General features: G+C 71.8%; 216 protein-coding genes, 2 tRNA genes and 2 pseudogenes (2 of these 220 only partly in view). 161 read left to right on the forward strand and 59 right to left on the reverse strand.

Annotated features, from left to right (window positions below; genetic code table 11):
- The 40 genes from OHA72_RS13225 to truA form a co-directional block, all read left to right on the forward strand.
- A protein-coding gene (locus OHA72_RS13225; protein WP_327008134.1) for a DNA-directed RNA polymerase subunit beta' crosses the window boundary here: on the forward strand, positions 1–1,010 show its end. Its footprint begins 2,878 nt before the window's first position; the window shows 1,010 of its 3,888 coding nt (coding positions 2,879–3,888); its start codon lies off the left edge, out of view; its stop codon occupies positions 1,008–1,010.
- Between the two features lie 114 nt (positions 1,011–1,124).
- Positions 1,125–1,460, forward strand: coding sequence for a hypothetical protein (locus OHA72_RS13230; RefSeq protein WP_327008135.1), 336 nt, complete (start codon positions 1,125–1,127; stop codon positions 1,458–1,460).
- 1 nt (position 1,461) lies between these two features.
- Complete coding sequence (locus OHA72_RS13235; protein ID WP_327008136.1) at positions 1,462–1,902, forward strand: DUF4190 domain-containing protein; 441 nt, start codon at positions 1,462–1,464, stop codon at positions 1,900–1,902.
- 384 nt (positions 1,903–2,286) lie between these two features.
- Positions 2,287–2,661, forward strand: coding sequence for a 30S ribosomal protein S12 (gene rpsL, locus OHA72_RS13240; RefSeq protein WP_033357671.1), 375 nt, complete (start codon positions 2,287–2,289; stop codon positions 2,659–2,661).
- A 1-nt stretch (position 2,662) separates the two neighbouring features.
- Entirely contained in the window at positions 2,663–3,133 is a 471-nt protein-coding gene (gene rpsG, locus OHA72_RS13245) for a 30S ribosomal protein S7 (RefSeq protein ID WP_033357670.1), read from the forward strand.
- A 48-nt stretch (positions 3,134–3,181) separates the two neighbouring features.
- Positions 3,182–5,281, forward strand: a complete 2,100-nt coding sequence (fusA, locus tag OHA72_RS13250; RefSeq protein WP_327008137.1) for an elongation factor G — start codon at positions 3,182–3,184, stop codon at positions 5,279–5,281.
- Between the two features lie 129 nt (positions 5,282–5,410).
- Positions 5,411–6,604 (forward strand): elongation factor Tu, encoded by a 1,194-nt coding sequence (gene tuf, locus OHA72_RS13255; protein WP_327008138.1) that lies wholly within the window; start codon positions 5,411–5,413, stop codon positions 6,602–6,604.
- Positions 6,605–6,976: 372 nt separating this feature from the next.
- Positions 6,977–7,285, forward strand: a complete 309-nt coding sequence (gene rpsJ, locus OHA72_RS13260; RefSeq protein ID WP_018347762.1) for a 30S ribosomal protein S10 — start codon at positions 6,977–6,979, stop codon at positions 7,283–7,285.
- 11 nt (positions 7,286–7,296) lie between these two features.
- Positions 7,297–7,968 (forward strand): 50S ribosomal protein L3, encoded by a 672-nt coding sequence (gene rplC, locus OHA72_RS13265; protein WP_327008139.1) that lies wholly within the window; start codon positions 7,297–7,299, stop codon positions 7,966–7,968.
- Entirely contained in the window at positions 7,965–8,645 is a 681-nt protein-coding gene (rplD, locus tag OHA72_RS13270) for a 50S ribosomal protein L4 (RefSeq protein ID WP_327008140.1), read from the forward strand. The genes rplC and rplD overlap by 4 nt, the downstream gene beginning before the upstream one ends.
- Positions 8,646–8,647: 2 nt before the next feature.
- Positions 8,648–8,950, forward strand: coding sequence for a 50S ribosomal protein L23 (gene rplW / locus OHA72_RS13275; protein ID WP_203845079.1), 303 nt, complete (start codon positions 8,648–8,650; stop codon positions 8,948–8,950).
- A 12-nt stretch (positions 8,951–8,962) separates the two neighbouring features.
- A complete protein-coding gene (rplB, locus tag OHA72_RS13280) occupies positions 8,963–9,802 on the forward strand; it encodes a 50S ribosomal protein L2 (RefSeq protein WP_327008141.1) in 840 nt (279 codons plus the stop codon).
- A 12-nt stretch (positions 9,803–9,814) separates the two neighbouring features.
- Positions 9,815–10,096, forward strand: a complete 282-nt coding sequence (rpsS, locus tag OHA72_RS13285; RefSeq protein ID WP_203845081.1) for a 30S ribosomal protein S19 — start codon at positions 9,815–9,817, stop codon at positions 10,094–10,096.
- A gap of 27 nt (positions 10,097–10,123) precedes the next feature.
- Complete coding sequence (gene rplV, locus OHA72_RS13290; RefSeq protein ID WP_327008142.1) at positions 10,124–10,660, forward strand: 50S ribosomal protein L22; 537 nt, start codon at positions 10,124–10,126, stop codon at positions 10,658–10,660.
- Positions 10,660–11,517: a 30S ribosomal protein S3 gene (gene rpsC / locus OHA72_RS13295; RefSeq protein ID WP_327008143.1), complete on the forward strand. Its 858-nt coding sequence runs from the start codon at positions 10,660–10,662 to the stop codon at positions 11,515–11,517. The genes rplV and rpsC overlap by 1 nt, the downstream gene beginning before the upstream one ends.
- 3 nt (positions 11,518–11,520) lie before the next feature.
- Positions 11,521–11,946, forward strand: a complete 426-nt coding sequence (gene rplP, locus OHA72_RS13300; RefSeq protein WP_190249381.1) for a 50S ribosomal protein L16 — start codon at positions 11,521–11,523, stop codon at positions 11,944–11,946.
- The gene (rpmC, locus tag OHA72_RS13305; protein ID WP_203845085.1) at positions 11,946–12,185 is read left to right on the forward strand and encodes a 50S ribosomal protein L29; all 240 of its coding nucleotides are present in this window, start codon (positions 11,946–11,948) and stop codon (positions 12,183–12,185) included. Before rplP ends, rpmC begins: the two co-directional genes overlap by 1 nt.
- Before the next feature lie 2 nt (positions 12,186–12,187).
- On the forward strand, positions 12,188–12,469 hold the full coding sequence (gene rpsQ, locus OHA72_RS13310; protein ID WP_033357658.1) for a 30S ribosomal protein S17: 282 nt from the start codon (positions 12,188–12,190) through the stop codon (positions 12,467–12,469).
- A 74-nt stretch (positions 12,470–12,543) separates the two neighbouring features.
- Positions 12,544–12,912 carry a 50S ribosomal protein L14 gene (gene rplN, locus OHA72_RS13315; protein ID WP_203845087.1) on the forward strand — a complete coding sequence of 123 codons (369 nt, stop codon included), beginning with the start codon at positions 12,544–12,546 and terminating at the stop codon, positions 12,910–12,912.
- Between the two features lie 2 nt (positions 12,913–12,914).
- Positions 12,915–13,229 carry a 50S ribosomal protein L24 gene (rplX, locus tag OHA72_RS13320; RefSeq protein WP_033357656.1) on the forward strand — a complete coding sequence of 105 codons (315 nt, stop codon included), beginning with the start codon at positions 12,915–12,917 and terminating at the stop codon, positions 13,227–13,229.
- Complete coding sequence (rplE, locus tag OHA72_RS13325) at positions 13,229–13,792, forward strand: 50S ribosomal protein L5 (RefSeq protein ID WP_327008144.1); 564 nt, start codon at positions 13,229–13,231, stop codon at positions 13,790–13,792. Before rplX ends, rplE begins: the two co-directional genes overlap by 1 nt.
- Before the next feature lie 12 nt (positions 13,793–13,804).
- Positions 13,805–13,990 carry a type Z 30S ribosomal protein S14 gene (locus OHA72_RS13330; protein ID WP_190249376.1) on the forward strand — a complete coding sequence of 62 codons (186 nt, stop codon included), beginning with the start codon at positions 13,805–13,807 and terminating at the stop codon, positions 13,988–13,990.
- A gap of 64 nt (positions 13,991–14,054) precedes the next feature.
- Complete coding sequence (gene rpsH, locus OHA72_RS13335; RefSeq protein WP_203845089.1) at positions 14,055–14,462, forward strand: 30S ribosomal protein S8; 408 nt, start codon at positions 14,055–14,057, stop codon at positions 14,460–14,462.
- 13 nt (positions 14,463–14,475) lie between these two features.
- Complete coding sequence (gene rplF, locus OHA72_RS13340; protein WP_327008145.1) at positions 14,476–15,018, forward strand: 50S ribosomal protein L6; 543 nt, start codon at positions 14,476–14,478, stop codon at positions 15,016–15,018.
- Positions 15,015–15,410 (forward strand): 50S ribosomal protein L18, encoded by a 396-nt coding sequence (rplR, locus tag OHA72_RS13345; RefSeq protein WP_442788574.1) that lies wholly within the window; start codon positions 15,015–15,017, stop codon positions 15,408–15,410. Before rplF ends, rplR begins: the two co-directional genes overlap by 4 nt.
- A gap of 14 nt (positions 15,411–15,424) precedes the next feature.
- Positions 15,425–16,048: a 30S ribosomal protein S5 gene (gene rpsE, locus OHA72_RS13350; RefSeq protein WP_327008146.1), complete on the forward strand. Its 624-nt coding sequence runs from the start codon at positions 15,425–15,427 to the stop codon at positions 16,046–16,048.
- A gap of 2 nt (positions 16,049–16,050) precedes the next feature.
- On the forward strand, positions 16,051–16,233 hold the full coding sequence (rpmD, locus tag OHA72_RS13355; protein ID WP_327008147.1) for a 50S ribosomal protein L30: 183 nt from the start codon (positions 16,051–16,053) through the stop codon (positions 16,231–16,233).
- Positions 16,234–16,237: 4 nt separating this feature from the next.
- The gene (rplO, locus tag OHA72_RS13360; RefSeq protein WP_327008148.1) at positions 16,238–16,699 is read left to right on the forward strand and encodes a 50S ribosomal protein L15; all 462 of its coding nucleotides are present in this window, start codon (positions 16,238–16,240) and stop codon (positions 16,697–16,699) included.
- A gap of 233 nt (positions 16,700–16,932) precedes the next feature.
- Positions 16,933–18,270: a preprotein translocase subunit SecY gene (secY, locus tag OHA72_RS13365; RefSeq protein WP_327008149.1), complete on the forward strand. Its 1,338-nt coding sequence runs from the start codon at positions 16,933–16,935 to the stop codon at positions 18,268–18,270.
- The gene (locus tag OHA72_RS13370; RefSeq protein ID WP_327008150.1) at positions 18,270–18,923 is read left to right on the forward strand and encodes an adenylate kinase; all 654 of its coding nucleotides are present in this window, start codon (positions 18,270–18,272) and stop codon (positions 18,921–18,923) included. The genes secY and OHA72_RS13370 overlap by 1 nt, the downstream gene beginning before the upstream one ends.
- 55 nt (positions 18,924–18,978) lie before the next feature.
- Positions 18,979–19,767, forward strand: a complete 789-nt coding sequence (gene map / locus OHA72_RS13375) for a type I methionyl aminopeptidase (protein ID WP_327011549.1) — start codon at positions 18,979–18,981, stop codon at positions 19,765–19,767.
- A 616-nt stretch (positions 19,768–20,383) separates the two neighbouring features.
- Positions 20,384–20,917, forward strand: coding sequence for a DUF1707 SHOCT-like domain-containing protein (locus OHA72_RS13380; protein ID WP_327008151.1), 534 nt, complete (start codon positions 20,384–20,386; stop codon positions 20,915–20,917).
- Between the two features lie 185 nt (positions 20,918–21,102).
- Positions 21,103–21,324, forward strand: a complete 222-nt coding sequence (gene infA / locus OHA72_RS13385) for a translation initiation factor IF-1 (RefSeq protein WP_007073013.1) — start codon at positions 21,103–21,105, stop codon at positions 21,322–21,324.
- 75 nt (positions 21,325–21,399) lie between these two features.
- Positions 21,400–21,516 carry a 50S ribosomal protein L36 gene (gene rpmJ, locus OHA72_RS13390; RefSeq protein ID WP_014687778.1) on the forward strand — a complete coding sequence of 39 codons (117 nt, stop codon included), beginning with the start codon at positions 21,400–21,402 and terminating at the stop codon, positions 21,514–21,516.
- A gap of 183 nt (positions 21,517–21,699) precedes the next feature.
- Positions 21,700–22,080, forward strand: a complete 381-nt coding sequence (gene rpsM, locus OHA72_RS13395; RefSeq protein ID WP_203845098.1) for a 30S ribosomal protein S13 — start codon at positions 21,700–21,702, stop codon at positions 22,078–22,080.
- A 42-nt stretch (positions 22,081–22,122) separates the two neighbouring features.
- Entirely contained in the window at positions 22,123–22,533 is a 411-nt protein-coding gene (gene rpsK, locus OHA72_RS13400) for a 30S ribosomal protein S11 (RefSeq protein ID WP_203845099.1), read from the forward strand.
- Positions 22,534–22,535: 2 nt separating this feature from the next.
- Positions 22,536–23,162 (forward strand): 30S ribosomal protein S4, encoded by a 627-nt coding sequence (rpsD, locus tag OHA72_RS13405; RefSeq protein ID WP_033357645.1) that lies wholly within the window; start codon positions 22,536–22,538, stop codon positions 23,160–23,162.
- A gap of 87 nt (positions 23,163–23,249) precedes the next feature.
- Positions 23,250–24,275 carry a DNA-directed RNA polymerase subunit alpha gene (locus OHA72_RS13410; RefSeq protein WP_327008152.1) on the forward strand — a complete coding sequence of 342 codons (1,026 nt, stop codon included), beginning with the start codon at positions 23,250–23,252 and terminating at the stop codon, positions 24,273–24,275.
- A gap of 30 nt (positions 24,276–24,305) precedes the next feature.
- Positions 24,306–24,851, forward strand: coding sequence for a 50S ribosomal protein L17 (gene rplQ, locus OHA72_RS13415; protein ID WP_327008153.1), 546 nt, complete (start codon positions 24,306–24,308; stop codon positions 24,849–24,851).
- 74 nt (positions 24,852–24,925) lie between these two features.
- Entirely contained in the window at positions 24,926–25,741 is an 816-nt protein-coding gene (gene truA / locus OHA72_RS13420; protein WP_327008154.1) for a tRNA pseudouridine(38-40) synthase TruA, read from the forward strand.
- A 793-nt stretch (positions 25,742–26,534) separates the two neighbouring features.
- On the opposite strand, the gene OHA72_RS13425 is transcribed toward truA, so the two are convergent.
- On the reverse strand, positions 26,535–28,646 hold the full coding sequence (locus tag OHA72_RS13425) for a hypothetical protein (protein ID WP_327008155.1): 2,112 nt from the start codon (positions 28,644–28,646) through the stop codon (positions 26,535–26,537).
- A 668-nt stretch (positions 28,647–29,314) separates the two neighbouring features.
- On the opposite strand from OHA72_RS13425, the gene OHA72_RS13430 reads away from it, so the two are divergent.
- The 4 genes from OHA72_RS13430 to OHA72_RS13445 are packed head-to-tail and all read left to right on the forward strand — an operon-like array spanning position 29,315 to position 32,721.
- Entirely contained in the window at positions 29,315–29,941 is a 627-nt protein-coding gene (locus OHA72_RS13430; protein ID WP_327008156.1) for a class I SAM-dependent methyltransferase, read from the forward strand.
- 3 nt (positions 29,942–29,944) lie between these two features.
- Positions 29,945–31,597, forward strand: a complete 1,653-nt coding sequence (locus OHA72_RS13435) for an ABC-F family ATP-binding cassette domain-containing protein (protein ID WP_327008157.1) — start codon at positions 29,945–29,947, stop codon at positions 31,595–31,597.
- Positions 31,598–31,646: 49 nt separating this feature from the next.
- Positions 31,647–32,447, forward strand: coding sequence for a bifunctional hydroxymethylpyrimidine kinase/phosphomethylpyrimidine kinase (gene thiD, locus OHA72_RS13440; protein ID WP_327008158.1), 801 nt, complete (start codon positions 31,647–31,649; stop codon positions 32,445–32,447).
- Between the two features lie 28 nt (positions 32,448–32,475).
- A complete protein-coding gene (locus OHA72_RS13445; protein ID WP_327008159.1) occupies positions 32,476–32,721 on the forward strand; it encodes a DUF2630 family protein in 246 nt (81 codons plus the stop codon).
- A gap of 27 nt (positions 32,722–32,748) precedes the next feature.
- On the opposite strand, the gene OHA72_RS13450 is transcribed toward OHA72_RS13445, so the two are convergent.
- From OHA72_RS13450 to nirB, 3 genes are all read right to left on the reverse strand, one after another.
- Entirely contained in the window at positions 32,749–33,891 is a 1,143-nt protein-coding gene (locus OHA72_RS13450; RefSeq protein WP_239135727.1) for a uroporphyrinogen-III synthase, read from the reverse strand.
- Between the two features lie 85 nt (positions 33,892–33,976).
- Positions 33,977–34,315 carry a nitrite reductase small subunit NirD gene (gene nirD, locus OHA72_RS13455; protein ID WP_327008160.1) on the reverse strand — a complete coding sequence of 113 codons (339 nt, stop codon included), beginning with the start codon at positions 34,313–34,315 and terminating at the stop codon, positions 33,977–33,979.
- Positions 34,312–36,735 (reverse strand): nitrite reductase large subunit NirB, encoded by a 2,424-nt coding sequence (gene nirB, locus OHA72_RS13460; RefSeq protein WP_327011550.1) that lies wholly within the window; start codon positions 36,733–36,735, stop codon positions 34,312–34,314. Before nirB ends, nirD begins: the two co-directional genes overlap by 4 nt.
- 407 nt (positions 36,736–37,142) lie before the next feature.
- Between nirB and OHA72_RS13465 the strand changes: the two genes are divergently transcribed.
- The 11 genes from OHA72_RS13465 (at position 37,143) to tsaE (ending at position 48,733) form a co-directional block, all read left to right on the forward strand.
- Complete coding sequence (locus tag OHA72_RS13465; RefSeq protein WP_327008161.1) at positions 37,143–37,838, forward strand: hypothetical protein; 696 nt, start codon at positions 37,143–37,145, stop codon at positions 37,836–37,838.
- A 205-nt stretch (positions 37,839–38,043) separates the two neighbouring features.
- Entirely contained in the window at positions 38,044–39,393 is a 1,350-nt protein-coding gene (locus OHA72_RS13470) for a nitrate/nitrite transporter (protein WP_327008162.1), read from the forward strand.
- Positions 39,394–39,552: 159 nt separating this feature from the next.
- Complete coding sequence (rplM, locus tag OHA72_RS13475; RefSeq protein ID WP_327008163.1) at positions 39,553–39,996, forward strand: 50S ribosomal protein L13; 444 nt, start codon at positions 39,553–39,555, stop codon at positions 39,994–39,996.
- Between the two features lie 20 nt (positions 39,997–40,016).
- A complete protein-coding gene (gene rpsI, locus OHA72_RS13480; protein ID WP_327008164.1) occupies positions 40,017–40,538 on the forward strand; it encodes a 30S ribosomal protein S9 in 522 nt (173 codons plus the stop codon).
- Positions 40,539–40,621: 83 nt separating this feature from the next.
- Positions 40,622–41,968, forward strand: coding sequence for a phosphoglucosamine mutase (gene glmM / locus OHA72_RS13485; RefSeq protein WP_327008165.1), 1,347 nt, complete (start codon positions 40,622–40,624; stop codon positions 41,966–41,968).
- A gap of 13 nt (positions 41,969–41,981) precedes the next feature.
- Positions 41,982–42,740, forward strand: coding sequence for an SDR family oxidoreductase (locus OHA72_RS13490; protein WP_327008166.1), 759 nt, complete (start codon positions 41,982–41,984; stop codon positions 42,738–42,740).
- Positions 42,741–44,099: 1,359 nt separating this feature from the next.
- Positions 44,100–44,495 (forward strand): holo-ACP synthase, encoded by a 396-nt coding sequence (locus tag OHA72_RS13495; RefSeq protein ID WP_327008167.1) that lies wholly within the window; start codon positions 44,100–44,102, stop codon positions 44,493–44,495.
- Between the two features lie 10 nt (positions 44,496–44,505).
- On the forward strand, positions 44,506–45,939 hold the full coding sequence (locus OHA72_RS13500; protein WP_327008168.1) for an NAD(P)H-hydrate dehydratase: 1,434 nt from the start codon (positions 44,506–44,508) through the stop codon (positions 45,937–45,939).
- Positions 45,940–46,035: 96 nt separating this feature from the next.
- On the forward strand, positions 46,036–47,160 hold the full coding sequence (alr, locus tag OHA72_RS13505) for an alanine racemase (protein ID WP_327008169.1): 1,125 nt from the start codon (positions 46,036–46,038) through the stop codon (positions 47,158–47,160).
- Entirely contained in the window at positions 47,157–48,248 is a 1,092-nt protein-coding gene (locus tag OHA72_RS13510) for an alpha/beta fold hydrolase (protein ID WP_327008170.1), read from the forward strand. Before alr ends, OHA72_RS13510 begins: the two co-directional genes overlap by 4 nt.
- Positions 48,249–48,250: 2 nt before the next feature.
- Positions 48,251–48,733, forward strand: a complete 483-nt coding sequence (gene tsaE / locus OHA72_RS13515) for a tRNA (adenosine(37)-N6)-threonylcarbamoyltransferase complex ATPase subunit type 1 TsaE (protein ID WP_327011551.1) — start codon at positions 48,251–48,253, stop codon at positions 48,731–48,733.
- On the opposite strand, the gene OHA72_RS13520 is transcribed toward tsaE, so the two are convergent.
- A complete protein-coding gene (locus tag OHA72_RS13520) occupies positions 48,698–50,767 on the reverse strand; it encodes an Hsp70 family protein (protein ID WP_327008171.1) in 2,070 nt (689 codons plus the stop codon). The genes tsaE and OHA72_RS13520 overlap by 36 nt on opposite strands.
- A gap of 125 nt (positions 50,768–50,892) precedes the next feature.
- On the opposite strand from OHA72_RS13520, the pseudogene tsaB reads away from it, so the two are divergent.
- From tsaB to OHA72_RS13550, 6 genes and pseudogenes are all read left to right on the forward strand, one after another.
- A pseudogene (tsaB, locus tag OHA72_RS13525) lies at positions 50,893–51,614 on the forward strand (tRNA (adenosine(37)-N6)-threonylcarbamoyltransferase complex dimerization subunit type 1 TsaB).
- Entirely contained in the window at positions 51,611–52,066 is a 456-nt protein-coding gene (gene rimI / locus OHA72_RS13530) for a ribosomal protein S18-alanine N-acetyltransferase (RefSeq protein WP_327008172.1), read from the forward strand. Before tsaB ends, rimI begins: the two are co-directional and overlap by 4 nt.
- Positions 52,056–53,111: a tRNA (adenosine(37)-N6)-threonylcarbamoyltransferase complex transferase subunit TsaD gene (gene tsaD, locus OHA72_RS13535; RefSeq protein WP_442788575.1), complete on the forward strand. Its 1,056-nt coding sequence runs from the start codon at positions 52,056–52,058 to the stop codon at positions 53,109–53,111. Before rimI ends, tsaD begins: the two co-directional genes overlap by 11 nt.
- Positions 53,112–53,193: 82 nt before the next feature.
- Positions 53,194–53,451, forward strand: coding sequence for a hypothetical protein (locus OHA72_RS13540; protein WP_327011553.1), 258 nt, complete (start codon positions 53,194–53,196; stop codon positions 53,449–53,451).
- 67 nt (positions 53,452–53,518) lie between these two features.
- Positions 53,519–55,210 (forward strand): ABC transporter transmembrane domain-containing protein, encoded by a 1,692-nt coding sequence (locus OHA72_RS13545; RefSeq protein ID WP_327008173.1) that lies wholly within the window; start codon positions 53,519–53,521, stop codon positions 55,208–55,210.
- The gene (locus OHA72_RS13550; RefSeq protein ID WP_327008174.1) at positions 55,210–56,970 is read left to right on the forward strand and encodes an ABC transporter ATP-binding protein; all 1,761 of its coding nucleotides are present in this window, start codon (positions 55,210–55,212) and stop codon (positions 56,968–56,970) included. The genes OHA72_RS13545 and OHA72_RS13550 overlap by 1 nt, the downstream gene beginning before the upstream one ends.
- A gap of 1,182 nt (positions 56,971–58,152) precedes the next feature.
- On the opposite strand, the gene OHA72_RS13555 is transcribed toward OHA72_RS13550, so the two are convergent.
- Entirely contained in the window at positions 58,153–58,272 is a 120-nt protein-coding gene (locus OHA72_RS13555) for a DUF1707 domain-containing protein (RefSeq protein WP_327008175.1), read from the reverse strand.
- A 63-nt stretch (positions 58,273–58,335) separates the two neighbouring features.
- Positions 58,336–58,815 carry a Cys-tRNA(Pro) deacylase gene (gene ybaK, locus OHA72_RS13560; protein WP_327008176.1) on the reverse strand — a complete coding sequence of 160 codons (480 nt, stop codon included), beginning with the start codon at positions 58,813–58,815 and terminating at the stop codon, positions 58,336–58,338.
- Positions 58,816–58,832: 17 nt separating this feature from the next.
- Between ybaK and OHA72_RS13565 the strand changes: the two genes are divergently transcribed.
- Positions 58,833–59,579 carry a hypothetical protein gene (locus OHA72_RS13565; RefSeq protein WP_327008177.1) on the forward strand — a complete coding sequence of 249 codons (747 nt, stop codon included), beginning with the start codon at positions 58,833–58,835 and terminating at the stop codon, positions 59,577–59,579.
- Here OHA72_RS13565 and OHA72_RS13570 read toward each other — a convergent pair.
- Both OHA72_RS13570 and OHA72_RS13575 read right to left on the reverse strand, forming a co-directional pair.
- Entirely contained in the window at positions 59,573–60,733 is a 1,161-nt protein-coding gene (locus OHA72_RS13570; protein ID WP_327008178.1) for a class I SAM-dependent methyltransferase, read from the reverse strand. The two genes, OHA72_RS13565 and OHA72_RS13570, sit on opposite strands and share 7 nt — an antisense overlap.
- 3 nt (positions 60,734–60,736) lie before the next feature.
- Positions 60,737–61,504: a hypothetical protein gene (locus OHA72_RS13575; RefSeq protein ID WP_327008179.1), complete on the reverse strand. Its 768-nt coding sequence runs from the start codon at positions 61,502–61,504 to the stop codon at positions 60,737–60,739.
- A gap of 230 nt (positions 61,505–61,734) precedes the next feature.
- On the opposite strand from OHA72_RS13575, the gene groES reads away from it, so the two are divergent.
- The 3 genes from groES (at position 61,735) to OHA72_RS13590 (ending at position 65,383) form a co-directional block, all read left to right on the forward strand.
- The gene (groES, locus tag OHA72_RS13580; protein WP_203845131.1) at positions 61,735–62,049 is read left to right on the forward strand and encodes a co-chaperone GroES; all 315 of its coding nucleotides are present in this window, start codon (positions 61,735–61,737) and stop codon (positions 62,047–62,049) included.
- 92 nt (positions 62,050–62,141) lie between these two features.
- A complete protein-coding gene (gene groL, locus OHA72_RS13585) occupies positions 62,142–63,782 on the forward strand; it encodes a chaperonin GroEL (RefSeq protein ID WP_327008180.1) in 1,641 nt (546 codons plus the stop codon).
- Between the two features lie 179 nt (positions 63,783–63,961).
- The gene (locus OHA72_RS13590) at positions 63,962–65,383 is read left to right on the forward strand and encodes a molybdopterin-dependent oxidoreductase (RefSeq protein WP_442788717.1); all 1,422 of its coding nucleotides are present in this window, start codon (positions 63,962–63,964) and stop codon (positions 65,381–65,383) included.
- A 242-nt stretch (positions 65,384–65,625) separates the two neighbouring features.
- On the opposite strand, the pseudogene OHA72_RS13595 reads toward OHA72_RS13590, so the two are convergent.
- Positions 65,626–65,991: pseudogene (locus OHA72_RS13595) on the reverse strand (WhiB family transcriptional regulator); the annotation flags it as partial.
- A 180-nt stretch (positions 65,992–66,171) separates the two neighbouring features.
- On the opposite strand from OHA72_RS13595, the gene OHA72_RS13600 reads away from it, so the two are divergent.
- A complete protein-coding gene (locus OHA72_RS13600) occupies positions 66,172–66,930 on the forward strand; it encodes a helix-turn-helix transcriptional regulator (protein ID WP_327008182.1) in 759 nt (252 codons plus the stop codon).
- A 63-nt stretch (positions 66,931–66,993) separates the two neighbouring features.
- On the opposite strand, the gene OHA72_RS13605 is transcribed toward OHA72_RS13600, so the two are convergent.
- The gene (locus OHA72_RS13605) at positions 66,994–67,386 is read right to left on the reverse strand and encodes a DUF5319 domain-containing protein (protein ID WP_327008183.1); all 393 of its coding nucleotides are present in this window, start codon (positions 67,384–67,386) and stop codon (positions 66,994–66,996) included.
- Positions 67,387–67,552: 166 nt separating this feature from the next.
- On the opposite strand from OHA72_RS13605, the gene guaB reads away from it, so the two are divergent.
- From guaB to OHA72_RS13620, 3 genes are all read left to right on the forward strand, one after another.
- Entirely contained in the window at positions 67,553–69,073 is a 1,521-nt protein-coding gene (gene guaB, locus OHA72_RS13610) for an IMP dehydrogenase (RefSeq protein ID WP_327008184.1), read from the forward strand.
- Between the two features lie 43 nt (positions 69,074–69,116).
- Positions 69,117–70,235, forward strand: a complete 1,119-nt coding sequence (locus OHA72_RS13615) for a GuaB3 family IMP dehydrogenase-related protein (RefSeq protein ID WP_327008185.1) — start codon at positions 69,117–69,119, stop codon at positions 70,233–70,235.
- A 629-nt stretch (positions 70,236–70,864) separates the two neighbouring features.
- Positions 70,865–71,251: a hypothetical protein gene (locus tag OHA72_RS13620; RefSeq protein ID WP_327008186.1), complete on the forward strand. Its 387-nt coding sequence runs from the start codon at positions 70,865–70,867 to the stop codon at positions 71,249–71,251.
- A gap of 235 nt (positions 71,252–71,486) precedes the next feature.
- On the opposite strand, the gene OHA72_RS13625 is transcribed toward OHA72_RS13620, so the two are convergent.
- Together OHA72_RS13625 and OHA72_RS13630 are read right to left on the reverse strand one after the other, a co-directional pair.
- Positions 71,487–71,906 carry a roadblock/LC7 domain-containing protein gene (locus OHA72_RS13625; protein ID WP_033357615.1) on the reverse strand — a complete coding sequence of 140 codons (420 nt, stop codon included), beginning with the start codon at positions 71,904–71,906 and terminating at the stop codon, positions 71,487–71,489.
- Positions 71,903–75,007 carry a sensor histidine kinase gene (locus OHA72_RS13630; protein WP_327008187.1) on the reverse strand — a complete coding sequence of 1,035 codons (3,105 nt, stop codon included), beginning with the start codon at positions 75,005–75,007 and terminating at the stop codon, positions 71,903–71,905. Before OHA72_RS13630 ends, OHA72_RS13625 begins: the two co-directional genes overlap by 4 nt.
- Positions 75,008–75,339: 332 nt before the next feature.
- Between OHA72_RS13630 and OHA72_RS13635 the strand changes: the two genes are divergently transcribed.
- Positions 75,340–76,605: an ABC transporter substrate-binding protein gene (locus OHA72_RS13635; protein WP_327008188.1), complete on the forward strand. Its 1,266-nt coding sequence runs from the start codon at positions 75,340–75,342 to the stop codon at positions 76,603–76,605.
- On the opposite strand, the gene OHA72_RS13640 is transcribed toward OHA72_RS13635, so the two are convergent.
- Positions 76,595–77,857: a M48 family metalloprotease gene (locus tag OHA72_RS13640; RefSeq protein WP_327008189.1), complete on the reverse strand. Its 1,263-nt coding sequence runs from the start codon at positions 77,855–77,857 to the stop codon at positions 76,595–76,597. The two genes, OHA72_RS13635 and OHA72_RS13640, sit on opposite strands and share 11 nt — an antisense overlap.
- A 113-nt stretch (positions 77,858–77,970) precedes the next feature.
- On the opposite strand from OHA72_RS13640, the gene OHA72_RS13645 reads away from it, so the two are divergent.
- From OHA72_RS13645 to OHA72_RS13665, 5 genes are all read left to right on the forward strand, one after another.
- Complete coding sequence (locus OHA72_RS13645) at positions 77,971–79,653, forward strand: FAD-dependent oxidoreductase (RefSeq protein ID WP_327008190.1); 1,683 nt, start codon at positions 77,971–77,973, stop codon at positions 79,651–79,653.
- A 39-nt stretch (positions 79,654–79,692) separates the two neighbouring features.
- Positions 79,693–81,246, forward strand: coding sequence for a glutamine-hydrolyzing GMP synthase (gene guaA, locus OHA72_RS13650; RefSeq protein ID WP_327008191.1), 1,554 nt, complete (start codon positions 79,693–79,695; stop codon positions 81,244–81,246).
- A 61-nt stretch (positions 81,247–81,307) separates the two neighbouring features.
- On the forward strand, positions 81,308–82,243 hold the full coding sequence (locus OHA72_RS13655; RefSeq protein ID WP_327008192.1) for an NUDIX domain-containing protein: 936 nt from the start codon (positions 81,308–81,310) through the stop codon (positions 82,241–82,243).
- A gap of 22 nt (positions 82,244–82,265) precedes the next feature.
- Positions 82,266–82,994, forward strand: coding sequence for an NUDIX hydrolase (locus tag OHA72_RS64640; protein WP_442788576.1), 729 nt, complete (start codon positions 82,266–82,268; stop codon positions 82,992–82,994).
- Positions 82,995–83,284: 290 nt separating this feature from the next.
- Positions 83,285–84,244 carry a CDP-alcohol phosphatidyltransferase family protein gene (locus OHA72_RS13665; protein WP_327011554.1) on the forward strand — a complete coding sequence of 320 codons (960 nt, stop codon included), beginning with the start codon at positions 83,285–83,287 and terminating at the stop codon, positions 84,242–84,244.
- A gap of 1,565 nt (positions 84,245–85,809) precedes the next feature.
- On the opposite strand, the gene OHA72_RS13670 is transcribed toward OHA72_RS13665, so the two are convergent.
- The 3 genes from OHA72_RS13670 to OHA72_RS13680 form a co-directional block, all read right to left on the reverse strand.
- Complete coding sequence (locus tag OHA72_RS13670) at positions 85,810–87,075, reverse strand: phosphatidylserine decarboxylase (RefSeq protein ID WP_327008193.1); 1,266 nt, start codon at positions 87,073–87,075, stop codon at positions 85,810–85,812.
- 83 nt (positions 87,076–87,158) lie between these two features.
- Positions 87,159–87,410, reverse strand: coding sequence for a hypothetical protein (locus OHA72_RS13675; RefSeq protein ID WP_327008194.1), 252 nt, complete (start codon positions 87,408–87,410; stop codon positions 87,159–87,161).
- Positions 87,407–89,542: a PspC domain-containing protein gene (locus OHA72_RS13680; protein WP_327008195.1), complete on the reverse strand. Its 2,136-nt coding sequence runs from the start codon at positions 89,540–89,542 to the stop codon at positions 87,407–87,409. The genes OHA72_RS13675 and OHA72_RS13680 overlap by 4 nt, the downstream gene beginning before the upstream one ends.
- A 238-nt stretch (positions 89,543–89,780) precedes the next feature.
- Here OHA72_RS13680 and OHA72_RS13685 point away from each other — a divergent pair, with 238 nt between their 5' ends.
- The 3 genes from OHA72_RS13685 (at position 89,781) to OHA72_RS13695 (ending at position 92,911) form a co-directional block, all read left to right on the forward strand.
- Positions 89,781–91,007, forward strand: a complete 1,227-nt coding sequence (locus OHA72_RS13685) for an ATP-binding protein (protein ID WP_327008196.1) — start codon at positions 89,781–89,783, stop codon at positions 91,005–91,007.
- On the forward strand, positions 91,007–91,660 hold the full coding sequence (locus OHA72_RS13690) for a response regulator (protein ID WP_327008197.1): 654 nt from the start codon (positions 91,007–91,009) through the stop codon (positions 91,658–91,660). The genes OHA72_RS13685 and OHA72_RS13690 overlap by 1 nt, the downstream gene beginning before the upstream one ends.
- 132 nt (positions 91,661–91,792) lie before the next feature.
- Entirely contained in the window at positions 91,793–92,911 is a 1,119-nt protein-coding gene (locus tag OHA72_RS13695; protein ID WP_327008198.1) for a thioester domain-containing protein, read from the forward strand.
- Between the two features lie 73 nt (positions 92,912–92,984).
- On the opposite strand, the gene OHA72_RS13700 is transcribed toward OHA72_RS13695, so the two are convergent.
- Positions 92,985–93,713, reverse strand: coding sequence for a PIG-L deacetylase family protein (locus tag OHA72_RS13700; RefSeq protein WP_327008199.1), 729 nt, complete (start codon positions 93,711–93,713; stop codon positions 92,985–92,987).
- 208 nt (positions 93,714–93,921) lie between these two features.
- A complete protein-coding gene (locus OHA72_RS13705; RefSeq protein ID WP_327008200.1) occupies positions 93,922–94,197 on the reverse strand; it encodes a chorismate mutase in 276 nt (91 codons plus the stop codon).
- Positions 94,198–94,445: 248 nt separating this feature from the next.
- On the opposite strand from OHA72_RS13705, the gene pcrA reads away from it, so the two are divergent.
- Positions 94,446–96,857, forward strand: coding sequence for a DNA helicase PcrA (gene pcrA / locus OHA72_RS13710; protein WP_327008201.1), 2,412 nt, complete (start codon positions 94,446–94,448; stop codon positions 96,855–96,857).
- An 844-nt stretch (positions 96,858–97,701) separates the two neighbouring features.
- Here the strand turns inward: pcrA and OHA72_RS13715 are convergent.
- A complete protein-coding gene (locus tag OHA72_RS13715; protein ID WP_327008202.1) occupies positions 97,702–98,385 on the reverse strand; it encodes a M23 family metallopeptidase in 684 nt (227 codons plus the stop codon).
- 313 nt (positions 98,386–98,698) lie between these two features.
- On the opposite strand from OHA72_RS13715, the gene OHA72_RS13720 reads away from it, so the two are divergent.
- The 4 genes from OHA72_RS13720 to OHA72_RS13735 all read left to right on the forward strand — a co-directional run bounded on the left by OHA72_RS13720 (position 98,699) and on the right by OHA72_RS13735 (position 103,006).
- Positions 98,699–99,103, forward strand: coding sequence for a coenzyme B12-dependent isobutyryl CoA mutase small subunit (locus OHA72_RS13720; protein WP_327008203.1), 405 nt, complete (start codon positions 98,699–98,701; stop codon positions 99,101–99,103).
- Between the two features lie 457 nt (positions 99,104–99,560).
- Positions 99,561–100,736, forward strand: a complete 1,176-nt coding sequence (sucC, locus tag OHA72_RS13725; protein WP_327008204.1) for an ADP-forming succinate--CoA ligase subunit beta — start codon at positions 99,561–99,563, stop codon at positions 100,734–100,736.
- A gap of 5 nt (positions 100,737–100,741) precedes the next feature.
- Positions 100,742–101,629, forward strand: a complete 888-nt coding sequence (gene sucD, locus OHA72_RS13730) for a succinate--CoA ligase subunit alpha (protein ID WP_327008205.1) — start codon at positions 100,742–100,744, stop codon at positions 101,627–101,629.
- A gap of 75 nt (positions 101,630–101,704) precedes the next feature.
- Entirely contained in the window at positions 101,705–103,006 is a 1,302-nt protein-coding gene (locus OHA72_RS13735; protein ID WP_327008206.1) for a cell division protein PerM, read from the forward strand.
- Between the two features lie 163 nt (positions 103,007–103,169).
- Here OHA72_RS13735 and OHA72_RS13740 read toward each other — a convergent pair whose 3' ends face one another.
- Positions 103,170–103,724, reverse strand: coding sequence for a DUF4190 domain-containing protein (locus OHA72_RS13740; RefSeq protein ID WP_327008207.1), 555 nt, complete (start codon positions 103,722–103,724; stop codon positions 103,170–103,172).
- 209 nt (positions 103,725–103,933) lie between these two features.
- Here OHA72_RS13740 and purN point away from each other — a divergent pair, with 209 nt between their 5' ends.
- Together purN and purH are read left to right on the forward strand one after the other, a co-directional pair.
- Complete coding sequence (gene purN / locus OHA72_RS13745; protein ID WP_327008208.1) at positions 103,934–104,545, forward strand: phosphoribosylglycinamide formyltransferase; 612 nt, start codon at positions 103,934–103,936, stop codon at positions 104,543–104,545.
- Entirely contained in the window at positions 104,538–106,070 is a 1,533-nt protein-coding gene (gene purH, locus OHA72_RS13750) for a bifunctional phosphoribosylaminoimidazolecarboxamide formyltransferase/IMP cyclohydrolase (protein WP_327008209.1), read from the forward strand. Before purN ends, purH begins: the two co-directional genes overlap by 8 nt.
- Positions 106,071–106,107: 37 nt before the next feature.
- Here the strand turns inward: purH and OHA72_RS13755 are convergent, their stop codons facing one another.
- Positions 106,108–106,884, reverse strand: a complete 777-nt coding sequence (locus OHA72_RS13755) for a serine hydrolase (protein WP_327008210.1) — start codon at positions 106,882–106,884, stop codon at positions 106,108–106,110.
- Between the two features lie 173 nt (positions 106,885–107,057).
- Between OHA72_RS13755 and OHA72_RS13760 the strand changes: the two genes are divergently transcribed.
- Positions 107,058–107,951, forward strand: a complete 894-nt coding sequence (locus OHA72_RS13760; protein ID WP_327008211.1) for a bifunctional methylenetetrahydrofolate dehydrogenase/methenyltetrahydrofolate cyclohydrolase — start codon at positions 107,058–107,060, stop codon at positions 107,949–107,951.
- Between the two features lie 1,495 nt (positions 107,952–109,446).
- Here OHA72_RS13760 and OHA72_RS13765 read toward each other — a convergent pair.
- A complete protein-coding gene (locus OHA72_RS13765) occupies positions 109,447–111,033 on the reverse strand; it encodes a PQQ-binding-like beta-propeller repeat protein (RefSeq protein WP_327008212.1) in 1,587 nt (528 codons plus the stop codon).
- 21 nt (positions 111,034–111,054) lie between these two features.
- Positions 111,055–111,612 (reverse strand): CGNR zinc finger domain-containing protein, encoded by a 558-nt coding sequence (locus OHA72_RS13770; protein WP_327008213.1) that lies wholly within the window; start codon positions 111,610–111,612, stop codon positions 111,055–111,057.
- An 88-nt stretch (positions 111,613–111,700) separates the two neighbouring features.
- Here OHA72_RS13770 and OHA72_RS13775 point away from each other — a divergent pair, with 88 nt between their 5' ends.
- Positions 111,701–112,114, forward strand: a complete 414-nt coding sequence (locus OHA72_RS13775) for a hypothetical protein (protein WP_327008214.1) — start codon at positions 111,701–111,703, stop codon at positions 112,112–112,114.
- Between the two features lie 64 nt (positions 112,115–112,178).
- Positions 112,179–113,396 (forward strand): NADP-dependent isocitrate dehydrogenase, encoded by a 1,218-nt coding sequence (locus OHA72_RS13780; protein ID WP_327008215.1) that lies wholly within the window; start codon positions 112,179–112,181, stop codon positions 113,394–113,396.
- Here OHA72_RS13780 and OHA72_RS64645 read toward each other — a convergent pair whose 3' ends face one another.
- The 3 genes from OHA72_RS64645 to OHA72_RS13795 all read right to left on the reverse strand — a co-directional run bounded on the left by OHA72_RS64645 (position 113,397) and on the right by OHA72_RS13795 (position 116,474).
- Positions 113,397–113,705: a CysS/YqeB C-terminal domain-containing protein gene (locus OHA72_RS64645; RefSeq protein ID WP_442788577.1), complete on the reverse strand. Its 309-nt coding sequence runs from the start codon at positions 113,703–113,705 to the stop codon at positions 113,397–113,399.
- A 922-nt stretch (positions 113,706–114,627) separates the two neighbouring features.
- Complete coding sequence (locus OHA72_RS13790; protein WP_327008217.1) at positions 114,628–115,554, reverse strand: glycosyltransferase family 2 protein; 927 nt, start codon at positions 115,552–115,554, stop codon at positions 114,628–114,630.
- The gene (locus tag OHA72_RS13795; RefSeq protein ID WP_327008218.1) at positions 115,551–116,474 is read right to left on the reverse strand and encodes a sulfotransferase; all 924 of its coding nucleotides are present in this window, start codon (positions 116,472–116,474) and stop codon (positions 115,551–115,553) included. The genes OHA72_RS13790 and OHA72_RS13795 overlap by 4 nt, the downstream gene beginning before the upstream one ends.
- A gap of 79 nt (positions 116,475–116,553) precedes the next feature.
- Here OHA72_RS13795 and OHA72_RS13800 point away from each other — a divergent pair, with 79 nt between their 5' ends.
- Entirely contained in the window at positions 116,554–117,366 is an 813-nt protein-coding gene (locus tag OHA72_RS13800; RefSeq protein ID WP_327008219.1) for a WecB/TagA/CpsF family glycosyltransferase, read from the forward strand.
- Between the two features lie 648 nt (positions 117,367–118,014).
- Here the strand turns inward: OHA72_RS13800 and mfd are convergent.
- Entirely contained in the window at positions 118,015–121,614 is a 3,600-nt protein-coding gene (mfd, locus tag OHA72_RS13805; RefSeq protein WP_327008220.1) for a transcription-repair coupling factor, read from the reverse strand.
- A gap of 292 nt (positions 121,615–121,906) precedes the next feature.
- On the opposite strand from mfd, the gene ppc reads away from it, so the two are divergent.
- The 11 genes from ppc to OHA72_RS13860 all read left to right on the forward strand — a co-directional run bounded on the left by ppc (position 121,907) and on the right by OHA72_RS13860 (position 136,738).
- Positions 121,907–124,732 (forward strand): phosphoenolpyruvate carboxylase, encoded by a 2,826-nt coding sequence (gene ppc / locus OHA72_RS13810; RefSeq protein WP_327008221.1) that lies wholly within the window; start codon positions 121,907–121,909, stop codon positions 124,730–124,732.
- 50 nt (positions 124,733–124,782) lie between these two features.
- A complete protein-coding gene (gene cysC, locus OHA72_RS13815) occupies positions 124,783–126,333 on the forward strand; it encodes an adenylyl-sulfate kinase (protein ID WP_327008222.1) in 1,551 nt (516 codons plus the stop codon).
- 90 nt (positions 126,334–126,423) lie between these two features.
- Positions 126,424–128,244, forward strand: a complete 1,821-nt coding sequence (locus OHA72_RS13820; RefSeq protein ID WP_327008223.1) for a GNVR domain-containing protein — start codon at positions 126,424–126,426, stop codon at positions 128,242–128,244.
- Between the two features lie 70 nt (positions 128,245–128,314).
- Positions 128,315–129,679, forward strand: coding sequence for an O-antigen ligase family protein (locus OHA72_RS13825; RefSeq protein WP_327008224.1), 1,365 nt, complete (start codon positions 128,315–128,317; stop codon positions 129,677–129,679).
- Positions 129,676–130,884, forward strand: a complete 1,209-nt coding sequence (locus OHA72_RS13830) for a hypothetical protein (RefSeq protein WP_327008225.1) — start codon at positions 129,676–129,678, stop codon at positions 130,882–130,884. Before OHA72_RS13825 ends, OHA72_RS13830 begins: the two co-directional genes overlap by 4 nt.
- A 2-nt stretch (positions 130,885–130,886) precedes the next feature.
- Positions 130,887–131,774, forward strand: coding sequence for a sulfotransferase domain-containing protein (locus tag OHA72_RS13835; protein ID WP_327008226.1), 888 nt, complete (start codon positions 130,887–130,889; stop codon positions 131,772–131,774).
- A complete protein-coding gene (locus tag OHA72_RS13840) occupies positions 131,771–133,255 on the forward strand; it encodes a lipopolysaccharide biosynthesis protein (RefSeq protein ID WP_327008227.1) in 1,485 nt (494 codons plus the stop codon). The genes OHA72_RS13835 and OHA72_RS13840 overlap by 4 nt, the downstream gene beginning before the upstream one ends.
- Positions 133,252–133,998 carry a class I SAM-dependent methyltransferase gene (locus tag OHA72_RS13845; protein ID WP_327008228.1) on the forward strand — a complete coding sequence of 249 codons (747 nt, stop codon included), beginning with the start codon at positions 133,252–133,254 and terminating at the stop codon, positions 133,996–133,998. The genes OHA72_RS13840 and OHA72_RS13845 overlap by 4 nt, the downstream gene beginning before the upstream one ends.
- A gap of 149 nt (positions 133,999–134,147) precedes the next feature.
- Positions 134,148–135,095 (forward strand): glycoside hydrolase family 26 protein, encoded by a 948-nt coding sequence (locus OHA72_RS13850; RefSeq protein WP_327008229.1) that lies wholly within the window; start codon positions 134,148–134,150, stop codon positions 135,093–135,095.
- 2 nt (positions 135,096–135,097) lie between these two features.
- Entirely contained in the window at positions 135,098–135,784 is a 687-nt protein-coding gene (locus OHA72_RS13855) for a hypothetical protein (RefSeq protein ID WP_327008230.1), read from the forward strand.
- Positions 135,785–135,790: 6 nt separating this feature from the next.
- Entirely contained in the window at positions 135,791–136,738 is a 948-nt protein-coding gene (locus tag OHA72_RS13860) for a nucleoside triphosphate pyrophosphohydrolase (protein WP_327008231.1), read from the forward strand.
- Positions 136,739–136,755: 17 nt separating this feature from the next.
- On the opposite strand, the gene OHA72_RS13865 is transcribed toward OHA72_RS13860, so the two are convergent.
- Both OHA72_RS13865 and OHA72_RS13870 read right to left on the reverse strand, forming a co-directional pair.
- The gene (locus OHA72_RS13865) at positions 136,756–137,544 is read right to left on the reverse strand and encodes a patatin-like phospholipase family protein (RefSeq protein ID WP_327008232.1); all 789 of its coding nucleotides are present in this window, start codon (positions 137,542–137,544) and stop codon (positions 136,756–136,758) included.
- Complete coding sequence (locus tag OHA72_RS13870) at positions 137,430–138,386, reverse strand: DMT family transporter (RefSeq protein ID WP_327008233.1); 957 nt, start codon at positions 138,384–138,386, stop codon at positions 137,430–137,432. The genes OHA72_RS13865 and OHA72_RS13870 overlap by 115 nt, the downstream gene beginning before the upstream one ends.
- Before the next feature lie 69 nt (positions 138,387–138,455).
- On the opposite strand from OHA72_RS13870, the gene pdxR reads away from it, so the two are divergent.
- The 5 genes from pdxR to OHA72_RS13895 all read left to right on the forward strand — a co-directional run bounded on the left by pdxR (position 138,456) and on the right by OHA72_RS13895 (position 143,942).
- Positions 138,456–139,823: a MocR-like pyridoxine biosynthesis transcription factor PdxR gene (gene pdxR, locus OHA72_RS13875; RefSeq protein ID WP_327008234.1), complete on the forward strand. Its 1,368-nt coding sequence runs from the start codon at positions 138,456–138,458 to the stop codon at positions 139,821–139,823.
- A 10-nt stretch (positions 139,824–139,833) separates the two neighbouring features.
- A complete protein-coding gene (locus OHA72_RS13880; protein ID WP_327008235.1) occupies positions 139,834–141,447 on the forward strand; it encodes a DUF885 domain-containing protein in 1,614 nt (537 codons plus the stop codon).
- 86 nt (positions 141,448–141,533) lie between these two features.
- Positions 141,534–142,811 carry a phosphopyruvate hydratase gene (gene eno, locus OHA72_RS13885; RefSeq protein WP_327008236.1) on the forward strand — a complete coding sequence of 426 codons (1,278 nt, stop codon included), beginning with the start codon at positions 141,534–141,536 and terminating at the stop codon, positions 142,809–142,811.
- Between the two features lie 64 nt (positions 142,812–142,875).
- Positions 142,876–143,415 (forward strand): FtsB family cell division protein, encoded by a 540-nt coding sequence (locus OHA72_RS13890; RefSeq protein ID WP_327008237.1) that lies wholly within the window; start codon positions 142,876–142,878, stop codon positions 143,413–143,415.
- Positions 143,416–143,417: 2 nt separating this feature from the next.
- Complete coding sequence (locus tag OHA72_RS13895; RefSeq protein WP_327008238.1) at positions 143,418–143,942, forward strand: DUF501 domain-containing protein; 525 nt, start codon at positions 143,418–143,420, stop codon at positions 143,940–143,942.
- 988 nt (positions 143,943–144,930) lie between these two features.
- On the opposite strand, the gene OHA72_RS13900 is transcribed toward OHA72_RS13895, so the two are convergent.
- The 3 genes from OHA72_RS13900 to OHA72_RS13910 all read right to left on the reverse strand — a co-directional run bounded on the left by OHA72_RS13900 (position 144,931) and on the right by OHA72_RS13910 (position 147,136).
- Positions 144,931–145,872 (reverse strand): phosphotransferase, encoded by a 942-nt coding sequence (locus OHA72_RS13900; RefSeq protein WP_327008239.1) that lies wholly within the window; start codon positions 145,870–145,872, stop codon positions 144,931–144,933.
- Positions 145,873–145,938: 66 nt separating this feature from the next.
- Positions 145,939–146,682: a hypothetical protein gene (locus OHA72_RS13905; RefSeq protein ID WP_327008240.1), complete on the reverse strand. Its 744-nt coding sequence runs from the start codon at positions 146,680–146,682 to the stop codon at positions 145,939–145,941.
- Between the two features lie 43 nt (positions 146,683–146,725).
- Positions 146,726–147,136: a cellulose binding domain-containing protein gene (locus tag OHA72_RS13910; RefSeq protein WP_327008241.1), complete on the reverse strand. Its 411-nt coding sequence runs from the start codon at positions 147,134–147,136 to the stop codon at positions 146,726–146,728.
- A gap of 93 nt (positions 147,137–147,229) precedes the next feature.
- On the opposite strand from OHA72_RS13910, the gene OHA72_RS13915 reads away from it, so the two are divergent.
- Both OHA72_RS13915 and OHA72_RS13920 read left to right on the forward strand, forming a co-directional pair.
- Positions 147,230–147,727 carry an amino-acid N-acetyltransferase gene (locus tag OHA72_RS13915; protein WP_327008242.1) on the forward strand — a complete coding sequence of 166 codons (498 nt, stop codon included), beginning with the start codon at positions 147,230–147,232 and terminating at the stop codon, positions 147,725–147,727.
- 90 nt (positions 147,728–147,817) lie between these two features.
- Positions 147,818–148,741, forward strand: coding sequence for a Ppx/GppA phosphatase family protein (locus OHA72_RS13920; protein WP_327008243.1), 924 nt, complete (start codon positions 147,818–147,820; stop codon positions 148,739–148,741).
- Here OHA72_RS13920 and OHA72_RS13925 read toward each other — a convergent pair whose 3' ends face one another.
- Positions 148,742–149,164, reverse strand: a complete 423-nt coding sequence (locus tag OHA72_RS13925) for a hypothetical protein (RefSeq protein ID WP_327008244.1) — start codon at positions 149,162–149,164, stop codon at positions 148,742–148,744.
- Positions 149,165–149,319: 155 nt separating this feature from the next.
- On the opposite strand from OHA72_RS13925, the gene OHA72_RS13930 reads away from it, so the two are divergent.
- The 10 genes from OHA72_RS13930 (at position 149,320) to OHA72_RS13975 (ending at position 158,467) form a co-directional block, all read left to right on the forward strand.
- Complete coding sequence (locus tag OHA72_RS13930) at positions 149,320–149,916, forward strand: LppU/SCO3897 family protein (RefSeq protein WP_327008245.1); 597 nt, start codon at positions 149,320–149,322, stop codon at positions 149,914–149,916.
- Positions 149,917–150,033: 117 nt separating this feature from the next.
- Positions 150,034–150,357, forward strand: a complete 324-nt coding sequence (locus tag OHA72_RS13935) for a PadR family transcriptional regulator (protein WP_203845204.1) — start codon at positions 150,034–150,036, stop codon at positions 150,355–150,357.
- Positions 150,354–151,349: an HAAS signaling domain-containing protein gene (locus OHA72_RS13940; RefSeq protein ID WP_327008246.1), complete on the forward strand. Its 996-nt coding sequence runs from the start codon at positions 150,354–150,356 to the stop codon at positions 151,347–151,349. Before OHA72_RS13935 ends, OHA72_RS13940 begins: the two co-directional genes overlap by 4 nt.
- Before the next feature lie 10 nt (positions 151,350–151,359).
- A complete protein-coding gene (locus OHA72_RS13945; protein WP_327008247.1) occupies positions 151,360–152,109 on the forward strand; it encodes a uracil-DNA glycosylase in 750 nt (249 codons plus the stop codon).
- Positions 152,110–152,128: 19 nt separating this feature from the next.
- Entirely contained in the window at positions 152,129–152,851 is a 723-nt protein-coding gene (locus tag OHA72_RS13950) for a DUF4129 domain-containing protein (protein WP_327008248.1), read from the forward strand.
- Complete coding sequence (locus OHA72_RS13955) at positions 152,841–153,509, forward strand: hypothetical protein (RefSeq protein WP_327008249.1); 669 nt, start codon at positions 152,841–152,843, stop codon at positions 153,507–153,509. The genes OHA72_RS13950 and OHA72_RS13955 overlap by 11 nt, the downstream gene beginning before the upstream one ends.
- Positions 153,506–154,495 carry an AAA family ATPase gene (locus OHA72_RS13960; protein ID WP_327008250.1) on the forward strand — a complete coding sequence of 330 codons (990 nt, stop codon included), beginning with the start codon at positions 153,506–153,508 and terminating at the stop codon, positions 154,493–154,495. The genes OHA72_RS13955 and OHA72_RS13960 overlap by 4 nt, the downstream gene beginning before the upstream one ends.
- Positions 154,488–155,807 carry a DUF58 domain-containing protein gene (locus tag OHA72_RS13965; RefSeq protein WP_327008251.1) on the forward strand — a complete coding sequence of 440 codons (1,320 nt, stop codon included), beginning with the start codon at positions 154,488–154,490 and terminating at the stop codon, positions 155,805–155,807. Before OHA72_RS13960 ends, OHA72_RS13965 begins: the two co-directional genes overlap by 8 nt.
- Positions 155,804–156,376 carry a hypothetical protein gene (locus OHA72_RS13970; protein WP_327008252.1) on the forward strand — a complete coding sequence of 191 codons (573 nt, stop codon included), beginning with the start codon at positions 155,804–155,806 and terminating at the stop codon, positions 156,374–156,376. The genes OHA72_RS13965 and OHA72_RS13970 overlap by 4 nt, the downstream gene beginning before the upstream one ends.
- A gap of 723 nt (positions 156,377–157,099) precedes the next feature.
- A complete protein-coding gene (locus OHA72_RS13975) occupies positions 157,100–158,467 on the forward strand; it encodes an NAD(P)/FAD-dependent oxidoreductase (protein ID WP_327008253.1) in 1,368 nt (455 codons plus the stop codon).
- Here the strand turns inward: OHA72_RS13975 and OHA72_RS13980 are convergent.
- The gene (locus OHA72_RS13980) at positions 158,464–160,248 is read right to left on the reverse strand and encodes a hypothetical protein (RefSeq protein ID WP_327008254.1); all 1,785 of its coding nucleotides are present in this window, start codon (positions 160,246–160,248) and stop codon (positions 158,464–158,466) included. The genes OHA72_RS13975 and OHA72_RS13980 overlap by 4 nt on opposite strands.
- 76 nt (positions 160,249–160,324) lie before the next feature.
- Here OHA72_RS13980 and OHA72_RS13985 point away from each other — a divergent pair.
- The 4 genes from OHA72_RS13985 to OHA72_RS14000 all read left to right on the forward strand — a co-directional run bounded on the left by OHA72_RS13985 (position 160,325) and on the right by OHA72_RS14000 (position 164,148).
- A tRNA-Leu gene (locus OHA72_RS13985) sits at positions 160,325–160,405 on the forward strand.
- Positions 160,406–160,581: 176 nt separating this feature from the next.
- On the forward strand, positions 160,582–162,906 hold the full coding sequence (locus tag OHA72_RS13990) for a lamin tail domain-containing protein (protein ID WP_327008255.1): 2,325 nt from the start codon (positions 160,582–160,584) through the stop codon (positions 162,904–162,906).
- A gap of 97 nt (positions 162,907–163,003) precedes the next feature.
- Entirely contained in the window at positions 163,004–163,831 is an 828-nt protein-coding gene (locus OHA72_RS13995) for a Bax inhibitor-1/YccA family protein (RefSeq protein WP_327008256.1), read from the forward strand.
- Entirely contained in the window at positions 163,828–164,148 is a 321-nt protein-coding gene (locus OHA72_RS14000; protein WP_442788718.1) for a hypothetical protein, read from the forward strand. Before OHA72_RS13995 ends, OHA72_RS14000 begins: the two co-directional genes overlap by 4 nt.
- Positions 164,149–164,198: 50 nt before the next feature.
- Here OHA72_RS14000 and OHA72_RS14005 read toward each other — a convergent pair whose 3' ends face one another.
- The 3 genes from OHA72_RS14005 to OHA72_RS14015 form a co-directional block, all read right to left on the reverse strand.
- Positions 164,199–165,446, reverse strand: coding sequence for an acetyl-CoA C-acetyltransferase (locus OHA72_RS14005; protein WP_327008258.1), 1,248 nt, complete (start codon positions 165,444–165,446; stop codon positions 164,199–164,201).
- A 71-nt stretch (positions 165,447–165,517) separates the two neighbouring features.
- The gene (locus tag OHA72_RS14010) at positions 165,518–166,303 is read right to left on the reverse strand and encodes an SGNH/GDSL hydrolase family protein (protein WP_327008259.1); all 786 of its coding nucleotides are present in this window, start codon (positions 166,301–166,303) and stop codon (positions 165,518–165,520) included.
- Positions 166,300–167,346, reverse strand: coding sequence for an SGNH/GDSL hydrolase family protein (locus tag OHA72_RS14015; RefSeq protein WP_327008260.1), 1,047 nt, complete (start codon positions 167,344–167,346; stop codon positions 166,300–166,302). The genes OHA72_RS14010 and OHA72_RS14015 overlap by 4 nt, the downstream gene beginning before the upstream one ends.
- A gap of 283 nt (positions 167,347–167,629) precedes the next feature.
- Here OHA72_RS14015 and OHA72_RS14020 point away from each other — a divergent pair, with 283 nt between their 5' ends.
- Together OHA72_RS14020 and OHA72_RS14025 are read left to right on the forward strand one after the other, a co-directional pair.
- Entirely contained in the window at positions 167,630–167,980 is a 351-nt protein-coding gene (locus OHA72_RS14020) for a YkvA family protein (RefSeq protein WP_327008261.1), read from the forward strand.
- Between the two features lie 27 nt (positions 167,981–168,007).
- Positions 168,008–169,372 carry a cystathionine beta-synthase gene (locus tag OHA72_RS14025; protein ID WP_327008262.1) on the forward strand — a complete coding sequence of 455 codons (1,365 nt, stop codon included), beginning with the start codon at positions 168,008–168,010 and terminating at the stop codon, positions 169,370–169,372.
- A gap of 21 nt (positions 169,373–169,393) precedes the next feature.
- Here the strand turns inward: OHA72_RS14025 and OHA72_RS14030 are convergent, their stop codons facing one another.
- Both OHA72_RS14030 and OHA72_RS14035 read right to left on the reverse strand, forming a co-directional pair.
- Entirely contained in the window at positions 169,394–170,323 is a 930-nt protein-coding gene (locus OHA72_RS14030; protein WP_327008263.1) for a S1C family serine protease, read from the reverse strand.
- Between the two features lie 38 nt (positions 170,324–170,361).
- Positions 170,362–172,035, reverse strand: coding sequence for an aminotransferase class V-fold PLP-dependent enzyme (locus OHA72_RS14035; protein WP_327008264.1), 1,674 nt, complete (start codon positions 172,033–172,035; stop codon positions 170,362–170,364).
- A gap of 151 nt (positions 172,036–172,186) precedes the next feature.
- Here OHA72_RS14035 and OHA72_RS14040 point away from each other — a divergent pair, with 151 nt between their 5' ends.
- Both OHA72_RS14040 and OHA72_RS14045 read left to right on the forward strand, forming a co-directional pair.
- Positions 172,187–172,510, forward strand: a complete 324-nt coding sequence (locus OHA72_RS14040; protein ID WP_203845230.1) for a hypothetical protein — start codon at positions 172,187–172,189, stop codon at positions 172,508–172,510.
- 420 nt (positions 172,511–172,930) lie between these two features.
- Complete coding sequence (locus OHA72_RS14045) at positions 172,931–173,809, forward strand: hypothetical protein (protein WP_327008265.1); 879 nt, start codon at positions 172,931–172,933, stop codon at positions 173,807–173,809.
- Here the strand turns inward: OHA72_RS14045 and msrA are convergent.
- Together msrA and OHA72_RS14055 are read right to left on the reverse strand one after the other, a co-directional pair.
- On the reverse strand, positions 173,746–174,339 hold the full coding sequence (gene msrA, locus OHA72_RS14050; RefSeq protein WP_327011555.1) for a peptide-methionine (S)-S-oxide reductase MsrA: 594 nt from the start codon (positions 174,337–174,339) through the stop codon (positions 173,746–173,748). The two genes, OHA72_RS14045 and msrA, sit on opposite strands and share 64 nt — an antisense overlap.
- Positions 174,340–174,478: 139 nt before the next feature.
- Positions 174,479–174,892, reverse strand: a complete 414-nt coding sequence (locus OHA72_RS14055) for an HIT family protein (protein WP_327008266.1) — start codon at positions 174,890–174,892, stop codon at positions 174,479–174,481.
- A 33-nt stretch (positions 174,893–174,925) separates the two neighbouring features.
- Between OHA72_RS14055 and OHA72_RS14060 the strand changes: the two genes are divergently transcribed.
- Genes OHA72_RS14060 through OHA72_RS14080 form a run of 5 tightly spaced genes read left to right on the forward strand, consistent with a single transcriptional unit; the run spans position 174,926 to position 180,557 of the window.
- A complete protein-coding gene (locus tag OHA72_RS14060; RefSeq protein ID WP_327008267.1) occupies positions 174,926–176,068 on the forward strand; it encodes a cystathionine gamma-synthase in 1,143 nt (380 codons plus the stop codon).
- 36 nt (positions 176,069–176,104) lie between these two features.
- On the forward strand, positions 176,105–177,490 hold the full coding sequence (locus tag OHA72_RS14065; RefSeq protein ID WP_327008268.1) for an amidase: 1,386 nt from the start codon (positions 176,105–176,107) through the stop codon (positions 177,488–177,490).
- A gap of 2 nt (positions 177,491–177,492) precedes the next feature.
- Positions 177,493–178,206, forward strand: a complete 714-nt coding sequence (locus tag OHA72_RS14070; RefSeq protein WP_327008269.1) for a hypothetical protein — start codon at positions 177,493–177,495, stop codon at positions 178,204–178,206.
- The gene (gene ilvA, locus OHA72_RS14075) at positions 178,203–179,429 is read left to right on the forward strand and encodes a threonine ammonia-lyase (RefSeq protein ID WP_327008270.1); all 1,227 of its coding nucleotides are present in this window, start codon (positions 178,203–178,205) and stop codon (positions 179,427–179,429) included. The genes OHA72_RS14070 and ilvA overlap by 4 nt, the downstream gene beginning before the upstream one ends.
- Positions 179,430–179,438: 9 nt before the next feature.
- Positions 179,439–180,557: a M48 family metalloprotease gene (locus OHA72_RS14080; protein WP_327008271.1), complete on the forward strand. Its 1,119-nt coding sequence runs from the start codon at positions 179,439–179,441 to the stop codon at positions 180,555–180,557.
- Between the two features lie 3 nt (positions 180,558–180,560).
- On the opposite strand, the gene greA is transcribed toward OHA72_RS14080, so the two are convergent.
- Both greA and OHA72_RS14090 read right to left on the reverse strand, forming a co-directional pair.
- Complete coding sequence (gene greA / locus OHA72_RS14085) at positions 180,561–181,061, reverse strand: transcription elongation factor GreA (protein ID WP_327008272.1); 501 nt, start codon at positions 181,059–181,061, stop codon at positions 180,561–180,563.
- A gap of 86 nt (positions 181,062–181,147) precedes the next feature.
- Positions 181,148–181,564 (reverse strand): DUF4307 domain-containing protein, encoded by a 417-nt coding sequence (locus OHA72_RS14090; protein ID WP_327008273.1) that lies wholly within the window; start codon positions 181,562–181,564, stop codon positions 181,148–181,150.
- Between the two features lie 102 nt (positions 181,565–181,666).
- Between OHA72_RS14090 and mca the strand changes: the two genes are divergently transcribed.
- From mca to OHA72_RS14130, 8 genes are all read left to right on the forward strand, one after another.
- Positions 181,667–182,533 (forward strand): mycothiol conjugate amidase Mca, encoded by an 867-nt coding sequence (mca, locus tag OHA72_RS14095; RefSeq protein ID WP_327008274.1) that lies wholly within the window; start codon positions 181,667–181,669, stop codon positions 182,531–182,533.
- 4 nt (positions 182,534–182,537) lie between these two features.
- The gene (locus OHA72_RS14100) at positions 182,538–182,777 is read left to right on the forward strand and encodes a hypothetical protein (RefSeq protein WP_327008275.1); all 240 of its coding nucleotides are present in this window, start codon (positions 182,538–182,540) and stop codon (positions 182,775–182,777) included.
- A 186-nt stretch (positions 182,778–182,963) separates the two neighbouring features.
- Positions 182,964–185,396 (forward strand): putative bifunctional diguanylate cyclase/phosphodiesterase, encoded by a 2,433-nt coding sequence (locus OHA72_RS14105; protein ID WP_327008276.1) that lies wholly within the window; start codon positions 182,964–182,966, stop codon positions 185,394–185,396.
- Positions 185,397–185,469: 73 nt separating this feature from the next.
- Positions 185,470–186,435: an ABC transporter ATP-binding protein gene (locus tag OHA72_RS14110; protein ID WP_327008277.1), complete on the forward strand. Its 966-nt coding sequence runs from the start codon at positions 185,470–185,472 to the stop codon at positions 186,433–186,435.
- Positions 186,432–187,205: an ABC transporter permease gene (locus tag OHA72_RS14115; RefSeq protein ID WP_327008278.1), complete on the forward strand. Its 774-nt coding sequence runs from the start codon at positions 186,432–186,434 to the stop codon at positions 187,203–187,205. Before OHA72_RS14110 ends, OHA72_RS14115 begins: the two co-directional genes overlap by 4 nt.
- Positions 187,206–187,266: 61 nt before the next feature.
- On the forward strand, positions 187,267–188,052 hold the full coding sequence (locus OHA72_RS14120; RefSeq protein ID WP_327008279.1) for an ABC transporter permease: 786 nt from the start codon (positions 187,267–187,269) through the stop codon (positions 188,050–188,052).
- 104 nt (positions 188,053–188,156) lie between these two features.
- Complete coding sequence (locus OHA72_RS14125) at positions 188,157–188,741, forward strand: TIGR03086 family metal-binding protein (protein ID WP_327008280.1); 585 nt, start codon at positions 188,157–188,159, stop codon at positions 188,739–188,741.
- 56 nt (positions 188,742–188,797) lie between these two features.
- Positions 188,798–189,460, forward strand: coding sequence for a hypothetical protein (locus OHA72_RS14130; protein ID WP_327008281.1), 663 nt, complete (start codon positions 188,798–188,800; stop codon positions 189,458–189,460).
- Positions 189,461–190,320: 860 nt separating this feature from the next.
- Here OHA72_RS14130 and OHA72_RS14135 read toward each other — a convergent pair.
- Genes OHA72_RS14135 through trpB form a run of 3 tightly spaced genes read right to left on the reverse strand, consistent with a single transcriptional unit; the run spans position 190,321 to position 192,996 of the window.
- A complete protein-coding gene (locus OHA72_RS14135) occupies positions 190,321–191,055 on the reverse strand; it encodes a GntR family transcriptional regulator (RefSeq protein WP_327011556.1) in 735 nt (244 codons plus the stop codon).
- A gap of 4 nt (positions 191,056–191,059) precedes the next feature.
- Positions 191,060–191,791: a tryptophan synthase subunit alpha gene (gene trpA / locus OHA72_RS14140; RefSeq protein WP_327008282.1), complete on the reverse strand. Its 732-nt coding sequence runs from the start codon at positions 191,789–191,791 to the stop codon at positions 191,060–191,062.
- Positions 191,788–192,996, reverse strand: a complete 1,209-nt coding sequence (trpB, locus tag OHA72_RS14145; RefSeq protein ID WP_442788579.1) for a tryptophan synthase subunit beta — start codon at positions 192,994–192,996, stop codon at positions 191,788–191,790. Before trpB ends, trpA begins: the two co-directional genes overlap by 4 nt.
- A gap of 158 nt (positions 192,997–193,154) precedes the next feature.
- On the opposite strand from trpB, the gene OHA72_RS14150 reads away from it, so the two are divergent.
- The 5 genes from OHA72_RS14150 to purE all read left to right on the forward strand — a co-directional run bounded on the left by OHA72_RS14150 (position 193,155) and on the right by purE (position 198,872).
- The gene (locus OHA72_RS14150; RefSeq protein WP_327008283.1) at positions 193,155–194,570 is read left to right on the forward strand and encodes a hypothetical protein; all 1,416 of its coding nucleotides are present in this window, start codon (positions 193,155–193,157) and stop codon (positions 194,568–194,570) included.
- Between the two features lie 12 nt (positions 194,571–194,582).
- The gene (locus OHA72_RS14155) at positions 194,583–196,550 is read left to right on the forward strand and encodes a thioredoxin domain-containing protein (RefSeq protein WP_327008284.1); all 1,968 of its coding nucleotides are present in this window, start codon (positions 194,583–194,585) and stop codon (positions 196,548–196,550) included.
- 86 nt (positions 196,551–196,636) lie between these two features.
- Positions 196,637–197,185 (forward strand): ATP-binding transcription factor AbmR, encoded by a 549-nt coding sequence (locus OHA72_RS14160; RefSeq protein WP_327008285.1) that lies wholly within the window; start codon positions 196,637–196,639, stop codon positions 197,183–197,185.
- Between the two features lie 65 nt (positions 197,186–197,250).
- Positions 197,251–198,381 (forward strand): 5-(carboxyamino)imidazole ribonucleotide synthase, encoded by a 1,131-nt coding sequence (locus OHA72_RS14165; protein ID WP_327008286.1) that lies wholly within the window; start codon positions 197,251–197,253, stop codon positions 198,379–198,381.
- A complete protein-coding gene (purE, locus tag OHA72_RS14170) occupies positions 198,378–198,872 on the forward strand; it encodes a 5-(carboxyamino)imidazole ribonucleotide mutase (RefSeq protein WP_327008287.1) in 495 nt (164 codons plus the stop codon). Before OHA72_RS14165 ends, purE begins: the two co-directional genes overlap by 4 nt.
- A gap of 1 nt (position 198,873) precedes the next feature.
- On the opposite strand, the gene OHA72_RS14175 is transcribed toward purE, so the two are convergent.
- Positions 198,874–201,696: an AbfB domain-containing protein gene (locus OHA72_RS14175; protein ID WP_327008288.1), complete on the reverse strand. Its 2,823-nt coding sequence runs from the start codon at positions 201,694–201,696 to the stop codon at positions 198,874–198,876.
- A gap of 488 nt (positions 201,697–202,184) precedes the next feature.
- Here OHA72_RS14175 and OHA72_RS14180 point away from each other — a divergent pair, with 488 nt between their 5' ends.
- From OHA72_RS14180 to OHA72_RS14190, 3 genes are all read left to right on the forward strand, one after another.
- A complete protein-coding gene (locus OHA72_RS14180; protein ID WP_327008289.1) occupies positions 202,185–203,327 on the forward strand; it encodes a glycosyltransferase in 1,143 nt (380 codons plus the stop codon).
- Positions 203,328–203,425: 98 nt separating this feature from the next.
- Positions 203,426–204,232: a sigma-70 family RNA polymerase sigma factor gene (locus tag OHA72_RS14185; protein ID WP_327008290.1), complete on the forward strand. Its 807-nt coding sequence runs from the start codon at positions 203,426–203,428 to the stop codon at positions 204,230–204,232.
- A gap of 31 nt (positions 204,233–204,263) precedes the next feature.
- Positions 204,264–204,653 carry an SRPBCC family protein gene (locus OHA72_RS14190; protein WP_327008291.1) on the forward strand — a complete coding sequence of 130 codons (390 nt, stop codon included), beginning with the start codon at positions 204,264–204,266 and terminating at the stop codon, positions 204,651–204,653.
- Here the strand turns inward: OHA72_RS14190 and OHA72_RS14195 are convergent.
- Genes OHA72_RS14195 through OHA72_RS14210 form a run of 4 tightly spaced genes read right to left on the reverse strand, consistent with a single transcriptional unit; the run spans position 204,650 to position 208,760 of the window.
- Positions 204,650–205,666, reverse strand: coding sequence for a LacI family DNA-binding transcriptional regulator (locus OHA72_RS14195; protein ID WP_327008292.1), 1,017 nt, complete (start codon positions 205,664–205,666; stop codon positions 204,650–204,652). The genes OHA72_RS14190 and OHA72_RS14195 overlap by 4 nt on opposite strands.
- A gap of 30 nt (positions 205,667–205,696) precedes the next feature.
- The gene (locus OHA72_RS14200; protein ID WP_327008293.1) at positions 205,697–206,536 is read right to left on the reverse strand and encodes a carbohydrate ABC transporter permease; all 840 of its coding nucleotides are present in this window, start codon (positions 206,534–206,536) and stop codon (positions 205,697–205,699) included.
- Positions 206,533–207,450 carry a carbohydrate ABC transporter permease gene (locus OHA72_RS14205; protein ID WP_327008294.1) on the reverse strand — a complete coding sequence of 306 codons (918 nt, stop codon included), beginning with the start codon at positions 207,448–207,450 and terminating at the stop codon, positions 206,533–206,535. The genes OHA72_RS14200 and OHA72_RS14205 overlap by 4 nt, the downstream gene beginning before the upstream one ends.
- Positions 207,447–208,760 carry an ABC transporter substrate-binding protein gene (locus tag OHA72_RS14210; protein ID WP_327008295.1) on the reverse strand — a complete coding sequence of 438 codons (1,314 nt, stop codon included), beginning with the start codon at positions 208,758–208,760 and terminating at the stop codon, positions 207,447–207,449. The genes OHA72_RS14205 and OHA72_RS14210 overlap by 4 nt, the downstream gene beginning before the upstream one ends.
- 175 nt (positions 208,761–208,935) lie before the next feature.
- On the opposite strand from OHA72_RS14210, the gene OHA72_RS14215 reads away from it, so the two are divergent.
- The 3 genes from OHA72_RS14215 to OHA72_RS14225 are packed head-to-tail and all read left to right on the forward strand — an operon-like array spanning position 208,936 to position 211,635.
- The gene (locus OHA72_RS14215) at positions 208,936–210,903 is read left to right on the forward strand and encodes a beta-galactosidase (RefSeq protein ID WP_327008296.1); all 1,968 of its coding nucleotides are present in this window, start codon (positions 208,936–208,938) and stop codon (positions 210,901–210,903) included.
- 1 nt (position 210,904) lies between these two features.
- Positions 210,905–211,195: a DeoR family transcriptional regulator gene (locus OHA72_RS14220; RefSeq protein WP_327008297.1), complete on the forward strand. Its 291-nt coding sequence runs from the start codon at positions 210,905–210,907 to the stop codon at positions 211,193–211,195.
- Positions 211,196–211,227: 32 nt separating this feature from the next.
- Positions 211,228–211,635, forward strand: a complete 408-nt coding sequence (locus OHA72_RS14225) for a hypothetical protein (RefSeq protein WP_327008298.1) — start codon at positions 211,228–211,230, stop codon at positions 211,633–211,635.
- Here the strand turns inward: OHA72_RS14225 and OHA72_RS14230 are convergent.
- Together OHA72_RS14230 and OHA72_RS14235 are read right to left on the reverse strand one after the other, a co-directional pair.
- Entirely contained in the window at positions 211,607–212,689 is a 1,083-nt protein-coding gene (locus tag OHA72_RS14230; protein ID WP_327011558.1) for a glycoside hydrolase family 53 protein, read from the reverse strand. The genes OHA72_RS14225 and OHA72_RS14230 overlap by 29 nt on opposite strands.
- Positions 212,690–212,891: 202 nt before the next feature.
- On the reverse strand, positions 212,892–214,019 hold the full coding sequence (locus tag OHA72_RS14235; RefSeq protein ID WP_327008299.1) for a glycosyltransferase: 1,128 nt from the start codon (positions 214,017–214,019) through the stop codon (positions 212,892–212,894).
- 309 nt (positions 214,020–214,328) lie between these two features.
- Between OHA72_RS14235 and OHA72_RS14240 the strand changes: the two genes are divergently transcribed.
- On the forward strand, positions 214,329–214,532 hold the full coding sequence (locus OHA72_RS14240; RefSeq protein WP_327008300.1) for a cold-shock protein: 204 nt from the start codon (positions 214,329–214,331) through the stop codon (positions 214,530–214,532).
- Between the two features lie 411 nt (positions 214,533–214,943).
- Here OHA72_RS14240 and OHA72_RS14245 read toward each other — a convergent pair.
- Positions 214,944–215,017: transfer RNA gene (locus OHA72_RS14245), tRNA-Met, on the reverse strand.
- A gap of 100 nt (positions 215,018–215,117) precedes the next feature.
- Between OHA72_RS14245 and OHA72_RS14250 the strand changes: the two genes are divergently transcribed.
- The 3 genes from OHA72_RS14250 to OHA72_RS14260 all read left to right on the forward strand — a co-directional run bounded on the left by OHA72_RS14250 (position 215,118) and on the right by OHA72_RS14260 (position 217,189).
- Positions 215,118–215,642: a SigE family RNA polymerase sigma factor gene (locus OHA72_RS14250; RefSeq protein WP_327008301.1), complete on the forward strand. Its 525-nt coding sequence runs from the start codon at positions 215,118–215,120 to the stop codon at positions 215,640–215,642.
- The gene (locus OHA72_RS14255; RefSeq protein WP_327008302.1) at positions 215,639–216,517 is read left to right on the forward strand and encodes a hypothetical protein; all 879 of its coding nucleotides are present in this window, start codon (positions 215,639–215,641) and stop codon (positions 216,515–216,517) included. The genes OHA72_RS14250 and OHA72_RS14255 overlap by 4 nt, the downstream gene beginning before the upstream one ends.
- 114 nt (positions 216,518–216,631) lie before the next feature.
- Entirely contained in the window at positions 216,632–217,189 is a 558-nt protein-coding gene (locus OHA72_RS14260) for a kinase (RefSeq protein WP_327008303.1), read from the forward strand.
- A gap of 5 nt (positions 217,190–217,194) precedes the next feature.
- Here the strand turns inward: OHA72_RS14260 and OHA72_RS14265 are convergent, their stop codons facing one another.
- Entirely contained in the window at positions 217,195–217,599 is a 405-nt protein-coding gene (locus tag OHA72_RS14265) for a winged helix-turn-helix transcriptional regulator (RefSeq protein ID WP_327008304.1), read from the reverse strand.
- A gap of 81 nt (positions 217,600–217,680) precedes the next feature.
- Between OHA72_RS14265 and OHA72_RS14270 the strand changes: the two genes are divergently transcribed.
- Entirely contained in the window at positions 217,681–218,481 is an 801-nt protein-coding gene (locus OHA72_RS14270; protein ID WP_327008305.1) for an SDR family NAD(P)-dependent oxidoreductase, read from the forward strand.
- Positions 218,482–218,508: 27 nt separating this feature from the next.
- Positions 218,509–219,282, forward strand: coding sequence for a hypothetical protein (locus OHA72_RS14275; protein ID WP_327008306.1), 774 nt, complete (start codon positions 218,509–218,511; stop codon positions 219,280–219,282).
- 151 nt (positions 219,283–219,433) lie between these two features.
- Here the strand turns inward: OHA72_RS14275 and OHA72_RS14280 are convergent, their stop codons facing one another.
- Positions 219,434–219,931, reverse strand: a complete 498-nt coding sequence (locus OHA72_RS14280; protein ID WP_327008307.1) for a glycosyltransferase — start codon at positions 219,929–219,931, stop codon at positions 219,434–219,436.
- A gap of 290 nt (positions 219,932–220,221) precedes the next feature.
- Here OHA72_RS14280 and OHA72_RS14285 point away from each other — a divergent pair, with 290 nt between their 5' ends.
- On the forward strand, positions 220,222–220,533 hold the full coding sequence (locus OHA72_RS14285) for a hypothetical protein (protein ID WP_327008308.1): 312 nt from the start codon (positions 220,222–220,224) through the stop codon (positions 220,531–220,533).
- A gap of 188 nt (positions 220,534–220,721) precedes the next feature.
- Here the strand turns inward: OHA72_RS14285 and OHA72_RS14290 are convergent, their stop codons facing one another.
- Positions 220,722–221,870: an acyl-CoA dehydrogenase family protein gene (locus OHA72_RS14290; RefSeq protein WP_327008309.1), complete on the reverse strand. Its 1,149-nt coding sequence runs from the start codon at positions 221,868–221,870 to the stop codon at positions 220,722–220,724.
- A 207-nt stretch (positions 221,871–222,077) separates the two neighbouring features.
- On the opposite strand from OHA72_RS14290, the gene OHA72_RS14295 reads away from it, so the two are divergent.
- From OHA72_RS14295 to OHA72_RS14315, 5 genes are all read left to right on the forward strand, one after another.
- Positions 222,078–223,499: a UDP-glucose dehydrogenase family protein gene (locus OHA72_RS14295; protein WP_327008310.1), complete on the forward strand. Its 1,422-nt coding sequence runs from the start codon at positions 222,078–222,080 to the stop codon at positions 223,497–223,499.
- Between the two features lie 135 nt (positions 223,500–223,634).
- Entirely contained in the window at positions 223,635–225,701 is a 2,067-nt protein-coding gene (locus OHA72_RS14300) for a hypothetical protein (RefSeq protein WP_327008311.1), read from the forward strand.
- Entirely contained in the window at positions 225,614–227,605 is a 1,992-nt protein-coding gene (locus OHA72_RS14305; RefSeq protein WP_327008312.1) for a hypothetical protein, read from the forward strand. Before OHA72_RS14300 ends, OHA72_RS14305 begins: the two co-directional genes overlap by 88 nt.
- Positions 227,502–228,887, forward strand: a complete 1,386-nt coding sequence (locus OHA72_RS14310) for an SCO7613 C-terminal domain-containing membrane protein (protein ID WP_327008313.1) — start codon at positions 227,502–227,504, stop codon at positions 228,885–228,887. Before OHA72_RS14305 ends, OHA72_RS14310 begins: the two co-directional genes overlap by 104 nt.
- A gap of 35 nt (positions 228,888–228,922) precedes the next feature.
- A complete protein-coding gene (locus OHA72_RS14315) occupies positions 228,923–229,306 on the forward strand; it encodes a hypothetical protein (RefSeq protein ID WP_327008314.1) in 384 nt (127 codons plus the stop codon).
- A 6-nt stretch (positions 229,307–229,312) separates the two neighbouring features.
- Here OHA72_RS14315 and OHA72_RS64650 read toward each other — a convergent pair whose 3' ends face one another.
- Positions 229,313–229,726, reverse strand: the final stretch of a protein-coding gene (locus OHA72_RS64650) for a GDSL-type esterase/lipase family protein (RefSeq protein WP_442788580.1). It continues 1,254 nt past the right edge of the window; 414 of the gene's 1,668 nt are visible here — the last part of the coding sequence; its start codon lies beyond the right edge, outside the window — the gene reads right to left on this strand; the stop codon is at positions 229,313–229,315.

The raw sequence follows: 229,726 nt of genomic DNA on the forward strand, positions 1-229,726 counted from the left end.
AGTCGAAGCTGGGCGTCTGTGGCGCCTGCTACGGCCGGTCGCTGCCCACGGGCAAGACCGTCGACGTCGGCGAGGCGGTCGGCATCATCGCCGCCCAGTCGATCGGCGAGCCGGGCACGCAGCTGACGATGCGTACCTTCCACACCGGTGGCGTCGCGGGTGAGGACATCACCCAGGGTCTGCCCCGTGTGCAGGAGATCTTCGAGGCCCGCGTGCCGAAGGGTAAGGCGCCCATCGCCGACACCCCCGGTCGCGTGCGCATCGAGGACGGCGAGCGGATGCGGAAGATCATCATCGTGCCGGACGACGGCAGCGAGGAGATCGTCCACGACAAGCTCAGCCGGCGCGTCAAGCTGCGCTACCAGGACGGCGAGCACGTCGAGGTCGGCGAGAAGCTGACCGAGGGCACGATCGACCCGCACGAGCTGCTGCGCATCATGGGTCCCCGGGCGGTCCAGGTCCACCTGACCTCCGAGGTCCAGGAGGTGTACCGCTCGCAGGGCGTGCTCATCCACGACAAGCACATCGAGATCATCATCCGGCAGATGCTCAAGCGGGTCACGGTCATCGACTCCGGCTCGACCGAGTTCCTGCCTGGCGTGCTGGTCGACCGTGCACTGTTCGAGGCGGAGAACCGTCGTGTCGTCGCCGAGGGCGGCGAGCCGGCGGCCGGCCGTCCCGTGCTGATGGGCATCACCAAGGCGTCGCTGGCGACGGAGTCGTGGCTGTCCGCGGCCTCGTTCCAGGAGACGACCCGGGTGCTGACCGACGCGGCGATCCACGCGCGCAGCGACTCGCTGATCGGTCTGAAGGAGAACGTCATCATCGGCAAGCTCATCCCGGCGGGTACTGGCATCAGCAAGTACCGCAGCATCCGGGTCGAGCCGACCGAGGAGGCGAAGGCGAAGGTCTACTCGATGACCGGCTACCCGGAGGCCGACTACGGCTTCGGTCCGGCCAGCGGGCAGGCGGTCCCCCTGGACGACTTCGACCTGGGCTCCTTCCGCTAAAGCTGGACGCTGGACAGCACTTCCGCTCAGAGGGCGGGGACCCGACGGGTTCCCGCCCTCTGGCGTGCCCGGCCGACGGCGCGGTGAGCGGGCCGCACCGGATATGGTCGTCAGGTGACGTCCTCGACCCGCCACCCGCTCGACCCCGACCCGGTCCGCGCCAGCAAGGCGTCGGCGGTGTTCGGGCTCGGCCTGCTGTCGGTGGTGACCGGGCCTTTCCTCGGCGGTGCGATCCCGGCGACCCTGGCGCTGCTGATGGCCAGGGAGTCACACAGGGAGCTCGTTGCCGCGGAAGGCTTCCTCCTGGGCGCCAGGAGGCTCCGCAACGGCGTGCGGCTCGCGTGGACGGGCATCGTGCTGTCCATCGCCGCGCTCGTCGTCCTGGCGATCCTGGGCCTGCTGGCCTATGCCCGTGGTCGCGGCACGGACTTCGACCCGTTGGTGAACTGACGTGACCTATCCGTATCAGCATCAGCCGGTGCCCCCGCACGGCCCGCAGCCGGGCATGCGGATCGACCTCGTCCAGGGGACCCCGTTCGGGGTCGCCTATCCGTTGGTCCAGCCGACCCCCAGCGGCCCGGCGATCGGCAGTCTGGTCGCCGGCATCACGTCCGTGTTCGTGGGGCTGACGGTGAGCTGCCTCGGGCTGGCCGGCGCCCCGCAGGGCTGGGGACCCGTCGCCGGCGGCGCCTTCACGATCCTGGCCGTGTTTCTCGGCCTGGGCGCGGTCGGCCTCGGCGTCTTCGCGACGCGGCAGGTCCGCAGGTCGGGGCGGCTCGTCACCGGGCGGGGGATGGCCATCACCGGCATCGTGCTCGGCTCGGTCGGCGCCGGCATCGGCGTGCTGTCGCTGCTGGCCGCGTTCCTCATCGCGGCCGTCGACGCCTCGTGACCCGTCCCGCCGCGTCTCACCCCGCGGCGGTGGATCTGACCTGCGGGAACACCGATGATGCGACCCCGGCGATGCAGCGATCGGACACCAGGTACTCTTGGTGTGAAGAGTGTTCCGTCATGGGGCCGAGCCGGCGATTTTGACCAGCGTCCTTACGGTGGGTACTCTTTCCCCTCGTGCCCGGCTTTGCCGGGCAACTCGTGCGTGCGTCCACAACGGCCCGCCTCCGCGGGTTGAGGGTGGATGCAAACCGCGAAACCCGGTTGGCACTTCTTGGACCGGGTTCGCGCGGCGGGCGACACGCCCGACCGCGGGTGCCGGTCACGCCGTGGAGACAGCGAAGAAGAAGACGTGCGGCCGCGAGGCCGAAGGGAGACAGGCCCAGTGCCTACGATCCAGCAGCTGGTCCGCAAGGGCCGCCAGGCGAAGCTGAGCAAGACCAAGACGCCGGCGCTCAAGGGCAGCCCGCAGCGGCGTGGCGTCTGCACGCGTGTGTACACCACCACGCCGAAGAAGCCGAACTCGGCGCTGCGCAAGGTGGCCCGTGTGCGACTGAGCAACGGTATCGAGGTGACGGCCTACATCCCCGGTGTCGGTCACAACCTTCAGGAGCACTCGATCGTGCTGGTCCGTGGTGGCCGAGTGAAGGACCTCCCCGGCGTCCGGTACAAGATCATTCGTGGTTCGCTGGACACCCAGGGTGTCCGCAACCGCAAGCAGGCTCGCAGCCGGTACGGCGCGAAGAAGGAGAAGAGCTGACATGCCGCGTAAAGGCCCCGCGCCGCGCCGGCCCCTGGTGGCGGACCCGGTCTACAACTCCCTGCTCGTCACCCAGCTGATCAACAAGATCCTGGTTGAGGGCAAGCGCCAGCTCGCCGAGCGCGTTGTCTACAGCGCCCTCGAAGGCTGCCGGGAGAAGTCAGGCACCGACCCCGTCGTCACGCTGAAGCGCGCGATGGACAACGTCAAGCCGACCCTCGAGGTCCGCAGCCGCCGCGTCGGTGGCGCGACCTACCAGGTGCCGGTCGAGGTGCGCCCTCCCCGGGCGACGACGCTGGGCCTGCGCTGGCTGGTCACCTACTCACGCGCCCGTCGTGAGAAGACCATGGTGGAGCGGCTCATGAACGAGCTGCTCGACGCCAGCAACGGGCTCGGTGCTTCGGTGAAGCGCCGCGAGGACACCCACAAGATGGCGGAGTCCAACAAGGCCTTCGCGCACTACCGCTGGTAAGCGACGCTTCACTCAGCAATCCGACGAGAGACGAAGTAGGGATTCGAAGTGGCTGCCTCAGACGCTGCCCTCGCCAAGGTCCGGAACATCGGCATCATGGCGCACATCGACGCCGGTAAGACGACGACGACTGAGCGCATCCTGTTCTACACCGGCATCACGTACAAGATCGGTGAGGTCCACGAGGGCGCTGCCGTCATGGACTGGATGGAGCAGGAGCAGGAGCGGGGCATCACCATCACCTCCGCCGCCACGAAGTGCGAGTGGAAGGGCCACGTCATCCAGATCATCGACACGCCCGGCCACGTCGACTTCACGGTCGAGGTCGAGCGGTCGCTGCGGGTCCTGGACGGCGCAGTGGCGGTCTACGACGGCGTCGCCGGCGTGGAGCCGCAGACCGAGAACGTCTGGCGGCAGGCCGACAAGTACAACGTCCCGCGTATGTGCTTCGTCAACAAGCTGGACCGCACCGGTGCCGACTTCTTCCGCTGCGTGCAGATGATGATCGACCGGCTCAACGCGACCCCGCTGGTCCTGCAGATCCCGATCGGGCTCGAGGGCGACCACATCGGCGTCGTCGACCTTCTGGAGATGCGCGCGCTCACCTGGCGTGGCGAGACCCAGAAGGGTGACGACTACACGATCGAGGAGATCCCCGCGGATCTCGTCGACCAGGCGGCCGAGTGGCGCGACAAGCTCCTCGAGACGCTGTCGGAGACCGACGACGACATCATGGTCCGCTACCTCGACGGCGACACGTTCGACGTCAAGGAGCTCAAGGCCGCGATCCGCCGGGCGACCATCGCCGGCAAGCTCAACCCCGTCGTCTGCGGCTCGGCGTTCAAGAACAAGGGCGTCCAGCCCATGCTCGACGCCGTCGTGGAGTTCCTCCCGTCGCCGCTGGACATCCCCGCCGTCGAGGGCATCGCCATCGACGGGGAGACCCCGCTGCTGCGCAAGCCCGACAACAGCGAGCCGTTCTCGTCCCTGGCCTTCAAGATCCAGACGGACAAGCACCTCGGCAAGCTCACGTATGTGCGCATCTACTCCGGCACGCTCGAGTCCGGCGCCCAGGTGGTCAACTCCACCAAGGAGCGCAAGGAGCGGATCGGCAAGATCTACCAGATGCACGCCAACAAGCGTGAAGAGCGGCCGAGTGCCCAGGCGGGTGACATCATCGCCGTGCAGGGTCTCAAGCAGACCACGACCGGTGACACCCTCTGTGACCCGGCCAACCAGGTCATCCTCGAGTCGATGACGTTCCCGGAGCCGGTCATCCAGGTCGCGATCGAGCCCAAGAGCAAGGCCGACCAGGAGAAGCTGGGCACCGCCATCCAGCGCCTGGCCGAGGAGGACCCGACCTTCCGCGTCAAGAACGACGAGGAGACCGGCCAGACCATCATCGCCGGCATGGGCGAGTTGCACCTCGACATCCTGGTCGACCGGATGCGGCGCGAGTTCAGCGTCGAGGCCAACATCGGCAAGCCGCAGGTGGCCTACCGCGAGACCATCAAGGGCACCGTCGACAAGATCGACTACGTGCACAAGAAGCAGACCGGTGGCTCGGGTCAGTACGCGAAGGTCATCGTCAAGCTCGAGCCCCTCGAGATGACGGCGGACGGGCCGACCTACGAGTTCGTCAACGCGGTCTCGGGCGGTCGCATCCCGAAGGAGTTCATCCCTTCGGTCGACGCCGGCGCCCAGGACGCGATGCAGTACGGCGTGCTCGCGGGCTACCCGATGGTGGGCGTCAAGCTGACGCTGCTCGACGGGCAGTACCACGAGGTCGACTCGTCGGAAATGGCATTCAAGATCGCTGGTTCGATGGTGATGAAGGAGGCGGCCCGCAGGGCCACTCCCACCCTCCTCGAGCCGTTGATGGCCGTCGAGGTCACCACCCCGGAAGAGAACATGGGTGACGTCATCGGCGACCTCAACTCCCGGCGTGGCACCATCCAGGCGATGGAAGAGCGCGGCGGTGCCCGTGTCGTCCGCGCCACGGTGCCGCTGTCGGAGATGTTCGGCTACGTCGGCGACCTGCGGTCGAAGACCCAGGGCCGGGCGAGCTACTCGATGCAGTTCGACTCCTACGCCGAGGTTCCCGCGAACGTCGCCAAGGAGATCATCGCGAAGGCGACCGGGGAGTAATTCCCGGTCCGCGGCCGCGAGGCTGCATCAGCGGGCCTGAGGCTTCAGCCGCCAGACCCAAGTCGACAGGGTGCGTTGACGCTTCAGGCGTCAACGCACCGCGAACCAGAAGTCCACAGGAGGACACCAGTGGCGAAGGCGAAGTTCGAGCGGACTAAGCCGCACGTCAACATCGGCACCATCGGTCACATCGACCACGGGAAGACGACGCTGACGGCGGCCATTACCAAGGTGCTCCACGACCGCATGCCGGACGTGAACCCCTACACCCCGTTCGACGAGATCGACAAGGCGCCGGAGGAGAAGGCCCGCGGCATCACGATCTCGATCGCGCACGTCGAGTACCAGACCGAAGCCCGGCACTACGCCCACGTTGACTGCCCGGGCCACGCCGACTACATCAAGAACATGATCACCGGTGCCGCGCAGATGGACGGCGCGATCCTGGTGGTCGCGGCGACCGACGGCCCGATGCCGCAGACCCGCGAGCACGTGCTGCTGGCCCGCCAGGTCGGCGTCCCCTACATCGTGGTGGCGCTGAACAAGAGCGACATGGTCGAGGACGAGGAGCTCCTGGAGCTCGTCGAGCTCGAGGTCCGTGAGCTGCTGTCGAGCCAGGAGTTCCCGGGCGACGACGCTCCGGTCGTGCGCGTGTCGGCCCTGAAGGCCCTCGAGGGCGACCCGAAGTGGGCGGACGCCCTCATGGAGCTCATGGGTGCCGTGGACAGCGCGATCCCGCAGCCCGAGCGCGAGACCGAGAAGCCGTTCCTCATGCCCGTCGAGGACGTCTTCACGATCACCGGTCGTGGCACGGTCGTCACCGGTCGTGTCGAGCGTGGCATCCTCAAGCCGAACGAGGAGGTCGAAATCGTTGGCATCAAGGCCAAGTCGATGAAGACCACCTGCACGGCGATCGAGATGTTCCGCAAGATCCTCGACGAGGCGCGCGCCGGTGAGAACGTCGGCCTGCTGCTTCGTGGCATCAAGCGCGAGGACGTCGAGCGCGGCATGGTCGTGGTGAAGCCGGGTAGCAACACCCCGCACACCGAGTTCGAGGCGACCGTCTACATCCTCTCCAAGGAGGAGGGTGGACGGCACACCCCGTTCTTCCAGAACTACCGCCCGCAGTTCTACTTCCGCACCACGGACGTCACCGGCGTCGTCACGCTGCCGGAAGGCACCGAGATGGTCATGCCCGGCGACAACACCGGCATGACTGTGTCGCTCATCCAGCCCATCGCGATGGAGGAAAACCTCCGCTTCGCGATCCGCGAGGGTGGTCGCACCGTCGGCGCCGGCCGTGTGACGAAGATCCTCAAGTAACGACCTGAGGCACCCCGATTTCACTTTGTCGCACCTCGTGCGGCATAATGGTCGGGTTGCGTCGCGGGGCGGTCGAGACTGCTCAATGCAAGAGCTGTCACGCCATTTCGGCAGTTCTTGGAAGTCTCGACCGCTTCCGCGCGGCGTCAGTCTTGCGATTGGCGCTCACCTCCGCGAATTGGGCGTGGCACGCCCTGGGGTAGGTCTCCGAAGCCACCAGCGGTCCTGAGAAGGACGTCGGTGGCGGAGCCTGGCCCTTGGCCGCGACACGCCCGACCGCGGGGGTCGGACAGACCAAATAGGCGGCACCGGACCCCTTCGGGGTTCCGCGAGGTCGAGAGACCTCGCATGAGAGAGGGAACTGAAGCCACCATGGCGGGACAGAAGATCCGCATCCGGCTCAAGGCCTACGACCACGAGGTCGTCGACTCCTCGGCGCGGAAGATCGTCGAGACGGTCACGCGCACCGGGGCTCAGGTCGCTGGGCCGGTGCCGCTGCCCACTGAGATCAACCGCTACTGCGTGATCCGCTCGCCGCACAAGTACAAGGACTCGCGCGAGCACTTCGAGATGCGCACGCACAAGCGTCTGATCGACATCATCGACCCGACCCCGAAGACGGTTGACTCGCTCATGCGGCTCGACCTGCCGGCTGGTGTCGACATCGAGATCAAGCTGTAGGGACCGGACTTATGGACAGGCAAGTCAAGGGCATCCTGGGTGAGAAGCTCGGCATGACCCAGATCTGGGACAACGGCAAGGTCGTCCCGGTGACTGTGGTGCAGGCCGGCCCGTGCGTCGTGACCCAGGTGCGCACGGCTGACAACGACGGTTACTCCGCGGTCCAGCTCGCGTGGGGCCAGATCGACCCGCGCAAGGTGAACAAGCCGCGGTCGGGCCACTTCGCCAAGGCGGACGTCGCCCCCCGTCGCCACATCGTGGAGCTGCGGACCACCGACGCCGGCGAGTACTCGCTCGGCCAGGAGATCACCGCCGAGACCTTCACCGCGGGCCAGCGCATCGACGTGACCGGCCGCACCAAGGGCAAGGGCTACGCCGGTGTCATGAAGCGGCACGGCTTCCACGGCCTGCGCGCCAGCCACGGTGTCGAGCGCAAGCACCGCTCGCCCGGCTCCATCGGCGCCTGCGCGACCCCCGGTCGTGTCTTCAAGGGCGTCAAGATGGCCGGCCGCATGGGTGGGGTGCGCTTCACCGTGCAGAACCTCACCGTCCAGGCGGTCGAGCAGGAGCAGGGTCTGATCCTGATCAAAGGCGCGGTCCCGGGCCCGAAGGGCAGCCTCGTGCTGCTGCGCAGCGCGGCCAAGACCGACCTGAAGTCGCAGAAGGGTGGGATCACCAAGTGACCACCGTTGACATCAAGACGGTCGACGGCGCCACGAACGGCACCGTCGAGCTGCCGGACGACATCTTCGACGCCCAGGCCAGCATCCCGCTGCTGCACCAGGTCGTCGTTGCGCAGCTGGCCGCGGCCCGTCAGGGCACGCACAAGGTCAAGACGCGCGGCGAGGTGTCCGGCGGTGGGCGCAAGCCCTACAAGCAGAAGGGCACCGGTCGCGCCCGTCAGGGCTCGATCCGCGCGCCGCAGTTCACCGGCGGTGGCATCACGCACGGCCCCGTGCCGCGTGACTACACCCAGCGGGTGAACAAGAAGATGAAGGCCGCCGCCCTGCGTGGCGCCCTCTCCGACCGGGCCCGCGAGGGTCGCATCCACGTCGTGGAGAGCTTCATCGACGGCGACGCCCCGAAGACCAAGGACGCCCTGAAGGTGCTGCGCGGCATCACCGACGCGCGCCGGGTCCTCGTGGTCCTCCCGCGCGACGACGAGGCCAACTGGCTGAGCCTGCGCAACGAGCAGTCGGTGCACCTCCTGGTCGCCGACCAGCTCAACACGCATGACGTGCTCGTTGCCGACCAGGTCATCTTCACGACCGCGGCGCTCAACGAGTTCCTCGGCGGTTCAGCCGAAACGTCCGTCGAGACGGCCGGCGACAGCGCCGACGAGACCACAGAGGAGGCCTGATCATGGCGACGATCGCCGATCCACGCGACGTGATCATCCAGCCGGTGGTCTCTGAGAAGAGCTACAGCGAGCTCAACCGCAACTGGTACACGTTCCTGGTGCACCCGGACGCGAACAAGACCGAGATCAAGATCGCTATCCAGCAGATCTTCAACGTCCGCGTCCTGTCGGTCAACACCATCAACCGCGAAGGCAAGCGCAAGCGGACCCGCACGGGTTGGGGCAAGCGCAAGGACACGAAGCGGGCGATGGTCAAGCTCGCCGACGGTGACCGGATCGAAGCCTTCGGCGGACCGGTCAGCTGAGGGGTATAGACGATGGCTATCCGTAAATACAAGCCGACGACCCCGGGTCGTCGCGGTTCGAGCGTTGCCGACTTCGCCGAGATCACCCGATCGACGCCGGAGAAGTCGCTGCTCGTCCCGCTGCCCAACAAGGGCGGACGCAACGTCCACGGCCGCGTCACCGCGCGCCACCAGGGCGGCGGCCACAAGCGCCAGTACCGGTTGATCGACTTCCGTCGCGCGGACAAGGACGGCATCCCCGCCAAGGTCGCGCACATCGAGTACGACCCCAACCGGACCGCGCGGATCGCGCTGCTGCACTACGCCGACGGCGAGAAGCGCTACATCATCGCGCCGAAGGACCTCAAGCAGGGCGACCGTGTCGAGGCCGGAGTCGGCGCCGACATCAAGCCGGGCAACAACCTGCCGCTGCGCAACATCCCGGTCGGCACCACCGTTCACGCGGTGGAGCTGCGCCCGGGCGGCGGCGCGAAGCTGGCCCGTTCGGCCGGCGTCGGCGTCCAGCTGCTGGGCCGTGAGGGCCAGTACGCGACGCTGCGCATGCCGTCCGGCGAGATCCGGCGCGTCGAGGTTCTCTGCCGCGCCACCATCGGCGAGATCGGCAATGCCGACCAGTCGAACATCAACTGGGGCAAGGCCGGCCGCATGCGCTGGAAGGGCAAGCGCCCGACCGTCCGTGGTGTCGCGATGAACCCCATCGACCACCCGCACGGTGGTGGTGAGGGTAAGACCTCGGGTGGTCGTCACCCGGTCAACCCGAAGGGCAAGCCGGAGGGCCGCACGCGGCGCAAGGGCCAGCCGAGCGACCGACTCATCGTCCGTAGGCGTTACGCCACCCGGAAGCGCGGCTAAGGAGCCTGAGCAATGCCTCGCAGCCTCAAGAAGGGCCCGTTCGTCGACGACCACCTCATCAAGAAGGTGGAAGTCCAGAACGCCAAGAACTCCAAGAACGTCATCAAGACCTGGTCGCGCCGGTCGACGATCATCCCCGACATGCTCGGGCACACGATCGCCGTCCACGACGGGCGTAAGCACGTGCCCGTGTTCGTGACCGAGGCGATGGTCGGGCACAAGCTCGGCGAGTTCGCGCTGACCCGCACTTTCAAGGGTCACGAGAAGGACGACCGGAAGAGCCGCCGCCGCTAAGGCAGCCAACTAAAGGGGATTTACCCGATGTCTACAAAAGCAGCGGCGGCGCTGCCCGGTGCCCGGGCGATCGCGCGCCATGTGCGCGTGTCGCCCATGAAGGCGCGCCGTGTGGTGAACCTCGTTCGCGGCCTGCCCGCGCGTGAGGCACTCACGGTGCTGCAGTTCGCCCCGCAGTCGGCGAGCGAGCCGGTCTACAAGGTGCTCGCGAGCGCCATCGCCAACGCAGAGAACAACGAACGGCTCGACCCGGACTCGCTCCTGGTCGCCGAGGCATACGTCGACGAGGGCCCGACGCTCAAGCGGTTCCGGCCGCGGGCGCAGGGTCGCGCGTACCGGATCCGCAAGCGCACGAGCCACATCACCATCGTGGTCGAGAGCGTCCCGGTGGCCCAGGCCCGCGCGGCCAAGGCCGGCGTGGCGAAGGCGACCAAGGCGGCGAAGGCCGTGACGCCGGAGACCGACGAGGTCGACTCGGCGCCGGCCAAGAAGGCCGCGCCGGCGAAGAAGGCACCGGCCAAGAAGGCGACGCCGAAGGCTGACGCCGAGGAAGGGACCGAGTAATGGGTCAGAAGGTTCACCCGCACGGGTTCCGGCTCGGCATCAGCACCGACTGGAAGTCCCGCTGGTACGCCGACAAGCTCTACAAGGACTACATCGCCGAGGACGTCAAGATCCGTCGGATGATGTCCAAGGGCCTCGAGCGGGCCGGCATCGCCAAGGTCGACATCGAGCGCACCCGCGACCGGGTCCGCGTGGACATCCACACGGCCCGCCCGGGCATCGTCATCGGCCGCAAGGGCGCCGAGGCCGACCGCATCCGCGCCGAGCTGGAGAAGCTCACCGGCAAGCAGGTGCAGCTCAACATCCTCGAGGTGAAGAGCCCCGAGTCGGACGCGCAGCTCGTCGCGCAGGGCGTGGCCGAGCAGCTGTCCAGCCGGGTCAGCTTCCGCCGTGCCATGCGCAAGGCGATGCAGTCGGCGATGAAGAACCCGCTGGTCAAGGGCATCCGGGTGCAGGTCTCCGGCCGCCTCGGCGGCGCCGAGATGAGCCGCACGGAGTTCTACCGTGAGGGTCGCGTGCCGCTGCACTCGCTGCGGGCCAACATCGAGTACGGCTTCTTCGAGGCCCGTACCACCTTCGGCCGCATCGGTGTGAAGGTCTGGATCTACAAGGGCGACGCCGTCCCGGGTCGCGAGGCGCCGGCCGAGGCCGCCGCACCGCGTGGTGGCCGTCGCGAGCGCACCGACCGGCCCGAGCGGCCGCGTCGCGGGCGTTCCGGCTCCTCCGGCACGACGGCCGGTGGCACCGAGGCCGGCCGGGCCGCAGCAGCGGCGCACGCCGCCGAGGCGACCCCCGAGCCTGCCGCCCCCGCGGAGCAGGCCCCGGCCGCACCGGCAGAGACGCCTCAGGAGGGCTGACGAATGCTGATCCCTCGTAAGCCCCCGAAGGGCTTCCGCAAGCCGCACCACCCGGACCGTCACGGCCCGGCCAAGGGCGGCACCCGCGTGGTCTTCGGCGAGTTCGGTATCCAGGCTCTGGAGCCCGCGTACATCACGAACCGCCAGATCGAGGCAGCCCGTATCGCCATGACCCGGCACATCCGGCGTGGCGGCAAGGTCTGGATCACGATCTTCCCGGACCGCTCCATCACCAAGAAGCCGGCCGAGACCCGCATGGGCTCCGGCAAGGGCTCCCCCGAGTGGTGGGTGGCCAACATCAAGCCGGGCCGGATCCTGTTCGAGATGTCGTTCCCGAACGAGCAGATCGCCCGCGAGGCAATGCGCCGCGCGATCCACAAGCTTCCGTTGAAGTGCCGGATCGTCACGCGTGAAGGGGCTGATGTCTGATGGCCGCCGGAATCAAGGCGACCGACCTGCGCGAGCTGTCCGACGAGAGCCTGGTCGAGAAGCTTCGGGAAGCGAAGGCGGAGCTGTTCAACCTCCGCGTCCAGTCGGCCACCGGCCAGCTGGACAACCACGGGCGGTTGCAGGTCATCCGCAAGGACATCGCCCGGATCTACACGATCATGCGCGAGCGCGAGCTGGGTCTCTCAGCGGCGCCCGACGCTGTGGCTGAGGTGGCATGAGCATGAGCGAGCAGACGACCGAGAGCACCGAGGTGCGCGGCCGCCGCAAGGTCCGCGAGGGCCTGGTGGTCAGCGACAAGATGAACAAGACCGTCGTCGTGGCGGTCGAGGACCAGGTCAAGCACCCGTTGTACGGCAAGGTCATGCGCCGCACCAACAAGCTCAAGGCGCACGACGAGCAGAACGCGTGCGGCATCGGCGACCGGGTGCTGCTCATGGAGACCCGGCCGCTGTCCGCCACCAAGCGTTGGCGGGTCGTGGAGATCCTCGAAAAGGCCAAGTAAGGCCGTCGTTCCGCCAAGCTCGGCACCGGGCCACGTGTCCGGTGCCGAGAACTGGCAGACATTAGGAGACAAGCGTGATTCAGCAGGAGTCGCGGCTGCGCGTCGCCGACAACACGGGTGCCCGGGAGATCCTGTGCATCCGTGTGCTCGGTGGCTCGGGTCGCCGCTATGCAGGCATCGGCGACATCATCGTGGCCACCGTGAAGGACGCCATCCCGGGCGCCGGGGTGAAGAAGGGCGACGTGGTCAAGGCCGTCATCGTCCGGACCACCAAGGAACGGCGCCGGCCGGACGGGTCCTACATCCGGTTCGACGAGAACGCCGCCGTGATCATCAAGGATGGCGGTGACCCCCGTGGTACCCGCATCTTCGGCCCGGTCGGGCGTGAGCTCCGGGACAAGCGTTTCATGAAGATCATTTCGCTCGCGCCGGAGGTGTTGTAACCATGAAGGTCAAAAAGGGCGACACCGTCCTGGTCATCGCGGGCAAGGACAAGGGCACCCGGGGCAAGGTCCTCACCGCCCTCCCGCGCGAGGACAAGGTCATCGTCGAGGGCGTCAACCGCGTCAAGAAGCACACCCGCATCCGCACCACCCAGCGTGGTTCGAAGACCGGTGGCATCGTGACCCAGGAAGCCGCCATCCACGTCTCGAACGTGATGGTGATCGACTCGGACAACAAGCCGACCCGCGTCGGCGCCCGCATCGACGAGGACGGCGTCAAGACCCGCACGTCGCGTCGCTCCGGTAAGGATCTGTGATGACGACGGTCGACAAGGTGAACCCGCGCCTCAAGCAGCGCTACCGCGACGAGATCGCGGGCCAGCTGCAGGAGCAGTTCAAGTACACCAACGTGATGCAGATCCCCGGCGTCGTCAAGGTCGTCGTCAACATGGGCGTCGGCGAGGCGGCCCGCGACTCGAAGCTGATCGACGGCGCGATCCGTGACCTCGCCACGATCACCGGCCAGAAGCCGCAGATCCGCAAGGCGACGAAGTCCATCGCGCAGTTCAAGCTGCGTGAGGGCATGCCGATCGGCGCGAAGGTCACCCTCCGCAACGACCGCATGTGGGAGTTCCTCGACCGGCTGCTGTCGATCGCACTGCCGCGTATCCGCGACTTCCGCGGTCTGGACGGGCGCAAGCTCGACGGCAACGGCAACTACACCTTCGGTCTCACCGAGCAGTCGGTGTTCCACGAGATCGACCAGGACCGCATCGACCGGCCGCGAGGGATGGACATCACCGTGGTCACCACCGCTTCCACGGACGAGGAAGGTCGCGCGCTGCTCAAGCTGCTCGGCTTCCCGTTCCGTGAGAACTAGGAGAACTGACCAATGGCGAAGAAGGCCCTAGTCCTCAAGGCCGCCGCGAAGCCCAAGTTCGCGGTCCGTGCATACACCCGCTGCCAGCGCTGCGGCCGGCCCAAGGCCGTGTACCGGAAGTTCGGGCTGTGCCGCGTGTGCATCCGTGAGATGGCGCACCGCGGCGAGCTGCCCGGCGTTTCCAAGGCCTCCTGGTAAACCTCCTTCGCCGTAGGCCCGCCCACAGCGGCGAGGAACCGCGGCGAGAAAGGCTGACAAAGCAATGACCATGACCGACCCGATCGCAGACATGCTGACGCGTCTGCGTAACGCCAACCAGGCGTACCACGACCGCGTGACGATGCCCTATTCGAAGATCAAGGCGAACATCGCCGAGGTGCTCAAGTCCGAGGGCTACGTGTCCTCGTGGCAGGTTCAGGAGCCGGAAGAGGGCAAGGTCGGCAAGACGCTGATCGTTGAACTCAAGTACGGCCAGAGCCGCGAGCGCAGCCTCGCCGGCATCCGCCGGGTCTCGAAGCCCGGTCTGCGGGTGTACGCGAAGTCGGTGGAGATGCCGCGCGTGCTCGGTGGCCTCGGTGTGGCCATCATCTCGACGTCCCAAGGGCTGCTCACCGACCGGCAGGCCCGCAAGCGAGGGGTGGGCGGGGAAGTCCTCGCCTACGTCTGGTAAGGGAGAGCCTTCAATGTCTCGAATCGGACGTAAGCCCATCGCGGTGCCCTCCGGCGTCGACCTCAAGGTCGACGGCCAGGTCGTCACCGTCAAGGGACCCAAGGGCGAGCTCAGCCACACTCTCGCCGAGCCCATCACGCTGGAGAAGGCCGAAGACGGCACCTTCAACGTCGTGCGCCCCAACGACGAGCGCAAGGCCAAGGAGCTGCACGGCCTTTCCCGCACGCTCATCGCGAACATGGTCATCGGCGTCACCGAGGGCTACCGCAAGAGCCTCGAGATCGCCGGCACCGGTTACCGCGTCACGGCCAAGGGCAGCGACCTGGAGTTCGCGCTCGGGTTCTCCCACCCCGTGCTCGTGACGCCCCCTCCGGGCATCACGTTCACCGTCGAGCGGCCGACGCTGTTCCACATCGCCGGCATCGACAAGCAGCAGGTGGGCGAGGTCGCCGCGAACATCCGTAAGATCCGCCCGCCGGAGCCGTACAAGGGCAAGGGCGTGAAGTACCAGGGCGAGGTCATCCGCCGCAAGGCTGGAAAGGCAGGCAAGAAGTGAGCGCCACGCTGCTCAAGCGCCGCAACTCCGGCGGCACCGCCGCGGCGCGCCGCACCGGGCGCGCACGCCGGCACTTCCGCATCCGCAAGCACGTCAGTGGCACCGCCGAGCGTCCCCGCCTGGTCGTCACCCGCTCGCTGCGGAACATCACCGCGCAGATCGTCGACGACCTCAAGGGCCACACGCTGGCCTCGGCCTCGACGCTCGACACGACCATCCGTGGCACCGACGGCGACAAGAAGGCACTGGCCGGCAAGGTCGGCACCCTTCTCGCCGAGCGGGCGAAGGCCGCGGGTGTCGGCAAGGTCGTCTTCGACCGTGGCGGAAACCGTTACGCCGGCCGCATCGCGGCCCTGGCTGACGCCGCCCGCGAAGCCGGACTCGAATTCTAGGAAAGGGAACGTTCATGCCTGGTCCTCAGCGCAGGGGCGGCGGGTCCGGTGGGAACACCGAAGGTGGCGGCCGTCGCGAGAATCGTCGCGACGGAGGCGGCCGCGGTAACGCGCCCGCCGAGAAGACCCCCCACCTCGAGCGGGTCGTCGCGATCAACCGTGTCGCCAAGGTCGTCAAGGGTGGTCGGCGCTTCAGCTTCACCGCCCTCGTCATCGTCGGTGACGGCGACGGCACCGTCGGCGTCGGTTACGGAAAGGCCAAGGAGGTGCCCGCGGCCATCGCCAAGGGCGTCGAGGAGGCCAAGAAGCACTTCTTCAAGGTGCCGCGGATCGCAGCGTCGATCCCGCACCCGGTGATCGGCGAGGACGCCGCCGGCGTCGTGCTGCTCAAGCCGGCCTCCGCCGGTACCGGTGTCATCGCCGGTGGCCCGGTCCGTGCCGTCCTGGAGTGCGCGGGCATCCACGATGTCCTCTCCAAGAGCCTCGGGTCCTCCAACGCGATCAACATCGTCCACGCGACGGTGGCGGCGCTGAAGAAGCTCGAGTCGCCGGAAGCCGTGGCCGCGCGCCGTGGCCTGCCGGTCGAAGACGTCGCGCCGGCCGCCATGCTGGCCCAGCGTGCCGGGGCGGGTGCATAGCCATGGCCCGCCTGAAGGTCACCCAGATCCGGTCCCAGATCGGCACCAAGCAGAACCAGCGCGAGACGCTGCGTTCGCTCGGCCTGAAGCGGATCCGCGACGTCGTCGTCAAGGAAGACCGTCCGGAGATCCGCGGCATGATCCACACCGTGACGCACCTGGTCACCGTGGAAGAGGTGGAGTAATCCGATGACGATCAAGCTGCACCACCTGCGGCCCGCCCCGGGTGCCAAGACCGCGAAGACCCGTGTGGGTCGCGGTGAGGGCTCCAAGGGCAAGACCGCCGGTCGTGGCACCAAGGGCTCCAAGGCCCGCAAGAACATCTCACCGGCGTTCGAGGGCGGGCAGATGCCCCTCCACATGCGCCTGCCGAAGCTCAAGGGCTTCAAGAACCGCAACCGCATCGAGTTCCAGGTCGTCAACCTGGCACGCCTCGCGGAGCTCTTCCCCAAGGGCGGCACCATCGGCGTCGACGAGCTCGTCGACGCCGGCGCCGTGCGCAAGGGCGAGCTGGTGAAGGTCCTCGGTGACGGGGAGCTCGGCGGAGTGAAGCTGCAGGTCAGCGCGCACAAGTTCAGCGCGTCGGCCCGTGAGAAGCTCGAAGCGGCGGGCGGCTCCGCCACGCTGCTCGGCGGCTCCGCAGCGCAGTAGGCAACGCGCTACCGTGGCGTCCACCGGAGCACATCGGGTGGGCGCCACGTGGCGCCTCAGTACCACCTGAAAAGCTGAGGGATCGCCAGGGCGTGATGTGCTGCGGGCATGCTGTTAGAGTCCGTTGCGCAGTAACACGTTCGTCATCCGCTCATCGGTAACACCAGCACCACCAGCACCACCAGGACCCCACCTCGTCGGCCATCAGGCCGCCTTGCGCAGGAGGAAGAACGTTGCTCTCCGCCTTTGCCAGCGCGTTTCGCACGCCTGACCTGCGCAACAAAATTCTGTTTACATTGCTCATGATCGCGCTGTACCGGGTCGGGGCCACGCTCCCCAGCCCTGGCGTGTCATTCGGCAACGTGCAGAAGTGCCTCGACATCGTCGAGAGCGGCGCTGACAACCAGGTCTTCACTCTGCTGAACCTGTTCTCCGGTGGGGCGCTGCTGCAACTTTCAGTCTTCGCCCTCGGCATCATGCCGTACATCACCGCGAGCATCATCCTGCAGCTGCTGACGGTCGTGATCCCGCGCCTCGAGCAGCTCCGCAAGGAGGGCCAGTCCGGCCAGGCGAAGATCACCCAGTACACGCGCTACCTCACCCTCGGGCTCGGTGTCCTGCAGGCCTCGGCGTTCGTCGCCCTGGCGCGGTCCGGCCAGCTGTTCGGTGGCGCCTGCGACCAGAGCCAGTTCCCGGTCATCCCCGACACCGGCAAGATCCCGCTGTGGCTCACCCTCGCCGCCCTGGTCGTCACGATGACCGCCGGCACCGGCATGGTCATGTGGTTCGGTGAGCTCGTCACCGACCGCGGCGTCGGCAACGGCATGTCCGTCCTCATCTTCACCTCGATCGCCGCCCGCCTCCCCAACGAGGGCATCACGATCTGGCAGGACGACAAGACCACCTTCTTCGTGGTCGTCGGTCTGGCCGTTGTCGTCATCGCCTTCGTGGTCTTCCTGGAGCAGGCCCAGCGTCGCATCCCGGTGCAATACGCGAAGCGCATGATCGGCCGCCGCATGTACGGCGGGACCTCGACCTACATCCCACTGAAGGTCAACCAGGCGGGTGTCATCCCGGTCATCTTCGCCTCATCGCTGCTCTACCTGCCGCAGCTGGCGACCTCGTTCGCCGGTCAGGACACGACCAACCGGACCATCCTCTGGATCAACCGGAACATCGTCGCCCAGGACAAGCCGGCGCACATCATCCTCTACTTCATGTTGATCATCTTCTTCACGTACTTCTACGTGTCGATCACGTTCAACCCCACTGAGGTCGCGGACAACATGCGCAAGTACGGCGGCTTCGTCCCCGGCATCCGCCCCGGCAAGCCGACCGCCGAGTATCTTGACTTCATCCTCAGCCGCATCACCCTTCCCGGCGCGCTCTACCTGGGCATCATCTCGATCCTGCCCAACCTGCTCATCGGGATCGTCGGCGGCGGACAGGCTCTGCAGAACTTCCCGTTCGGCGGCACGGCGGTGCTCATTATTGTTGGTGTGGGCCTCGAAACCGTGAAGCAGATCGAGAGCCAGCTCATGCAGCGCAACTACGAAGGGTTCCTCCGGTAGTGAGGCTGGTGCTGGTAGGTCCCCCCGGGGCGGGCAAGGGGACCCAGGCCGAGTTCATCGCCGCGCACCTCGCCGTGCCCAAAATCTCCACCGGCGACATCTTCCGCGCCAACGTGGGGCAGGGCACCCCGCTCGGCGTCGAGGCCAAGCGCTACATGGACGCCGGTCAGCTCGTCCCCGACGAGGTCACCATCAACATGGTGTCCGACCGCCTCGCCGAGGGGGACGCCGCCGACGGCTTCCTCCTTGACGGCTTCCCCCGCACGGTCCCGCAGGCCAACGCCCTCGACAAGCTCCTCGCCGACCTCGGCACCGGGCTCGACATCGTTCTCGAGCTGGTCGTGGAGAACGAAGAGGTCATCCGGCGGCTCTCGGGCCGCCGGACCTGCCGTGGCTGCGGCAAGATCTGGCACGTCGAGTTCGACGCCCCCGTCCACGAGGGCGTGTGCGACCGCTGTGGCGGCGAGCTCTTCCAGCGCGACGACGACAAGGCCGAGACGATCGCTGAGCGCCTGAAGGTCTACGCCCGCGACACGTCCCCCCTCGTCGACTACTACGGCGCGCAGGGCAAGCTGGTGGGCATCGACGCCACCGGGCCGGTCGAGGACATCACGGTCCGCGCGATCGACGCCCTGCGCTCATACGGCGGCTGACCCAGTGGCGCACCAGGTCGAGATCGAGCTCAAGACCCCCGAACAGATCGGCCAGATGCGCCGCGCCGGCCTCGTCGTCGCCGACGCCCTGGCCCGCATGCGCGCCGCCGTCGCGCCCGGCGTGTCCACCGCCGACCTCGACGAGATCGCCGAGGACACCATCCGGGCCGCCGGCGCCATCCCCTCCTTCAAGGGCTACCACGGCTTCCCGGCCTCGATCTGCTCCTCCGTCAACGACCAGGTCGTGCACGCCATCCCCAGCAGCCGCCAGGTCCTGCGCGCCGGCGACCTCATCTCCATCGACTGCGGCGCCGAGCTCGACGGCTGGCACGGCGACGCCGCCATCACCGTCGGCGTCGGCGACATCAGCAACGACCTGCGCCGCCTCGTGACCGTCGCCGAGGACGCCATGTGGGCCGGCATCGCCGCCGCCGCCCGCGGCGTCCGCTCCGGCAAGGGCCGCCTCACCGACATCTCCTTCGCGATCCAGTCCGCCGTGCGCAAGGCCGGCCGCTACGGCATCGTCGACGGCTACGGCGGCCACGGCATCGGCAGCGCCATGCACCAGGACCCCTTCGTCGAAAACTCCGGCCGCCCCGGCAAGGGCCCCGCCCTGCGCCCCGGCATGGCCCTCGCCATCGAGCCGATGATCACGAAGGGCAAGCCGAAGGTCGCAGAGCTCGACGACGGCTGGACCGTGGTCACCGTCGACGGCTCAATCGCCGCCCACGTCGAGCACACCATGGCCATCTGCGACGACGGCGTCTGGGTCCTCACCGCCCCCGACGGCGGCAGGGCGCGGCTGGGTGAGCTCGTCACCGCGCGGCAGCAGGTCAACGCGTAGCCCATCCATGCGGGCTCCGGTCCGTTGTGGGCACGCTCCGTCGCTCCCGTCAGCCACCGGTCAGGCCTTGACGGCCTTCCCTGCCACCTCCGCGTCCAGTTGCGCGGCCGCGACCTGCGGTCGCGACAAGCACGCGGCCGTGAACGGCCGCGACGCGACCTGCGGCCGCGACAAGCACGCGGCCGTGAACGGCCGCGACAAGCGCCTCCCGGCCGCGCGCCACGCACCACCGGTCGTGATCGAAGTCGCGCGAGGGTCGCCGGGGGAGCCGCGGGGCGACTTCGATCACGGGTCCAAGATCGAATCTGACCCGGTATCCGGCGGGCCGCATGATCGAAGTCGTGGCCTGGTCGTGGGCGTGACCGGCCGCAAGGTCGCGCCCTTGGCTCCGCGTGGCGCAAGGCGGAAATGTCCGTTCTTGCGCTCCGGCTGGTCGGCGGTGATCCAAGGCGGGTGGCGGTCGGCGGATGACGTGTTCGAGGCCGGGCGCCGGGTGCGTGGGCGGGCCGGGTGAGGCGGTGGGCGTACCGTGGCGGCTTTGCAATGGTGGGGGTGGAACAGCGGCGGGCGCGGATGGGATGCTTCACTCGGGGAACGAAACTCGGGGAGGGTGGCAATGGCGGTGGCGGACCGGCGGGAGAACTTGCGCGCAGCCGACGTCGACCGGCAGTTCGTGGCCGAGCGGCTCAAGGCCGCGGTCGACGAGGGGCGCCTGTCGCTCAGTGAATACGACGATCGGCTCAAGGACACCTACGCCGCCCGGACGTATGGCGATCTCGACGTGATCCTCGGCGACCTGCCCGGTTTCCGCCCGGTCGACAGCGCCGCCGTGGCCCCGGCCAGTGGCTATGCGGCCGCGCCGACGAGCCCGGCGCCCGCGTTCGGGGGTTCGAAGGGCCAGTTCGGCCGTCAGCCGCACTGGCTGCTGGGCATATGGAGCGGCTGGCTGATCGCCGTCACCGTCAACGTGGTGATCTGGGCCCTGGTGAGCATCTCCAACGGTGAGGCCGTCTACTTCTGGCCCATGTGGGTCGCGGGGCCGCTCGGCGCGGTCCTCCTCGCCACTTCAGTGAGCACCTATCTGGCGGGTGGGCCGGACGCCGCGCGGGAGCTGAAGCGGGAGCGCCGGCGGCAGCGCCGCGAGCGTTGAGACCCCGATTTGGTGCATCGCGTTCACCGCGCGTAGACTTCCCCATTGGCGCAAAGCGTCCACTCAGGCATGCCCCCACGCGCTTCTAGTGGCAGGCCTGAGCCGCGGCTGGCGCGGTCCCCCCATGGGGACCGTGAAAAGGATGCGCGCGTCACACCCAACCCGATCGTCAGGTAGCGGAGGACATGCCGAAGAAAGACGGGGCCATCGAGATCGAGGGCCGAGTGATCGAGCCACTCCCGAACGCAATGTTCCGGGTGGAGCTCGCCAATGGCCACAAGGTCTTGGCGCACATCAGCGGGAAGATGCGGCAGCACTACATCCGCATCCTGCCCGAGGACCGAGTGGTCGTCGAGCTGTCGCCTTATGACCTGACTCGCGGGCGCATCGTCTACCGCTACAAGTAAATCGGTGTCGGTTCCCAGGAAACGGTCGGGACTGTCGCTCCCATGTAGGGGTGCGCAGCGAGAGTTAGGCACACCGTGAAGGTCAAGCCGAGCGTCAAGCGGATCTGCAACAACTGCCGGATCATCCGGCGGCACGGCCGGGTCATGGTCATCTGCAGCACTGACCCGCGCCACAAGCAGCGCCAGGGCTGAGAAGCCCCGGCGGCGGATCCACCCAGCACCACCTAGTTTTAGCCCGTTCCAGCCCCGGGCCACCGCGCGTGTTGCGTGCGGAGCGCGTGGGCTGCACCCCCGGTCGGAGGCCGGGGCCCGTCTGTGGGCAGACGGGAGTGGAGCGGGCTCAGACCTCCGCACACGCAAGGAGCACGCCCACCTATGGCACGTCTCGTTGGTGTCGATCTCCCGCGCGAGAAGCGCACGGAGATCGCACTCACCTACATCTATGGAATCGGTCGCACCCGATCCATCGAGCTTCTGGCCGCTACCGGCATCGACCCCAACAAGCGGGCTCGTGACCTGACCGATGAAGAGATCGTGCAGCTGCGCGACTACATCGAGGCCAACTTCAAGGTTGAAGGCGACCTGCGCCGCGAGGTCGCCGCGGACATCCGCCGCAAGGTTGAGATCGGCTGCTACCAGGGCATCCGGCACCGCAAGGGCCTGCCCGTGCGCGGACAGCGCACCCGGACCAACGCCCGCACCCGCAAGGGTCCGAAGCGCACGGTCGCCGGCAAGAAGAAGCCGGGCAAGAAGTAGTAGTCGGTCAGGTAGAGAAAACAATCTAGGAGCGCATAGAGAATGCCGCCGAAGGCTCGCGCCGGAGGGACCGCTGTCAAGAAGGTCCGGCGCAAGGAACGCAAGAACGTCGCCCACGGGCAGGCGCACATCAAGAGCACCTTCAACAACACCATCGTGTCGATCACCGACCCGACCGGTGCTGTCATCTCCTGGGCCTCCGCCGGCCAGGTGGGCTTCAAGGGCTCGCGCAAGTCGACCCCGTTCGCCGCGCAGCTGGCCGCCGAGGCCGCCGCTCGCCGCGCGATGGAGCACGGCATGCGCAAGGTCGACGTGTTCGTCAAGGGTCCCGGCTCCGGCCGTGAGACCGCGATCCGCTCGCTGCAGGCCGTCGGCCTGGAGGTCGGGCAGATCAGTGACGTCACGCCGCAGCCGCACAACGGTTGCCGTCCGCCGAAGCGCAGGAGGGTCTGACGATGGCTCGTTACACCGGGGCCGACTGCCGTCGCTGCCGTCGCGAGAAGATGAAGCTGTTCCTCAAGGGCAGCAAGTGCGACGGGCCGAAATGCCCGTTCGAGTCGCGTCCCTTCCCGCCCGGCCAGCACGGTCGCGGCCGGCCGAAGGAGACCGAGTACCTCCTGCAGCTGCGCGAGAAGCAGAAGGCCCGTCGTATCTACGGCGTCCTCGAGCGTCAGTTCGCCGGCTACTTCGACGAGGCTGTGGCCAAGCCCGGCAAGACCGGTGAGGAGCTGCTCAAGATCCTTGAGTCGCGCCTCGACAACGTGGTCTACCGTGCCGGCCTCGCCACGTCGCGTGACGCGGCCCGCCAGCTGGTGAGCCACGGCCACATCCAGGTCAACGGCAAGAAGGTCGACATCCCGTCGTACCGGCTGCGCGAGCACGACATCGTGCAGGTTCGGCAGAAGTCGCGGGAGCTCACCCCGTTCCAGATCGCTCAGGGCCTCGCGGGCAGCAAGACCGTCCCGGCGTGGCTCGAGTTCATCCCGAGCGAGCTCAAGGTCCTGGTGCACAGCCTGCCGGCACGGCAGGTCATCGACACCCAGGTCCAGGAGCAGCTGATCGTCGAGCTCTACAGCAAGTAGCTCGTGTTTTGGGGGGTGGGGCGTTTGCGCTCTGCCCCCTCGGAGCGCGTCAAATAGCGGGCGCGCAACGAATCGGAGGAACCGAAAGTGCTCATCTCACAGCGTCCGAGTCTCGCCGAAGAGATCGTCAGCGACACCCGGTCCAAGTTCACCATCGAGCCGCTCGAGCCTGGCTTCGGCTACACCCTCGGCAACTCGCTGCGTCGCACCCTGCTCAGCTCCATCCCGGGCGCGGCGGTGACCAGCATCAAGATCGACGGTGTCCTGCACGAGTTCACCACGATCCCCGGTGTCAAAGAGGACGTCGTCGAGCTCGTCATGAACGTCAAGGAACTGTGCGTCAGCTCCGAGCACGACGAGCCGGTCTCGATGTACCTGCGCAAGCAGGGCCCCGGCGACGTCACCGCGGGCGACATCCAGCCCCCGGCCGGCGTCTCCGTGCACAACCCCGACCTGAAGCTGGCCACGCTCAACGGCAAGGGCCGGCTCGACATGGAGCTGACCGTCGAGCGCGGGCGCGGCTACGTGACCGCGAACCAGAACAAGCAGCAGGGCCAGGAGATCGGTCGGATCCCGATCGACTCGATCTACTCCCCGGTGCTCAAGGTCACCTACCGCGTCGAGGCCACCCGCGTCGAGCAGCGCACCGACTTCGACCGGCTCATCATCGACGTCGAGACCAAGGCGTCGCTGACCCCCCGGACCGCGCTGGCCTCCGCCGGCTCGACCCTCGTCGAGCTGTTCGGCCTGGCCCGCGAGCTCGACGAGACCGCAGAAGGCATCGACATCGGCCCGTCGCCGCAGGACGCGCAGCTCGCTGCCGACCTGGCGCTGCCGATCGAGGAGCTCGACCTCACCGTCCGCTCGTACAACTGCCTCAAGCGCGAGGGCATCAACTCCGTCGGGGAGCTGATCAGCCGCACGGAAGCAGACCTCCTCGATATAAGGAATTTCGGTCAGAAGTCGATCGACGAGGTCAAGATGAAGCTCGCCGGGATGGGTCTGGGTCTCAAGGACTCCGCCCCGACGTTCGACCCGGCACACGTCGTGGACTCGTTCGCCGATGTTTCCTACGACGACACCGACGACTACCGCGAGACCGAGCAGCTCTAAACCGGCTGCTGTTCGATTTGAGGAGCCCCAATGCCCACGCCCACCAAGGGTCCCCGCCTCGGCGGCAGCCCCGCGCATGAAAAGCTGATGCTGGCGAACCTCGCCACCTCGCTGTTCAAGCACGGACGCATCAAGACCACCGAGACCAAGGCCAAGCGGCTGCGCCCGCTCGCCGAGCAGCTCATCACCAAGGCCAAGCGCGGAGACCTGCACGCGCGCCGTCAGGCGCTCGCTGTGGTGCGCGACAAGGACGTGGTGTTCCAGCTGTTCGACCAGATCGCGCCGCGGTTCAGCAACCGGCCGGGTGGCTACACCCGCATCGTGAAGACCGGCCCGCGCAAGGGTGACGCCGCTCCCATGGCGATCATCGAGCTGGTCGAGGAGCTCGAGGTCGCCGTCGCGCCGGCGCCGCGCAAGGCCGCCGCTCGCAAGGCCGCCAAGGCCGACTCGATCGCGGTCCTCGCCGGTGAGGACACCGACGAGGTCCCGGCCACCGCCGCCGCGTCCTCCTCGGATGACGCTCCGGAGTCGGCCGACGACGCCGCTGCGGACAAGGACGACGAGACCAAGGCCTGATCACAGGCCTGAAGTCGATGGCCCGGCACCCTGCGTAATGGGGTGCCGGGTCAATTTTTTCGGAGGGTGTAGCGTTGAGGAGAATCCGCGTCCGCCTCGACGTGGCATACGACGGGACCGACTTTTCAGGGTGGGCGATCCAGCCGACCCGCCGCACCGTCGCCGGTGAGCTGACCGCCGTCCTGACCCGCCTGTTCGGCGCCGTCGAAGGCCTGACCGTCGCCGGCCGCACCGACGCCGGCGTTCACGCCACCGGCCAGGTCTGCCACGTGGACGTCCCCGCCGACCGCTGGGAGACCCTCGAGCCCGCGCTGCTGCGCAAACTCGCCGGCCTGCTCCCTCTGGACGTCCGCGTGCACGCCGCGACCGAGGTACCCCCGGAGTTCGACGCCCGCTTCTCCGCACTGTCCCGGCGCTACGAGTACCGCGTCACCGACGCCGTCTCCGGCGCCTCGCCGCTGCGCCGCCACGACACGGTCGCCTGGCCCCGCCCGCTGGACCTGGCCGCCCTCAACGCCGCCGCTTCGGGCCTCGTCGGCGAGCACGACTACGCCGCCTTCTGCCGCCGCAAGGAACACGCCACGACCATCCGCGCCGTCAACCGCCTCGACTGGCGCCGCGACCCGGACGGCATCCTCGTGGCAACCGTGCAGGCCGACGCGTTCTGCCAGCAGATGGTCCGCAGCCTCGTCGGCGCCCAGCTCTTCGTCGGCGACGGCCGGCGCGCCGCTTCGTGGCCGGCGGGGCTGCTCACCCGCCGGGTTCGAGCTGACGAGGTGACGGTCGCGCCGGCGCATGGGCTGTCGCTGGTGGAGGTGCGGTACCCGGACGACCCCGCGGAGCTGCGCATCCGGTCGGAACTGACCCGCCGCCGCCGCGACGCGGATTGACCGGCCGGAACCGACCCGCCACAGCGTCGCGGACTGGCTGACCGGAATCGCCCCGCCGCCGTGGACTGCCGCCCCCGCGACGCGGACTGGTCGAGCCAGGTTTCTGCTGCTGCTTTGGGGTTTTCGCTGGCTGTGCTTCGGATCGTCGCTTGACCTGCCGGTGCGGCGCGAGCTGCTGGTCTGCTGGGGCTACTGCTTCGGGCGTGGGCTGTTTGGTGTGGACCGGGCAACCGGGGTGCGGGTGCGACGTTCGCGGTGTTCCCCCGCGATGCGGGCCGGTCGCGGTTCCCCCGCGATGCGGGCCGGTCGCGGCGATCCCTGCGGCGGCGGGGATGCCAGCTGCGGCGGCGGGATGCCAGCGCGGTGGCGGGAATGGCGCGGATGTCAGAGCGGTAGCGGGGATGCCAGCGCGCGAATGGCTCGGCAGCGGACCCGGGCGTGCGGCAGGCGGGCGGCCGTAGCAGGCCTGCGAGGGTTGAGTGCGTCGAGCGGTATGACCGCCGTGGGCGTTCATGAGTGGCGTCCAGCGCCGTGAGTGCGCCGTCAGCGTCCGTGTGGCGTCCAGCGCCGTGAGGTGCCTGTGCGCGCCAAGCGGTGGCGGCGCCGGGCCGCCCGTGGGGTGAGCCAGCGGCGTGAGGGGCGGGGCGCCTGCAAGGTGCGTCGGGCACGCCCTCTTGTGCGAGAGCTGGCGGGCGCGAAAGGGTCCGGCTCGTCGGCTTCCAGGGAATGGGGGCCAGGCGCGAGGCCGCGACAACGCGAAGAAAATCGGGGTCTCTTCGCGTTGTCGGCGGCGTCAGCTGGGTGGAACAGCGGGCAGGGAGGCTGCTGGGGTGGCGTCCGGCTGGATGATGGCGCGGTTGCCGATGATGCCGTTCTCCAGGTAGGTCTCGACGATGTCGTACGTGATCTGGTTCGGGTACGGGTCGTCCGGCGCGAACTCCTTGCCGTCGACCCTGGCAATGACGACGAAGGCGATGAAGTGCCCGCGGTAGTTCCAGCCGAGCTGGGTCGGGGCGCGGACGATCGCGTCGGTGCCGGTGCCCGCGCCGACGCTCATGCCGGCGAAGCGGCCCTTCTGGCCGTCGACGATGGGCTTGACGCCGTCGAAGGCGGTTGCCGCGGCCTTCTCGGTGTCGAGGTTGAAGATGCCGGCGGTGATCAGGTAGTCCTCGTTGGGTGACTTCATCGTCGCCCGGACGACTTCGGAGCAGCCGGCGCCGGCGAGCAGGGTGGCGAGTTCGTCGGTGGCGGCGGTCTTGCAGTCGGGCGAGGCCTGGGTCTTGAGGATCAGGTACGGAGGCTCGTCCGCCACCGCGACGATGTTGTTCTGCGGGAAGACCTCGGCCTCGGTGAGCGGGGCGGGGTCGACCTGGCGGCTGCTGATGTCGCGCTTCTTCGGGCCGGCGGTGGCGCTGGAGCGGGCCGAGTCGGGGCCGTTCTTCTCGTCCTTGAAGATGAACCAGGAGCCCAGGCCGCACGCGGCGAGCAGGACGATGACGCCGATGGCACTGAGCGCGGCGACCCAGCGGTGCGGCCGGTGCTCGCTAGGGAGGGGTTCGGCGACGGCGGCGCGGGGCTTCCCGGGGCGGCGGTCGGCGGGCCGGGCGCCCGGTGGCTCTCGCAGTGCCCGTTGGGCACCGGTCCCGGTGTACTCGCCCGTGCCCCGCCCCCGGCCGCGGCGACCGGTGCCGGACGGCTCGTCGAACGGCAGCCCGTCGTCGAGGGGGCGTCGCTGGTGGGGGGCCTCGTCCGACACGGGGCGCCGCCGGGTGGCGGTGCCGCTCGCCTCGAACGCGGCGCTCGGCGGGTCGTAGCCGGCGGGCTCGAACCCGTCCCGCCGGCGCCGCGCCGTGCCCGTGTCGTCACGGCGCGCAGGGACCTCGTCGAAGTCGAAGCCGCCCCGCCCGCGCCGCCCAGGGCCCGTGTCGTCCCGCCGGAACCCGGCGATCTCGTCCCGCCGCAACCCGGTGGTGTCGTCGCGGCGCAGGCCGGCGGTGTCGTCGGGCGCGCCCGTGTAGAAACCGCCGCGCCGACCGGTGTCGGGACCAGGCCCGAAACCAGAGCCGGTGGCAGGTCCAAGACCGGAGCCCGCAGCGGGACCGGGGCCGAAGCCGGAACCCGTGGCAGGTCCCCCGGCGAGTCCAGGGCCGGAGCGTTGCCGGTCGGCGCCGGTGTCAGGCCCGACCGGTTCGAAGCCGCCGCGACCACGCCGCGACGTGCCGGTGTCGTCGCGCCGGAACGCGGCCGGGTCCTCGGCCCCACGGGATCGCCGACCGGTGCCTGTCTCCATGGCGGCGGCAGGTGTACCGGTGGGATCGAACCCACGCCGGCCCGCCGCGGTGTCCGGGGCGCCGCCGTCGCGGGCCCGCCGCCCAGAGGTCGGGGTCTCGGTGAAGCCGTCGGGTGCGGCCCGGCGGCCGGGTGGCGGGGCGGGCTCGTCGAACCTGCGGCGGGCGCTCGTCGACGTCGTGTCCGACTCCTCCGCCGCGCGGCGGGCCCGGCGGCCGGTGGCGCCGCCGCTGGTCGGGCTGCTCTCGGGGCGCATCGTCGGGAAGATCGGCACCAGCGGCGGCGGCTCGGTCGCGGGCCGGGGCGGCGTGGAGGCGTCGAGGGGCTTGATGATCGGGACGAGGGCGGGGCCGTGATCGTACGACTCCGAAGGGCGACCTTCCGGGGCACGCCTGCCACCGCTGGACGGCTCGTCGTCGGCGCGGGCGCGGCGGCGGCCGCCGCCGCGCGGCTCGGTGGTCTCGACGGGCAGTGGCGGCTCGATCGCGGCGCGTGCCGGCGGCGGTGGACCGGGGCGGGTGAACACGCCGCTCGGTGAGTCGCCGCGTCCGGCCCGGGGACCGGCAGGCTCGTCGCGGACCGGCCGGAACGCGCCACCGGCGCTGTCGTCCCGCAACGGCCGGAAACTTCCACCGGGCGGGTCCTCACGAGGAGGCCGCGGCGCCCGGAACACGCCACTCGGCGAGTCCCCCGGCGGTACCCGGAACGACCCGCTCGGCGACTCGTCCCGAGGTGCCCGGAAGGACCCGCTCGGCGAGTCCTCACCACGTGCCCGCCGCCGCCCGCCACCAGGCGGACCTTCCGGCGCACGGGGATCAACGCGGGGATCAACGCGGGGATCGACACGGGGATCGACACGGGGACCAAGACGAGGATCGACCGGCGGCGTCGCCCGGAACACCCCGCTCGGCGAGTCGTCCCGCGGCGCCCGGAACGACCCGCTCGGTGAGTCGTCAGGACGCGAACGACCAGGGCGGCCACGGGGACCGTCGTCGAAGCCTGGCTCGTCGAACGACGGCGGTGGCGCCGAGAACGGGTCCGGTCCGCTGCCGCGGAGCCCGGCCAACCAGTTGTCGGCCTCGTCCGCCTCGTCCCGGCGGAACGAGTCGGAGCGCCGCTTCCGGCGCTGCTCGTTCCCAGAAGTCATGTCGCACAGGGTAGCCGACCGTCCTGGGAGGTGGCGTGTCGGCGATGTTTCGCGCAATCCGAACGAGTGGGGCGGAAGCAGGGCCGTTCACCTGCTTGGGGACAATGCGTTGCGTCATCGGTCGAGGGAGGGGCATCGTGTCCGGCGAGCACTATTTCACGGCCGAGCCGGCAGCGGCCACAACGCGGCACGAGGTCGTGTTCACCGTGCACGACCAGGAGTTCCGCCTGGTGGCGACGGGTGGCGTGTTCTCGGCGAGCCGGCTGGACCCGGGCACCGCGGTGCTGTTGCAGCGGGCGCCGCTGCCCGACGCGGCGACGACGGGGCACCTGCTGGACCTCGGCTGCGGATACGGGCCGATCGCGAAGGTCCTCGCGGCCAACGCCCCCAGGGCGACGGTCTACGCGGTCGACGTCAACCAGCGGGCGCTCGAACTGGCACAGCAGAACACGGGGCCGAACGTGATCACGGCGCTGCCGGACGAGGTACCGGAGACTGTCGGGTTCGCGCAGATCTGGTCGAACCCGCCGATCCGGATCGGCAAGCCGGAGCTGCACGCGCTGCTGCTGCGGTGGCTGCCGCGGCTGACCCCGGACGGCACCGCGTGGCTGGTCGTGGCCAAGAACCTGGGTGCGGACTCGCTGCAGCGGTGGCTGGTCGAGCAGGGGTACAGCGCCGAACGGCACGCCAACCACAAGGGCTTCCGGATCTTCCAGGTCCGAAAAGCGGGCGACGGAACCGCCGCAACGGCGCAGAATTCCTGACTCGTGGGATACGTGGACGTGGCAGGGGTCGGGCACACCCTCGCAGATGGTCGGGAACTGTTCGCCGAGGTGTCGTTCCGGGTCGGTGAGGGTGCCAAGGTCGCGCTCGTCGGACCCAACGGCGCCGGGAAGACGACGCTGCTGAAGATGGTCGCCGGGGACCTGCCGGTGAAGGCGGGGGTGATCGCGCGCTCCGGTGGGCTGGGCGTGATGCGCCAGTTCATCGGCATGATCGGCGACGACCGGACCCTGTACGACCTGGCGCTGCAGCTCGCACCCGCCGGCCTGCAGAAGGCCGGGGAGCGGCTGCACGCCGCCGAGCTGGCGATGCACGCCGAGGGCACCGAGAAGGCGCAGCTGCGCTACGCGAACGCCCTGGCGGCGTGGGGTGAGGCCGGCGGGTACGACGCCGAGGTCCTCTTCGACACGGTGAGTGTCGCCGCGCTCAACAAGCCGTGGGACGAGACCCGGGACCGGCCGGTGCGGACCCTGTCCGGCGGGCAGCAGAAACGCTTCGCGCTGGAGCTGCTGCTGCGCGGCGACGACGAGGTGCTGCTGCTCGACGAGCCCGACAACTTCCTGGACGTACCGGGGAAACGCTGGCTGGAGGAGCGGCTGCGCGAATCGTCGAAGTCGGTGCTCTACGTGTCGCACGACCGCGAGCTGCTCGCACGGTCCGCGGACCGGGTCGTGGCCGTGGAGGGCGGCTCGGCGTGGGTGCATCCGGGCGGGTTCGCGTCCTGGCACGAGGCGCGCGTCGCCCGGCACGAGCGCCTCGACGAGCTGCGCCGTCGCTGGGACGAGGAGCATCAGAAGCTCAAGGATCTCGTCCTGATGTACAAGACGAAGGCCGCCTACAACGACGGGCTGGCGTCGCGGTACCAGGCGGCGCAGACGCGGCTGAGGAAGTTCGAGGAGGCCGGCCCGCCGCCGACGCCCCCGAAGGACCAGGACATCCGGATGCGGCTGTCCGGCGGGCGGACCGGCAAGCGCGCGGTCATGTGTGAGCAGCTGGAGCTGGACGGGCTGACGTACCCGTTCGACCTGGAGATCTGGTACGGCGACCGGCTCGCCGTCCTCGGCGGCAACGGCACCGGCAAGTCGCACTTCCTGCGGCTGCTGGCCCGCGGCGGCACCGACCCGGACCCGACGCAGACACCGATCGGGGTGCAGATCGCGCCGGTCGCGCACGGCGGGTCGGTCCGGCTCGGCGCGCGGGTGCGGCCGGGGCACTTCTCGCAGACCCACGACCGGCCGGAGCTGCTGGACAAGACCCTGGTGGAGATCCTCTGGCGGGGCGATGACTGGCGCACCGGGCTGCCCAGGCCGCAGGCGATGCCGGCGCTGTCGCGGTACGAGCTGGCGGGGCAGGCGGATCAGCGCTTCGGCACCCTGTCCGGCGGGCAGCAGGCCAGGTTCCTGGTGCTGCTGCTGGAGCTGTCCGGGGCGACGCTGCTGCTGCTCGACGAGCCGACGGACAACCTGGACCTGGCCAGCGCCGAGGCCCTGGAGGAGGGGCTGCGCAGCTTCGACGGCACCGTGATCGCGGTGACGCACGACCGCTGGTTCAGCCGCTCGTTCGACCGTTTCGTGCTGTTCCGCGCGGACGGCGAGGTGGTGGAGGTACCGGAGCCGGTGTGGGAGGGACGCGGCTGACGGACGCCCTGTCCGTGGCGGTGCGTCACCACGTGCTCACATTGGCCCGGTGGATCCCTCTGTTGTGCTCACCGTCGGCGCGTCCGACTCGTCCGGTGGTTCCGGAATACAGGCTGACCTGCGCACCCTCGCCGCGATGCGGATGCACGGGGCGTCGGTGGTGACGGCGGTGGTGTCGCGGAACACACGCGGCACCACCGACGTGTACCCGCAGCCGACGACCGTCGTGTCCGCGCAGCTCGGCAGCGTCCTGGAGGACCTGCCGGTGGCCGCGGTGAAGACCGGCATGTTCCCCAACGCGGAGACGGCGATCGCGGTCGCCGCCCGGGCCCGGTCCGGTGCCCTGCCGAACCTCGTCGTCGACCCGGTCCTGGAGGGCGTCGGCGGCTCCCGGAAGGGGCTCGCCGCGGCCCTGGAGCGGCTCCTGCCGCACGCGCTGGTCGCGACGCCCAACCGGGAGGAGGCGTCGATGCTGGTCGGCTGGGAGGTCGTCACGCCCGACGACATGGCGAAGGCGGCCGCGCAGTTGTCGGCCGGCGGGCCGCGGTACGTGGTGATCACGGGTGGCGACTTCGTGGTCGGCGACAACGCGCTCGACGTGCTCTGGGCCGACGGCGCCGCCAGGCTGCTGCACAGCCCCCGGGTCACCAGCCGCAACACCGACGGCAGCGGCGCCACGTTCGCGACCGCGGTCGCGGCCCGGCTCACCCTCGGCGACGATCCGGCGGAGGCGATCGCCTGGTCGAAGGGGTTCGTCGGCCGCGCGATCAGCGACGCCGCGGACTGGCGCATCGGCGCCGGCACCGGCCCCATCGACCAGTTCGGCTGGTCGGCGCTCACCCTGCGGTAGCGGTACGTCCAGCGGGCATGATGCACGTATGGACGAGAAGACCCTGATCCACCAGATCTCTGCGCTCGTGGACGACGAGCACAAACTCCGCACCCAGCTGCAGACGGGCAAGATCACCGAGCAGGAGGAGCACGACCGGCTCGGCGACATCGAGGCACAGCTGGACCAGCTGTGGGACCTGCTGCGCCGCCGGCGCGCGGCGAAGCTGCAGGGCGTCGCGCCCGACGAGGTCCAGGCGCACACCCTCGACGAGGTCGAGCACTACCTGCAGTAGGTACGGCTGGTCCTGCAGCAGGTGTGACTAGTCGACCCGCAGGCGGTAGCCGCGCTTCACCACCGTCTGCACGAAGGCGGGACCGCCGAGGGCGGCCCGGAGCCGGGCCACGGCCATCTCGACCGCGTGCTCGTCGGCGCCGCGGGGCAGCTCACGCAGCAGCGCCGCCCGGGACAGGACCCGTCCGGGCGACGCTGCGAGTGCCCGCAGCACCGCCATCGGGCCGGGCGCCAGGGGCTTGAGCGTGCCGTCGATGATCGCGGCGTGGCCGCGCAGCGTGACCGCGGCGCCCGCCACGTGCAGGGTGGGTGCCCGTTTCGGCAGCTCGTCGACGAGGATGCGCACCAGCGCGCCGAGGCGGGCCCGCTGCGGCGCCGCCACGGGCACGCCCAGGCGCTTCAGCGGCGCGGCGGTCACCGGACCCACACACGCGGCAAGAACGTCGGTCCGCAGCGCCTCCAGGACGTCCGGCGCCTCCGACCCGGCGACGCGCAGCAGCGAGCTGACCGCCGGCGCCGACGTGAACGTGACGGAGTCGACCAGCCGGGAGCAGATCAGGTCGACCAGCCGTCGCAGCGGCGCCGGGTCGACGGGCGGGGCCCACCGGTACACCGGGATCTCCACGACGATCGCGCCGGCGTCCCGCAACGCGGTGGTGAACTCCGGGTGCGGCTCGCCGTGCAGCTGCAGCGCGATCCTCCGCCCGGCGATCCCGCCCGGGAACCCGCCGCCGAGGAGGAAGTCGAGGACCTCGTCGCAGCTCTCCGTGTCCGGGGACCAGGCCTCGATCATGCCGGCGGCGCGGACCGCACCCTTGGCCTTGGGGCCGCGGGCGATCAGGTACGCGTCGCTGAGCCGGGACCGCAGCGCCTCGCCCAGGCCCCACCCTTCGGCGGCCTCGATCCAGCCGCGCAGGCCGATGCCGGTCGTCGCGATCACGATCTCCGGCGGCACGTCGACGCAGGACACGGTCGCGGCCTTGAGCTCGGTGTCGTCGGCGACGGGCACGATGCGCAGCGCCGGCGCGAGGACGACCCGGGCGCCGCGGCGCTCCAGGAGCGCGCTGAGCTCGTCGCGGCGCCGGTCGGCGGTGACCGCCACGGTGAACCCTGCCAGGGGCAGGTCCTCACCGGACGTCGGACGCGCCTCCAAGGTGCTGCTCGCGCTCATGCCGTCCCCTCCGCTGCGCTCCGGCGCCGGCCTGAACCACAACCGCGCCCATGGTGAGCGGACCATCCGCTGCGCTGCGGGCCGCTCACGTCATGACCTCGACAGGGAGCGCGACCTCGACGAGCCCTTCGCGGATCCGCACCGGGTACACCGGCACCCGCACCCCGGGCTGGTCCAGGCACTCGCCGCTGCGCAGGTCGAACACCTGCTTGTGCATCGGCGACGCGACCGTGGGCACGTCGCCGCGGCTGCCGACGATGCCGCGGGACAGCACCGCGGCGCCGCTGATCGGGTCGAGGTTGCCGAGGGCGTACACGTCGCCGTCGTACACCCGGAACAGTGCCACCTGTGCCCCGTCGACCAGGGCGGCGACGCCGCGCTCCGGCTCCAGGCGGGGGTACGGGCAGACCACGGTCCACTTCATGAGCGCACTCCAAGGACGACGGGAACGGGCTGTCCGCGTTCGGAAGCGAACGAGATCGTCGGGTCCGGGGTGTCCGGCGCGTTGACGAACGACACGAACCGGGCGAGGCGCTCCGGGTCGTTGATCGTCGCCTGCCACTCGTCGACGTACGAGCCGACGTGGTGGGCCATCATGGCGTCGAGCTCCTCGGCGATGCCGAGGGAGTCCTCGACGATGACGGCCCGCAGGTAGTCCAGGCCGCCCTCGAGGGCCTCGATCCACGCCGAGGTGCGCTGCAGGCGGTCGGCGGTGCGGATGTAGAACATCAGGAACCGGTCGACGATCCTGATCAGCTCCTCGGTGGTGAGGTCGCTGGCGAGCAGGTCGGCGTGGCGGGGCCGGAAGCCGCCGTTGCCGCCGACGTAGAGGTTCCAGCCGTTGTCGGTGGCGATGATGCCGAAGTCCTTGCCCTTGGCCTCGGCGCACTCCCGCGCGCAGCCCGACACGGCCGACTTGAGCTTGTGCGGCGCGCGCAGCCCCCGGTACCGCAGCTCCAGCTCGACGGCGAGCCCGACGGAGTCCTGCACGCCGTAGCGGCACCAGGTCGACCCGACGCAGGACTTCACGGTGCGCAGGGCCTTGCCGTAGGCGTGCCCGGACTCGAACCCGGCCTCGACCAGCCGGTGCCAGATCGCCGGCAGCTGCTCGACGCGCGCGCCGAGCAGGTCGATGCGCTGCCCACCGGTGATCTTCGTGTACAGGTTGAAGTCGCGGGCGACCTCACCGATGACGATCAGCTTGTCGGGCGTGATCTCGCCGCCGGGGATCCGGGGGATCACCGAGTAGGTGCCGTTGCGCTGGATGTTGGCCAGGAAGTGGTCGTTGGTGTCCTGCAGCGCCGCCTGCTCGCCGTCCAGGACGTAGTCGTTGTGCAGCGAGGCGAGGATCGAGGCGACCGTCGGCTTGCAGATGTCGCAGCCCCGCCCGGTGCCGTGCTCGGCGACCAGCTGCGAGAACGTGCGGATGTCGCGGACCCGGATGATGTCGAACAGCTCCGCCCGCGACTGGGTGAAGTGCTCGCACAGCGCCTTGCTGGCGGTGACGCCGCCCTCGGCGAGCAGCTGCTTGAGCAGCGGCACGCACGAGCCGCAGCTGGTGCCGGCCCGGGTGCAGGCCTTCAGCGCGGGCACGTCGGTGCAGCCCTGCTCGTGGATCGCCGCGGTGATCTGGCCCTTCGTGACGGCGTTGCAGGAGCAGATCTGGGCGTCCTCGGACAGCGCCGCGCGGGGCGCGTCACCGGCGAGCAGCGCGAGGGGCGAGGCCGGCAGCGGGCCGCCGACGCTGGCGCGCAGCGCCGGGTAGGAGCTCGCGTCGCCGACGAGGATGCCGCCGAGCAGGGTCTGCGCGTCGTCGGACAGGACCAGCTTCGCGTACGTGCCGCTGGCCGGGTCGAGGTAGACGACGTCGAGCAGGTCGGTGCGCAGCGCGTCGCCGAAGCTGGCGACGTCGACGCCGAGCAGCTTCAGCTTCGTGGACGTGTCCGCGCCGGGGAACGACGCGTCGCCGCCGAGGAGCCGGTCCGCGACGACCTCCGCCATCGCGTAACCGGGTGCCACCAGGCCGTAGCAGCGGCCGTCGATCTCGGCGCACTCGCCGATCGCGTACACCGCCTCGTCGCCGGTGCGGCAGCCGGCGTCGACGATCACCCCACCGCGCGCCCCCGTAGCGAGTCCCATCGTGCGGGCCAGCTCGTCGCGCGGTCGGATGCCGGCGGCCACCACGACGATGTCGGCCGGGATGTGCGCGCCGTCGGACAGGGTCAGCGCGAGCGTGGCGTTGACGGACTGGCTCGGGCGGATCGCGGTGGTCGCGGCGCCCAGGTGCACCCGGACGCCGAGGTCCTCGACGTACTTGCGCAGGACCGCGCCGCCGGCCTCGTCGACCTGCACCGGCATCAGCCGCGGCGCGAACTCGATCACGTGCGTGCGCAGGCCCAGCAGGCGCAGCGCGTTGGCGGCCTCCAGGCCGAGCAGGCCGCCGCCGATGACCGCGCCGACCTCCCTGCCCTGCGCGTGCGCCCGGATCGCCTCCAGGTCGTCCAGGGTGCGGTAGACGAACACGCCCGGCTGGTCGACGCCGCTGATCGGCGGCACGAACGCGGACGAGCCCGTCGCCAGGACCAGGGCGTCGTACTCGTACATGCCGTGCGCGGTGGTGACCTTGCGGGCGGCCCGGTCGATCGCCAGCGCCGGCTCGCCGAGGTGCAGGTCGACCCCGTCGGGAACGTCGTAGGTGAGGTCCTGCGCGGACGCGCCGTCGAAGAACGCCGACAGCCGCACCCGGTCGTACGCCGAGCGGCTCTCCTCGGCCAGGACCGTGATCTCCCACTGCCCGGTGGTGTCGCGGGCGCGCAGCGCCTCCACGAACCGGTGCCCGACCATGCCGTGGCCGACGACGACGACCTTCACCGGCCACCACCCAGATCGATGCTGATCGTTGCGACGCGGGGTGCCCTCAGGTGACGCGGGCATGGCGGCACGGTTTCGGCGTTGTTACCGGCGGCAGCAGGCGTGACACCTGGCTGCGAGCTGGGGATGGCGACCGCTTCGGACATGGCCAAAAGGCTGCCGCCGGGCGGTTTCGCTCCAGCGTCCCGAATGTTTCGCGCCTGCTAAGAGCGCCTCACACGACCTCTGAGCAGGAAGTTACCCGCGGCGCGCGCCGGGGGGTCGACGGCGGTCGATGCAGCACGGTCCGGTGAAGGGCGTGCCAGATCCTCCCACGGTAGGGTTCGGCGATCTGCTCGTGGGGGTAGACAGAAACGGACCCCGATATGAGGAGGAACCAGATGCGCTCGACCGCCAAGGTCACCATCGTGGCCATAACGGTGCTGGGCATCGGACTCGCCGGCTGCAGCGACGGCTCCGGTACCCCCGGTGCCGGAGCCAGCGGCAAGACGTCGGCCGGCGCCTCGGGTGCGACGACGACCACGTCCGGCGGCCCGACCGGCACGACCGAGACCGGCGCGGCGGCGCCGTGCCTCATCGGCACCTGGAAGGCCACCGGCCTCACCGGCAAGCTCAGCGGCCCGGTCACGGGCACCTTCACCGGTGGCGGCGGCACGCAGCTGACCATCGACGCCGCCGGCAAGGCCCAGGTCGACTTCACCCCGATGCAGCCGGTCACCTTCGCGTTCACCGTCGCCGGCGGCGACGTCAAGGGCAGCTTCGGCTACGGCGGCAAGGTCAACGGCACCGTCAAGACGCCCACGGCCGCCACCGGCACCTGGGAGCCGACCGGCAGCGTCGACTTCAGCACCCTCACCGTCACCGTCGACCTGACCAGCCCCGCCGCGGTCCGGGTCGCGGACAAGACCTCGATCGCCGACTACGCCGGCACCGGCACCGCCGACACCGGCGGCGCCGTGGACGCCCAGCCCGTCCTGAAGAAGGCCAGCTACGACTGCTCCGGCGGCAGCACCCTCAAGCTCGGCCCGCCCCAGGGCGGCCCCGACACCGGCACCTGGACCTTCACCAAGGCGTGACCGTTACTGGCTCCGTCGGCTTCGCCGGCGGTTCCGTGGGGGGCTGCGCCTCCCCACACCCCCCCATGCTCGCTTCGCTCCCACTCGAGCCGATCCCCACGGCGGCGGTTCTCACAACCGCGGAACCGCCGCCGTGGGGGAAACGTTTCGGCGAGGACAAGAAGGGTGCGCTCGACGGAAACCCGGCCTCCATACGGTCCCCACCATGACTCTCGCCGTGGAAACCGTCGATCCGGGCGCGCAGCCTCCGCGCCCCCGACGTGGTCGCTGGATCAACGACTGGCGACCCGAGGACCGCACCTTCTGGGATGAGGCCGGAGCGAAGATCGCCCGGCGCAACCTCATCGTGTCCATCCTGTCGGAGCACATCGGCTTCTCGATCTGGAGCCTCTGGTCGGTCTTCGTCCTGTTCCTCGGCCCGAAGTACGGCTTCGACCCGGCCCAGAAATTCCTGCTCACCAGCGCGCCCACCCTCGTCGGCGCGGTGCTGCGCCTGCCGTACACCTTCGCCGTGGCGACCTTCGGCGGCCGCAACTGGACCATCTTCAGCGCCCTGATGCTGCTGGTCCCGAGCATCCTCGCCGGCATCATCCTGGAGCCCGGCGTCTCCTTCACCACCCTGCTGCTGGTGGCCTCGGTCGCCGGCGTCGGCGGCGGCAACTTCGCCTCCTCGATGGCCAACATCAACGCGTTCTACCCGCAGCGGCTCAAGGGCTGGGCGCTGGGCATCAACGCCGGCGGCGGCAACATCGGCGTCCCCGCGGTGCAGCTCGTCGGCCTGCTCGTCCTCGCGACCGCCGGCGCCTCGCACCCGCGCCTGATCATCCTGATCTACCTGCCGCTGATCGTGATCGCGGCCGCCCTCGCGGCCATCTACATGGACAACCTCACACACGCCGCGAACGACCGGCACGCCATGCGCGACGTCATCAAGGACCGGCACGCCTGGATCATGTCGCTGCTGTACATCGGCACCTTCGGCTCGTTCATCGGCTTCGGCTTCGCGTTCGGCCAGGTGCTGCTGGTGCAGTTCAAGTCCGACTTCGACACCCCGGTCAAGGCGGCCTACCTGACGTTCCTCGGCCCGCTGCTCGGCTCGCTCATCCGGCCCATCGGCGGCGCGCTCGCCGACAGGTTCGGCGGGGCGAAGATCACCTTCTGGAACTTCGTCGGCATGGCGCTGGGCGCGACCCTGGTGCTCGTCGCGTCGCGGCAGCACTCCCTGCCGCTGTTCCTGACCGGCTTCATCGCCCTGTTCATCTTCAGCGGCATCGGCAACGGCTCGACCTACAAGATGATCCCGGCGATCTTCCGAGCCAAGTACCCGGCCGACGAGAACCAGTCCCGGCGGCTCGCCACGGCCCTCATCGGCGTCGCCGGGGCGATCGGCGCGGCCGGCGGCGTCCTGGTCAACCTCGCCTTCCGGCAGTCGTTCCTGGCGTACAAGACCGGCGACGGCGCCTACATCGCCTTCCTCGCCTTCTACGCCGTCTGCTTCGCCGTCACCTGGTTCGTCTACCTGCGCAAATCACCCGCCAAACTCGAAGGAGTCTGAGGCCGTTTTGACCGCACAACAGCGGCCCGGTATCGTGGACCGCTGTTGTGCGATGACAAGGCGTCCCCACCGTTCGGGTACGCTAGGTGGTCGTGCGCCCCTTAGCGCCGCCATGAGAGCGCACCCCAGAACCGACGACGTGGAAGACAAGGTAGACCTGTGGGTACGTACAGCCCGAAGCCGGGTGAAATCGAGCGCGTGTGGCACGTCATCGACGCGTCGGACGTCGTGCTCGGCCGTCTGGCCACGCACGCCGCCACGTTGCTGCGCGGTAAGCACAAGCCGACGTTCGCCCCGCACGTGGACACCGGCGACTTCGTCATCGTGATCAACGCCGGCAAGGTGGCGCTGACGGGCAACAAGCGGCAGACCAAGGTCGCCTACCGCCACTCGGGTTACCCGGGCGGCCTCAAGGCGGTCGGCTACGAGGAGCTGCTGACGAAGAACCCCGAGCGGGCGATCGAGCTGGCCGTCAAGGGCATGCTCCCGCACAACCGCCTCGGTGCCCGGCAGATCCGGAAGCTGAAGGTCTACGCGGGCGCCGAGCACCCGCACGCCGCCCAGCTGCCCCAGCCGTTCGAGATCAAGCAGATCGCGCAGTGAGCGCGGACGAAGGACTGAGCGTGACCGACGAGACCGTCGAGACCATCGACACCGAGCCCGCCGCTGAGCCGGCCGCCGCTGCTGTCGCCACCGTCGAGACCCCCGCGCCCGCCGTCGAGGCGACCGCCAAGGTCCCGACCCGTTCCCGCCGTGCCGGCCAGCCGATCCAGACCGTTGGCCGCCGCAAGGAAGCCATCGTCCGGGTCCGCCTGGTCCCCGGCACCGGCAAGTTCCTGCTCAACGGCCGCGAGCTGGAGAACTACTTCCCCAGCAAGGTGCACCAGCAGTCCGTCAAGGAGCCGCTGGTCATCGTCGAGAAGGTCGACCAGTTCGACGTCTTCGCCAACCTGCGTGGCGGCGGCACCACCGGCCAGGCCGGCGGCCTGCGTCTCGCGATCGCCCGTGCCCTCATCGAGAACGACCCCGATGACCGCCCGGCGCTCAAGAAGGCCGGCTTCCTCACCCGTGACGCCCGCGCCACCGAGCGCAAGAAGTACGGTCTGAAGAAGGCCCGCAAGGCCCCGCAGTACTCGAAGCGCTAACCAAGCTTCTCGGCCGGGTGCACCCTGGAGGTGTGCCCGGCCGATTTGCGTTCGCGGCCTTACAGCTCAACGGAGGTATCGCAGTGGGGCGACTCTTCGGCACCGACGGCGTCCGCGGACGCGCCAACGCCGACCTGACTCCCGAGCTGGCCATGGCAGTCGCCATCGCCGCCGCGCAGGCGCTCTTCGAGCGCGACCACTCCCACGCGCCCCTGGCAGTGGTCGGCCGCGACCCCCGCGCCAGCGGCGAGATGCTGGAGGCGGCCGTCGTCGCCGGGCTCACCAGCGCCGGCGCCAACGTCGTGCGGGTCGGGGTCCTGCCCACCCCCGCCGTCGCGTACCTCACCGGCGTGCTCGAAGCCGACATCGGCGTGATGCTGTCCGCCTCGCACAACCCGATGCCCGACAACGGCGTCAAGCTCTTCGCCGCCGGCGGTCACAAGATCCCCGACGACGTCGAGGACGAGATCGAGCGGCTCATCACCGAGGGCACCAAGGTCCGCCCCACCGGCGCCGGCGTCGGCCGCGTCACCGACCTCGCCGACGGCGAGGACCGCTACGTGCGGCACCTGCTGACCTCCCTGCCCGGCCCGCTCGTCGAGCTCAAGGTCGTCGTCGACTGCGCCAACGGCGCCGCCTCCTCCGCCGCCCCCGAGGCGTACCGCCGCGCCGGCGCGCACGTCATCGCGATCAACGCCGACCCCGACGGCCTCAACATCAACGAGGACTGCGGCTCCAACCACCTCGGCCAGCTGCGCGCCGCCGTCGTCGAGCACGGCGCCGACCTCGGCATCGCCCACGACGGCGACGCCGACCGGGTCGCCGCCGTCACCGCCGACGGCGCCGAGGTCGACGGCGACCAGATCATGGCCGTCCTCGCCCTCGCCATGCGCGACGGCGGCCTGCTCAAGGACGACACCCTCGTCGCCACCGTCATGAGCAACCTCGGCCTGAAGATCGCCATGGCCGACGCCGGCATCCGCCTGCTCGAGACCCGCGTCGGCGACCGCTACGTCCTGGAGGAGCTGCGCGCCAAGGGCCTCGCCCTCGGCGGCGAGCAGAGCGGCCACATCATCATGCCCGCCTTCGCCACCACCGGCGACGGCGTCCTCACCGCGCTGCACCTCATGGGCCGCATGACCGGCACCGGCCGTACCCTCGCCGACCTCGCCTCCGTCGTCCAGCGCCTCCCGCAGGTGCTGATCAACGTCCCCGTCGGCGACCGCGCCGCCGCCGCCAAGGCCGCCCAGGTCCTCGACGCCGCCAAGCAGGTCGAGGCCGAACTCGGCGGCACCGGCCGGGTCCTGCTGCGCCCCTCCGGCACCGAGCAGCTCGTCCGGGTCATGGTCGAGGCCGCCACCCTCGAAACCGCCCGCGAGGCCGCCGAACGCATCGCCGCCATCGTCCGCGCGGTCTCCCCTACCCGGTAGTAACGTGCGGCGCATGACTGACGCCCGCACCGTGCTCATCACCGGCGCCTCCCGCGGCATCGGCAAGGCGACCGCCGTCGCCTTCGCCGCGCAGGGCTGCAACGTCGTGCTCACCTCCCGCGACCAGGAGGCCCTCGACGCCGTCGCGGAGGAGATCCGCGCCGCCCACCCGGCCGCCGGGGTGCTCGCCCACGCCGCCCACGCCGCCGAACCCGACCAGGCCGGCGCCGCCGTCGACGCCACCATGTCCCGCTTCGGCGCGATCGACGTCCTGGTCAACAACGCCGGCACCAACCCGTACTTCGGCCCGCTCATGGACATCGACCCGGTCCGCGCCGAGAAGACCGCCCGCCTCAACCAGTTCGGCCCCGTCCTGTGGAGCCAGCTGGCCTGGAAGGCGTCGATGTCCACCCGCGGCGGCGCCATCGTCAACGTCGCCTCCGTCGGCGGCCTGCTCACCGAGCCCGGCATCGGCTACTACAACGCCACCAAGGCCGCCGTCATCCACCTCACCCGCCAGCTCGCCGCCGAACTCGCCCCCGCCGTCCGCGTCAACGGCGTCGCCCCCGGCATCGTGCGCACCAAGCTGGCCCGCGGCCTGTGGGAGAACAACGAGCAGTACCTCAGCGACCACCTCCCCCTCGGCCGCATCGGCGAACCCGACGACATCGCCGACGTCATCACCTTCCTCGGCGGCCCCGCCTCCCGCTGGATGACCGGCCAGACCCTCGTCATCGACGGCGGCGCCCAGATCCGCTCCTCCCTGGCCTGACCTCCTCCAGGTCCTGACCCTGGCTCGCCGTCCTCTCTCCTGCCGTCCTTGATCGAACAGCGGACCTGGCCTTCCTCCCACCTCGGATCCGCTGTTCGATCCTCGACCAGATACCCGCCCCACGATCAAAGGCGTGCCCTGGTCGCCCGAACGACCACGCTGCGACTTCGATCACTCCCGGCTTTCGCCTTCACGTTGGCGCCGCCCCGGGCGATCGTCCGCGTTGCGGGTTCGTGCCTGCGTCGCTGGTCTATTCCGCGTCGGGCTTTGGCGCCTGCGTCGGGCGTTCGTGTCGTGATCGAAGGTGGGTTCTGGTCGTCGGGACGGCCATGCCGCGACTTCGATCAACCCCCGGCTTTTGCTCTCACGTCGGTGCCGCCTCGGGCGTCGTCCGCGCTGCGGGTTCTTGCGTGCGTCGCCTGTTCTCACCTGCGTCGGGCGTTCGTGTCGTGATCGAAGGTGGGTTCTGGTCGTCGGGACGGCCATGCCGCGACTTCGATCAACCCCCGGCTTTTGCTCTCACGTCGGTGCCGCCTCGGGCGTCGTCCGCGCTGCGGGTTCTTGCGTGCGTCGCCTGTTCTCACCTGCGTCGGGCGTTCGTGTCGTGATCGAAGGTGGGTTCTGGTCGTCGGGACGGCCATGCCGCGACTTCGATCAACCCCCGGCTTTTGCTCTCACGTCGGTGCCGCCCCGGGCATCGTCTGCGCTGCGGGTTCTTGCGTGCGTCGCCTGTTCTCACCTGCGTCGGGCGTTCGTGTCGTGATCGAAGGTGGGTTCTGGTCGTCGGGACGACCATGCCGCGACTTCGATCAACCCCCGGCTTTTGCTCTCACGCCGGTGCCGCCCCGGGCATCGTCCGCGCTATCGGTTCGTGCCTGCGTCGCCTGCTCCTACCCGCGTCGGGGCTTTGGCGCCGTGATCGAAGGTGGGTCCTGGTCGCCCGGACGACCGCGCCGCGACTTCGATCACGGTGATATCCAGCGCCACGGGTCGGTGCCCCCGAATCTCGTTCTCGCCCCCATCCCCACTCTCGCCCCCCGGCCCCCGCCCCGGCCTCGCCCCCAGCTCTTGCCGGCCGCCCGGCTCTCGCCTGCGGCCCGGTTCTCGCTTGCGGCGGCTGGCTGTCATCCGGATCGGCATCGTGTCGTGATCGAAGGGTGGCCATGGTTGCTTGGACGGCCAGGTCGGGACTTCGATCATGTGCGGTGCCCGCGGTCTGGGCGGCGGGCGGGTTGTGGCGGCGATTCGGCGGGTGCTTTGCGGCATTTGTGGGGTGTGGTGTGACGATCACCCGCGGCCGGCGGGTTGCCTGTGGCGCCGAGCCGACAGGTGGCTCGCCGGTGTGACAGGGTTATGCCTGTGATCGTGTCAGTCGGCATCGACGTCGTGCTGGTCGAGCGGTTCGGCAAGGCCCTCGACCGGACGCCGCTGCTCGCCGAACGCCTGTTCACGCCAGGAGAGCGGGTCACGCCCGCCGGCAATCCGCGTTCCGCGGAGTCCCTTGCCGCCAGGTTTGCCGCGAAGGAGGCGGTGGCCAAGGCGCTCGGCGCGCCGAGCGGGCTGCACTGGCACGACTGCGAGATCGTCACGGACTCCGACGGGCGGCCCTGGCTGACCGTGTCGGGGACCGTTGCGCAGGTCGCGGCGGAGCGCGGCATCACCCGCTGGCACCTGTCACTGTCGCACGACGGCGGGATCGCCTCCGCGATGATCGTCGCCGAACGTACCGCCGACATCCCCGGGATCGCAGCATGAGGAGCCGAGCATGAGAGCCGCGTGGCGGGTAGCCCAGGTCCGTGCGGCCGAAGAGGCCCTGATGAAGCAGCTGCCCGGCGGGGCGCTCATGCAGCGCGCCTCCGCCGGCCTCGCGAGGCGCTGTGCGCAGACGTTGCCCAAGGTGTACGGCAGCCGCATCCTCCTGCTCGTCGGCCCCGGCAACAACGGCGGTGACGCGCTGTACGCCGGTGCGCTGCTCGCCCGCCGTGGCGCGCGGGTCGAGGCGCTGGTGCTGGACCCCGAGCGGATCCACCGTGGCGGCGTGGCCGCACTGCACGCCGCCGGTGGGGTGCTGACCAGGACCGTGCCGGCGCGGGTCGACCTCGTCGTCGACGGCATTCTCGGCATCGGCGGGCGGGGCGGGCTGCGGGAGCCCGCGGCGAGCCGGGTCGCGGAGGTGTCCGGTGCCGTGCGGGGCGCGCCGGTGATCGCGGTCGACGTGCCCTCGGGTGTCGACGCCGACACGGGCGCGGTCACCGGCATGGCGGTGCGCGCCGACATCACCGTCACGTTCGGCGCGTTGAAGCCCGGCCTGCTCGTCGGCGCCGGCGCCGTCCACAGTGGTCTCGTCGAGCTGGTGGACATCGGCCTGGAGCCGCACCTGGACGGCGACCCCGCCTGCTACGTGCCCGAGATCGAGGACGTCGCCGCCTGGTGGCCGCGGCCCGGCGCCAACGACAACAAGTACTCCCGCGGTGTCGTCGGTGTCGCGACCGGCTCCGAGCAGTACCCGGGCGCCGCCGTGCTGTCCGTCTCCGGCGCGCTCGCCGGCCCGGCGGGACTCGTGCGGTACGCGGGCAGCGCCGCCGACGCCGTCCGCGCCCACCACCCGCCGGTCATCGCCTACGACCGGGTCGGCGACGCCGGCCGGGTCCAGGCCTGGACGTGCGGCAGCGGGCTCGGCACCGACGAGCGCGCATACACCGAGGTGCGCACGGTTCTCGGCGCGCCCGTCCCCGTCTGCCTCGACGCCGGCGCCCTGACGCTCCTTGTCGACGCCCGGATGGCCGACTGGCTCCGCGACCGCGACGCCCCGACGGTCGTCACCCCGCACGACGGGGAGTTCCAGCGGCTCGCGGGCGGTGCGCCCGGCGAGGACCGGGTCGCCGCCGCCGTGCACCTCGCCGAGCGGATGGACTCGGTCGTCCTGCTCAAGGGGGACCGGACGATCATCGCCACCCCCGACGGCCGCGTGTACGTCAACCCGACCGGCACCGCGTCCCTCGCGACTGGCGGCACCGGCGACGTCCTGGCCGGTCTGCTCGGCTCGCTCCTGGCCGCTGGCCTGCAGGCCGAGTACGCCGCGGCGGCGGCCGCGTTCGTCCACGGCCTCGCCGGCCGGCTCGCCGCCGCCCGGGGCCCGGTCACCGCCGCCGACGTCGCCGACCACCTCGGCGAGGCGGTGGCGACCCTGCGCCGCTGACGCGATCACCGCGGCAAGAGCCGCCGGTGAGGGCATGCTCGCACCTGGCGGGCCGGGACGAGCCCGGCGGTGTGGGCACCGCTTAGGCTTAGGCGCATGTGGCAGGCTCAGGTCCGGATCGACCTCGACGCGATCCGGCACAACGTGGCGACCCTCCTGGGCCTGCTGCGACCCGGGACCGCCCTGATGAGCGTGGTCAAGGCCGACGCATACGGGCACGGCCTGCTCCCCGTCGCCACCGCCGCGGTGCAGGCCGGCGCGACCTGGCTCGGCGCCGCCACCCTCGACGAGGCGCTGACGCTGCGCGAGCACGGCGTCACCGCCAGGATCCTGTCGTGGCTGCACAGCCCCGGGCGGCCGCTGCACGAGGCGGTCGCCGCCGGCATCGACCTGTCCGCGTCGTCGCCGGAGGCCCTGGACGAGATCGCGCGCGCCGCCCGGCAGGCGCACGGCACGGCGGCGGTCCACCTGAAGATCGACACCGGCATGTCCCGCAACGGTGCCGCCCGCGCCGACTGGCCGGCGCTGCTGACCGCCGCGGCGAAGGCGCAGGCCGACGGCGACATCGAGATCGCCGCCATCTGGAGCCACTTCGCCTGCGCCGACGAGCCCGGGCACCCGTCGATCCTGCGGCAGCAGCTCGCGTTCGACGACGCCCTCGACGTCGCCGCCGGGCTCGGGGTCGAGCCGCCGCTGCGGCACCTGGCCAACTCCGCCGCCACGCTGACCCTCCCCGAGAGCCACTTCGACCTGGTGCGGGTCGGCCTGTCCACCTACGGTCTGTCGCCGATCCCGGGCGCCGCCCCCGACCTGCGCCCCGCGATGAGCGTCCACGCCAGGGTCGCCCTGGTGAAGGCCGTCCCGGCCGGTGAGGGCGTCTCCTACGGCCACACGTACAAGATCCTCAAGGACACCAATCTCGCTCTGGTGCCGGTCGGGTACGCCGACGGTGTCCCGCGCTCCGCGAGCAGCCGTGGTCTCGTCGAGATCGCCGGCAAGGTCCGCCGGGTCGTCGGCCGGGTGTGCATGGATCAGATCGTGGTGGACTGCGGCGACGACGACGTCCGCGCCGGCGACGAGGCCGTGCTGTTCGGCGACGGCGCGCACGGCGGGCCGACCGCCGACGACTGGGCCGCGGCCGCCGACACGATCAACTACGAGATCGTCGCTCGGATGGGCAGTGAGCGCACACCGCGCGTGTACGTGGGGGAGCAGGCATGACGGGAAGCGACGTCGAGATCAAGAACAACAGCCGACGCCGCACGGTCGGGATCATCGGGGCGATCCTCGGCGTGGCCGCCGCGGGCGTCGCCGCCGGTGTCGCCACCGAGCGGTATCTCATCCACCGGTCGAAGAACGCCGACGACGTCTACGCCGAGGAGGAGTTCGGCGTCTGGGACTTCGACGAGGAGCTGACCGTCACCACCGACGACGGCATCGACCTGCACGTCGAGATCGTCAACGGCCCGGACGACGACACCGAGGGCCGGCCGACGCTGGTGTTCGTGCACGGGTTCTGCCTCGACATGGGCACGTTCCACTTCCAGCGCAAGGCGCTGCAGGGCAAGCACCGCATGGTCTTCTACGACCAGCCCGGCCACGGCCGCTCCGGCAGGCTGCGCAAGGGCGAGTACTCCCTGGACTCGCTCGGCGCCGGGCTGCGCGCGGTCCTGCAGGCCACCGCCCCGACCGGCCCCGTCGTCCTGGTCGGCCACTCGATGGGCGGCATGACGATCATGGCGCTGGCCGAGCAGGTCCCCGAGCTGTTCGAGTCCCGCGTCGAGGCGGTCGTGCTCATCTCCACGTCCGCCGGCAAGCTCGACCAGGTCAACTTCGGCCTGCCGGAGGTCGTCGCGAAGTTCCGCCGGCCGCTGCTGCCGGTCGTCGGCATCGCCGGCCCGATCAGCTCCGGCGTCGTCGACCGGGCCCGCCGCGCCTCCACCGACCTCGCGTGGCTGCTCACCCGGCGATACGGGTTCGGCACCGCCCGCCCCAGCCCGGCCCTGGTGTCGTACGTCGAGAAGATGAACACCACCACCTCGACCGACGTCATCGCCCGGTACCTGCGGACCCTCTACACGCACGCCCGGCTGCTGGTCCTCGGCCCGCTGCGCCGGGTCCCGGTCCTGCTGGTCTGCGGCGACCGTGACGTGCTGACGCCGCTCACCCACACCCGGGAGATCGCCGCGGTCCTGCCCGAGGCGGAGCTCGTCGTCGTCGCCGACGGCGGCCACGTCGTCATGCTCGAGCACGCCGACGAGGTCAACGAGGCGATCGAGGCGTTCCTGAAGCGGGTCCTGTCCCGGTGACCCTGACGCTGCCGACCGTCGCCGACACGCACGCCTTCGGCCGCCGGCTCGCCGCGGTCCTGCGCGCCGGCGACCTGGTCCTGCTCACCGGCCCCCTCGGCGCCGGCAAGACCGCCCTCGCCCAGGGCATCGGCGCCGGGCTGCGGGTCCAGGGTCAGGTGACGTCACCGACGTTCGTGATCGCGCGGGTCCACCGGCCCGCCACCGCAGGCGGCGTCGCCATGGTGCACGTCGACGCGTACCGGCTCGGCGACGTCAAGGATCCCGTCGGCGAGATCGACGCCCTCGACCTCGACGCCACCCTCGAGGACTCGGTGACCCTGGTCGAATGGGGCGAGGGCCTCGTCGAGCGGCTCACCGACGACCACCTGGAGCTGCGCCTGACCCGCCACGACGACGACTCGCGCACCGTCACCGTCGTCGCGCACGGCCAGGGCTGGCCGGGCAGGCTACGCGGGCTGCAGGACCTCCCAGACGTCGACTGAGGTGCCCTCGTCGTCGGTGCAGCGGGCCAGCAGGTGCCGGCCCTCATGGCAGAACGCCGTGCGGACCTGCCGGGCGGGGGCCAGGTCGGCGCGGAACACCTCCGAGGAGGTCTCCACGTCCCGGACGCGGATCGAGCCGTCGAGGACCGCGGCCGTCAGCCGGCCGTCCGGGGTGGACATCTCGGTGGCGAACGCGTCGGCGCGGCTGGATCCGGTGTACCCGGTGAACCGCCGCGTCAGATCCTCACCGACGACCCTGTCGAGGCGCTCACCGGTCGCGAGGTCCCAGACGGTCGCCACGTCACGGCGGTACCGCCCGACGCTCGCCGCGCCCTCACCGGTGGCGACGAGCCGCCACTCGCCCTCGTTGACCAGGACCGCGTCGGGCCGCTGCGCGTCGGAGAAGCTGCTGGTCATGCGCCCCGACAGCACGTCCCACACGCAGAAGTGGCCCGCGGCGTCCCAGGTGACCAGCGACAGCTGATGGTTGGGCCCCAGCAGGACCTGCCCGTGCTCGGGGCGGCCCGCGCCGCGGCCGGGCCGCAGCTCGGTGACCAGAGCGCCGCTGTCGATCGACCGGACCTTGACGTATTCGCCGGTGCGGGAACACTCCACGAGCGTGCGGCGGTCCGGCATGAGCAGCCAGTCGCCGGTGACCCGCAGGTGGTGGCGCTTCGCCAGCTGGAACCGCTCCACCGTCGGGGAGATCCGCACGTGCGCGGCCGCCGCACCCGACACGACCATGCCACCGATCGGCACGCGGTGCTCCAGCAGGACCCCGTCGGTGCGGCCCGCGGTCAGGTCGAACACCCGGTCGTCGGCGGTGCGGACCTGCGCGAGCGGCGCACCCTGCGGGTACCCCTCGCCCTCCTTCACCAGCCAGCGGACCAGCCGGCCACGCCCACCGGGCACCGTCCACGCGAGGGGCTCCACCCGCCACGGCGCCGGGTCCGCCGGCAACGCGCGCCCGGCGCGGCCACCGGACAGCCGGGCCGCTCCCCGCAGCACCGCCAGCTCCGGCTCCGCCGGCCGGGTCACCGGACGGTTCAGGCCGTGCCGCAGCGCCGGGGCGACGCTCGGCAGGTGCGCGCTGCCGCCCACCAGCAGGACCGCGGCGACGTCCGCCGGCACGATCCCCGCCCGCGCGATGACCGCCCGGCAGCTGGCGATCAGCCACCGGTTCGCCGGCTCCGTCAGCTGGTCGAGGACGTCCCTGCTCATGGTGTACGGCGGTGCGCCCGGCTCGATGCGGTCCGTCGCCTCCAGCGCCTCACTCAGCTGATGCTTGACCCGGCGCACGATGTCCAGCGCGTGGAAGCCGGCCCGCACACTGACGTCCCCACCGGCTGTGAACGCGGGCTCCACCCACTGCGCCAGCTTCGCCCGCAGGTCCGCGGCGAGCACCACATCGAGGTCGCGGCCGCTGCCGGAGCTCTCCTGGCTCAACGGCACCGGGACCCCGTGCTGCAGCTGCGTCAGCGTCGCGCTCCACGTCGCCCCGAGGTCACAGACCAGCAGGTAGCCACCCTCGACGACCTCCAGCGCGGCCACGGGGTCCGCGACGGCCGCCGCAGGGTCATGGACCAGCTCGACGTCGGGGAACCCGGCGACCGCGGCGGCCGACACCAGCAGCTCCCGCCGCGGGTCATGGGTCCGGTACGCCGCCGGCACCGTCACCACCAGCCGCGCGATCCTGCCGTGCCGCCGCCCGGCCTCCTCGATGATCGCGCCGAGCGCGGCCGTGACCAGCTCCGTGCCGTTGATGAGCTGGTCACCGAGCCACATCGGCGCGTTGGCGTCGACGGCCCGGCGGACCCCGTCGACGTAGTGCCGCGGATGCTCGTCGCGCAGCCGCTCGGCGGCGGCCCCGGCGGTCAGCCTCGGGCGCCCCGGCGCAGGGTCGAGGCTCGCACCGGCGGGCCAGCGCACCGCACCGGTCAGCGGCTCCCGCAGCAGGTGCAGCTGGTCACGCACGAGGACAGCAGCGGACATGGCCCAGGAACCCATGTCCACGACCAGGACCGGCTCAGTCATCGGCTCTCCTGACGCGCCCCGCGTAGATGTCGGCCGATGCTAGGCCCGGCTCGTTGCGAATCGGTTAACTGATCGCAGTCACGACCCCGGACATGCGTCACAGGCCGGTCGGTAGAGTTGGCGCCGTGCTGGTGATGGTGGTGGACTCCTCGACGCCCGCGGTGACGGCCGCGCTGGTCCGCGTCGCCGATGAGGACGTCACCGTGCTCGCCGAGCGGGTCACCGTCGACGGCCGGGCCCACGGCGAGCTGCTCGCCCCGCAGATCCACGCGGTCCTCGCCGAAGGCGGCGCGGCACCCGGCGACCTGGCCGCCGTCGTCGCCGGCACCGGCCCCGGCCCGTTCACCGGCCTGCGCGCCGGCATGGTGACCGCCGCGGCGCTCGGCCACGCCCTCGACATCCCCGTCTACGGGGTCTGCTCCCTCGACGGCATCGGCCACGGCCTGCCCGGCCGGCTGCTCGTCGCGACCGACGCCCGCCGCAAAGAGGTCTACTGGGCCACGTATCTCGACGGTGTCCGCGTCGACGGGCCCGCGGTCGACAAGCCCGCAGCCGTTCTTACCGCAGCCGTTCTACCGCCGCCGCCGCCGCCGCCGCCGCCGTCGGCACCGGCACCGGCACCGGCACCGGCACCGCCGTCGACGCGGCCGCGGGTGACGGCGCCGACAAGTACGCCGATGTGCTCGGCCTGCCCGTGCTGCCGCCGCGGTACCCATCCGCCCGCGCCCTCGCCGAACTCGCCGCCGACCGCATCCGGGCGAAGGCACCCGGCGAGACGCTGACGCCGCTGTACCTGCGCCGCCCCGACGCGGTCGCCCCCGGCGAGCGCAAGCCGGCCCTGCCGTGACGGTCGAGCTCGCCGACCTGCGCTGGTTCCACATCGACGCGCTGCTGCCGATCGAGGACGAACTGTTCGGCGAGGAACGCTGGTCCGCCGGCATGTTCTGGAACGAGCTCGCCAGCGGCCACCACTACCTCGTCGCCCTGGAACCGGGCCCGGACGGCGACCGGGTCGTCGGGTACGCCGGGCTCGCCCTCGCCCCACCCGACGAGGCCTGGATCCAGAACGTCGGCGTCCGCAAGGACGCACAGCGGCGCGGCATCGGCCGGCGGCTCCTGGAGGCCCTGCTCGCCGAGGCGGCCCGGCACGGCGCCCGGAAGGTGCTGCTCGAGGTCGCCGTCGACAACCTGCCCGCACAGAAGCTGTACGCCGACTACGGGTTCGAGGGCGTCGGCGTCCGCAAGGGCTACTACCAGCCGAGCAACACGGATGCACTGGTGATGATGCGTGAAGACTGACCCCCTGGCCGGGCCGCTGGTGCTCGGGATCGAGACCTCCTGCGACGAGACCGGCGTCGGCATCGTCCGCGGGCACACCCTGCTCGCCGACGAGGTCGCCTCCAGCGTCGCCGAGCACGCCCGCTTCGGCGGGGTCGTGCCGGAGGTCGCCAGCCGCGCCCACTTCGAGGCCATGGTGCCGACCGTCCAGCGGGCCCTCGACACCGCCGGGATCGCCCTCGCCGACGTCGACGCGATCGCGGTCACCGCCGGCCCCGGCCTCGCCGGGGCGCTGCTCGTCGGGGTCGCCGCCGCCAAGGCGTACGCCCTCGCCGCCGGCAAACCCATCTACGGCGTCAACCACCTCGCCGCGCACGTCGCCGTCGACACCCTCGAACACGGACCGCTGCCCGAGCCGGCGATCGCCCTGCTCGTCTCCGGCGGCCACTCCTCGCTGCTCAAGGTCGACGACCTCGCCGGGCGGGTCGAGCCGCTCGGCGCCACCATCGACGACGCCGCCGGCGAGGCGTTCGACAAGGTCGCCCGGCTGCTCGGGCTGCCGTTCCCCGGCGGGCCGCCGATCGACCGCGCCGCCCGCGACGGCCAGATCGTCATCCCGTTCCCTCGCGGCCTGACCGCCGCCCGGGACCTCGTCGAGCACCGCTTCGACTTCTCGTTCTCGGGGCTGAAGACCGCCGTCGCCCGCTGGGTCGAGGCCCGGCAACGCGCCGGCGAGCCCGTCCCCGTCAACGACGTCGCCGCCAGCTTCCAGGAGGCGGTCTGCGACGTGCTGACCAACAAGGCCGTCGACGCGTGCCTCGACAGCGGCGTCCGGACCCTCGTCATCGGCGGCGGTGTCGCCGCCAACTCCCGCATCCGCGCCCTCGCCCAGGAGCGCTGCGACCGGCACGGCATCACGCTGCGCGTCCCGCGACCCGGCCTGTGCACCGACAACGGCGCCATGGTCGCCGCCCTCGGCGCGCACCTCGTCGCCGCCGGCGCCGCACCCGGACACCTCGGCCTGCCGACCGATTCGGCGATGCCGATCACGCTTGTCACGGCGTGACCGGAGCGGAGCGGGGGCACGCCATGACGGGCTCCGAAGCGAGGAAGGCAACTCTGAACGCATGGGAGTAGAGTCCAGCGCCGTGATCGTGCGCATGTGGGAGGTCCGGGCACACCCCGAGGCGTTCGGCGAACTGCTGTCCTGGGTGTGCGAGGCGATGCTGCCCAAGGTGGAGGTCCACCCGATGCACATCTCCAGCGAGGTGTACTCCTCCACGGATCACCGGCTCGTCGTCATCTCCAAGTGGCGCGGCAGCACCCCCGAGGAGTTCACCGACCCGCCGTCGCACCTCGTCTCCCGCCGCCCCCAGGCCTGGGACTTCACCGAGGTCGACCGCTGAGACCGGTGCCCATCGGCTGGAAAATGTAAGGCGCTGCCATGGCCTTCCGGGTTACCGTCGGCGGGCCATGAAACGGTTGCCGCTCGACGACCCCGGTGAACCCGACAGCAGATCCGCCGCCCGCTACCTGCTGTGGGTGCTGCGCAACCAGCTCCCGACCATCCTGCCCGGCATCGCCCTCGGCATCGTCTGGATGGTCAGCCAGGCACTCGTCCCCGCCGCCCTCGGCGCCGGCGTCGACGCCCTCACCACCCACGACCGCACCGCCCTGCTCGGCGCCGGCGGCGCGCTGCTCGGCCTCGGCATCATCACCGCCGTGAGCGGCGTTATGCGGCACCGGTTCGCCGTCACCAACTTCCTCGGCGCCGGCTTCCGCACCGTCCAGGTCACCGCCCGGCAGGCGACCCGCCTCGGCGCGACCCTGCCGAAGAAGGTCGCCGCCGGCGAGGTCGTCAGCATCGGCACCACCGACTTCGACCACATCGGCTACTCCATGGACGTCAGCGCCCGCGCCGGCGGCGCCGTCGTCGCCATCATCGTCGTGGCCGTCCTGCTGCTGGACGTCTCCGTGCCCCTCGGCCTCGTCGTCGTCCTCGGCGTGCCGCTGCTCGTCGCCGTCGTCGGCGTGCTCCTCAAACCCCTCCACCAGCGCCGCCGCGCCCAGCGCGACCTCGCCGGCACCCTCACCGGCCGCGCCGCCGACATCGTCTCCGGCCTGCGGATCCTGCGCGGCATCGGCGGCGAGGACGTCGTGTCCGGCCGGTACCGGACCGAGTCGCAGCAGGTCCGCACCGCCAGCATCGGCGTCGCCAAGGTCGAGACCCTCCTCGAAGGCGCGCAGATCCTCCTCCCCGGCCTGTTCGTCGCCCTCGTCACCTGGCTCGGCGCCCGGTTCGCCGTCGCCGGCAAGATCAGCCCCGGTGAGCTGGTCGCCTTCTACGCCTACGCCGCGTTCCTGGTCAGCCCGCTGCGGACCCTGACCGAGTTCGCGGAGAAAGTGACCCGTGGCCTCGTCGCCGCCGGCCGCGTCGTGACCCTCCTGCGCGTCGAACCCGAGCTCAGCGACCCCGCGAAACCCGCCCCGCTCACCGGCGGCGACCTCAAGGATCCCGGCTCCGGCTTCGTCGCCGCGCACGGCCGCCTCACCGCGATCGCCGCCGCCCGGCCCGAGGACGCCGCGGCGATCGCAGACCGGATCGGACTGCTCGACCCCGCCTCCGAGGCGCGTCTGCTGGGCGTACCCCTGCGGAACATGACGATCGAGGACGTCAGGTCGCACATCGTCGTCGCCGACAACGACGACCGCCTCTTCCGCGGACGCCTCCGCGACGAGCTCGGTGACCAGCCCGCCGCCGTCCTCAGCGCCCTGGACGCCGCGGCCGCCCGCGACATCGTCGACGCCCTCCCCGACGGACTCGACACCGAGATCGCCGAACGCGGCCGCGACTTCTCCGGCGGCCAGCAGCAGCGCCTCCGCCTCGCCCGCGCCGTCGCCCTCGACCCGCCCGTGCTCGTCCTCGTCGAACCGACCAGCGCCGTCGACACCCACACCGAGGCCCTCATCGCCCGCGACCTGCCCGCCGTCCGCGCCGGCCGGACCACCGTCGTGTGCACCACCAGCCCGCTGCTGCTCGACCGCGCCGACACCGTCGCGTTCGTCGACACCGCCGGCCGGGTCGCCGCCACCGGCACCCATCGCGAGCTGCTCGACACCTGCCCCGCCTACGCCGCGACCGTCACCAGGGAGGAGGACACCTGATGCTGCTGCCCATCGCCACCGGCGCCGAGGTCCGCGCCTACCTGCGCCGCCTCATGCGGTCCCACCCGCGGATACTCGCCCTCGTCGTCGCCCTGCACGTCAGCGCCGCCGTCGCCGGGCTCGTCACCCCCCGCCTGCTGGGCGACCTGGTCGAGAAGACCTCCGCCGGCACCACCACCTGGACCGTCGACCGCATCGCCCTCACCATCACCGGGTTCGTCGTCGTCGTGTCGGTACTGGTGCGCTACGCCCGCCTCGCCTCCGCCCGCCTCGGCGAACAGGTCCTCGCCACCCTCCGCGAGGAGTTCGTCGACCGGGTCCTCGCCGTCCCGCCGTCCACAGTCGAACGCGCCGGCACCGGCGACCTGCTCACCCGCGCCTCCCGCGACGTCGAAGGCACCTCCAGCACCGTCCGCTTCGCGCTGCCCGAGGTCGTCGTCGGCGTCCTGCAGGTCGTCCTCACCGTCGGCGCCATCGCCCTCGTCTCGCCGCTCCTGCTGCTGCCGGCCCTCATCGCCGTGCCGGTCCTCTGGTACAGCTCCCGCTGGTACTTCCGCCGCGCCCCCGCCGGCTACCTCGCCTCCAGCGCCGCCTTCGCCCAGCTCACCGACGGCCTCGCCGAAACCGTCGAGGGCGCCCGCACCGTCGACGTGCTGCGCCTGGGGCAACGGCGCGTGGACCGCACCCAGGAACACCTGCGCGGCGTGTACGCCACCAACCTGTACACGCTGAAGCTGCGCACCGTCTGGTTCCCGCTCACCGAGTTCGGCTACGTCCTGCCCGGCGCCGTCACCCTCGTGGCCGGCGGCTGGTTCGTCATGGAAGGCTGGGCCACGGTCGGCCAGGTCACCGCCGCGGTCCTGTACTTCGTCGCCCTCATCGACCCCCTTGACCGGGTCCTGTCCTGGTTCGACCAGCTGCAGGTCGGCCTTGCCTCGTTCGCCCGCATCGTCGGCATCCAGTCCGTCGCCGTGGCCGCTTCTTCTTCCTCGTTGGGTCCTTCTTCTCCGAGTCCTTCGGATGCCCGGCTGGTGGCACGGGGGGTGCGCTACGCGTACGTCGACGGCCGCGACGTCCTGCACGGCATCGACCTGGAGATCCAGCCCGGCGAACGCCTCGCCGTCGTCGGCCCCTCCGGCGCTGGCAAGTCGACCCTCGGCAGGCTCCTCGCCGGCATCCACACCCCCGGCGCGGGCACCGTCACCGTCGGCGGCGTGCCCCTCACCGACCTGCCGCTGTCCGAGCTGCGCCGGCACGTCGCCCTCGTCACCCAGGAACACCACGTCTTCCTCGGCACCGTCCGCGACAACCTCATCCTTGCCCGGCCGCTGGCCTCGACCGCGGACCTGCGCCACGCCCTCGCCACCGTCGACGCCCTCGACTGGGTCGACGCCCTCCCCGACGGCCTCGACACCACCCTCGGCGAGCCACCCCTGTCCCCGGCGCAGGCACAGCAGCTGGCCCTCGCCCGCCTGGTCCTGGCCGACCCGCACACCCTCGTCCTGGACGAGGCGACGTCCCTCATCGACCCGCGCGCCGCCCGCCACCTCGAACGCTCCCTCGCCGGCGCCCTCCACGGCCGCACGGTGATCGCCATCGCCCACCGCCTCTTCTCCGCCCACGACGCCGACCGGGTCGCCGTCGTCGAGGACGGCCGCATCACCGAACTCGGCAGCCACGACGACCTGGTCGCCGCCAACGGCGCCTACGCCGCCCTGTGGCGCTCCTGGCACGGCACCGACCGCCAACCCACCGCCTGACCCCGCGCAGCTATTACAGTGGGTGACGAGCCGCTCGAAAAATTAGGTGGCCGCGTTAGGGTGGCTTAGGAAGCAGGACGCGCCGTCACCGCCCGGGATCCGCGCTCTCCGGTGATCTGCTGCCGCCGACACCTGACCGCCGCGTCCCTGGCCCGTCGCCCGCCCCCACCGGCCACCGCGCCCCTGCGACACGACCGCGCCAGCCTGGCGCCTCGTTCGGTCGCGTTCGGGAACGGGCGCGCGGACCGACGACGGCGGCGCTGGGCCGACCAAGGCCGCGAAGCAGCGCGAGACCGGGCGGCTCAACAGCGCAAGGTCAGGGCCGCGAAGCAGCGCGAGACCGGGTGTGATCTGCCGTTGGCGTGACGCCGGCCACTGCGGGCGGTGTGGGCATCCGCAGTGGACGGTCGGCCGAATCTCGGAGTCGTGGCGTGTGCGGGTGGGCCGAATCGGGTCGTCGTGCGGGGAGCGCCCCGCGGCCGCCGGGCGCGTGTGCGGGTGGGCCGAATTCCCGGAATCGTCGCGTCGGAGAGTGGGCCGAATCTCAGGGTCGTCCTGCGGGGAGCGCCCCGTGGTTGCGCGCGAGGAGCGCCCCGCGTGCGCGCGGAGCAGGGTCGTGTGCGCAGCAGGTCGCGCGGGACAGGCCGCGTGCGAGCAGGTCGCGCGGAGCAGGTCGTGTGCGGAGCAGGTTGCGCGGGACAGGCCGCGTGCGGAGCAGGTTGCGCCGGGAATGGTTGCGTACGGCGCGGGCCGTGCCGGGATTGGGTCGCTTGTGGTGCGGCCCCCGCGGTTGCGTGCGGTGCGATGCGGTACGGCCCCGCATGCGGGTCGGGTGCGGTGCGGCGCGCGTGCGTTCGCGTCCGGTGCGGTGGGCGCCCGCGTTCGCGTGCCGTGTAGGTCGTGTGCGGTGCGGCTCCGTGTGCGGTGCGGCTCCGTGTGCGGTGCGGCTCCGTGTGCGGTGCGGCTCCGTGTGCGGTGCGGCTCCGTGTGCGGTGCGGCTCCGTGTGCGGTGCGGCCCCGTGTGCGGTGCGGCCCCGTGTGCGGTGCGGCCCCGTGTGCGGTGCGGCTCCGCGTGCGGTGCGGCTCCGCGTGCGGTGCGGCTCCGCGTGCGGTGCGGGTCGCGTGCAGAGCGGACTGCACGGTTGCTTGCGGAACGGGGCGATCAGGCAGCAGAACGACCGGTCAGTGGAACGCGGCGTAGACGAGGCCGAGCAGGATGGCTGCGACCAGGGCGTCGAGGGTCTTTGCGGCGAGGACGGTGTCGCAGCGGTCGGCGAACTCGTCCAAGGAGAGGCGGCCCACCTGGGGTGTGGTGCTGCAGCGCTTCGATGACGCGCTGGCGGTCGTCGTCGGAGGCGCGCATGGTCACCGGGCCGCGATCTCGGCGAGGACGGCGCCGGTGACCTGGACCAGGTCGTCGGGGGCGAGCTCGATCTGCAGGCCGCGCCGGCCGCCTGAGACGTACATCGTGGACAGTCCGGAAGCCGACGCGTCGATCACGATGGGCAGGCGGGAGCGCTGGCCGACCGGGGAGATGCCGCCCGTCACGTAGCCGGTGGCGCGTTCGGCGGCGGCGGGCTCGGCCATCGCGGCCCGTTTGCCGCCGACGGCGGCGGCCAGGGCCTTGAGGTCCAGGGACGTGGATACGGGCACGACACCGACCGTGAGCTGGCCGTCGATGGTGGTGACGAGGGTCTTGAAGAGGCGGGAGGGCTCGACGCCGAGGGCCGCCGCGGCCGCCTCGCCGTAGGAGGCGGCCCGGGGGTCGACCTCATAGGTGTGTGGGGTGAACGCGATCTTCTGCCGCGCCAACAGTGCGGTCGCCGGGGTGCCCTTGCTCGCCACTGGCCCACAATAGCGAGATGCAGATCGGTGCCGTCCAGATGTACCTGGGCTACGGGCACATCTTCCTGGGCGCCACCAGCGGCCGTGACATGTCCGTGTTCGACGGTGACGGGCCGATCACAGCGACCGACCGGCACGTGCGGGTCGCGGCGCGGCCGCAGGTCGGGCTGGTCAGGGTCCGGTTGTGGCAGGGGGCCGGGCCACGGGTCGGCCGGCTGGTGTTCGACGGGGTGCTGGACCTGCCCGACGCGCGGTTCTGTGTGGAGGAGGCGACGGGGCTGTCGCGGTTCGTGACGAAGGTGAGCTCGGTGGAGCCGAGGGTGCTGGTCGCCGTCGACGACCCGGGGCACGCGTCGCGGATCGACGTGGTGCTGGAGCCGGAGTTCGTGCCGCGCAGCGCGCAGGTGTGGACGTCGGGCGAGCCGCCGTTTCCGAAGCTGACGGTCGCGCCGACGGCGCCGCGGCACCGGGCCGACGTGTTCGCCGACGCGCTCAACGGGCACGACTTCCCGCGGCGGCGGCTGGCGGCGGCGTTGACGGTGATGGGAGAGGAGCGGCGGGTCCGGGGTTCGGAGCAGATCGTCGCGTTCTTCATCAACGACATCGTCGAGTGGCTGCGCTGGCTGCACGAGCGCATCACGTGGGACATGTGCCGCGAATCGGGGCGGATGCTGACGGAGCAGCTGGGGCGCCGGCCGCCGGAGGACTTGGCCGACGACGTGCTCATCGACCTGCAGCGCCGCCTGGGCCAGCAGCTCTACTGACCCCGGACGAGGGGGACGGGCCGGAGCAGGAGCACGGCCGGTGCGCCGGCGACCCGGGTCAGCGCGATCACCGCGGCCCGGCTGCCGGACAGGCGCAGCGACCGGCGCAGCTCCTCCACGTCCAGCGCCGAGCCGCGTTTCAGGATCGTCAGCGAGCCGACGTCCAGGGCGCGCAGCGCCGTCCGCAGCCGCTTCAACGCGACCGGCAGCTGGTCGAGGACCTCGTAGCAGCGCCCGAACGGGGTCGGCGCGGGCGCGGCGGTGTACACGTACGCGATGGTGGGATCGGCGAGCGTGCCGTCGACCGTCGCCGCGAACTCGGCGACGAGATGCGACCGGATCACCGCACCGTCCGGGTCATACACGAAATTTCCGACAGGTCCGACGGGGGCCGCCGCCACGCCGCTGCCGGTCAGCGACACCACCTCCGCGCCCTGGAACAGCGTTGCCCGACGCGGAGCGGCCGCCAGGGGGCCGCACCATGCCGCGGCCTCCACCACGTCACCGTCGACGGAGACCCACTCTCCCTCGGCGCCGGGCGGCAGCAGCGCGTGGTCGATCCCAGGAGCGAGTTTCAACACCGTCATCGGTACGCGGGAAGCCAGCCCGACGACAAAGTCCCACGGCGGCGAGTAGGCACGGGGGTCGAACACCCGGCGCCCACCGGAGGTGCGCCGGGCAGGGTCGCAGAACACCGCGTCGAAGCCGTCCAGCGGCAGTGCTGTGGCGTCGCGGGCCTCCACCTGTACACCTGAGGCCAAACCCAACGCGAGCACGTTCGCCGACGCGGTCGCTGCCGTCTCGGGTGAGGCGTCGACCGCGTGCACGCGCAGGCCCGCCCGGGCGAATGCGATGGTGTCCGCGCCGATCCCGCAGCCCAGGTCGGCGACCCGGGTCGCACCGGCGGCCGCGAGCCGGGCCGCCCGCCGCGCCGCGACCGGACCACGGGTGGCCTGCTCGAGACCCGCGCGGGTGAAGTGCATCACGGCCGCGTCGGCGCCGAACTTGGTGACCGCCTTGCGCCGCAGCGCCACCTGGGTGAGCGCGGCGGCGGCGAGGTCCGGCGGGAAGCCGGCCGCCCGCAGCGCCGACGCGGCCGCCAAGGGGTCACCGTCGGGCAGTGCCGCGGCGGCTTCGAGCGCCTGTTCGAGCATGCGTTATGAGATCCCTAGGATGCCGCCGGCCTTGCCGAGACTCTTCTTGACCTTGAAGGTATAGCTGTCGCCGGCGTTCGACGAGCCGTGCACCAGCCAGTAGTCGCCCTTGTCCTCCTTGGGCTGGCTCTCGGTCCAGTTCGGCGGGGCCTTCTTGCCGCCGTAGGAACTGGCGATCGAGTGGCTGGAGTAGGAGGCCATGCGCTGGGTATTGCCGTTGTACCAGGCGTTGATGAAGTTGTTCACGTAACTTCCGGGGTCCGACGGGTACTCGGTCTTCTCGATCACGACGTCGGTGACGGCCTGCGGCTTGCCCAGGTTGTGCTCGTCGATCGTGACCTGGAGCTGGTCACCGTGGTCGTTGCGCAGGATGCAGTCGGAGCCGTCCTTCTTGACGTACTTCCAGTTGCTGTCGGCGCCCTTCTCGATGTACTGGAAGTTGGACACGGCGCCGCTGCCGGCGAGCTGCTTGATCCGGCCGGAGTCGTTCTTGGCCCAGGCGGAGACGACGGCCTGGCAGTAGCCCTTGGCGTCACCCGGGTAGGCGGGGGCGGCGCTCTTGTCCGTGCCGGCGCTCTGACTGCCGCCGCTGCCGCCGGTGGGCGTGGCACCGCCGCCGCTGCCGCCGGGGCCCTCGCCGAACGCGGCGGAGTCCGACGGGCCGGTGCTGGACCCGGCCGCGACCGTGCCACCGTCGTCCTTCTTGCCGCAGGCAGTGAGGGAACCCACGGTCAGGACGGTGACGATCAGCGTGCCGAGCAGCCTCTTCATACCGCCGAGCGTAGATCTCCCACGGTGTCCCCGCCCGTGTGCGTCGCGTAGCCGACGACGGGTGATTTCGTGGCGTGTTTGGCACTCTCCTTGACGGAGTGCTAGCCAGCGACATAACCTCCGATTAGCACTCTCGTGTCGAGGGTGCCAGCCAACCGGCTGGAGCCGGCACCCGCGACGACGGCTTCACCGGGCACTCGATAGCGTAAGATTCAATACCCCAGGAGGGTATGCCCGTGACTACCGCGACGAAGGTTGCGATCAAGCCGCTCGAGGACCGCATTCTGGTCCAGGCCAACGAGGCTGAGACGACCACCGCCTCGGGCATCGTCATCCCGGACACCGCCAAGGAGAAGCCCCAGGAGGGCACCGTCCAGGCAGTGGGCCCCGGTCGTATCGACGACAAGGGCAACCGGGTCCCGATCGACGTCAAGGTCGGCGACACCGTCATCTACTCGAAGTACGGCGGCACCGAGGTCAAGTGGGGCGGCCAGGAGTACCTCGTGCTCTCCGCCCGTGACGTCCTCGCGGTCATCGAGAAGTGACCCAGACCAAGTAGAGCAGTGGCCACCGCCCCGGACCCGTGCGCGCAGCGCTGGCGGCCGGGGCGGTGTCGCTTTGAAGGGACATCACACGCATGGCGAAGATCCTGAGCTTCTCCGACGAGGCGCGCCACCTGCTGGAGCACGGCGTCAACCGCCTGGCCGACACGGTCAAGGTCACGCTCGGCCCGCGGGGACGCAACGTCGTCCTGGACAAGAAGTTCGGTGCCCCGACCATCACCAACGACGGTGTGACGATCGCGAAAGAGATCGAGCTCACCAACCCTTATGAGAACCTCGGCGCCCAGCTGGTCAAAGAGGTCGCCACCAAGACCAACGACGTCGCCGGTGACGGCACCACCACCGCCACGGTGCTGGCCCAGGCGCTGGTCCGTGAGGGTCTGCGCAACGTGACCGCCGGCACCAACCCGGCGGGCATCAAGCGCGGCATCGACCTGGCGACGGCCGCCGTCGTCAAGGCGCTCAAGGACAAGGCGACCCCGGTCGCCAGCCACACCGAGATCGCTCAGGTCGCCACCATCTCCGCGCAGGACGCCACCATCGGCGACCTGATCGCCTCGGCGATGGAGCGGGTCGGCCGCGACGGCGTCATCACGGTCGAGGAGGGCTCCACCCTCACGACCGAGCTCGAAGTCACCGAGGGCATGCAGTTCGACAAGGGCTACATCTCCCCGCACTTCGTGACCGACGCGGAGTCGCAGGAGGCGGTGCTCGAGGACACCTACGTCCTCGTCACCACCCAGAAGATCGCCGCCATCGAGGAGCTGCTGCCGCTGCTGGAGCAGATCGTCAAGGACAACAAGCCACTGCTGATCATCGCCGAGGACGTCGAGGGCCAGGCCCTGTCGACCCTCGTGGTCAACGCCATCCGCAAGACCTTCAAGGTCGTCGCGGTCAAGGCGCCCGGCTTCGGCGACCGGCGCAAGGCCATGCTCCAGGACATCTCGATCCTCACCGGCGCCGAGCTCGTCGCCCCCGAGCTGGGCTACAAGCTCGAGTCGGTCGGCACCGAGGTCCTCGGCAAGGCCCGGCGCATCGTCGTGGGCAAGGAGCTCACCACGATCGTCGACGGCGGCGGCGAGCAGAGCGAGGTCGCAGCGCGGGTCGAGCAGCTCCGCAAGGAGATCGAGGCCTCCGACTCCGACTGGGACAAGGAGAAGCTCAACGAGCGGGTCGCCAAGCTCGCCGGTGGGGTCGCGGTCATCAAGGCCGGCGCCGCCACCGAGGTTGAGATGAAGGAGCGCAAGCACCGCATCGAGGACGCGATCTCCGCGACCAAGGCCGCGGTCCAGGAGGGCATCGTCCCCGGCGGCGGCGCCGCCCTGGCCCAGGTGCTCCCGGTCCTCGACGGCGACCTCGGCCTGACCGGCGACGAGAAGGTCGGTGTCTCGATCGTGCGCAAGGCGCTCGTCGAGCCGCTGCGCTGGATCGCGCAGAACGCGGGCTTCGACGGCTACGTCGTCGTCGGCAAGGTCACCGGGCTCGACTTCGGCCACGGTCTCGACGCCGCCACCGGCGAATACGTCGATCTGGTCAAGTCCGGCATCGTCGACCCGGTGAAGGTGACGCACAGCGCGGTCTCCAACGCCGCGTCGATCGCCGGTCTGCTGCTCACGACCGAGAGCCTGGTCGTGGAGAAGCCGGCCGCCCCGGAGCCCGCCGCAGCAGGCGGTCACGGCCACGGGCACGGCCACTCGCACGGCCCCGGTTTCTAGATGACTGTCGGGGCCCCTCCAAGCGACGGAGGGGCCCCGACAGTTATTAGGGATCGATTACCGCCCTTGGTGGGCGTTGATCCACGGCGCAGACTGGAGCCGTGCATCCTCGTAGGAACGCCGCGCTCGCCGGGCTGGCCGCCGCAGGGGTGGCGCTCGGCGTCGCCGAGGTCGTCGCGATCCTGACCGGCGCGAGCACCTCCCCGCTCGTGTCCGTCGGCGGGGTTGTGATCGACGCGGTGCCCGCGTCCGTCAAGAACTTCGCCGTCGAGGTCTTCTACACCTACGACAAGATCGCGCTGCAGGTCGGCACGCTGCTGATCCTCGCCGTCTTCGCCGCCGTCGTCGGTGTTCTCGCTGCCCGCCGGATGGTGTACGGGTACGCCGGGATCGGGATCTTCGCACTCGTCGGCGCGGTGGCCGCGCTCACCCGCCACGACGCGCCCTGGTATGCGTTCGTGCCCACCCTCACGGGGGCCGTCGCCGGCGCCGCCGTCCTGCACTGGCTGCTCACGCGTCCGCCGGTCGAGACGTACGACGAACGCCGCTTCTTCCTCCGCGCGGCCGGCGGGACCCTCGCCGCCGCGTTCGTCGTGGGGCTGACCGCCCGTTGGTGGGCGACCCGCCGCGGCGTCGAGGCGGACCGGGCCGCCGTGCAGATCCCTCCGGTGCCCGACACCGCCACGCCGCTGCCGCCGGAGGCCGACGCGGGCCTGCCCGACCTGGCGCCGTTCGTCACCCCGAACAAGAACTTCTACCTCATCGACACCACCCTGGTCGTGCCGCAGGTGTCGCCGGAGGACTGGACCCTGCGCATCCACGGCCGGGTCGAGCGACCGCTCACCCTCACCTTCGAGGAGCTGCTCAAGCGTCCGATGATCGAGCGGTACGTGACGCTGGCCTGTGTCTCCAACGAGGTCGGCGGCGGCCTGATCGGCAACGCCAAATGGCAGGGCGTGCGCATCGCCGACCTGCTCGACGAGGTCCGTCCCAAGGCCGGCGCCGACCAGGTGGTCAGCAGGTCCGTCGACGGGTGGACGGCCGGCACCCCGACCGCGGTGCTGCGTGACGGCAGGGACGCGATGCTCGCCATCGCAATGAACGGCGAGCCGCTGCCCATCGCGCACGGTTTCCCGGTCCGCATGGTGGTGCCGGGTCTCTATGGGTACGTGTCGGCCACGAAATGGCTCGCCGAGCTGGAGCTGACGTCGTTCGCCGATTTCGACGCGTACTGGATCAATCGCGGCTGGGCACGGGAAGGCCCGATCAAGACCCAGTCGCGGATCGACACCCCGCGCGACGGCAGCAACCCGGCCGCGGGGCAGGTCATGATCGCCGGGGTCGCCTGGGCGCAGCACCGCGGCATCTCCAAGGTCGAGGTCCGCGTCGACGACGGCCCCTGGCAGCAGGCGAAACTCGCCGCCGTGCCGTCGATCGACACGTGGCGGCAGTGGACGCTGCAGTGGACCGCGACCCCCGGCAAGCACCGGCTGACGGTGCGGGCCACCGACAACGGCGGCGACACCCAGACCGACGCCGTGGCGCCACCGGATCCGGACGGCGCCACCGGATGGCACTCGGTGGAGGTCGAGGTGCGCTGACCCGGCCGGTCCTCCGGCGTGGGCCTTCTTGCGTGGGGTCTCCGGCGTGTGTGCCTTCTTGCGTGGGCTCTCCGGCGTGCCCGGTTTTCCTGCGTGGGCAACACGGCGGGCCCGGCCGATGGCCGGGCCCGATGCGCGTGGTGCGGTGGGTGTTACCTGGCGGCGGGGCGGGCGCGGTCGGCGCCGGCGCGGCGGCGCTGGGCCGGCACGTTCGGCGCGGGATGGGTCCGGACCGTGCGCAGCGGCACCAGCGGCGGCGAGGGACGCAGCCCAAGCTTCGCCTCCAGGCGCGACACGTCGACCGTCGTGCGACCCCGGTCGGCGCAGTCCTCCCAGCCGACGGCCAGCAGCCGCAGGCGCTCGCCCTCGCTGAAACCGCCCCAGACGCCGTACGGCTCACGGGTCGTGAGGGCCTGCGCGGCGCACTGCGCCCGGACCGGGCACGCGCGGCACACGTTCTTCGCCGCGGCCTCACGCCGGCCGCGCGACGCGCCGCGCTCACCGTCCGGGTGGAAGAACTGTGCGCTGTCGCGGCCGCGACACAGACCGAGCCGCTGCCAGTCCCACACGTCCGCGATCGGGCCGGGCAGTCGAGTCACATTCGTCATTCGCCCCTCCTTCCTAGCTTGCGGACTGGAATTCGCGCGTTGCACAAACCCTGTACAACGCGCGAGACCGCCGCAGGTAACGGGATGTCGTCGATCAATTTCTCGCAGGCCAATCGCGGCGAAACCACGTCTAGATCTCGCCATTTCGTGTTTCTCTCTTTGAGAGAGAGGAGCACGACGGTGCGTACGATTTTGGTGTGTGTGCGAACACAGGTCGCGGCACAGACGGTCGCTGCAGCCGCGGCCAGGCTCGGGGTGGCACACGCGGTGCGGACCGCCGTCACGATGGTCGAGGCCCTGGCCCGGCTCAGTGAGCAGCCCGCGGACCTGGTGCTGGCCGACCCGACCTTGGCCCGGCCGGACAGTGCTGAGTTCTCCCGCCGTGTCCTGGCGGTGTCGCCCGGCTCGACGGTGGTCTTCTTCGGCACGGAGGAGCCGCGCGCGGCGGCCGCGGCGATCGCGGCCGGCGCCAGGGCGGTCATCCGGGTCGACACGGCGGACCCGGTGACGACCCTTGCCAAGGCGGTGCTGCTGGTGCTGAGCCAGGTCGGCCGCGGCAGCGGCGACCCGGTGCTGCCCGCGCGGGTCGGCACGCTGAGCCAACCGGCCGGCGGGGTGCTCCCGGCGGGCCGGGGACTGCCCGGCGCCGCGAGGACCGCGGTCGGGATGCCCGGCGCGCGGGTCGTGGGTGCCGGCGTGCCGCAGCAGCGCGGCGACGTGCCCGGCGAACCACCGCGGCGGCGCGTCGAGCTGACCGAGCGTGAGCTGCAGGTGCTGCGTGGCATGGCCGACGGCAAGAGCAACGCCGAGATCGGCCGGGAGCTCTTCGTCTCCGAGGACACGGTCAAGACGCACGCTCGCCGGTTGTTCCGGAAACTGGGAGCGCGTGACCGTGCACATGCCGTCGCTGCGGCCTTCCGTGCCGGTCTGGTGAGTTAGCGCTCCGAGCCATGCCGCGTCGGTACCCCACCCGCGGCAAACCTAAACGAGGGCGCCTCCGGCTCAGCCTTCGTTGTCGTCCGTCGCACTCGCGAGTGCGTCATGGACTCCGTCAGCGTAACCCCGCGCGTACTCCCATGTGACGTAATGGTCAGGGTCCGGATCGAACGCCGGCTCGTGCACCCGCGGCCGGCCCGACGTGAGCAGGTGCTTCAGGTTTCCCCGTAGCAGGTCCCAGTCGAAGTAATGCGGCTCGTGGCAGTCCTCGCACTCGATGACGAGCCCACGGACGCCGATCGCCGTGAGCAGCGCCTGGTAGATCTCGAGGTCGGCAAGGTCCTCGAGAACGTCCTGGCGCTCGGCGGCGGTCAACGGGTCGTCGGCACCACTGTCGTCGAGCTCGGCCGAAGGATCGGCCGGGTCACCGGCGAAGGGGTCGATGGGCTCTTCGTGCACGCCTCAACGGTAGCCCCAATAGCCGCGTGCGTGGGGCTCGGTATGCAGAGCGGTGGTCAGGGCGGAGTTAGCCACGGCACGTCCGGCTATGGCGGAGGGGTGCGCCGCCAGGGCGGAAGTACGATGAGACGCACCCGCCGGACGACCGAGAGCTGGGATGCGCTTCATGGATTTCTCGCCGCGACCTGACGTGATGTCACGCCCTTCCGGCAGCTCCGGGCTGCCGTTGGGCCTGACCTTCGACGACGTGCTGCTGCTGCCAGGTGAGTCCGACGTCGTGCCGAGCGCCGTCGACACCTCCAGCCACGTCACCCGGAACATCACCCTGCGGATCCCGTTGATCTCCAGCGCGATGGACACGGTGACCGAGGCCCGGATGGCGATCGCCATGGCACGGCAGGGCGGCATCGGCACGCTGCACCGCAACCTGTCGATCGAGGACCAGGCGCAGCAGGTCGACCTGGTGAAGCGGTCCGAGGCCGGGATGGTCACCAACCCGATCACCTGCTCGCCCGATGACACCCTCGGCGAGGTCGACAAGCTCTGCGGGCGGTATCGCATCTCCGGCGTCCCGGTCGTCGACGCCGCCGGCCAGCTCGTGGGCATCGTCACCAACCGGGACATGCGGTTCGTCTCCGATCCGTCCACCCCTGTCCGCGACATCATGACCGTCACCCCGCTCTACACCGCGCTCGTCGGGGTCAGCAAGGACGAGGCCCGCGCGCTGCTGCGCAAGCACAAGGTCGAGAAGCTGCCGATCGTCGACAACGCCGGCAAGCTCCGTGGCCTGATCACCGTCAAGGACTTCTCCAAGAGCGAGAAGTTCCCGCACGCCACGAAGGACGACGCCGGCCGGCTGCGGGTCGCCGCCGCGGTGGGCGTCGGCGACGACTCCTACAAGCGCGCCCGCACCCTCATCGACGCCGGGCTCGACATCGTCATGGTCGACACCGCGCACGGGCACAACCGGCAGGTCGTCGAGATGGTCGCCCGGCTCAAGAAGGAGACCACGGTCGACGTCGTCGGCGGCAACGTGGCGACCTACGCCGGCGCGAGGGCCCTCGCCGAGGCGGGCGCCGACGCGGTCAAGGTCGGCGTCGGCCCCGGCTCCATCTGCACGACCCGCGTCGTCGCCGGCGTCGGCGTGCCGCAGATCACCGCCATCATGGAGGCGTCGAGGGCCTGTGCACCGCTCGGCGTGCCCGTCATCGGCGACGGCGGCATGCAGTATTCCGGCGACATCGCCAAGGCGATCGTGGCCGGCGCCGACACCGTCATGCTCGGCAGCCTCCTCGCCGGCTGCGAGGAGAGCCCCGGCGACCTGATCTTCATCAACGGCAAGCAGTTCAAGTCCTACCGCGGGATGGGCTCGCTCGGCGCCATGCAGTCCCGTGGCCAGGCCAGGTCGTACTCCAAGGACCGCTACTTCCAGGACGACGTGCTGTCCGACGACAAGCTGGTGCCCGAAGGCATCGAGGGCCAGGTCCCCTTCCGCGGCCCCCTCGCCGCGGTGGCCCACCAGCTCGTCGGCGGTCTGCGCTCCGGCATGGGCTTCGTCGGTGCCGCCACCGTCCCCGACATGCACGAGCGGGGCCAGCTCATCCGGATCACCGCGGCCGGGCTCAAGGAGAGCCACCCGCACGACATCCAGATGACCGTCGAGGCACCCAACTACCACTCGCGGTAGACACCCCCAGCAGCCCCAACACAAGCAATGGCAGGAGCGGCAAATGCGTGACGTGGTCGAGATCGGGCTGAGCAAGAGCGCCCGGCGTGGCTACCACCTGGACGACATCGCGATCGTTCCGACACGGCGCACCCGTGACGTCGACGACGTGTCGACCAACTGGCAGCTTGACGCGTACCCGTTCAAGATCCCGTGCGTGGCACACCCCTCCGACGCCACCATGAGCCCCGCGACCGCGGTCGAGCTCGGCCGCCTCGGCGGGCTCGGCGTGCTCAACGTCGAGGGTCTCTGGACCCGCTACGCGGACCCCAGCAAGATCCTTGAGGAGCTGTCCGACCTCGACGACGACGCGCACGCCACCAGGCGCCTCCAGGAGGTGTACGCCGAGCCGATCAAGCCGGAGCTCATCGGCGAGCGGGTCAAGGAGATCCGCGACGGCGGCGTCACCGTCGCCGTCCGCGTCTCGCCGCAGCACACCCTCGCCCTGGCCCCGGTCATCCTCGACGCGGGCGTCGACCTGCTGGTCATCCAGGGCACCCTCGTCTCCGCCGAGCACGTGTCGACGACCGACGAGCCGCTCAACCTCAAGGAGTTCATCGCCGACCTGGACCTGCCGGTCATCGTCGGCGGCTGCACCAACTACCAGACCGCGCTGCACCTGATGCGCACCGGCGCCGCCGGTGTCATCGTCGGCATCGGTGCCGACGAGTGGTCGACGACCGACCGGGTCCTCGGCATCCGCGTCCCGATGGCCACCGCCATCGCCGACGCCGCCGACGCCCGCCGCGACTACCTCGACGAGACCGGCGGCCGCTACGTCCACATCATCGCCGACGGCAACCTCCAGACCTCCGGCGACATCGCCAAGGCCCTCGGCTGCGGCGCCGACGCCGTCATGGTCGGCGAGCCGCTGTCCCGCAGCGACTCCGCCCCGGCTGGCGGCGCCTGGTGGCACTCGGCCGCCAGCCACCCGAAGCTGCCCCGCGGCTCGTTCGGCTCCGCGGAGGAGTCCCTCGGCACCCTCGACAAGGTCCTCTACGGCCCGTCCGAGGACCCCGACGGCGTGCTCAACCTCTTCGGCGGCCTCCGCCGCGCGATGGCCAAGTGCGGCTACCGCGACCTGAAGGAGTTCCAGAAGGTCGGCCTGCTGCTCGACCGCTGACCCAACCCCGCACCGTCGCCGACGGCCCGGACCGCTCCCCGGCCCGGGCCGTCCGCCGTCTCCAGCCGCTTCGCCGTCCCGGGCCGACCGAAGCCGCCCCGTGGCGCCACGGGTTGTTGGCCGTCCTGGGCGGTTGGCCGTTCCGGGCTGGTCGCGGTCGTGATCGAAGCCGCGCCGTGGCCGTTCCGGCTGTTCGCCGTTCGCCATTCCGGGCCGGCCGCCGTCATGGCCGAAGTCGTCTCGCGGCCGAAGTCGCCTCATGTCCGAAGTCGCCTCGTGGCAGTTCCGGACCGTTGGCCGTCCCCGGCTGTCCCCCGCCGTCCCCGGCCGGCCCCCGCCGTCCCCGGCCGGCCCCCGCCGTCCCCGGCCGGCCCCCGCCGTCCCCGGCCGGCCCCCGCCGTCCCCGGCCGGCCCCCGCCGCCCCCGGCCGTCCCACCCGTTCGCGGTTCTGAGCCGTTGCCCGTTCCGGCCGTTTCGCCGTTTCTGGGCGAGTTGCCGGCTCCGGGCGAGTTGCCGGTTCCGGGCGGTCACTGTCGTGATCGAAGTCGCCCCGTGGCCGCCCGGGTCGTTCGCCGTTCTGGCCGCTCGCTGTTTCCAGCCGCTTTGCCGGTCTTGGGCGGGGCACCGTCGTGATCGAAGTCGCGCCGTGGCTGCCCTCGGGCGGCAGTGATCCGCTGTTTGACCATGCGTGGCTTGATCGAAGTCGTTCCGTGGTCGTCGGAGCAGCCATGGGACGACTTCGATCTGTGAAGGGTTGTGTCAATCGGTGGTTCCGGCGGGATGGCGTCTCCGAATCGCGGGAAGTCGTGGCCATCGATGACTGGACCGGTGAGTACCGCCCTCCAGGCGGCGATCTTTCGCCCCGCCGCTTGATCGAAGGACGCCTGTGGTCGTCGGGGTGGCCACTGCTGTCCTTTGATCACGCCCGCAAGATCGTCCGCCGGCCCGGACCGCGGCCGAAGGCAGAACACTGCCGGGCGCGGGCCGCCACCCGCCACCTCGCCGCTGCGCCGTGATCAACGCCGCGGGCAGGCGTCCGGGCGGTCAGCCCGCGACTTCGATCGAGAGGGCACTGCGGGGGCGGACCTGGCGGCGGTCCGAGTGGCGGGATCAGGCGCCCGTAATCGCACGCTCGGTGCGAAACGGGCGCCCGGGTCGCCGCTGGGTTGTGGACGGCGTGATCGGAGTCGGGTGCTGGTCGCCGGGGCGACCGCGGGGCGGCTTCGATCACGCCGACGGTGTGGGGCAGGGTCAGCGGGGGAGGGCCTGCTGGAGCTCGGCGCGCAGCGCGGGGGTCAGCATCTCGCCGGCCTGCTTGGCGAGGCGGGCCATCTCGTAGCCGACGACGCCGATGTCGGCCTCGCGGCCGGCGAGCGTGGCGAGGATCGAGCCGTCGCGGATCGTCATGACCAGGAAGAAGCCCTGGCCCATCTCGACCACGGTCTGCTTGACCTCGTCGCCGTCGAAGATGCGGGCGGCGCCGCTGGTGACACTCACCAGGCCCGACGTCACGGCGGCCAGCTGGTCGGCGCTGTCGCGGGGCAGATGGTCCGAAACCGCGACCAGCAGGCCGTCGGAGGACACCACCACCGCGTGCGCGATGCCCGGCACCCGTTCGGTGAAGGCGTTGATCAACCAGCTCAGGTCCCGTGCTTGTTGGCTCAGGGTCACGCCGTGCTCCCTCGATGATCGTTGATCGGCACCGTGGGTACCTCGTCTTCATTCGCGGCCCGGTGCACGCCACTGTAGAACCGGGTGAGCATGCTGCTGACGCTCGCGGGGTCCGGCTCTGTGTGCGACGCGACCATGATCGGTTGCGTCACGTCGGGCATGGACGTCTGCCCGGTGTCACCCGGCAACTGTGCCAGAGGTACCCGGATCGGCAGGCCGCTGGCGCTCGTGCCCGCGGTCACCGGGGCGCGCTGGGCCGGGATGGTCGGTGTGGTCGACGCCGGTGCGTCGCCCGCGGCGGCCTTCGACCACCAGCGGGTGCCCTTGGCCGGCGGTGCGGCGTTGCCGCGTGCGGCCGCGCCGATGATGTCCTCGGCCCGGCTGGGTCCACGCCGCGTCGGCGCCCCAGCCGGCCCGCCGTTCGCCGACCGTTGCGACGGCGGCCCGGAGGCAGGCGATGGGGGCGAGGCGGGCGAGGCGGCGGTGCCCCCGGGAACCCCGGAGACCGGCACACCCGAAACCGGCGCCCCGGAAACGGGCACCCCACCCACGGGAACGCCGGAACCGGGCACACCAGCGCCAGGCACGCCGGAAACGGGCACGCCGGAAACGGGCACGCCGGAAACGGGAGCTGCCGGCACGCCGGAACCGGGCCCACCCGGAACGCGCACCCCGGAACCACCGTTGCCGGACGCACCGGGAACACCAGAAACGGGCGCGCCACGCATCGGCCCGCCGGAGACCGGCATGCCGGACACCGGTACACCGGAGACCGGCACACCGGAAACGGGCGCTCCGGACACGGGGCCACCCGACACCGGCACCCCGGACACGGGCACGCCGGGGACCGGGACACCCGGCGCGGCGCCAGGCACGGCGCCACCGGCGGCGGAGGTGCCGGGGGCGGAGGCGCCGTTGGACGGGACCCGCTGGCCAGGCATCACGTCCGCACCGGCAGGAGCCGCCGACGACGAGGCCACCGGCCAGGTGGTCAGCGCGACCGGCACCGAGGGCAGCGGCGGCGCGGCGACCGCCGGCACGTCCTCGTCCGCGGCGCCGCTGGGCCGTCCGGGCAGCGCCGGCAGGACCGCCGTGGGCGCGTCCTCGGCGGAGATGACCGCGGGTCCCGGGCGGGCGTCGGCCTCGGCGGTGATGGGCAGGCGCGACATGCCGGCGATGCGGTTGCCGCTGCCGTGGTACAGCCCGGCGCCCTCGGGCGGGGCGGCCAGGAGGCGGGCCGGCAGGGTCACGTACGCCGTGACGCCCTCGTCGGTGGCGTCGAGCCGGACCTGGACGCCGTGCCGCGCGGCGAGGTGGCCGACGACGACAAGGCCCATCCGCTCCGACGCGGCGACGTCGATGGCGATCGGGGCGGAGACGCGGTCGTTGGCGTCGACGAGACCGGACTCGGTCATGCCGAGGCCGCGGTCCTCGATGACGATCGTGGCTTCCTTGGTCTGCTTCGCGGGCCAGCCGGAGACGGCGACGACCGTGTCCGGCGGGGAGAACGTCGTGGCGTTCTCCAGCAGCTCCGCGAGCAGGTGGACGATGTCGGAGACGGCGTGCCCGACGACGAAGATGTCGGTCGCGACGTCGTGGCGGATGCGGGCGTACTGCTCGATCTCCGCCATCGCCGCGAGGGCGACAGCGGACAGCGAGACGGGCTGCGCCCACCGCCGGGTCGCCTCGCTGCCGGCCAGGACGAGGAGGTTCTCGTCGTTTCGCCGCATGCGGGTGGCGAGGTGGTCGAGGCGGAACAGGTTGGCCAGCTGGTCGGGGTCGGTTTCGGCGGACTCCAGCTGGTCGAGCAGCTGCAGCTGGCGCTCGACGAGGGTCTGCGAGCGGCGGGCCAGGTTGACGAACATCGAGTTGACGTTGCGCCGCATGACGGCCTGCTCGACGGCGAGGCTGACCGCGCTGCGGTGCACGGCGGTGAACGCGTCGGCGACCTCACCGATCTCGTCGGTGGAGCGGACCCTGGTGGTGGTGTCGACAGTGACCGTCTCGCCCCGGGGCAGGGTCCGCAGCCGCTGGATGGCCTCCGGGAGGCGGTGCTGCGCCACGTCGAGGGCCTGGGCCCGCAGCTGCCGCAGCGAGCGCGCCATCGACCGGCCGATGAGCCAGGACAGCAGCAGCGCGACGAGCATGACGAGGACGATCACCGAGGTGGCCAGGATGGCCTCGGTGCGCTGCGAGGCGCTGCGGTTGGCGGCGCCCTCGATCGCGTCCTCGAGCAGCTCCTGCTCGATGGTGCGGATGTAGTCCAGCTCGCTGGTGCTGGCCAGCCACCACTCCTCGGGGGTCACGCCGACGGCGGCGCCCCGGGCGCGGGAGATGACCTGCTGCTGGAGCCGGGTGACGGTGCCGACGGAGGTCTGGCGCAGGTTGCGGTCGTAGAGGGCGAGGTGCCGCGGGCTGGCGGAGCCGCGGAACCGCTCGACGGCGGCGACCTGCCGCGCCTGGATCTCCGAGAACGTCTCGAAGTCGTCGGGGGCGAACTTGCCCGCGCTCGCGGCCGCGAAGATCCGCCCACGCAGCTGGTCCTTGAGCTCCTTGGCCTGAGCGAGGTCCATCAGTGAGGAGACCTCGGTGACCGACTGGGAGTCGCCGCCGATGTCGGGGCGGTCGGGGACCAGCTCGAACAGGTGCTGAATGGTGGAGGAGTACTGGTCGAAGACCGCCTCCTCGCGCAGCCAGCGCTTCTTCACGCCGTCGCGGACCAGGTACAGGTCGGCGAAGTCGGCGCTGACCCGGTTCTGCGACTGGTTGAAGATCGGGTTGGCGAGCAGCGGGCGCGCGGCCTTGGAGAAGGCGGCGAGGGCCGCGTCGGTCGCGGCGTAGTTGGCCGACAGCTCCTGATTGCTCGAAGTCGATCCGGGCGGTGCCTGCACGGTGGTCGACTTGGCGAGAACTCCAGCCGTTCGGTCCCTTTCCAGCTGCAGATAGTGGATCAGATTGGTCAGTTGGCGGCCGACCTTGACCCCTTGGGCGAACTGGTCGAGCTTGGACGCGTCCTGCACCGAGGCATTGATCTGGACCCCGGCGATGACCAGGAAGGCCACGGCGGGCAGCACGAGGACGGCGGCGAGCTTGGTGGGCACCCGCCAGTCGCGGACACGGAACAGCGAAGCGCTGCGTCGCTGCGGCTCCCCTGGCCTGCGTCGCCGGTGGCTGTTCACCTTCATAACGACGGCGGGAGCCCTCGATGAAGGTGGCGAAGCGAAGGTCTGCACCCCTCACACCTTTCGCATGCGTCATCGCGCTGCCTGAGCAGCGTGCGAGCCTTATCAAACCAGGGTTGCGACATCTGTCCAACCACGTCATTGTGGTGCAGGTCACATTACTTGAAGCTCGACACCGGGGTTGAAACGCATCGACCAGACAGGAAGGATACGGCCGTCCCACCTGCCGCGTGACCAAGGAGTCCTCTGTCGTGCACATCCTCGGCCGCCGGCCCGCTGTGGCTGTGTTCGCCGCGGCTGTCTGCGCTACAGCGCTGCTCCTGACCGCCTGCACGAGCAGCGGCAACCCCGCGCCGAAGGTGCCCTCGACCCTTGCGATCGGCCTGCTCGTCTCCACGACCGGGCCCAACGCCGCGATCGGCCAGCAGGCGCAGCTCGGCGCGAAGCTGGCCATCGAGCTGGTCAACAACGACGTCAAGGACCTGCCGATCAACCTGCCGCTGAGCACGGGCGTCGGCCTGCGCAACGGCGCGAAGCTGACCCTGGTCGTCGGCAACACCGACAGCGCGCCGGAGAAGGTGGAGAAGGAGGCCTCGCGCCTCGTGCAGGACGGCGCCGTCGGCCTCGTCCTCGCCGACACCCTCGACGTCGCCGCGCCCGCCGGCCGGGAGACCGACACCATCGGCGTGGCGCTGGTCGACGCGTTGAGCACCGCGGACACGTTCGTCGACCTCAACCGGGCGGCGCACTTCCGCATCCAGCCCAGCGACCGGCAGATGGTCTCCACCGCGCTCGCCCTGCTGTACCGGGAGCGCGACAGCACCAGCCAGTTCAACCGGGTCATCACCGCGTCGGGCAAGGCCAGCGGCGCGACCGGCGACGAGATCGCCAGCGTGCGCACCTCGATCGAGGACCTCAGCCTCGCCGCCGGCTACGAGATCGGCGGCAAGGAGCAGATCGCCCTGAACGCCGACGGCGCCGGTGACAGCGACTTCATCGAGAAGGGTGACGCCGTCCTCGCGATCGTGACCAACGCCCAGGAGGCGGCCGCGGCCTCGGAGCTCGCCGGCCGGCTCAAGGGCAAGGCGCCGGTCATCGCGCTCGGCCCCGGCGTCGGCGCGCTGGACGCGATCAAGGGCAACAACCAGGTCCTGCGGGCCAGCGGCTGGTCCGGCGAGTTCGCCGGGCGCAACCCGATCGCGAGGATCGTCGGCGGCATGTTCGAGCAGGCGTTCCACGCGAAGATGACCGACGTCGCGGCGGCCGCCTTCACCGCGACGATGCTGCTCGCCCTGGCGATGGACTCGGTCACCGACCTGAGCCCGCCGGTGGTCCGCAACGCCGTGCAGCAGCTGTCGCTGCCGGCGACCCAGACCGTCATGCCGTGGAACGGGATCCGCTTCGACGGCAGCGGCTACAACCAGCTCGCCGCCGGCGTCATCGAGCAGCACGTCCCGAACGGGTACCAGGTGATCCACCCGATCGAACTGGCCGCGACCCCGACCCTCAGCCTGTAGACCCGCCCGCGAGGTCCGCGGCGCCGCCCGCAACGACCGCGGCGCCGCCCGCGAAGAGCCGTCGCAGCTCGTCGGGGCGCTGGTACAGCTCGTTGAGGTCGAGCACCTCACCCCCGGCCCCGACCAGGCGCCGCGCCACGAGCGGGTGCTCGCGCCGCCAGTCCTTGCGCAGCAGCGTGTACTCCACGAGCACCGACAGCAGCACCACGCCCATCCACGGCGGCGCGGCCGGTGCGGAGCCGCCGTCGCCGGAGTCGACGGGCAGGCCGCGCCGGGCCCGTTCCACGTCGACCGGCCGGCGCAGCAGCGTCCCGGCGAGTTCGTCCCGCCCGTCCGGGTCGCGGCCGAGCACCGTGCGCACCGCCTGGACGTACTCGCGGGCCTGCCGCTCGACCTCGCCGCCGTACACCTCGACGGGCAGCTCGGCGAAGCGCGTCCACTCGCCGTCGCCGCCGATGACCTCGGCCGCCAGCGCCTGCTCCTCCTCGGCGGACAGAGCGTCCAGGGCGACCGCGTCGCCGGCCAGGCCCGGCTTCGGCACCTCGTGCAGGGCCCGCAGGTCCGCGGCGAGCCCGGGATGCCGCAGCGGCACCTCGTCGAGCAGCGCCCCGCCGTCGACGACCGGCGCGCCCCACCGCTCCAGCCGCAGCCGCCACCCGGCGTGCAGGTCCGCGACCCGCACCGGTGCCGGCTCTGCGCCGTCCTCGAGGCTGACGACGTGGCGCCCCTCGGCCGCGGCGAACGCGGCGAACGCGGTCTCGATCGTGGCCGCCCGCAGCAGCGCCGCGGCCGCGTCCTCCACGCCGGACAGCCCGCCCCCGCCGGCGGCGATCGCGGCGGCGTCGCGGACCTGCTCGACGGTCACCGACAGGGGGCCGGTCGCGGCGAGGACCTTCGGGTCGGCCTCGCGGGCGGCCAGCAGCCCGCGGACCAGGTCGATGTGCTTGGTGTCCGGCAGCGCCAGCTCGTGCGCCAGGACGATGCGCAGGTGGTCGGCGGGCAGGCCCCAGACCAGCGGCAGCCCGATGCGCAGGACCCCGCCGGCGACCCGGACCGTGCCGGCCCCGGCGAGCGTGACCGCCGTCGGCGGCGGTGCGTCGGCGTACTTCGCCGCCTCGATGACCAGGGAGTGCAGGGCCGCGTGCCGCGCGGCGTTCACGGTGGCGGCACCGGGGCCGGCGTGGATCGTGCCGGCACCGCGCAGCAGCCGGCGACCACGCCAGGCGGGCAGGCCGCCGGGAAGTCTCGCCATGTGCCTCAGTCTGCCGCACCGGGGGGAGCCGGGCGGGGAGGCGCTCCGGGTCGACGCCTACCGATACCAAACTTGGTACTTCCCAGTAACTTACTCGTGAGTCACCATGAGGCGTGCGATATGACGTGGTGGTCATCGGTTCGGGCTTCGGCGGCAGCGTGACGGCGCTCCGCCTGGCCGAGAAGGGCTACTCGGTCGCGGTCCTGGAGGCCGGCCGGCGCTTCGCCGACGACGAGTTCCCCAAGACGTCGTGGGACGCCAAGCGCTTCCTGTGGGCCCCGGCCCTGCGCTGCTTCGGCGTCCAGCGGCTGACCCTGCTGCGCAACGTGCTGGTGCTGTCCGGCTCCGGCGTCGGCGGCGGGTCGCTGATCTACGCCAACACCCTCTACCGGCCGCTCGAGCAGTTCTACGACGACCCGCAGTGGCGTGGCATCGCCGACTGGCGCACCGAGCTCGCGCCGTTCTACGACCAGGCCGAACGCATGCTCGGCGTCAGCGTCTACCACCGCATGACCCGCGCGGACGTGGCGATCAAGGCGGTCGCGGAGAAGATGGGTGTCGGCGACACCTTCCACCAGACCCCCGTCGGCGTGTACTTCGGCAAGTCCGGCGTGGATCCGTACTTCGGCGGCGCGGGACCGCTGCGGCACGGCTGCGAGCACTGCGGCGCGTGCATGACCGGCTGCCGGGTGGGCGCGAAGAACACCCTGGTCAAGAACTATCTGCACCTGGCCGAGCGGCTCGGCGCAGAGGTGCACCAGTTGACGACGGTGGCGTCGGTACGACCTGAGGACGGCGGCTACCGTGTCGACACCCGGGGCACGGGTCGCCGGCGGGACCGCCGGACGTTCCACGCGGGGCAGGTCGTGTTCGCCGCGGGTGCCCTCGGCACGCAGGAGCTGCTGCTGCGGATGCGCGCCGCCGGTCACCTGCCCGGGCTGTCGGCGAAGGTCGGCACGCTCACCCGGACCAACTCCGAGTCGATCGTCGGCGCCCGCTCGCTGCGCAAGGACGTCGACTTCACCGACGGCGTGGCGATCACCAGCTCGTTCCACCCCGACGCACACACCCACATCGAGCCGGTCCGCTACGGGCCCGGCTCCAACGCCATGGGCCTGCTGCAGACCGTCCTCACCGACGGCGGCCCGTGGCGGCCACTGCGCTGGTTCGGCGCGTTCTTCCGCCACCCGATCCGGCACACCAGGGTGCTGTCCGTGCGGCGCTGGTCGCACAAGACGGTGATCGCCCTGGTCATGCAGTCGCTGGACAACTCCCTCAACGTCAGCCTGCGCCGCGGCTGGACCGGCCGGCGCAAGCTCACCACCTCGCAGGGGCACGGCGAGCCGAACCCGACCTGGATCCCGGCCGGCAACCAGGCAGTCCGGCTGCTCGCCGAGGAGATCGGCGGCATGCCGGGCGGCAGCTGGTCCGAGGTCTTCAACATCCCGATCACCGCCCACATCCTCGGCGGCGCGCCGATCGGCGACTCGCCGGAGCGCGGGGTCGTGGACGCCTACCACCGCGTGTACGGCCACCCCGGCCTGCACGTCGTCGACGGCGCGGCGGTCAGCGCCAACCTCGGCGTCAACCCGTCGCTGACGATCACGGCACAGGCGGAGCGGGCCATGTCCATGTGGCCCAACGTGGGGGAGCCGGATCCGCGCCCGCCCCTGGGATCCGCCTACTCGCCGGTCGCCCCGGTCAGGCCGGTCAACCCCGCCGTGCCGGCAGGCGCACCGGCAGCGCTGCGCGTCACCGCCGTACCACCGCCGCAAACGCTGCAACAGCAACCCTGAGACGCAGGTCACGTCGGGTCGCCGACTAGGCTCAACGGCATGACCACGCCGCCGCCGGTTCTCGTCGTCGACTTCGGTGCCCAATACGCGCAGCTGATCGCCCGCAGGGTGCGCGAGGCGCACGTCTACTCCGAGATCGTCCCGCACTCGATGCCGGTCGCGGACATGCTGGCCAAGGGTCCCGCCGCGATCATCCTGTCCGGTGGCCCCTCCTCCGTCTACGAGGAGGGCGCCCCGCAGGTCGACCCCGCGCTGTTCGGCGCCGGTGTGCCGGTCTTCGGCATCTGCTACGGCTTCCAGGCGATGGCCGTGGCGCTCGAGGGCGAGGCGAGCCACACGGGGCTGCGCGAGTTCGGCGGCACCCCACTGAGCATCGCCGAGGGCGGTGGCGTGCTCCTGCGGGGGCTGCCCGACGCCCAGTCGGTGTGGATGAGCCACGGCGACTGCGTCACCGCCGCCCCTGCCGGCTTCACGGTCACCGCGGGCTCGCCCGCCGCGCCGGTCGCCGCGTTCGAGGACGTCTCCCGGCGCCTCGCCGGCGTGCAGTTCCACCCCGAGGTCGCGCACACCCCGCACGGCCAGGAGGTGCTGCGCCGGTTCCTCTACGAGATCGCCGGCATCGAGCCCACCTGGACGTCCAACAACATCATCGAGGAGCAGGTCGAGGCGATCCAGGCTCGGGTCGGCACCAAGCGGGTGCTGTGCGCGCTGTCCGGCGGCGTGGACTCCGCCGTCGCCGCCGCGCTGGTGCACAAGGCCGTCGGCGACCAGCTGACCTGCGTCTTCGTCGACCACGGCCTGCTGCGCGCCGGCGAGGCCGAGCAGGTCGAGAAGGACTACGTCGCCGCGACCGGCATCAACCTGAAGGTCGTCGACGCCTCCGAGCGGTTCCTCGGCGCCCTCGCGGGGGTCATCGACCCCGAGCAGAAGCGCAAGATCGTCGGCCGGGAGTTCATCCGGGTCTTCGAGCAGGCCGCCCGCGACCTGGAGGCCGAGGAGCACGTCGAGTTCCTGGTGCAGGGCACCCTCTACCCGGACGTGGTCGAGTCCGGCGGTGGCACCGGCACCGCCAACATCAAGTCGCACCACAACGTCGGCGGGCTGCCGGACGACCTGCAGTTCGCGCTGGTCGAGCCGCTGCGGACGCTCTTCAAGGACGAGGTGCGCGCGATCGGCGCCGCCCTCGGCCTGCCCGAGGAGATCGTCATGCGGCACCCGTTCCCCGGCCCGGGCCTGTCGATCCGGATCATCGGCGCGGTCGACGAGGAGCGCCTCAGCATCCTGCGCGCCGCCGACCTGATCGCCCGCGAGGAGCTCACCGCCGCCGGCCTCGACCGCTCGGTCTGGCAGTTCCCGGTGGTGCTGCTCGCCGACGTGCGCAGCGTCGGCGTCCAGGGCGACGGCCGCACCTACGGTCACCCGATCGTGTTGCGCCCCGTCTCCAGCGACGACGCGATGACCGCCGACTGGTCCCGGCTGCCGCACGAGCTCATCGCGAAGATTTCCACCCGGATAACAAACGAGGTCCGGGAGGTCAACCGGGTGGTCGTGGACGTTACGTCCAAGCCTCCGGGCACCATTGAATGGGAATGAATCCCCTTTCAAGCGACTGTCGCCCTTGCCACTGGCCGGAATTGCCGGACAATTTATCTCCGTGACTCCAGCGTTACAGCCGCTCCGACGCATCGCGGCCTACTGCGTCATCGCCGACTCCGACGAGTACCTCCTGGTCCGGGCGTCGGCGAAATCCGGCACGCCCGGAGTCTGGTCGCTGCCCGGCGGCGCCGTCGACCACGGTGAGAACCCGGTCGACACCGTCGTGCGGGAGACCGCCGCCGAGACCGGCCTCTCGGTCGCGGTGGCCCACCTGCGCGACGTCATCGCCGACATGCGGGCGCTGCCCGCCCGCGGCCTCACGATCCACACCGACCGCCTCATCTACGAGGTGACGGTGCGCGGCGGCGCCCTGCGCGACCGCGTCGGCCAGCCGACCGACCTGGCCCGCTGGGCGACCCGCGAGGAGGCGGAGCAGCTGCCGCTGCGCCGGTTCACCGCCGACGCGCTCGGCCTGGTCGAGGCCGCCGTCGACCTGCGCCCCGACGGCGTGCCCGAGGTGCCGTCCTTCTACGCCGTGCCCGGCCCGGACGGGTTGCACCGCGCCCAGCGCTTCGCCGCGTACGCCGTGTGCACCGACCGGCGCAACCGCATCCTGCTGACCCGCATCTCCGACGGATACCCCGGCGGCGGCTCCTGGCACCTGCCCGGCGGCGGGACCGACTTCGGCGAGCAGCCCGGGGTCGCGCTCATCCGCGAGCTGGTCGAGGAGACCGGCCAGGAGGGCCGCATCGTCGAGCTGCTCGGCGTGGCCTCGCACCGCGACGCGGCCCAGCTCGGCCCGGAGGGCTACCCGATCGACTGGCACGGCGTCCGCGCGTTCTACCGCGTCCACGTGGCCCGCTCCAGCCGCCCCGTCATCCACGACGTCGGCGGCTCCACTGCGGACGCCCGCTGGTTCGACCCCGAGGAGCTCGACGAGCTCGCATTGACCGAGGTCACCGAGGAGGCACTGCGGGGGGTCGGCCTGCGCTGATGCGTCGGCATACGCTGATCTTATGAGCGCATCCCGGGTGATCACCGTCTACGGTCGCCGTCCAGGCGGCACCGACGACGTCGGGGGGCCGGTCCGGCACGGCGAGAGCCCCACGACCGCGATGGTCCGGCACTTCGTCGAGCAGGCCGACCTGTCCGTCGTGGTGCTGTCGGTGCTCGACGTGCACGCCGTCGTCACGCCCGAGCTGCACGAGGACCGGGTGGTCTTCGAGGTCGCCCCCGCCCCGGGCGCGGCGGTCGGGGACTTCACCGAGCGCCCGGATCCCAACGGGTTGCCGACCGGGCAGCGGTTCGCGGCGTACGGCTTCGTCACCGACCCCGACGACCGCGTCCTGCTCACCCAGATCGCCCACGGGTATCCGGGCGCGGGCAAGTGGCACCTGCCGGGTGGCGGCACCGACCCGGGGGAGCAGCCCGCCGAGGCGCTGCTGCGTGAGCTCGTCGAGGAGACCGCCCAGCAGGGTGAGATCGTCTCGCTGCTCGGTGTCACCCATCGGCGGAATCCGGGTGCGATCGGCCCTGAGGGGTATCCGATCAACTGGCACGCCGTCCGGGCTCTCTACCGCGTCCTGGTGCCCGCGCCGACGCCACCCAGAGTGACCGAGGCCGCCGGCGGGTCGACCGCCGCGGCGGCCTGGTTCGCCCGCGCCGAACTGCCCGGCCTCCAGGTCACCGAGGTCGTCCAGTGGGCCGCCTCACTCCCGCGACGGGAAAGTGATCGTCGTCGTTAAGATAAATTGTAGGTGAATTTGGGACTACGCTGAGTGGTCCGGTGTCAGCCCTGGAAGAGCATGTTTCTAGGCGGGTTCCTATCTGAGCCATCGCCAAGCGCGACACGATATGCGATGGTGTAGATCGCGAGGCAGTCTCGCGAAGACGGACTACTGGGGGCAAAACGCCCTCGAATGCGACCGTGGGAACCCCGTTCCTGCATGGAGGATCAGTGCCGAGAGCACCTTGGCAGCGACGACGCACCACGGACAGTCCGCGCCCCGGAGGGGGCCGGCAGTGGGCAGGACGGCTGCGACGCAGCGGTTCGCTCGCCCGCCAGGTGCTCTTCGCGGGGCGGGTCGGTCGTCGCGGTGACGGTAACGTCGCCGGCGCCACCGCCCTGCTCATGCCGCCGCCGACCGAGTCCGACACCCGCGAGGGCAGGGTCCGGCTCCCCCGACTGCGTATGCGTCGCCGTGACGGACTGTCACGCGACGTGGTGTCGGTCGCGCCAGTCAGTCCCGCCGTCCCGCCGCTGCACACCGCCCCCGACGACGCCCCCGGCCTCAGCATCCCGCTGCTGCCCGGCGAGCGCACCGTCGCCCGGCGCATCCGCTTCGCCCTCGTCAACGCCTGCACCATCAGCAGCCTCCTGCTGGGCCTGGCCGCCATCTTCGTCGCCGTCAACCACGGCGACGTGCGCGTCGCGGCCACCCTCCTCATCGCCTGCGTCGTCTTCGACGGCCTCGACGGCTTCCTGGCCCGCCGCCTCGGCGTCGCCAGCCCGTTCGGCGCGCAGATGGACTCCCTCGCCGATATGTGCTCCTTCGGCCTGGCCGCGCCCGTCGTCGTCTACGCCTGGCTCAACGACTCAGCCCCGGCCGCCGTCCTGATGCCGGCCTGCGCCCTCGTCGCCGCATGCGCCGCGATCCGCCTGGCGCGCTTCAACGTCTCACCGAAGGACGGCCGCTTCTTCTGCGGCGTGCCGACCACGATGTGCGCGGCGGTGCTCGCCCTGGCCACCCTCATCGCCCCGGAGATGCCGCCGGTCCTGCGGGTCGCCGGCGTCGCCGTCCTCGGCCTGGCGATGGTGTCCAGCTTCCCGTATGCCAAGCTCGCCCGCCTGGCGAAGCTTCCGCCGTGGCTGTTCGTCCTGCCGGTGGTCGGCGTCCTGGTCGACTTCCGCCTGACGTTCGTCGCCGTGGTCCTGGCGTACCTGGTGAGCGGCCCGGTCCTCTGGCTCCGCCAGCGCCGCCACGTCACCGCCTAGCTCTCCCGCACCACCAGCGCCCCGCCCCGGCTCACCCCGGCCCGCGGGGCGCTGCCATTTCCCCGTCACAGCCCGCTGCGGGTGATCGAGTGCCGGCGTCCGGCCGTCCCGAGGTCAAGGCCGTCCTTCGAACACCAGTCGGCGTCCGGTCCGCAGGCCTCGACCGGCGACCTTGGTTCAGGGGCTCGGGCACACCCCATCGCTCACCCCCGCTGGGTCCGTCGCACAGCCCTGCCGATGCTCGTCGTGCGACCCGCCGGTTCGGCCAAGTCACCCGAACGCTGCACGCGCAACCCCTGCGCCCCCTGCGCCTCTGCGCCCCTGCGCGCGACCCCGGCGTGTGATCAAAGGACAGGGATGGCTGTGCGGGCAGCCGGATTCGTCCTTCGATCACGGCGGGCGGTGCTCCGTCGCACGCCTTGACGAACGCCTGGGGCGACCAGTAGCTGGCTCGGCTTGCTGGCTGGGTGGCTGGGTGGCTGGGAGCATTCTCGTCGCGCGCCTGCCAGTGCTCGTCGTGCGACCCGCCGGTGCGGACAAATCACCCGAACACCGAATGCGCGGCCTGTGCCCACCCCTGGGCGACGCCTACGTGATCAAAGGACGGGGATGGCTGTCCGGGTGGCCGGAATCGTCCTTCGATCACGGCCTGTGCCCACCCCTGGGCGGCGCCTGCGTGATCAAAGGACAGGGGTGGCTGTCCGGGTGGCCGGATCTGTCCTTCGATCATGGCGGGCGGTGTTCTGTCGCACGTCTGGCGAGTGTCTGGAGCGACCAGTAGCTGGGTCGGCTGACTGGCTGGGCGCACTCTCGCCGCGCGCCTGCCGGGGCTCGTCATGCGACCCGCCGGTGCGGGCAAATAAACCGAACGCTGCACGCGCAACCCCCTGCGCCCCTGCGCGCGACCCCGCGTGTGATCAAAGGACAGGGATGGTTGCCCGGGTGGCCGGATCTGTCCTTCGATCACGGCGGGCGGTGTTCCGTCGCACGTCTGGCGAGTGCCTGGGGCGACCAGTAGCTGGCTCGGCTGGTCAGCTCGGCGCACTCTTACCGAGCGCCCGCCGGTGCTCGTCGTGCGATCCGCCCGGTGCGGACAAATCGCCCGAACGCCGAATGCGCGACCTATGCCCACCCCTGGGCGACGCCTGCGTGATCAAAGGACAGGGGTGGCTGTGCGGGTGGCCGGATCTGTCCTTCGATCACGGCGGGCGGTGTTCCGTCGCACGTCTGGCGAGTGCCTGGGGCGACCAGTAGCTGGCCCGGCTGGCTGGGTCGGCGCACTCTCACCGCGCGCCTGCCGGGGCTCGTCGTCCAACCCGCCGGTGCGGACAAATCACCCGAACGCTGTATGCGCGACCCTCTGCGCCCGCCCCTGCGCGACCCCGCGTCTGGTCAAAGGACAGGAATGGCTGTCCGGACGGCCGGATCTGTTCTTCGATCACAGTGCTTCGTAGGGGTCCAGCGCGGTTCAGTGGCCGGCGCCGGCACGGATCGAGGGACGGCGCCGGCCGTGACGTGTGGCCGGGGCCGTCCCTCGATCGTGGTGGGTGCGGGGAGCGATCAGGTCAGAGCCAGGTCGCGATCACCGTCGCGCCGCCCACGACGCGGTCGCCCGGGGCGACCGTCGGGGCGGCCTTGTCGGCCGGGAGGTAGACGTCGGTGCGGGAGCCGAACCGGATCAGGCCGAACCGCTCGCCCTTCGCCAGCAGCGAGCCGACCGGGGCGCGCTGCACGATGCGGCGGGCGATCAGGCCGGTGCGCTGCACGACCGCGACCGGGCCGTGGGCCGTCTCCAGCAGCGTGTACGCCGCGACGTTGTGCTCCGCCTCGGGCTTCATCGCCGCGGCGTAGCCGCCGTCCTCGACGAAGTAGTCGACGACCTTGCCGGCCACGGGGGCGCGGTTGACGTGCACGTCCAGGACGGAGAGGAAGACCGCGATGCGGAGGAACTCCATGTCGCCGAAGCGCTTGTCGTGCATGCGCTCCACGCCGAGGACCTTGCCGTCGCTTGCGGCGACGACGGCGCTCGTGTCCTCGGGCACGTCGCGCTGCGGGTCGCGGAAGAACGCGGCGACCGGGGCGGCGGCGAGCGCGGGGACCATCCACAGCTTCGACTTCGGGCGGGCGGCCTTGGCCAGGGCGGCCAGGCCGAGCGCGATGCCGGCGGCGGCGACGCCGTTGGAGTCGATGTTCATGCCCCGGGTGAGGGGGACGCTCGACGGGCGCAACGCCGGCAGCAGGTTGTGCGCCGCGGCGTGGTGCGCCGGGGTGTGCCGCAGCCGGTGCACGCGGACCGGCGGCACGTTGCGCAGGACAAGGTCGCTGCCCACGCCATACAGCGCGGCCTGGCGCTCCACCTCGTCGGCGGCGCCGCTCGGCAGGCGGGTCGCCGGGACGACGACGGTGAGCACGCCGCCGGCGTTGACGAGCTTGGTCAGGTCGGCGAGGGCGGCCCGCGCCTCGTCGGCGCTGCCGGCCAGGGGCTCGGCGAGGATCACCACGTCAGCCGGCTCGGCCTCGGTGAGCGACTCGACGACGCGGGTCCGGTCGGTCACCCAGCGACCCTGCCGCTCGACGTGCTCCCGAAGGGCCGCGGCGGCACCGAAACCGGAACCGGAGGAGGCGGCGACGACCGTCAGCCGGTCGTCGGGCAGCAGCGCGTCGATCGCGGCCGCGAGGGTTGCGGAGCCGGCGGCCGCGCCGACCAGGAGGCCGGTCTTGGGTCCGCCGTGACGGGCGAGTTCGCTGGCGAGGACCCGGGCGGCGCGGTCACCGATCTGGATCGGGCGGCGGGAGACGCCGGACGCGCCACCAACGGGAGACTGGGTCATGTCTGGATGGCTCCTCAGAAAACGCAGAGACAAAGCAAAGGCCGGCGGGGAAGCGTGCCCCGCCGGCCCAGCATATTCCGTGTCTAGTCGACGTCGTCCGGGTCGTGCGACGCCGGTACCGAGGAAGATGGCACCGCCGAAGACGGTTTGTCGTTTTTGTCGGAGCGCAGGGCCCCGAGCAGTCCGAGCAGCCCGAAGACGATCAGCCCGACGGCGACGATCCAGCCGGCGCTGAGATTGACCTCGACCGCCTGGTTGAACAGCCAGACGACCACGATGCCGAGGAAGATCAGGCCGAACGTGAGGGAGAGGCCGTCGGTGCGGTGCGGCTTCATCGGGTGACCTCCAGGTTGCCCCATCGGATGTCGAGCTCGAGGTGCAGCTTGCCGCCCCCGGCGCCGTCGGTCCCCGTGTCGGTGAACCGGTTGTTCTGGTTGAACCCGCCGCACTCGCGCCCCAGGACGCTGCAGTCGCCGCCCTCGACCCGGACGTCGACGGTGACGTCCACGTTCGGCGGCAGGGTGATGCGGATGTTGCCGCCCAGGTCGACCCGGAAGCTGAGGTTGACCTCCTGGCCGGTGAAGTCGACCGCGGACAGGTCGGCGTTGATGTCACCGATGTCGGTGCGGTAGTCCTCGTCCAGCTCATTGACCGAGGTCGGGCTGATGTTGATGTTCTCGATGTGCCGCGGCGGGCTGCCGTCCACCGAGCCCGAGGCGGCCGAGATCGCCAGGGCGATGCTCAGCACGGCCCCGAGCAGGATCATGAGCCGGGCCCGGCCGAACCACGCGCCGACGATCAGGCCGAGCGCCACGATCGCGAGCGGCACCGCGAAGTACGTGCTGACCAGGAAGTCGGCGGTGGTCACCTCGAACGCGGCGAGCACACCCAGCGACAGGCAGATCAGCGAGAAGATCACCCGGCCGAGCCGGGACCGCACCTTCGGAGGCTTCGGAGGCTTCGGCGGGATCGGGGCGAGCCCCGGGTACGGCGCTCCCGGCGCGCCGGGCGGGTAGCCGAGCGACGCCGCGTAGGGGCTCCTGCCGCCGAACGGCCCGTGCGGCGCGAACGGCGGCCGGTAGCCGACCGGCGCGAGCGAGGGCGGCAGCGGCGGCACGAGCGGTGCCGTGGCCGGCGGAGCGGAGGCGGGGCTGAACACGGGTTGCGTCACGGTCGCCTGGTGTTGCCGCCACGCCGGGTGTACGGGTGCCGCCCCGCCCGCCGGTCCCGTGGCGCTGTACGCGGGCGCCCCGGCCTGGAACGGCGGCACGGACGGCGGAAACGGCGCGCCCGCCGGAGCCGGTGGCGGCACGAACGGCCCGGGTGGCGTCCCCGGCCCGCCGCCGCCCTGCTGGTCGCCCTGCGGGACGGCCTGCAGGTTGCCCTGCCCGCGCACGAGCAGCGCGACCACGCCGATGACCACGGCGAGACCGACCGCGGCCGCGCCGACGTTGCGCGACATCACCAGCAGGAACGCCAGCACCGCGCCGACACCGATCACGATCGCGAGGGGCGCCGACGTCGTCGACCTGCCCCGGCCGAGCAGCGCCTCGAGCGGGGAGCCGGTGTCGCCCTCGGCGGGCAGCAGGAGCCAGCCCAGCAGGTACGCGACGATGCTGACCCCGCCGGCGAGCGTGAGCACGGCGAAGATGACCCGCCAGAGGGTCGGGTCGGTGTTGGTGGCCCGGCCGATCGCGGCGCAGACACCGGCGACGTAGCGGCCCTGCTGGGGTCGCACGAGGTTGCCCCGGTTGAACCCGCTGCCGAACGGCGTCCCGAACGGTCCCGGCCCGCCGGGCCCGTTGCTCCCGGGCGGTGGACCGAACGGCCCGTTGCCCCCGGGCGGCGGCCCGAACGGCCCGCTGCCTCCGGGCGGCACTCCAGGCGCTCCGGGTCCGCCGGGTGCGCCGGGCTGGAACCCGCCGGGTGGCACCGCGCCGGGGGGCGGCGGCACGGCTCCCGCCGGCGGTTCGGCGGGGGTCGCGGTCTCGGCGGCGGGCGGCGCGGACGCCGGCTCGTCGCGCTCGACCTTGGTCAGGTCGACCTCGGGCTGCTCTGCCCGGACCGTGGGCGCGTCGGCGGGCGCCTCAAAGGTGGGCAGGTCGTATGTGGGGGCGCTGTACGTGGGCTCGGAGTACACCGGCGAACCGGCAGGCGGCGCGCTGTAGGGCTCGGCACTCACCGGCGACGCGCTGACGGGCGCGGCACTGACGGGCGAACCACTGACGGGCGCGGCGCTGACCGGAGCGGCGCTCACGGGAGCGTCACTGACCGGGGCGGCGCTCACGGGAGCGTCACTCTCCGGGGCGTCGCTGATCGGGGCGGCGCTGACCGGGGCGTCACTGACCGGGGCGGCGTCGGCAGCGGCGTCGTCAGCGGCGGGGGGCGTGCTCACCACGTCGGACTGCCCGGCGTCGGCGTCCGGCCCGCCGTCGGGCAGGTAGTCGGCCTCATAGCTGGGCGCCACACGTACACCATCCGGCTCTTGATCTTCTGCTTTTGCTGCTGCGGCCGCCGGCTCGTCGGCGGCAGGCGGGTTCGTCATGCCACTGATGTTCGCTGACGCGGAGCCCTGCCCGCCTCAGGCATCGACCCTGACACCACCCTGATTTGCCGGTTCCAGGGTCGCTCGGAGTGGTCCAGGTGTCGGTCCGCGTGTGACGATTTGGTGGACCTCCACCGGACCACGAGCCGAAACGAGCCTGATGAGCAGCCCAGTGCCGATCCGCCGCCTCTACCGCGAGCCCGCGGACCGGGTCGTCGCCGGGGTCGCCGCGGGCATCGCCGCCCATCTCGGCGCGTCCGTGGTGCTGGTGCGGGTGGCGTTCGTGCTGCTCGCCGCGTTCAACGGGCTCGGCGCGCTGCTCTACGCCGCGTTCTGGGCGGTGCTGCCGATGCCGCCGCACGTGCGGTCCGGCCGGCGCAACGTCAACCAGCTCTTCTCGTTCCTCGCGCTCGGCGTCGGCGTGGTGCTGCTGGTGCTGATGGTGAAGCCCACCGAAGGCATCCAGGCCGTGATCGGCTGGCTCGCCGCGGTCATCGCGCTCGGCGCCGGCATCATCTGGCACCAGGCGGACCCGAAGCGGCGCGAGCGCTGGTCGGCGACGGTGCCCGGGATGCCGTGGCTCGGCGCGGTCATGGACAACAACCGCAAGTCCTACCTGGTGCGGTTCATCGGCGGCGGCCTGCTCGTCGTCGTCGGCATCATCGGTGCCTTCGTCGCCGGTGTACCCCTCGCCGGCGCCAACCTCGCCTCGATCGGCTACGGGCTCGGCTTCGCCGCGGTCGCCCTCGCCGGGGTCGGCCTGGCGCTCGCCCCGCTGCTGTACCGCATGTTCACCCAGCTCAGCACGGAGCGCGAGGCGCGGGTGCGCGAGCAGGAGCGGGCCGAGCTCGCCGCCATGGTCCACGACCAGGTGCTGCATACCCTCGCCCTGATCCAGCGCAACGCCGGCGACCTCAAGGAGGTCCAGCGCCTCGCCCGCGGGCAGGAGCGGACCCTGCGCAACTGGCTGTACAAGCCCACCGCCTCGCCGACGGAGAAGTTCGGTGCGGCCCTGGAGGAGGCGTCGGCCGAGGTCGAGGACACGTTCGCGATCGCGGTCGAGACCGTCGTCGTCGGTGACCTCGACGTCGACGAGCGGGTCGCGGCGATCGTCGCCGCCGCCCGTGAGGCCCTGGTCAACGCGGCCAAGCACGCAAAGGTCGAGACCGTCTCGCTGTACGCGGAGGTCGAGCCCGACTGCGTGAGCGTGTTCGTGCGTGACCGGGGGATCGGCTTCGACCTCACCGCCGTCGAGTCCGACCGGCACGGCGTGCGCGGTTCGATCCTGGCCCGCATGCAGCGTCACGGGGGCAAGGCGGAGATCCGCAGCACACCGGGCGACGGCACCGAGGTGCGGTTGAGCCTGCCCATCGATACGGAGAAGTGATGACTGACGAGACCCAGCGCCTGCGGGTGTTCCTGGTCGACGACCACGCCATGTTCCGCGCGGGCGTCCGCGCCGAGCTCGGCGTGCATGTCGACGTGATCGGCGAGGCGAGCGGGGTCGCCGAGGCGGTGCAGAAGATCACCGCGTTGGAGCCCGACGTGGTGCTCCTCGACGTGCACATGCCCGACGGCGGCGGCCGGGCCGTCCTCGACGTGATGCGCCGCAGCAAGCCGCAGGTGAAGTTCCTGGCCCTGTCGGTCTCCGACGCCGCCGAGGACGTCATCGGGCTGATCCGGGCCGGGGCGCGGGGGTACGTCACCAAGACCATCTCGCCGGACGAGCTCGCCGACGCGATCCGGCGGGTCGCCGACGGTGACGCCGTGTTCAGCCCCCGACTGGCAGGGTTCGTGCTCGACGCGTTCGCCGCACGGCCCGACGCGCCGGTCGCCGACCCGGAGCTGGACCAGCTGACCAACCGGGAGCGGGAGGTGCTGCGGCTGCTGGCGCGGGGGTACGCGTACAAGGAGATCGCGAAGGAGCTCTACATCTCCATCAAGACGGTCGAGACCCACGTGTCCAACGTCCTGCGCAAACTGCAGATGTCCAATCGATATGAGTTGTCGCGCTGGGCAGCGGATCGCCGCCTGGTCTGAAATTTTTCTCGGTATAACCGGACAAACCGGTGTTACTGGTGTGACTGCTGTGACGTACGAGGTGACAGGAGGGGCTCCGAACCGCTAGAAACGAGCGTCCCCTTGTTTCTCTTCAAAGGTGGTCCCGTCCCCGTGTCTCACCTTCCCCGTCTGGCCGGCCTGGCCGCTGCGGTGCTCGTCGGGGGTGCCGTCGCGCTCAGCGGCGCGGGCATCGCCGCCGCCGACCCGCTGGCCACGCCGGTAGCCGGCACCCAGATCTACCTCGATGACCCGAAGACCGCGGCAGCGATCAAGGTCATCAACGCGAAGGACACCCATAGCAACCCCAAGGGCAACCTGACCGGCGCCCCGCGCCTGGCCATCAAGGTCGCCGGGGAGACCGAGCCGGTCCTCGCCTACTGCATCGACTTCAGCCGCGACATCAAGATCAACACTTACGTCGAGTCGTCCTGGGGCGACAACAAGAACCCGACGCCCACCAAGGAAGAGCTCGGGCAGGTGCGGTGGGTGCTGACCCACTCCTACCCGACCGTGGGTGTCTCCGGCGTGCTCGCCGCAGCCAAGGCCAAGCCGGCGGGCATCAGCGACGAACTGCTCGCCAAGCTGGTCTACGCCGGCACGCAGAGCGCCATCTGGACCCTCACCGACGGCGACATCTTCGGCCTGAGCGGTGACAACGAGGGCATCAACACGGGCAACACCGCGGAGCAGTACGCGGTGATCGTCGCGGTCAGCGAGTACCTCGTGAAGGCGGCGAAGAACCCGTCGGAGGACCCGGCGCCGAAGCTCGAGATCAACCCGGCCACCCTCACCGGTGAGGCCGGCAAGAAGATCGGGCCGTTCACCGTCGTGTCGGGCGGCGGCACCGCCACCCTCACCGCCACCGGCGGCAAGCTCGTCGACGCCGACGGCAAGCCCGTCACCTCGCTGCCGGACGGCGGCAAGTTCTGGGTCGTCGCCGACGCCGCGGGCACCGTGGCCATCGAGGCCGAGGGCAGCGGCTCCGTGCCGATCGGCCGGATGTTCGTCACCACCCAGCGGCCGCACGAGACGCAGAAGCTGATCCTCGCCGGGGTCGCCGGCACCGAGCTGCACGCCAAGGCCACGGTCACCGTGACCCCGCCCGTGCCGCACCTGCCGGTCACCGGCGTGAAGCTCACCGGAGCGATCACCGCCGGCGGGCTGCTCGTCGCTGGTGGCGCGGCGCTGCTGCTGATGGTCCGCCGCCGGCGGGTGCGCTTCACCGCCTAGTTCGTGCTGTTGCCGGGGCGGCCGCTTCTCTTCGAGGCGGCCGCCTCGTGCTGTCCTCAGGCGGTTGCTGTCCTCAGGCGGTGTGGAACACCGAGAACGCCTCGGCCAGGCTTCCCTCGGGGAGGCCGCCCGCGCTCGCTGTGGCCGCCAGGCGCTGGCGCATCAGGCCGTCGAGGTCGTCCAGGTGGGACGTCTGTGACACGTGGGCTCTGAGTGCCTTGAGCTTCCGCTCGTACGTGCCGGTGATGTCGACCAGGTGATCAGGGTCGGGTCCGCCCGAGTACCAGATCTCGCGGACCGTCCACGCCGGCAGGTCGAGCTCCGTGAACGTGAACGGATTGCGGGCGTCCGGATACACCGCGCACGTCGTCGCCTCGCCGGTCGCCAGATGGTCGGGGTGGCTCGGACCGGCGATGCGGTCCCAGCGCCGCAGCGGGGAGTTGGTCAGCACCCGGTCGGGGCGGAAGCTGCGGATCGCCGCCGTGATGTCCCGGCGCAGCTCGATCGTCGCGGTGAGCACGCCGTCGCGGTAGCCGTCCAGGAACTGCACATGGTTCACCCCGACGACCGCGGCCGCGGCGCGCTGCTCCGCCTCCCGCAGCGCGGGCATCAGCGTCCGCGGGGTGTCGTCGAAGCCGCCGGCGTCGCCACGCGTCACCAGCAGGTATCCCACCTCGATGCCGGCGTCGACCCAGCCGGCGACGGTGCCGGCGCTGCCGAAGTCGACGTCGTCAGGGTGGGCGAGCACGCAGAGGACGCGTCGCACGTCCTGCAGCGGTGTGGCCGATCTTGGAAAACTCATGCTTCCCTGTTTACCGCGTTTCGGCGGTGTACAGGGTGCCGCGGCTTCCGCGTTGTGCCGGATGCCGTGACGTCTACTGGGTGCCGCGGCTTCCGCGTTGTGCCGGATGCCGTGACGTCTACTGGGTGCCGCGGCTTCCGCGTTGTGCCGGATGCCGTGACGTCTACTGGGTGCCGCGGCTTCCGCGTTGTGCGGGATGCCGTGGCGTCTACAGAGGGCCGCGGCCGGCGCGGAGGATCAGCAGGGCCAGCTGGGTGCCGTCGGCGCCGAGCTCGGCGGAGAAGCGCTCGAGGATCTCCCGCTCGCGGGACAGCACCAGGCGGGTGCCGCCGGCGGCGACGCGCGTCGCACCGACCTCGCGGGAGATCGCGGCCCGCTCCTTCCAGAGCGCGACCAGCGCCGCGTCGATCTCGTCGATCCGGGTGCGCAGGCCGGCGATGTGCTCGTCGGCGGCGGGCTGCTGTTCCATGGTGATGGCGGCCATTCTCTCTCGTCCTTGTCAGCTCTGGCTCTCGTGCCCTGCCCCGGGAAACGCGAACGCCCCGGGCTCAGGAGCCCGGGGCGTCGGTAGGTTCAGCGATCAGGCGCGACCTACGGCTGCCGGACTCCCGGAGCCGTAAAAAAAGTAGCGCGCCTTCTCGATCACGTCATTGAGTATGGCACGGGATTCTCGGCGACGTGAAGTCCTCCGGCGGTTTTCTGTCAGTGGGTCGGCATAGACTCGCCCGTGCGATGCATGCTCTCTTCGATCTTCCCCAGTCCGAGCCGGCCGGCGTGACCGCACCCGCCGCCCCGGCTCAGCCGTCCCGCCGCCGCGACCCCGAGGCGCTGCTCGACGGGCTCAACGGTCCGCAGCGCGACGCCGTGACCCACGAGGGCTCCCCGCTGCTCATCGTGGCCGGCGCAGGCTCCGGCAAGACCAAGGTGCTGACCAGCCGGATCGCCTATCTGCTGGCGGCCCGTGCCGTGCACCCCGGTGAGATCATCGCGATCACCTTCACCAACAAGGCCGCCGGCGAGATGAAGGAGCGCGTCGCCAACCTCGTGGGCGGCCGCGCCCGGCTCATGTGGGTGTCGACGTTCCACTCGGCGTGCGTGCGCATCCTGCGCGCCGAGCACGACCACGCCGGCCTCAAGTCGACGTTCTCCATCTATGACGCCGACGACTCGCGCCGGCTCATGCAGCTCGTGATCCGCGAGCTCGACCTCGACCCGAAGCGCTATCCGGCCCGGGGTCTGGCCGCCCAGGTCTCCAACCTGAAGAACGAGCTGATCGACCCCGACACCTTCACCGCCAAGGCGGTCGGTCCCGCGGAGCGCACCCTCGCCGAGGCGTACACGCTCTATCAGCAGCGCCTCACCGAGGCCCACGCGCTCGACTTCGACGACCTGATCATGCGCGTCGTGCATCTGCTGCAGAGCCACCCCGAGGTCGCCGAGACCTATCGCCGCCGGTTCCGCCACGTCCTCGTCGACGAATACCAGGACACCAACCACGCGCAATACATGCTGGTGAAGGAGCTCGTCGGCAGCACCGGCGAGCTGTGCGTCGTCGGCGACGCCGACCAGTCGATCTATGCGTTCCGCGGCGCCACGATCCGCAACATCCTCGAGTTCGAGCGCGACTATCCCAACGCCCGCACCATCCTGCTGGAGCAGAACTACCGCTCCACCCAGACGATCCTGTCCGCCGCCAACGCCGTCATCGGCCGCAACACGGAGCGCAAGGAGAAGCGCCTGTGGAGCGACCAGGGCGCCGGTGAGCAGATCGTCGGCTATGTCGCCGACACCGAGCACGCCGAGGCCGACTGGGTCGCCCGCGAGATCGACCGGCTCTCCGACAACGCCGGGGTCCGCCCCGCCGACGTCGCGGTCTTCTACCGCACCAACGCGCAGTCCCGCGTGTTCGAGGAGATGTTCATCCGCTTCGGCCTGCCCTACAAGGTCGTCGGCGGCGTCCGCTTCTACGAGCGCAAAGAGGTCCGCGACGCCCTCGCCTACCTGCGCGCCGTGGTCAACGACGACGACACCGTCAGCGTCCGCCGGGTCCTCAACACGCCCCGCCGCGGCATCGGCGACCGCGCCGAGGCCTGCGTCGAGGCCCTCGCCGCCCGCGAGCGCATCTCCTTCGGCGCGGCACTGCGCCGCGCCGCCGAGGCCCCCGGCATCTCCACCCGCGCCGTCAACGCGATCGGCGACTTCGTCGCGTTGCTGGACGAGCTGCGCACCCTCGCCGAGACCGCGCTGCCCGAGGAGGTCCTGGAGGCCGCCATCGAGCGCTCCGGTTACCTCGGCGAGCTGGAGGAGAGCACCGACCCGCAGGAGGTCGGCCGCGTCGAGAACCTGCAGGAGCTCGTCAGCGTCGCCCGTGAATACACGGAGCGCGCCGAGGCCACCATCGCCGTCGCCGCCGAGCAGGGCGACGCCACCGCCGCCCCACCACCGACCGTCGCCGGCTTCCTGGAGCAGGTCTCCCTGGTCGCCGACGCCGACCAGATCCCCACCGACGACCCCGACCACACCGGCGTCGTCACCCTCATGACCCTGCACACCGCCAAGGGCCTCGAGTTCCCGGTCGTCTTCCTCACCGGCCTCGAAGACAGCGTCTTCCCGCACCAGCGCTCCATGAGCGACCGCAAGGAGCTGGAGGAGGAGCGCCGCCTGGCGTATGTCGGCATCACCCGCGCCCGCCAGCGCCTCTACATCTCCCGCGCCGTCACCCGCTCCGCCTGGGGCCAGCCCGCCTACAACCCGCCGTCACGGTTCCTGGAGGAGCTCCCACCCGAGCTGGTCCGCTGGGAGCGCACCGACGCCGCGTACACCAGCTGGTCCGGCGGCGGCGGCGTCGGCGGCCGCAACACCGGCCCCGCCCAGTCCCGCACGTCCTCCTTCGTCGGCGGCACTCCGAAGGCAGCCCAGCTCGCCGCCAAGCTCGGCCTGGACGCCTCCAAGCTCTCCACCGCCAGCGAACTCGCCCGCGACGTCCCCTCCCTGACCGTCGGCGACCGCGTCAACCACCAGCGCTACGGCCTCGGCCGCGTCCTGGCCGTCGAGGGCGCGGGCCCCCGCGCCCAGGCCCAGGTCGACTTCGGCGACCAGGTGATGTGGATCGTCCTGCGCCACGCCCCCATCGACAAACTCTGACGTCACCGACTCCGCAGACCTCTCCGGCTCCGCCGCCCGCCCGGCCAACTCGGCGCGGCGCCGCGCAGGCCTGGGCGCTTCGCCGGCGCCTGTGCGGGGGTGCCTGTGCGGGCGCCTGTGCGCGGGGGGCAATGCATGGGGTGGTCGCACGTCGGGCCTTCATGCGGCGATGCCGCTCGTTCGCGTCGGCGCGGCGCGGCGCGGCGGTTGCGGCGGTCGGCGCGGTGATCGAAGTCGTGTCCTGGTCGTCCGGGTGGCCGTTCCGCGGCGTTGATCAGTGCGGGGTGGTCTGTGTGGCGGGTGCGGGGTTGCGGTGCCTGCTCGTTCGCGGTGTTGCTTCGTGATCGAAGTCGTGTCCTGGTCGTCCGGGTGGCCGTTCCGCGGCGTTGATCAGTGCGGGGTGGTCTGTGTGGCGGGTGCGGGGTTGCGGTGCCTGCTCGTTCGCGGTGTTGCTTCGTGATCGAAGTCGTGTCCTGGTCGTCCGGGTGGCCGTTCCGCGGCGTTGATCAGTGCGGGGTGGTCTGTGTGGCGGGTGCGGGGTTGCGGTGCCTGCTCGTTCGCGGCGTTGCTTCGTGATCGAAGTCGCGCTCTGGTCGTCCAGGTGACCGTTCCGCGCTGTTGATCGGCGCCCGTTGTCGTTGGGTGGCGGGCCCCGTCTTTGTGGTGGGCGGTCGGCTCCGGGCGGACGGTGAGGCCGGCTCAGCGCAGCGTGGCGCGGCGGTTGCGGCCGTCGGCGCGGTGATCGAAGTCGTGTCCTGGTCGTCCAGGTGACCGTTCCGAGGCGTTGATCAGTGCCGGGTTGGGTCTGTCGGAACCCACGGGCGGCGACGGCGGGTGGCCGAAGCTAGTTGTAGATGGCCTCGGTGTGTTTCTGGATGTCTACGCCGTGTTTGCGCATGAAGGCGAGCGGCTCGACGGGCTTGTCGTTCTCGCGGACCTCGAAGTGCAGGTGGGCGCCGAACGAGTGGCCGGTGTTGCCGGTGAGGGCGATCCGGTCGCCGGCCTTCACGAGCTGGCCTTCCTTGCACAGGAGCTTGGAGGCGTGGCCGTAGACGGTGGTGATGCCGCCGCCGTGGTCGATCATGACGTTGTAGCCGTAGCCGCCGTTCCAGCGGCAGAGGATGACCTTGCCGGCGGCGACGGCGTTGAACGGGGTGCCCTGGGGGGCGCCCAGGTCGACGCCGGGGTGCAGGCGGCCCCAGCGTTCGCCGTAGAAGGATGTCAGGGTGTAGCGCTGCATCGGCAGGATCCACACGTCGGGGGCGGGCACGGTGCTCGTCGACATGGAGCCGGTGCGGGAGCGGCTGGCGCGGTCGTCGGAGCCGGTGCGGACGCTGACGTCGTCGAAGTTGCCGCTGGCCTCCAGGGACAGGTCGTTGCGCGGCTCGGGCAGGGCGGCGGAGACGCCCAGCGCGACGATGCCGGCGCCGACGACGGCGGTGGTGAACACGGCGGCGTAGCGGGTGCGGGGCGACTCGGCCCGGCGGCGGCCGCGGTAGGCGCGGCGCGGCGGTGGTGTTTCGTCCATCGCGTCACACCTCCAGTTCGCGCCGCCATCCCGGAGGGAAAGCCGCCGATATGAGTCGCAGTCACGAAAAAAGCGGCAATTCCGTTATGCCGGAAATATAAAGCGCATCGCAATACTGAACCGCAGGTCACCGTAGCCAATGCGGAATGCGCGCCACAAGCGTCGACAGGCCCACAGGTGCAATGACTGCCCTGGGGACTGGTTGTGCGTAACTGTGGGTGCGCAAGGTCGTTGCGGACGTTCGATGCGGTACCTTCGGCCACAGGTGCGTGCCGCAACGGAGCGGTGCGCCCAAACGGGAAGGACCGTGAGGATGAGCGCGCGGACCCGCGTCGTCATCGCCAAGCCCGGCCTCGACGGGCACGACCGAGGCGTCAAGATCGTCGCCCGGGCACTCCGGGACGCCGGGATGGAAGTCATCTACACGGGCCTGCACCAGACCCCGGAGCAGATCGTGGAGACCGCCATCCAGGAGGACGCCGACGCGGTCGGCCTGTCGGTCCTGTCGGGGGCGCACATGACACTGTTCCGGAAGGTCATCGAGCTGCTCGCCGAGCGCGGCGCCGACGACATCCTCGTGTTCGGTGGCGGCATCATTCCCGACGACGACCTGCCGGAGCTGGAGCGGCTCGGGGTCAGGAAGATCTTCACGCCGGGGGCGACCACGCAGTCGATCGTGGAATGGGCGCGCGCGCACATCGTGGCAGCGCACGCCTGATCGACGGCTCTATATGTGCAAAGAGCCGAAAAGAATGAATCGGGAAAAGGGGGAGAGGCCGGACGCACCCCTCACGCGTCCGGCCTCTCTATCGCACGATGCCCCGCCGCCACCCCTCGACCGACAGGGCATCGGCCGCCTTTGGTGCCGGCCCTACCCTTCGGGGAAACCCACGCGGGCGGGCCGACACTGCACTCAACGACGGTCCGCGTGCGGGGTTACGCGCGAGCGCGCCTGTCCCTCGAAAGAGGAACCCGACAGGAACCCGGCAGGAACCCGGGGGAGCCCGAAGTGGAACCTGGCGGGAGTCTGAAGCGGAACGCACCGAGGACACCGCTGTGGAATCGGGCACACCGTGCACCCGCCAAGTCGCAGCCTGTTCAGACCTGGTTAGGCTGCGAGCGTTGAGCCGTCCTCGCGATGGGGCAGGCGGCACGGTTGACGGAACGGGACCACTGTGGACCTGTACGAGTACCAGGGGCGCGCCCTCTTCGCCAAGCACGGGTTGCCTGTGCTGGGCGGCGGCGTCGCCGAGACCCCTGAAGAGGCCCGGGCGATCGCCGAGGAACTCGGCGGCCGGGTTGTCATCAAAGCCCAGGTGAAGGTCGGTGGCCGCGGCAAGGCCGGCGGCGTCAAGCTCGCCGAGGGCGCCGACGAGGCCACCAGCCACGCGACCAACATCCTGGGCATGGACATCAAGGGCCACACGGTCCACAAGGTGATGGTCACGACCACGGCAGACATCGCCGAGGAGTACTACTTCTCGTACCTGCTCGACCGGGCGAACCGCACGTTCCTGTGCATCGCCAGCGTCGCCGGCGGCATGGAGATCGAGACCGTCGCGCACGACGCGCCGGAGAAGGTCGCCAAGGTCGCGATCGACGCGGTCAAGGGCGTCGACGAGGCCACGGCCCGCGCGATCGTCGAGCAGGCGCAGTTCCCCGCCGACGTCGCGGACCAGGTCGTGTCGATCGCGGTCCAGCTGTGGCAGGCGTTCATCGCCGAGGACGCCACGCTGGTCGAGGTCAACCCCCTCGCAAAGACGACCGACGGCACGGTGCTCTGCCTCGACGCAAAGGTGACCCTGGACGAGAACGCGGGCTTCCGCCACTCGGACCACGAGGCGCTGGAGGACAAGGCCGCCGCCGACCCGCTCGAGCAGGCGGCCAAGGCCAAGAACCTCAACTACGTGAAGCTCGACGGCAACGTCGGCATCATCGGCAACGGCGCGGGCCTGGTCATGTCGACCCTCGACGTGGTGGCGTACGCCGGCGAGGGCCTCGGCAGCAAGCCGGCCAACTTCCTGGACATCGGCGGCGGCGCCAGCGCCCAGGTCATGGCCGACGGGCTGGAGATCGTGCTCGGCGACCCCGACGTGAAGAGCGTGTTCGTCAACGTCTTCGGCGGGATCACCGCCTGCGACGCCGTCGCCAACGGCATCGTGCAGGCGCTGCAGCTGCTCAAGGACCGTGGCGAGACGGTCGCCAAGCCGCTCGTGGTCCGCCTCGACGGCAACAACGCCGAAGAGGGCCGCCGGATCCTCGACGACGCCGCCAACCCGCTGATCCAGCGGGTCGACACGATGGACGGCGCGGCCCGTCGCGCCGCCGAGCTCGCAGCGAGTGGGGTGTAACGACCATGGCGGTATGGCTGACCGAGTCCAGCAAGGTCATCGTCCAGGGCATGACCGGTGCCGAGGGCTCCAAGCACACCCGGCGGATGCTCGCCGCGGGCACCAACGTCGTGGGCGGCGTCAACCCGCGCAAGGCCGGCACGCAGGTCGACTTCGACGGCACGAAGCTGCCGGTGTTCGCCAGCGTCGCCGAGGCGATCGAGCAGACGGGCGCCGACACCAGCGTCATCTTCGTCCCGCCGGCGGGCACGAAGTCCGCCACGATCGAGGCGATCGACGCGCAGATTCCCCTCGCGGTGGTCATCACCGAGGGCGTGCCGGTGCACGACACGGCGAACTTCTGGGCGCACCTGCAGGCCACCGGCAACAAGACGCGGGTCATCGGGCCGAACTGCCCCGGCATCGCGAGCCCGGGCAAGTCCAACGCGGGCATCATCCCCGCCGACATCACCGGCCCCGGCAGGATCGGCCTGGTCAGCAAGTCGGGGACGCTCACGTACCAGATGATGTACGAGCTGCGTGACATCGGCTTCTCCACCTGCATCGGCATCGGCGGCGACCCGGTCATCGGCACCACGCACATCGACGCGCTCGCCGCGTTCGAGGCCGACCCGGAGACCGCGGCGATCGTCATGATCGGCGAGATCGGCGGCGACGCCGAGGAGCGCGCGGCGGATTTCATCAGGGCCAACGTGCGCAAGCCGGTCGTCGGCTACATCGCGGGCTTCACCGCCCCGCCCGGCAAGACCATGGGGCACGCCGGCGCGATCATCTCCGGCTCGGCGGGCACCGCCGACGCGAAGAAGCTCGCGCTGGAGGCCGTCGGCGTCCGCGTCGGCAAGACCCCCACCGAGACCGCCAACCTGATGCGCGATCTGGTCAAGGCGCTGTAAAAGAGCAACCGTAAAGCGAGAATCGGGCGGCCGGGGTGAGTGACCGGCCGCCCGGTCTTTGACAGAGTAAGAGCGATGCCGACCACCCCAGAGGAACCAGACGACGGGGCCCAGACACGGCTGGCCGACCGGGAGACCGTTCGCCTGCCGATCCAGCGGCGCTCCACGCGGGGCCGGCCCCCGGGCCGGCGCCCTGCCAGGCGTGCCCCGCTGGTCCTCGCCGCCACCGTGACCACGCTCTGGGCCGCCGTCGTGACGCTCGTGCCGACCCTCGTCGTGGTCTGGCTGCTGCACGCCGTGGACAGCTCCGGCGCCCCCCTCTGGCAGGTCCTGCGCGTCGGCGCGGCCGGCTGGCTGCTCGCGCACTGGGTGCCGCTCTACACGGGGATCGGCCCGGTGTCCCTCGCCCCGCTCGGGCTCACCGCCGTCGCCGCCTGGCGCGTCTACCGCGCCGGCGTCCACACCGCCCGTGCCGTCGGCGCCCGGGCCCGCCCCACCGGTGGGGCCTGGACGCCGTGGCCCGCGGCGCGCGCCGGTGCGTGCATCGCCGTCGTGTACGGCGTCCTCGGCGCCGTCACCGCGATCATCGCCGGGCACAAGGGCGTGGAGGTCTCCGTCGCCGGCGCCGGGTTCACGTTCGCCGGGTTCGGCCTGGTGGCGGGGGGACTCGGCGCGTTCGTCGAGGCCCGGGGCATCGCCCGGCTCGCCGGCCGGCTGCCCGGGGTGCTGCGCGACGCGACCCGCACCGGCGGCGTGGCCGCGCTGCTCGTCCTGGGTGCCGGTGCCGCCGTCGCCGGGATGGCGATCGCGGTCAGCGGCGGCGACGCCGGTCAGATCATCGACGACTATCACACCGGTGTGGCGGGGCAGGTCGGCCTCGTCGTGCTGTGCGGCTTCTACAGCCCGGACGTCGCCACGTGGAGCGCCAGCTACCTGGTCGGGCCGGGCTTCACCATCGGCACGGAGACGACGATCAGCGCCGCCGAGGTGTCGATGGGTCGGTTGCCCGCCGTGCCGCTGCTGGCCGGGCTGCCGTCGACCCCGGCGACCGGGTGGGCGCCGCTGCTGCTGGGCCTGCCCCTGGCGGCCGCGCTCATCGCGGGCTGGCTGCTGGCCCGCCGGTCGCTGCGCAACGACCCCGCTCGGGGCTGGCTGCCGCTGCTCGGTGCGGCCGCGCTCGCCGGCCCGGTGGCGGGGCTGCTGCTCGGCCTGGTGTCGATCGCGGCGAGCGGGTCGGTCGGCGGCGGGGGCCTGGAGCAGGTCGGCCCGCACGTGGGCGAGGTGGCGTTCGTGGCGATGCTGATGGTGACGATCGGCACGGTCCTGGCGACGGCCGCCACGAAGATCGCGTTGCGGGTCCGCCAGGTCACGCCCTGACCGGTGGCCGCCGACCCGCCGCACCGGATCGCACCTGCAACCCCGTGCATCGCGGAACGCGCTGTCGGTCGGCTTGTGCGGCACCGGTACCGAATGGAAAAACGCAAATTGCCCGGCCGCTGTGAACAGCGAACCGGGCGATTGCGTCGATGTGTGGGCTGATCTAGTAGTACGTGAAGCTGCTGTTACCGAGCGCAAAGACGAAAATGAGCCAGGCGAGTTCGATGACCACAGCTACGGCACCGGTGATGATGCCGGCGAGGGCCATGCCGCCGTTGTTGGCCACACCTTCCTTGACCTTCTGCTGGCCGAGGTAGCCGAGTACGATCGCCGCGGCGCCGAGCAGGAGGCCGATGTAGCAGCAGGCGAGCGGGATCGACACGATGCCGAGGATCATCGAGACGAGGCCGAGCGTGTTCTGCTGCTGTGGCTGGCCGTAGCCGGGCTGCTGGAAGCCGGGGGTGCCGTAGCCGGCGGGCGGGTACGCGCCACCGGACGTGGGGTAGCCACCGCCCGAGGTCGGGTACGGGGTGCCGGACACCGGCGGCTGCTGGGCGTACGGGTCCTGGTACGCCGGCTGCTGCGGCTGGGCATAGGGGTCAGGCTGCTGCGGCTGTCCGTATTGCGGCTGCTGACCGTACTGCGGCTGCTGACCGTAGGGGTCCTGGTACGGCTGCTGCTGCCCGTACGGATCCTGGCCCTGTGGTGGGTAGCCCATTGCGGTGGCTCCTAAGGCTGGGGACATCTGTCGCTGCGGTTTCGCATCAGGGTAGTCCCGAGGGGGATACGGAACTTCGGCAGCGTACTGGTCAGGATCGAATCTTCGCAGTGGCAGAACGGTGGAACATCGGCAACTTGCCGGAATTTCGCCCATATGTCGCACAGCCCGGCGCTGAGCAGGGCCGACCTGGCCGGTAGAGTTTTACGGTGACCGTTCGGCTTGTCGTGCTTGTGTCCGGTTCCGGCTCCAATCTGCAGGCGCTGCTCGATGCCGCCGCCGATCCTTCCTACGGCGCCGCGGTCGTCGCCGTCGGCTCGGACCGGCCCGACATCGAGGGTCTGACCAGGGCGGCCAAGCACGACGTGCCGACGTTCGTGGCGGCCGTGCCGGCGTTTCCCTCGCGCGACGAATGGGACGCCTCCCTGACGGCCTCATGCCTGCGGTATGAACCCGACCTCATCGTCTCGGCGGGGTTCATGAAACTCGTCGGGCCGCGGTTCCTCGGTGCGTTCGAGGGCCGCTACGTGAATACGCACAATGCGCTGCTCCCGGCGTTTCCGGGTATGCATGGGCCGCGCGACGCCCTCGCCTACGGGGTGAAGCTCGCCGGCGCCACGCTGCACTTCGTCGACAGCGGCGTCGACACCGGGGCGATCATCGCGCAGGTCGCGGTGCCCGTCCTGGACGACGACACCGAGGACACCCTCCTCGAGCGGATCAAGGTGGCCGAGCGCCGCCAGCTGGTCGACATCGTCGGCCGGATGGCCCGCGAAGGCTGGACCGTCAACGAACGAAAGGTCAGGTTGGGTCGTGGCTAACCGCCGTCCCATCAGGCGCGCGCTCATCAGCGTCTACGACAAGGCCGGGCTGGAGGACCTCGCGCGCGCCCTCGCCGGCGCCGGCGTCGAGCTCGTCTCCACCGGCTCGACAGCGGCCCGCATCGAGGCGGCCGGCCTGCCGGTCACCAAGGTCGAGCAGCTCACCGGGTTCCCGGAGACGCTCGACGGCAGGGTCAAGACCCTCCACCCGCGCGTGCACGCCGGCCTGCTGGCGGACCTGCGGCTCGAGACGCACGCCGCGCAGCTCGCCGAGCTGTCGATCGAGCCGTTCGAGCTGCTGGTCTCCAACCTGTACCCGTTCACCGACACGGTCGCCTCCGGCGCCTCCGACGACGAGTGCGTGGAGCAGATCGACATCGGCGGGCCGGCGATGGTCCGGGCCGCCGCGAAGAACTTCCCCAGCGTCGCGGTGGTGACCTCGCCGTCGTCCTACTCCGACGTGGTCGCGGCCGTCGCGTCGGGAGGCTTCACCCTTGACGAGCGGCGCTCCCTGGCCGGCGTCGCCTTTGCACACATTGCGGAGTATGACGTCGCTGTCGCGGCGTGGTTTGCCCGGGACAATTCGGAGTTTTCCGGCACGGCGCTGCGGAAGTCGGCGTCGCTGCGGTACGGGGAGAATCCGCACCAGGCCGCCACGCTGTATGCCGACCCGGCCGCCGCGCCCGGCCTCGCCCAGGCCGAGCAGCTCGGCGGCAAGGAGATGTCCTACAACAACTACGTCGACGCCGACGCCGCCTGGCGCGCCGCGCACGACTTCACCGAACCCTGCGTCGCGATCATCAAGCACGCCAACCCGTGCGGCATCGCGATCGGCGCGGACGTCGCCGAGGCGCACCGCAAGGCGCACGCCTGCGACCCGGTCAGCGCCTTCGGTGGCGTGATCGCCGTCAACGCGCCCGTCACCGTCGACCTGGCCAAGCAGATCAGCGAGATCTTCACCGAGGTCGTGGTGGCACCGGCGTACGAGGAGGGCGCGGTCGCCGTCCTCACCGCCAAGAAGAACCTCCGCGTCCTGCGCGCCCCCGCCTGGGCCCCGGCCGCGGTCGAGTCCCGCCAGATCTCCGGCGGCGTCCTGGTCCAGGCCGCCGACCGCGTCGACGCCGAGGGCGACGACCCCGCGAACTGGAAGCTCGTCACCGGCGAGGAGGCGTCCCCGCAGGTCAAGCGGGACCTCGAGTTCGCCTGGCGGGCCGTGCGCGCCGTGAAGTCCAACGCGATCCTGCTCGCCTCCGGCGGCGCCACCGTCGGCGTCGGCATGGGCCAGGTCAACCGGGTCGACTCGGTCCGTCTCGCGGTCTCCCGCGCCGGCGACCGGGCCGCCGGCTCCGTGGCCGCCTCCGACGCGTTCTTCCCCTTCGCCGACGGGCCGCAGGCCCTGATCGCGGCCGGCGTCACCGCCATCGTGCAGCCGGGCGGCTCGATCCGCGACGAGGACGTCATCGAAGCGGCCCGCGCCGCCGGGGTGACGATGTACCTCACCGGCACGCGGCACTTCTACCACTAGCGGTTCCCGTGGGGCCCGGCGTGCTGTCGCCGGGCCCTTACGGTGTCGTGATCTTCGCGGGTACGGGCGCGCCGAAGTACATCGCCACCGCGTCGCTCACGGCATGGGCACCCTTGCCGAGGGTGCCGCTCGCGCCCTGCTCGTACATGGCGGCCACGACGTACCGCTCCCCGGCCCCGGCGAACCCGACCGTGTGCGTGACCCAGACCGTCCGGCCGCTCACCGGCTTCTGCGCCCAGCCGTCCTTGTTGCCCGGGGTGAGCCCGCTGCCGGCGGCCCAGACGCCCCAGCGCTGGTTGCCCGCCACGTTGCGCAGCGTCTTGACCAGGTAGGCGCGGTCGGCCGGGTCGAGCTTGTCCAGCACGTACCCCATCAGCGCCTGCAGGTCCTCGGCGCTGCAGCGCAGGTTCCGCCAGAACGTGTCGTACCCCGCGACCACGCTGAGGGTCTTCATGCCGAAGCGCTGCTGAAACCGGCCGAGCATCCCCGGGCCGTCGTAGCGGCTCCACAACGCGGTCGCCGCGTCGTTGTCGGAGTTGATCAGCGCCTTGTCGAGGTTGGCCCGGTCCGTCGCGTCGAGGGTGATGCTCCCCTGCCGGTGCCGTTCGAGCAGGTCGGCGGCGATCGCCAGCTTGATCGTCGACGCGGTCCAGGTGGTGGCGGTCGTGTTGCCGGCCTTCCACACGGCGCCGGTCTGCCGGTCGCGCACCACGATGCCGAACGTGCCCGGCTGCTGCTTCACGAACGCGGCCGCGCTGGCTTCCTTGTCCTTGCTCTTCCCGGGGCTCGGGCTCTTCCCCGGCCCCTGGCTCACCGTCGGACTCACCACCGCCGTTGCGGCCGTATCGGCTGTTTCGGTCTTTTGTGCCGATTCAGCCTGTTGTACCGGTTTGTCGCTCCCGCACGCGGCAAGCGATGTGATGGTGAGGAGGGCGACAAGCCACCGCCGGACGGACACCCCGAAACTGTAATGGCAGGATCGACCTCGTGACGGCAACGATGCTCGACGGCAAGGCCACCGCGGCCGCGATCAAGGAAGAGCTCCGCGGGCGCGTCAAGGCCCTCGCCGACCGGGGCATCGTCCCCGGCCTGGGCACCGTGCTGGTCGGCGACGACCCCGGTTCCCACGCGTACGTCGCCGGCAAGCACCGCGACTGCGCCGAGGTCGGCATCGCCTCGATCCGCCGCGACCTGCCCGCCACCGCAACCCAGGCCGAGGTGGAGTCGGCGGTCGCCGAGCTGAACGCCGACCCGTCGTGCACCGGCTACATCGTGCAGCTCCCGCTGCCCGCCGGCCTCGACGAGCAGCGGATCCTGGAGCTCGTCGACCCGGCCAAGGACGCCGACGGCCTGCACCCCACGAACCTCGGCCGCCTGGTCCTGGGCATCCCCGCGCCGCTGCCCTGCACGCCGTACGGGATCGTCGAGCTGCTGCGCCGCTACGCCATCCCCACCAACGGCGCCACCGTCGTCGCCATCGGCCGCGGCACCACCGCGGGCCGCCCGCTCGGCCTGATCTTCACCCGCAAGAGCGAGAACGCGACGGTCACCCTCTGCCACACCGGCACCCGCGACCTGGCCGCCCACACCCGCACGGCCGACATCGTCATCGTCGCCGCCGGCTCCGCCGGCCTCCTCACCCCCGACATGGTCAAGCCCGGCGCCACGGTCATCGACGTGGGCGTCACCCGCGTCCTCCAGCCCGACGGCAAGGCCCGCCTCGTCGGCGACGTCGCCGAGGGGGTTGCCGACGTGGCGGGCTACCTCGCTCCGATGCCGGGCGGCGTAGGCCCGATGACCCGCGCGATGCTGCTCACCAACGTCGTCGCCCTCGCCGAACGCCCTGCGCTTTCCGAGCACACGAAGAACGACCGGCACTAGTTCAAGATCGCATCCCCTTCGCACGCCCGGGCGCGGCCTCAGTCCGAGGCCCGCGACGGCGTGCCCGCTCGTCCCAGTGATCGAAGGATGGCTGTGGTCGTCCGCACGACCAGCACGCGCCTTCGATCACTGGGAAGATCTGCTCCGCGAGAGCGGCCGGCGACAGATCACGATTTTGTTCGCTTCGCGCGCCGGTCGGAATCGATGACTGGACTGGGGGTATCGCACGTCGGACGGCGTTGTTCGCCGCTGGGCCGTGCCGGTCCTGCCCGGGTCGCGTGGGCTGGGACCGAGGCACGTCGCTGCGTTGGTGTTGGCAGTGCGGCCTGGCTGTCGGGTCGTCGTGATCGAAGGATGGCTGTGGTCGTCCGCGCGACCAGCACGCGCCTTCGATCACTGGGAGGATCTGCTCCGCGAGAGCGGCGGGCGACAGGCCACGATTGTTCGCTTCCCGGGCGCGGGTTCGGGTCGAGTGCTGGCGTGGCGTGCCCGCTCGTCGCGGTGATCGCGGGATTTCGGTGGTGCCCCAGACTCAATGAAGTTCCGTGATCACGAAGAAGTGGTCGGAATTGATGACTGGACCGGGCGGTACCACGCGTTGGACGGCGATCTTCGCCGCTGGGCCGTGCCTGTCCTGCCCGGGTCGCGTGGGCTGGGACCGAGGCGCGCCGCTGCGTTGGTGTTGGCTGTGCGGCCTGGCTGTCGGGTCGCCGTGATCGAAGGATGGCTGTGGTCGTCCGCGCGACCAGCACGCGCCTTCGATCACTGGGAGGATCAACTCCGCGAGAGCGGCCGGCGGCAGGCCGCGATTTGTTCGCCTCGCGCGCCCGGGCGCGGCCTCGACCGAGTGCTGGCGTGGCGCGCCCGCTCGTGATCGCGAAGAAGTGGTCGGAATTGATGACTGGACCGGGCGGTACCACGCGTCGGACGGCGATCTTCGCCGCAGGGCCGTGCCGGTCCCGCATCCGGACGCGTGGGCTGGGACCGGGGCCACGTAATGGGCCTCCGCGAGCGGCGCGCCCATTGCCGGTCGCTCGAAGTTCCGCGGTTACGGAGAAGTGGCCGGGATCGATGACTGGACCGAGAAGTACCGCGATCCGGACGGCGATCTTCGCCCCCGCTCATGATCGATGGACGGCCGTGGTCGTCCGAACGACCACCCGCGTCCTTCGATCAAGCGCCGGTCTTGATGGATCCTGCCGCGCACTCCGATATAGGTGATTTGCCGCGTTTGTTGATCCAACGACGGCGTGGCACCACCGAATGACGACCTCGACGGCGCTGGATCATGTGAGCGCGGACCTGGCTTGGCAGAACTCCGGGCACGGCACGGACGGTGACCGCGCTACCCGCCCGCGCCGCCGAAGGCTGCGCGAAACCACCGAGCCCCGAGGACCGACACCGGACACCACCCCAAGCGGCGTACCCCCAAACGGACGCCCAACAGGAAGGCGACCACACGATCCTGGGGGTGGACAGAGACAGAAAGCACGGGTCAGGTCACACTCAGGAACAGCTCCGTCCCCTTATCCTCCCGGGTGGTCACCACCGCGTGAGCAGCGGTAGCGGCCAGCGCAACCTCCGGACACCGGGTCGTGCAGGCAATCGTGCGGTCCTCCGTCGAGCCGCCGTCCGTGGTGCGGGCGCCGATCAGCCGAAGGCGGCCGTCCGGCCCGCGCCACAGGATGTACGCCTTGTCGCCCGCGGCAGTGCCGGCCAGCGGCTGATAGGAGCCGAGCCCCGGTAACCCCACGTCCCACTTGACCGCGCCGGTGCGGACGTCGACGGCGGTGAGGTGGGCGCGTTCGCCGCTCGGCTCCGCATACAGCAGGAGGCCGCCGGCGGTCGGGACGGCGAGGGCGCCCGCGGCGTCGTGGCGGGTGCCGACCGTGCCGGTGTCGGCGGACATGTAGACGGCGCGGCGAGGGGAGGCGCCGGTGACCGTGACGAAGCCGTCGCCGGTCGCGTAGACGCGCAGCTCGGCGGTGCTGCGCTGGATGGTGTGCCAGGACCAGCGCTCGGCGCCGGTCGTGGCGGTCAGGCCGACGGCGACGTCGTCGACGCCCTGGGCGCGGCAGCGCAGGGCGACCGCGACGGTCTCCGCGGTGGTGGCGAGGTCGGTGATGTCGCAGGGGCCGCCGTTGCGGGCCGGGGTCCACCGCCACAGCAGGGTGCCGGTGGTGGCGTCGATGCCGAGCAGGTCCCCGGCGCCGATGCCGGAGCCGGCGAGCACGACGGTCCGGCCGGCGCCATGGACGGACGCCATCTTTCCGGCGGTGTACCGCTCGGAGAACCGCACCTGCCCGCTGCCGGCGTCCAGCGCGGTGACGAGCACGCCGTCGTCGGTGCCGAACGCCACGACAACGGTGCCGTTGACCAGGCCGGCGGTCTGGGTCGGCAGGTCGGAGCGCAGGTAGCGCCAGGCGATGGCGCCGCTGGCCAGCCAGATGGCCCGCACTCCGTCCTCGGCCCGCACGATCGCCAGCTGCTCGTGAACCCCGACAAGCTGGACGCCGACATACGGCAGCGGCCAGGTCTGGTCGCCGCCGGCCGAGGGTGGGTCGCCGGCGGTCGTGGCGTCGACGAAGCGGCCCTCGCGGGCGTAGTCGACCGCGAACCCGGCCACGACGACCAGGACCAGGGCGGTCGCGGCGATCGTGAGCCAGGGCCGGGCCGATCCGGGCAGTGCGCCGGGGCCGCCGGTGAGGATCAGCAGCCAGCCGAGGGTGGCGGCGGCCGCGCCGGCGACGGTGACCGGGCCGCCGAGCCCGACGCCGGCGCTGGGCTCGACCAGACGGGCGAGGCCGATCGCGACGAGGGTCGCGGCGAGCCCGGCGACGGCGGCCACGGCGGCGGTCAGCCGGAACCGGCGCGGCTCGGTGCGCGCATATGCCACGCAGAGCCCGCTGAGCAGCGGCCCGAGGAACACGATGCCGGCGATCGTCACCCCGTCGAGGTGGCGGCTGCCGGCCAGGGTCCAGGGCAGCGCGAGGCCGGTGACGACGGCGATGGTGCCGGCGACGACGGCGACGAGCCCGGTCCCGCGGATGACGGGACGCACTGCGGAGCGCCAAAGATTCACGAGGAACAGGATGCCGGGTACCTACGACAATTTCACGCGGCGCTTCTGTCGGTAAGCGGCGGACTTCGCGCGGTTCTGGCACGCGAGCGAACAGAACCGGCGCGACGCGTTCTTGGTGACGTCGAGGAAGTACGCGTCGCACGCGTCGGCCTCGCAGCGGCCGAGGCGGTGGGTCTGCCGGGTGCCGACGAGAAACGCCAGGCTGGCGGCCGACTCCGCGGCCCAGGCGTCGACGATGGTCGCGTCCACGGCGTGGAAGGCGAGGACCGGGACGTCGTCGGCGGAGGCGTGCAGGTTGGGCACCGCGCCGTGGTCGGCGAGGACGCCGTTGAGCACCCCCGCGGCGCTGTGCAGGTCGCCGGCGAGGCAGGCGTCCACGGCGACCCGCAGCCGGGCCGCGACCGCCGCCAGGACGTCGACGTCGGCGTCGGCCAGCGCGAAGCCCCGCAGGCGCGGGCTCAGCGCGAGGTCGGTGAACGCGGTACCGATCCGCTGGTCCGCCCCGAACGACCGGCCCTGCCGGGGCGACACCGTCAGGTCGTTGACCAGGGTCAGGCACAGATCGACGTGCGCCAGCACGTAACTGTCTATTTCGCCTTGACCAGTGATGCCGCCGCTGCCTATCGTCACTGGCATAGCCTAGCTTGATAGTGACGGGGAGTCCGAGATGCAGTTCGAGTTCACCGATGCCGGCCGCATCCTGGCCGGCATCGCCCTGCTGTCGATCGTGACGATCGAGGTCGGCGGCTGGTTCCTCACCAAGATCGTGCGTGGCGACGTGCCGATGACGCCGTTCCAGCAGGCGTTCGCCCGCGCGGGGCACGCGCACGCGGGCGTCCTGGTCACCCTCGGTCTCGTCGGCATCCTCTACGCCGATCTCGCCCGCATCGATGGGGTGCTCGGTTGGTTCGCGCGGGCCGGTGTACTGGTCGCCGCCATCCTCATGTCCGGCGGCTTCTTCGCGTCTTCGGCCGGCAAAGGGCGTACCACACCGAACGGCGCCATCGTCATGGTCTGGATCGGCGCACTGTCGCTCGCGACCGGGGTGGTGAGCCTCGGGGTCGGGGTCCTCGGCTCCTGATCCCTTCGATGCAGTACGCTCGTACTGCTAAGCGAAGGCAAGCCGCGAGAGGAGCGCCCGGCCGATGGCGAAGATCAAGGTAAACAACCCTGTCGTCGAGCTCGACGGCGACGAGATGACCCGCATCATCTGGAAGCAGATCCGCGAGCAGCTGATCCTGCCCTACCTCGACGTCGACCTGAAGTACTACGACCTGTCGATCGAATACCGCGACCAGACCGACGACCAGGTCACCATCGACGCGGCCAACGCCATCAAGCAGCACGGCGTCGGCGTCAAGTGCGCGACGATCACCCCCGACGAGGCCCGGGTCGAGGAGTTCAAGCTCAAGAAGATGTGGCGGTCGCCGAACGGCACCATCCGCAACATCCTCGGCGGCGTCGTCTTCCGCGAGCCGATCATCATGGCCAACGTCCCGCGGCTCGTCCCCGGCTGGACCAAGCCGATCATCATCGGCCGTCACGCCCACGGCGACCAGTACAAGGCGACCGACTTCGTCGTGCCCGGCCCCGGCAAGGTCACCGTGACCTACACGCCCGAGGACGGCAGCGCGCCGGTGGAGTTCGAGGTCGCGAACTTCAAGGGCGGCGGCGTCGCCATGGGTATGTACAACTTCGACGACTCGATCCGCGACTTCGCCCGCGCCTCGCTGCGCTACGGCCTCGACCGCGGCTACCCGGTCTACCTGTCGACGAAGAACACGATCCTGAAGGCCTACGACGGCCGGTTCAAGGACCTGTTCGCCGAGGTCTTCGAGAACGAGTTCAAGGCCGAGTTCGCCACGGCCGGCATCACGTACGAGCACCGCCTCATCGACGACATGGTCGCCGCCGCCCTGAAGTGGGAGGGTGGCTTCGTCTGGGCCTGCAAGAACTACGACGGCGACGTCCAGTCCGACACGGTGGCCCAGGGCTTCGGCTCGCTCGGCCTCATGACCAGCGTCCTGATGACCCCGGACGGCAAGACCGTCGAGGCGGAGGCCGCCCACGGCACCGTCACGCGGCACTACCGCCAGTGGCAGAAGGGCGAGAAGACCTCGACCAACCCGATCGCGTCCATCTTCGCCTGGACGCGCGGCCTCGCCCACCGCGGCAAGGTCGACGGCACCCCCGAGGTCACCGCGTTCGCCGACGCCCTCGAGCAGGTCTGCGTCGACACCGTCGAGGCCGGCCAGATGACCAAGGACCTCGCGCTGCTCATCTCGCGCGACGCCCCGTGGCTGACGACCGACGAGTTCATGAACGCCCTCGACCAGAACCTGGCCAAGCGCCTCGGCGCCTGATCAGACGACGGACCACGACGGACCGGCCGGGGTGTCCCGCACGGACACCCCGGCCGTCCGCAGCACCTCGCGGATCGCGTCGCCGACGGCCCAGTCGCCCGCGGCGCGCGACGTGCTCCGCCAGTCCAGCAGCGCGGTGACCAGGGGCGCGAGCCGGCCGAGGGTGCCGAGCCGGACCAGCATCCGGCGCAGTGCCGCCCGCGCCCCGCTCCCGCTCGTCGGACACGTCGGTGTCGGCGACCCAGTCCTGCATCGCCTGTTCCAGGTCGAGGGCGGCGGCCACGCAACCGTCCACGTCCCGTGCCGCATAGCAGGCGTCGAACGCGGCCTCGTCGGTGACGGTGTCGTAGCCCAGGGATGTCCCGGTGGCGGGCGGTGCCGGCGCTGGACCGGGTGCCACCGCGCCGACGAACGCGGTGAACGGCAGCGTCGTGCCGGCCTGCCACCACCTCGAGACCCCGCCCCGGCGCAGCGTCAGGCCGCCCCGGCCGACCACCCGTACCGACCGCTCGGCCGGATCGAACAGCGCGGCGGTGTGCTCATCGACCCCGATGATGAACGCGCCGTCCGGCAGGTCCCGTTCCAGCAGCGCCAGCCGCCGCTCGCCCAGGTAGCAGAACCGGGTGTCGTGACGGCCGCCCTCGACGTTGTCGTAGTGCGGGACGATCACCGCAGGCAGGCCCGTCACCTGGCGGAACAGGTCCAGCCCCAGCACCCAGTGCGGGTCCGGCCCGGCCTTGTAGATCTCGTACACGGGCACGGTGTGCGAGCCGAGCGTCAACGCCGCCGCGCTCGAGAAGCACACCACGCGCCCCGCCGTGACGGCGTCCGACGAGCATCTGCGGCAGCTCCGTGTCCCGCCACTGCCGCAGGGCGTACGTCGGGCTGCCCGGACCGGCGAACAGCCAGCCCGCCTCCCGCAGCGTCGCCAGTGCCTGCTCGCGGGCCAGGCCGGGTGGCGGCGGGGTGCGCCAGCCGACCACGGACACGCGCCGGCCGGTGCTGTCGGCGAAGTACCTGACGGCGCCGGCCGAGATCTCCGACGCGTTCTCCTGGAAACCGTACGGGGTGTCGAGCAGCACCGCGGGCCGGCCGCCGCACCGTTGCAGGATCTCCCGGTGCGGCTTCACCATCGTCGGCGCGGTCTCGCCTGAACCCATGATGACCAGCATGCGGAGCAGGATTTGCGGGCACCGCCCGCGCCATCGGTGCGGCCCTATGGCCCTGGGAACTAGATGCCGTGGCCGCGGCGGTGGAGGGCGCCCAGGATGCTTTCGACCTTGACCATGCCGGTGACGGCGGCGAGGGCGATCGCGGCGCGTGGTTCGCGCCAGTTGGAGCGCATCGCGGCCTTGGTCCACAGCCAGGCGTCGCGGCGGTTGCCGGAGGCGGCGGACCAGCAGGCGAGCTGGCCGTAGACGCGGCCGGCGCCGGTGCCTGAGCCGGCGATCTCCGGGTGGCGGGTCATCATCCAGCGCAGTGAGGCCATTTTGGTGGCGTACTCGTAGGCGAACATCGACGTGCGGCCCCACAGGACGCGCACGAGCGGCTCGTCGACGTGGACGATCTCGCCGCGTTTGGCGGCGCGCAGCAGCAGGTCCCAGTCCTCGTTCTGGCTGCCGGGGGCGTCCTCGGCGACCAGGCCCATCTCGTCGTCGGCGAACACGAAGCGGCGCACCAGGAACGTCGAGGAGTGCAGCATCGACATGCGGGAGCGGACCAGGTCGTCGAGGCCGACCAGCGAGGCGCCCGCCAGGCGCGGGGTGAGCCGGTCGCCGAACTCGACCTCGATCGCCGCGGTGCAGAACTCCGCCTGGGGTCGTTGCTGCAGCGCGTGTACCTGACGCCGAAGCTTTGTGGGGGTCCAGGCGTCGTCGTCGTCGCAGAATGCCACCAGGTCGGTGTCCAGGGCCACGATGCCGGTGTTGCGGGCGCCGGCGAGACCGGGCTTGCGCAGGTTGGGCAGGACGTCGAGGGGGCGGTCGCCGCCGCGGCACAGGGTCGCGTCGGGATCGTGCTGGTCGAACACCACGATCGTGCGCACGGGGCCCGGGTAGTCCTGGGCGACGATGCCCTCCACGGCGCGGGCGAGCAGCTCGGGCCGGTTGCGGGTCGGCACGACCACGCCGACGCTGGGCCAGTGGCCTGCGGTGTTCATCGGGCCCCCCGGTAGCCGTACATGCCGAGCAACGGGGCCGTGAGCGCGCTGACGACGCGTCGTTGCCGGCCGGGCAGGGCGGTGCGCCAGGCGTCGTCGCGGCGCAGGGGCACCGGGCCGACGGTGAACCGCATCGGGTTGCCGGCCGCGCTGTGGCAGGGTCCGAGCTGCGCCGTGCCCTCGCGGAGGAACTCCATGCCCGTGGACGCCAGGCCCGAAAAATCCGAAATTTCGGATAAAACCTTCTCGGGGGAGTCCAGCAGTGATTCGTAGCGGACCCGCATGACCGGTACGCCGCACCGGTCCAGCACCGACAGCGCCATGTTGTGCGCATTCCACAACAAAGCCGAACGGCTCGGCGAGTAGCGGGTCATCTCCTCGGCGCCGTCGGTCTCCGGGCGGGTCACCGTCTTCGTCCACGAGTACGCCACCCCCCGGCTGTCCCGCACCACGTGCACGACCCGGAGGTCGATGCTCGGCGCGAACCGCAGGCAATATGCGAGCGCCGCGTGCTTCGACGAGTCGACCAGCACCGAGGCTCCGGAAACGACCGCGGCGGCCTCGTAGAGCCGGGCGTACCAGTCGGCGTACTCCTCGACGAGCAACCGGTGCGACGGGCTCATCCGTACGCTGGCCAGCCGGGGAATGTGCCGGGTCCGCTCGACCGCGTGCCGCAGCGCGAGCACCCGCCACACGTCGACGTGCTGCCACCCGCCGAACGCCTTCTCGCCCACCGCCTGCCAGAAGTCGCAGGAGGAGAAGTGGGCCCCGCAGGCGCAACGCTCGTCACCGGCGACGTCGCGCTCCCACAGGTGGACGACCTCGCCGAGCGGGCACACGCCGGGCAGCTCGCCGAGCAGGCGCTCCAGCAGGGTGGTCCCGCTGCGCCCGAGCCCGCCGAGGAACAGAACGCGTACCAACCGTCCTCCTTGGTCGTTTTGGTAGATATGCCAGCTGTGCTGGCATCTGTTACCTCTAACGACGAATTACGGATGAACGATGCTGCACACCAGAGCGCGCTGGCGGCGGGTCCCTCTCGGCGGCCTCTCAGTAGACCCATTGACCGAGGCGGAAGTCGTCTCCCACGTACGCTCGGCCCTCGCCCGCGGCGAGGGCGGCTGGATCGTCACGCCCAACGTCGACATCCTGCGCCACATCTCCCGCGATCCTCAGCTGCGCGCCCAGCTCCGCGAGGCCGACCTGGTCGTCGCCGACGGCACGCCGCTGGTCTGGGCCGCCCGCCTCGCCGGCTGGAACCTGCCCGCCCGCGTCGCCGGCTCCGACCTCATCTGGTCGCTGTCACGCGCCCTGGCCGTCGACGGCGGCAGCGTCTTCGTCCTCGGCGGCGCCCCCGCCACAGACGGGCCCGACGGCGCCTATCGCGCCGCCGCCGTCCTCGCCGACACCTGCCCAGGCCTTCGCATCGCCGGTACGCTGTGCCCCCCGTTCGGCTTCGACGCCGACCCCGCGAGCCTCGACGCCGTGTGCGCCGCGGTCATCGACGCCGAGCCGGAGATGGTGTACGTGGGCATCGGCTTCCCGCGTCAGGAGCACCTGATCGGTCGCCTGCGCGCGGCGCTGCCCGGCACGTGGTTCCTCGGCTGCGGTGCCGCGGTCAACTTCGTGGCCGGTGACATCCAGCGCGCCAATCCGGCCATGCAGAAGGCCGGGCTCGAGTGGCTGGATCGGCTCGCCCGCGAACCTCGCCGCCTGGCGCGTCGCTACCTGCGTGAGGACGCCCCGTTTGCGGCGGCGCTGCTGGCGCGGTCGCTCCATCACCGGCTGACGCATCGGCCTGCTCATCGGGCCTGATGCGCTGGTTGCCTTGCGTCGCTCTTCGCGTGCGGGTTTGGCATCCCCGTAATAGAAGATCCATCACGGCTGCGGCCTTGGTGGTTCCGCGCAGCCTTCGGCGGCGCGACCGGGTAGCGCGGTCGCCGTCCGTGCCGTCTTGCGGTGATGCCAAGCCAGGTCCGCGCTCACATGATCCAGCGCCGTCGAGGTCGTCATTCGGTGGTGCCACACCGTCACTGGCAAAAAATACGAACAAATCACCCAGATCGTGGCGCGCCCAGGGCGCGCACCAAGATCCAGCCCGACCCTCGTCGTGATCGAAGGATCCGGGTGGCCATCCGGACGACCACGGCCGTCCTTCGATCATGAGCCGGAGCGGAAGATCGCCGTCCGGGCGCTGGTACTCCCCGGTCTAGCGATCGATGGTCTTCGCTCTTTGACTGAAAACGGCGTTGTAGCAGCGAATGATGCGCCCGACGGCGCTGGATCATGCGAGTTCGGACCTGGCTTGGCATCACCCCAGGCACGGCACGGACGGTGACCCCGCTACCCGGTCGCGCCGCCGAAGGCTGCGTGGAACCACAAACGGCCGCAGCCGTGATGGATGTTCTATTACGGGCATGCCGAACCCGCACGCGAACCGCAACCGATGGCCAGACAACAACATCAGGGTTTAGCGGCAGCGGCTACCGGCTCCCCGAGCACCGACTTCAGCAGCTCGGCACCCCATTCCAGCAACTGCGTGTCGCGCATCGGCTCGCCGCCCACGCGGCGGGTCGACGGGCGGGGCAGGGAGACCGTGTCGGCCGCGGCCTTGTAGACCGACTCCGGATACAGCCGCTTCAGCCGCATCTGCTTCGAGTCGGCGAGCTGCAGCGGGCCGAAGCGGACGTGCTTGCCCTGCAGCGAGACGTCGGTCAGGCCGTAGGCGCGGGCCAGGAAGCGGAACCTGGCGACCGCGAGCAGGTTGGCCACCGGCAGCGGTGGCTCGCCGTAGCGGTCCTTCATCTCGGCGACGATCTCGTCGAGGGCGGCGTCGTCCTTGGCGCCGGCGATCTTGCGGTAGATCTCCAGGCGGAGGCGCTCGGCGGAGATGTACTCCAGCGGCAGGTGGGCGTCGACGGGCAGGTCGATCTTGACGTCGGGCTCCTCCTCCTCGGGGCGCTCGCCCTTGAACTGCGCGACGGCCTCGCCGACCATCCGCACGTAGAGGTCGAAGCCGACGCCCTCGATGTGGCCGGACTGCTCGCCGCCGAGGAGGTTGCCGGCGCCACGGATCTCGAGGTCCTTCATCGCGACATACATGCCGGCGCCGAGCTCCGTGTGCTGCGCGATGGTGGCGAGCCGCTCGTGGGCGTGCTCGGTCAGCGGCTTGTCGGGCGGGTAGAGGAAGTAGGCGTAGGCGCGCTCGCGGCCACGGCCGACGCGCCCGCGGATCTGGTGCAGCTGGGACAGGCCGAGCAGGTCGGCGCGCTCGACGATGAGGGTGTTGGCGTTGGGGATGTCGATGCCGCTCTCCACGATCGTGGTGCAGACGAGGACGTCGAACTCCTTCTCCCAGAAGCCGACCATGATCTTCTCGAGGGCGTCCTCGGTCATCTGGCCGTGCGCGACCGCGATCCGCGCCTCGGGGACGAGCTCGCGCAGCCTGCGGGCGGCGCGCTCGATCGACTCGACCCGGTTGTGCAGGTAGAAGACCTGGCCGTCGCGGAGCAGCTCGCGATGGATGGAGGCGGAGATCTGCTTGTCGTCCTGCGCGCCGACGAACGTGAGGACCGGGTGCCGCTCCTCCGGCGGGGTGGCGATCGTCGACATCTCGCGGATGCCGGTGATCGCCATCTCCAGGGTGCGGGGGATCGGGGTGGCGGACATGGTGAGGACGTCGACGGAGGCCCGCAGCTGCTTCAGGAACTCCTTGTGCTCCACGCCGAAGCGCTGCTCCTCGTCGACGATGACCAGGCCGAGCTGCTTGAACCGGGTCGCGGTCTGCAGCAGCCGGTGGGTGCCGATGACGATGTCGACGGTGCCGTCGGTGACCTTCTCCATGGTCAGCTTGGTCTCGGTCGGGGTCTGGAAGCGTGACAGCTGCCGCACCTCGACCGGGAACTGGGAGACCCGCTCGGAGAACGTGTTGAAGTGCTGCTGGGCGAGCAGCGTCGTGGGCACGAGCACGGCGACCTGCTTGCCGTCCTGGACGGCCTTGAACGCGGCCCGCACCGCGATCTCGGTCTTGCCGTAGCCGACGTCGCCGCAGATGAGCCGGTCCATCGGGGTCGGCTTCTCCATGTCGCCCTTGACCTCTTCGATCGCGGCGAGCTGGTCGGGGGTCTCCTGGTAGGGGAACGCGTCCTCCAGCTCACGCTGCCACGGCGTGTCGGGGCCGAACGCGTGGCCCTGCGAGTTCTGCCGGACCGCATACAGCTGGATGAGCTGCGCGGCGATCTCCCGGACCGCCTTGCGGGCCCGCGACTTGGCCTTCTGCCACTCGGAGCCGCCCATCTTGTGCAGGGTGGGCGTCTCGCCGCCGACATAGCGGGACAGCTGGTCGAGCTGGTCGGTGGGCACGAAGAGCCGGTCGCCGGGCTGGCCCCGCTTGGTCGCGGCGTATTCCAGGACCAGATACTCCCGGTCTGCGCCGTTGACGGTGCGCTGCACCATCTCGATGTAGCGGCCGATGCCGTGCTGCTCGTGCACGACGTAGTCGCCGGTGCGCAGCTCCAGCGGGTCGATCTGGTTGCGCCGGCGGCTCGGCATCTTGCGCATGTCCTTGGTGGACGCGCCACGGCCGCCGGAGATGTCGGCGCCGGTGATGATGGCGAGGCGGGCGCCCTCGTCCAGGTAGCCGTTGCCGAGCGAGCCGGTGGTGACGATGACGACGCCGGGATCGGGGACCGAAGCGATCCCGTCGACCAGGGTCACGCCCAGCCCGGCGTCGCGGAGCACCTCGACGGCGCGCTGTGCCGGGCCGCTGCCCTCGAAGACCAGCACGAGCCGCCAGCCGTCGCCGGCCAGCCGCTTCAGATCATCCACGACCCGGGCGGTCTCACCGTGATACAGCGGTGCGGGCTGGGCGGGCAGCGCGATGGAGATCGCGTCGTCGGAGACGACGACCGGCGAGTCCTCGCCGAGGCGCCAGGGCTCGTCAAGGACCGCTGGAGCTGCTTCCAGGCTGAACGCGCTCAGCGACCACCACGGCAGCCCCAGCGACGCGGCCGCGGCGCGCACCTCGGAGAGGCTCTTGAACGCGGCCGCGCCGAGGTCGATCGGCGCCTTCCCGCCGACCGCGGCGGCGGCCCAGCTCGCCTGGAGGAATTCCTCGCTGGTGCGGACCAGGTCGTGCGCGCGGGTGCGGATCCGCTCCGGGTCGCACAGCAGCACGTGCGTGCCGGCGGGCATGGTGTGCAGGACCAGCTCGAGGGAGTCGGTGTCGCCGAGCAGCGCCGGTGCCAGGGACTCCATGCCCTCCACGGGGATGCCGCCGGCGAGCTTGTCCAGCAGCTCCGCCAGCTGCGGGTGGTCGGTCGACAGCGCCGCGGCCCGGGCCCGCACCTCGTCGGTGAGCAGCAGCTCCCGGCACGGCGGCGCCCACAGCCGCTCGACCGTGGAGATGGTGCGCTGGTCGGCGACGGCGAAGGAGCGGATCTCCTCGACCTCGTCGCCCCAGAACTCCACCCGCAGCGGGTGCTCCTCGGTCGGCGGGAACACGTCGAGGATCCCGCCGCGCACCGCGAACTCGCCGCGCTTGGTGACCAGGTCGACCCGGGCATACGCCAGGTGCGCCAACCGCCCGACCAGAGCGTCGAGGTCGGCCGAGCCGCCGGGGTGCAGCTCGATGGGCTCCAGGTCGCCGAGGCCCTTGAGCTGCGGCTGAAGCACCGAACGGACCGGGGCCACCACGACCCGCGGCATTCCGGACGACGGGGTCGGGTGAGCCAGCCGGCGCAGCACCGCGAGGCGCCGGCCGACCGTGTCGGAGCGCGGGGAGAGCCGCTCGTGCGGCAGGGTCTCCCAGGCCGGATACACCACGACGTCGGCAGGGTCGAGCAGGCAGCCCAGGGCCGCGGCAAGGTCCTCGGCCTCCCGGCCGGTCGCGGTGACCGCCAGGACCGGCCGCTCGGCCGCCACGACCGCCGTCACGAAGGTGCGCAGCGCCGGCGGCGCGGTCAGGTCGACCTGGTCGCTGTGCCCACCCCGGGCGAGGTCACGGGCGCGGGCGAGGGCGGGGTCAGTGAGAGCGGCGGAGGTGAGACCGGCGAGCCTTGGCATGGAAGCACCTATCTGCACGGCAAACAGCCCCGCGCCCAAGGTGGGCGGGGGTGTATCGAGCACCGCCAGCCTATCCCCGGACTCTGACAAAACCACCGAGGGTGAGGGGCGGAGGGTTTGAGCGGGAGCGCAGCGAGCATGAGGTGTGGGGGTGGAACCCCCAGGGGACCGCCGACCGAGCCAGAAACAGTGGCGTGACTCACCGGAAGACCACGGTGCGTCGCCACAGCCGATACGATGCCGGTGAAAACGGACAGCGCCGTCCCAGCCGACTCGTCCGGAGGGATCCAGCATGTCTGCAGAGGCACCCGCGACCAGCGACGCCGACGCCGCGCTGCGCGCCGACATCCGCCGCCTCGGCTCGCTGCTGGGGCAGAGCCTCGTGCGGCAGGACGGGCAGCAGCTGCTCGACCTCGTCGAAGAGGTCCGCGCGCTGGTGCGCAGCGACCCCGAGGCCGCCGCCGAGCGCCTGACCGGTCTCGACGTGGTCGCCGGCACGCAGCTTGCCCGGGCGTTCTCCACCTACTTCCACCTGGCGAACATCACCGAGCAGGTGCACCGGGCACGCGAGCTGCGCCGCATCCGGGTGCGCGAGGGCGGCTGGCTGGAGCGGGCCGCGAAGCTGATCGCCGACCGCGGGGTCGGGGTGAAGGAGATCGGCACGATCGCCTCGAAGCTCGCGGTGCGGCCCGTGTTCACCGCCCACCCGACCGAGGCCGCCCGCCGGTCGATCCTGACGAAGCTGCGCGCCGTCGGCGACGAGCTGGACGCCGAGGCGGTCGCGACCGCGCTGGACGGCTCGCTCGAGCCGGACAAGACCCGCACCGCCCGCACCGACCGCCGCCTCGCGGAGCTGCTGGACCTGCTGTGGCAGACCGACGAGCTGCGGCTGGAGCGCCCGGAGCCCAGCGACGAGGCCCGCAACGCGGTCTACTACCTCGCCGACCTGGCCGCGGGCGCCGCCCCGCAGGTGCTCGACGACCTGTATGACACGCTCAAGGACCTCGGGGTGCAGCTGCCCCCGACCGCCCGCCCGCTGAGCTTCGGCTCGTGGATCGGCGGCGACCGTGACGGCAACCCGTTCGTCACCCCGGCGGTCACCCGTGACGTCCTGCTGATCCAGCACGAGTACGGCATCCGCGCCGCCGAAGGCATCATCGACGGGCTGATCGACGAGGTGTCGGTCTCCAAGCGCCTGCGCGGGGTGTCGCTGGACCTGTCCGCGAGCCTCGCCGCCGACCTGGACAACCTGCCGGAGCTGCCGGCCCGCTACCGGCGGGTCAACCTCGAGGAGTCCTACCGGCTGAAGCTGCGCTGCATCCGGCTCAAGCTCCAGCACACCCGCACGCGCCTGGCCACCGGCACGCCGCACAAGCAGGGCCGCGACTACCTCGGCACCGGCGAGCTCATCGCCGACCTGGAGCTGATGCGGGCGTCCCTGGCGCGCAACGGCGGGCAGCTCGCCGCGACCGGCAAGCTGGCCTCGGCGATCCGCACGCTGTCGGCGTTCGGCCTGCAGCTGGCCACGCTGGACGTGCGGGAGCACGCCGACGCGCACCACGAGGTGCTCGCCCAGCTGTACCGGCGCGTCGGCGAGGTCGACTACTCGCATCTGGACCGTGACGCCCGCCGGCAGCTGCTGATCGACGAGCTCAACGGCCGCCGCCCCCTGGCGACCCGCGACACCGGGCTGACCGACAGCGCGCGCAAGACGTTCGACGTGTTCGCCGCGATCCGCGAGGTGCAGGAGCGCTTCGGCCCGGAGGTCGTCGAGACCTACATCATCTCCATGACGCAGGGCATCGACGACGTGCTCGCCGCGGTCGTGCTGGCCCGGGAGTGGGGCCTGATCGAGGTCAGCGCCGGCGCCGGGTTCGGCGGGGCGTCGATGGAGTCGGCCCGGGCCCGGGTCGGGTTCGCGCCGCTGCTGGAGCAGGCCCGTGAGCTGGAGATGGCCGGCGAGCTGCTGGACGATCTCCTGTCGATCCCGGTGTACCGGGCGATCGTGCGCGCACGCGGCGACGTCCAGGAGGTCATGCTCGGCTACTCCGACTCCAACAAGGACGCCGGCATCACCACGTCGCAGTGGATGATCCACAAGGCGCAGCGGCAGCTGCGTGACGTCGCCGCCCGGCACGGGGTGCGGCTGCGGCTGTTCCACGGCCGCGGTGGGACCGTCGGGCGCGGTGGCGGCCCGACGCACGAGGCGATCCTGGCGCAGCCGTGGGGCACGCTCGACGGCGCGATCAAGGTCACCGAGCAGGGCGAGGTCATCTCCGACAAGTACACGCTGCCGGCCCTGGCCAGGGAGAACCTCGAGCTGACCCTCGCCGCCGTGTTGCAGAGTGCGCTGCTGCACACCGAGCCCCGGCAGCCCGCCGATGCCCTGGCCCGCTGGGACGCGGCGATGGAGACGGTGTCGACGGCCGCGTTCGCCAACTACCGCGCCCTGGTCGAGGACCCGGACCTGCCGGCGTACTTCTGGGCGGCGACCCCGACGGAGCTGCTCGGCGCGCTCAACATCGGCTCGCGCCCGTCGAAGCGGCCGAACGCCGACGCCGGCCTCGGCGGACTGCGGGCGATCCCGTGGGTGTTCGGCTGGACGCAGTCGCGGCAGATCGTGCCGGGCTGGTTCGGCGTGGGCAGCGGCCTGGAGGCTGCCCGGGTCGCCGGCCTCGGCGACGTGCTGCGCGAGATGCACGAGAAGTGGCACTTCTTCGGCACGTTCCTGTCCAACGTCGAGATGATGCTGGCCAAGACCGACCTGGAGATCGCGTCGCGGTATGTCGACACGCTGGTGCCGGAGCCGCTGAAGCCGGTCTTCGAGGTGATCCGCGCGGAGTACGAGAAGACCGTCGCGGAGGTCCTCGCGATCACGGGCGAGTCGACGCTGCTGGAGCGCCAGCCGGTGCTGGACCGCACGCTGGGCGTCCGCGACAGCTACCTGCAGCCGCTGCACCACCTGCAGGTGTCGCTGCTCGCCCAGTACCGGGCCAGCAAGGTCGCCGACAGCGGCGTCTGGGGCGGCGGGCGGAAGTCCTCGCCGGACCCGGCCCTGGAACGGGCACTGCTGACCACGGTCAACGGCATCGCGGCCGGGATGCGCAACACCGGCTGAAGCGGACCCCAGCGGGGTGAAATCAAAGGCAAGCTGCCAGACTGTCTCGCGTGTCTGTGAACGGTTGGGCTGTCGATGGATGGACGCTGCCGGACGAGGTGCTCAGGGACGCGCCGACCTACACGCCCCGGCCCTCGGAGATCGCCGACCTGGAGCTGCTGCTGTCGGAGGCCTACCGGCCGCTGACGGGCTTCCTCGGGCCGGCCGACCTGAAGTCGCTGCGGCGCAACGGCCGCCTCGCCGACGGGACGGCCTGGCCGGTGCCGGTGACCCTGGAAGTGCCGCAGTCGGTGCTCGCTCAGCTCGACGTCGCCGACCCCGGCAAGAGGGTCCTGATCCTCGCCGACCTGGAGGGCGCGCCGATCGCCGCGCTGGACACCACCGAGGTGTATCCGACGCGGGAGGGCTTCGGCGGGGCCGCCGGCCGGGTCATGCGCCTGGGCGACGGCGGCCACGGAGCGTTCCGCCGCATGCGCAGGACCCCGGCGGAGGTGCGCGGCGCCCTGCCGCAGGGCCGGGTCCTCGGCGTCATCGCGGACCGCCCGCTGCACCGCCCGCAGCGGGCGCAGATCGCACGCGCCGCCCGGACCCTGGCGGCACACCTGCTCGTCCTGGTGCCGCTCGGCAGCCCCGGCCCCGACGGCCTGGCCCCGGAGGCCCTGGTCCGCTGCGTGCTCGCGGCGCGGGACCGGATGCCGGCCTCCACGATCGTGGTGCTGCCGCTGCCGCACGACGGCGGCGACGACATCCGTGCCGCGATGCTGCGCACCCGGGTCGCCGCCGCATACGGCGTCACCCACCTGCTCGCCTCCAGCGACTCGATGCTGTCCGGCGGCGGGCTGCGGGTCCTGGTGCCCCGGGAGCTCGCCTACGACGGCCGTGACGGGCAGTGGCGCTCGCTGGACGACATCCCGCCGAAGCACCGCCGGCTGCCGCTGACGGCCGCCGAGATCGAGGACCACCTCGACCGGGGCACGATCCTGCCGGAGTGGCACACGCCGCCGGCGGTCGCCCGCGAGCTGGTCCGGGCGCGGCCGCCGCGCCGGCAGCGGGGCCTGGTCGTGTTCTTCACCGGCCTGTCCGGCTCCGGCAAGTCGACGATGGCGACCGGTGTCGCCGACGCGCTGCAGGAGTCGGGGGAGCGCACCGTCACCCTGCTCGACGGCGACATCGTGCGCCGGCACCTGTCGGCGGGCCTGACGTTCTCCGCCGCGGACCGCGACACCAACATCAAGCGGATCGGCTGGGTCGCCGCCGAGGTCGGCCGGCACGGCGGGGTGGCGATCTGCTGCCCGATCGCGCCCTACCACGAGGCACGGGCGGCGGCGCGCGAGTTCGCCCGTAACGCCGGGGCGGGTTTCGTGTTGGTGCATGTGTCGACGCCGCTCGAAGAGTGTGAGCGGCGCGACCGCAAGGGGCTCTACGCGAAGGCGCGGGCCGGGCTGATCAAGGGAATGACGGGCATCGACGACCCGTACGAGGCGCCGACCGACGCCGAACTGGCGATCGACACGACGGACCTGTCGTACGGCGAGGCGGTCACCACCGTGCTGCGCTACCTGGGCAACAACGGCTGGCTCGACCTACGCCCGATACCCTAAATGTATAAAGCGGGCACATCAGCCCATTACGCCTGACGTCCCGGAAGCGTTAGCCCCTGGAGAACCTGACGCCGAAGGGGCCGCCGCTTCATGGACGCCAACCGCCAGCTTTCCGCCGATACCGACTCACCGGGCGTCGACCTGCTCGGCATGGCCCGGCGCCATTGGTGGCTGGTGCTCCTGATGGTCGGCGCCGGTCTCCTCGGCGCCGGGCAGTTCACCGGCATGCAGAAGAAGGTGTACGAGTCCGCGACGTCGGTGCTCGTCTCGCCGCTCGGCAACGGGCAGGACGCGAACTCCACCAGCGGCCGCACCAAGGGTGACATCAACCTCGACAACGAGGCGCAGCTGGTCACCTCCACGACGGTCGCCACCGACGCCCGCGAGCTGATGCGCGCCGGGGAGACGCCGGACGACCTGGCCCGCAACGTCCGGGTCGAGGTGCCGCCGAACACCACGTTCCTGGTCATCACGTACTCCTCGAACGACGCCAGGATCGCGCAGGCCGGGTCGCACGCGTTCGCCGAGGCGTACCTGCGCAACCGCGAGGAGAGCGCGAAGACCGAGGTCGCCGGGCGCATCGCGATCCTCAACGACAAGCTCAACCAGCTCAACGCGAGCCTGCTGCAGATCAACAACCGGCTGGCCAACCTCCGCCCGACCGATCCGAACCGGCCGAACCTGGAGAGCCAGCGCACCACGGCGACCTCGCAGATCAACACCCTCGCCGGCCAGCTCAACCAGCTGCTCACCACCACCGTCAACGCCGGCAAGATCATTCGTGACGCGGACCTGCCGTCCCGCCCGGTGAAGCCCAACCGGCTGCTCAACCTCGCCAGCGGCGCCATGGTCGGCCTCCTGCTCGGCGTCGGCGCGGCCCTGCTCCGCGAGCGGCTCGACCAGCGCGTCCGCCGCCCCTCCGACCTGCCCCGCCGGGTCGACGTCGCGGTCCTCGCCGCGGTGCCCGGCCGGGTCAAGCCCCGCCTCGACGACGTGTTCGCGCCGTTCGGCGCCGGCGGGCGCATCTTCAACCGGCTCCGCAACGAGGTCCTCGCGAGCATCCCTGCCCCGAACGGCGCCGACGCCCGGGTCGCGCTCGCCGGGCAGGTCGTCGTCGTGGCCGGCGCCAGCCGCGGCGCCGCGTCGACCGTCGTGGCCGCCAACCTCGCCGCGGCGTTCGCGCGGACCGGCGCCGAAACGGTCCTCGTCTGTGCGCACCTCCCCGACAGCCTCGTCGACACCGCCAGCGTCAACAGGATGCTCGGCGTGCGGTCGGTGCCGGGCCTGTCCGACGTGCTCGCCGGGCGGTTCTCCCTCAGCAGCGCCACCCAGCGCGCGCCGCGGCACCCCAACCTCAGCGTCGTCACCACCGGCGGCACCGCCAGCGCCGGCGGGCTGCTGCAGTCGCAGGCGCTGCGGGACACCCTCGCGACGCTGCGGGAGCGGGCCGCGTACGTGATCGTCGAGGCGCCCTCGACGGCGACCAGCGCCGACGCGCAGAGCCTTGCCAGCCTCGCCGACGCCGCGATCGTCGCGGTCGAGCTGCGGCGCACCCGCAACACCGAGGTCGCCGACGCCGCCGACCAGCTGCGCCGGGTCGGCACGCCGCTGCTCGGCGCGGTGGTCCTGCCGCGCCTGGCCGGCGCCCGCGGCACGGAGGAGCGCGACACCCAGGAGGTCACGGTCGCCGACGACATGACCACGGTCCTGGACAAGCTGCCGCCGAAGGAGCCCGAGGAGCCGATCGGGCAGAAGCGGATCCGTACCGGTGCCGCCGCCGCGACCGTGACGGCGCCCAAGGTCGTGCAGGCGCCTCCGCCGTCGGTGCCGAAGCGGCAGACCCGCACCATCTCCGTGACCCGCGTCAACGCCGACACCGTGGGCGAGAACGGCGCCGACAAGCGCCGATGAGTGAGCTTGCGAGCGAGTCATGTAGCAGGTTCGGGGCAGGCCGACGCCGCAGCGCAGCGGAGGTGGCGGCATGACCGCTCTTGCGAATCACCCCTCACTGCAGGCGGCGGTGCCCAGAACCGCGCGCCCGCACCGGCTGGCCGCCTGGCCCGTCACCGGCCTGCTGCTGCTCTACCCGCTGTGGTGGGCGCTCGGCCTCGGCACACTGATCTTCTTCCTGGTGGCCGTGCCGATGCTGGTGTCGCTGGTACGGCACCGCGCGTCCGGCCAGTTCGTCAAGATGCCGCCCGGCTTCCTGCTGTGGCTGCTGTTCCTCGCGGTCGTCGGCCTGGGGCTGTTCAGCCTCGGCGCGGACCCGACCGGCACCGTGCCGGGTACCGCGGCCAGCCGGCTGGTGTCCTACGCGTTCCGCCTCGGCGGGTACGTGGCGTTGACCGTGATCCTGGTGTACGCCGGCAACGTCGATCGCAGGGAGCTGTCGCAGCTGCGCTTCATCCGGCTCCTCGCCTGGCTGTTCGTCGTCACCGTCGCCGGCGGGCTGCTGGGCATGGCCGCGCCGACCTTCGAGTTCACCGCGCCGCTGGAGCTGCTGCTGCCGCACCACCTGCGCGAGAACGGCTTCATCCAGTCCCTGGTCCACCCGACCGCCGCGCAGATCATGAACCTGCTCGGCGGGGAGACCCCGCGCCCCGGCGCACCCTGGGGGTACACCAACACCTGGGGCAACAACGTCTGCCTGCTCATCGGCTGGCTGCTGGTGGCCGGCTGGTCGCTCACGAAAAGCCGCCGCACCAAGGTGTTCACCCTCGCGACGCTCCTGATCGCGATGGCGCCGATCGTCTACTCGCTCAACCGGGGACTGTGGATCGGTCTCGGCGTGATGGTGCTGTACGTGGCGGTGCGGCTGGCGGTCCGCGGCCGGTTCGCCGCGCTGGCCCTCGTCGGGGTCGCCGGCGCCGTCGTCGCGGTCGCCGTGGTCACCACCCCGCTCGGCGACGTCGTCACCGCACGCCTGGAGGACGGCAAGTCCAACGGGGTGCGCATGTACACCACGGAGAAGGCCGTCGGCGGGATGGCCGAGTCGCCCCTGATCGGCTTCGGCTCGACCCGCAACACCATCGGCGGGCGCAACTCGATCGCGGTCGGGGAGAGCGAGGACTGCGAGCGCTGCGGCAACTTCACCATCGGCGGCAACGGCCAGCTGTGGCAGCTCCTCTTCGCCCACGGGCTGCTCGGCACCGTCACCTACCTGGGGTTCTTCGTCGTGGGGCTGTGGCGCTTCCGGCGCGACGCGACACCGGCGGGGCTCGCCGCCACCGCCGCGATCGTGTCCAGCTTCGCCGCGATGTTCTGGTACAACGCGCTCGTCACCCCGCTGGCGCTGACCTTCCTCGCGTACGCCGTCCTGTGGCGCAACCGTTTGGAGAGCCGATGAGTCCAGTGAAGACCGCCCCGGCCGCACTGCAGGTCGACGACGAGCAACTGCGCGCGCAGTACATCGAGGAGGTCCTCGCCCTGCTGTACCCGGGGCAGGGCGGCACCACGGTGGAGTACCTGGTCGTGCCCAACGCCCGCAAGCCGCGGCTGCTCGTGCCGGCCGACGACCGCCGCCTCGCCGCCGCCGCCGTGCGCCGCTACGCCGAGCCGCAGTCCCGCGTGGCGAGGCTGAAGCGTGACGCGGTCGTCGCCGCCCTGCGCACCGGCGCGTCGTCGGTGCTGCTGCGCGACCGGCTGAGCATCACGCCGGGCCCCGACACCATCGACACCTACCTGCGCCGGGAGCTGGGCACCGACGTGCGCCTCAGCGTCCACATCGGACCGGCGCGGGCCAACCGCAAGCCGGTGCTGCAGCTGCTCACCGCCGACGGCGCCACCATGGCCTTCGCCAAGCTCGGCACGTCGGCGCTGACCAGGACCCTGGTGAAGGCGGAGGGCAACGCCCTGGCGGCCGTGTCGACCGCCGGGCTCAAGGCGCTGCGGGTGCCCGACGTGATCCACATCGGACAGTGGAACGGGCACGAGGTCCTCGTGCAGTCGGCGCTGCCGGTGTGGCGGCCCCGGGTGCCGCTGACCGCGCCCCGCCTGGCCAACGCGATGCGCGAGGTCGCCGCCTGCTGCGGCACCCGCCGCGGCCGCCTCGACGACAGCGGCTACTGGACCCGGCTGCGCGCCCGGCTCGACGCCGTCGCCGAGCACCACGAGGGCGGCGCGCTGCGGGCCGCGGCCGAGCGGATCGGCCGCTGCACCGGTGGCGTCCAGCTCACCTACGGCTCCTGGCACGGCGACTGGTCACCGTGGAACATGGCCTGCCTCGCCGACACGATCCTGGTCTGGGACTGGGAACGCTTCACCCCGGGCGTCCCGATCGGCTACGACGCGCTGCACCACGCGCTGCAGATCGGCATCGGCCGGGCACCGTCGGCGGCCCGGGCCGTCAACGACCTCATCGACGCCGCGCCCGAGCTGCTGCTGCCGTTCGGCGTGGTGCACCGCCAGGCGGTCGAGGTGACCACCCTGCTCTACCTCATCGACCTGGCCACCCGGTACGTCACCGACCGGCAGGCGGAGGCCGGCGCCCGGCTGGGCGTGCTCGGCAGCTGGCTGCTGCCCGTTCTCGTCGCGCGAGTGGAGGCACTGTAACCATGCCCGTGCAGGTTCCCGACACGATGAAGCGGATCGTCCACTTCGGATCCCGCAACTACGGGCAGCTGACCGCCAACCGGCGGATGCTGCCGCAGTTCCTGATCTGCGGCGGCCAGCGCTGCGGCACCACGTCGCTGTACCGCGCCCTGGCCGCGCACCCCGCCGTCATCAAGGCCGTGCTGCACAAGGGCGTGCACTACTTCGACGTCGGCTACCACCACGGGCTGCGCTGGTACCGCGGGCACTTCCCGCTGCAGCGCCGCGCCGCGCGCATCCAGGACGACCTCGGCGTCCCCGCGCAGACGTTCGAGTCCAGCCCGTACTACATGTACCACCCGCACGCCCTGGCCAGGATCGCCGCCGACCTGCCCGGCGTGAAGCTCGTCGTGCTGGTCCGCGACCCGGTCGAGCGCGCCTACTCCCAGCACGCGCACGAGGTCGCCCGCGGCTTCGAGCCGGAGGTCGACTTCGGCCGCGCCCTCGCCCTGGAACCCTCGCGCCTGGCCGGGCAGCGCGAACTGCTGCTCAACGACCCGGACGCGTACAGCTTCGCCCACCAGCACCACGCCTACCGGGCCCGCGGCGAGTACATCGAGTACATCGAGCCGATGGCGGCGCTGCTCGGCCGCGACCGGGTCCACGTGGTCGACAGCACCGAGTTCTTCCTGCGCCCCGAGCCGGTGTACGACGCCGTGCTGGACTTCCTCGGCCTGCCGCGGGTCGCGCAGTACCCGGCGTTCGACCGGCACAACGCCCGCCCCCGCAACCGCCTCGACGACTCGATCGCCTCGCAGCTCGCCTCGTACTACGAACCCTTCGATGAGCGCCTGGCCACCTGGCTCGGCCACCGCCCCTCCTGGCTGTCCACAGCGGACAGTCCGGCGTGACGGCGACGCTCGACACGTCCACCCCGGGAGCCGGTCTCGAGTCGCCGAAAGGCATGCTGCGCGGCGCCGCCCGGGGTGGGCTGGCGAACCTGGCCGGCACCGTCTGCACCGGCGTCGCCGGGCTCGGTGTCACCTGGCTCGCCGCCCGTGCCCTCGACCCGCACGGCGCGGGCGCGTTCTTCGCCGCGACCGCGGTGTTCGGGCTCGGCGTCACGGTCGCGAAGCTCGGCGTGCAGACGTCGCTGGTGTACTGGCCGGCCAGGATGCGCGCGGTCGGCGACCTGTCCCGCCTCGGCGAGTGCCTGCGCACCGCGCTGGTCCCGCTCGCCGTCGCGGCGCTGGTCATCGCCGGCGGGCTGTGGTTCGCCGTGGACCTGCTGCCCGGCCGGGCCGACCTGGTGCGGACCCTCGCGGTGTTCCTGCCGGCGGCCGCGGTCAGCGACGCGCTGCTCGCCGCGACCCGCGGCCTGCGCGCGATGCGGCCCACTGTGCTGCTGGACCGGGTGATGCGGCCCGCGGCGCAGCTGGCGCTGCTGGCGCTGGTGTGGGTGACCGGGTGGGGACCGGACGTGTTCGCCGCGCTGTGGGCGCTGCCGTACCTGCCCGCGGCGCTGCTCGCCGGGGTCGCACTGACCCGGCTGCGCACCCGCGTCACGCCCGCCGGAGGGGAGCTGTCGGACTTCACGCCGCGGCGGTTCTGGGCGTTCACCGCCCCGCGCGCCGTGGCGAGCCTCGCCCAGATGGCGCTGCAGCGCGTCGACGTGCTGCTCGTCGCCGCGCTCGCCGGCCTCGCGCCCGCCGCCATGTACGCCGTCGCCGGCCGGTTCGTGATCCTCGGCCAGTTCGTCAACCAGGGCGTCACGCAGTCGGTCCAGCCGCGGCTCGCCGAGCGCCTCGCCGTGCGGGACATGGCGGGCGCGAACCTGCTCTACCGCCAGGCGACCGCGTGGGTCGTGCTCGCCTGCTGGCCGCTGTACCTGCTGATGTTCACCTACGCGCACCAGTACCTCGACCTCTTCGGCGAGCACTACGAGGGCGGCGTGCGCATCGTGCGGCTGCTGTCGGCCACGATGATGGTCGCGACCGCCGCCGGCTGCGTCGACGTGGTCCTCGCCATGGCCGGCCGCACCTGGTGGAACCTCGCCAACGTGGGCCTCGCCCTGGTCACCATGCTCGGCGTCGACGCGGTGCTGATCCCCCGGCACGGCGCGTTCGGCGCGGCCGCCGGGCTGTGCGCGGCGGTGCTCGTCAACAACCTGGTGCCGCTCATCCAGGTGGTGCGGGGCCTCGGCCTGCACCCGTTCGGGCGGGCCACGCTGCTCGCCTGCGGGCTGGCCGCATCGTGTTTCGCCGTGCCGCAGCTGGCCGTGCTGCCGGTCCACGGGCTGTTCGTGAAATTCGCCGCCACGGGGGCGGGTGCGGTCGCGTACTGCTACGCGGTCGTGCGTTTGAGGCACGTTCTGATGCAGGGGGAACGATGAGAACTGACTACGCGGAGGTCTTCCAGTCGGATGAGGCGGTCGACAAGTACGAACGGGTGGTCTACGCGCCGGAGACCTACTCGACGGCGGTGAGCGGCCGGCAGCGCGCATTCCTGCGCCGCCTGGTCCGCCGCGAGTTCACCGCCCGCCGGCCGGTCCAGCACGACTTCGCGTGCGGCACCGGCCGGGCGATCAAGCTGCTGCACGGTGTCGTGCGGGCGGCGCACGGCTACGACGTGTCCGCCCAGATGCTCGCGAAGGCCCAGGAGGCGGGCGTCTACGCGAAGCTGCACCAGGTCGACGGCGACGGGCCGGTGCCGGAACCGGCCACAGTGGACGGACCGGCGCTGGTGACCGTGTTCCGGTTGCTGCTCAACGCGCCGAAGGACGTCCGGGACCGGGCGATCGCGTTCGCCGCGAAGATCCTGCCGGAGGCCGACTCGGGCCTGCTGGTCGTGGAGAACCACGGCAACCGCTCGTCGCTGCGGCACCTGCGGCACCGCTCCAACCGCGCCAACCAGTGGTTCGCGGAGCTGCACCACGCCGAGGTCGAGCAGCTGCTGGCCCGGCACGGCTTCGAGGTGGTCGAGCGGCGCGGCTTCGCGCTGTGCCCGGCCGGCGCGTACCGCCGCGAATGGCTGCGGCCGGTGGCCCGCCGCGCGGACGACCTCGCCGCCCGCAGCGGCCGCCTCTCGGGGGTGGCCACCGACGTGCTGTACGTGGCGCGCCGGATACCCAAGTAGCCGAAGGGGCAGGTCGAGAGTGAAGCGGATCGGGCTCGTCGTCGCCGTCGTGGTCGCCTGCCTGGCGGGCGCGACGGCGGTGACCCTCAGCGTGGTGTCCACGAAGGACACCGGCGCCGCGGCCGTCGTCGACCCCGGGGGCGTCCCCGGTGGCGCCGGGCGCGCCGCCGGCGATCGCGACGTCCACCGGACCGTTCGCGGCCGGCCCCATCGCGCCGCCGAAGGAGGGCTCCTATCTCGGCGCGTGGGTCCGGCCGGAGCACCTCACGGAATCCGGCCGGCTCACCGCGATGACGGCCTGGGAGAAGTCCGTCGGGCGCAAGATGGCGATCGTCAACACGTACCGCCGCTTCGACGAGAACTTCTTCAACGCCTCCGACGAGCAGTTCGCCGCCCGCGGCACGACACTCATGCTGTCGTGGGCGGGCGGCGACACCCGGCTCATCACCATGGGCCGCTACGACGACCTGATCCGCGAGCGGGCCCGTGAGCTCAAGGCGTTCGCGCGTCCGGTGATGCTGCGGTACCGGTGGGAGATGGACCGCCCGAACCTGCGCGCCCAGATGTGGTCCGGGGAGGACTACGTCGCCGCGTGGAAGCACGTCCGGGCCATCTTCACCGCCGAGGGCGCCACCAACGCCTCCTGGGTGTGGTGCCCGACCGTGGAGGGCTTCCAGGGCGGCTACGCGGCCGACTTCTACCCCGGCGACGACATGGTCGACTGGAACTGCGTCGACGTGTACGCCGGCACGAAGTACGACACGATCGGCGCGCTGATGCGGCAGTTCCTGGAGTTCTGCGCGTCCCACCCGACGAAACCGGTGATGATCGGTGAGTTCGGGGTGGCCCGGGCGTGGGGGACCGACCAGCGCGCCGCCTGGCTGCGCGACGCGTCCGCGACGTTCAAGGCCAACCCGCAGATCCGGGCGGTGATGTACTTCGAATCCGACCCGACCGACAACAAGGGCCCCACCCAGCAGTTCCAGGTCTCCGACGACCCCGCGGTCCTCGGCGCGTTCCGCACGTCGCTGGCCCAGGACCCGCACTACACGCCGATGACCGCCGCCACCAGGACGAAGAAGAAGCCGGGGAGATAGCCATGTCACGAATCCGTGTGCTCGCGCTGGTGGCGGCCCTCGCGGTGACGTCCCTCGCCGGCTGCCGGTCCGACCCGGACGTCGCGGCCTACCTCGGCGAGGACGCCGTCACCATCGCCGAGGTCCGCGGCATCGCCGCCGACCTGACCTTCGCCCCGGCGCAGCGCGGCCAGGTCACCGGCTACGTCCTCGGCTCGATGATCATCCGGGAGGTCGGCGGCCGGATCGCCGCCGAGCGCTCCCTCACCGTCCGGCAGGAGACCACGCCCGCCATGGTCGCGCAGTACTACGACCTGCCCGCCGACGCGCGGATCGTGACGCTGGTCACCGACACCCAGAACATCCTGCTCACCCTCGCCGCCGCCGTCGCCCCGGTCGAGCCCGACCGCGACCAGCAGCGCGCCGCCTTCGAGGCCCTGTACTTCCCCAGCGGCCGCCCGGTCTCCGAGCGGTACACCTTCGAACAGATCCAGTACCTGCTCAACCGCGACAGCATCGGCAGGATGATCGCCCTGCGCCGGCTGCTCGACGACGCCGTCGCCACCTCCGGCATCACCGTCAACCCCCGCTACGCCGGCCTCACCTACGGCCTGCCGGTCGAGGTCCGCCTCGGCCAGAGCGGCGCCCCCGCGCGGGCCAGTATCCTGGTCCACCTGACCGTGGACGAGGTATCTGCCGAGGAGGCCTGAGCGACTGTGCCGGGCAGTGTGGTCCTGCTGGTGACGTCACCCCGGCTCCCCGCCGGCGTGCTCACCGCCCAGGCGTGGGACCTGGTCCGCGCCCACCCCGTGCTCACCGCGTCCCCGTCGGACCAGGTCGACGCCCTGCGCGCGGCCGGCGCCGCCGTCACCGTCGTCGAGCCCACCGTCGAGGTCCTGCTCGACGCCCTGGCCACGCACGGCACCTTCGTCTGGCTCGCCTCACCCGACGGCGACGAGCAGCTCGCCCGATCCCTGGGCCTCCGGCTCGCCCGCGAGCCAGGCCTCGCCACCCTCGAGCTGCTCTACGGCTCCTGGGACCCGCCCGGCGCCCGCGTCCTGGACGCCGTCACCGTCATGGACCGTCTCATGCACCCCGAGACCGGCGACGCGTGGAAGCGGGCACAGACCCACGAGAGCCTGGCGCCGTTCCTCCTGGAGGAGGCCTACGAGCTCTACGACGCCATCCGCGACCAGGACCACGAGGCGGTCCGCGAGGAGCTCGGCGACGTCCTGCTGCAGGTCGTCCTGCATGCCCGCCTCGCCGAGGAGGCAGCGGACATCACCGACAGGTTCACCCTCGACGACGTCGCCGGCGACCTCGTCGACAAGCTCATCCGCCGCAACCCGCACGTCTTCGCCGGCACCGAGGTCGGCGGCATCGACGACATCATCGCCAACTGGGAGCAGATCAAGCAGGCCGAGAAGTCCCGCGGCTCCGCTGTGGACGGCGTCGCCCTCTCCCAGCCGGCCCTGGCCCTCGTCGCGAAGCTGCTGCACCGTGTCGCCCGCGCCGGCCTCACCGTCCCCTTCACCCCGCCCGACCCGCTCGGCGCCGCCCTCTTCGCCCTGGTCGTCCAGGCCCACGAGGAAGGCCTGGACGCCGAGGCCGCCCTGCGCGCCACCGCCCTGTCCTACATGGACGCCGTCCGCCGCGCCGAGTAGGGATCTGCGCAACCCGGTCACCATGGCGGGGGTCGGGTGATGCCCTGGTGGATCGCGGCCTCGACGACGGCGGACCAGCGGGACGGGTCGAAGACGTTGCCACCGATGGCGGACTGGGAGGCGGCGTCGGGTTCGACGAGGGTGCCGGTGGTGGCGTGGGCGTCGCGGCCCAGCATCGGGATGCGGGGGGCCAGGACGACGACCCGGTCATAGCCGTCGGCGAGGTCGGCGTTGGTGCGGGAGCGGACCCCGCCGTCCATGTACCACCCGTCCCCGACCCGCACCGGCGGGAACAGGCACGGCACGGCGCAGCTCGCGGCGACCGCCGGGATCAGCGGCACCCCCGACGCGGCCGTCCAGGTGACCGGCTCGCCGGTGGCGGTGTCGACGGCGGTGATGAGCAGGCGGTCCGGGAAGTCGTCGATCGGCAACCGCCGGGCGAACGACGCCAGCCACGGCTCCGGCGGCCCCACCTCGGCCTCCAGGGCGATGGCGCCGATGCGGCGGCGCAGCTGCGGTGGAGGCAGTGACGCGTCCTGCAGCAGTTGGAACGCGACGGCGCCGCGGGTCCAGTCGGCGCGGATCGGTGGGTCGCCGGGTCCGAGCGGCGCCTCCATCGCGGCCGCCTTGCGGGGGTCGTGGCCGGCGGCGACGAGGGCGCCGGTGATCGCGCCGGCCGAGGTGCCGACGATCAGGTCCGCGCCGGTGAGGTCGACTCCCTGGTCGCGCAGGCCGATGAGGAGCCCGAGCTGCCAGGCGACGCCGGTGATGCCGCCGGCGCCGAGGACGAGTGCGGTGCGTTGCATGCGTCCTGCCTAGCACGGCTCAGGCCGATCGCCAGGCCGGAGGCGACGGCGAGGACGCCGGTGAGCTGGCGGGGGTCGGGTGTGACCCGGTCCGTGACGGCGAGCGTGGCCAGGGCGAACACGGGCACAAGCCCGACGAAGACGCCGGCGCGCTCGATGCCGAGGTGGGCGACGCCGGTGTACCAGCAGACGAACGCGACCACGGTCAGCACCAGACCGAGGAACGCCAGCGCGGCGCCCTCGCCGGCGGTGGGCAGCCGGGGGCGCTCGCCGCTGAACGGCAGGACGAGCAGCAGCAGCGGCACGGCCAGGGCGGTGCTCCAGGCCGACACCCGCACCGGGCCGAGGCGGGGCAGCAGCGGCGCGGCCAGCAGGGAGAACGCGGCCTCGCAGGCCAGTACCCCGACGGCGGCGGCGAGGCCGGGCGCGTCGATGCGGCCGCCGCCCTCGACGAGGACCGCGCCGAGGACCACGACCACGGCGGCGAGCAGCAGGCGTGGGGAGGGGCGGCGGCGCTCCTGCAGGGGGCCGAGCAGGGCCAGCAGCAGCGGGCTCACCCCGACGATCGTGCCGATGGCGGCCGGGTCGGCGTGGCGCAGGGCGTACATGAGCAGGACGTTGAAGCCGACCAGGCCGGTGGCGGCGACCCCGGCCAGGCGCAGCAGCTCGCGGCCGGTGGGGCGCAGCCAGGAGGTGAGCAGGGCGAGCGCCGCCGCGGCCAGCGTGTAGCGCAGGGCCTGCCCGGTCAGGACCGGATAGTCCACCAGCGATCGGCTGACCGTGAACGACGAGCCGAGGATCGCGCAGGTCAGCACGCAGTAAAAGGTGTACAGCCGGTTCATGACAGCGAACTTACGATCGGCAGTGGTCCACGCTACAGTGCCACCGAGCCCCGCGTTTGGAGGTCCACTTTGTCGGTCTGGGAGGCGTTGGTCGAGCTTGACCGCACTCGGCCGCGGGTCGGTGACCAGCTCGTCGGTGCGTTGCGGGAGGCGATCACCCGCGGGCGGCTGGCACCCGGGACGCGGCTGCCGTCGACCAGGGACCTCGCCGCCGACCTCGGTGTCTCGCGGGGGCTCGTCGTGGGGGCGTATGAGCAGCTCACGGCCGAGGGGCGGCTGCTGACCCGGCGCGGGTCCGGCACCGTGGTCGCCGCCGTGGCCACGGCGGTCCCGCGCCGGCACAGCGACCCGCCGGACCGGCCCGCCACCGTCGCGCCGCTGCGGCCGGGCGTGCCGGATCTGGGGATGTTCCCGCGCACGGCGTGGCGCCGTGCCTATGAGACGGCGCTGACCAGCGCCCTGGACGCCGACTTCGACTACGGCGACGCGACCGGCGCGCCCCGCCTGCGCCGTGAGCTGTCCGGCTATCTCGGACGGGTGCGTGCCGCGCTGGTGCCCCCCGAGGGGCTGATCGTGACCGCCGGCGTGACGCAGGGACTGGCGCTGCTGGCGAGGGTGCTCCTCGACGGCGAGGTGCGGCGGGTCGCCCTGGAGGACCCCGGGCCGGCCGCGCTGCGCGAACACCTCGGGCGGCTCGGGCTGGAGGTCGTGCCCGTGCCGGTCGACGGCGACGGCCTGGACGTGCGGGCGCTGGGGCGCACCAGGTGCAAGGCCGTCGTGGTCACCCCGGCGCACCAGTTCCCGACCGGTGTCGTGCTCGCGCCGCAGCGGCGTACCGAACTGATCGCCTGGGCCCGCAGGGTCGACGGGCTGATCGTCGAGGACGACTACGACGCCGAGCACCGCTACGACCGGGAGCCCGTCGCCTGCCTGCAGGGCCTCGCCCCGGACCGGGTCGCGCTGGTCGGCTCGGTCAGCAAGGTGCTGGCGCCCGGGCTGCGGCTGGGCTGGCTGGCCGCGCCGTCGGCGATGCTTCCGCGGCTGTGCGCGGCCAAGGCCGACGCCGACAACGGCGGCCCGGCCCTGCAGCAGCTGGCGTTCGCGGAGTTCCTGGCCGGCGGCGGCTACGACCGGCACCTGCGCCGGGCCCGCCGGCTGCACCGGGAGCGCCGCGACGCGGTCGTCGCCGCGCTGCGCCGGCACCTGCCGCGGGCCCGGATCGGCGGGATCGCCGCGGGGCTGCATCTGGTGGTGGAGCTGCCGGCCGAGGTCGACGACAGGGTGGTGTCGCAGCGGGCCGCCGAGTGCGGGCTCGGCCCGCTCGCCCTGTCGTCGCTGCGCGTGCGCAAGGGACCGCCCGGACTGGTGATCGGCTACGCCGCGCACACGCCGCACGAGCTCGCCAGAGCGGTCAGGACCCTCGCCACTCTCATATAGGTTCGAAAGCATGCCGCATGACTTCGTGCCCCTTGCCGAGCACATCGCCGACGCGCTGCTGGAGTCGGATCCCCGGCTCGCGGCGTCGGCCGGCGACCACCGCTTCGACGACCGGCTGCCCGACCTGTCCGCCGAGACGGTCGCCGGCGACATCGACATGCTCCGCGACGCCTCCGCCGCGCTGACCACGGTCGACCTCGACCTGCTCGACCCTCAGGAGCAGGTCGACCACGCGGTGCTCCTGGCCCGGGTCGAGCGGATGCTGTTCGAGCGCACCGAGATCCGCGAACACGAGTGGAACCCGCTGGTACACAACCCGGCGACGCTGCTCCACGCGCTGATCTCCCGGCCGTTCGCGCCGGCCGAGGAGCGGCTCATGTCGCTCGCGGCCCGGCTGTCGGCGATCCCCGACGCCCTCGCGACCGCCCGTGCCACCCTGGCCGACTCGCCGCAGGTGCACGTGGAGACCGCGACCGGCCAGTTCCAAGGCACCGCGCGGCTGGTGCGGGAGGAGCTCACCGAGCTGCTCAAGGAGGCGCCCGGGCTGGCCGACGTGGTGCGGCCGCTGCAGGAACGGGCCGCGGCGGAGCTCGACGACTTCGCCGGCTGGCTCCGCGACCGGGTCGACACCGCCGACCGCGACCCGCGCCTCGGCCGGCGGCTGTGGGAGGCCAGGCTCTGGCACACCCTGGACACGGAGCTCGGCGCCGCGACGGTGCTGCAGCGCGCCGAGGCCAACCTCGCGCAGGTGACCGCGAGACTGCGGGCCGCGGCGGCCGAGCTGACCGGCGGCCCCGAGACCGACGAGACCGTCCGCGCCGCGTTCGCCCTCGCCGCCGCCGACGTGCCGGACAACGACACGATCGTGGACCTGGCGAAGGTGTCCCTGGACGAGGCGACCGCGTTCGTCCGCGACCACGACCTCGTCACCCTCATCGACGACCCCCTCGTGATCATGGAGATGCCCGAGTTCGCGCGGGGCGTCGCCGTCGCGTACTGCGAGCCGCCCGGCCTGCTGGAGTCCTCCGAACTGCCGACGTTCTTCTGCATCTCACCCACCCCGTCGGACTGGCCGGCGGAGCGGGTCGCGTCGTTCTACCGCGAGTACAACAGCCACATGCTGCGCGAGCTGACCGTCCACGAGGCCACCCCCGGGCACTTCCTGCAGCTCGCGCACGCCCGCCGCTTCCGTGGCCGCACCCGCGCCCGGGCGATCGGCTGGTCGGGGCCGTTCGTGGAGGGCTGGGCGGTCTACGCGGAGGAGGTGATGGTCGGGCACGGCTTCGGCGGCCTGCCGGTGCGCCTGCAGCAGCTGAAGATGCAGCTGCGGATGTGCATCAACGCGATCATCGACCAGCGGATCCACTGCGACGGGATGACCGAGCAGGAGGCGATGGCGCTGATGATGGGCGCCGGCTTCCAGGAGGAGGGTGAGGCGGCCGGGAAGTGGCGGCGGGCGCTGTTGTCCTCGACGCAGCTGTCGACGTACTTCGTGGGCTACACCGAGGTGCGGGAGATCGCGGATGAACGGCCGGCGAACGTCACGCTGCGCGACTGGCACGACCGGATGCTTGCTCACGGCTCACCACCGCCCCGCCACCTGCGAACCCTGCTCGACCTGTAGGTCCGGGATTGCATGATCGGCGCAACCGATAGGCTCAGGGTGCCGCACCGTGGCGGCCGACCAATCTTTGTCTGCAAGGAGTGACAGTGGCCACGATTGAAGCAATCGGCGCGCGGGAGATCCTGGACTCGCGGGGCAACCCGACCGTCGAGGTCGAGGTCGTCCTCGACGACGGCACGCTCGCCCGCGCGGCCGTCCCGTCCGGTGCCTCGACCGGCGCCTTCGAGGCCAACGAGCTGCGCGACGGGGACTCGAAGCGTTACCTCGGCAAGGGCGTCGAGAAGGCCGTCGAGAACGTCAACGAGCGCATCGCCGAGGCCGTGCGCGGCTTCGACGCTACCGAGCAGCGCCTCGTCGACCAGGCCATGCTCGACCTGGACGGCACGCCGGAGAAGTCCAACCTCGGCGCCAACGCGATCCTGGGCGTCTCCCTGGCCGTCGCCAAGGCCGCCGCCGACTCGGCCGGCCTGAGCCTGTTCAAGTACCTCGGCGGCCCCAACGCGCACCTGCTGCCGGTGCCGATGCTCAACATCCTCAACGGTGGCTCCCACGCCGACTCCAACGTCGACGTCCAGGAGTTCATGATCGCCCCGATCGGGGCGCCGACCTTCCGCGAGGCGCTGCGCACCGGCGCCGAGGTCTACCACTCGCTGAAGTCGGTCCTGAAGAAGAAGGGCCTGTCCACCGGCCTCGGCGACGAGGGCGGCTTCGCGCCCAACCTGCCGACCAACGCCGCCGCGCTCGACCTGATCGCCGAGGCCGTCGAGAAGGCCGGCTACACGCTGGGCAGCGACATCGTGCTCGCGCTCGACGTGGCGGCGACCGAGTTCTACAAGGACGGCGGCTACAAGTTCGAGGGCGGCTCCAAGTCCTCCGACGAGATGATCGCCTACTACACCCAGCTCGTCGACGCCTACCCGATCGTGTCCATCGAGGACCCGCTGTCGGAGGAGGACTGGGACGGCTGGAAGGCGATGACCGACGCGATCGGCAACCGCATCCAGATCGTCGGCGACGACCTGTTCGTCACCAACCCGCAGCGCATCGCCCGCGGCATCGCCACCGACACCGCCAACGCGGTGCTCGTCAAGGTCAACCAGATCGGCTCGCTCACCGAGACGCTCGACGCCGTCGACCTGGCGCACCGCGCCGGGTTCCGCACGATGATGAGCCACCGCTCCGGCGAGACCGAGGACACCACCATCGCCGACCTGGCGGTCGCGGTCGGCAGCGGCCAGATCAAGACCGGTGCCCCGGCCCGGTCCGAGCGGGTCGCGAAGTACAACCAGCTCCTGCGCATCGAGGACGAGCTCGACGACGCGGCGCGCTACGCCGGTCGGGGCGCGTTCCCGCGGTACCGTTAGTCCGGTTTCATGTCCGCGGCCCTCTTCGGTGAGGGCCGCGGGTGTGTGCCACAAGGGGGAGGGCATGCAGCAGCGCACCAGGCCGGGCGGGCGCGTCACGCCCACCAGGGCCTCGGGGCCCCGCGGCGCGCAGCGCACCGGCGCCGGCGGGGCGGGCAGGGCACCGGCCAGGCCGACCGTCGCCAGGCGGGCCGTGTCCTCCGGCGGCGCCGCCATGCGGACTCGTGCCCCGCAGCCGAAGCGTTTCACCAGCCGCGCCGTGGTGCTCGGCCTGGTCCTGCTGGTCCTGCTGCTGGCCTATGCCTATCCGGTCCGCGTCTACCTCGCCCAGCAGGCCGAGATCACGGCCCTGGAGCAGAGCCAGGAGCGGCAGACCGCCAAGATCGCCGAGATGTCGGCCCGGGCGGCGAAGTGGGAAGACAACGAATACGTGATCAGCCAGGCCCGCCAGCGGCTGCACATGGTGCTGCCGGGCGAGAAGCCCTATGTCGTGGTCGACCCGTCGCGCAGCCAGCAGACCGACCCGACCGCGATCCCGGGCACGGAGAAGGCGTCGCGTCCCTGGTACGGCAAGCTGTGGTCGAGCGTCGAGGCGGCGGACTGAGGATGACTTCGCAAGACGAGCCGACCGCCTTCGAGCCGGCGTCCGAGGAAGACCTTGCGGTGGTGGCCGCGCAGCTCGGCCGCACCCCCCGGGGCACCCGCGCCGTCGCGCACCGCTGCCCGTGCGGCCTGCCCGACGTGGTCGAGACCACCCCGAGGCTGCCCGACGGCACCCCGTTCCCGACCCTGTTCTACCTGACCTGCCCGCGGGCGGTGCACGAGTGCAGCCGGCTGGAGTCCTCCGGTCTGATGCGCGAGATGGGTGCCCGTCTCGCGGAGGACCCCGACCTGCGCAAGGCGTATGAGGCGGCGCACGAGGACTACCTGCGCCGCCGCGAGCAGGTCGGCCACGTCGACGAGATCGAGGGCGTCTCCGCCGGCGGCATGCCCACGCGGGTGAAGTGCCTGCACGTCCACCTCGGCCACGCCCTGGCCGTCGGCCCGGGCGTCAACCCGTTCGGCGACGAGACCCTCGCGCTGGCCGCCGAGTGGTGGGCCGCAGGCCCCTGCGTCCCCCCACCCGCCTGACCGCTCCGCGCGAACCCGGCTCCGCCCCCGACCCTCCTCGTCCCTCTGGTGATCCAAGGATGCTGGTGGTCGTGGGGTGACCGGATCCGTCCTTGGATCACGGAACTGGCGGGGTTTGACCCGCTCGGCTCGGTCTCGCTTCCGTTTCACGGGTGATCCAAGGATGCCGGTGGTTGTTGGGGTGACCAGTCCTGTCCTTGGATCACGGATCTGGCAGAAACCGGACCCGCCCGGCCCGGTCTCGCCTCGGTCCCGCTCGTGATCCAAGGATGCTGGTGGTCGTGGGGGTGACCAGTCCTGTCCTTGGATCACGGATCTGGCAGAAACCGGACCCGCCCGGCCCGGTCTCGCCTCGGTCCCGCTCGTGATCCAAGGATGCCGGTGGTCGTGGGGGTGACCGGATCCGTCCTTGGATCACGGACCGGAGGAGGTCGCTCCGCTGGGCAGGGCACTGCGCAGTCCCGCTCGTGATCAATGGCGCGTTCTGGCCGCCTGGGCGCCGTGAATTCACGGCCGTCGATGACTAGACCAGGGAGCACCACGCCCCGGACAGCGATCTTCACCCCGTCCGCTTGATCCAAGGACGCCCGTGGTCGCTGGGACGACCACCGCCGTCCTTCGATCACGTCGCAAGATCGTCTACCCGGACCCCGACGACCACATCACCCCGAAGAATCGGACGAACGCCGCGAAACGACGCTGGATTTCCCGTCGGATCGGACGTCAGACCTGTCGTGTGGCTCGAACACCGCAACCACCGGTCTTTCGGATGCAGCGCGCACGCGTGTGTTGCGGCCGCGCGAAGCGCAGGACGTGCGAGCGCGGAGCGCGAGCATTGGGGGTGTGGGGTGAGAATCCCCCACTGCTCTTCCGGCCGGAGGCCGCCGCGGAAGAAACAGCTTGAGTGCGGCGCGCAGCGTCGCATGGGGGTGCGGGGTGGGAACCCCCCGCCGGGTCGCGGCGCCAGCCGTGACCCAGCCAGCACAGCTCAGATGCGGGTGACGACGGAGCGGAGGATCTCCCAGCCTTCAAGGTCGTCGGCGGTGCCGGTGTGCGGGCGGCGGAAGCGGCGCACCTCGACGGCGATGTCGGTCAGGGCCCATCGCAGCTGATACAGCATGATCGTCGAGGGGCGGGGCAGGACCCCGGTGGCGGCGGCGTACGCAGAGAAGATGGACCCGTCGCCCGGCTCGATGAGCCACAGGTCGCGCTCCGGCGGGGAGATCAGGACGGTGTCCCAGTCGATGAGGCGCCAGCCGCTCGGGGTGAGCATCGTGTTGCCCGAGTGGGGCTCGCCGTGGGTGAGCACCGCGCGGACGGGCTCGCCGTGGCTGTCCAGCACGAGCTCGTCGTAGCGGGCCAGCAGGCCGGCCAGGGCATCGCGGTGGCCGGCGAGCAGCTCGGCGGCCAGCCGGGCGTAGGGGCCGCAGTCGGGGCCGGGGGCCTTGAGGGCCGCCTCGATCTCGCCGCGGCCGGGGACGGCGAAGTCGTCGACGCGGGCGTGGCGGTGCACGACGGCCGGCGCGGTGTGCAGCTGGATGATCATGTCGAGGGTGGCCTGGCGGTGATCAGGGCCGCGGAACGCGTTCCAGTCGAAGCTCTGCCCGTCGACGAACGGATACACGGTGATGGCGAAGTCACCGAGGACGGACAGGGGCGCGCCGGTGCGGGTCGGCACGGGGGCGACCGCGAAGGTCCGGCCGATGGCGTGCAGGTCCACGGCGACGCTCAGCGACGACGTGAGCCGTCCCACATCGGCGTCCTGGTCGACGGTGACGAACCAGCGGTTGCCGCCGTCGTCGGCGACCTCCCAGTGGTGGCTGCCGAAACCGACCGCACGGTAGCCCAGCGACGCGACGGGGAGACCCCAGTCGCGTCGCAGGGCCTCCTCGAGCGTGTCTTCGGTGAGACCAGCGGGCGGCGTCAGCACGGTTCTGCACGTTACGGCAGCACCGCCACCTCCGCCGCCCGGGCACTACCGGCAGGGCAGGAAACTTTACTTACCTGCGACCGGCGGGGCGGTGCTCTCGACGATCTGGGCACCCTTCGGCGCGACGAACGCCTGGGCGTCGACCTTCTCGCCGTACTTGCTGAGCTCGACGCCGATCGCCTTGTCGTCGGTACCGACACCCTTGAACCGGGTGAGCAGGCCGCTCTCGGCGACGCAGACGTGGAACTCCTTGGCCGAGACGTCGTTCGGGCCGGCGTTGGCGTCCTGGGGGATGCCGGTGACGTCGAGGCAGTCGCTCTTCTGGCCGGCGATCGTCGCGGTGTTCTGGGCGATCTTGACGCCCGGCACCACCGCGGCCGCCGTCATCAGGGCGAGCGCCATCTCGGTGTTGATGAAGCCGCCGCCGGCCACGGCCGAGAGGTAGGCGGCCTGGTCGGAGGAGGAGAGCTGGCCGGCCTGCACGGCGCTCTTCTGGCACACGACCTTCTGGCCGGTCTTGCCGGTGCAGACCAGCAGCGCGTCCTCGGTGAGGATGAAGCGCCCGTCCTTGCCGATGTAGGCAGCCTTCGGCGGCTGCTGCACCACGGTCGTCGCGGTGCCGTCGTCGGTCTTGTACTCGGCGGTGAAGGTCAGCTTCCCGGACTTGCCCATCCGGTCGGCGAGGTCGGTGATCGCGGTGACGTTGTCGACGGTCTGCTTGACCTGGTTGATGAGACCGCAGCCCAGCGCGCCGGCGCCGAGCACGGACGCGAGCACGACGGTCAGGATTCGGGTACCGGCACGATGCATGCCGCCCAATGTGGGGCCGGTCACCGGGTCTGGCAACGAACTGTCAGCAGGGCGACCCGTTGACCGTGCAACTGACCGGGTCGGCGGCCTTGCCCTTGGCCTCGAAGCCCATCCGGATCGAGCCGCCGGGTTCCAGGTAGGTGTTCCACGGCTGGGAGCGCAGCGTCAGCCGGTTCGCCTTGTGCTCGGCCGTGGCGCCCCAGGTCGACGTGAGGTCCACGCCCGGCGGCAGCTGCAGTTGCACCGTCCAGCCCTGCAGCGGCTGGCTGCCGATGTTCGTGACGGTCACCTCGGCGTTGAAACCGTCCTTCCACTTGCTGCGCACCGCGTAGCCGGCCTTCACGCCCCCGCCGCTGCGCACCGGCGCCGCGCTTGCGCTCGGGCTCACCACCTGGGTCCGATCGACGGTCACCACCCGGGTACCGGGGTCGCGGGTCAGGAACAGGACAGTCATGGTGCCCGCCACGACAGTCGCCACCACGGCGGTGACGACAAGCACGCGCTCACGTGTCAGATGCCACATCCGCGCGCCACTACCCTGGCCGTCATGGAGGTAACCGTCCGGCGGGCCCGGACCGGAGATGTGCGGGGCATCCGGAGGCTGGTCGCCATGTACGTGGCGGACCGGCGGCTGCTGTCGAAGCCGACCGTGGCGCTGTATGAGGCGGTGCAGGAGTTCTGGGTCGCGGAGCGTGACGGCGTGGTCGTCGGCTGCGGCGCGCTGCACGTGATGTGGGAGGACCTCGCCGAGGTGCGCACGGTCGCCGTCGACCCGATGATGCGCGGCCACAAGATCGGCCACAGGATCGTGGCGGAGCTGCTGGCGGCGGCCCGTGAGATCGGCGTGCGGCGGGTGTTCGTGCTGACGTTCGAGACGCAGTTCTTCGGCTCGTTCGGGTTCGTGCCGATCGACGGCACCCCGGTCACCCACCAGGTCTACGAGGAACTGCTGCGCTCCTACGACGAGGGCGTCGCGGAGTTCCTGGACCTGGAGCGGGTCAAGCCCAACACCCTCGGCAACCACCGGATGCTGCTGCATCTGTAGGTTGATCGCATGACCGGTCCGCAGCGGAGCGGAGGATCGGTCATCAGGGGGTCAGCCAGAGGGCAGGCGCCCGGAGCGAAGTGAGGACGCATGACCAGGGTTGCCGCGATCGACTGTGGTACGAACTCCGTCCGCCTGCTGATCGCCGACGCACTGCCCGACGGGTCCCTCCGCGACGTGACCCGGCAGATGCGCATCGTGCGGCTCGGCCAGGGCGTCGACCGCACCGGCCGGCTGGCCGAGGAGGCGATCGAGCGCACCCGCGTGGCGCTCGTCCACTACGCCGCCGAGATCGCCGCGGCCGGGGTGGACCACGCACGGATGGTCGCCACCAGCGCGAGCCGTGACGCGTCCAACGCCGAGGATTTCCGCGCCATGGTCACCGCCACCCTCGGCTTCGCCCCGGAGGTCGTCAGCGGCGACGAGGAGGCCCGCCTCACGTTCGCCGGCGCCGTGCAGGGCCTGCGGGCGGAGCCGCCGTTCCTGGTCTTCGACATCGGCGGCGGCTCGACCGAGTTCGTCGTGGGCTCCACGGCCGGGGTCGACGCCGCGATCAGCGTCGACATCGGCTGCGTCCGGCTCACCGAGCGCCACCTGCACGACCACCCGCCGACGCCGGAGCAGGTCGCGGCCGCCGAGAAGGACATCATCGGCGCGGTCGACCGGGCCCTCGCCGCGGTCGACGCCGGCCGGGCCCGCACCTTCGTCGGCCTCGCCGGGTCGGTGACCACCGTCACCGCGCTGGCCCTGGGCCTGACCGAGTACGTGCCCGAGCACATCCACCGCGCCCGGGTCTCCACCGCGGACGTGGCGAAGGTCACCGCGGACCTGCTCGCCGCCACGCCGGAGCAGCGGCTCGCCAACGCGGTCATGCATCCGGGACGCGCCGATGTGATCGGGGCAGGCGCGCTGATCCTGCGGATCATCCTGGAGCGGTCCGGCGCCGAGGCGGTGGTCGCCTCCGAGTCGGACATTCTGGACGGCGTCGCTATGTCGTGTTTACGTCAGTCCTGATCAGCCGGTGCGGCGGACCTCGGCGCGGGACTGCTCGCGCGGCTCGGCGTCGTCGCGGGACCACCACCAGCCGTACGTGAGCACGCCCTCCGCCGGCATCGTCATGATGATCTTTGCCGGCATGGGTCCCTCGTAGGCGTTGAACACGCCGGCCTCATGCTCCACAAACCTGGTCACACCGGGCAATTCCAGACAAGTGACGTGCAGTTCGAGCCGTCCCGCCTCACTCGCTGTGAGGATGGTGTGCTCAACGTGTTGCAGTCCCTTGCTGTCGCTGACCGCTTCGTAGTCGAGGGTTATCGCGTTGCCGCGCACCACCGAGGTCACCTTGATGCGGGCGACGAACGGTCCGGACTCCAGCCCGTCGCCACGCCCGCGGTAGACACCGGGCGCCGAGGCGAGGCGCTTCAACAGATCGGTCACGGCGCACACCGTAATACCTGCGCGCACCGGACTGTATGCATCACCCGTCTGCGGTTATCGTGAGCCGTCTCCCGCGGGCCGATGGGTGGCTTCTGCAAGCTCACGACCCCTTCGCCCGTTAGGGTGATCTTTGCGGCATACCCGGAAGGAACCACATGTCAGATCAGTACCCGCCGCCCGGCGGCTACCCGCCGGTCTCTGGTGGCGGCGACCCCTACGGGCAGCAGCCGCCCCAGTACGGGCAGCAGCCTCAGTACGGGCAGCAGCCGCCCCAGTACGGGCAGCAGCCTCAGTACGGCGACCAGCCGCAGTACGGAGCGCCCCCCGGTGCGCCTTTCGGCGCCCCACCGCCCCCGCCGCGCCGGGGCAGGGGTGGCAAGATCGCGCTGATCATCATCGCCATCGTCGTGGCGCTGTGTCTGGTCTGCGGTGCCGTGCTGTGGTTCACCGGCAGCAGCATCTTCGACTCGATCAAGAACAGCTCCACCAACGCCAAGGTCGGCGACTGCCTTGAGGGTGACGAGATCACCGGCACGGACACCAAAGAGGTGGACCTCAAGATCGTCAAGTGCGACGACGCCAAGGCGAAGTACAAGGTCATCGGCATCAAGGACGGCGTGAGCCGGGCCGAGTCGCTGAAGACGAACACCACCGTGTGTGACGAGTACATCGAGAAGGGCGCCGAGTCGGTGCTCTGGCAGGGCACCAACGCGGCCAGCGGGCAGGCTCTCTGCCTCGCCCCGGCCAAGTAACCCTCACGGAACAACCCCTCTCAGTTCGTCCTGAACGGGCGGCCCGCGACACGCGGGCCGCCCGTTTCATTATTCCGTGCTTGATAGTACTGCGCATTGCGTACTACTCTGCTTCACGTGGACACCACCCAGCTGCTCAAGGGGGTCCTCGACCTGGCCGTGCTCGCCGTCCTGCGGGACGAGGACGGGTATGGCTACGACATCCTGCGCCGGCTGCGCTCGGCCGGGCTGGACGAGGTCGGCGACGCCTCCGTGTACGGCACACTGCGCCGGCTGTTCCAGGCCGGGATGCTCACCACCTACGTGGTCCCCAGCGAGTCGGGACCGCACCGCAAGTACTACGCGCTGAACGCGGCCGGCCGGACGCAGCTCGGCGCCTCCGGCAAGGTGTGGCGGGGCTTTGCCACAACCATGGACCAGCTGATCGGGGAGACGTCGTGACCGAGTCCGTCCCGCTGGGCGCCACCATCGAGGTCGACTACTACTACGAGCGGGTGGCCGCGGCGCTCGCCGACCTGCCCCCGGAGGCCCGCGACGAGCTCCTGGAGGACCTGCAGGCGCACTTCGTCGAGGTCCTCGCGGAGCAGGGCGGCCCGCTCGTCGACCGGCTCGGCCCGCCGGCGATGTACGCCGCCGAGCTGCGCGCCGCCGCCGGCCTCGAAGCCGGCGCGGTCAGGGCCGCCGACCGGGCGCCGATCGTCGTGTACTACGAGCGGTTCGTCGCCGCACTGCCGGAGCTCGACCGGCGCGCCGGCCGGATCATCGGCTACCCGAAGGCGACCGAGTTCCTGCGGCTGCTGCGCCCGGCGTGGTGGATCGCCCGGGCGGTTGCAATCGTGGTGCTGATCTTCGCGACCGACATCGTGCCGGCGGACCGCTTCGACGACCCGATCGGCTGGCTGTTCCTCGCGGTCGCGACCGTCGTCTCGATCCGCATCGGCGCCACGGGCGCGCCCCGGGTGCCCCGGTGGATCGGGTTCGCGGGCACCGCCGTCGCCGTCGTCGGCGTGCTGTTCGTGATCGCCAACGCGCCCAGCCTGCTGCGGCAGTACACCTCCGACGCCTATTACGCGAGCAGCGGTGGCGGACCGTTCGACGGCGTGACCAACGTCTTCCCGGTCGACGAGCAGGGGCGGTCGCTGCAGCACATCACCCTCTACGACCAGAACGGCAACGCGATCCAGGTCGGCGACTACTGGCGCTGCACCAGCGGCGAAGGCGCCGTGGCGTCCTACCCGCTGTGCCTCGGCATCGCCCGGCCCACCCCGACGGTGACCGCCGAGCCGACCGACGCGCCGGCGCCGACCGCCACCCCGTCCCCGGGCGCATCCGCGAGCCCGTCGCCGGGCGCCACCGTGAGCCCGGGAGGGAGTCCCGGAGGCGGCCCGTCGCTGAGCCCCTCCGCGAACCCGTCGGTGAGCCCGTCGCGTTAGCGTCGTGCGGGTGAGCGACACACCCGGCGTACCAGCGCCAACCGATGCGCCCGACGGCCTCGACCGCCTCGACGCCGAGATCTCCGGCTGCCGCCTGTGCCCGCGGCTGGTGGCCTGGCGGGAGGAGGTCGCGGCCACCAAACGGGCCGCCTTCCGCGACGAGGAGTACTGGGGCCGTCCCGTCCCCGGCTTCGGCGCTCACGACGCCCGCATCGGCATTCTCGGCCTGGCTCCCGCGGCACACGGGGGGAACCGGACCGGTCGCATCTTCACCGGCGACCGGTCCGGTGACGTGCTGTTCGCCGCCATGCACCGGGCCGGCCTGGCCAACCAGCCGACCAGCGTCAGCCGCGACGACGGCCTCACGATCACCGGCACCCGGATCTTCTCCGCGGTGCGGTGCGCGCCGCCGGACAACAAGCCGACCCCCGCGGAGCGCGACACCTGCGCGCCCTACCTGCACCGCGAGCTCGCCCTCATCCGCCCTGAGCTGCGGGTCGTCATCGCGCTGGGCGGATTCGCGTGGGCCGCGTTCTGGCCCGCGCTGCGCGCCGTCTACGGTGTAGCACCGGCACGGAAGGTACCGTTCGGCCACGGCGCCCTGTGGCAGGCCGACGATGCCCCGTGGCAGGCCGGCGGCGCCCCCGCGTTGCTCGGTTGTTACCACGTGAGCCAGCAGAACACCTTTACCGGCAGGCTCACGCCAGGAATGCTGGACGAGGTTTTCACCCGTGCGAAGGCACTCGCCGGGATCGGATGACGCTGACCGACGGGATGTCATGGACCGCACCTTCAACCGCTGGTTGCCGGTGCTCGCCGTCATCGCCGTGCTCGGGGTCGCCGCCGTGGCCGCGTCCACCTCCTCCCCGGAGATCAGCAAGCTGCCGGTGCCGCCGCTGGATCCCAGCCCGCCCGTGCCGTCCGACCTGCCGTCCGCCGACACCGTGGCGACGGTCGCGCCGTCCGCCGCGCCCGAGCAGGCGTCGTCGTTCGCGTTCCCCGACTGGGTGACGTACACCGCCGGGGTCCTGTGCGTGCTCGTGCTGGTCCTGGCCGCCGGCGTGCTGGTGTGGTCGCTGCTGCGCAACGGCGACCCGAAGCGCAAGGCGCGGCTGTTCGTCGAGCCGAAGCAGCCGACCCCGATGACGGACGACGGCGGCGCCGCGGTGATCGCGGCCGTCGACGCCGGCATCGTCGAGCTGTCCGACACCGACACCGACCCGCGCCGGGCCGTGATCGCCTGCTGGGTCCGCCTGGAGCGGGCCGCCGCGGCCGCCGGCACCCCGCGGGAGACCGGCGACAGCCCCACCGACCTGGTCACCCGCCTCCTCGCCGGGCACCAGGTCAGCCGGCCGACCCTCGAAGGCCTGGCGTTCGTGTACCGCGAGGCCCGCTACGCGACCCACTCCGTCGACGAGCGGTCCCGGCAGGGCGCGATCGAGGCGCTGCGGCAGCTGCGGACCGAGCTGGCTCTGCGTGGAGGTGCCGTCCGTGGCGCGTAAACCCGACGAGATGGTCAGCCTCGAAGAGCTCTTCGACGTCGGCCGCACCGCCGTCGCCGCCGACCCGCGGCCGGTGCGCCGCCCGTCCCGGCCGTATGACATCCGGTGGTGGGTGCGCCGGCTGTTCATCGCGCTCGCGCTCACCACCGTCGGGTGGGGCCTGCTGTACGTGTTCGGCCTGACCGTGTCCTACCCGCTCGTCTTCCTCGGCATCCTGGCGGCCGGCATCATCCAGGAGGCGCTGAAGCAGGTGCGCGCCGACGAGCTGCCGGTCGCCGTCACCGGGCGCGGCCTGACCCCGGTCCGGCCGCCGACCCTGGCGAAGAAGAAGGCCCTGGCCAAGACCCGGCGCACCGGCGAGATGCTGGACGGCATCCCGGTCCTGGACGGCCTGCGGCTGGCCGTCGGCCGGTGGGAGGACCGCCTGGTGTGGGGGGAGCGCGACGCGAAGCGCTTCGGCGCCCTCGTCGTGCCCCGCGTCGCCGACCTCGTGGACACCCGGCTGCGCCAGCGGCACGGGATCACCCTGGCGGGCTCGCCGAGACAGGCCCGGGCACTGCTGGGCGACGAGCTGTGGACGCTGCTGCACCAGCCGCCGACGCGCGTGCCGAGCCCGGGAGTCGTAACATCGATCGTCGCGAAGGTGGAGGAGCTATGAAGACGCTCGCACCGGCTGAGGTTGGCCGGATCGCCAAGGTGGTCCTCGACCAGGTCGGCACGGTGGTCGTCGGCAAGCGCGACTCCCTGGAGCTGGTCCTGGCCGGGATCCTCGCCGGTGGGCACGTGCTGCTGGAGGACCTGCCGGGCCTGGCCAAGACGCTGACCGCGCGGTCCTTCGCGCAGACGCTCGGCATCGGGTTCCGCCGGCTGCAGTTCACCCCTGACCTGCTGCCCGCCGACGTGACCGGGTCGTTCCTCTACGACCAGCGCTCGCACGAGTTCACGTTCCGTGCCGGGCCGGTCTTCACGAACCTGCTGCTCGCCGACGAGATCAACCGCACCCCGCCGAAGACCCAGTCGGCGCTGCTGGAGGCGATGCAGGAGCGGCAGGTCTCGGTCGAGGGCGCCACCTACCGGCTCGACCCGCCCTTCCACGTCCTCGCCACCGCCAACCCGATCGAGTACGAGGGCACCTACCCGCTGCCCGAGGCCCAGCTCGACCGCTTCCTGCTCCGCGTGTCGTTCGGCTACCCGGAGGCCGACGAGGAGTGGGAGGTCCTGCGCCGCCGGATGACCCGCCGGCAGGAGGAGGCGGTGATCGAGCCCGTCGTCGACTCCGAGACCCTCCTCGCCATGCAGGGCGCCCTGGAGGACGTCAGCGTCGAGGACTCCATCGGCCGGTACATCGTCTCGCTGACCGCGGCGACCCGCTCGCACCCGCAGGTCCTCGTCGGCGCCTCGCCCCGCGGCTCGCTCGCGCTGCTGCTGCTCGCCCGGGCCGCCGCCGCGCTCAGCGGCCGCGACTACGTCATCCCCGAGGACGTCAAGGCGGTCGCCGTGCCGGCGCTGTCGCACCGCATCACGCTGCTGCCGGAGATGTGGCTCAAGCGCATCGACCCCCGCGCCGTCGTGGGCGAGGTGCTCGCGCAGACGCCCGCCCCGGCCAGCGGCGCGTTGCCCACCTACGGCGGAAGGCGTGGCTGAGCGGCGGTCGCACGCCCGCGCCTTCGAACCGACCCGGGCGCTCGGCCGGGCCGTCCTCGTCGCGGGGGTGCTCGTCTTCGTCGCGGTGCTCACCGGGCGGTTCGACCTGGTCGTGCTCGCCACCCCGTTCGCGGTCGGCACCGCCCTGTCCCTGGTGCGCCGCCCCGGCCGCGCACCGACGGTGGAGGTCACCACCGCCGAGCCGTTCGTGGTCGAGGGCGCCGAGCTCGACGTGAACATCGGCGTCGGCAACCCCAACCCCGGCGGCTTCGACCTCGTCGTGGTCCGCCTCGCCGTGCCCCGCTGGGTCCGCCTGGAGCACAGCGACCGCCCGTACGTCGTCGGCGTCGATCCCGGCACCATCGCCGGCGTCGACCTGCACGGCCGGGTGCTGCGCTGGGGCCGCCACCCGCTCGGCCCGGTCACCGCGCACGGCTTCGCCGCCGACGGCCTGCTCATCAGCCGCGCCGTGCAGGCACCCGCCCTGCCCATCAAGGCCTACCCGGCGATCGAACACTTCGACGCCGACGAGGCCATGCCCCGCGCCGCCGGTCACGTCGGCGGCCACCGCTCCCGCCGCCCCGGCGAAGGCGGCGAGCTCGCCGGCGTCCGCCGCTTCGGCTCCGGCGACCGGCTGCGCCGCATCGACTGGCGCGTCTCCCTGCGCACGCGCGAGCTGCACGTCGTGAGCACCCTCTCCGACCGCGACGCCGAAGTCGTCGTCCTGCTCGACGCGCTGCACGAGGCCGGCCGCTCCGGCGGCATCGACGGCCGCGCCTCCGTGCTGGACACCACCGTCCGCGCCGCCGCCGGCATCGCCGAGCACTACCTGCGCCGCGGCGACCGGGTGGCCCTGCTGCAGTACGGCGGCCAGGTCCGCCAGCTGCGCGCCGCCAGCGGCCGCCGGCACTACATGACGACCCTCGAGTGGCTGCTCGACATCGCCCCCGCCCAGGTCGCCGACGAGCCGCCGCCGTCGGTCTTCGGCCCGCACATGGTCCAGCACAACGCGCTCGTCATGGTCCTCACCCCGCTGCTGGACCCCCGCTCCGCGTCGATGCTGGCCAACCTCGCCCGCGCCGGCCGCTTCGTGGTCGCCGTCGACACCCTCACCGCGCCGTCGACCGCCCTGCGCGGCACCGGCCCCTGGGGCCAGGTCGCCCACCGCCTCTGGGCCCTGGAACGCGACAGCGTCATCGGCCAGCTCCGCGAGCACGGCGTCCCCGTCGTCCCCTGGGGCGGCGCCGGCAGCCTCGACGAGGTCCTGCGCGGCGTCACCCGCGTCGCCCTGTCCCGGACGGTCACCAAATGATCGAGGAACTCCAGGACTTCTTCCTCGCCCGCCTCGGCCGGGCCAAGGACATGCTCGAACGCGCCGCGGCCGGCCCGCTCCTCGTCCGCTTCATGGTGTTCGTGCTCACCCTGGTCGCGGCCCTGGTCGCCTTCCCCGCCGAGGTGATCCTGCGCCCCGCCGCGCTGGCCTTCGCGGTGGTACTGGCGGCGCTGCCCGCCGTGTTCCCCCGCACCCGCCTGGTCGGCCTGGCGATCCTGCTCTGCGCGTTCGGCTGGCTCCTGGGCACCTACGCCTACGACCAGATCATCACGATCCCCCGCCTCATCGCCCTGGCGACGCTCCTGTACCTCACCCACTCCCTCGCCGCCCTCGCCGCCGCCCTGCCCTACGACGCGATCGTCTCCCCCGGCGTCCTGCTCACCTGGCTCCTGCGCGCCATCGCCATCGTCAGCGCCAGCGCCATCGTCAGCGTCCTGCTCCTGGCGATCGTCAAGGTGGTCATCGGCCCGGTCTTCCTGGTCGCCTCCCTGGTCGGCGTCCTGGCGGCGGCTGCTCTGGCCTGGCTGATAACCCGCAAGGCAGGCTAGCTGGTTGGAGTGGGGCAGCCGCCCTGTGCTAGCTGGGCCACCGCTGGCGCGGCGTCCCGGCGGGGGGTTCCCACCCCGCACCCCCCATGCTTCGCTTCGCTCGCACTCGTGCCTGTTTCTTCCGCGGCGGCCTTCGGCCGGAAGAGCAGTGGGGGATTCTCACCCCACACCCCCAATGCTCGCGCTCCGCGCTCGCACGCCCAGCGCTTCGCGCGGCCGCAACACACGCGTGCGCGCTGCATCCGAAAGACCGGGGGTCCAGGTTGCGGGTCCGGCCAGGTCTTTCGTCCGATTCGCCTGCCCTGCGCGCGAGACGCGAAGGCAGGCCCATCCAGAGAACCCGCGCCGGACCGGTCGCCATGACGTACACCTTCCGCCGGGTTCGTCCGCCCGAAGTGCGAACGTCCGCCGGCCTGGGTGGACGGCCTGCCTCCGCGTCTCGCGCGAAGGGCAGGCGAGCTGGACGACAGACCTGGTGCGCCTCGAACCTCGACCACCGGCCTTCCATTGCAGCGCGCATGCGTGTGTTGCGGCCGCGCGAAGCGCTGGGCGTGCGAGCGGAGCGAAGCATTGGGGGTGTGGGGTGAGAATCCCCCACTGCTCTTCCGGCCGGAGGCCGCAGCGGAAGAAACAGCGGAAGAAACAGCGGAAGAAACAGTAATGGTCGTTACATGTCTGTGGCCTGACTGAAGGTGAGGGGGTTTCGCCGCTAGCGTTGCGGTCGTGGCTGCTAAGAGAATCCTTATCGTCGGTGCCGGGCACGTCGGGCTCTACGCCGCTCTGCGCATGTCCAAGAAGCTGCACCGGCACGAGGCCGAGGTGACGGTTGTCGATCCGCAGCCGCACATGACGTATCAGCCGTTCCTGCCGGAGTCGGCGGCCGGCAACATCTCCCCGCGGCACACGGTCGTGCCGCTGCGGCGCGAGCTCAAGCGCTGCCACGTGCTCTCCGGCGAGGTCACCCGGATCGAGCACGCCCGCAAGGTGGCCATCGTCCAGCCGATCGTCGGGCCGGCCCGCGAGGTGCCGTACGACCACATCGTGGTGGCGCCGGGTTCGGTGTCGCGGACCCTGCCGATCCCGGGCCTGCGCGAGCACGCCGTCGGCTTCAAGACCATCGGCGAGGCCATCTTCCTGCGCAACAGCGTCCTGGACCGGCTCGACGTGGCCGCGACCACGGGTGACCAGGCGACCCGCAAGAGGGCGCTGACCTTCGTGTTCGTCGGCGGCGGGTACGCCGGGATCGAGGCCCTGGCCGAGATGGAGGACATGGTCCGCGGGGCGTTGCGCTACTACCCGGAGATCCCGCAGGAGGACGTGCGGTTCGTGCTCGTCGAGGCGGCGCAGCGGATCCTGCCCGAGGTCGGCCCCGAGATGGGCGCGTACACGGTGGTGCAGCTCACCCGGCGCGCGATCGACATCCGGCTCGGCACGCGCCTGGAGTCGTGCGTCGACGGTGTCGTGAAGCTGTCCGACGGCGACGAGTTCCCGGCCGACACGATCGTGTGGACGGCGGGCGTCAAGCCGCACCCGATGCTGGAGGACACGGACCTGCCGCGGACCCAGCGCGGCGCGATCACCTGCCTGCCCACGCTGCAGGTCGTGGACCAGGACGGTGGCGTCGTCGAGGGTGCCTGGAGCGCCGGCGACTGCGCCGCGGTGCCGGACCTCACCTCGAAGGTGCCGGGGGCGCTGTGCTCCCCGAGCGCGCAGCACGCGGTGCGCCAGGCGTCGCGGCTGGCCGACAACATCACCGCGGTCGTGCGCGGGCGCCGGCCGGTCGACTACAAGCACAAGCACGTCGGTTCGGTCGCCGGGCTCGGCCTGTACAAGGGCGTCGCGCACGTCTACGGGGTGAAGGTCCGCGGGCTGCCGGCGTGGTTCATGCACCGGTCGTACCACCTGAGCCGGATCCCCACGCTCAACCGCAAGATCCGGGTGCTGGTCGACTGGACGCTGCAGCTGGTGCTGCGGCGTGAGGTCGTCGCGCTGGGGTCGCTGCACGAGCCGCGCGAGCCGTTCCTGACCGTGGCCCCGCCGATCCCGCTGCCGACGAAGACGGAGCAGCAGGAGAAGGCGAAAGCGGCCTAGGGCGCACGCCACACCCAGACGTCCTCGACCCGTTCGCCGGGGCCGAGCAGCCCGTCCATGGTCTGCTTGAGCGCCTCGGCGTGCGGGTGGCGCTGGTCCAGCACGAAGGACGCCGCCCGCCAGTAGGCGATGTCGCCGGCCATGGCTGCGCGGTCCTGATCGGTGACCTCCGCCGGCCGGCCGGACTTCGCGACCCGCTGCAGCAGCTGCGACGTCGGGCGGGGGTAGACGCCGACGGCCGCCGCGCCGCCCTTGCCGTAGGGGCCGATGAACCACCCCTGCGGCGTGGCGATGCGCACGTCGGTCGCCGCCGCCCAGCGCATCGCGTCAGGGTCCCGCGGGTCGGGCAGCGGCACCGGCACCACCACGCCGTCCTCGGGGGCATACACCCGCCAGTACCCCTCGGAGAAGAAACGCGGCACGGGCGGCCGGTCGACCACGGGCAGTGGCGCCGGCGCGAGGGGCACGAGGGCGGCGACCACGGCGACCGGCACCAGCAGCCGCAGCGTCTCCGTCTGCGTGATCGCCGCGTCGACGACCCGGGCCAGGATCACGGCGAGCAGCGGGATCGCGGCCAGGGCGAACCGCGTCGGCAGCGCCGACTCGATCACCGGCAGGCTGGACAGCAGCGAGAACGGGCCCCGCTGCCCGGTCCACTCGTGGTCCATGACGACGCGCGGTCCGAGTGCGAACAGGCTCAGCACGACCGCGGTGACCGCCGACGCGACGACGGCCGGGCGGCGCCACATCCACACGGTCGCCCCGAACGCGACGAGCAGCAGCGGCGCCCCGAAGAAGGTGGTGTACTCCGCCGGCCCGCTGACCAGCCGCTCGGCGCTGTCGTCGCCGGCGAGGGACAGCGGCGAGATGGCAGTGAAACTGAACACGTCGGCGGAGAAGTACGACGGCAGGAAGACCCCGCCCTCGGCGCTCTGCGGCCCGTGGAACTGCAGCCACAGCGGATACGCCAGCAGCGCCGCGGCCAGTGCGGCGGCGAGGCCCAGGCCGAAGACGAACGGCGCCGCCACCCGCGGCGACGGCCGGGCCAGCGCCACGAACACCAGCGTGAACAGGGCCAGGGTGACGGCGCTGAGGAACAGCACCTCCTCGCCGACGAAGAACTGCACCGCGACGAGGGCGCCGAGCAGCAGCCCGGTCCGGGCGGTGCGCCAGGCGACCTCCGTCTGGTGGGCGAGGCGGACCACGCACCAGACGATCGCCGGCACCAGCCAGGCCGCCGTCATGTGCAGGTGTGCGTTGGACTGCGACACCATGCCGGGGGCGAAGGCGGCGAACGCGGCGCCGATCACCGCGCCGGTCCGGTGCACGGCGAGCGTCCTGACGAACAGCAGGTACCAGCCGATCCCCGTCGCGGCGAGGTTGCCGGCGACCAGCACGGCGAACGTGACCGGCGCGCCGAACGCCAGGGTGATCGGCGCGAGCAGCAGCCCCATGCCGATCAGCGAGGCGTTGCACAGCAGGTTGACGCCATCGGGCGCGTTGAGCATGCCGGTCACGAGGGTGAAGTCGCCGCGGTACGCTCGGGTGGCGTAGGCGAGGAACCACTCGTCGAGCGCCTGGTCGCTCGGGTTGAGCGCGAGCGCGCGCCCGGCGGGGCCGGGCCACAGCCGGTGCGTCAGCAGCGCCGCGGCGAGGACGAAGAGCAGCCCGATCCCGGCGTCGACCGGCCAGCGGCGGTGCGCCTGCATCAGTTGACCTTCATTTGTCAAGGTCTCCGGCGGCGCCATCTCAACCTCGTCGGTCAGTGGGGTGCTGCTCACCCGGATGACAGTAACGGCGGTCCCCTTGTCGGTGTTGAGGGTTCGTCGGACGGGCTACCGTGAGACGCGTTTCTACGCCCGGGTGGTGGAACGGCAGACACGGCCGCCTTAAAAGCGGCTGCCGCGAGGCGTGCGGGTTCGAACCCCGCCCCGGGCACACCACTAGTACTACCTGCCCCACCGCGAGCGGCGGGGGTCCCATGCGCCGCAAGCGGGCGCACCAGGCCACCCATTGTTTCGTCGTGCGTTCATGCTCCCTTCGTCGTCATGGTTGAGGCTTCGCGGAAAACACCTTTCCGCGAAAGGCCTGCCACATTGCGCACCCAGTTCCGAGTGATTGTTGCGGTAGCGACCGCATTTGCCGGAATCGCCGTCGGGTATTCGCCGGCGGTAGCGGCGGACGCGTCCACCATCCGTATCAACGAGGTTGAGTCCAACGGCGGCACGCCCGGCGACTGGGTCGAGCTGGTGAACACCGGCGCCGCGGCCGTCGACGTGTCCGGCTGGGTCGTCAAGGACAACGACGACACCCACGCCTTCCCGGTCCCGGCCGGCACGGTGCTCGCCGCGGGCGGCTACCTGGCCCTCGACGTCGACCCGGTGTTCGGGCTCGGCGCGGCCGACTCGGCCCGGCTGTTCGCCGCGGACGGGGCGACGCTGCTGGACTCCTACACCTGGACCGCCCATGCCGGCGTGACCTACGGGCGCTGCCCGGACGGCACCGGGCAGTTCGCCACCACGACGGCGGCCACCAAGGGCGCCGCGAACGCCTGCGCCGGCCAGACGCCCGCGTCGGTGTGGCCGGGTGGCACCGCCGTCGCGACCGCCGACCTGCCGGGCGCGTTCGGCGGCAACATGAGCGGGCTGTCCTACCAGAGCCGCTCCGTGCTGTGGGCCGTGAAGAACGGACCCGGCACGCTGTACCGCCTGACCTGGGACGGCGCGGCATGGACGCCGGCGGCCACGACCGTGCTGCACTATGCGGACGGCACCGGCGACGTGGACGCCGAAGGGGCCGTGTGGCGCCCCGACGGGATCTACGTGTCGGCCGAGCGGGACAACTCGGCCAGTGGCGTCAGCCGGCCCACCATCGAGCGGTACGACGGTGTCAGCGGCACCGCGAACGCCGAGTGGAACCTCACCGCGGACCTGCCGGCGGTCGCCGCCAACAGTGGTCTCGAGGGGATCGCGTGGGTGCCGGACGCGTACCTCACCGCGCACGGGTTCACCGACCAGCGCACCGGCGCCGCCTACGACCCGGCCGGGTACCCGGGCCACGGCGACGGGCTCTTCCTCGTCGGCCTGGAGGCCAACGGCACCGTGTACGCCTACGCGCTCGCGCCGGGTGGCGGCTTCACCCGGGTCGCGGCGTTCGCCAGCGGGTTCCCGTCGGTGATGGACCTGGAGTTCGAGCCGGAGACCGGGCACCTGTGGGCGGTCTGCGACGACACCTGCAACGGCCGGGTCGCCACCCTGGACGTGACCGCCGGCGCGTTCGCCGTCACCGGCCTGTTCGAGCGCCCGGCCGGCCTGGCGAACCTCAACAACGAAGGCTTCGCGATCGCACCGCAGTCCGCGTGCGTGGCCGGCCGCAAGCCGGTGGTCTGGTCCGACGACAGCAACACCGACGGGCACGCCCTGCGCACCGGCACGATCACCTGCGTCGACCTCGACACGGACGACGACGGCATTCTCGACGACGCCGACCCGCAGCCCGCCGACCCGGCCAACGAGACCTTCGCCACCGCCGCGGTCTCCGGACGGCTCGCCGCCCGCGGGGACAGGGTCGTGGCGGTGGCCGCCGGACCGGACGGATCCGTGCGCTTCGACGTCGGCGCCGGTACGACTCCCGCCGTCGTCCAGGTCACCGGCAGCGCCGCCTCGGTGCAGCTGGGTGAGGGGTCGTACCTGGTCACCGGCGCGGTCGGGCTGTCCACGCTGTCCGGCGACCCGGCGGTCGTCGCGGTGACCTTCCGTTCGGTGCCGATCACGTTCGGCGTCCCGGCCGGCGGCTCCCTGGCGTTCACCGCGACCCTGGCCGGCATCCGGCACGCCGGCGCCGTCACCGTCCAGGCCGCGGGCCTGCTGTGCGGGGCCGTCGACAGCGTCGTGGTCGGCACCACCGGCAACGAGCGCCTCACCGGCACCGCCGGCGGCGACCTCATCGTCGGCCGCGGCGGCAACGACGTCGTCACCGGCGGTGGCGGCAGCGACTGCGTCGTGACCGGCCCGGGCAACGACGTGATCACCACCACGGGCGGCGACGACCGGATCGACGCCGGCGGCGGCAACAACGTCGTCGACGCGGGCGCGGGGACCAACACGATCACCACGGCCTCCGGCAACGACGTGATCACCACCGGCGCCGGCGACGACCGGATCGACGCCGGCGGCGGCAACAACGTCATCCGCGCCGGCGACGGGACCAACGTGATCGTCACCGCCTCCGGCAACGACAGCGTCGTGACCGGCGCCGGCGACGACCGCGTGGACGCCGGCAACGGCAACAACACCGTCACCACCGGCGCCGGTGCCGACGTGATCGGCACCGGCAGCGGCAACGACGCCGTCGACTGCGGCGCGGGCGCCGACATCGCGTCGGCCGGCCGCGGCAACAACACCAACACCGGCGGCCGCTGCGAGACCTTCACCGCGTAGCACCCCGCGCCCACCCCTGAACACTGAGATCCACTGGCCAGGGGTGGGCGCGGTACGCTGGTCGTACACATGAATGCGACGCCTCTGGAGGCTGATCGTGCAGAGTTCGAACCCGGTGCTCAACCGCCTAGGACAGGCGGCGCGACAGGGGCGGTCGCAGGTGCAGCCGCCGAGTTTCGGCGGGCCGACCGGCTACGGGTATCCCCAGTCCGGCTACGCGACCCCCCAGCCCCCGGCCGCCACCCGGGCGATGAGCATCGACGACGTGGTCGTGCGCACCGTCGCCCTGCTCGCCGTCACCGGCATCTTCGGCGCGGGGGCCTGGGCGCTCCTGCCTGACACCGGTGCCGTCACCGGCATCGCGCTGTTCGGCTCGCTCATCGCGGGTCTGGTCCTCGGCCTGGTCATCTCGTTCATGCAGGTGACCAACCCGGCCGTCATCATTCCCTACGCCGCGCTGCAGGGCGTCCTGCTCGGGCTGGTCAGCCGCTGGTATGAGCACGCCTTCAACGGCATCGTCATCCAGGCGGTCATCGGCACGTTCGGCATCTTCGCGATCATGGCGGTGCTCTACAAGCTGCAGATCCTGCGGGCCACGCCCCGGTTCACGAAGATGGTCATCGGCGCCCTCGTCGGCGTCGTCGTGCTGAGCCTGGCCAACTTCATCTTCTACCTGTTCGGCCTCAACCTGGGCCTGCGTGACTACGGCACGGAAGGCAAGGTCGGCTGGCTGCCGATCGTCTTCAGCCTGGTGATCATCGTGGTCGCCGCGCTCACGTTCGTCCTCGACTTCGACGCGGTCGAGCAGGGCGTGCGGGGCGGGCTGCCGGAGAAGTACGCGTGGTACTGCGCGTTCGGCATCCTGGTCGGGCTGATCTTCCTGTACTGGGAGATCCTGCGCATGCTCAGCTACCTGCGCCGCTGATGCAGCCCGGCGACCGGCTCACCGTGACGGTGGGCAGGCTGGTCGGGCAGGTCGGACACTGGACGCCGTCCCGATGGGCGGCGTCCGGTGCGTCCGGGGTCCCGCGCGCCGACACGGTGCACGACCTGGTGCAGTGGCTCGCGGACCGCTGCGCCGACGCGGAGGGCCGGGCCCGCCTGCGGGTGCCCCGCCTCGACAACGACCTCGCCCTGCCGGACCAGCTGAGGGTGGTGGCGGCGGATCTGACGCGATTCGGCGGCCCCGCCCTGGTGGACGAGGCCGCCGAACACGTGCGGGCCGTGCGCGAGCAGCTCTGACGCCTGCGCTTCAGTGAGGCTGAGGCACCCGCGCCCGGCTGCTCGTCAATCTACGACAGGCGCTCGATGACCATGGCCATGCCCTGGCCGCCGCCGACGCACATGGTCTCCAGGCCGATCGACTTGTCGTGCCAGCTCAGCGAGTTGATCAGGGTGCCGGTGATGCGGGCGCCGGTCATGCCGAAGGGGTGACCGACCGCGATCGCGCCGCCGTTGACGTTGAGCTTCCCGATCGGGATGCCCAGCTGCCGGTAGGACGGGATGACCTGGGCGGCGAACGCCTCGTTGATCTCGACCAGGTCGACGTCGTCGATGCTCATCCCGGCCCGCTTGAGCGCGCTGCGGGACGCCTCGACCGGGCCGATGCCCATGATCTCCGGCGACATGGCGGTGACCCCGGTCGACAGGATCCGGGCGAGGGGCGTGATGCCCAGCTCGCGGGCCTTGACGTCGCTCATGATGACGACCGCGGCGGCGCCGTCGTTGAGCGGGCAGCAGTTGCCGGCGGTGACCTTGCCGTCGGGGCGGAACACCGGCTTGAGCCCGGCCACCGCCTCCAGGGTGACGCCGGCGCGGGGGCCGTCGTCGGCGGAGACGACCGTGCCGTCGGGCGTGGTCACCGGCGTGATCTCGCGGGCCCAGAAGCCGCTGGCGATCGCGGCCTCGGCGAGGTTCTGCGACCGGACGCCGAACTCGTCCATGTCGGCGCGGGTGACGCCCTCGATCTCGGCGAGGTTCTCCGCGGTCTGGCCCATGGCGACGTAGATGTCGGGCAGGGCGCCGTCCTCGCGCGGGTCGTGCCACGCGTCGCCGCCGCCCTCGGCGCGCTTCGTGGTGCGCGCGTACGCGTCGGCGAAGGCCGGGTTCTGCCAGGGGCCGCCGACGGCCGCCTGCGCCTCGGCGGGCAGGCCGTCGGAGTTGCCGCGGGCGAAGCGGGACACGCACTCGACGCCGGCGGAGATGAACACGTCACCCTCGCCGGCCTTGATCGCGTGGAACGCCATCCGGGTCGTCTGCAGCGACGAGGCGCAGTAGCGGGTGGTGGTGGCGCCCGGCAGGTGGTCGAACCCGAGGAGGGTGCTGACCACGCGGGCCATGTTGAAGCCCTGCTCACCGCCGGGCAGGCCGCAGCCGAGGTAGAGGTCTTCGATGTCCCGCGGGTCGAGCTCGGGGACCTTGGCGAGCGCGGCGCGGACGATGGTCGCGGCGAGGTCGTCGGGGCGGAGGTCGCGCAGGGATCCCTTGGCGGCACGGCCGATCGGGGACCGGGCGGTGGCGACGATGACAGCTTCCGGCATGCCCTTGACGCTACTGCAGAGTAATGAGGCCGGGCGAGCGGCTGTGAGAAATCTGCAGACTCAGTGCATCTTCAGTGCAGAAACCCGCGGACCGAGGCGGCCTCCTCGACGGCGGGCAGCAGCGCGTGCGCCCACACCCGGTAGCCGTCGGCGGACGGGTGGAACCCGTCGTGGCACAGCGTGCCCGCGTCGGCCCGGAACACCGCGCCGGTCCGCGCGGCCAGGTCCACGACGACCGCACCGGCCGCCCCGGCGGCGGTGGCCTGCTGCCTCGCCACGCTCCGGCTGCGCCAGCCGAGCAGCTGCCGCAGCGGCGGCGCGAACGCCCGCAGCGCCCCGAAGTCGGGGCAGGTGCCGACGACGACCGGGATGCCGGCGCCGTGCAGCCGCCGGCAGGCGGAGCCGAGATGCTCCGCGGCGTCCGAGCCGCGGCCGAGGTGGGTCACGTCGTTGGTGCCGACCAGGATGACCGCGACGTCCGGCGCCGGCCCGACCAGGGCCCGCGCCACCTGCGTGGCGAGGTCGGCGGAGCGGGACCCGGCCACGGCCACGCTGGACAGCTCCACCCGCCGGCCCGCGGTGCCCTCCGCCAGCAGCGCCGCCAGCTGGCCGCCGACGGTGTCGGCGACCTGGTCGACGCCGACGCCGAGCGCGGTGGCGTCGCCGAGCAGGACCAGCCGCATCGGCGGTTTGCCGACCGCGCCGACCGAGGAGCGCATCGCCAGGCGCATGTCGGGCTTGGCGTAGGACCTCGCCCGCGCGGCCATCGCCTGCGCGGCGAGGACCGCGGCACCGCCGACCGTGCCGGCGATCACGGTGACCGTGGCCATCCGTGCCAGGCGCTTGATCGTGATCATGTCGACTCCTGGGGGTAGCGGTCCTCGGTTCGGGAGGGCTCACGGGCCGCCTGCTGCGGCAGCCGGTGCCAGACCCGGTGGCGCAGCTGCGCCCAGCGGCCCGCGGGGCCGCGCTCGTTGCCGGCCACCTGCGCGGCACTGACCTCGGTGCCGGGGCGCTGCGCGGCCTCCGCCGCGGCGCGCGGCAGGGACCGCACGCCCTCGCCGGCCCGCAGCGACACGGCCAGCGGCGCCGCCACGTCCGGCTCGGTCAGCGACGCGACCACGGTCGGTAAGACCGCCTGCGCGGCGGCCAGATAGCCGGCGCCGGACGGGTGGAAGCGGTCGAAGCTGAACATCCGGTCCGGCTCCGCGTAGAACAGCTCGCCGAGCAGGTCACCCAGCGACACGGTGCGGCCGCCGGCCTCGACGACCGCGATCGTCTGCGCCGTCGCCATCTGCCGGCTCCAGTGCCGGGCCAGCCAGCGCAGCGGCGGCTGGATCGGCCGGATCGTGCCCAGGTCGGGGCAGGTGCCGACGACGACCTGGATGCCCTCGGACCGCAGCCGGCGCACCGCGTCGACCAGGTGCCGCACCGCCTGCGGCACGCTGACCCGGTGCGTGACGTCGTTGCCGCCGATGCAGATCACCGCGACGTCGGGGCGGTGCCGCAGCGCCACGTCCACCTGCGGCGGCAGCCCGCGCGACTCGCAGCCGACGACGGCGAGGCAGCGCATCCACACCGGGCGCTGCTGCTGCTGCGCGAGGCCGGCCGCGACCGCGGCGGCGAAGGTCTCACTGGGAAGCTCGGCGCCGTAGCCGGCGGCGGAGGAGTCACCGAGCACGACCAGGCGGATCGGCTCGCCGTCGTAGTGCGCGCCGTAGGTGCCGTCGGCGCGCGGGGGAGGGCTCACGACCTGCGGGATGACCCGCCTCGCCAGCAGTGCCTGCCCGATGACCACGCCGTAGAACAGCGCGCTCGCGCCCGCGATGCCACCACCACCGACCGCGGCCGCCGTGGCGATCCGCCGCACCTGCTCCGACCGAAGCTTCAACGCCCCCATAGCCCCTTCCCGCTTCCCGCCATCTCAGCGCCCTGGCGAGGCTAACCCCCACTCCACAAGTATCCGCCTCTCTGGGTAAAGATCCCGATCGTCCTCATCCCGACCGATCCGGGCCCCCGGCGGCGGTCCTGTCCGCTTTCCCTGCGGCAACGGGCGGTGAAACCTGTGCCTGCGGGCGGTGAAACCTGTGCCGGCGCCGTCGAGATCCATGCGTCATTCTTACCGCGCGCTGTTGTGGCCCGGCACCGTTACATTCATAGCCAGACGAGAGAGGGCGGCGATCATGGCGGACAGCACGCTGCGACGGCGGTTGGCGTGGACGGCGCTGCTGAGGGTGTTCAAGCCCGGCACGCCAGGGCTCGGCAAGCGGCTCAGCGCCATCCCGAGGATGGTCAAGGCCACAGTGAAGGGCGAATACGACGGCGGCACCCGCCTGGCGCTGCTGGCCGCCTCGGCCGTCTACATCGTCTCCCCGATCGACGCCGTGCCGGAGCTGTTCCTGCTGGTCCTCGGCGTCGTCGACGACCTCGCCATGGCGACCTACTTCGCCGGGGCGCTGCTGGACGAGCTGGAGCGCTTCCTGGAGTGGGAGAAGCAGCGCGACAACGTGATTCCCGGACACGTCGTCAAGTAGCCGATTCCGGCGCTATACGCTGGCCGCGTGCGCTACTACGACAACGTCGTCGAATTGGTGGGCAATACGCCCCTTGTCCGGCTCCGCAACGTGACGTCCGGGATCTCCGCAACCGTCCTGGCCAAGGTCGAATACCTCAACCCCGGCGGCAGCGTGAAGGACCGCATCGCGCTGCGCATGGTCGAGGAGGCCGAGAAGGTCGGCCTGCTCAAGCCCGGCGGCACGATCGTCGAGCCGACCAGCGGCAACACCGGGGTCGGTCTCGCGCTCGTCGCCCAGCTGCGCGGCTACAAGTGCGTCTTCGTCTGCCCCGACAAGGTCAGCGAGGACAAGCAGAACGTGCTGCGGGCCTACGGCGCGGAGGTCGTGGTCTGCCCGACCGCGGTCGCGCCGGAGGACCCCCGGTCCTACTACAACGTCTCCGACCGGCTCGCCAGGGACATCCCCGGCGCCTGGAAGCCCGACCAGTACGCCAACCCGGCCAACCCCCGCTCCCACTACGAGACCACGGGACCCGAGGTCTGGGAGCAGACGGCCGGCCGGGTGACGCACTTCGTTGCAGGCGTCGGCACCGGCGGCACGATCTCCGGCGTGGGCCGCTACCTCAAGGAGGTCTCCGGCGGGGCGGTCCGCATCGTCGGCGCCGACCCCGAGGGCTCCGTCTACTCCGGTGGCACCGGCCGGCCGTACCTCGTCGAAGGCGTCGGCGAGGACTTCTGGCCCACCACGTACGACCGCGACGTCTGTGACGAGATCGTCGAGGTCTCCGACAAGGAGTCGTTCCACCTGACCCGCCGCCTCGCCCGCGAGGAGGGCCTGCTGGTCGGTGGCTCCTGCGGCATGGCCGCCGCCGCGGCGCTGAAGGTCGCCCGCGAGGCCGGTCCCGACGACGTCGTGGTCGTCCTGCTGCCCGACGGCGGCCGCGGCTACCTCAGCAAGATCTTCAACGACGACTGGATGGCCAGGTACGGGTTCCTGCGCACCGCCGCAGAGCTGCCGACCGTCGCCGACGTCCTCGTCGGCAAGGACGGCGGCTTGCCGCAGATGGTGCACGTGCACCCCAACGAGACGGTCCGCGACGCCATCGACTACATGCGCGAATACGGCGTCTCCCAGCTGCCCGTCCTCAAGGCCGAGCCCCCGGTCGTCACCGGTGAGGTGGCCGGCTCGATCGCGGAGCGTGACCTCCTCGATGCGCTGTTCACCGGGCAGGGCCACCTCCACGACATCGTGGAGAAGCACATGGGAGACCCGCTGCCGATGATCGGCGGCGGCCAGCCGGTGAGCGAGGCCGTCGCCCTGCTGGAGAAGGCCGACGCGGCGGTGGTCCTGGTCGACGGCAAGCCCGCCGGCGTCATCACCCGCCAGGACCTCCTGGCCCACCTGAGCTGAGCCGCCCCGTGCCGGGACCCCTTACGACAGGGGTTCCGGCACCGCTACGACGTCCACCAGGGCCGCCTTGCGCAGCACGGTGATCTGCAGGCGCCGGCCGATGGCCGGGCCGAGCATGAGGCGCTGGACGTCCTGGACGCCGAGGATCGGGCGGCCTTCCGCCGTGAGCATCACGTCGCCGACGTAGAGGCCGGCCTGCCCCGCGGGGCTGCCCGGCACGACCTCGACCAGCCGCAGGCCCCGGCGCTGCCCGACCCGGTCCGCGACGGGCTGGGGGAGCGTGACCGGGGTGCCGGCGACGCCGAGCCAGGCGCGGCGGACCTTTCCCGTCGACATGAGCTCGGACACGATCAGGCGCGTCGTGCTGTTGACCGGCACGGCGAGGCCGAGGCCGATGCCGGCGACCGCGGTGTTGATCCCGACGACCCTGCCGGTCGAGTCCGCGAGGGCGCCACCGGAGTTGCCGGGGTTGAGCGCGGCGTCGGTCTGCACCACGTCGTCGATGAGCCGCACGTGCCGGCCGTCGCGGACCGGCAGCGACCGGCCCAGGGCGCTGACGACGCCGGCGGTCACCGAACCGGCCAGGCCGAGCGGGTTGCCGACGGCCACGACCAGCTGGCCGATGCGCAGGTCGTCGGCGTTGCCGAGGGTCGCCGGCGGTACCCCCGTCTCGTGGATGCGCAGCACCGCCAGGTCCGCCAGGGGGTCGGCGCCGACGACGTCGAAGCGGCTGGACGTGCCGTTGGTGAACTCGGCGACGCCACCGTCGGCGCCCGCCACGACGTGGGCGCTGGTCAGCACGAAGCCGTCCGGGGTGTAGACGACGGCGGAGCCGGCGCCCTCGCCGCGCTGGCTGCGCACGGTCAGGCTGGCGACGCTGGGCAGCAGGGTCGCCGCCACACTGGTGACGACCCGGCTGTACGCGTCGAGCGCGACGATTTCGGGGTCCATGCCGCTGGCAACACCGCGCCCGCGACATCCATACCCGATTATGCCGACAGCGATACCGCGGGCAGGTCGAACCAGCGCAGGGCCTCGAAGTTCGCGGAGACGACGCCGTCGGGCTGCTCGTGCTGCTCGATCGCCTCGACGATGCGGACCGCCTCGCGCAGGTACTCCGCGAGCGCCGACTCCGGTGCCCGCTCGTGGCGGGACGGCCAGCGCAGCTCCCCGTCGGCGTCGTAGTGCAGCTCCGACAGCCGCAGCGGAGGCTCGACCAGGCCGTCGCGGTGCTTCCAGAGCCCGGTGTACGGGTCGAAGCGGTACTGCGGCAGCAACGACCAGCCGTGGGTGGCCACGAAGTGCACAGCGTCGACGATGTAGCGCAGCACCGCGTCGGAGATGAAGTAGTTGAAGCTGACCCGCACCCACCCCGGCTTGATGCCCTCACAGCCGGCGATGATCTCCTGCTCGAAGCGCTGCGAGCGCTCGATGTCGATGCCGAGCAGCCGGTGACCGTACGGCCCGGCGCACGAGCAGCCGCCCCGCGACTGGACCCCGAACAGGTCGTTGAGCAGCGACACCACGAAGTTGTGGTGCAGGTACCGGCCGCCGGGCTTCTTGATCACGAAGGACACGATCGACAGGCGGGACGCGTCGAGGTTGCCGAGGATCTCGATGTTGGGGTTCGTCCGCCACGAGGTGATCGCCTCGCGCAGGAAACCCTCCTCGAGCTTGCGGATCGTCTCGGTGCCGACCGCCTGCTTGAGCTGGAACACCAGGCCGGCCCGGATCGACTCGACGATCGCCGGCGTGCCGCCCTCCTCGCGGTGCGCGGCGTCGGCGATGTAGTGGTGGTCGGTCGGGTTGACGTAGTCGACGGTGCCGCCGCCGGGCACGGTGGGGACGCGGTTGCGCAGCACCTCGCGCCGCACGACGAGGACACCGGGCGTCCCCGGCCCGCCGACGAACTTGTGCGGCGAGATGAAGACCGCGTCCTTGTACTGGCCCGGACCGGGCCCGTACATCGCCACGTCGACGTACGGCGCGGCGGCCGCGAAGTCCCAGAACGACAGCGCGCCGTGCTCGTGCAGCAACGCCGAGATCGCGTGCGTGTCGCTGACGATCCCGGTCACGTTGGAGGCCGCGGAGAACGACCCGATCTTCAGTGGCCGGTCGGCGTGCCGCGCGAGCTCCGCCCGCAGGCGCGACAGGTCGATGTGACCGTTGTGATCCTCCGGGATGACGACGACGTCCGCGATGGACTCCCGCCACGGCAACTCGTTGGAGTGATGCTCGAACGGCCCGATGAACACCACCGGGCGGTCGGCGGGCGGGATGTGCGCCGACAGGTCGTACCGGTCGTCGAGCCCGGCCGGCACCCGCAGCCCCAGGATGTGGACCATCTTGTCGATCGCGGCGGTCGAGCCCGACCCGGTGAAGATGACCACCGTCTCCGCGTCGCCACCGACGGCGTCGTTGACGATCTGGCGCGCGTCCTCCCGCAACCGGGTCGTCTGCAGCCCCGTGCCGGAGGACTCGGTGTGGGTGTTGGCGTACCGCGGCAGCACCTCGTCGCGGATGAACCGCTCGATGAAGTCCAGCGCCCGTCCTGACGCCGTGTAGTCGGCGTAGGTCACGCGACGCGCGCCGTACGGCCCCCACATCACCTGGTCGTCACCGATGACGGCATCGCGGATCCGCTGCAGCAGGGGGCTCTCCATGGCGCCATTATCCGCGCCGCCACTTTCGGGTGGTCACACCGGAATCGCACAGGCTGTCCGCCCACGCGTGCACCCCGACTGTTTAACGTTTCGTCCGGAGGTTCTCAGGGGGCCTTCTCAGCGGATCATGCAGAGTTTGGGGGTAGGGAAGTTGGTCAGTGTTGACCAGTCCGAGCCAACAGACGTCGTCGATCGTCTGCTGTGGCGGGACGCCACCCAGATCCTGAGCCGGCACAACGAGTCGGACGGTGACGGCCAGTGCATCTGGTGCGGACGGGAGTGGCCGTGCGCGCCACGCCGGCTCGCCGAGAACGCGGAGGCCGCCTCCCGGCGGCCGTGGAACGAGGCATGGACCGCCAGGCATGACCTCTACAGCCTGCGGACGATGCCCGACTGGCGGATCGACCTCGGCGCCGCACAGCGGTCACGGGGCGGCTGGCACCGCGCCGGTGGCAACCGGGGAACCTTTCTCTAGCACGATCGTTGATCTCAGCGGTGACCTGGGCGCGCCCGCCACGCTCCGCGGTCACCGCGACACAAAGACCCGCCCGGGCACGGTTGTCGGCATGCCTCCGCCGACTCCGAACGCCTCCGGCCAGGCGTCCTCCCCAGGGATCGGGCGGGTCTACACGGCAGGCGAGGGCACACGTTCGTGGTTCCCCCGCATATATCGCGATGGTGTGCCCTCGCCTGCCAAAACCCCGGCACACAGGTGTCTGTCGTACGGCGGCGGTTTGCGCCCGGTTCACCCGGCCACGATCGGAGTCGCCCGGGCGCAGCTGCAGGGCCTGCAGGCCGACTACACGCCGACCGGCTCGGCCGCCGGGCGCAGGGACTTCGCCGCACAGCTGACCGACTTCGGGTCTCCGACCTGCCGTTCCGCGGCGTCAACCCGGTGACGGGCGAGCCCGACGACGCGCGGGGCCGGCCGTTCGCCTACGCGCCGCTGGTCGCGGGCGGGCTCGCGGTGCCGTACCAGCTGCGGGTGAACGGCGTGCTGCTGCGCGACCTGCGCCTGTCGGGGCCCACGCTGGCCAAGATCTTCCTCGGCCAGATCACCAACGTGGTCGCGGCCGGCTCCAGCAACGGCGCCATCGGCTACGACGAGTACTCCTACGCGCTCGGCGCCGGCTACCCGGTCGCGAAGGTCGGCAACGCCGCCGGCTACTACATCGCGCCGGACCCGCTGAACGTCAGCCTCTCGCTGACCCGCGCGACCCTGAACCCGGACCTGACCGCGAACCTCGACGGCGTCTACGCCTTCGAGGACCCCCGGGCGTACCCGTTGTCGGGGTACACGTACCTGATCCTGCCCACCGGCGCGGACGACGCGCGGATGACCACCGCCAAGCGGCAGACGCTTGTGAACTTCTTCGCCCACACGGCGTGCACCGGGCAGGCCGGCGTGAGCGTGATGGGCTACGCGCCGCTGCCGCTGAACATGGTCCGGGCCCAGTTCGACCAGCTCAGAAAACTGCACGACGCCGACCCGGCGGTCGACGTGAGCACCCTGGACCCGGCACACTGCGCCAACCCGACCTTCATCCCGGGCGACCTCACCCGTGACGTGCCGGTGCAGGCGCAGAACGACGCCACCCCGTACGCGGGCGGCGTCGTCATCCAGGTGGCGCTCGGCTCCCGGGTGTCGCTGACCCAGGTGGACCCGGCGTCACCGGGCGGCCACCCTGCGCAGGCCACGCCCGCGGGCGCCTACGACGGCAGGGAGCCGACGCCGATCGGGCAGGTCATGCCGTTCGGGCCGTGGTTGCAGTAGCCGTACGGGTTCTTCACGTCCGACAGGTACTGCTGGTGGTAGTCCTCGGCGTAGTAGAACGGGCCGGCGGGGGCGATCTCGGTGGTGATCTCGCCCTTGCCTGCGGCGCGGACGACCGGGGCGAACGCCTCCCGGGACGCGGCGGCCGTGGCGGCCTGGGCCGGGGAGGTGGTGTAGATCGCCGAGCGGTACTGGGTGCCGACGTCGTTGCCCTGGGCCATGCCCTGGGTCGGGTCGTGGTTCTCCCAGAACGCCTTCAGCAGCGCCTCGTAGGAGACCTTCGACGGGTCGTAGACGACCTGGACGGCCTCGGTGTGGCCGGTCTTGCCGGAGCAGGTCTCCTCATACGTCGGGTTGGCGGTGAAACCGCCCTGGTAGCCGACGGCGGTGGAGTAGACGCCGGGGAGGCGCCAGAAGATGCGCTCCGCGCCCCAGAAACAGCCCATGCCGAAGTACGCGACCTCCAGGCCGGCCGGCCACGGGCCGCGCAACGGGGTGCCGAGCACGGTGTGGGTCGCGGCGACGGGCATCTCGGCGTCACGGCCGGGCAGGGCGGTCTCGGCGGTGGGCAGGTCGAGCGGCTTGCGGGACCACGGGAACACGATCAGCTCCTATACAACTTGAGGTGCTTGGGCTCAAGTTTGCCTCGAAAAAAGGCCGTCCGCCTTATCAAGCCATTACGGCTGCGATCCGGCCCGCGAACTCGGTGGCCTCCTCGTCGGAGTCGTACTTCGTGCGGGGCCAGAAGAAGCCGCGCAGCCCGTCGCCCTTGGTGCGGGGCACCACGTGGGTGTGCAGGTGCGCGACGCTCTGTGACACCTTGTTGTTGATCGCCACGAAGGTCCCACCGGCGCCCAGACCCGTCTCGACCGCGCCGGCGAGGAGCCGGACAAAGGAAAAGTATCCGGAAACGTCGTCGGCGGGCAGGTCGGTCAGCGTCACCACGTGGGTCCGCGGCGCCACCAGCACGTGCCCCTTGAAGACCGGCCGGATGTCCAGGAAGGCCACCGCCGAGGGCGTGGACGCGACGACGAACCCCGGCGCGTCACCCGACGCGATCGTGCAGAAAAGACAGCCCGCCACCCGGCTCACGATATCCCCCACTATGGTCGGTCCATGACGCACGGCTTCGAGACCCTCGCCATCCACGCCGGCCAGGAGCCGGACCCCGCCACCGGCGCGGTGGTCCCGCCGATCTTCCAGACCAGCACGTACGCGCAGGACGCGGTGGGCCACCCCCGCCGCGGCTACGAGTACAGCAGGACCACCAACCCGACCCGTGACGCGCTGCAGGAGTGTCTCGCCGCGATCGAGGGCGGCCGCAAGGCCCTCGCGTTCGCGTCCGGGCTCGCCGCCGAGGACACGCTGCTGCGCACGGTGTGCAAGCCGGGCGACCACGTGGTCATCCCCGACGATGCGTATGGCGGCACGTACCGGCTGTTCGCGAAGGTCGCCGAGCGCTGGGGGCTGGAGTTCACGCCGGCGTCGATCCACAGCGTCGACGCGGTCCGTGACGCGATGACGGACCGCACGAAGATCGTGTGGCTGGAGACGCCGACCAACCCGCTGCTGGGCATCGCCGACATCGCCGCGCTCGCGCAGGTCGCGCACGACCGGGGCGCGCTGCTGGTGGTCGACAACACGTTCGCCTCGCCCTACCTGCAGCAGCCGCTGCACCTGGGCGCCGACGTGGTGGTGCACTCCACGACGAAGTACATCGGCGGGCACTCCGACGTCGTCGGCGGCGCGCTGATCGGCAGCGACGACGAGCTGCTGGGCCGCCTCGCCTTCCACCAGAACGCGATGGGCGCGATCTGCGGGCCGTTCGACGCGTGGCTGACGATGCGCGGCATCAAGACCCTCGGCGTGCGCATGGACCGTCACTGCGACAACGCCGAGAAGGTCGTGGAGTTCCTGTCCAGGAACAAGGCCGTGCGGCAGGTGCTGTATCCGGGCCTGCCCGAGCACCACGGGCACGAGATCGCGGCGAAGCAGATGAAGCGCTTCGGCGGCATGGTGAGCTTCCGGGCCGCCGGCGGCGAGGAGGCGGCCGTGGACATCTGCAACCGGGCGAAGCTGTTCGTGCTCGGCGAGTCCCTCGGCGGCGTCGAGTCGCTGATCGAGCACCCGGGCCGGATGACCCACGCCAGCGCCGCGGGCTCGCCCCTCGAAGTCCCCGGCGACCTCGTCCGGTTGTCCGTCGGCATCGAGACGATCGACGATCTTCTCGCCGATCTGGAGCAGGCCCTCGCTCGTTGAGACACTGAACGCCCATCGGCCGGAAGGTGTTTCCAGATGCTGCACCGCTCCACCACCTGGGTCGGCGCCACCGCGCGGGAGATCGCCCGCGCGGTGCGCCGCGGTGACACGTCCGCCACGGAGGTCGTCGCCGACCACCTCGACTCGATCCGGGCGTATGACCGGGTCGTCGGCGCGTTCCGGCAGGTGCGCGCCGGTGAGGCGATCGCCGAGGCGGAGATCGTCGACGACCAGCCGGAGCTGCGCAACCTGCCCCTGGCCGGGGTGCCGATCGCGGTCAAGGAGAACGTCGCGGTCACCGGCCTGCCGACCTGGAACGGCTCGGCGGCCGCCCGCGGGCCCGTCGCCGAGCGCGACCACGAGGTCGTGCGGCGGCTGCGGGGCGCGGGCGCGATCGTCGTCGGCGTGACGAAGATGCCGGAGCTGGGCATCTGGGCGCTCACCGACGACGCCGACGGGATCACCCGCAACCCGTGGCGCACCGACCGGACCCCGGGCGGCTCGTCGGGCGGGTCCGCCGCCGCGGTCGCCGCCGGGCTGGTGCCGATCGCGCACGGCAACGACGGGCTCGGCTCGATCCGCATCCCCGCCGCCTGCTGCGGGCTCGTCGGGCTGAAGCCGGGCCGGGGCGTGGTCCCCGCCGGGATCGGCGCCAACGACTGGCACGGCCTGGCCGAGAACGGCATCCTCGCCACCACCGTCGGCGACGCGTCGCTCGGCTTCTCGGTGCTCGCCGGCCGTACCCCGGAAGCCCTGAAAACCCCCGGCAAGCTGCGGATCGCGGTGTCCTCGCGCAGCCCGGCCGCCGGCGTGTTCCCCGACGCGGGCGCGCGCAAGGGGCTCAGCGACGCCGGCCGCCTGCTGCTGCGCCTCGGCCACGACGCCGTGCGGGCCGACCCCGCCTATCCGCCGGCGCTCGCCGCGAAGGTCCTCGCCACCTGGTTCGCCGGTGCCCACGCGGACGCCGCCGACCTCGACGCGTCCCGGCTGCAGCCGCGCACCCGCCGCCACGCGAAGCTCGGCGAGCGGGCCGTCCGGCGCGGCCTGGTCAAGGCCGAGGACCGTGACGAGTGGCGGGAGCGCTGCCGCAACTGGTTCCTCGGCGGCGGCTTCGACGTCCTCGTCACCCCGGCGCTGGCCGGCGCGCCGCCGCGCGCCGAGCGCTGGTCGGAGCGGTCCTGGTCGGCCAACATGCTGGTCAACACCCGGTACGCGCCTTACAGCGCGCCGTGGAACTTCGCCGGGTTCCCCGCGGTCGTGGTCCCGGCCGGGATCCGCGCCGACGGCCTGCCGGTCGCGGTCCAGTTCGTCGGGCCGCCCGGCACCGAGCTGCTGCTGCTCGCGCTCGCCGGGCAGGTCGAGCAGGCCGCGCCGTGGCGCCGGCACGCGCCGGGCTGGCCGCGCATGGCCGCCAGGCGGTGAGGGTGCGCCAGATCAGGGCGATCTCCAGCTGGGCGACCGCGGCGATGCTCACCGTCGCCGCCGCGGCCCTCACCCACCTGTGCGTGGCGTTCCTGCCACTGCTGGACATCTGGGCCGCGCACCGCCCCGGCAGCGACGTGGGTGCCGTGCGGCTCGGCGCGTGGGCCGTGCTCGCCACCACGGTCGTGACCGCCTGGGTCGTGTTCACGGGGTGGGCCCGCCGGGCACGGTCGAATCTGGTCGCGTTCGGCATCCGTACCACATCCGCAATGCCACTGCTGGACGTCGCGGTCGGCAGCGTCGGCCGTGCACCCGCCCTGCGCCGCAGCATGACGGTGCTGACGTGGCTGTGGTGGATCGGCCTGCTCGCCGCGCTGGCCGCGGCCGCCCTGGGCGTCGTGGCCGGCCTGGAGAACCTGCGCGAGATCGACGACGTGCGTGACCGCGTCGCCGCCGGCGGCGCCGTCGACCGGGCGCTGGTGTCGCACCTGTTCGGCCGGCAGCTGCTGCTGCGCCTGCCCGGGGCGGCGCTCGGCGTCGTCGCGGCGGCGTTCGCGCTGGTGCTGATCGCGCGGGTGACCAGCGCGCAGTACGGCCGCGTCGCCCGCATCCGCGGTGCCGCCGTGACCCGGGCGACCCTGGGAGCATTGCGCGCAGGCGATGAGGACTGGACGGTGGTGCTGCCGCTTCCGGTGGGTGGCACGATCAGGCAATGACTGACATCGCGTCTGGGCTCGTGACGCTCGCCGACATCGAGGCGGCACGTGACCTGCTGTCCGGCGTGATCCGCCGGACGCCGGTCGAGCCCAACCGGCCGCTCACCGCGAAGCTCGGCGGCCCCGCCTGGCTCAAGTGCGAAAACCTGCAACGCGCCGGATCGTTCAAGGTCCGCGGCGCGTACGTGCGGATCTCCCGCCTCAGCGACGACGAGCGCAGCCGGGGTGTGGTCGCGGCCAGCGCCGGCAACCACGCGCAGGGCGTCGCCCTCGCCGCCGGCCTGCTCGGCACCACCAGCACCGTCTTCATGCCGGTCGGCGCGCCGCTGCCCAAGATCGCCGCCACGAAGGGCTACGGCGCCACGGTCCAGTTCTCGGGATCGTCGGTCGACGAGGCGCTGGTCGCCGCGCACGAGTTCGCGGAGCGGACCGGGGCGGTGCTGATCCACCCCTTCGACCACGCCGACATCATCGCCGGCCAGGGCACCCTCGGCCTGGAGCTGATCGAGCAGCTGCCCGAAGTCCGGACCATCGTCACCGGCGTGGGCGGCGGCGGCCTCATCTCCGGGCTCGCCGTCGCGGTCAAGGCGCTGCGGCCCGACGTGCGGATCATCGGCGTGCAGGCGGCCGGCGCCGCCGCGTTCCCGGGGTCGCTGCGCGCCGGGCGCCCGGTCCGGCTCGCGGCCCTGGGCACGATCGCCGACGGCATCGCCGTCGGCCGCCCCGGCGACCTGACGTTCGCGCACGTCAGCAAGCTCGTCGACGAGGTCGTCACGGTCACCGACGAGGACATCTCCCGGGCGCTGCTGATGCTGCTGGAGCGCGGCAAGACCGTCGTCGAGCCGGCCGGCAGCGTCGGCGTCGCGGCGCTGCTCGCCGGCGCCGTGCAGGTGGAGACGCCGGTGGCCGCGGTGCTGTCCGGTGGCAACATCGATCCGATGCTCATGCTGCGGGTCATCGAGCACGGCCTCGCCGCCGCCGGCCGCTACCTGGCGTTCACCGTGCGCTGCGGCGACCGGCCCGGGCACCTGGCGAAGATCCTCGCGCAGATCGCCGAGCACGGCGCCAACGTCGTCGACGTCGCGCACCGCCGGCAGGACCCCCGGCTGCAGCTCGGCGAGGTCGAGATCCACCTGTCGGTGGAGACGCGCGGCTCCGAACACTCCGACCGGCTGGTCAACGCGCTCCGTTCGGCTGGATACACGGTGACGTTCGGCGCGTAGAAGATCAACGTGACCTTCGGCCGCCGGCTCGCGCACCGCCACACCTTCGCCACCTTCGATGCGTTCGGCCGCGGCGCCGACCGCACCACGACGGCCGGCGCCGGCGTGCTGGTGTTCTCCTCGCTCCTGTTGTACGGCCTGATCCTGGCCCTGGTCGTCACCGGGATCTGGCTGTGCATGATCTCGGTCCCCGGGGTGGTCGTCGGCCTGCTCGTCATCGGTCTCGCGGTGCTGCTGCGGCCTCGGCTGGGCCGGGCGCCGAAGTACGCGACCGAGGTGGTCGAGAAGGACGCGCCGCAGCTGCACGCGCTGGTCCGCGAGGCCGCCGCGGCCGTCGGCGCGCCCTCGCCGCGGATCTACGTCGAGGGTGACTCCTTCGGCGCGGAGGCCGGCGAGGTCGGCCTGCGCCGCCGCCCGATCCTGGTGCTGGGCCTGCCGCTGTGGAACGCGCTGCCGCGGCAGGCCAGGATGGCGTTGCTGGGCCACGAGCTCGGCCACTTCGTCAACGGCGACCCGCGGCGCGGCCTGCTGGTCCAGCCGTCGTGGACGACCCTGGCCGAGCTCGACCGGTTGCTGCAGCCGGAGTCCAGGCAGGACGGTGACGTCTGGACGGAGGAGGGCTTCCTGGTCGTCTGGATCGTCAGGCCGCTGCTGAACCTGGTCAAGGCGGTGCTGCGCGGCCTGCTGTGGGCCCCCCGCACGGCCCTCGCGGTCCTGGTGCTGCGGGAGGGGCAGCGGGCCGAGTACCGCGCCGACCGGGTCGCGGCACGGATGGCCGGCCGTGCGGCCACCGCCGAGCTGCTCGACACGCTCGTCGTCATGGACAGCCTGGCAATGCTGATCATGCGGGACGCGCGAGCCGGGCGGCCGGTCGCCGAGTGGCCGGAGACCACCCGGCAGCTGCTCGCGGAGGTGCGGCCGCAGCTGGCGGCGCGGCGCGACGCGGCGACCGAGCGCGAGATCTCGCTCTTCGCCACGCACCCACCGTCGGGGCTGCGGGCACGGCTGGTCGAGGCGACCGCGGGGGAGTCCGCGGCGGTGGTGCTCGACAGCGCGCGGAACGAGCGGATCGACGCCGAGCTGGCGCGGCACAGTGCCAGCTCGGCGCGGACCCTCAAGGCGTTGTGAGCCTCAGCCGCCGAACGGCTCGAACTTGATGATTTTCACCTTGATCTGAGCACCGTTCGGGGCGGTGTACTTCACCTGGTCACCCTTGCTCGCGCCGAGGATTGCCTTGCCCAGCGCGGACTCGGGGCTGTAGACGGTGAGATCCGTCGTCGCCGCGATCTCCCGGGAGCCCAGCAGGAACGTCTCGCTGTCGTCCTCGTCGTCGTCGAACTGGATCGTCACGACGGTGCCGGGCGCGACCTTGTTGCTCGTCGGCGCCTCGCCGACGACCGCCTTGCGCAGGAACTCCTTCAGGTACAGGATCCGGCCCTCGGCCTTGCCCTGCTCCTCGCGGGCGGCGTGATAGCCGCCGTTCTCGCGCAGGTCGCCCTCTTCGCGGCGTGCGTTGATCTCCGCGGCGATCGCCGGCCGGTTGGCGATGTGCTCGTCCAGCTCGGCCTGCAACCGGTCATATGCTTCCTGCGACAGCCAGGTTGTCCCCTGGTCGCCGTCGGTGGTCGACACTGAAGATCTCCTTAACGGGCACGCTCGGTCAAACAACCAAGGTACCAGTGAGCAGCATCACCACTGGTATGGAAAATGCCGGGTGCTCAGCGGGCGCGGCGCGGCCCGCAGGCCGGGACCTCCACGGTGACCGGCCGGTCGCTGGTGGCCAGGCGGTAGGTGACAAGCGCCTCGGCGCCCGCGGGGACGTCCACCTCGGCCAGGCCGACCTCCTCGCCGCTGGCCGAACGGGCCCGGACCCGGCAGGTCGCCTCCTTCGCGGCGTCCTTGCGGACCACGAAGTCGACCGTGATGCCGTCGTCGCTGATCGCGTAGAAGCGCTGGACCTGGGGCTCGTACTCCTGCGGGCCGTACTGCTGGAACAGTTTCACCGCGATGAACACCCCAGCGAGCGCGGCGACGGCGGCGACGATCGCGACCAGCCAGGTGCGGCGCGGCCGGGGCTCGCGCCGGCGGCCGTAGCGGCCCGGCGGGTACTTGGCTGTGGCGTGCGTCTCGGTCACGGGAAGGTCGTCCTCGTCGTTTCGTCGGAGGTACCGACCACAATAGGGTCGTAACCCGGGGCGCCCCGGCAGCGGGGTTGACGGACACCTTGAGGAGAGCTCGTGAGCGAGCAACTGCGATTGATGGCGGTGCACGCGCATCCCGACGACGAGTCGAGCAAGGGCGCGGCCGCGATGGCGCGCTATGCCGCCGAGGGCGTCGAGGTGCTGGTCGTCACGTGCACCGGCGGCGAGCGCGGCAGCGTGCTCAACCCGAAGCTGGACCGGCCCGACGTCTGGGAGAACATCGCGACGATCCGCCGCGCCGAGATGGACCGGGCGCGGGAAATCCTCGGCGTCGACCAGGCGTGGCTGGGCTTCGTCGACTCGGGCTTCCCCGAGGGCGACCCGCTGCCGCCGCTGCCCGAGGGCTGCTTCGGGCTGATGGACCCGCAGGACGCGGCGGCGCCGCTGGTCGAGCTGATCCGCTCGTTCCGCCCGCACGTGATCACCACGTATGACGAGGAGGGCGGCTATCCGCACCCCGACCACGTCATGACGCACAAGGTGAGCATGGTGGCGTTCGAGGCGGCCGGCGACGCGACCCGCTATCCGGACAAGGGCGAGCCGTGGCAGCCGCTGAAGCTCTACTACAACATGGGCTGGTCCAAGGCCCGCATGCTCGCCCTGCACGAGGCGATGATCGAGGCCACCGGCGAGTCGCCGTACACCGAGTGGATGAAGCAGTGGGACGAGGAGCGCGAGGACAAGGGCGACCGGGTCACCACCCGCGTGCCGTGCAGCGAGTTCTTCGAGGCCCGTGACGACGCGCTGCGTGCGCACGCCACCCAGGTCGACCCGGACGGCTTCTGGTTCGCGGTCCCGCTCAACATCCAGCAAAAGGTGTGGCCCACCGAGGACTACGAGCTGGTGAAGTCGCACGTCGACACCCGCACCCCTGAAGACGATCTTTTCGCGGGCGTAAGGTAGCGGTATGCACGCGTTGCAGATCCTCGCCGAGAACAACTTCGGGGACACCCGCTCGGGCGGATTGGCCGGTCCGATGGGGCTGCTCATCATCGTGCTGCTCGCGATCGCGACGGTGTTGTTGATCCGCAACATGACCGCCCGGATCCGCCGCCTTCCCGCGGAGTTCCCGGATCCCGACAAACCCGCCACCTCGGCCGACGAGCGTGACCTCGCCGGCGGTCCGGAGTCAGAATCGCGGCTCTGACCACTGTTGTGCCTTTCTTCCGTGCTTTAGCCTTCACGGGGTGCGCGTTCCTTTCGCCGGACGCGTCTCCCTGGTGGGCAGGGAAGGGGGGCAAATGGTGGACACCCCGTTTGTCCGCATATCTGCTCACGCTACGCAGGCGGGCAACCGCTTAGCGTCATTGTCGTTCATCGATTCGGCGTATCGATGAGACCCGTTCCGGCGCGGCTCACCGCCGCGGTCGCGTCCGCCGCTGCCGTCAGCGCGGTCCTTGCCGCGGCCCTGGCCGCCGGATTCCCGGCGACGTCATACGGCGTGACCCTCTCGGCCGAGCTGCTCGGCGCGGTCGCGGCGGGCCTCGGCGTCGTGGCCCTCGCGCAGCTCGCCCGCCTGAAGGTGCGCGCCGGACCCGGGCAGGCCACCCTCGCCTGGGGCGAGGCCGCGATGGTCGTCCTCTGCGTCAACCTGCCCCCCGCCCTGATCCCGCTCGTCGTCCTCGCCGGCGTGGGCGTGTCGCACGCCGTCCTGCGCGTCGTCGACGCCCGCGCGGGCCGCGTCCGCAGCGCCCGCGACCTGCTCTACAGCGTCTCCGCGCTCACCGTCGCCGGCAGCCTCGCCGTCGTGGGCACCGTCCTCGTCCAGCCGGTCCACGACGTGCCCCTGACCCCGAGGGGCATCGTCGCTCTGTGCGCCGGCGCGCTGGTGTACTGCGCGGTCGCGATCAGCCTGGTCGCCGCGCACGTCGCGACCACCCGTGGCGGCCGCCCCGCCGCCGTCGCCGTCGAGCTGCTGCGCGGCAAGCTCCTCATGGTCGTCGGCAACATCGCCGTCGGCCTCATCGTCGTCTGGGTCTGCTTCACCGACGCGCTCCTGCTGCTGCTCCTGCCGCCCCTGCTGTGGCTGCTCCAGCAGCTCTACGCCAGCCGCATCGGCGATCGCGAGGAGCGCCGCACCTGGCACGAGTTCGCGGAGGCGACCCGCGACCTCAACCGGCTCGACGTGCACGGCACCGCCGACGCCGGCATCGAGGGCGCCCGGCGCCTCTTCGGCGTCACCGGCGCGCGGATCGCCCTGGCCGACGGCACGGTCTTCGGCGCCGTGCCGGCCGGCACCCCGGTCGTGCACGCCCTCGCCATCGGCGCGGTCGCCGTCGGCGACCTCCAGCTGACCGGCCTCGGCCGGCTGCGCCCCCGCAACCAGCGGATGCTCGACGCCTTCGGCGACGCCCTCGCCGCCGCGCTGCACGACGCGATCACGCAGGACGAGCTGCGCACGATGAGCGAGCGCACCACGTACGACGCGGTCCACGACCCGCTCACCGGCCTGTTCAACCGCGCGGCGCTGCTGTCACGGGGCAACGCCGTCCTGCGCCGCCGCGGACCCGACGACCCCGTCGCGATGCTGCTGCTGGACGTCAACGACTTCAAAGAGGTCAACAACGCCCTCGGCCACGCCGCCGGCGACGAGGTGCTGCGCGTCATCGCCGGCCGGGTCACCGAGGCCGGCAACGCCGGTGACCTGCTCGCCCGGCTCGGCGGCGACGAGTTCGCGCTGCTCATCACCGACCTCGACACCGGCGGCGCCGACCTCGCCCTCGCCGCGGCCGTCGAGCGCGCCCGCAAGCTCAGCGCGCAGATCGCCGTGCCGATGCGGGTCGACGGGGTGCTGCTGTCGAAGGAGCCCTCGATCGGCGTGGTCGTCGCCGCCGCCGGCGAGGTCGACCTGACCGAGCTGCTGCGCCGCGCCGACATCGCCATGTACCAGGCGAAGCGCGCCGTCCAGCCGGTCGCCTGGTACGACGCCGCCCGCGACGACGCCAGCACCGACCGCCTCGCACTGCTCGCCGAACTGCGCGAGGCGCTCAACACCGACGAGCAGCTCACCGTCGAGCTGCAGCCGGCGGTGTCCCTCGCCGCCGGGGCCCAGCAGATCACCGGCGTCGAGGCCCTGATCCGGTGGAAGCATCCGCGGCGCGGCAGGCTCGCCCCCGGCCAGTTCCTGCCGGTCGTGGAGGCCAGCGAGCTGATGGCGCCGCTGACCAGGTGGGTCCTGGACCGGGCCATCGGCCTCGCGTCGAGCTGGCGCCGCGCCGGCCTGGCCGTGCCGGTGTCGGTCAACATCTCCGCCCGCAGCCTGCTGGAGCGGCAGCTGCCCGAGACGATCGGCGACCTGCTGGCCCGGCACCGCCTGCCCGCCGAGCTGCTCGTCCTGGAGATCACCGAGACGGTGATGCTGTCCAAGTCGCCGGTCATCGACGACGTCCTGCTCCGGATCCGCCGCCTCGGCGTCCAGCTGGCCGTCGACGACTTCGGCACCGGGTTCTCGTCGTTCACGGTGCTCACGCGGCTGCCCGTACAGGAGGTGAAGATCGACCGGGAGTTCGTCGCCCACATGATCGACTCACCGACCGCCGCGGCGATCGTCCGCGCCACCGTCGAGCTCGGCCTGCGCCTCAAGCTGCGGGTCGTCGCCGAGGGCGTGGAGAACCCGGACCAGCGCGCCGCCCTGGCCGCCCTGGGCTGCACGTCCGCGCAGGGGTTCCTGTTCCATCCGCCGCTGGCCGCAGACCGGCTCGCCGCCGTCCTGCGCGAGCGCCGCCAGGTGCAACGCCGCCACCTGCGCGCCGAGGGAGCCGGCTGACGCTTGCCGGGCCCCCTGGCGCCGCGGCGCCGGTGTTAGGGTCGCCGCAGCATTCCTGGAGCGGGGGCGTGGGATGAGTGTCATCGATGTATCCAGGCTGGGGCGGACGTTCCGTTCGCGCAGCGGCCTGCGCCGCACCGAGAAGGTCGTCGAGGCCGTGCGCGGCATCTCGTTCCAGGTCGAGCGGGGTGAGCTGTTCGGCCTGCTGGGCCCCAACGGCGCCGGCAAGACCACCACGATCAAGATGCTCATCACGCTGCTCCTGCCGACCAGCGGGCGGATCGAGGTCCTCGGCCACGACGTGGTCGCCAGGCCCCGCGAGGTGCGCCGCCGGGTCGGCTACGTCTTCGGCGGCGACCGCGGGCTGTATGAGCGCCTCTCCGGCCTGGACAACCTGCGGTACTTCGCCGAGCTGTACGCGGTGCCCGCCCGCGAGCAGCGCGCCCGCATCGGCGAGCTCCTCGAACTCGTCGGCCTGACCGGCCGCGAGCACGAGCGGGTCGAGGGCTACTCGCGCGGCATGCGGCAGCGCCTGCACATCGCCCGCGGCCTGCTGCACCGCCCCGAGATCCTGTTCCTCGACGAGCCGAGCATCGGCATCGACCCCGTCGGCGCCCGCGAGCTGCGGCAGACCGTCAAGGCGCTCATCGAGCAGGGCACCACGGTCCTGCTCACCACGCACTACATGTTCGAGGCCGACGAGCTCTGCGACCGCATCGCCGTGCTCGCCGGCGGCCGCATCGTCGCCGAGGGCACCCCCGAGCAGCTCAAGCAGAAGGTCAGCGTCGGCAACGTCCTCGAGGTCGAGGTCTTCGGCCTGCCTGGCGGCGTCGACCAGCGCATCCGCGCACTGCCCGGCGTCCGCTCCCTGGCCGTCGAGGAGCGCGGCCCGGCCCAGGTCCTGCTGGTCCACACCGAGCCCGGCTCCGAGCTGACCCAGTCCGTCCTCGGCACCCTCGACGGCACCCAGGTCGGCCGGGTCGCCACCCGCCAGCCGACCCTCGAGGACGCCTACGTCGAACTGGTCGGCGGCGCGTGAGGACGCTCCGGGTCATCGGCGTCGCCTGGTGGCTGCAGCTGAAGATGCGCAGCCGCTCCGCCTTCGACGGCCTGCTCGGCATCCTCTACCCGCTGTTCTTCTCCACCGTGGTCTTCATGATGTTCACCCACGGCGGCGCCCAGGGCCCGGCCCTGCTCAGCGCCGCCGTCGGCGCCAGCGTCATGGGCGTGTGGTCCTCGACCAGCACCACCGCCTCGGCAGCCCTGCAGCAGGAGCGCCGCCAGGGCACCCTGGAGCTGCTGGTCGCGGCGCCGACCCCGCTGCCGGTGGTCATCCTGCCCGTCACGCTGTCGATGGCCACCGTCGGCGCCTACAGCCTGGTCGTCACCCTCCTGTGGGGCCGCTTCGTGTTCGGCGTCGACCTCGCCGTGCAGCGCCCGGTCCAGTTCGCGCTCGCCGCGGTCGTCACCGTCGTGTCGATCGGCGTCCTGGGCTTCCTGCTCGCGGTCTCCTCGGTGCGCTACCGCACCGCGTGGGCGCTCGGCACAGCCCTGGAGATGCCCGTGTGGCTCATCAGCGGCTTCCTGGTGCCCCTCGACCTGCTGCCCACCTGGACCCGGCCGATCTCGTGGCTCCTCGCGCCGACCTGGGGCATCGACGCCATCCGCGCCGCCGCCGAGGGCCGCAACGCCCTGCCGGCCATGGCCTTGTGCGCAGGCCTCGCCGTCGCATACGGCGTGATCGGCTCCCTCCTGGCCGTCCGCCTCGTCGACGCCGCCCGCCGCCACGCCAGCCTGGCGTTGACATGAGCAGTTCCGGAGCGCAGCGGAGGGGCTGTTCACGTCGGGGGTTTGCAGCGGAGGTGACGGCTTGAGCAGCTTGCGACTGTTCCTGCTCGGCGGGCTGACCAGTTACCGGGCGCTGTTCTCCTGGCTGAGCCCGTGGATCCTGATCCCGACCTTCATCGTCGGCCCCATCGCGCAGATCCTGTTCTTCGCCTACGTCGGCCGCGCCGCCGGCGTCGGCGACGACGCGTTCTTCGTCATCGGCAACGCCGTGCAGAACGCGGCCATCCCGTGCATCTTCGCCATGGGCTTCACCGTCGGCGACGAACGCCGCCAAGGCACCCTCGGCCTGCTGCTCGTCTCGCCGGCCCGCCGTATCCCGCTCTTCCTCGGCCGCGCGCTGCCCGTCGTCGTCAACGGCCTCGTCGTCGCCCTCGTGGCCCTGGCGGCCGGGTCGCTGCTGCTGGACGTGCCGGTCAGGCCCTCGTCGCTGCTGTCCCTCACCGGCGTGGTGGCCGTGTCCGCCTTCGCGTGCACCGGCCTCGGCCTCGCCAACGCGGCCCTGTCACTGCGGGTCCGCGACGTCGCCGTCCTGTCCAACCTGGTCGTCGGCGTCCTGCTCGTCTTCGCCGGCGTCAACGTCCCGCTGTCCGACCTGCCCGGCTGGATGGCCGCCGTCGCGCAATGGCTCCCGCTGACCCACGGCATCGCCGCGGCCCGCGAGGTCGCCGCCGGCGCCGGCCTGTCCTCCGTCCGCGACGACGTGCTCGCCGAGGCCGCTCTCGGCACCCTGTACGTGGCGGTCGGCCTCACCCTCCTCGCCTGGTTCGAACGCGAAAGCCGCCGCAAGGCCACCCTCGACGTCGCCTGACCCCCGCTGCGCCGCCTCCTTGTTGAAGTTCGTCGGTCCTAACAGTGGAATGGAGTATTCCGTTCTGATAGACTGGACGCAGTCACCGAGTTGAGGAGTGCGCGATGAGCTCGAACACCTGGACCGTCCTGGACGAGTCGCACGCGGCGTTGCGGGCGGTGCTCGCCGGGCTGCGGCCGGCGGACCTGACGCTGCCGACGCCGTGCGAGTCGTGGAACGTCACGCAGGTCCTGCAGCACGCGGCCGGCGACCAGCTCGGCTTCGCCGCGGCGGTCACCGGGGAGGGGTGGCCGGCGTTCGACCCGTTCGCGCCGTCCGGTGAGCTCGACGGGGACTTCGACGCGTTCGTGGCGTTCGTCGAGGAGACGATGCGGGCGTCCGCCGCGGCCTGGGCGACCATCGCGGCCGACGCCACCGACGCGCCCACGCCGCTGCCGCAGGGCAAGATGGCCGGCTGGCTCGGTGCCGGGGCGTGCGGGCTCGACGCCGCCGTCCACGCCTGGGACGTCGCCGTCGCGACCGGGCAGCCCTCGCCCCTGCCGGACGCGCTCGCGGAGCGGCTGCTGCCGGTCGCGCGGGAGATCGTCGAACCCCTGCGGGCATACGGCGCCTACGCCCCCGCCCTGCCGGACTCCGGCGCCGACGGTTCGGCGGCGACGCTGCTGCGGTACCTGGGCCGCACCGCCTGACCAGCGGCCTGCGTGGCGCCCCGGCCAGGGGTGACGACTCCGGTACCGTCTGCGACATGCGCGGGGAGCGGACGGTCGGTGTCGTCTTCATGGTCGGGGCGGTCGCTGTCGCGGCCTTCGTGGTCCTCGACCGCTACGGCAGCTCGGCGCAGTTCGCGGACCTGCCCGGCGACGCCGACGTGCGCCTCGTCGGCAGCTTCACCCCACGGCAGGTCGACCGGCTCGCGTCGTTGCCGCAGGCGGCCGCCGTCGAGTGCGGCTCCACCCTGTACGGCGTCACCGTCGTCACCTCACGCGGCGTCCTCAACGGCTCGACGGTCCTGACCGCCGCGAACCGGCCGGGCCTGCGCTGGTCGCAACTGCGGTCCGGGGCGTACCCGGCCTCGGACTCGCAACTGCTCATCGACGAGCGGACCGCGGCCGCCCACGACATTCGCGTCGGCGAGCGGGCCACCCTCTCGCGCGGCCAGATCGTGGTCAACGCCACCGTAGTCGGCATCGCCGGCCGCCCAACGGACAAGACCGTCGGCGCCCACGAGGCGGTGTTCCTGCTCCCGTCGGGCGCGGTCGCGACGCTGGAAGGCGGCGCGTCCTGCGACTCGGTGACGGTGGAGCTACGCCGCCGCCGGGACGCGAGCACCTTCAGCCGCGCCGCCCACGACCTGCTCGACACGCCACCGGCCGTCATCTACGACGAGTCCCTCCGCGGCCACGTCTGACCCCACGCGCCAACCAGCCCCGGCACTCCGGGCGTTGTGGTCCGGAGACCCGGGTTGCCCGTGATCATGAGCGTCCGGCCTTTCGGTGGCTGGTGTCTGGTCGTTGGCGTCCGGGTGGATGGGCTTGGCGGCTCCGCGCGGCGGCGGCACCTCGTCCGGATCGCGGTCGAAGGATGGATTCGGCCGTCGGGGCGACCACCCCGCGACTTCGATCACGGCCGAAATGCGGCACGGCTCGGGGGAGCGTGCAAGAGCGGCCCAAGTGCCCGGCGTCCCGCATCCGGCGTCCGGCCGGCGAGTCTGGCGTTCGTGCCCGGCGTGCGTGCCCGGCGTGCGTGCCCGGTGTCCGTGCCCGGTGTCCGAGCGTCCGGCGTCCGGCGTCCGGCGTGCGTGCCCGGCGTGCGTGCCTGGTGTCCGAGCGTTCGGCGTCCGGCGTGCGTGCCCGGCGTGCGTGCCTGGTGTCCGAGCGTTCGGCGTCCGGCGTGCGTGCCCGGCGTGCGTGCCTGGTGTCCGAGCGTTCGGCGTCCGGCGTGCGTGCCCGGCGTGCGTGCCTGGTGTCCGAGCGTCCGGCGCCCGGCGTGCGCGTCCGGTGTGTGTGCCTGGTGTCCGAGCGTCCCGCGTCCCGCGTCCGGCGTGCGTGCCCGGCGTGCGTGCCCGGCGCGCGTGCCCGGTGTCCGTGCCCGGTGTCCGTGCGTCCGGCGCCCGGTGTCCGTGCCCGGCAGGTCCAGCCCCTGGGGCAGGTCCGGTGCCGGCAGGCAGATCGCGGTGGCCAGAGTGTCGGTGGGCATGGCACGGGCGGCGGGAACCGAGGTGCAGGGATCACGCAGGGCGGAAGCAGCGGGACGCAAGCGGCGGGCGGGTTACGGCTGGGAGCCGGACCAGGTCAGCGACAGCCCGGTCGCCGCGCGGGCGGCCCTGATCTCCATCATGTCGCCCAGGATCACGGCGCGGTCGACGACGACGGTGGTGTCGTCCAGGGAGTACGTGGTCCGGTCGCTCACGAAGACCGGGGTGCCCGCCGGCGCGCGCAGGTGCCCCGCCAGGCCCTCGTCCAGCACGTCGGGCCGGATCGTCTCCGCGGCCCTGGCGACCGCGACCCCGGCGTCGGCCAGCGCCGCATACAGCGACTTGGTCGTGAAATCGACCGAGCGCAGCCGGTTGCCGAACGGCTTGCGCACCCACGACACCTGGTGCACGGCGGGGCGTCCGGCGAACTCCCGGACCCGCTCGAGCCGCAGCGCCGGCGCCCCCAGCTGGACGGCGACCGCCGACGGCGGGCGGCGCAGAGCGCAGTCCAGGACGCGGGTGTGCACCTCGTGCCCCTGGTCGCGCAGGTCGTCGGCGAGGCTGCGCAGGGACCCGAGCCGATACGCGAGGTGCGGCGGTGACACATAGGTGCCCTTGCCCGCCTGCTGGACGATCAGCCCTTCGTCGCTGAGGTGCCGCAGGGCCTGCCGCAGCGTCATCAGGGTCACGCCATAGCTGTGGCTGAGGTCCCGTTGCGCGGGCAGGGCGTCGCCCGGCGCGTAGTGCCCGGCGCGGATCTTCTCGGCCAGGTCGGCGGCGATGCTGCGATACCGCGGCTCGGGGTTGATCGGCTCACCCTTCGTCTATGGCCTCCCGGATGGACCGGAGATACGCCCCGAGCTCGGCCGGTGTGGCGCCGTCGAGCACCCGGCGCATGATCGCGGCGCCGATGACGACACCGTCGGCGAGCTGGGCGGCCTGCGCGGCCTGCGCCGGGGTGGAGATGCCGAATCCTAGCAACACCGGCAGGTCGCAGCGGTCGGTGAGCCGCCGCGCCAGGGCGGCCGCGGAGTCGGCGAGTGTCTCGCGCTCGCCCGTGGTGCCCATGACCGTGACCGCGTAGACGAAGCCGCGGCTGCGGCGGGCGATCTCGTCGAGGCGCTCGTCGGTCGAGGCCGGAGACGCCAGCAGCACGAGGTCCAGGTCCTGGTGCTCGAACTCGGCGCACTCCTCGAGCGGCAGGTCGGGCACGATCAGCCCGTCGAAGCCGGCGTCGCGGAGGTTGCCGCAGAAGGCGAGGTCGCGGACGACGAGGTTGGCATACGTGCTGGCGACGAGCGGCACGGTGCCGGCGATCTCCGAGACGCGGGTCAGGACGCCGCGCAGGGTCGTGCCGCGGGTCAGCGCCGCGTGGGTGGCCTCCTGGATGGTGGCGCCGTCGAGCGTCGGGTCGGAGAACGGCAGGCCGATCTCGATCGCGTCGGCGCCGGCGTCGACGAGCGCCCGCAGGTGGTCGGTCCAGTCGGCGACCGCGCCGCCGGTGAGATAGGGCATCAGGACCTTGTGGTCGGCGGGCAGCTTCACAGCAGCTCCTTCAGGGCGGAGATGTCCTTGTCGCCACGGCCGGACAGGGTGAGCATCACGGTCGAGCCGGCGGGCAGTGTGCCGTCGGTCGCGGCGCGGATCACCCATGCGACCGCGTGCGCGGACTCCAGCGCCGCCACGATGCCCTCAGTGCGGGCCAGCCGCACGACCGCGTCGACCACCTCGGTGTCGTCGACCGTCACATACCGGGCCCGGCCCAGGTCGCGCAGGTGCACGTGCTCGGGGCCGATGCCGGGGTAGTCGAGGCCGGCGGCGATCGAGTGGGCCTCCAGCACCTGCCCGTCGTCGTCCTGCAGGAACATCGACCGCACCCCGTGCAGCACGCCGAGGGTGCCGCGGGTGGCGCCGGCGCCGCCCTCCGCCTCGACCCCGACCAGCTTCGCGGTCGTGTCGACGAACCCGGCGAACGTCCCGGCCGCGTTGGATCCGCCGCCGACGCACGCCACGACGTAGTCGGGCACGGCGGCCGGCAGGGCGGTGGCGCACTGGCGGCGGGCCTCGTCGCCGATGACCCGCTGGAACTCGCGCACCATCCACGGATAGGGCATCGGGCCGAGCACGGATCCCATGCAGTAGTAGCTGTCCTCGGTGGCGCCGACCCAGTGGCGCATCGCCTCGCTGGTGGCGTCCTTCAACGTCCTGGCACCGGTGCGGACCGGCACGACCTCGGCGCCGAGCATCCGCATCCGGAACACGTTGAGCGCCTGCCGCTCGATGTCGCGCTCGCCCATGAACACGGTCGCCGACAGCCCGAACATCGCCGCCGCCGTCGCGGTCGCCACCCCGTGCTGCCCGGCCCCGGTCTCGGCGATCAGCCGCCTGTGCCCCATCCGGGTCGCCAGCAGCGCCTGGCCGATCACGTTATTGATCTTGTGGGAGCCGGTGTGGGTGAGGTCCTCGCGCTTGAGCAGCAGCGTCACGCCCAGCTCGGCGGACAGCCGCACCGCCGGCGTCAGCGGCGTCGGGCGGCCGACGTGCGTGGCGAGCAGGCCGGCGAGCTGGTTGCGGAACGCGGGGTCGGCCCATGCCGCCCGGAACGCCTCCTCGACCTTCCGGCAGGCGGGGATCAGGGATTCGGGCACATAGCGCCCGCCGTATTCCCCGAACCTGCCCAGCGGTCCCGGATCGTCCATCAGCCGCACGCGGGCCGGCGTGCGGTCCGGCCGGATCAGCAGATCACCCATGGTGTCGTGGCTCCAAGAGTTCTAGAACTGTTGTGACTGTTCTAGAACAGTGACAGACGCGGGCGGAGATGTAAAGCCGACGGGCAGCGCGCGCCGGGGCCATGGCGTACTGTCCAGCGTCGATCGGACATCACCGTTCGAGCAGTCTCGGGGGAGCCATGGACGCATCGACCTTCCGCGTGCCGCCACGGGTCGCGGCACTCGCCCAGCGCCAGCAGCTCGGTGCGCTCGTCGGCGCGCACAAGGGCGACCATCCGCTGGTGGAGTGCCTCACCGGCCTGGTCATCGCGGCGATCCTGTTCGGCGCCATGGCGGGCGTCGGCTGGCTGGGGCAGTTCTTCCTGGTGAAGCCGCTCGCCCTCCTCGTCATCCTGCTCGCGATCGGCGGCCTCGCCGCGACCGGCTACGCCTTCTTCAGGCTCTTCCGCGCCTACGTCGTCGTGTACCACTACCAGCACGGCCTGGTGTGGACCCGCAACCGCCGCACCGATGCCGCCCAGCTCTCGTGGATCGACGAGATGTACGTCACCCGCAAGGACGCCAAGGCCATCGCGGCAGGGCTGGTCACGTTCGACGGCCGCACGCTGGACGTCACAGGCGCCGACAAGGCGGACTACACGGCCTTCGTCGACCGCATCGAGGCAGAGCTGACCGCCCGCCGCCGCCCGGTCCTGCCGGCCCGCCGCGAGGTCAGCCGCGGCCCGCGCGGCGTCGGCCTCAGCGACCGCGCCATCGCCGTCATCGCCGTCCTCGGTGGCGGCGCCCTCGTCGCCGCGATCGGCGTCCCGCTGTCCAAGGCCGGCCTGCCGGGCGCGGCCGCGGCCGTCATCGGCTTCCTGATCGTCGGCGTCGCCGTGGGGCTGCTCGGCACCCGCTTCGACGGCCGGATCACGGTCGTCGGCGGGATCTTCGCCTCCATCGGCGGCATCGTCACGATGATCGCCGTCTCCGACCTGATCCCGCAGGTCAACAAGTACGTGACGGCGGCCGTGGTCCTCGCCGTCGAGATGGGCATCCTGTCCGTCGTCCTCGACCTGTACCGGAGCCTGCCCGCCCTGCCGCCGACCCGCAACCGCAAGCGCCTCGCGGCCCGGCAGGGCTGGGAGTTCCTGCCGTCGCTCGCCATGCCGGTCCCCGGTCCGCAGTCGGCCCGCAAGCTCATCGGCATCCAGGAGGGCGCGCAGTCCTTCGAGCTGTCCGACGTGGTCAGGGGCTCCGTGAACGGCGTGCCGGTGCTCGCCGGCGACCGGCACCGCCGCAAACCCCGCCGCTCGGACCCGGTGCAGACCGTGTGGATGGTGCCCCTGCCGGTGTCCGTGCCGTTCCTGTCGCACGCGTCCTTCGACGCCGCCGGCCAGGTCGCCGCGGACGCCCCTGATCCGGCCCTCGCCCAGCTGTTCGCCGGTCGCGTCCCCGCCCGGGCGTCGATCTTCGGCGTGGTCCCGCCCTGGTGGATCGAGGGCCAGTACCTGCTCTGCGAGGGCTCCGGGGACCCGGACGTGATCGTCGCCTGGGCCGACACCCTGACCCGGGCCGCGACGTCGATGCCGTGGGAGGTGCTGCGCTCCGCGTGAGAGGCTGGCGGTATGGCCAACCGCCTTGCCGACGCGACTTCGCCGTACCTGCTGCAGCACAAGGACAACCCGGTCGACTGGTGGCAGTGGGGAGATGAAGCCTTCGCCGAAGCCAGACGGCGCGACGTCCCGCTCCTGATCAGCGTGGGGTATTCGGCGTGCCACTGGTGTCACGTGATGGCGCACGAGTCGTTCGAGCACGAGGGCGTCGCCGCGCTCGTCAACGAGCTGACGGTGCCGATCAAGGTGGACCGGGAGGAGCGGCCCGACGTCGACGCCGTGTACATGACGGCGACGCAGGCGATGACCGGGCAGGGCGGCTGGCCGATGACGGTCTTCGCCACGCCTGACGGCGAGCCGTTCTACTGCGGCACCTACTTCCCGCGCGACGCGTTCGAGCGCCTCGTCACGGCGGTGTCCGAGGCTTGGCGCGACCAGAGGACGGCAGTAAGAGCGCAGAGCGCCAAGGTGGTCGACGCGATCCGGCAGGTCGCCGCGAGGCCGCCGGCGAACCCGATGCACGAGGGCGTGCTGGACGCGGCGGCGCGGAGCCTGGTCAAGGCCTACGACAAGGAGCACGGCGGGTTCGGCGGGGCGCCCAAGTTCCCGCCGCACATGAACCTGCTGTTCCTGCTGCGGCACTACCAGCGCACCCGCGACGACGAGGTGCTCGACATCGTGCGGTTCACCTGCGAGCGGATGGCCCGCGGCGGCATGTACGACCAGCTCGCCGGCGGGTTCGCGCGGTACGCGGTGGACGGCACGTGGACGGTGCCGCACTTCGAGAAGATGCTCTACGACAACGCGCTGCTGCTGCGGGTCTACGTGCAGCTGCACCGCATCGCCGGCGGCGGCACCGCGCGGCGGGTCGCGGGGGAGGTCGCCGACTTCCTGCGGCGTGACCTGCACGACGGGCGCGGGTTCATCTCGGCGCTGGACGCGGACACCGACGGCGTCGAGGGTCTCACCTACGTGTGGACGCCGGCGCAGATCGACGAGGTGCTCGGCGAGATCGACGGCGCCTGGGCCCGCTACCTGCTCGAGGTCACCGCGGACGGCACGTTCGAGGACGGCGCCTCGGTGCTGCAGCTGCCCGAGGATCCGCTCAACCTGGAGCGTTGGCTGGACATCAAGCGGCGCCTGCACGCCGCCCGCGACGCTAGGCCGCAGCCGGGCCGCGACGGCAAGATCGTCGCGGCGTGGAACGGGCTGGCGATCACCGCGTTGATCGAGTTCGGCCAGGTGTACGGCGACCCGACGGCCGTCGAGCTCGCCGTCGGCACCGCCAGGTACCTGGCCGACACCCACATCGTCGACGGGCGGCTGCGGCGGGTGTCCCGCGACGGCGTCGTCGGCACGCCCGCCGGCGTCCTGGAGGACTACGGCGCGGTCGCGGAGGCGTTCTGCGCGGTGCACCAGGCGACCGGCGACGGCGAGTGGCTGGCCCTCGCGGGACAGCTCCTCGACGTGGCCCTGGAACGGTTCGCGGACCCCGACGGCGGGTTCTTCGACACCGCCGACGACGCGGAGCAGCTGGTCAGCAGGCCCCGCGACGTGACCGACAACGCGACCCCGTCCGGCCTGTCCGCGATCGCGGCGGCACTGGTCACGTACTCGGCGCTGACGGCGGACGTCACCAGAAGGGAGGCGGCGGAGCGGGCCCTGGCCACGGTTGCGATGGTCGCCGCCACCCACGGCCGGTTCACCGGCTATGCCTGCTCGGTCGGCGAGGCGCTGCTGTCCGGCCCGTACGAGATCGCGATCGCCACCACGGACCGCAACGACCCGCTCGTCGCCGCCGCCTGGTGGCACGCGCCGCCCGGCGCCGTGGTCGTCGCCGGCCCGCCGGACACGCCGGGGACGCCGCTGCTGGAGAGCCGGGTCCAGCGCGACGGCAGGCCCACCGCGTACATCTGCCGCAACTTCGTGTGCGACGCACCCGTGACCGCCCTGGAGGACCTGGTCGCCGGTCTGGGTTAAGCGCCAGGCGAACACGCCTTCCCTTGGCATGCCCTTGTAACGGTGTAATCGTGTAATCAGCGATACGCGAGCAAGGGAGTAAGCACATGCGACGAGGAGAATGGCGCCCGCGCGCCGAGCAGCCGCCGCCCGCCACCGACGCGCCCGCCTGGATCGGCGGCGCGCTGCCCGAGGGCTGGTTCACCGGGCCTGCCGAGATCACCATCGACCGTGACGAGATCACCATTGTCGGGCGGCTCAGCGAGCCCACCCTGGCCGACGACGCGAGCGACGCCGACCGCTCCGCCGCCGAGCAGGGCCGTATCGCCGGGTTCCGGGAGACCACCCGTGACCAGCGGATCGGCATCGCGCAGCAGCTGGAGCGGCGCTACCAGCGCAAGGTCGCGTGGGGCGTGCGGGTCGGCGAGACCCGGGAGCTGTTCACCACGTTCTCCGCGCCGGTGATGACCCGGCTGCGGCAGGCGGAGCGGCAGGTCCTGGACACCCTGGTCGACTCCGGCGTGGCCAGGTCCCGCTCCGAGGCCCTGGCCTGGTGCGTCGCCCTCGTCGGGCAGCACGCCGAGTCGTGGCTGGCCGAGCTCCGCCAGGCCATGACCCAGGTGGACGAGCTCCGCAAGCAGGGCCCCACGGTGTGATCCGCACCGGCCGCGGCGCCCGCGACAAGGGCGCCGCGGCCGGCAAACGTTAGGCTGACCAGCCTATGGACTCGCGAACCGGACTCCCCGTCGTGGGCATGGTGGGCGGCGGCCAGCTGGCCCGCATGACCCACCAGGCCGCCATCGCCCTCGGCCAGTCGCTGCGGGTGCTCGCCGTCTCCGCCGACGACGGCGCCGCGCTGGTCGCCGCCGACGTCACGGTCGGCCGGCACGACGACATCGACGCTGTCCGGGCCTTCGCGAAGGGCTGCGACGTGGTCACCTTCGACCACGAGCACGTGCCCGGCGACCTCATCCGCACCCTGGCCGCCGAGGGTGTCACCCTGCTGCCCGGCGCCGACGCGCTCCGCTACGCGCAGAACAAGCGCGAGATGCGCACCCACCTGGCGGAGCTGGGCTTTCCCGTACCCAGGTGGACCAGCGGCGATCTCCAGCAGTTCGGCGACGAGGTCGGCTGGCCGATCATCGTGAAGACCGCCACCGGCGGCTACGACGGCCGTGGCGTCTTCACAGCGCACACGGAAGCGGACATCCCAGATCACCCGGACCTCATCGGCGAGGAGCTGGTCGACCTCAAGCGGGAGCTCGCCGCCGTCGTGGCCAGGTCGCCGCTCGGCCAGGTCGCCGCGTATCCGATCGTGGAGACCGTGCAGCGGGACGGCATCTGCGTCGAGGTCCTCGCGCCCGCACCCGGCCTCGACGAGGACCTCGCCGTCGAGGCGCAGCGGCTCGCCATCGACATCGCCACCCGCCTCGGCGTCGTCGGCGTGCTCGCCGTCGAGCTGTTCGAGACGGCCGACGGGCGGATCCTCGTCAACGAGCTGGCGATGCGCCCTCACAACTCCGCGCACTGGACCATCGAGGGCGCCAGGACGTCACAGTTCGAGCAGCACCTGCGGGCCGTGCTCGACTACCCGATGGGCGACACCCGGCTCACCGCCCCCGCCGTCGTGATGGCCAACGTGCTCGGCGGCGCGCCCGGCGGCATGTCGATCGACGAGCGGCTGCACCACCTCTTCGCCGAGGAGCCCGGCGCCAAGGTCCACCTCTACGGCAAGCAGGTCCGGCCCGGCCGCAAGATCGGCCACGTGACGGTCCTCGGCGACGACCTGGAAGACTGCCGCCGGCGCGCCGCCAGGGCCGCCCGCATCCTCGAAGAAGGGTATGAGCATTGACCGACGTCGGCATCATCATGGGCAGCGACTCCGACTGGCCCGTCATGCGGCTGGCCGCCGAGGCCCTCGACGAGTTCGGCATCGCCCATGAGGTGCGGGTCGTGTCCGCGCACCGCACGCCGCAGCTGATGCTCGACTACGCCGGTCACGCCGCGGACCGCGGCCTGAAGGTCATCATCGCCGGCGCGGGCGGCGCCGCGCACCTGCCCGGCATGGTCGCCTCCGTGACCCCGCTGCCGGTCATCGGCGTGCCCGTGCCGCTGAAATACCTGGACGGCATGGACTCGCTCATGTCGATCGTGCAGATGCCGGCCGGCATTCCCGTGGCCACGATGGCGATCGGCGGCGCCCGCAACGCCGGGCTCATGGCCGTGCGCATCCTCGCCGCCGCCGACCCGGTGCTCCTCGCCAAGGTCCGCGACTTCCAGGAGGCCCTGAAGACGATGGTGGCGGAGAAGGACGCCGCCCTCTCCGCCACCATCAATCAGTGACCTACGGAGCCCACGGCGACGCCAGGTTCCAGCTGCTGTCGGCCGTCAGCGCCTGCGGGCGCTGGAAACCGGTGCCGTTGCCCGCGGAGATGTAGACCGCCGACTCGAAGTGCCGCAGGTATGAGCCCGCGATGTTGATCGACTCCAACGTGACGCCGGTGCCGCCGACGCCAGGGCGGGCGCAGAAGGTGGCGTCGGCGAGGAACAGCGCCGAGCCGTCGTTGACCGCGTTGCGGACCCGGCTGTCGGCGTGGCGCAGGAACTGGCCGGGGAAGTTCACCGACTCGAACGAGTAGCAGGACGAGTCGGCCAGCCCCCGCCGGACCGTGTAGGTGGCGTCGGCCTTCAGCAGGGCGCTGCTGCCGGCGTTGACGATCTCGGTGTAGGCGAGGCTGTCGGCGTGGCGCAGGTACCGGTCGGTGAAGCCCCACGTGGTGACCTGCAGCGACCTGCGCACGTCGGTCTGCAGCAGCACCGAACTGCGCCACAGGGCAGGGTTCGCCGTGTTCCAGGTCGCGTCGGCGGCGAATCCGGTCGCGGTGTCCCAGGCGTTCGGGCCGCCGCTGCGGGCCAGGTAGACGGTGTCGGCGTAGTGGCGCAGGTACGAGCCGGGGAAGTTGACCGACTCGAACGACGTGCCCCCCGCGGCGAGCCCGGCGCGGCTGCACCAGGTCGCGTCCGCGGCGAAGCTGCCGCCTGTGTTCGTGTCGATCCGGACCCGGGAACTGGCGTGCCGCAGGTACTGGCCGGGGAAGTTGACCGACTCGAACGAGAAGCACCGCGGGTCGGCCAGGCCGGCCACAGTGCGGAACGACGCGTCCTGCCGCGCCCCGTCGGCGCTCGCGGCGCTGAGCACGTCGGTGCGGGCGAAGGAGCCCGAGTGCCGCAGATAGCGGTTCGTGAACCCGGCCGTGGTCACCTGGAAGGACCGCACGTGCCCGAGCGTCATCGGCACCGCCGCGTTGAGGTTCTTCGACGCGTTGATGAGGTTGACGTTCGCGGTCCGGACCTGGTTGGTGTCGACCTTCTGGACCTGCCGGTCGTAGGTGAGCAGCCCGTTGTACTCGCCCTCGACGTCGGTGATCTCGGTGTACACGTACGCCGACAGGCCCTTGGTCGTCATCAGCTGCTGCGAGTCGCGGATCATGCCGGTGAACCGGTCGGTGAGCTGCGCGCCGCTGAACACCTGCTCGTAGGCGAAGAACTGCCCGTTGGGGCTGTACTCGTGCCCGGGGGTGCGCAGGCCGATCCCGCCGAACTCGCCGAGGACCGACACCCGGGTCGCCGACGGCAGCGGCGCGTCCGGGCCGGTGTAGATGTGCCAGTCGATGATGTCGCCGGTACCGGGGTCGCCCTTGGACGCGCAGCAGTTGTAGCCGCTGTGCGGGTTGATCAGGCGGGTCGGGTCGTAGTTCTTGAGGTCCGTGGTGATGCGTTGTGTGTCGGCGAGGCTCCACTCGCCCCAGCCCTCGTTGAACGGCACGTACGTGACGACGGCGGGGGAGAAGCGATGCTCGTCGATGATCTCGCGGGCCTCCGCCTCCAGCTCCGCGATCTGCGCCGGGGTGCGGTTCGCGTCGAACGCCAGGGTCGACGGGATGTCCTGCCACACCAGCAGTCCCAGCCGGTCGGCATGGTAGTACCAGCGCGCCGGCTCGACCTTGATGTGTTTGCGGACCATGTTGAACCCGAGGTCCTTGTGCTTCTGCAGGTCCGAGGCGAGCGCGGCGTCGGTCGGCGCGGTGTAGAGCCCGTCGGGCCAGAAGCCCTGGTCGAGCGTCCCGGCCTGGAAGACGAACTCGCCGTTGAGGGTCGGCCGCAGCACGCCGTCGACCAGCTTCTTGCCGATCTCCCGCATGCCGAAGTAGCTCACGACCTGATCCACGGTGGCGCCGGCGCCGTTGCGCAGCGAGACCCGCAGGTTGTACAGGAACGGGTCGTCGGGTGACCAGCGCCGAGCGTTGGGCACCGGCACGGTGAACTCGGTGAAGCCGCCGGTCGCGCTGCCGACGACGGTCGATCCGTTGAGCGCCTCGGCGAGGACGGTGTGGCCGGTGACGTTGCCGCGGGTGAAGACCCGCACCCGGGCGGTGTTGTTCGCGAGGTTGGCGTAGACGTCGACGGAGAAGATCGACGACACCGGGGTCGGCTCCAGCCAGACCGTCTGCCAGATCCCGGACGTCGGCGTGTAGAAGATGCCGCTGGGGTTGTTGGTCTGCTTGCCGACCGGCTGCTTCTCGCCCCGGCCGTCGGTCGGGTCGTAGACGCGCACCACGAGTTCGTTGACGCCGCCGTTGAGCTGGCCGGTGACGTCGACCTCGAACCGGTCGTAGCCGCCCTTGTGGGTGGTGACCTGCACGCCGTTGACCCAGACGGTGGCCTCGTAGTCCACGGCACCGAAGTGCAGCTGGACCCGCCGGCCGTTCCAGCCGGCCGGCACGGTGAACGTGCGGCGGTAGAACATCAGGTCGCGGTTGTCGTTGCGCATGATGCCCGACAGCGCCGACTCGACCGGGAACGGCACCAGGATCCGCTCGGGCAGCGTCTGGCCCAGCGGCGGCGCCGCGAGCCGGTTGACGTTGCCCGCGCCGTCGGTGGCCGGGTTGAGGAACTCCCACTCGCCGTTGAGCGACTGCCAGTCAGGGCGGGTCATCTGCGGCCGGGGGTACTCCGGCAGCGGGTTCGTGGTGGACACCTGGCTGGTCCACGGTGTCGTCAGCGGCGGCGTCTTCGGCACGACGGCGATAGCAGGCGCACCGGTCGCGATCAGCGCACCCGTGGCGAGCGTCAGGACGGCGAGGGTACGGGCGAGAAGGCGGCGCATCGAACTCCTTCTGGCGGGAAAGAGCACGCGGAACCGGCGCGCGGCCGGTTGGCGGTCGGCCGTGCGCCGGCAGCGGGCGTGATGGTGAGCATCGACGGACTTGGGTGGAGCCCGGGTCCCGGGAACGTAACATGAAACATTCCCGAACGGAACAGCTCACATGCGCCCACTAATCAAACAAAAACCATCACCGATGGTTCGTCGCGAGCCGCCGTGATGCCGGAGCCGGGACGGGACCGGTCGCGCCGCGTTTCTGCTGTCCGGGCCCGCAGCGCGTAGAGTGAGGGGGCCGCACCACAGACAGTCCGTCGTCGACGGACGCGATCCCATCGATCGAGGCCCCGCCCAGACCGTGCACCGGGACCGCCATCGCGACGGCACGCACGTCCCGTCGACGGCGGATCAGCAGCCGAACGGTCCCCGCGTGGCCACCAGTGACCGCCGCCTTCGGCGGGCGCGCCGGGCCGCGGCATCGGAAGGCTCGGCAGATGGCCATCGGCTATGGATTCCTCAGCGCGCACCCGCCGACCCGCAGCGGTTCGGCGGCGTTCAACGCGGGCCTCGCCGCCGCGCTGAACGCGCGCGGGTGTGCCGGCGGCGTCGTGCGGATGACCACCGCCGGCGACGACCAGCGCCAAGCGCCGGGCGTCGTGCACACCTGGCCGGCCGGGGCGGGCCCCGGATGGCAGGGTGCCGCCGAGGCGCTCAACGCGTTCGACGTGGCCGTCGTCCAGCACGAACCGGGCCTGTACCCCGGCAACGGCGGCGGCGACGTCCTGCCGCTGCTGCGCCGCCTGACCGTCCCGTCGATCGTGGTCCTGCACGCGGTCCCGACCCGGCCGACGCCGGGGCACCGTTCGCTGCTGGAGGCAGTCGTGGCCGCGGCCGGCGTGGTCGTCACGATGGGCGCCGCCGCGCAGGACCGGCTCCTGCACGGCTACACGGTCGACGCCGCGAAGGTCGTGGTGATCCCGCACGGCACCACCGACCACGTCACCGAGCATCCGCCGGTGCCGCGGCGGGAGCGGCCGCACCTGCTCACCTGGGGGCTGCTCGGCCCGGGCAAGGGCGTCGAGTGGACGCTGCGGGCCCTCGCACAGCTCCAGGACCTCGACCCGACGCTCACCGTCGCCGGGCAGACCCATCCGAAGGTCGTGGAGCGGCACGGCGAGGCGTACCGGGCGGGCCTGCACCGCCTCGGCGCGCAGCTCGGCGTCGCCCACGCCGTGGACTACCAGGCGTTCCACCACGACGAGGCGGCGCTCGGCGGGCTCATCCGGTCCGCGGACGTCGTGGTGCTGCCCTACGACGATCCGGACCAGGTCACCTCAGGGGTGCTCGCCGAGGCGGTGGCGGCCGGTGTACCGATCGTCGCCTCGACGTTCCCGCACGCCATCGAGCTGCTCGGTGGCGGCCGGGGCCTGCTGGTGGCGCACCGGAACCCGGCGGCCCTCGCCAAGGCCCTCCGGCGGGTCCTCACCGACCCCGCGGTCGCCGCCCGGATGGCCCGCTCCGCCCGGCCGCCGGTGCACTGGCCCGAGGTAGCCGCGCAGTACGAGGCGCTCGCCGGCCGTCTCATCGCCGCGGCGCCCGCCACCCGCCGCGTCCCGGCGCCCGCGAGCGCCGGCTGACCCGCGCCCAGGCCCTGCCCGCCCGAATCCCTGAACTCCTGCGACACAAGCCTTGAACGCCCGTGGAACCCGAGCCCCCGAAGGGGGCGGTGAACGCCATGACCCTGCTCACGACACCCGCCATCCACCCGTCCGCCACGCCGCCTGTCGTGGAGGACCTGCTGCGCGCCCGCGACCGGCTGCCCGCCGGGCACCCCGACCGCGCGGAGCTGCGTGACCGGGCCGTCGAGGCGATGCTGCCCCTGGCCCACCGGCTGGCCAGGCGGTACGCGGGCCGCGGCGAGCACCTCGACGACCTGACCCAGGTCGCCGCCCTGGCCCTGGTCCGGGCGGTCGACGCGTTCGACGCGACCCGGCTCGTGCCGTTCGTCGGCTACGCGGTGCCCTCGATCGTCGGCGCGCTCAAGCGGCACTTCCGCGACAGCGTCTGGGACCTGCGGGTGCCGCGCGGCGCGCAGCAGCTCGGCGCCGACCTGCGGGTGGCGACCGGCCACCTGGAGCAGCTGCGCGGCCGGACCCCGACCCGGGTCGAGCTCGCCGCCCACCTCAGGGTGGACGCGGGCACGCTCGCGGACGCGGTCAGCGCCTCGTGGGCCTTCCGGCTGGGTTCGCTCAACGCGCCCCGCTCCGCCGCCGAGGACACCGAGCTGCTCGACCGGGTCGGTTTTCTCGACGCCCGCCTCGACCGGGTCGACGACCGGCTGTCCAACGGCGTCCTCGGGCGGCTCGTGGCCGCGCTGCCCCCGAAGTCGCGGCAGATCCTGGTGCGGCGGTTCACGGACGAGATGACCCAGGAGCGCATCGCGGCCGAGCTCGGCATGTCGCAGATGCACGTCTCGCGGCTGCTGCGGCGGGCGATCGAGCAGCTCCGCGCCGGGATGGCCGTCGAGCCCGCACGGGCCTGACAGCCGCTCCCGCTTGCGCGAAAATGGAGCCATGGTGTCGCGGCATGTCAGTACCCACATCAACCGCTCGGCGGCGGACGTCTATGCCTACGCGTCGAATCCGGTGAACCTGCCTGCGTGGGCGCCCGGCCTGCTCAAATCCGTCGAGCGGGTCGACGGGCAGTGGGTCGCCGACTCGGACATGGGCCGCATCCTGCTGGACTGGGCGCCGGACAATCCGTTCGGCGTCATGGACCACCACGTCACGGTGCCGTCGGGGCAGACGTTCTACAACCCGATGCGGGTGACGGCCGACGGCGACGGCAGCGAGGTCGTCTTCAGCGTGCACCGGCAGCCGGAGATGACCGACGAGGAGTTCGACCGGGACTGCGCCGCGGTCCGGGCCGACCTCGAAGCGCTCCGGGACATCCTGGAGTGCTAAGCGGACTCTCGCACGACGAGTTCGGTGGGGACGATGACGGCGGCCGGGCTCTCGCCGTCGATGAGGCTCAGCAGCAGCCGGACCATCTCGGCGCTGATGCGGGGATACGACTGGCGCACCGTCGTCAGCGGCGGCTGGGTCGTCAGGGCGACCTGACTGTCGTCGAAGCCGCCGACGGCGACGTCGTCGGGGATGCGCTTGCCCGCCAGCTGCAGCGACGTGATCGCGCCGGCGGCCATCAGGTCGGAGGCCACGAAGACCGCGTCGAGTTCGGGCGCCTGCTCCAGCAGGCGCCGCATCGCGGCCTCGCCGCCGGCCCGGGTGTAGTCGCCGTGCGCGATCAGGGCCGGGTCGGACTCGCCGAGCGCCTCGCGGTAGCCGGCGAGCCGCTCGATGCCGCCGGGGGTGTCGAGGGGGCCGGTGATCGTGGCGATCCGGCGGCGGCCGGTGGAGCGCAGGTAGGTGACCATCTGGTTGGCGCCGTCGCGGTCGTCGGCGGCGACGTAGGCGGCCTGCCGCTCGTAGCCGATGGGCTTGCCGCAGGCGACGACGGGCAGGCCGCGGCTGAGCAGCTCGGGGATGAGCGGGTTGCCGCTGTGCGTGGAGACGAGCAGGGCGCCGTCGACGTGCCCGCCGGTCAGGTACCGGCCGAGGCGCTTGCGGTCCTCGAGGCTGCTGGCGAGGGTCAGCAGCAGCGTGATGTCGTGCTTGGCGAGTGCCTGGGTGCAGCCGTGCAGCAGGACGTTGAAGTTGGGGTCCTCGAACAGCCGGTCCTGCGGCTCGGACAGGATGAACGCGACCGACTGCGAGCGCTGCGTGACGAGGCTTCTGGCGTGCTGGTTCACCACGTAGCCGGTCTTGCGCATGGCGCGCTCGACCGCTTCCTGCGCGGCGTCGCTGACGTCATGGCCGCCGTTGAGGACCCGGGACACGGTGCCCCGGGACACCCCGGCCGCCGCCGCCACGTCGTTGATGGTGGGACGGCGGGCGGGGCGGCGACGTGGTTCGGGCACGACGACATTCTGCACCAGGATGTCCCGGCCTCAGCCTTTGACCGCTCCGGACAGCAGGTCGACCCGCCAGTACCGCTGCAGCGTCAGGAAGAGCACCACCAGCGGCAGGATCGACAGCAGCGCCCCGGTGACGACCAGGGTGTAGAGCGCGGGCGTGGTGTTGCCCTGGTTGAGCATCGTGTAGAGCCCGACGGTGACGGGGAAGCGGTCGTCGGACGTGAGCATGATGAAGGGGAGCAGGAAGTTGTTCCAGATCGCGACGAACTGGAACAGGAACACCGTGACCAGGCCGGGGATCATCGACGGCACCGCGATGCTGGCGAAGATCCGCAGGTCGCCGGCGCCGTCGGTGCGGGCCGCCTCGATGAGCGAGTCGGGCACCGCCGCGGCGGCGTAGATGCGGGCGAGGTAGATGCCGTAGGGGCTCAGCACGCTGGGCAGCAGCACCGACAGGTAGCTGTCGGTGAGCTGGAACTTCGCCAGCAGCAGGTACTGCGGGATGGCGAGGACCACGGCCGGCACCAGTACCCCGGCGAGCAGGACGTTGAAGACCGTCGAGCGGCCCGGGAAGCGGTACTTCGCCAGGGTGTACCCGGTGAGCCCGGACACGGCGGTCGACAGCAGCGCGCCCACGCCGGCGTAGAGGGCGGTGTTCGCGATCCACCGCCAGTACATGCCGGACTGGTAGCTCGACAGCTCGCTGATGTTGTCGATCAGCGCGGTGCCGGGCGCGAGCGTGAAGCTGTGGAAGAGTTCCGCGTTGGTCTTCGAGGCGGCGGTGATCACCCAGACGAGCGGCAGCAGGCAGTAGAGCGCCCCGACCAGCAGCACCGCCGTGGACACCCAGGAGGGGCGGCGGCCCGGGTTCACTGCTCCGCCCCGAACGCGCGACGCTGGACCAGTTGCAGAAAGCCGAACGAGAACAGCAGCGTGACCAGGGCGAGCACGACCGAGGCGGCGGCCGCCGAGTGGATGTCGTCGCGGGCGAACGCGTCCTGGTAGATCTTCATCAGCGGGGTCCAGTTCGACGGGAGGGCGTTCGTCAGCGGCCGCAGGGTCGTGGGTTCGCTGAACACCTGCAGGGTGGCGATGAGGGAGAAAACGAAGGTCATGATCAGCGCCGGCGTGAGCATCGGGATCTTGATCCGCCAGGCGATCTGTGCCTCGGTGGCGCCGTCGATGCGGGCCGCCTCGTACATCTCGGTCGGGACGGCCCGCAGCGCGGTGTAGAGCACGATCATGTTGAACCCGGTGCCGCCCCACACGGCGATGTTCGCGACCGAGAAGTAGATGCTGGTGGGGCCGAGCAGGTTCACCGGGTCGCCGCCGGCCTGGACCAGCAGCCACTGGCCGGGGCCGACGGACGGCAGGTACATGAACCCCCACATCAGGCTGGCGATCACCGCCGGCACCGCGTAGGGCAGGAAGATCGCGATCCTCCAGACGCGCCGCGCCCTGGCCCTCGGCAGGTCCAGCAGCAACGCGAAGAGCAGCGCGAGGCCGAGCATCGTCGGCACCAGCAGTCCGCCGTAGATCAGCACCCGCAGCGCGCTGCGCCAGAACTCGGCGTCGTCCAGCACGGCCCGGTAGTTGGCCAGGCCGGCGAAGGACTCCTTGCGGGCCGCCGCGCCGAGCCCCAGCCCGGACACCTTCACCCGGCGCAGCGACAGGTAGACGGTGTACCCGATGGGCACGACCATGAAGACGGCGAAGAGCACGATGGCCGGGGTGAGGAAGGCGTACGGCACCCGGGCGGGCGCCGTACGCACCGAACGTCGTGTCATCCCGAGACCTTGAAGCCGTTCTTCTTCAGGTCGTCGACGGTGGCCTTCTGCATCTGGTCCACGGCCGGACCGAAGGCGGTCTTGCCCGTGATGGCCTTGGCGAAGGCGTCCTTGTACGTGGCGTAGGTGACGTTGACGTTGGGGCCCCACGTCACGCCGGCCGCGGTGCCCGCGAACTGCTGGGCGAGGGTGTAGAACTCGGGCTGGTTGCTGAAGAACGCCGGCGGCTTGGCCAGGGCGCCGCCGGACTGCGCGGCGGTGGCGGCCGGGTAGATGCCGCCCTCGGTGATCAGGCCGGTGACGGCGGCGGGGTCGGTGTTGAGCCACACGGCGAACTGGGTGGCCTGCGCGATGTGCTTGCTCTTGGCGGCGACGGCGGTCGAGGAGCCGCCCCAGCTGCCGGTCTTGTGCTCGCCGGCGGTCCACTGCGGCAGCTCGGCGATGGCCCACTTGCCCGCCGTGTCGGGTGCGTTGCCGGTCAGGACGCCGGGTCCCCAGACCGCGCTCGGCCAGGCGATCAGGGTGCCGTCGTTGAGGGCCTTGTTCCATTCGGGGGTGTACATCGGCTGGCTGTCGACGTCACCGGAGGCGACGAGGCCGCTCCAGTAGTCGGCGAGCTTCTTCGTGGCCGGGTCGTCGACGTGCACCGACCAGGTGTCGCCGCTGACGCCGAACCACTGGGCGCCGGCCTGCTGGGCGAGACCGGCGAACCAGCCGGGGTCGGCGGCGGAGAACGTGGTGAGGCGGCGCTTCGGGTCCTTCTGCTTCACCTGCTTGGCGACCTGGCCGAACTCCTCCCAGGTCTTGGGGACCGTCAGGCCCATGTCCTTGAACAGGTCGGCGCGGTAGTAGAGCATCATCGGCCCGGAGTCCTGCGGGATCGCGTAGACCGCGTCGGTGCCGAGCGTGATCGTGCTCCACACGCCGGGCGCGAACTTCGACTTGGCGTCGCCGACGTGCTTGGTGAGGTCGGCCGCGGCGCCGTTGCTGACCAGGGTCGGCAGCGCCTGGTACTCGGCCTGGAAGAGGTCCGGCGGGTTGCCGGCCTTGTTGGCGGTGAGGACCTTCGTGACCTCCTCGTCGCCCTGGGCCTGCTTGCTGACCGTGACGTGGATGTCGGGGTGGGCGGTGTTCCACTGCGCCACGACCTTGTCGATGCCGGGCACCCAGGACCAGAAGGTCAGCTCGACCTTCTTGTTCTGATCCTTGGCCGACTCGGTGGCGTCGTCGCCACCGGAGCTGCAGGCCGAGGAGAGCAGGAGTGTGCCGGCCGTGGCCGCGAGCAGGAATGCGCGGATCTTCGGCTTCATGAGGTCTCCAACTGCGATCGTCGTCGGTTGACGGGGGTGAACGACCGTGAGCGCTCACAGTTTTGGCCGTGCTATGCACGGTGTCAAGACATTGCGCCAACCTGAATCCGACCGGTAGAACATGCGATACTTGACCACAACGGGGTCTGGGAACGTTCACGGTAAGGAGCAGTTGATGGCGCAAGCGGAGCAGCCGCGGCCATTAGGGTGGCCGTATCCACGAGGGCTGGACGCGATCGCCTACGGCGGTGACTACGCCCCGGAGCAGTGGCCCGAGGAGATCTGGGCGCAGGACGTCGAGCTCATGCGGGTCGCGGGCGTCAACCTGGTCAGCGTCGGGATCTTCAGCTGGGCCCTGATCGAGCCGGACGAGGGCCGCTACACGTTCGAGTGGCTCGACCGCGCCCTGGACCTGCTGCACGGCGCCGGGATCCGGGTCGACCTGGCCACGCCGACCGCGGCGCCGCCGCCCTGGTTCGCGCACCGCCACCCCGGCGCCCGGCTCGTCGACCGCGCCGGGCACGCCCTCGGACAGGGCGGCCGGCAGAGCTTCTGCCCGAGTTCCCCCGACTACGCCCGCGCGTCCGCCGCCGTCGCCGAGCAGCTCGGCCGGCGCTACGGCGAGCACCCCGCCGTCGCGCTGTGGCACGTGCACAACGAGTTCGCCGGGGTCAACCCGCACTGCTACTGCGACACGTGTGCGGCCGCCTTCCGCGACTGGCTGCGCGACCGGCACGGCGACCTGGCGACCCTCAACGCCGCGTGGGGCACCACGTTCTGGGGCCAGCGCTACGGCGACTGGGCGCAGATCGAGCCGCCGAGGGTCGCGCCCACCGCCGTCAACCCTGCCCAGCAGCTGGACTACCTGCGCTTCTGCTCCGACACGCACCTGGCCAACTACCGGCGGGAGCGCGACGCCCTGCGCAGGCACTCTCCCGGCGTACCGATCACGACCAACTTCATGATCGCCAACTGCAAGTGGCTGGACTACTGGAAGTGGGCCGGCGAGGTCGACATCGTCGCCAACGACCACTACCTGGACGCCGCCCGCGAGGACCGGCACGTCGAGCTGGCCATGTGCGCGGACCTCACCCGCAGCCTCGCCGGCGGCGCGCCCTGGCTGCTGATGGAGCACTCGACCAGCGCGGTCAACTGGCAGCCCCGCAACATCGCCAAGCGCCCCGGCGAGCTGGCCCGCAACAGCCTGTCCCACGTCGCCCGCGGCGCGGACGGGGTGCTGTTCTTCCAGTGGCGGGCCTCGCGTTTCGGCGCCGAGAAGTTCCACTCGGCGATGCTGCCGCAGGCCGGCACCGGCACCAGGATCTGGCGCGAGGTCACCGAGCTCGGCGCCCGCCTGGCCGGCCTCGGCGCGCTGCGCGGCACCCGGGTCGCGGCCGACGTCGCGGTCGTCTGGGACTGGGAGTCGTGGTGGGCCCTCGAGCTGGAGTGGCGCCCGTCGGTTGACCTGCGCTTCCGGGAGCGCGTCGAGGCCTACTACGGGCAGCTGTGGCGCGACCACCTGACCGTCGACTTCGTGCACCCCGAGGCCGACCTCGCCCGCTACCGCCTCGTCGTGGCGCCGACGCTCTACCTGACGACCGAGGCCGCCGCGAAGAACCTCGACGCCTACGTGTCCGACGGCGGGACGCTGCTGGTGTCCTACTTCTCCGGCGTGGTCGACGCCAACGACACCGTGCCCGACGGGCCGTATCCGGGTGCGCTGCGGGACCTGCTCGGGCTCACCGTCGAGGAGTTCCTGCCGCTGCGCGCAGGGGAGCGGGTCGAGCTCAGCGACGGCTCCACCTCCGACGTCTGGGCCGAGGACGTCGTCCTCACCGGCGCGGAGACGGTGCTGCACTACGTGGACGGTCCGGCGCCGGGCCGCCCCGCCGTCACGCGGCACACCCACGGGCGCGGGACCGCCTGGTATGTCTCCACCCGCCTCGCCGACAGCGCTCTCGGGCGGCTGATGCGGCAGGTGTACGAGGGTGCCGGGCTGGACGCACGGCCCGACCTGCCGGACACGGTCGAGGTGGTGCGCCGGCCGCCGTTCCTCCTGGCGATCAACCACGGCACGGCCCCGGCCGACGTCCAGGGCGTCACCGTCGAGGCCGGCGCCGTCGCTGTGATCGAGGAGGGGTGACGTGCTCGGCGACCTGCGCCGCGCCCAGATCCTCGCCGACGCCCGGGAGCAGGGCGGCGTCAGCCTCCGCGAGCTGAGCGACCGCTTCGAGGTGTCCATCCCGACGATCCGCCGCGACCTGTCGGCACTCGCCGACCAGGGCCTGGTGCGCCGGGTGCACGGCGGCGCGGTCGCGGTCCGGACCGACGCCCGCACGGCCGTGCGCACCGAGGTGCGCACGGCGCCGCGGACCGTGGCGTCGCACCAGGTGGGGGGGGTTCCCGCCCCGCGGTCCTCGCGGCCGACCCGGTGATCCCGCCGCCGCCACCGGACGGGGACGTCTACGTGGCGCGGCGGATGGTCACGCTGGAAGAGGCGGCGGCGATGGTCACGCCCGGGATGGCGATCGGCGTCTCGGGCGGAGCCGCGGCGATCGGCCTGGCCGGGCTGCTCGACGACGTGCGCGGGCTGACCGTGGTCACGCCGGTGCCCGCCGTCGCGGCGGCGGTCGTCAACCGGGCGACCGTGGTCGTGCTCGTCGGCGGGGTGCGCACGCCCAGCGGCAGCCACGCCGGCCCGCTGACCCGGGCGACCCTCGCGCAGCTCAACCTCGACCTGGCCTTCGTGGAGCTGCGTGACCCGGCGACGACCGGTGACGCGCTGGCGGCCCAGACCGACCTGGCCCTGATCCAGCGCGCCACCGCCGCCGTCTGCCTGGAGCCCGCTACGGGGTCCAGACCACGTTCGGGTTGACCTGCCCGGTCCAGTTGAAGATCGCCATGTTGTCCCACTGGTTGCCGGTGCCGTTGATGTTCGCCGGGTTCCAGCCGTTGCCGGGGATCGCGTACCAGGTGGGCTCCCAGTAGAAGACCCCGATCGCGCCGGCGTTGCGGGCGGTGTTCTGCACGTGGGTGAAGTTGGTCGCCTGGCCGGCCCACGACGCGGGGTAGCCGCTGCAGGGCTGGGATCCGCTCACCGAGTTCGACTCGGAGTCCGCGTTCGCAGACGTGAACGGGTACGCGGTCTCGGCGAGGACGACCGGCTTGCCGTAGCGGGACCTGGTGTCGCCGATCACGTAGTACAGGTTGGCCAGGTCACCGTGCCACATGCAGTAGTAGGACAGCCCGGTGATGTCCCACGTGACGCCCTTGGCCTTGATGCCGTCGTAGAACCAGCGGGCGTGGTCGACGTTGTCGGCGTTCGCCGTGTGGATGATGACCTTCGTGCCGCTGTTGCAGGCCTTGACCGCGTTGTAGCCGGACTTGAGCAGCAGGCTCACGTTGGTGAAGTCGTTGTTGATGACCTTGCCCTCGTTCCACAGCATGCCGACGTTGATCTCGTTGCCGATCTGGATGCTGTCGGGCGTGGTGCCCTGGTTCTTGAGCGCGGTGCAGACCTGGTAGGTGTAGTTGTAGACGTCGGACTGCAGGGTGCCGATGTTGTGGCTGGCCCAGGCGGCAGGCTTGTACTGCTTGCCGGGGTCGGCCCAGGTGTCGGAGTAGTGGAAGTCGACCATCAGGGCGAGCCCCTTGGACTTGACCTTCTGCGCGTCGAGCAGCACCTTCGCCAGGTTGTTGTAGCCGCTGGCGGGGTTGTTCCAGATGCGCAGCCGCGCGTAGTTGACGCCGGCCGACTTGAGGATGTCGAGCGGATCGGCCTGGGCTCCGGACGCGTTGTAGTACTTGGCGCCCAGGTCGAGGCTGCGCCGCAGGGACGAGACGTCCGCGCCGCGCATGGTGAGGGTGGTGGCCGCTGCGGCGGGCGCGGCCGGGATGAGCACTGGGGCGGCGGCGCCCAGCAGGAGCATGCCCAGCAGGGCGGCAAGGCGGGGACTTCGGCGCACAGGAACTCCTTCGGGGGTGTTGTTCCGTGAACGCTCCCAGTCTCAGATCGGCCATCGACCCGTGTCAAGGATTCACTCACACCGCTCGCTCCGCAGCATTTCCGGGAGCGTTCACGGAAGAAACACCCACGGCACCGCCCCGGAGGGCGGTGCCGTGGAAGGGCCGTCAGGCCTTGGAGGTGGCGTCCTGCAGGACCGTCGCGAGGGCGGTGTACCGCGTGGCGATGGTGTCCCAGTCGGCGCCGGCGGTGCGCCGCAGCGCCTCGGCGCGCATGCCCGCCACCAGGTCCGGATCGGTGAGCAGCCGCTTGAGCGCGGCACCGATCGCGGCGCCGTCGCGGTGCGGCACGAGCAGGCCCGCGCCGGTGCCGAGCAGCTCCACCGCGTGCGGGAACGGGGTCGCGATGACGGGCTTGCCCGCCGCGACCGCCTCGTGCAGCACCCCGGAGGAGACCTGCTCGGTCGTGTCGTACGGCAGGACCACCACGTCGGCGCGGTCGACCAGGCGGGCGAGCGCCGACGGGTCGGCGTAGGAGCGCTCGAACCTGACCAGGTCCGCCACGCCGAACGCCCGGACCTTCTTGTACAGGCCCAGCCGGTAGGACTCGCCCTCCTCGGCGAGGACCTTCGGGTGCGTCTGGCCGGAGATCACGTACCGCGGGCGCGGCGAGAGGTGCCGCACCTCGCGCATGCCGACGATCGCCCACTCGACGCCCTTGCCCGGGCCGAGCAGGCCCCAGGTGAGGACCATGGGCTCGCCGGAGGAGCTGACCGTGCGGATCGCCGGCTGCACCAGGGCGCCGTGCGGGATGACGTGCACCTTGGCCGGGTCGACCGTGTACGTCTCGTGCAGGCGCTTCCTGGCCGACTCGGTGGTGATGACCACGGCGCCGGCGAGCGAGGCCACGGTCTCCAGGATCCACTGCTGGTGCGGGGTCGGCCGGCGCTTCACCGTGTGCAGCACGATGATGCTGGGCGAGCGGAGCCGGTGCAGCAGGTCCAGCACACCGTCGCCGTCGTTGCCGTCATAGATGCCGTACTCATGGTTGACGATCACCACGTCGTGCCGGTCCAGCGCGGCGGCGGCGACCTCGGACGAGCCGGCCGCGTTGGCCTGGAGGTGTGCGATCACCTCGGGCCGGTCCGTGAACGTCGGCGAGTCGACGACCCGCACGACGCCGACCCGGTCGACGCCGGGTGCGGCGGACAGCGCAGTGCCGAGCGCCCCCGCGAACGCGGCAACGCCACACTGGGTCGGCGGGTATGTGCTCAACAGGCCAAAGGACGTGTTCACCGCGCCCACCTTTCGTCGGCGGGCTCGGCGCCAGGGATGGAAAACGGCCGGACCTTCCTGGGCCACGGTACACCCGCCGGGCGGATCGGTCCTCGTCCGGTTCCCTCGTTCTGGCCGGTAGGCGGCTTTTGCCGTGGTAGAGTCAAAGTGTTGCAGTTTTGGTTTCCGCATACTTTGCCAGCGCCTGGGTGGGTATCAGATACCCTGGGCGCTTTTTTGCGTTCCAGCCCTGTCTTGGGATGAGGATTTCAGCCGCAGCGACACGGCCCCCACGCGGTGTGGGTGCCATCAACCTGCGAGGAGCAGCAGATGACTGTCGGTACCGTGAAGTGGTTCAACGCTGAAAAGGGCTTCGGATTCATCACGCCGGACGGCGGCGGCGCGGACCTGTTCGCGCACTACTCCGCCATCGCCACGGGCGGCTTCCGCAGCCTGGAGGAGAACCAGCGGGTCGAGTTCGAGGTGACCCAGGGCGCCAAGGGCCCCCAGGCCGCGAACATCCGCCCCGTCTGACCGTCACGCCCCGCCGGCACCCCTAGGTGCCGGCCCCCCGTGACACAGCAAGAGCTCACGCACCCCACCCGGGCGGCGTGAGCTTCTTCATGTCCGGACCGGACCATTCCCAGCCGCCCCCACCGACGCCAACCCCAGCCACCGACGCCAACCCCAGCCACCGACGCCGTTGAGCCAGCCACCGACGCCAACCCCAGCCACCGACGCCGTTGAGCCAGCCACCGACGCCAACCCCAGCCACCGACGCCGTTGAGCCAGCCACCGACGCCAACCCCAGCCACCGACGCCGTTGAGGGGGTGTGGGTGGAGCAAAGCTCCCCCACTGGGGAGCGAAGCGAAGCGAGCGCGAAGAACGCGGAGAACCTCAACGGCAAGCGGCCCCCGCCGCGAAGCAGGGGCCGCCAAGGTCCGTAGCGGGGACAGGATTTGAACCTGCGACCTCTGGGTTATGAGCCCAGCGAGCTACCGAGCTGCTCCACCCCGCGTCGTGCCTTAACCCTACCTGACGGGCGCCAGGGGTTTCTCGGCGGGGCACTCAACCTTCCGCGTGGTGCCGTCGTCTTGACCGCGACGAAAGGAGAGCCCGTGTTCTGGAAACGCAGCTTCGATGGGCTGGACGCCCTCGTCGCGGAGCGCGGCAGTTCGCTGCTCGCCACGGCGGTGCTGCTCACCGGCAGCCGCGCGGCGGGGGAGGACCTGTTGCAGGGCGCCCTGGAACGGCTGATGCGCTCGTGGGGCCGGGTCCGCGAGGACCGCGAACGGTACCTGCGGCGCACCATGTACCACCTCGCCGTCGACCAGTGGCGGCTGCGCCGGCGACGGCCCGAGGTGTTCACGCACGCGGAGCCGCAGGGGCAGCCCGACGCGGCCGACGCCGTCGCGCTGCGGCAGGCGCTGATGCAGGCCCTCGCCCAGCTGCCGCCGCGGCAGCGCGCGGTGCTGGTCCTGCGGTACTGGGAGCAGCTCAGCGAGGCCGAGGCGGCCGAGGTCCTCGGCTGCTCCGTCGGCACCGTCAAGTCCACCGCCTCGCGGGGCCTGTCCCGGCTCCGCGAGCTCACCGCCACCTGGGACCTCCAGCCATTTCCCCTCTCCAGTGGAGCGCAGCGATGAGCATCGACCTTGAAACGCAGCTCGCGGCCGGCATGCGCGCGCACGTCGCGGACATCGCCGTCGACGGTGCCGTCGTCGCGCGGGCGGCCCGCCGGCACCACCGCCGCACCGCGGTGATCCGCACCGGGTACGCCCTGGGCGTGGCCGGCCTCGCCGGTGTCCTCGCGGTGGGGCTCACCGCCGGCGGCGGGGGCGGGACCGCGAAGGACCGGCCCGCCGTGCAGGCCGAGGACCCGGCCTCGCTGCGGCTGTCGAAGGCGGCCGCCGCCAGCGACAACATCAGCTACCGGATGAAGGTGGCCACGGGCAGCGCGACGGGCCCGGCGACCCGCACGTGCGAGGGTGCCTTCGACCCGCTGACCGCCACCGGCTACGTCCGCTGCCCGCAGGACGACTCGGTCACCGTCGAGCTGATGATCGACGGCGTGCGGTACATGGGTGGCGAACCGCCGCTCACCCCGCTGCCGGCGGACAAGGGCCCGGGCGAGACGTACGGCCGGTACGGCCAGTACCCGGGCAAGCATGAGCACCTGTCCCTCTACGGCGACTCCGGCACGGTGCTGGGCGCGGCGGCACCCGATCCGGCCGCGCTGTTCAAGGCCCTGCAGCAGGCGAACGCGACCATCACGCAGAACCCCGACGGCACCCTGCACTTCGACTACGTGACCCAGGGCAGTCAGGGCTCCTCGACCACCGCGGGCGACGTCACCCTTAACGCCGACGGCAGGATCGCGTCGGTGACGCTTTCCGGCACCTGGCAGTCGACGGCGAAGGGCCGCCTCGACACCGGCTCCTTCCACGCCACCATCGAGCTGTCCGACTACGGCGTGGCCGTCCACGTCGACCGGCCCAAGGACGTCGTCCCGGCGAACTGACCACCGGACGCGAGCCGAGGCATCGCCCACGGCCACCCGCCGGTGGCAGCCCCGGCACCGCGACACACCGGCGGGTGGCCGCTCGTGGCGCGTCCGCGCTGCGACCATGGGGCAATGCCACCGACCGGGCATCCAGAGACCAAGCTGATCGTGGTGCGGGGCAACTCCGGCTCCGGCAAGAGCAGCGTCGCCCGTGAGCTGCGCCGCCGGCACGGCCGCGGTTGCGCGCTGGTCGAGCAGGACCACCTGCGCCGGATCGTGCTGCTGGAGCGGGACCTGCCGGGCGGCCTCGCCCCCGACCTGATCGCGCAGGTCGTCCGGTTCGCCCTGGACAACCACTACCACGTGATCCTCGAAGGCATCCTCGTGACGGACCGCTACGCCCCGATGCTCGCCGGCCTGTGGCGGGCGCACCGCGGCGGCAGCTGGTGCTTCTACCTCGACGTGAGCTTCGAGGAGACGGCGCGCCGGCACGCGTCCCGCCCGCAGGCCGGCCAGTTCACGGTCGAGGACATGCGCGGCTGGTACCGGACCCGCGACCTGCTGGGCTTCGCCGGCGAGCGCGTCGTCGGGCAGGACTCGGCCCTGGAGCAGACCGTGGCCCTGATGGCCGACGTGACCGGCCTGCCCCAGGACGCCCGCGACGAGGACGTCCAGGTCCGCACGGCCTGACCGGGTCAGGGTTGCGCTGACCGCCGGGCCGAGGCGATCTGCGGCTGGTGGGTGACGGCCCAGTCGGCGAGGGCCGACAGCGGGTGGAGCAGGCTCCCGCCCAGCGGGGTCAGCCGGTACTCCACACTCGGCGGCACCGTCGGATGCACCGTGCGCAGGACCAGCCCGTCGGTCTCCAGGCCGCGCAGGGTCCGGGTCAGCATGCGCTGGCTGATGCCCTGGATGCCGCGGTGCAGCTCGTTGAACCGGAACGGCCGCTGCCCGAGCAGGACCACCACGAGCACCGTCCACTTGTCGCCGACCCGGCGCAGGACGTCGGTCACCGGGCACTGCTCGTATTCGTCCGCCGGGACGGGGTCCGGCAGGCGGTGGCTGAGCATGGAGGGCACACCGGTGTTCGTTGCCGACATGCAACTGCCTTCTTCCGCGTTCCGTGGCGGTTACCGACGATGGGGGTACACACCGATCGTAACCAGGGGGACAGCGTGCGCGTGACGGTCATCAGCGGTGGCACCAACGGCATGGGCCGCGCCCTCGCGCTCGCCCGTCTCGCCCGCGGCGACCAGGTCGTCGCGATCGGCAGCGACCCGGCGAAGGGACGGGCGCTGGGCGACGCGGTCACGTTCCTGCGGGCCGACCTCACCTCGATCGCCGAGACCAGGCGCGTCATCGGGGTGATCCTCGAGCGCTGGCCGGTCGTGGACGCCCTGGCACTGTTCGCCAACCGCCAGGCCCCCTCCCGGATCTCCACGGTGGACGGCCTGGAGGCGACGTTCGCGCTGTACTACCTCAGCCGCCACCTGCTCAGTCACGGCCTGCGACCCGCCCTGGACCGCGCGCCCGCCCCGGTCATCGTCAACGTGGCCGGCGTCGGCACCACCAAGGGTTCGATCCAGTGGGACGATCTCCAGCTGCGCCGCCGGTACCGCATGATCACCGCCCAGCTGCAGGCGGGCCGGGCCAACGACCTGCTGGGCGTGGACTTCGCCGCGACCTCGGGCTCCCGGGCCCGCTACGTGCTCTACCACCCCGGCTTCACCCGCAGCGGCGACCTCGGCCCGCTGCCGGCCCCGCTGCGCCTGACGATCCGCGCGCTGGCGGCGGTCGCGGCCAGGCCGGTCGCCGAGTCCGTGCGCCCGGTCGCCGACTGGATCGACACCCCGCCGGCGGCCCCGCTCACCGCCGTGGACCGCGGCCGGCCGGTCCCGCTCGACCTGCCGACCCTGGACCCGGCCGCCGCCGCCCGCCTCGCCGCGGCCACCACCGACCTGCTCAGGACCGCCGCGCCGTGAGCCTGCATCGTGGTCCATCATGGTGCGATGACGCCCGCCGAGCCGTTGACGGTCGACGTCACCGACGGGCTCGGTGTGGTCGAGGTGCTCGGCAACGACGCGGCCAGCGTGCTGTACCTGTCCGGGGCGCCGGTATGGGTGCACGCCTACGACTGCCACGGCAGTGTCGGCGAGCTGGCGGCGCGGGCCGGGGACGCCGGATGGGACGCGCCGCGGCCGGCGGAGCTCGGCGCGCTGCGGGACTGGCTGGCGGAGCCCGGGCTGCGGGTGGAGCGGGGCCGCCGCGGCGCGGCGCCGCTGGACCGGGTCCACGGGCTGCGGGTGGAGCCGCTGCTGCCGCTGCTGCGGTTGTTCTGCAACGGGCGGTACCTGGTGTCGGCCCGGACGATGTCGCTGGCGGTCACGGTGTTCGACCGGGTCGAGGCGGACTGGTTCGCCTGGTATTCCGGCTACCGGGACGATGACGACTACATCCTCGCCACCGATCGCTGGCCGGCCCCGGGGCTGGGCACCGTCGAGGAGCACCGGGCCAGGATCGCCAGGGGCATCCGGCCGGCGCTGGTCGCGGTCGGGCCGCCCGGCGGCGCGGGGCGCTACCTGCTCGACGGGCACCACAAGCTCGCCGCGTACCGCAAGGCCCGCGTCCGGCCGCTCGTCATCGACATCGTCCCGGCCGAGCCGCGCCCGCTGCCCAAGGCGCTCTTCGCCGACCTGCTGCCCGAGCGGGCCCGCGGCGAGTTCAGCCAGGCGCTGGACGGGTGGCGCTGGGGCGGCCCGCCACCGGACGGCCCCGGCGGCTGACCCGGCCGCCGGCCTTGCAGCGGTCGCTGCCGCATCGCGGACCGCGGATATCGGCATGGCCTCGCAGCGGTCTGCCCGGGAGATCCCCCGGCAGGAGAGGCACAGGACCGTGGCGGTCGGACACGACGACCAGGCGCCGGGGTGTGCGGGGTCAGGCCCGGTGGAGCAGCTCCTCCACCAGGTCCGCGGCCTTCGGGACGCCGCCGGCGGCGGTCAGGGCCGCGCCCACCTCACCGGCCCGCTGCCGCATCCGCGGCTCGGCGAGGACCCGGGTGACGGCGGCGCGCACCTGAGCCGGCCGGGGTGTGCCCGTGCGCAGGTCGATCCCGGCACCGGACCAGGCGACCCGGCGGGCTACCTCGGGCTTGTCGAGGGTCGCGCCCGCCACGACCATCGGCACCCCGGCCGTCAGCGCGGCCAGGGTCCCGCCCCAGCCGGCGTTGGAGACGACCACGTCGACGAGCGGCAGCAGCTCGTCGTGCGGCAGGAACGCCGCCGCCCGCGCGTTGCCCGGCAGCGGGCCGAGGACGTCGGCGGGTGCGCCGCCGGTGGTGGCGACGACCAGCACGGGGGCGTCGGCCAGGCCTTCGAGGGCGGGCCGGAGCAGGTCGGCCGGGTCGACGTCGAGGGTGCCCTGGGTGACGTGCACGACCGGCCGCCCTCGGCGCGCGCCGCGGCCAGGTCCGGCCACCACGCGGGCCGCTCGCCGGAGCGGCGGCCGGCGGCGCGAGCCGGCCGACGTAGTGCACGTGTGCCGGCAGGTCGCTGCGGGGGTATTCGAGGCCGGGGGCGCCCTGTGCCAGGACGAGGTGCGGCGAGTACATCCCGTCGGGGCCGCGCACGGCGGCGCGCCCGAGCCCGGTCGCCGCGCGGATCCGGCCGAGGCGCGGCTCGATCGCCAGGCGGTTCGCCAGCAGCACCGGCTGCCACAGCAGCGCGTTGCGCCAGCGCGCGGCCCGGCCGGTCGACATCCGCACCGGCACCCCCGGCGGCGGCAGGTCGCGGCTGGCGAGGGTCAGCGGGATCACCGCGACGGTCGCCCACGGCACCCCGAGGCGCTCCCCGGCCAGCGCGCCGCCGAACGCCAGCTGGTCGCTCACGATGAGGTCGAACGGGGCCGCCGCGATGATGTCCGCGGCCTGCCCTGCGGCGGTGCCGATGAGCACGTCGGTGAAGTTGGCGAAGTTGGCCTTGATCCCCTTGCCGTTGCCGACCCGCGGGAACGTGTCGGCGAGCCGGGCGTCGTCGTAGTCCTGCGCGGCCTTCCAGGGCAGCCACCGCGCGCCGGCCGCCTCGAAGCGCCCGCGGTACTTCGCGCCGGTGTGCCCGGTCACGTCGTGCCCGCGGCGGGCCAGCTCGGCGGCGACCGCCGCCATCGGCCCCACATGCCCGACGAACGGCAGGCCGGTCACCAGAATCCGCGCCACAGGTGCGGGAGCCTAGCCCTGCAGCAGCTGCCGTGCCATGACGATGCGTTGGACCTGGTTGGTGCCCTCGTAGATCTGGGTGATCTTCGCGTCGCGCATCATGCGCTCCAGGGGGAAGTCCTTGGTGTACCCGTAGCCGCCCAGCAGCTGCACCGCGTCGGTGGTGATCCGCATGGCGGCGTCGGAGGCGAAGCACTTCGCGGCGGCGCCGAAGTAGGTGAGGTCCTTGTCGCCGCGCTCGGACTTGGCGGCGGCGGCGTAGGTGAGCTGGCGGGCTGCCTCGAGCTGCATGCCCATGTCGGCGAGCATGAACTGGATGCCCTGGAAGTCGGCGATCGCCTTGCCGAACTGCTTGCGCTCCTGCACGTAGCCGAGGGCGAAGTCCAGGGCGCCCTGGGCGATGCCGAGGGCCTGTGCGGCGATCGTGACGCGGGTGTGGTCCAGGGTCTGCATGGCGGTGCCGAAGCCGGTGCCCGGCTCGCCGATCATGCGGTCCGCCGGGATGCGCACGTTGTCGAGGTACACCTCGCGGGTGGGGGAGCCCTTGATGCCGAGCTTCTTCTCCGGGGCGCCGAAGCTGACCCCCTCGTCGGACTTCTCGACGACGAAGGCGGAGATGCCGCGGGAGCGGGCGGCCGGGTCGGTGACCGCGAACACCGTGTAGTACTCGCTGATCCCGGCGTTGGTGATCCACCGCTTGACGCCGTTGAGGACGTACGTGTCGCCGTCCAGGACGGCGCGGGTCTTCATGCCGGCAGCGTCGCTGCCGGCGTCGGGCTCGGACAGGCAGTAGGAGAACATCGCGTCGCCGGAGGCGACCGCCGGCAGGTAGCGTTGCTTCAGCGAGGCGGAGGCGGCGATCAGCAGCGGCATGGTGCCGAGCTTGTTGACGGCGGGGATCAGCGACGAGGACGCGCAGGCCCGGGCGACCTCCTCGATGACGATGGCGGTCGCGAGGGCGTCGGCGCCGGCGCCGCCGTACTCCTCAGGGATGTGCGGGGCGTGGAAGTCGGCGGCCCGCAGCGCGTCGTAGGAGGCCTGCGGGAACTCGCTGTTCTCGTCTGCGGCGGCGGCGTTCGGCGCCACTTTTCCGTCACACACCGCGCGCACCGCCTCACGGATCGCGAGATGCTCCTCCGGCAATTGATAGACCTCGAACACGACGCCCCCTCGACCCGAAATGTCCTGAACCGCCGTTCAGGCGCCTCCGAGAGTGAGCATACCGACGAGTAACCATGGAGCCGAAGGCGCGGTCGGCGACGAGGGACTACTCTCGCCGGAGCAACGTCGGCAACACCCAGCCCTATACGCCACAAATGTCCAGAATGCGGGGCGTTTGCGGAAACGGGAAAGAGCGGAGATACAGGCGTGACCATCGCGTACCCGAGCACCCCACCCGTAGCAGCCGCGCCCTCCGGCGCACCCCGCCCGCGGCTGACATTCCTCGGCACCGGCTATCTTGGCGCAACCTACGCCATCTGCTTCGCCGAGCTGGGCTATGAGGTGCTCGGCTTCGACGTCGACGAGGCGAAGATCGCCAAGCTGGCCGGCGGCGACGTGCCGATCCACGAGCCCGGCCTCGACGAGCTGCTCCGCAAGAACCTCTCCGCCGGCCGGCTGCGCTTCACCACCTCCTGGGAGGAGGTCGCCGAGTTCGGCGACGTCCACTTCATCTGTGTGGGCACCCCGCAGCGCCCCGACGGCATGGCCGCCGACCTCTCCCACGTCGAGAGCGCCGTCACCAACCTCGCGCCGCTGCTCAAGCGCAAGGCGCTGATCGCCGGCAAGTCGACCGTCCCGGTCGGCACCGCCGAGTGGATCGAGCAGCTGGTGCGCCGCCACACCCCCGCCGAGCTCGGCGTCGAGGTCGCGTGGAGCCCCGAGTTCCTGCAGGAGGGCGTCGCCGTCGAGGACGTGCTGCGCCCCAACCGGATCATCTTCGGCGTGAAGAGCGAGTGGGCCACCGGCATGCTCTACGCCGCCCACAAGGGCGTGTTCGACCTGGCGCTCACCGAGGACCGCGAGGTCCCTGTCGTCGTCACCGACTTCGCCACGGCCGAGCTGGTCAAGGTCGCCGCCAACGCCTTCCTCGCCACCAAGATCTCGTTCATCAACGCGATGGCGGAGGTCTGCGAGGCCGCCGGCGCGGATGTGACGCAGCTCGCCCGCTCGATCGGCTACGACGCCCGCATCGGCAACAAGTTCCTCCGCGCCGGCGTCGGCTTCGGCGGCGGCTGCCTGCCCAAGGACATCCGCGCGTTCCAGGCCCGGGCCCAGGAGCTGGGCGTCGGCGAGGCGCTGCGCTTCCTGCACGAGGTCGACCTGATCAACCAGCGCCGCCGGCAGAAGATCGTGCAGCTGTCCGCCGAGCTGCTCAACCGCGGCTACGGCCCGGCCGGCCCGGACCTGGCCGGCACCCGGATCACCGTGCTCGGCGCGACCTTCAAGCCCAACTCCGACGACGTGCGCGACTCGCCGGCCCTGTCGGTGGTCCGCAAGCTGTCCCGCTCCGGCGCCGAGGTCACCGTCTACGACCCCGAGGGCATGGACAACGCCCGCAACGACGTCGACGAGGTGACCTACGCCAAGACCCTCACCGACGCCGTCACCGGCGCCGACCTCGTCTGCGTGCTGACGGAGTGGGAGGAGTTCCGCAACACGGACCCCAACGCGCTCAACGAGCTCGTCGCGGCCCGGCGGGTCATCGACGGGCGAAACTGCCTCGACCAGTCCGTGTGGGTCGCCGCCGGCTGGGAGTACCGCGGCATGGGAAAGCCGGTCGTCGCTTAAGCGACGGAAACTCCCGAACGGGCGCTTCGCTTTCGCGACACGTCGAAACAAGGCATTCTTCCCAGTAGGGCGTCAACAGCCGGGGGTGGCCGCACGCGCGGTCGCCCCCGGCTGTGGCCCGGGGGGAGGAGTCGCGTGGAGACGTATCCGTGCCCGGCGTGCGGTGGCCCGGCCAGTGAGGCCACCGGCTGCCGCGACTGCGGCCGCCCGCACGACCCCGACGCCGCCGCGCTCGCCCTGTTCCAGCGCACCGTCGCGTCGCTGGAGCAGAAGAAACGCGACCTGACCGACGACAGCCAGAAGCTGCGCCGCCAGCTCGCCCACGCCTCCGCGCAGCGCGACTCCCTGCGCCGCAAGGTCCGCCAGTCCATCGATCAGGAGCAGTCCGGCCGCACCCGGCGGCCCCGGCTCGGGCGCAGCGCGAAGGTCGAGAGCACCGCCGCCGCGCGGCAGACCGAAGATCTGAGAGCACCGCAAGAGCAGCAGGTGTACTCGCCGAGGGCGCCACAGGAGCAGGAAGCGGCGCTGGCGGGATCGACGCAGGAGCGCCGGGCCGTGGCGGCGCCGCTGCGCCCCCGGATCGCGGCGCTGCCACAGATGCGCCGCCCGCCCGGCGGCCCCGGCCCGCACGCCCCGGTCGACGAGCCCGAGGCGACCACCTCCAGCATGCAGGCGTCGGTCCTCGCCCTCGGCGGCCTGCTCCTCGCCGGCGCCGCGATCGTGCTCACCACCGACGCGTTCGGCACGATCGGCACCGTCGGGCGGGTCGTCCTGCTCGCGCTGATCACCGCCGGCGCCCTCGCCCTGCCGCTGATGCTGGTCCGCCGCGGCCTCACCGCCACCGCGGAGACCGTCGCCTCGGTCGCGCTGCTGCTCGTCCTGCTCGACGGCTACGTCCTGCGCTCCGAGGGGCTGCTGGGCGTCGACCAGCTCGAGATCACCCTGTACATGGGCATCGTCTGCGCCGCCACCGCCGGCATCGCGGCCGTGTACAGCATGCAGAGCCACCTCATCGCCTCGCGGTACGCCACCCTCCTCGCCCTGCAGCCGGTCCTGCCGCTGCTCGCCTACGACGTCATCCGCGGCCCCGCCGGCTGGTCCCTCGCGCTGTCCGGGGTGGCGCTGATCGACCTCGGGTTCGGCATCGCGCTCGGCCAGTCCGTCCGCCGCCGCATCGAGCAGCGCGAGCCCGCCCCGGTCACCGGGCCGGACGGGCAGCAGCACCCGGCCGGCGCCGAGGCGGCGCACACCCTGCAGACCGACCGGTTCGCCGACACCCTCATGCGGGACGCGGCCTGGGTGCTGTTCGCGATCACGTTCGGCGCGGCCCTGCTGTGCGCCGCCGCCGCCCTCGCCACCACCGAGGCCCTCGGCGAGACCGTCCGCGCCGCCGCCGTCACTCTCGTCGCCGCCGCGATCGGCGTCGCCGGGTCGCTGTCCTGGCGCCGCGGCGCCGTGCCCGACATCGCCTCCGGCATCGCCACCGTCGCCGTCATCGCCGCGTTCGCCCGGGTCGGCGCCGTCGCGTTCCCCGGCTCCACCCTGCTGTTCCTCGCCCTCGCCGTGGCGCTCGCCGCGGCCGGCGTGCCGTTCCTGCCCGGCGACGCCCGCCGCGGGCCCCGCTACGCGGTCTCTGTCGCGACCGCCGCCACCACCCTGCTGCTCGTGGTCACCGTCCTGCCCGCGATCGTCGCGCCGCTGGACGCCGCGTGGCCGGTGTGGAAGGCGGACCTCACGGCGTACCGCACGGACGTCGACAACGCCGTCGGACCCGACGGCTGGCAGTCCGTCCTCGCCGTGCTGCTGCTGACCGCGGCCGGCGTCCTCATGCTCAGCGGGCGCACCGAGCCGGTCGACGTGCCGCTCGGCTCCGGCTCCTGGCCGGGCACACGCCTCGGCGCCGTGTTCGGCCGCCGCTCCGCCGACGTCCGCCCGCAGCCGGCTCCGCCGCCCGGGCTGTGGCCCGGCCCGCTGGGCGGCGCGGAGAGCGGGCCGCGCACCGGCGTCTGGGACGACCCCGGCCCGAGTCACCCACCGGCGCCCGCCCCGCCCCGGCGGACCTGCGGGCAGAGCCCCGCCGGGAGGCGCGCAGCGGCGGCGGCACGGTCGTCACGGTGCCGCCACCGGAGCGCTTCCGCCCCGACGTCGCCGTCATCGGCGCCACCCTGCTGCTGCTCGTCGCGCCCGCCGCGTTCGGCCTGAGCTGGCTGATGATCCCGGCCCTCGCGGTCGCCGGTGCGGTCATCGCCGGTGCCCTGGCCATGCGGGTCCCCGAGGCCCACACCGCCTGGGTCTGCCTCGGCGCCGCCCTGGTCCTCGGCCTGTACGCGGCCGCCGCCAGCCTCGCCCGGCCGTCCGCGACCGCCCTGACCCTCGTCGCGATCGCCATCGCCGGCGCGGCCATCGCGCTGCTGCCACGGCCGCACCGCGCCGACGCGGAGGGCGACTTCGTCACCCGCCGGGTGTCCGACGCCGCCGCCGGCGGTGCGCTGTTCGCGCTGCCCGGCGCGGCCGCGGCCGGCGCCGCGATCCTCTTCGGCGACCTGCCCGGCGGCGCGACCGTCGTGCTGGTGATGAGCTTCCTCGCACTCGCCGTGACCCTCGGATACGCCGCGATCACCCAGGTCGCCCGGGGCGCGCAGAGCCCGCCGCTGCTGGTCGGCGCGACCGCCGGCGCCGTCGCGGTCGGGATCGCGGTCCTGCGCGCCCCGGGCGCCACCACCATCGACCTGGTGATCGGCCTGCTGATGGTGATCGCCGCGATCATGCTGTGGGCGGCGCCGCGGATGGACGACCGGCAGACGTTCGGCGCCGACTTCACCGGGGCCGACGCCGCGGCCGCCGCCGTGACGATCGCCGGGATCGGCGCCGTGGCCAGGGCCGTGTCCCTCGCCTCCGACGGCATCGAGGTCGTGACCCTCGCGCTGCTGGTGTTCGCGGTCGCGGTCGCCGCCCGCAGCCTCCCCGACGAGTGGCGTCGCGGCCCGGTGGCCGGCGCCGCCACCGTCGGCGTCTGCACCGGCGTGTACGCGGGCACCATGTCCGTCGTCGGCGCCGTCGGGGTGATCCGCGCCGCCGACCCGCCGTGGCGGGCGGTGCTCGACGAGCACTGGCTCACCAACGCGCAGCAGCTCGCCACGTACGGCTGGCAGGTCCCGATCGCGCTGCTGCTGCTCGCCGGGGCGGCCGCGATCGCGCTGCCGCAGCCCTACGGCGAAGACACCGCGTCCGCGACGGCCGCCCTCGCCGCCATCGGCGCGCCCGTCGGCCTCGGCCTCGGCTGGCAGTCCCCGATGGTCATCGGCTGGATCGCGGCCACCGGGATCGGCGCCTGGGCCGCCACCGCGAAGAGCTGGCGCGCCGCCTACACGCGGCTCGGCGCGGCCCTGGTCGCCGGCATGTTCGCCGCCGGCGCGAGCCTCGTGCGGCCCGGCGCGACCGCCGGCACCCTGGTCGCGCTCGCGATCAGCGGCGTGTGCGTCGCCGGGTTCGCCAGGGCCACCGCGATCCGCCGGGGCAACCCTCGACGGCCCGCTCACCCTCGTCGGCGGGTCGGGCGTGGCCGCCGCCCTGTTCGCGTTCGCCGGTGCCGCCGCCGCGGCCGCCGGTGGCCTGCACCCCGACCGCATCAGCACGATCCTCATCGCCGCGCTCGCGACCAGCGCCGTCGGCCTCGCCGCCGCCGCGACCGGCGCCCAGCAGGCACCCGGATACCTGCCGTACGTGACCGTCGGCGTCGCCGGCGGCGCGACCACCACGGCCGTCGTCGCGCTGCTCGTCCAGCGCGACGGCGCGGCCGTCTACGCCGCGATCGCGGCGCTGCTCGGGGTCCTCGCCGAGCTGCTGCGGGTCACCTGGCAGCGCAGCGTCGAATGGGTACCGTCCTCCGGCTTCCGCCCCGACAACTCCGGCGCGCCCGCCGGTCGCTGGCGGCAGGTCCGCGCGCCGCGGGGCTACACCCTGGGGGTCGCCGCCGCGGCGGGGCTGCCCGCCCTCATCGTCGTGGTGTTCGTGGCGCCGGCGGTGTACGCGGCGCTCGCCGGGCCGTACAAGTGGATCCAGAAACCGTGGACGGGCACCGCGCAGACCGCGTCCGACCTCGGTGACCTCGGCCGCTACGCGGGCAACGGCACCCACGTGCTCGCCGCCGCGCTGCTGACCATCGCCGGCGCGCTGATGGCGGTCGGCCTCGGCGGCTCCGGCCAGGCCGTGGCGGGCCGCGCCGTCGCGATCGTCGTGCCGAGCGCCGCGCTGACCCTGCTCATCGCCCCGGCGGCGCTGCACGCGCCGTGGCCGTGGCAGCCGACGGCGGCGCTGCTGGTCGCCACGATCGCGGGTCTCGGCCTGGCGCTGACCGTGCCGCCGGAGGCCGACAGCTCCGACGGCCGGATGCTCATCAACGCCCGCCGGCTGGTCTTCGTCATCGCCGTCCTGGCCGCCGGCGCCGGCGGCGCGGGCAGCCTCGCCACCAAGCAGCAGACGCTGACCTGGCTCGCCGGCTCGGTCATCGTCGGCACGGTCGCCGGCGTCTGGGGGCGCACACCCAACGGCCGCATGCTCGGCTGGCACGTCGCCGCGTCGACCGCGCAGGGCTTCGCCCTCGCCGCCGGGCTCGCCGCCGGCCTGCCGCTGAAGCAGTGCGCCTTCCCGCTGCTGATCGTCGCGACGATGCTGCTGGTGCTCGGCGCCGCGCTGCCGCGCCTACGGCCCAGCAACAGCATCAACCGGGAGGCGATGACGGTCGAGGCGGCCGGGTATGCCGGCGCGGTCGTCGCGGTCCTGCTCACGCTCGGCTCCGCGGCGCACACCGCCGCCGCCCTCACCGCCCTCGGCGCGGTCCTCGGCCTGTCCGCCGCCCGCAAGGGCCGCAGCGGCCAGCAGCGCGTCGTGCTCATCATCGCCGCGTCCGTCGCCGAGCTGATCGCGATCTGGCTGCTGCTCATCACGGTCAAGGTGGCCGTGATCGAGGCGTACACGCTGCCGTTCGCGGTCCTCGCGCTCATCACCGGGCTGCTGGAGATCCGCCGCCGCCCCGAGCTGGGCAGCTGGCTCGCCTACGGCCCGGCGCTGGTCGCCGGCTTCGCGCCGAGCCTCGCCCTCGCGGTCGCCAACGAGAACTCCCCGGAGCTGCGCCGCGTCCTGCTGATCCTCGCCGGGGTCATCACCGTCGCGATCGGCGCCGTCCGCCAGCAGAAGGCCCCGGTCGCGGTCGGCTCGGCGGTGACGATCATCGCCACGGTCAACGAGCTGCTGCGCATCGGCCTGCCCGTCTGGATGCTCCTGCTGCTGTTCGGCGGCACCGGCCTGCTGCTCATCACTCTCGGCGCCACCTACGAGCAGCGCGAGCGCCTCGACCGCCTGCGCGGCGCCTACCGCGGCATGCGCTGAGCCTGGGAGCGCTGCCGCGCGTAACATCGATAGACGTGGTTGCAAAGTTGGTGCACGACGAACACGGCTTCACCTACACGGTCCACGTGGCGGGCTGCGGCGAGATGCGCCGCGGCGGCCGCCTGCGGGCCTGGCGCGAGGACGACGGCGGCCTGCTGGTCCTGCTGACGGTCGCCGGCTCCGACCTGGACGACGAGGCGGGCGTCGTCGCCGACCAGGTCCGGCTCCGGTTCGTCGGCGAGCGGGTCGACGTCGTGGCGTACGAACCCAGCTGGTGGGGCGACGGCTGCACCTACCTGCGTGCCGTCGGCGGCACCAGCTGGGAGACGATCGACCCGAAGATGCTGTGCGACCGGATCGGCCCGTCGTTCGTCATCGACGACGAGGCCGACACCAGTCCCGGCTACGGCGGGCCCTGACCCCGCTCAGGCGCCCTCCACCTCGACCTCGTAGATCCTGGTGGCGGCGTCGGCGGTCTGGGTCGGGGTGGTGACGGCCAGCCGCACGTAGCGGGCGGTCACGGCGCTGACCCGGTGGGACGTCACGCCGTCGGTGTTCGCGGTGACGGTGACCGCGGTCGTCCACGTCGCGGCGTCGGCGCTGACCTGGATGGTGAAGGCACGGGTGTTCAACGCCTGCGCCTCGCCGCCGGCCGACGCGTGCCGGACCACGAACCGGCGCAGCGTGCGGGCGGCGCCGAGGTCGATCTGCAGGGACGCGCCGGGGGTACCGCTGCACCACTTGCTGTTGCCGGTGGTCACGCCGTCGGCCGCCTTCGCGGGGGACTCCGCGGCGACGCACCCGGCGCTGCCGGTGACGGCGGCGCCACGGGCCAGGTT

This window comes from Dactylosporangium sp. NBC_01737 (assembly GCF_035963215.1).
Classification (GTDB): Bacteria; Actinomycetota; Actinomycetes; order Mycobacteriales; family Micromonosporaceae; genus Dactylosporangium.

Coding starts and splice junctions, on each gene's coding strand:
- OHA72_RS14180 (WP_327008289.1), top strand. CDS start 202,185: ATGGCCATCGGCTATGGATTCCTCAGCGCGCACCCGCCGACCCGCAGC.
- OHA72_RS13890 (WP_327008237.1), top strand. CDS start 142,876: ATGCAGCAGCGCACCAGGCCGGGCGGGCGCGTCACGCCCACCAGGGCC.
- OHA72_RS13690 (WP_327008197.1), top strand. CDS start 91,007: ATGACTGACGAGACCCAGCGCCTGCGGGTGTTCCTGGTCGACGACCAC.
- OHA72_RS13970 (WP_327008252.1), top strand. CDS start 155,804: ATGATCGAGGAACTCCAGGACTTCTTCCTCGCCCGCCTCGGCCGGGCC.
- OHA72_RS13910 (WP_327008241.1), bottom strand. CDS start 147,136: ATGACTGTCCTGTTCCTGACCCGCGACCCCGGTACCCGGGTGGTGACC.
- OHA72_RS13775 (WP_327008214.1), top strand. CDS start 111,701: ATGCAGTTCGAGTTCACCGATGCCGGCCGCATCCTGGCCGGCATCGCC.
- OHA72_RS13835 (WP_327008226.1), top strand. CDS start 130,887: ATGCCCGTGCAGGTTCCCGACACGATGAAGCGGATCGTCCACTTCGGA.
- rpsM (WP_203845098.1), top strand. CDS start 21,700: ATGGCACGTCTCGTTGGTGTCGATCTCCCGCGCGAGAAGCGCACGGAG.
- nirB (WP_327011550.1), bottom strand. CDS start 36,735: ATGGTCGGGCACCGGTTCGTGGAGGCGCTGCGCGCCCGCGACACCACC.
- OHA72_RS13960 (WP_327008250.1), top strand. CDS start 153,506: ATGAAGACGCTCGCACCGGCTGAGGTTGGCCGGATCGCCAAGGTGGTC.
- guaA (WP_327008191.1), top strand. CDS start 79,693: ATGACCACGCCGCCGCCGGTTCTCGTCGTCGACTTCGGTGCCCAATAC.
- OHA72_RS13570 (WP_327008178.1), bottom strand. CDS start 60,733: ATGCTCGAACAGGCGCTCGAAGCCGCCGCGGCACTGCCCGACGGTGAC.
- OHA72_RS13905 (WP_327008240.1), bottom strand. CDS start 146,682: ATGCATCGTGCCGGTACCCGAATCCTGACCGTCGTGCTCGCGTCCGTG.
- OHA72_RS14160 (WP_327008285.1), top strand. CDS start 196,637: ATGCGACGAGGAGAATGGCGCCCGCGCGCCGAGCAGCCGCCGCCCGCC.
- groL (WP_327008180.1), top strand. CDS start 62,142: ATGGCGAAGATCCTGAGCTTCTCCGACGAGGCGCGCCACCTGCTGGAG.
- OHA72_RS13930 (WP_327008245.1), top strand. CDS start 149,320: ATGTCAGATCAGTACCCGCCGCCCGGCGGCTACCCGCCGGTCTCTGGT.
- OHA72_RS13920 (WP_327008243.1), top strand. CDS start 147,818: ATGACCAGGGTTGCCGCGATCGACTGTGGTACGAACTCCGTCCGCCTG.
- OHA72_RS13545 (WP_327008173.1), top strand. CDS start 53,519: ATGAAACGGTTGCCGCTCGACGACCCCGGTGAACCCGACAGCAGATCC.
- OHA72_RS13380 (WP_327008151.1), top strand. CDS start 20,384: ATGGCGGTGGCGGACCGGCGGGAGAACTTGCGCGCAGCCGACGTCGAC.
- OHA72_RS13780 (WP_327008215.1), top strand. CDS start 112,179: ATGGCGAAGATCAAGGTAAACAACCCTGTCGTCGAGCTCGACGGCGAC.
- rpmD (WP_327008147.1), top strand. CDS start 16,051: ATGGCCCGCCTGAAGGTCACCCAGATCCGGTCCCAGATCGGCACCAAG.
- OHA72_RS13640 (WP_327008189.1), bottom strand. CDS start 77,857: ATGGCGAGACTTCCCGGCGGCCTGCCCGCCTGGCGTGGTCGCCGGCTG.
- rplF (WP_327008145.1), top strand. CDS start 14,476: ATGTCTCGAATCGGACGTAAGCCCATCGCGGTGCCCTCCGGCGTCGAC.
- OHA72_RS13715 (WP_327008202.1), bottom strand. CDS start 98,385: ATGGACGAAACACCACCGCCGCGCCGCGCCTACCGCGGCCGCCGCCGG.
- OHA72_RS14105 (WP_327008276.1), top strand. CDS start 182,964: ATGAGACCCGTTCCGGCGCGGCTCACCGCCGCGGTCGCGTCCGCCGCT.
- rpsG (WP_033357670.1), top strand. CDS start 2,663: ATGCCGCGTAAAGGCCCCGCGCCGCGCCGGCCCCTGGTGGCGGACCCG.
- rplO (WP_327008148.1), top strand. CDS start 16,238: ATGACGATCAAGCTGCACCACCTGCGGCCCGCCCCGGGTGCCAAGACC.
- OHA72_RS13855 (WP_327008230.1), top strand. CDS start 135,098: ATGTCACGAATCCGTGTGCTCGCGCTGGTGGCGGCCCTCGCGGTGACG.
- OHA72_RS14215 (WP_327008296.1), top strand. CDS start 208,936: ATGGCGCAAGCGGAGCAGCCGCGGCCATTAGGGTGGCCGTATCCACGA.
- OHA72_RS13830 (WP_327008225.1), top strand. CDS start 129,676: ATGAGTCCAGTGAAGACCGCCCCGGCCGCACTGCAGGTCGACGACGAG.
- OHA72_RS13500 (WP_327008168.1), top strand. CDS start 44,506: ATGAGAGCCGCGTGGCGGGTAGCCCAGGTCCGTGCGGCCGAAGAGGCC.
- OHA72_RS14020 (WP_327008261.1), top strand. CDS start 167,630: ATGGCGGACAGCACGCTGCGACGGCGGTTGGCGTGGACGGCGCTGCTG.
- OHA72_RS14165 (WP_327008286.1), top strand. CDS start 197,251: ATGGACTCGCGAACCGGACTCCCCGTCGTGGGCATGGTGGGCGGCGGC.
- rpsD (WP_033357645.1), top strand. CDS start 22,536: ATGGCTCGTTACACCGGGGCCGACTGCCGTCGCTGCCGTCGCGAGAAG.
- OHA72_RS13915 (WP_327008242.1), top strand. CDS start 147,230: ATGGAGGTAACCGTCCGGCGGGCCCGGACCGGAGATGTGCGGGGCATC.
- OHA72_RS13735 (WP_327008206.1), top strand. CDS start 101,705: ATGCCGACCACCCCAGAGGAACCAGACGACGGGGCCCAGACACGGCTG.
- OHA72_RS13510 (WP_327008170.1), top strand. CDS start 47,157: ATGACGGGAAGCGACGTCGAGATCAAGAACAACAGCCGACGCCGCACG.
- rpsK (WP_203845099.1), top strand. CDS start 22,123: ATGCCGCCGAAGGCTCGCGCCGGAGGGACCGCTGTCAAGAAGGTCCGG.
- OHA72_RS13825 (WP_327008224.1), top strand. CDS start 128,315: ATGACCGCTCTTGCGAATCACCCCTCACTGCAGGCGGCGGTGCCCAGA.
- OHA72_RS13740 (WP_327008207.1), bottom strand. CDS start 103,724: ATGGGCTACCCACCACAGGGCCAGGATCCGTACGGGCAGCAGCAGCCG.
- rplC (WP_327008139.1), top strand. CDS start 7,297: ATGGACAGGCAAGTCAAGGGCATCCTGGGTGAGAAGCTCGGCATGACC.
- OHA72_RS14005 (WP_327008258.1), bottom strand. CDS start 165,446: ATGCCGGAAGCTGTCATCGTCGCCACCGCCCGGTCCCCGATCGGCCGT.
- OHA72_RS14015 (WP_327008260.1), bottom strand. CDS start 167,346: ATGGGGGCGTTGAAGCTTCGGTCGGAGCAGGTGCGGCGGATCGCCACG.
- OHA72_RS13800 (WP_327008219.1), top strand. CDS start 116,554: ATGCTGCACACCAGAGCGCGCTGGCGGCGGGTCCCTCTCGGCGGCCTC.
- OHA72_RS14100 (WP_327008275.1), top strand. CDS start 182,538: ATGCACGCGTTGCAGATCCTCGCCGAGAACAACTTCGGGGACACCCGC.
- guaB (WP_327008184.1), top strand. CDS start 67,553: ATGGATTTCTCGCCGCGACCTGACGTGATGTCACGCCCTTCCGGCAGC.
- rplV (WP_327008142.1), top strand. CDS start 10,124: ATGTCTACAAAAGCAGCGGCGGCGCTGCCCGGTGCCCGGGCGATCGCG.
- OHA72_RS64645 (WP_442788577.1), bottom strand. CDS start 113,705: ATGCGGCACGGGACGTGGACGGTTGCGTGGCCGCCGCCCTCGACCTGG.
- OHA72_RS14155 (WP_327008284.1), top strand. CDS start 194,583: ATGGCCAACCGCCTTGCCGACGCGACTTCGCCGTACCTGCTGCAGCAC.
- OHA72_RS64640 (WP_442788576.1), top strand. CDS start 82,266: ATGAGCGCATCCCGGGTGATCACCGTCTACGGTCGCCGTCCAGGCGGC.
- rpsS (WP_203845081.1), top strand. CDS start 9,815: ATGCCTCGCAGCCTCAAGAAGGGCCCGTTCGTCGACGACCACCTCATC.
- rplE (WP_327008144.1), top strand. CDS start 13,229: ATGACGACGGTCGACAAGGTGAACCCGCGCCTCAAGCAGCGCTACCGC.
- msrA (WP_327011555.1), bottom strand. CDS start 174,339: ATGCCCGTCGCCGCGACCCACACCGTGCTCGGCACCCCGTTGCGCGGC.
- rpsJ (WP_018347762.1), top strand. CDS start 6,977: ATGGCGGGACAGAAGATCCGCATCCGGCTCAAGGCCTACGACCACGAG.
- OHA72_RS13670 (WP_327008193.1), bottom strand. CDS start 87,075: ATGACCCAGTCTCCCGTTGGTGGCGCGTCCGGCGTCTCCCGCCGCCCG.
- OHA72_RS14275 (WP_327008306.1), top strand. CDS start 218,509: ATGACGCCCGCCGAGCCGTTGACGGTCGACGTCACCGACGGGCTCGGT.
- OHA72_RS14205 (WP_327008294.1), bottom strand. CDS start 207,450: ATGACACGACGTTCGGTGCGTACGGCGCCCGCCCGGGTGCCGTACGCC.
- OHA72_RS14130 (WP_327008281.1), top strand. CDS start 188,798: ATGCGCGGGGAGCGGACGGTCGGTGTCGTCTTCATGGTCGGGGCGGTC.
- OHA72_RS14065 (WP_327008268.1), top strand. CDS start 176,105: ATGCTGCACCGCTCCACCACCTGGGTCGGCGCCACCGCGCGGGAGATC.
- mfd (WP_327008220.1), bottom strand. CDS start 121,614: ATGCCAAGGCTCGCCGGTCTCACCTCCGCCGCTCTCACTGACCCCGCC.
- OHA72_RS14255 (WP_327008302.1), top strand. CDS start 215,639: ATGAGCATCGACCTTGAAACGCAGCTCGCGGCCGGCATGCGCGCGCAC.
- OHA72_RS14240 (WP_327008300.1), top strand. CDS start 214,329: ATGACTGTCGGTACCGTGAAGTGGTTCAACGCTGAAAAGGGCTTCGGA.
- OHA72_RS13675 (WP_327008194.1), bottom strand. CDS start 87,410: ATGAAGCCGCACCGCACCGACGGCCTCTCCCTCACGTTCGGCCTGATC.
- OHA72_RS13450 (WP_239135727.1), bottom strand. CDS start 33,891: ATGAGCGCGAGCAGCACCTTGGAGGCGCGTCCGACGTCCGGTGAGGAC.
- OHA72_RS13880 (WP_327008235.1), top strand. CDS start 139,834: ATGCCGCATGACTTCGTGCCCCTTGCCGAGCACATCGCCGACGCGCTG.
- OHA72_RS13575 (WP_327008179.1), bottom strand. CDS start 61,504: ATGAAGAGGCTGCTCGGCACGCTGATCGTCACCGTCCTGACCGTGGGT.
- OHA72_RS14210 (WP_327008295.1), bottom strand. CDS start 208,760: ATGAAGCCGAAGATCCGCGCATTCCTGCTCGCGGCCACGGCCGGCACA.
- OHA72_RS13615 (WP_327008185.1), top strand. CDS start 69,117: ATGCGTGACGTGGTCGAGATCGGGCTGAGCAAGAGCGCCCGGCGTGGC.
- OHA72_RS13870 (WP_327008233.1), bottom strand. CDS start 138,386: ATGAACCGGCTGTACACCTTTTACTGCGTGCTGACCTGCGCGATCCTC.
- OHA72_RS13445 (WP_327008159.1), top strand. CDS start 32,476: ATGGACGAGAAGACCCTGATCCACCAGATCTCTGCGCTCGTGGACGAC.
- OHA72_RS13950 (WP_327008248.1), top strand. CDS start 152,129: ATGGACCGCACCTTCAACCGCTGGTTGCCGGTGCTCGCCGTCATCGCC.
- ppc (WP_327008221.1), top strand. CDS start 121,907: ATGTCTGCAGAGGCACCCGCGACCAGCGACGCCGACGCCGCGCTGCGC.
- nirD (WP_327008160.1), bottom strand. CDS start 34,315: ATGAAGTGGACCGTGGTCTGCCCGTACCCCCGCCTGGAGCCGGAGCGC.
- OHA72_RS13820 (WP_327008223.1), top strand. CDS start 126,424: ATGGACGCCAACCGCCAGCTTTCCGCCGATACCGACTCACCGGGCGTC.
- map (WP_327011549.1), top strand. CDS start 18,979: ATGCGCCGCGCCGGCCTCGTCGTCGCCGACGCCCTGGCCCGCATGCGC.
- OHA72_RS13790 (WP_327008217.1), bottom strand. CDS start 115,554: ATGAACACCGCAGGCCACTGGCCCAGCGTCGGCGTGGTCGTGCCGACC.
- rpsH (WP_203845089.1), top strand. CDS start 14,055: ATGACCATGACCGACCCGATCGCAGACATGCTGACGCGTCTGCGTAAC.
- OHA72_RS13720 (WP_327008203.1), top strand. CDS start 98,699: ATGAGCGCGCGGACCCGCGTCGTCATCGCCAAGCCCGGCCTCGACGGG.
- rplX (WP_033357656.1), top strand. CDS start 12,915: ATGAAGGTCAAAAAGGGCGACACCGTCCTGGTCATCGCGGGCAAGGAC.
- OHA72_RS13490 (WP_327008166.1), top strand. CDS start 41,982: ATGACTGACGCCCGCACCGTGCTCATCACCGGCGCCTCCCGCGGCATC.
- rplW (WP_203845079.1), top strand. CDS start 8,648: ATGGCGACGATCGCCGATCCACGCGACGTGATCATCCAGCCGGTGGTC.
- OHA72_RS14030 (WP_327008263.1), bottom strand. CDS start 170,323: ATGGACCCCGAAATCGTCGCGCTCGACGCGTACAGCCGGGTCGTCACC.
- OHA72_RS13865 (WP_327008232.1), bottom strand. CDS start 137,544: ATGCAACGCACCGCACTCGTCCTCGGCGCCGGCGGCATCACCGGCGTC.
- alr (WP_327008169.1), top strand. CDS start 46,036: ATGTGGCAGGCTCAGGTCCGGATCGACCTCGACGCGATCCGGCACAAC.
- OHA72_RS14230 (WP_327011558.1), bottom strand. CDS start 212,689: ATGCTCCTGCTGGGCGCCGCCGCCCCAGTGCTCATCCCGGCCGCGCCC.
- OHA72_RS13895 (WP_327008238.1), top strand. CDS start 143,418: ATGACTTCGCAAGACGAGCCGACCGCCTTCGAGCCGGCGTCCGAGGAA.
- OHA72_RS13685 (WP_327008196.1), top strand. CDS start 89,781: ATGAGCAGCCCAGTGCCGATCCGCCGCCTCTACCGCGAGCCCGCGGAC.
- rplP (WP_190249381.1), top strand. CDS start 11,521: ATGCTGATCCCTCGTAAGCCCCCGAAGGGCTTCCGCAAGCCGCACCAC.
- groES (WP_203845131.1), top strand. CDS start 61,735: ATGCCCGTGACTACCGCGACGAAGGTTGCGATCAAGCCGCTCGAGGAC.
- OHA72_RS13520 (WP_327008171.1), bottom strand. CDS start 50,767: ATGACTGAGCCGGTCCTGGTCGTGGACATGGGTTCCTGGGCCATGTCC.
- OHA72_RS14265 (WP_327008304.1), bottom strand. CDS start 217,599: ATGTCGGCAACGAACACCGGTGTGCCCTCCATGCTCAGCCACCGCCTG.
- OHA72_RS14110 (WP_327008277.1), top strand. CDS start 185,470: ATGAGTGTCATCGATGTATCCAGGCTGGGGCGGACGTTCCGTTCGCGC.
- OHA72_RS13465 (WP_327008161.1), top strand. CDS start 37,143: ATGCGCTCGACCGCCAAGGTCACCATCGTGGCCATAACGGTGCTGGGC.
- rpsQ (WP_033357658.1), top strand. CDS start 12,188: ATGAGCGAGCAGACGACCGAGAGCACCGAGGTGCGCGGCCGCCGCAAG.
- OHA72_RS14125 (WP_327008280.1), top strand. CDS start 188,157: ATGAGCTCGAACACCTGGACCGTCCTGGACGAGTCGCACGCGGCGTTG.
- OHA72_RS13705 (WP_327008200.1), bottom strand. CDS start 94,197: ATGGCCGCCATCACCATGGAACAGCAGCCCGCCGCCGACGAGCACATC.
- rplQ (WP_327008153.1), top strand. CDS start 24,306: ATGCCCACGCCCACCAAGGGTCCCCGCCTCGGCGGCAGCCCCGCGCAT.
- pcrA (WP_327008201.1), top strand. CDS start 94,446: ATGCATGCTCTCTTCGATCTTCCCCAGTCCGAGCCGGCCGGCGTGACC.
- rpsC (WP_327008143.1), top strand. CDS start 10,660: ATGGGTCAGAAGGTTCACCCGCACGGGTTCCGGCTCGGCATCAGCACC.
- OHA72_RS14060 (WP_327008267.1), top strand. CDS start 174,926: ATGACGCACGGCTTCGAGACCCTCGCCATCCACGCCGGCCAGGAGCCG.
- OHA72_RS14260 (WP_327008303.1), top strand. CDS start 216,632: ATGCCACCGACCGGGCATCCAGAGACCAAGCTGATCGTGGTGCGGGGC.
- sucD (WP_327008205.1), top strand. CDS start 100,742: ATGGCGGTATGGCTGACCGAGTCCAGCAAGGTCATCGTCCAGGGCATG.
- OHA72_RS13550 (WP_327008174.1), top strand. CDS start 55,210: ATGCTGCTGCCCATCGCCACCGGCGCCGAGGTCCGCGCCTACCTGCGC.
- OHA72_RS14190 (WP_327008291.1), top strand. CDS start 204,264: ATGGTGTCGCGGCATGTCAGTACCCACATCAACCGCTCGGCGGCGGAC.
- OHA72_RS14010 (WP_327008259.1), bottom strand. CDS start 166,303: ATGATCACGATCAAGCGCCTGGCACGGATGGCCACGGTCACCGTGATC.
- OHA72_RS13330 (WP_190249376.1), top strand. CDS start 13,805: ATGGCGAAGAAGGCCCTAGTCCTCAAGGCCGCCGCGAAGCCCAAGTTC.
- ilvA (WP_327008270.1), top strand. CDS start 178,203: ATGACTGACATCGCGTCTGGGCTCGTGACGCTCGCCGACATCGAGGCG.
- OHA72_RS13470 (WP_327008162.1), top strand. CDS start 38,044: ATGACTCTCGCCGTGGAAACCGTCGATCCGGGCGCGCAGCCTCCGCGC.
- OHA72_RS13565 (WP_327008177.1), top strand. CDS start 58,833: ATGCAGATCGGTGCCGTCCAGATGTACCTGGGCTACGGGCACATCTTC.
- OHA72_RS13845 (WP_327008228.1), top strand. CDS start 133,252: ATGAGAACTGACTACGCGGAGGTCTTCCAGTCGGATGAGGCGGTCGAC.
- OHA72_RS14035 (WP_327008264.1), bottom strand. CDS start 172,035: ATGGAGAGCCCCCTGCTGCAGCGGATCCGCGATGCCGTCATCGGTGAC.
- OHA72_RS14175 (WP_327008288.1), bottom strand. CDS start 201,696: ATGCGCCGCCTTCTCGCCCGTACCCTCGCCGTCCTGACGCTCGCCACG.
- trpB (WP_442788579.1), bottom strand. CDS start 192,996: ATGGGTGATCTGCTGATCCGGCCGGACCGCACGCCGGCCCGCGTGCGG.
- rpsE (WP_327008146.1), top strand. CDS start 15,425: ATGCCTGGTCCTCAGCGCAGGGGCGGCGGGTCCGGTGGGAACACCGAA.
- rpmC (WP_203845085.1), top strand. CDS start 11,946: ATGGCCGCCGGAATCAAGGCGACCGACCTGCGCGAGCTGTCCGACGAG.
- OHA72_RS14150 (WP_327008283.1), top strand. CDS start 193,155: ATGGACGCATCGACCTTCCGCGTGCCGCCACGGGTCGCGGCACTCGCC.
- infA (WP_007073013.1), top strand. CDS start 21,103: ATGCCGAAGAAAGACGGGGCCATCGAGATCGAGGGCCGAGTGATCGAG.
- OHA72_RS14185 (WP_327008290.1), top strand. CDS start 203,426: ATGACCCTGCTCACGACACCCGCCATCCACCCGTCCGCCACGCCGCCT.
- OHA72_RS13700 (WP_327008199.1), bottom strand. CDS start 93,713: ATGAGTTTTCCAAGATCGGCCACACCGCTGCAGGACGTGCGACGCGTC.
- rplB (WP_327008141.1), top strand. CDS start 8,963: ATGGCTATCCGTAAATACAAGCCGACGACCCCGGGTCGTCGCGGTTCG.